The following is a 222,522-nucleotide window of genomic DNA, read 5'->3' on the forward strand; positions in this document are numbered from 1 at the left end:
GCCACGACGATGCCGTCCACGAACCGCCCGATGGGCGCCACCGGGGTGCGCGCGGAGAAGTCCTGGAGGGCGTGCACGAGTCCGGCGCCGGACCGCGTCTGTGCGAGCACCGCGCGGAACTCCGCGGTGAGCTCTCCCTCCGCGACCCGGCACACCCGCTCGAGCGAACCCACCGCGCTCTCCCCCGCGCCCACCGACAGCGCCATCAGCTCGGCGACGGCGGGGAACTCGGCCAGCATCCGGGCCTCGCGGAGCCGGATCCGCCGGCTCAGCAGGTGCCCGCGCAGCAGGTGCCCGGCGGCCGTGGCCGCGCCCACGGCCAGCAGCACCCCGCCGGGACCCGTGCCCCAGCGCGCCTCGGCGGCCACGCCGAGCAGGACGCCGAGCAGCAGGCCCCCCGTCGCGCACAGGAGCTGCTCGGCGCGGAAGTCCGCCGCCGTGGTGCTGACGCCCGCCCGGACCAGGCGTCCCTCCAGGGCCGCCGACGGGGCGGCGTGCCGGAACACGCGGTGGGCCAGCCCGCGCACGACCGGGTCCAGCCCCGCTGCGGCCCGGCCGGGTGTCCGGGCGGAGCGGCGCCCGGGGCGGGCGAGCAGCGCCGACTCGACCTCCACTGAGCGCAGCTGCGGGGCGATCCGGGTCGCGAAGGACGGCCGGCCGGTGACCCGGGCGCCGGTGAGCACCAGCCACAGCCCGGCGGCGTGCACCAGGCCGAGGAGCACCAGCAGGGCGGGGGTAGCACTCACCGCAGCACCCGCTCGGGCTCGGGCAGGGCGCCGATCCGCAGCATGAGGCGGTAGGCGATCGTGGAGACGAGCAGCCCGCCGATCAGCACCAGGGCGCCGGCCGGGGTGTCGTAGGCCCGGATCGCGGCGGGCTGGGTGGCCATCAGCGCCAGCACGATCCACGGTGCGGCCACCGCCAGCCGGGCGGCGTTGACCGTCCAGGACTGCCGGGCCTCCAGCTCTCCGCGGGTGCGGGTGTTCTCCCGCAGGAACTCGGACAGCGTGCCGAGCAGCCGGCCGAGGTCGGTCCCGCCCACCTCCCGGGTCACCCGCAGGGCCTCGACGATGTTGTCGGCCACGGGGTCGGCCAGCCGGTCCTTGAGCAGGGTGAGCGCGCCCTGCAGCTGCCCCGAGGCGCGGTAGTCGGCGGCGAACCGGGCGAAGGCCGGGCGCACCGGCTCGGGTCCGCGGTACTGCAGCTGGATCAGCGCCTCGGGCAGGGACATCCCGGCCCGGATCGCCGAGCGCAGGTGGTCGACCACGTCGGGCCACACCTCGCGCAGGGCGGCCGCCCGGTGCCGGGCCCGGTGCTGGACCACCGCCAGGGGAACCCAACCGCCCAGGACGGCGGCGCACAGGCCGAGCACCGCCGCGCCGGTGACCGCGGCGACGAGCAGTCCGCTCAGCGTCCCGGCCGCGGCGCAGGCGGCCAGCACTCCCGCCGGACCGACCCGGGCCAGGTCCGCGCGCAGCAGCAGCTCTCGCAGCCGGCCGGGCCGGCGCGGGCCGGCCGCGCGCGGCGCCTCCTCGGCCCAGCAGGACCACCAGAGCAGGAACACGCCCGCCCCCAGCAGCACGCCCAGCGCCGCGCTCACCGCGCTGCTCCGACCGGGCCGTCGTCCGCCAGCAGCTCGCTCACCCGGTGTCCGGCCCGCTCGAACTTCCACGCCGCCGGCGCCTCGGCGGCCACTGCCAGCAGGGCGCCGTCCGTCTCGGCGAAGACCGGGTACGTCTCGATCACGCCGTTCTCGACCCGGTTGCCGATCGCGAGGATCTCGCTCACCCGGCGGCGGCCGTGCCGGTCCCGGTGGCAGTGCACCACGAGGTCGAAGCACGAGGCCACCGTGGGCACCACGAACCCGGAGCTGATGTTCTCCCCCGCCAGCAGCGGCAGGGTGCAGATCTTGGTCACGGCGTCCCGGGCGGAGTTGGCGTGCAGGCTGCACATCCCCGGGAGTCCGCTGTTGAGCGCGATGAGCATGTCCAGGCTCTCCGCCTCCCGGACCTCCCCGACCACGAGCCGGTCCGGGCGCATCCGCAGCGCCTCCTTGACGAGCCGGCGCAGGGGGATCTCGCCCGTGCCCTCGAGATTGGGCTGACGGCACTGCATCCCCACGACGTCGCGCAGCGGGACCTGCAGCTCGAAGATCTCCTCGACCGTCACCACCCGCTCCCGGGGGCCGATCGAGGCGCACAGACAGTTCAGCAGCGTGGTCTTGCCCGCCTGCGTGGCGCCGGAGACGAGGATGTTGAGCCCGCTGGCCACGGCCGCGTCGAGGAAGCGCGCGGCGCGCGGCGGCAGCGCACCCAGCTCCACGAGGTCGTCCAGGCGCCGGGCCCGGGCCACGAACTTGCGGATGTTCACGGCCCAGTGCCGGCGCGTCACGTCCGGGATCACCACGTGCAGCCGGGACCCGTCCGGCAGCGCCGCGTCCACGAACGGGGAGGACAGGTCCAGGCGACGGCCCGAGGACTTGAGCATCCGCTCCACCAGGTTGCGGATCTGGGCCTCGGTCAGCACGAGGCTCGTCAGCTCGGACTCCCCGCCGCGGGCGGCGTAGACCTCCGCGGGGCCGTTGATCCAGATCTCCTCGATCCGCGGGTCGTCGAGCAGCGGCTGCAACGGGCCGAACCCGGCGACCAGGTCCAGCAGCACCCGCCGGGCGGCGTCCAGGTCCGCGAGGGCCGGCAGCACCCCGCGCGCCGAGCGCTGGTCGTAGTCGCGCACCGCGGCGTCCACCAGCTCCCGGGTCCGCTCCAGCTCGAGCACCGGGTCCAGGCCGCGGCGCCGGATGAGCTCGCGCACCTCGGCCTCGACCAGCCCGAGCGCGTCCTCGGAGAGCAGTGCCGTCATCCGTCCCCCTGCGCGTTCCCCGGCGCGGGATCCGCGCCGGCGGCGCTCCCCCCGGAGCGCATGCACAGGAACATAGGCCGATCCGATGTCGTCCCCACAACCCCCGTCCGGGCTCCTGTGGACAGCCGTCGCTGACCTGCGACGTTGTTCCCGTCCGGAAACACATGAAGTGTCACAGGATGCGGGCGCATGGAAACAGGTCGGCGGGGGCCACGTCCCGAAAGGGCGTGCAGGCCGGGCCGCCGGGCCGTAGGGTGGCGGGCGAACACGCTCCCCCCCGGGCGTCCGCGTCACGGCACCACCCGTGCCGCACGCACTGCCCCCGATCGCAAGGACCGCCGTGACCCACGTGACCACCGAGCAGGGCGGAACACGCCCCGACGTCGCCGCTCGTCTCCGGGCGCTGCTCCGCGCGGGCGTCCCCTTCGCCGGGAACCTGCTCACGAGCGCGGCCGGAGCGGCCCTCGGCCGGCACCTGGTGGACCCGTCGCCGGTCCCGAGGGCAGCCGTGCCCCGGGACTGGCCGCCCGTCTTCGCGCACCGGGGCGGCGCCGAGGTCGCCCCGGAGAACACCCTCGAGGCGTTCCGGGCCGCCGCCGCCCTCGGGGACGTGGTGCTGGAGCTCGACGTGCAGGCCTCCGCCGACGGCACGGCCGTGCTGATGCACGACCTCACGGTGGACCGCACGACGGACGGGACCGGCGCCGTCGCGCTGATGTCCGCCGCGGAGCTCCAGCGCCTGGACGCCGGGCACGCGTTCACCCTCGACGGCGGGACCTTCCCGTGGCGGGGGCGCGGGGTGCACGTCCCGACGCTCGCGGAGGTCTACGAGGCGTTCCCCGAGCACCGCGTGGCGATCGAGCTCAAGGGCAACCGTCCCGGCGCCGAGGAGATCGTCTGGCGGGCCGTCCGGGCGGCGGGTGCCCAGGAGCGCACGCTCGTCGCGACGAACCGCACCGCCTCGATCCGGCGGTTCCGCCAGGTCTCGGGCGGGGCGGTCCCCACGGCGGCCTCCCCCACGGAGTTCGCGGCCTTCCGGCTGCTGTGCCTGCTGGGCCGGCACCAGCACCACACGCTCCCGTTCCAGGGCCTGCAGCCGCCGGACTCGCTCCTGGGACTGCGCGTGCTCACGCCCGGACTCGTGCGCAGCGCCCAGCAGGCGGGTCTGCGGGTGGACGTCTGGACCATCGACCGGGAGGACGACATGCGCCGCCTGCTGGGGTGGGGGGTGGACGGCGTCATGACGGACCGGCCGGACCTGCTGTCCCGGGTGCTCCGGGAGGCCTGATCCGCGCCGGGACCGGTCAGGCCGCGGGGCGCGGCGCCGGGGAGGTCTCGGCGAAGTCCCGCACCGAGGCGCGCTGGGCGTGCTCCGGGGCCGGGGCCCAGGGCCGCTCCGCCTCGGCGACCGCGATGTGCCGGGCCAGCCGGGTCACGTTGACCTCCTGCTGGCGGTTGCGCAGCGCGGAGGTGGCCTGGGTGATCATGAAGATCACCACGAAGCCGTACAGGACGAGGTCGGTGCCGCGTCCGATCCCGAAGAAGTGGGCCACGCCCGTGAGCAGGTCGGGGAAGAAGATGGACAGCGCCGCGAAGACGAAGAAGGCCAGGCCCACCACGCGGCGGATCGCCTGGTGCTTCGCGTTGGCCCCGCCGCGGATCAGGGCGAGCGCGCCGTAGCCCACGGCCAGGACCAGCAGGATCTGGACGGCGTAGATCATCGGACGGCTCTTCCCTTCGACGGTGCGGACTGGGTGCGGACTACTTGACGAACAGCTCGGCGAGGATGTTCACGCCGTTGAGCAGCGACTGCCCCTTGGACTTCGAGTAGTCCGTGTAGATGATCTCGACCGGGTGCTCGACCCAGCGGGGCCGGATGTCGGCCAGCTGGTTGACGATCTCCGAGGCGTGCGCCATCCGGTTCTGGGTCAGCCGGATCCGGGACAGGGTGCCCCGGTCGATGGCGCGCAGCCCGTTGTGGGCGTCGGAGAGGTCCATGCCGGTGGACAGCTTCGAGAAGAACGCGGCGGTGCGCAGCACGACCCGCTTGAGCGGGGAGATCCGGGTGCGCCCGTCGAGGAAGCGGGAGCCGAGCACGACCTCGGCCTCGCCCGAGCGGATCCGCTCGACCATGTCCCACGCGTCGGTCACGCGGTGCTGGCCGTCGGAGTCGAAGGTGACCACGCAGTCCATCCCGGGGTCCTGCAGGGCGTACTCGAAACCGGTCTGCAGCGCCGCGCCCTGCCCGAGGTTGATGGGGTGCTGGACGACGACGGCGCCGGCCTCGGCGCAGATCCGGGCCGAGTCGTCGGAGGATCCGTCGTCGACGCAGACGACGTGCGGGAAGGTCTTCCGGAGCTCCTTCAGCACCTCTCCCACGACGGCCGCCTCGTTGTACACGGGCATGACGATCCACGAACGACTCACCCGGACATTCTCGCACAGCGCGCCGGACCCGCCAGTCAGGTCGGCGGCCGGACCCGGGCCGGCCGCTATGATCGACCCGACCCTTCCCCCCACCGTGAGGACAAGACCGTGCCCGCTGCCAGGCAGAGCCCCGCAGGACCGACGTGCTGACGGACTGGGGACCCCATCTGCCGGCGTTCCTGGTCCTGCTGGCGTTCCTGTGGCTGCCGGGGCTGGCGCTGCTGTGGGCCTTCGGGCAGCGCGGGGGCCGGATCCTGCTGACGGCACCGGTCTTCAGCGTCGCCGTCGTCGGGCTCACGGGCGTGGTCCTGGACCTGGCGGGCATCCCCTACGGCGCGCTCACCCAGGTGGCCGCCGCGGTGGTGCTGGCGGCGCTGGCGTGGCTGGTCGGCCGGCTCCTCCCCCGGGGCGGCCACGCGCCCGGCCCGCACGACGCCGGGGCGGACCCGGCCGGCCCGGCGGAGCGCTCCGGCGGCGCGGGCCGCCGGCTCTTCCCGGCGGGCGCGGCCGCCGGGCTCGCGATCGGGGCGGTGCTGCTGGTGCGCCGGATGGCGTCCGTGATCGGGCACCCGGAGGCGATGGCCCAGCGCTGGGACAACATCTTCCACCTCAACGCCATCCGCTACGTCGTCGAGACCGGCAACGGCTCGACCCTGACCCTGAACCGGATGGTCAGCCCGGAGAGCACCATCGCGCTGTACCCCGCGGCGTGGCACCAGCTGGCGTCCCTCGCGGTGCCCCTGGCCGGGGACAGCGTGCTCGTGGCCCACAACCTGACGCTGCTCGCGGTGGGCGGGCTCGTCTGGCCCGCCTCGTGCATCTTCCTGGTCCGATGCCTCGTCGGCCCGTCCCCCGTGGCGGCCGTGGTCGCCGGCACGGCCGCCGCCGGGTTCAGCGTCTTCCCGCTGGGCCTGATGGCCTGGGGGCCGCTCTTCCCCAACATCCTCGCCCTGGCGCTCGCCCCCGTGTCCCTCGGCCTGCTCGTGCGGCTGCTCGGCCCCGGGGTGAGCGCGGACCGGACGGCGCGCACCCCGGACGCGGCCGGCCGGGTCCGGCTGGCCGCCAGCCTGGTGGTCACCCTCGGCGCGCTGTTCGTCTCCCAGCCCAACGCGTTCCTCGCCCTGCTCGTGGTCGCGGTCCCCCTGGCGGCCACGGCGTGGTGGCTCGGGCTGCGGGCGGCCGCGGGCGCCCGGCGCCGAGGTCCCGCCCTCGGGCTCGCCGCGGTCGCGGTCGTCGTGGTCACCACGTGGCTGCTCCTGTGGAACGTCCTGACCACGGACCGCGCGTGGGACCCCTTCACGTCCTTCGGCCGGGGCGTGGGCGAGGCCGTCATGTTCACGGCGAACGGCCGCGACGACGTCCCGTGGGTGCTCGTGGTGCTGACCGCGGCGGGGATCTACGCCGCGATCAGCCGCCGCCGGCTGCGCTGGCTCGTGCTGGGGCACCTGTCGCTCGTGCTCCTGTACGCGGTCTCCGCCGGCGGGGAGGAGGGCCCGTGGCGGGAGTGGCTGACCGGGGGCTGGTACGTGGACTCCTACCGTTTGGCGGCCACCCTCCCGCTGACCGCGGTACCCCTCGCCGCCCTCGGCGCCGCGCACGTGGTGGAGGGCCTGGCGGCCGGGGCCACGGCGCTCGCCTCGTTCGCCGGCCGGCCCCGGGCCGCCCGCACAGCCCTTCCCGTCGCGGCCGTCGTGGTGCTGGCGCTCGTGGTGCCCTACTCCCAGATCGGGTCCCTCACCCAGGCCACGCGGTGGGGCAAGCAGTACTACGCGTGGGAGGGCGCCGAGAGCGTGCTGACCCGGGACGAGTACGAGCTCCTGGAGGACCTCGACGAGCTCACGGACCCCGAGGACGTCATCGCCGTCAACCCGTGGAACGGCGGCTCCCTGGCGTTCGCGGTCGGTGAGCGGCCCGTCACCCAGTACCACGTGGGGACGCCCGGCCCGGAGGTGCGGGAGATCGTGACGGGCATCGACGCCGCCGTCCCCGGCAGTCCCGCGTGCGAGGCCGCGGAGGAGCTCGACGTCCGCTACGTCCTGGACTTCGGGACCCAGTTCATCATCCCGGACGAACCGTCCGCCCTCGCCTACACCGGGGTCAACGCCGTGGACCCGGCCGTGGACCTGAACCTGGTGCTGGTCGAGCGCAACGGGCAGGCCGCGCTCTACGAGATCGTCGGCTGCGACGGCGCCTGAGCCTGCCGCGGGATCCCCGTCCTGCGACGGACGACGGGCCGCCCGGTTCCTCGCGGAGCCGGGCGGCCCGTCGTCGTCCGCGGACCGCGGGCAGGGAGGGCAGTCAGCCGGCGTTCTCCGCGGCGCGGAACTGCTCGATCACCTCGTCGATGGGCCCGTCGCTGCGGACCCGGCCGTGCTCGATCCACACCCCGCGGTCGCAGACCTTGCGGACCACGTCGAAGTCGTGGCTGACGACCAGCAGCGTCTTGCCCTCCTCGGAGAGCTCCTTGACCCGGCCCAGGCTCTTGCGCTGGAAGGGCTCGTCGCCCACCGAGAGGATCTCGTCGATGATGAAGATGTCCGGGTCGGTGAACACCGCCACGGCGAAGGCCAGGCGCAGGTACATGCCGGACGAGTAGAACTTCACCTCGGTGTCGATGAACTGCTCGATCTCGGAGAACGCCACGATCTGGTCGAACTTCCGGTCGATGTCCTCCTTGGACATGCCGAGGATCGCGCCGTTGAGGTACACGTTGTCGCGGCCGGTGAGGTCGGGGTGGAAGCCGGCGCCGACCTCGATCAGCCCGGCCACGCGCCCGTTGACCGTGAGCGAGCCCCCGTCGGGGCTCATCACGCCGGAGACCAGCTTGAGGAACGTGGACTTCCCGGAGCCGTTGAGCCCCACGAGCGCCACGCTCTCGCCCGGCCGGATGCTGAGGCTGAGGTCCTCGAGGGCGCGGAAGCGGTTGGAGATGTCCTGGCGCCGCCCCCGGGCGAGCCACATCACCGTCTCCTTGAGGGATCGGGCGTGGCGGAGCGAGAACTCCTTGGCCAGGTGCTCGGCCACCACGGCGGGCTCGGCCGGCGGGGTGGTGCGGTCGGTGCTCATCGTCACAGCTCCTGCGCGAATCGGCCCTCGAGGCGACGGAACAGCAGGTCGCCCAGGAACATGACGACCGTGACCACCAGCAGCGCCACCGGCGTCCAGAGGGAGAACAGGTGGGGCGGCACCTCGTGGGCGCCGGGGGTGGTGGTCGGCAGCCAGAACGCCGCGTGCGAGAGCTCCACGGCCACGGTCAGGGGGTTCAGCATGAACCCGGCGAACCACACCGGGCCCAGGACGTCCCGGACCATCGTCCACGAGTAGAGCACCGGGGCGGACCACGTGCTGACCATGACGATCAGGTCCACGAAGTTCTCGGCGTCGCGGAAGAACACGTTCGCCGCGCCGAAGAGCATGCCCAGACCGGCCCCCAGCAGACCCACGATCAGCAGCGCCGCGGGCACGGCCAGCAGGGAGATCCACGTGGGCGACCAGCCCACGATGAGGGCGGCCAGGAGCATGACCACCAGCTGCGGCATGAGGTGCACGCCGGCGACCCACACGGACGCCACGGGGAACATCTGCCGGGGCAGGTAGATCTTCTTGATCAGGCTCGCGTTGGCCACGATCGAGCGCGCCGCGTTGCCGAAGGACTCCGAGAAGAAGTTGATCAGGATGATCCCGGAGAACAGGTACACGGCGTAGTTCTCCATCCCCCGCTCCAGGCCCAGGAAGATGCCCAGGGCCACGTAGAAGACGACGAACTGGATCCCCGGCTTGACGTAGGACCACAGCAGCCCGAGGACCGTGCCCCGGTAGCGGATCTGCAGCTCCTTGTCGACCAGCAGCTTCAGCAGGTAGCGCTGGCGGAACACCGCCGGCAGCCCCGTCCCGGGGGACGGCCTCCGGACGACCGTGGCAGCCGGCATCAGGCGCCGATCTCCGAGTGCTCGCGGAAGGTCGCCTCCCAGGCCGCCATGGAGGTGACCTCCGGCAGCGCGGCCCGGTAGCGGCGGGACAGCTCCGGCCAGCGCAGGGCCAGCTGGGCGTGCAGGCGCAGGGACTCCGCCATCAGGGCGCGGGCCTCCCGGGGCGAGCGCTTGTACCAGGTGTAGCCGGTGCCGTCCGAGGCGGAGACCAGGGCGCTGTCGTAGCGGGCCAGCCGCCACCACCGGGCGTCCTGGTAGGGCAGGTGCACCTGCGGGTGCTGCTCTGCCTGCTCCTGCGGGCGCACGGCGAGGTGGCGCACCACGGCGGTGGTCGCCGAGGTGAGCACCTTCAGCCCGTGCGGGGCGGAGAGCCGCCGGGTCCGCAGGGGCTTGGCCGACGCGACCGTGGGGTAGGCGTCCAGGTCCGCCTCGTAGACGGCGTCGGAGTGCTGGGTCATCATCCGGCGCACGTCGCGGATCCGCTGGGGCAGCAGCTCGTGCAGGGCCTCGGGCCCGGCCAGGACGTCCCGCAGGGCCAGGACCCGGGCCTCCTCCGCGAAGTACTGCATGGACAGCAGGTGCCGCAGGTCCTTGATCCCGTTGCGCCCGAGCACCTCGCCGCCGCGGTCGAACGGGGAGTGCAGCAGGGCGGCCACGAGCTGGTTGCGCTTGTGGAAGTACGCCTGCCAGCTGATGGTGTCGTCCTTGTCCGCCCAGGCCAGGTGCCACACGGCCACGCCGGGCAGGGACACGGTGCGGTAGCCGGCCGCCTTGGCCCGGATGCCGTACTCGACGTCGTCCCACTTGATGAACACGGGCAGCGCCAGGCCGATCTCGCGGACGACCTGCGTGGGGATCAGGCACATCCACCACGCGTTGTAGTCCACCTCGATGCGGCGGTGCATCCACGCGGTGCTGCGCAGGTTGCTGCGGCGGAAGTCGTGGCCGATCTCCACGCCCTCGCCCGCGGGGCCGTACTGGAAGCTGTACGGGTCCATGGCCTCGCCGAAGTTGTGGATCTTCGTCGGGTTGAGCAGGTCGATCATGTGCCCGCCGACCAGCGTGGGCCGCTTGCAGAAGTCGGCGAACACGCTGATCCGGCGCACGGCCTCGGGCTCGATCTCGACGTCGTCGTCCATGAGCAGCACGTAGGTGCTGTCGGCGCGCACGGCCTCGTACATGCCGCGGGCGAAGCCGCCGGCCCCGCCCAGGTTGCCCTGGTCGATGACGCGCAGCCGGTCGCCGAAGCGCTCCTGGACCTCGCTGAAACCCGGCTCGTCGACGACCTTCTGGTTGCCCTGGTCCACGATCACGACCTGCGCGACCTGCGGCAGGTGCTCCCGCTGCTCGTCCAGGCGGCGGGCGTTGGTGAGGCAGTAGGAGGGCTTGTTCATGGTCGTGATCTGGAGGGTCACGGACCCCTCCGTGGTGCCGGTGCCGTCGCCCAGCCACTGGGCGCCCAGGACCTCGAGCTCCTGGTCCGCCGCGGTGGCGTCGAACCAGTACCACCCGCCGTCGGCGAAGGCCTTCAGCGGCAGCACGACCTCGGTCAGCCGCTCGGCGCCGGAGACCTCGTGCACCGACACGGGCACGGACTCGCCGCGCGCGTTGGAGCTGTGCACGTTCACCGAGCCGCGGCCCGTGGTGCGCACGCGCAGCACGACCTCGCGCAGGTGGGTGTTGTGCCGCCAGTAGCTGGCCGGGAACGCGTTGAAGTACGTGGCGAAGGACACGGTGCTGCGGGCCGGCACGCGCACGGAGGTGCGGCCGAGGATCGCCACGCCGCTGGCGGCCCCGGCGTCGGAGGCCACGTTGACCACGATCTGGGGCCGCTGCTCCTTCGTGTCCTCCTGCTGGGCGGCGGTGCCCGTGTCCGCCCGGGAGTCCAGGTAGAGGGGCTGGGTCGGGAAACGGTCCTTGGCCGGGAAGACGAGCTCCTGCAGCACCCGGTAGGAGGTGCCCTCGGTGCCGGTCCGTTCGGTGTCCTGGGTCGTCGCGGTCACGCGTCCACTCCCCCGCTCTCGATGGTGGCCCCGCCGGTGAAGTGGGGCTTGAGCTTGTTGTCGACCATGGACAGCGCGGCCCCGATGGCCATGTGCATGTCCAGGTACTTGTAGGTGCCGAGGCGGCCGCCGAACAGGACCTTGTCCTCGCCGCGGGCGAGGTCGCGGTACTTGAGCAGCTTCTCGCGGTCCACCGAGGTGTTGACCGGGTAGTACGGCTCGTCGCCCTTCTCCGCGAAGCGGGAGAACTCGCGCATGATCACCGTGGCGTCCGTGGTGTAGTCCCGCTGCGGGTAGAAGTGGCGGAACTCCAGGATCCGGGTGAAGGGGACGTCGGGGTCCGGGTAGTTGATCACCGGGGCGCCCTGGAAGTCCTCGATCGGCAGGACCTCCTGCTCCAGGTCGATGGTCCGCCACGAGAGGTCGCCCTCGGCGTAGTCGAAGTACCGGTCCACGGGGCCCGTGTAGACGACCGGGACCTGCCCGGAGACGGCGGAGCGGGAGTAGTCGTGGCCCTCGTCGAAGAAGTCGGTGTCCAGCCGGACGTCGATCTTGGGGTGGTCCGCCATGCGCTCGAGCCACGCGGTGTAGCCGTCCACCGGCAGGCCCTCGTACTTGTCGTTGAAGTACCGGTTGTCGTAGGTGTAGCGCACGGGGAGCCGGTTGATGATCGAGGCGGGCAGGTCCTTGGGGTCCGTCTGCCACTGCTTGCCCGTGTAGTGCTTGATGAACGCCTCGTAGAGCGGCCGGCCGATGAGCTGGATGCCCTTGTCGTTGAGGTTCTGCGGGTCCGTCCCCGCGAGCTCCCCGGCCTGCTCCTGGATCAGCGCCCGGGCCTCGGCCGGCGAGTACGCCGCGCGGAAGAACTGGTTGATCGTGCCGAGGTTGATCGGCATGGGGAAGACCTCGTCGTGGTGCCGGGTGTAGACCCGGTGCACGTAGTCCGTGAAGTCGGTGAACCGGTTCACGTAGTCCCAGACCCGCTCGTTGGAGGTGTGGAACAGGTGGGCGCCGTAGCGGTGCACCTCGATCCCGGTCTGGGGCTCGTTCTCCGTGTAGGCGTTGCCACCGATGTGGTGCCGCCGGTCGATGATGGCCACGTCGAGGCCCAGCTCGTTGGCGGCCCTCTCGGCCACGGTCAGGCCGAACAGGCCGGACCCTACGACGACGAGATCTGCGTTCACGGGCTAACTCCTGGGGTTGGTGTCCTGGTGGGCCCGGCCGGCGTCCGGCCGGTGAGGGGGCGGCACGGGCGCGCCGGGCGTGCGCTGCGTACCAAAGTACCTGATCAGTCGGGGAAGCCCTGGAGCAGCCACTCGGCGGCGAGGCGACCGGAGGCCGCCAGGGAGGCGTTCTCGGCCGCCCATGCGGCCCGGCGGCGGCGCTCCCGGTCGTTGTCCTCGGCCAGCGCCGGGTCGAGCCGGCGGTCGAGGGCGGCGATCATGGCCTCGGCCACCGCGTCGGCGTCGTGGTCGACGGCCGCGCCCAGGCCGTTGTCCTGCACGAGCTCGGCCGCGACCCCCGCCCCCGCGTAGACGACCGGCGTCCCGCACGCGGCGGCGGCGTAGATCTTGGTGGGCTTGGTGAAGTCGTAGCCGATGCCCGGGAGCACCGCGCCCAGGGCGGCGACGGCCCCCCGGGTCCACTCCGCGGTCTCGGCGGCGGGACGCAGCCCCTCGAAGAGCACGCTCCCCGGGGCGAGCCGCTCGGCGATCTCCTGGACGCGGTCGATGTCGGAGCCCCTGCCGAAGAAGCGCAGGCGGGCGTCGGGGTGGGCCTCGAGGACGCGGGGCATGGCGCGGACGAAGACGTCGGCGCCCTGCCACTCGGACATCGACCCGGCGTAGACGAAGTAGGGGGCGCCGGGCTCGGCCACCGGTCCGTCGGGGCGGAAGACGTCGGTGTCGATGCCGTTCTCCGCCACGAGCACCTTCTCCCAGGCCACGCCGGTGACGGACTGCAGCTCGCGGCCCATGGCCTCGGACACGGTGAGCACGCCCGCGGCCCGCCGGGCCGCGAGGGTCTCCATGACGCGCATGGCCCGCTTCACCGGCGCGGAGACCTCCATCTTCTCGGCGGCGGTGGTCCAGATGTCGGGGGCGTACCAGACGTAGGGACGGCCCCGCAGGAGCGAGGAGACGAGCACGGCCATCCCCGTGGTGGGGGGCGGTTCGCTGACCACGAGGTCGGCCGGGGTGGCCAGCAGCCGGAAGAGGACGGGGACGTCGAAGCTGAGGTACTGGACGATCCCGCGCACGTAGTCGAACCGGTCGCGCAGGACGGGCCACCGGCGCACGTCGTAGGGCTCCGGCTCGATGACGGACCCGGCGGGCGGGCGCGTGGTGAGGACCGTGACCTCCGCCCCCGCCTCGGTCAGGCCACGGGCCAGGGCCCGCAGCCGGAAGGACGCGGCGGCCGGCTCGGGGGCGAAGATGCGGCTGACGATGACGATGCGGCGGGGAGTCACGGGACCACCTGTTCGGAGCTGCTCGACGGGAGGGGACGGAACGGACGGGGGCCGGGCACGACGACGGCGGGCACGGGCGCTCCAACTGTACTGGTCCTGCCCGGCCGTCCCGGGCGGGCGCGCCCCGGGGCCGCGGGGACCGGCCGGGCGGACCCGCTCACCGGACGGTGCGGCTGGTCCACGCCAGCACGCCCGGCCGGAAGAGCAGGACGAGGACGAGGACGGCCGGCACCGCCGTCGCGAGCCCGGGCCCCCACTGCCCCGACCGGAGCAGGGGGTAGGCGAGCACCAGGAGGAAGAGCTGGACCACGAGCGCGGCCGCGCGGGGCCACCGGAAGCCGCGCCAGAGGCCCCGGCCCACGCGCAGCAGCCACAGGGCGCCCCCGGCGAAGACCGCCGCGAGGAAGACCGTTCCGCCCACGGTCAGGGGCTCCTCGAACAGGAGGGACCAGACCAGCCGCAGGGCGGCCCCGGCGAGGACCAGGGCCTCGAGCAGCACCACGCCGGTCAGGACCGCGACCGCGCGGGGCCGGGCGTCCCGGGAGGGGGTGGGCATGGGGTTCTCCTTCCGGCCGGGCGGCGGGCCCCGGCGCTCCCCGCCACCCTAGTCCGCCCGCCGCCGGCGCGGCCCGCCGTGCGGATCGTGCGGCGGCCCGCCCCGGGCGTCCTGTGAGCAACGCCTCACCGACCCGGCTGTGACGCGCCACCCAAAGCCCTTGTCCGCACCCCTCCGGCGTGGGAAGGTAGACGTCAGTTCTTCACAAGGCCCGTGCGAATGGGCCTTTTCTCTTGTCCCGGACGCGGCCGCCGCAGGATCCTTCTGCCCTGCCCCGACGGGACCCACCCTTGAAAGGAGCGATCGCTGACCATGGATTGGCGTAGTCGCGCAGCATGCCTGGAGAAGGATCCCGAGCTGTTCTTCCCCGTGGGCAACACCGGACCTGCTCTCCTGCAGATCGAGGAGGCGAAGGCCGTGTGCCGCAGCTGCCCGGTGATGGACACCTGTCTGCAGTGGGCCCTCGAGTCCGGCCAGGACGCGGGCGTCTGGGGCGGGATGAGCGAGGACGAGCGCCGCGCCCTCAAGCGCCGCGCCGCCCGCGCCCGCCGCGCCTCCTGAGCGCTCCGCTCGCACCGAGGACCGGGAACCCTGCGGGGTCCCGGTCCTCGCCGCTTCCCGGGCCCTCGCCGGATCAGTCGTCGAGGCGGGCGCACACCGTCACCTCGGTGCCCCCGCCCTGCCGCGGTTCCCAGCGGATCCAGCCCCCGAGCTCGCCCGCCACGAGGGTGCGCACGATCTGCATCCCGAGCCCCTCGCCGCCGCCCGCCCTGCGGAAGGCGCCGACCCCGGACTCCTCGATGACCACGTCGCCCATCCCGGCGCCGTCGTCGCTCACCACCACCTCGAGCAGCTGACCGGCGCCGTCCTCGTCCTGCACCCTGGACGCCTCCAGGGTGACCGTGCCGGTCCGCCCGGCGAGGCCGTGCTCGACCGCGTTCGTGACGAGCTCGTTGATCACGAGCGCCAGTGGGGTGGCCAGGCGGGTCGGCAGCTCCCCGAACTCCCCGATGATCCGCGTGTGCACCGTCTGCTCGGGCGCGGCCACCTCCGCCGCGAGCCGGAACTGCCGGGCGATGAGCTCGTCGAAGTCCACGTTCTGCGTGAACCCCTGGGAGAGCGTCTCGTGCACCATCGCGATGGTCGCGACCCGGCGCATGGCCTGCTCCAGCCCGTGCCGCGCCTCGTCCGTGGTCATCCGCCGGGCCTGCAGGCGCAGCAGCGCGGAGACCGTCTGCAGGTTGTTCTTGACGCGGTGGTGGATCTCCCGCACGGTCGCGTCCTTCGAGACGAGCTCCAGGTCCCGGCGGCGCAGCTCGGTGACGTCCCGGCAGAGCAGCACCGCGCCGAGCCGTCCGGACCGGTCCCGCAGCGGGACGGAGCGGAAGTTCACGCTCACGCGCGCGCCCTCCACCTCGCTGCGCCACGCCGTCCGGCCGCTGAGCACGGGGGCGAGGGTCTCGTCCGAGTCCGCCCCCGGCACCAGCACGGGAGGCACGAGGTCCATGAGCCGCTCCCCGAGCAGCTCCCCGTCGATCCCCAGCCGGCGCAGCGCCGACTCCGCGTTGGGCGAGACGTAGGTCACGCGGTCCTCGGCGTCGAGCCGGATAGCGCCGTCCCCGACGCGCGGGGCGCCGCGGCGCGAGCCCGTCGGGGCGGAGAAGTCCGGCCACAGGCCCTCGTTGGCCATCCGCAGCAGCGCGTCGGCGGTCTCGCGGTAGACGATCTCCTGCCGGGAGACCACCTGACCCGGTGCCCGTCCGGCGTGCAGGGTCAGCAGGGCGAGCGTCCGCCCCTTGCGCACGAGCGGGACCACCTTGACCGGGCCGGAGGCACCGGCCCCCTCCCCCGACGGGCGCACCCGCTCGATCCGCCGGCCGACCCAGGCGGCCCGCAGGGGCCCGCTCAGCTCGTCGGGCAGCAGCTCGCCCACCATGTCCTTGTGGAAGACCGTGGGACCCGTCGCCGGCCGCACGTGGGCGAGCACCCGGAACGAGCTGCCGGGGGCCGGCATGCCTCGCCCGTTGCCGCTGCCCGCGGCCGGGATGTAGTCGGCCGGGAAGCTGAGGATCAGGTCGCCGAAGGCGAGGTCGGAGATGAGCTGCCAGTCCCCCACGAGCAGGTGGAGCCACTCGTAGTCCCCGGGCCCGAAGTCCTTGGTGTCCCTGAGCGGTTCCGTGAACGCCACGTCGCCTCCGGTGGTCGCAGGTGGGGAGGGGCCGGACGGCGCCCCCGCGATCAGCGCCGCAGCCAGGCCCCGATCCTGCCGCCCAGCCTAGTACCGCGCACAAGCGGGTCCTCGTCCGCCCCCGCCTCCCCGGGCTCGGCGAGCACCCGGCCGGCCAGCTCCCGGATCGCGGCCCGCACGGAGGATCCCGCCGCGGTCTCCGCGAGGACGGCCCCGGCCAGCAGCGCCTCGTCGCAGGTCTCCGGGTCCCACGGCACGAACAGCTCGACCGACGGGCCGGAGCCGAACCGCGCCCACGCCTCCCGGACCCCCAGCTCGGGTGAGCGTCCCGCCGCCGAGCAGCGCAGCTTGTTGACGGCGACGACGAGCCGGGCCCCGGGCGCGGCCGCGGCGACGTCCGGCAGCGCCTTCAGCAGCCTCGGCACGCCGATGGTGTCCGCGGCGCCCACGGCCACCACCACGTCGGCGCGCTCCAGGACCGTGAGGGCCGCCGCGTGCCGGCGGGGAGCCATGGTGTCGACGGTGAGCTCCTCGTCGGCCTCCAGCGCGAAGCCGCAGTCCACCACCGTGGTGCCGAACTCCTGCACCGAGCGCTCCAGCACCGCCGCCACGGCGCTCGAGCGCAGCTCCGGCCAGCGGTCCTGACGGGTCAGCCCCGTGAGCACCCGGACGGTGCGCCCGGCGACGGCCACGTCGGCGGCCGTCCGCCGCAGGTTCACCCCGTCCAGCCGCCCCTGGTCGGCGAGCCGGCACGCCTGGGCGAGACCCGCCGCCTCGTCCAGCATCCCGAGGGCCGCGGCCACCGAGGGTCCGTAGGTGTCCGCGTCGACGAGTGCGGTGTCCTGCCCCAGGAGCGCGAGCTCCGCGGCGAGGTTGACGGCCACCGTGGTCCGGCCCGGCGCTCCGGTGGGCCCCCACACCGCCACGATCCGCCCGGCGCCGCGGGGTGCCGGGGACTCGGCCCCGTCGCCGTCCTCCCCCTCCTGCGGGTGCCCGCCGGCCGCGGGGGCGGGCGCGCCGGGCACGGCGGCGGTTCCGTCGGCGCGGCCCGCCGCGACGACGTCGGCGTAGCCCACCCCGCTCGGTGCGCCCGACGCGGCGGCGACGGCCTCCTCGACGAGGCGGGCGGCGTCCTCGGGGGCCGCCCGCTCCGGGACGACCACGGCGCCGAGACCGGCGAGGCGGCGGTGGTCGTGGCCCTCCAGCACCAGCAGCGCCGCGCCGCCGAGCCGGATCTGCTCGAGCAGGCTCGCCGTGAGGTCCTCGGCGCCCTCCGCCACGAGGGCGGCCCGGCCGAGTCCGGCGCGCGCCGCGGCCAGCAGCTCCGTGAGGTCGAGGCATCGGCGGACCACCGTGACCGGTCCGTGCAGCCGTTCGATGCCGTCGACGAGGGGCCAGGTGGAGACCCCCAGGGCCATGACCGGGAGGACCATCACCGGCCGCCCGCGGGATTCCACACGAGCGTGACGCGGGCGTCGTTGCCGAGCGCGTCCACGAGCTCCTCCATCGGGTCCTCCTCGACCAGGACGTGCACCACGGTGCCGCGGCCCGCGCCGAGGGCGGTCTGCTCCGTCTGCACGCCGGCGATCTCGGCCGCCGGGAGCAGCAGGCGGGCCGGCTCGTGGCCGCGGCCGGAGGGCTTCTGGGCGGCGACCCAGACGTCCACGCGCGTTCCCGCCCCGGCGTCCTGGGGCAGCGGATGGTCCACCGGGACGGCGACCGGCTTGCGGTCCAGCCGGTCCGCGGTGCCCAGCGCGGACCCTGGCAGCAGCTGGCCCGCCGGGATCCGCTGCGTCGCGACCGTGCCCGGCCCCGGTGCCGCGTCCGCAGGGACGTAGAGGTCCGCCGCGTCCTGCAGCCGGACGTCGACGGCCACCAGGTCCTCCCCGGTCACGTCCTGGCCGACCTCGATGTCCCGGGCGGCCGCCAGGTAGGGGTCCGTGCGGTTCGTGGCGGTGACCACGGCGGTCACCCCGGCGACGGAGAGCAGCACGAGCAGCAGCCCGGTGAGCAGCCTCGGGTCCCGCCAGGTCGGTCTCCGGAACCGGGCCGACGGGGCGTCCGTGCCCCTGACCGTGCCGCTCATCGGCGACCGCCTCTCTCGTTGCCCGCACGGCCGTGGGGACCGTGCTCGTGGCCCACATTCTGCCCGCGGCCGTGGTGCCCCGGGAACCGGTCGGTGCACAACTGGGGACAGGAGGCGCGCCCCGGCCACCCGTGCCCGCCCGGGGCGGGCGGTGGCGACGCCGCATGTGGACGGGGAGCCGTTGCGCCTCTTCGGTGGCAGACTGGAACGGGAGAGCAACCACGAGCAAGGAGGCGGAGGATGGCGCAGCAGCGCTTCCTGACCTTGGCGGACGTCGCCGAGATCCTCAACATCTCGGCGACGCAGGCGAGGGCTCTCGTGCGCAGCGGGGAGCTGCCCGCCATCCAGGTGGGCGGCCGCGGCCAGTGGCGCGTCGAGACCGCCAAGCTGGAGGAGTACATCGCCCGCGGCTACGAGCGGACGGCGGAGGCGGTGCGCTCGGGCGCGCTCGACTGATCCACCGGGACGCCGCCGCCGACCGTCTCACCCCGCCGTGAGCGAGGAGACGCAGACCAGCGCGGGGAACGGCACGGCGCGCAGCGCGGTCACGCTGCCCCGTCTGCGGTAGTCGTCGTCGGGGTGCAGGGCCAGGTCGAAGAAGTCCGCGCCCACCTGGTCGACCGTCCCCTCGAGCTCGCCCAGCGGTCCACCGCCGGCGAGCCGGATCCGCACCCCGGCCCTGGCCCGGGCCAGGGCGCGCAGCGCGTGCCCCAGGCCGAGCCGCAGGGCCAGCGGGTCGTCACCGGGCGCCCACCCCCGGCCGAGGGACTCCCACCACAGGACGGCTCCCAGCGGCACCAGGTGCTCGGTGCCCCGGTCCTCGAGGACGACCCAGCCGGCGCCCACCGTGCGCACCCGGCCCTCGAGCGGGACGGCACCGGTGAGCAGGGCCCGAACGGGTTCGCCCTGCCGGAGGCGCAGCCGGTCGGTCAGGCGCACCCGGGAGTACTCCGCGCGGGCCTGCTCCGCCGCCTCCTCCTCCACGCCCTGCTGGTGCGCGGAGGCCAGCTGCGCCTCCAGGTCCGCGAACAGCTGCTCCCAGCGCACTGCAGGGCCTCCCCTTCCGGCTCCCGGGCCGTCCGGTCGCGCAGGGCCTCAACGTAGGCGTCCGCCCTGCCCTCGTCAAGGAACGTCATGTCCACCGCGGGCCGCTGAGACCTTTACACCGGCACCCAGGGGGTGCTAGCAATGCTTCACGACGTCAAACAGCAACAAATGCTGTCAAACGACGTTAAAACTCACTTTCCGGGAGACCAGATGATCGGCACGCCAGGATCCGCGAGCACCGCGTCCGCTCCGCTGTGGTCTGTGCTCCTGGTGCCCGCCCTGGGTGCGGCCACCGCGGCCTGCGGCGCAGCCCTGGCCGGTGCGGGCGGCGTCCGCACCGGCGGGGGCCCGGACACCGGGGCGCTGATCGGGCTCGCGGCGGCCGTGCTCGGCTGCGCCGTGGTGGCGGCCTGGATCCTGGCCACCGCCCTGGCGGTGCTCGCGGTGCTGGCAGGTCACCACCGCTGGGAGCGCCTGGCCGGGATCTGCGGGCGGTGCTCCCCCGCCCTGCTGCGCCGCGCGGCGGCCACGGCACTGGGGCTGCAGCTGCTCGCGGCCCCGGCGGCGGTCGCCGTCGATGCACCCTCCCCGTTCTGGGGCGCCGGGGCGTCCGCGCAGGAGCCGGCCCCCGCCGCGGAGGGGACGACGTCCGCCCCGGAGGAGACGACCCCCGCCCCGGAGGCACCGGGCCCGGCGCCCGCCCCCGGTGCCGGACCCCGACCCGGCCCCGACCGCGAGCCCGTCCCGGGCGGGGAGTCCGCCCCCGCGCCGTCGACGGATCCGGATCCCTGCTTCCCGCGGACCGGCCCCTCGGTGGCGGAGCGCACAGTGGACGGCGCCGTCACGGTCGTGCGCGGGGACACTCTGTGGTCCCTGGCCGCCGCCCACCTGGGCCCGGAGGCCTCCGACCAGCAGGTCGCCCGTGCATGGCCCCGCTGGTACGAGCTGAACCGGCCGGTGCTCCCGGACGGACCGCACCGGCTCCTGCCGGGTCAGCGGCTCGTCGTGCCCGGCGCCGGGGGGCCCTGACCCGCCCCGGCTCCGCGGCACCCCACCATCGACCCACCGCAGCACCGTTCCCAGGAGGCCCGTCATGAACGCACCCACCGCCGGTTCCGACCCCGTTGCCCGTCCGCTCGCGCCCGAGCGCGGACGCCCGGCGGCCGGGCCCTCCGCCCGCCGGGGGCGCCCGGCGCCGCCCACGGCCCCCGGCGGCTACACGTGGGGCGCCACGCGTGTGCTGGGCCACGACGCCGAGGACGAGCTGGGCCGGGTGACGGCCCTGGCCCGTTCCATCGGCCAGGCGGCCGTGGAGGTGCTGGGCGGGAGCCGGCCGGCGGCACAGCTGGGCCGCTGGACCACCCCGGAGATCGTGGAGCGCTTCCAGCAGCGCGCCGACATGCTCCGGCTGCTCCAGGAGCAGTTCGAGGGCAAGGCCGCGCTGCAGGAGCTGCACCGGAACCCCCACGTGCGCAGGTGCCGGGTCTGCCGGGTGGGCCGCGGGGTCTACGAGGTGGCCCTGGTGGTGGTGGAGCCGAGGCGCAGCCGGGCCGTGGCCATGCGGGTGGAGCGGCTGGGGCGGGGCTGGAGCGTGACGCAGCTCGAGGTCGGCTGACCCCGCCTCCCCGCCCCGGCGCGTTCGACCCCGGCGGACCGAGTCCCCGGCAGGCTCAGCCCCCGGCGGACTCAGCCTGGGGAGGAACCTGTCCTCGGCGGGCTCAGCCCTCCGCGGACTCGGCGCTGGCGGCCCGGGCGCGGGCCCGGCGCCCGGCCCGGTTGGCGGACGCCGCGGCGGCGTCCGCGTCGTCCTCGCCGCGGCCCGCCGCGGTGGGCTCCGTGCGGGTCTGCGTGCCGCCGGTCTCAGCGGGCGCGGTGTACTGCAGGAAGCTGGGCTGGCGCGGGATCTGCAGGTCGACGGGCCCGCCGTCGGCGCCCACGCGCTGGCGGCGGATCTCCATCCGGTACAGGGTCGAGACCGTCTCCTCGCGGATCGCGCCCATCATCTCCTGGAACATCGCGTAGCCCTCGCGCTGGTACTCCACGAGCGGGTCGCGCTGGGCCATCGCCCGCAGGCCGATGCCCTCCTTGAGGTAGTCCATCTCGTAGAGGTGCTCGGGCCACTTGCGCCCGATGACCGACAGCAGCACGCGCCGCTCCAGGTTGCGCATGGCCTCCGCGCCCACCTCCTCCTCCCGCTGGTCGTAGACGAGGCGGGCGTCCGAGAGGATCTGCTCGCGCAGGAACTCCGCCGTGAGCCGCGTGCGGCCCCCGGCCTCCTCCACGACCTCGTCGACCGACAGGGTCACGGGGTAGATGGTGCGCAGGGACTCCCACAGGCCGTCGAGGTCCCAGTCCTCGGGGTGGCCGACCGCCGTGCGGTCCTGGACCGTGGAGGTGACCACCTCGTCGACGAACTGGACGATCTGCTCCTGGAGGTCGTCGCCCTCGAGGACCCGGCGGCGGTCGCGGTAGACCGCCTCGCGCTGGCGGTTGAGGACGTCGTCGTACTTGAGGACGTTCTTGCGCTGCTCGGCGTTGCGCCCCTCGACCTGGCTCTGCGCGGAGGCGATGGCGCGGGAGACGATCTTGTGCTCGAGCGCGGTGTCGTCCGGCGCCCCCGCCATGAGCCGCTGGGCGGCACCGGCGTTGAACAGCCGCATGAGGTCGTCCGCGAGGGAGAGGTAGAAGCGGGACTCGCCCGGGTCCCCCTGCCGCCCGGAGCGCCCGCGCAGCTGGTTGTCGATGCGCCGCGACTCGTGGCGCTCCGTGCCCAGGACGTAGAGACCGCCGACGTCGACCACCTCCTGGTGCTCGGCGCGGGTCTCCTCCTCGCAGCCGGCCACCACGTCCGGCCACACGCGCTCGTACTCCTCCGCGTCCCGCTGCGGGTCCAGGCCCTTCTCCCGCATCCGGTCCACGGCGTTGAACTCGGCGTTGCCGCCGAGCATGATGTCGGTGCCGCGGCCGGCCATGTTGGTGGCCACGGTCACCGCGCCCTTGCGGCCGGCCTGCGCGACGATCGCGGCCTCCCGGGCGTGGTTCTTCGCGTTGAGGACCTCGTGGCGGACGCCGCGCTGGGCGAGCAGCTTGGAGAGGTACTCGCTCTTCTCGACCGACACGGTGCCCACGAGGACCGGCTGGCCCTTCGCGTGCCGCTCCTCGATGTCCTTGACCACCGCGGCGAACTTCGCGACCTCGTTCTTGTAGACGAGGTCGGGGCGGTCGATGCGGACGAGGGGGCGGTGCGTCTCGATGGACACGACGCCCAGCCCGTAGGTGTTCATGAACTCCGCGGCCTCGGTCTCGGCGGTGCCGGTCATGCCCGCGAGCTTCTCGTAGAGGCGGAAGTAGTTCTGCAGGGTGACCGTGGCGAGGGTCTGGTTCTCCGCCTTGATCTCGACCCCCTCCTTCGCCTCGATGGCCTGGTGCATGCCCTCGTTGTAGCGTCGGCCGGCGAGGATGCGCCCGGTGTGCTCGTCGACGATCATGACCTCGCCCTTGAGCACCACGTAGTCCTTGTTGGCGCGGAAGAGCTCCTTGGCCTTGATGGCGTTGTTGAGGAAGCCGATGAGCGGGGTGTTCTGGGCCTCGTAGAGGTTGTCGATGCCGAGCCAGTCCTCGACCTTCTCGATCCCGGACTCGAGCACGCCGACGGTGCGCTTCTTCTCGTCCACCTCGTAGTCGGTGCCCGCGTCGAGCCGCTGCACGAGGCGGCCGAACTCGGTGTACCACCGGTTGGCCTCGCCGGAGGCGGGCCCGGAGATGATCAGCGGGGTGCGGGCCTCGTCGATGAGGATGGAGTCCACCTCGTCGACGATCGCGAAGCTGTGGCCGCGCTGCACGAGCTCGTCGGGGCTCCACGCCATGTTGTCGCGGAGGTAGTCGAAGCCGAACTCGTTGTTCGTCCCGTACGTGATGTCGGCGACGTACTGCTGGCGGCGGGTCGCCGGGTCCTGGTTGGCCAGCACCACGCCGGTCTCCATGCCCAGGAACCGGTAGACGCGCCCCATGAGGTTGGCCTGGTACTCGGCCAGGTAGTCGTTCACGGTGACGACGTGGACACCCTTGCCGGAGAGGGCGTTGAGGTAGGCGGGGGCCGTCGCCACGAGGGTCTTGCCCTCGCCGGTCTTCATCTCGGCGATGTTCCCGAGGTGCAGGGCGGCGCCGCCCATGAGCTGGACGTCGTAGTGGCGCTGGCCCAGGGTGCGGGACGCGGCCTCCCGGACCACGGCGAAGGCCTCGGGCAGCAGCCGGTCCAGGGACTCGCCGTCGGCGACCCGGGCGCGGAACGCGTCCGTCTCGGCGCGCAGCTCCGCGTCGCTGAGCTCCCGGAAGCCGTCCTCGAGGCTGTTGATGGCGGTCGTGTAGGACCGCAGCCTCGTCAGGACCTTCTTGTCTCCGGTCCTGAGGACTTTCTCCAGGAATGACGCCACGTGCACACGCTCCTCGTGTTCGACTGCCGTGCTGGGACTGATGGGGGGGGGTGTCCGGCACCCGCTCCAGTCTACGGGAGCCGGTGCCGGTCTCCGGGCGCGGACGAGCCCGGTGGCCGCGACCACCGGGCCCTTCCGGGGCGGGACCCGGCCGGCACCCAGCCGGGCGGGCCCGCCGTCACGGGGTGGGGTCAGCCGGCGGGCTCGGGCTGGTAGGCCCGGACGCTCTCCTCGGACTCCTCGCCGTTCTCGCTCAGGCTGATGACGCCGTAGCTCCAGCCCTTGCGGCGGTAGACCGCGGAGGGCTCGCCGGTCTCCTTGTCGACGAAGAGGTAGAAGTCGTGGCCGACGAGCTCCATGTGGTCGACGGCCTCGTCGACGCTCAGCTCGGAGGCCGGGAACCGCTTGCGCCGGATCTCGACGGGGGTGACCGCGTCGGTGAGGCTCACGCTCTGGTCGAACGCCTCCTGCTCGGCGGTCGCGAGCTCCGCGGCGGTGGTGTAGATGGGCCCGGAACTGGGGACCACGGGCAGGGCGCCGGTGGCCTCGTGAACGGCCGTGGGACGGTGGGCGCCGCGGTGCACCTTGCGGCGGTCGCGGGCCCGGCGAAGGCGCTCGAGGAGCTTGCTGTAGGCCTCGTCGAAGGCGGCGAACTTGTCGTCGCCGCGCGCCTCGGCCCGCAGGACGGGGCCGCGTCCGGAGACCGTGATCTCCACGCCCATCCCCTGGTGGCCGGGCAGCGCGTGGTCCTTGGTGACCTTGACATCAATGCGCTGGACCTTCTCGCCCAGCTCCTCGAACTTGACGACCTTCTCGGCGGCGTACTCCTTGAACCGCTCCGGTACGGCGACGTTGCGCCCCATGACGTTCAGTTCCATGATGCCCTCCAAATCTCGGGGGTGACGTGGGCGGATGGGGCCGCCCACCCGGGAGGATTGTTGCGTCCCGTGACTCAACGTTAGTTGAATCACACGGGATATTCACCCGGCCGGGCCGGACCCGAATCAGCGGTGAGCGGAACTGCCGGCGGCCGCACGGCGGCGAGCACCACCGCCCCGAGCACCTCGGCCCCGCCGGCCCGCAGTGCGCGGGCCGCCTCGCCGAGGGTCGCCCCCGTGGTGAGCACGTCGTCGACGACGACGCACCGGGCGCCGGGGGCCGCGGCGGCCCGCATGGACCCCGCGGGGCGGGCCCGCCGGCCCGCGGTGCCCAGCCGCTTCTGCGCCGGCCCGGTCAGCGAGGCCCCGGCCGCCCGGTGCCGCAGCCCGCGGCTGACGAGCGTGCCGGCAGGGAGCGCGCCGCGGCGCGCGCAGTCCTCGAGCAGCAGCCGCACGGGGTCGAACCAGCGCCGCCGCAGGGCCGCGGGGCTGGTGGGCACCGGGACGAGCAGCACGGGCCCCGCCGGCCAGCCTGGGGCGGCCGCGTGCAGGGCCGTGGCCAGGCAGGCGGCGAGCACGGGGACCAGGTCGGTGCGCCCGGTGCTCTTGAGCGCGAGCAGACAGGTGGCGAGTCCGTGGGCGTAGCGGCCGGCGGCGACGACGGACAGCGGCGGGTCGAGCAGCGGTGCGGCCGAGGACGCCTCGAAGGGGCGGGCGCAGGACCGGCGCAGCACCAGGCGGCAGGCACGGCACAGCGCGGTGCCCGGGGCGCGGCACACGGCGCACTCCACGGGCAGGAGCACCTCGGCGGCCTCGGCCAGCCGGTCGAGGGCGCGTGCGGCCGCCCGGTCGAGGGCGCGGGCGGTGGGCGGGGTCGCGGGCATGCGGCCATGCTGGCCCGTGCCGGACGGCCCGGCCGGGGTGCGGCCGAGGATCCGGACGGCCGGGGCTGTGGACCGCGGTCGGGCCCGGCGGGTGGTCAGCCGGCGAACGCCGTGTCCAGGACGTCCTCGCTCTGCGGCGCCCAGGCGTTGCCGGTGAGCATGTGCAGCGTGCCGCCGGCCACGGCGTAGACGGAGGACGTGCCGTTGCCCCCGCTGAGCCCGGTGAGGCCCTCGATGCCGGGCAGCTCGCGGAAGCGCCCGGACACGTCGTAGACGCGGGGCCGGACGGAGCCGGTGCCGCCGAGCGGGGCCGCGACGAACTCGCGGTCGCTGAGCCACAGGGCCGCGTCCGCGTCGACGTCCGCGGCCACCCGGAACGGCTCGTTGAGCCGGCGGGGCGTGCCGTCTGGCTCGCGCACCACACCGGTCAGCCAGATCTGGGAGACCCCTTCGTCCTCGGTGACGACGAGCGCCCGGGTGCCCCCGCGCGAGACCCGCAGGGACGTCACGGTCCGCGCGGCGAGCCACGAGGCCTCGACGCGGACCGGGCCCCCGGCGCCCGGGACGGCGCGCACGGCCCGGACGGTCCCGGCGGAGTCCCCGGTCCACACCCACCCGTGCTCGTCGAAGCTCGGTCGGGTCAGGCCGGTCCCGCTGAACTGCTCCACGGGCTCCTCCTCCCGCGCCACGGTCACGAGCGAGCCGGTGCCCGTGTCCACGAACGCGAAGTGCTCGGCGGCGGCGTCCATCGCGGGGCTGGACGGGTGGTGGCCGTCCAGCGGCGGGATCCCGTCCACGTTCTCGGTCTGGCCGCCCTGGTAGAACACGAGGTCGCCCTCGCGCAGCCCGACCTGGCGGGACGGGACGGTGACGTCCTGGACGGGCGCGGCGTCCGTCCACCCCGCGCCCAGCTCCACGGGCGCCCCCTCGACGAGCAGCTCCACGTCGTTCACCGCGGTCAGCGACCGGAGGCTCAGCGCGAGCTGGTCGTGCATCCGGCGGTTGATCTCGATGTTCGCCGGGTCGAACTCGGGCACGCTGAGCTCCACCGTGGCAGTGCCGTCCCGCACGGGCACCGCCGAGCGGGCGAGCGTGGTGCCCGGCGGGAACGCCGAGGTCACGGCCCCCCGGAGGTAGGGCGCGGGGCCGCCGAGCAGGGCCCGCACGATCGACGTCGAGACGGGCACCCGGTCCGGGAACCAGCGGGGGTCGACCACCACGTTGGACAGGTCCTCGTCCGCGAAGTAGAGGTGGTGGGGCTCGAAGATGTCCTCGAAGTCGGCCGGGGTGAGCGCCGTGGCGTCGGGGGCGTCGGAGATCCGCCACTGGCCGTCCACCTGGACCACGTCGAAGTCGAGCACCTCGGTGGCGCCCGCCGGCTTGCGCTCGATCACGCCGCTGCCGTCCACCACGCTGTCCACCTCGAGGTTCACCCGGTACTCGTTGTCCTCGAGCCGGGGCACGGGCACGGCGTCGCCCCGGTGCACGAGGGTGCGCGCGTCGGGGTGCCAGGTGCCCGCGAGCTCGGGGGTGAGGTACTCGCGGGCCACGGAGTAGTCGTCGGCCACGCCCGTCCCGGCCGCGAGGAAGCCCCGCACGATCTGCTCCGGCGTCGCGCCCTCGCGGGGGCCGGCCGGCTCGACGTCGTAGCTCGGCTGGACCGCGGACCGGGTGGGCTCCGCGTGCCGGTGCACGGGTCCCGTCCGGGGAATGGCTCCGCAGCCGCCGAGCGCCACGGCCGCGGCCAGGGCCAGTGCTGCCGTGCGGGTCTGCCGCCGGGTCCTGCTCATGACCGGTCCTCCTCGACGTCGGTCGGCTGGGCCGCGGCGGGGGGCGCCGGCTCCGCCGCGGCCGCGGAGGCCAGGGCCAGGGTCCCCGTCCTGGTCACCACCGCGGTCTCCGGGTACGCGTCGGCGTCGGGCGGCAGACCGAGCGGGCTCTCGTCGTCGGGCACGAGCCGCCGTCCGCGGGTCCGGGGCAGGGTGAGCCGGAAGCACGCGCCCTCCCCCGGGGCGCCCCAGACGTCGAGCCGCCCGCCGTGCAGCCGCGTGTCCTCGGTGGCGATCGCGAGGCCCAGCCCCGTCCCGCCGGTCGTGCGGGCCCGGGCCGGGTCAGCGCGCCAGAAGCGGTTGAACGCCTTGGCGGCCTCCTCCTCGGTCATCCCGATGCCGTGGTCGCGCACCGCCACCGCCGCGGCCACCTCGGAGGCCCCCACCACGATGTCGATGGGCCGGCCCTCCCCGTGCTCGAGGGCGTTGACCACGAGGTTGCGCAGGATCCGCTCGATCCGCCGCTGGTCCCCCTGGACGGTGCAGCGGGACAGCTCCGAGCGCACCCGCACCGTGGAGCCGGACGAGACGGCGAGCGGGGCGGCGGCCTCCACGACGTCGTGCACGACCGAGAACAGCTCGACGCTGGCCACCTCGAGCCGCGCCGCCCCCGCGTCGAAGCGGGAGATCTCCAGCAGGTCGGCCAGCAGGGCGTCGAAGCGGTCCACCTGGTGGTAGAGCAGCTCGGCGGAGCGCCGGTTGACGGGGTCGAAGTCCTCGCGGGCGTTGAAGAGCACCTCGGCCGCCATCCGCACCGTGGTCAGCGGGGTGCGCAGCTCGTGGGAGACGTCCGAGACGAAGGTCTGCTGCATCGAGGAGAGCTGCTCGAGCTGGGTGATCTGGTCCTGCAGGCTGTCCGCCATGCGGTTGAAGGACCGGGCGAGACGGGCGACCTCGTGCGAGCCGCTGACGGGCATCCGCACGCCCAGGTCGCCGTCCGCGAGCTGCTCGGCCACGCGGGCGGTGCTGGACACGGGGCGGACCACTTCGCGGGTGACGTACCAGACGATCGCGCCCACGAGCAGCAGCAGGACGACCACCGACAGCAGCAGCACCGCGTGCATCGCGTCGAGGGTGCGCTGCGGCTCGGAGAAGTCGTAGACGAGGTAGAGCCCGTAGCGGCTGTTCTGGTAGAGGTCCACCACCGTGCCGACGACGATGACGGGGGCCTCCTCCCCGTTCTCCGTGACCCGGACCGAGGCGGGCTGCCAGAACACGCCGTCCTGCTCCGCGAGCCGCTCCTGCAGCTCCGGCGGCACGGTGCTCGAGGTCATCCAGGGGCTCTGGCTCTGCGCCGGGATGAGGGTCTGCCCGCTCGTGAAGTCCATCGGGAGCAGGATCCAGCGCTCCGTCTCCGCGCCGTCGACCGAGAGCGAGCCGAGGGTCGAGGCCACGAGCGCCTGCAGCTCGTCGCGGTCGGAGGCGTCCGAGGCGTCGAAGCTGGCCTGCACCTGCTCGAAGTCCGCGGTGGCCGAGGCGAGGACCTGGTCCAGCCGTTCCGAGAACAGCCGGTCCGCGATCTGGTGGGAGAGGAAGCTGCCCGTGACGAAGAAGGCCAGCGCGGTCAGGGAGAGGGACACGGCGATGGCCCGGAACTGCAGGGACTGCCGCCACCGGCGGGCCAGCAGGAGCCGCCCCAGCCGCAGCCGCCGGGTCGCGGCGCCGGCCGGCCCGCGGCGCCGGGAGGAGGCGGCGGCGTCCGGCGGGGTCATCGGGCGGACGTGCCCGCCTTGTAGCCGACTCCGCGCACGGTGACCACGATCTCGGGGCTCTCCGGATCCCGCTCGATCTTGGAGCGCAGCCGCTGCACGTGGACGTTGACGAGCCGCGTGTCGGCGGCGTGCTGGTAGCCCCAGACGTCGCGGAGCAGCATCTCGCGCGAGAACACCTGGTGCGGTGCGCGCGCCAGGGCGGTGAGCAGGTCGAACTCGAGCGGGGTGAGACCGATCTCGTGGTCCCCGCGGTGCACGCTGTGCCCGCTCACGTCGATGGTGAGGTCGCCGATCCGCAGCTCCTGCGAGTTGGCGCGCTCCACGGGGCGCAGCCGGGCCTTGACCCGGGCCACGAGCTCAGCGGGCTTGAAGGGCTTGGGCACGTAGTCGTCGGCCCCGGCCTCCAGACCGCGGACCACGTCGACGGTGTCCGACTTGGCGGTGAGCATGACGACCGGGACGTCGGAGATCGTGCGGATCTCGCGGCAGACCTGGATGCCGTCCTTGCCCGGGAGCATGAGGTCGAGCAGCAGCAGGTCCGGGCGCACGGCCCGGAAGGTGTCCACGGCGGTGGCACCGTCGTAGCAGAAGACGGGCTCGAAGCCCTCCGCGGTCAGGACGATCCCGATCATCTCCGACAGGGCGGCGTCGTCGTCGACGACCAGTATTCGCGCGTTCATCGCCTCTCCGGTGGTGTGGGGCGGGCCCGCCGGGGCGGGGGCCGCCGTGGCCCGGGGCGTCCGGGGCGTCGTGGCCAGGGTGTCCTGGGCGTCGTGGTGGACCGGGGTCCACCTGCATTGTGGCCGATTGCGGCCCGCCCCGCACCTCGGCGCGGAGTGTGTCGGTCCACCGGGTGGGACGGGCTCACGCGTCGGCGGCGGTCCGGGCCAGCGCGGAGGCGGTTCCGGTGACCCGCGCGAGGACCTCGCGCAGCTCGGCGGGGCCCAGGGCGTCGAGCTCCTCGCGCGGTGTGATCCGGACCCGGTCGAGGGCGGCGGCGGGCAGCCCGAGGTCCCGCCACACGGACCACACGTCCGCGGCGAGGGCGCGGGCCGTGCCGCCGGCCGCGGGGACGAGGCCCAGCCACAGCTGCATGCCGTCCTCGACGAGCGCGGCGAGCGGCTCCCAGTCGTGGACGGTGCCGGCGGGGGCCGGGACCTGCACGGCGTCCGCGCCGGTCTCCCGGGCGAGCCGGGGGTCGACCCCGGGCGGCAGCCGCAGGGTGACGCCGGCGGCGCCGGCCGACCGGCAGGCCTCGACGACGGCGGTGAGCGAGCGCCGTGCCTCCGCGGCGGGGACCGCGCGCAGCGTCCGGTAGCCGCTCATCGTGGGCAGGCCGCCCGCGAGCACCCGGGCGAGCTCGGGCTCGTCCAGCTGGACGAGGACGTCCCGACCGGGGGCCGCGGCGCGCACCGCGCGGACGTGCTCGAGGACGCCGGAGGCCAGGGAGTCCGCGATGTCGCGGCGGGCGCCGTGGTCCTTGAGCGCCCGCTCCCCCGCGTGCAGGTGGAGCCGGGCGGCCAGGCTGAGCGGGCCGACGAGCTGGGTCTTGACCGGGGCGTCGTCGGGGCCGCTCTCGGCGCCGATCACGTCGGCGAGCACGTTGACGTCGCCGGCCAGCAGCGCCCGGGCGGACCGGGAGTCCTTGCCGGGCACCCCGGAGACGCGCAGCCCGTGGGGCTGCCGGTCCGCGTACAGGTCGTCGAGCACCGCGGCGGTGCGGGCCACGGGGTCGGCGGCCGCACCGCGGGCGGGCAGGACGGGCAGGAACGAGATGTGCGGGGCCCCGAGCTCGCCGCGCAGCAGCGTGACGGACTCGACGACGTCCGTGCCCGGCATCGCGCCGAGGGCCGTGCCCACGACGCCGGGGACGTCGGGGTCGGTGCGCCGGGGGCCGGGCGGGGCGCTGCGGGTCACGGGCGGTCGTCGTCCTGCCGCCGGTGGTCCTCGGAGAGGGCCACGTGGTGGCGGATGACCTCGCTGATGATGAAGTTCAGGAACTTCTCCGCGAACTCGGGGTCGAGCTGCGCGGAGGCCGCGAGCGCCCGGAGGCGGCCGATCTGGGCGGCCTCGCGGTCCGGGTCGCCGGCGGGCAGGCCGTGGGTCGCCTTGAGGACGCCGACGCGCTGGGTCGCCTTGAACCGCTCGGCGAGCAGGTGCACCAGGGCCGCGTCGATGTTGTCGATGGTGCCGCGGATGGACTGCAGCTCGGCGAGCACGCGGGGGTCGGCCTGCTCCTGGAGCGAGGACGCGGTGGCGTCGAAGTCCTGGTGGGCCCGGACGTCGGCGGAGGCGTGGGGGTGCGGTGCGGTCATGGCCGCCAGTCTATCGGGCGGGATCGGGCCGGCCCGCACCACCCGGGACGTCGGGGCGGGCCAGCGAGTGGGCGCGGTCGACCGTGGCCTGGCCGAGGACCCGGGTGCCCTGGTAGAGCACGACCGACTGTCCGGGAGCCACGCCGCGCATCGGCTCCTCGAGCCGGACCACGAGCTCGGGCAGCGGGCCGCCGTCCCCCTCGACGAGCTCGAGATGGGCCCGGGCGGGGACGGGGTCCCCGTGCGCCCGGACCTGGGCGAGGACGGGGAACGGGGCCGACGCCGCCCCGGCCGCGGCCCCGGGCCGCAGGAGCGGCGCCGCCTCGGGCACGGGCGCCCCGGCCCAGGAGGGGCGGATCCCGCGCAGCTCGTCGACCGCCAGCATCGCCTGCGGGCCCACCACGACCTCGTTGGTCCGCGGCCGGATCTCCAGGACGAAGCGCGGCTTGCCGTCGGGGGCCGGGGTGCCGATGCGCAGGCCCTTGCGCTGGCCCACCGTGAACGCGTTGGCGCCGGAGTGGGTGCCGACCACGTTGCCCTCGACGTCCTTGATCTCGCCCTCGGTCATCTCGATGCGCTCCGCGAGCCAACCGCGGGTGTCGCCGTCGGGGATGAAGCAGATGTCGTGGGAGTCGGGCTTGCTCGCCACGGACAGCCCGCGGCGGGCGGCCTCGGCCCGCACCTCGGCCTTGGACGGGGTGTCGGCCAGCGGGAGCAGCACGTGCTCGAGCTGCTCGGCCGTGAGGACGCCGAGGACGTAGGACTGATCCTTCGCCCAGTCCGCCGCGCGGTGCAGCTCCCGGCCGCCGGCGGGGTCCTCGACCACCTTGGCGTAGTGCCCGGTGCACACGGCGTCGAAGCCCAGGGCGAGGGCCTTCTCGAGCAGGGCGGCGAACTTGATCTTCTCGTTGCACCGCAGGCACGGGTTGGGCGTGCGTCCGGCCGCGTACTCCGCGACGAAGTCGTCGACGACGTCGGCCTGGAAGCGCTCGGAGAAGTCCCACACGTAGTACGGGATGCCCAGGACGTCGGCGGCGCGCCAGGCGTCCCGGGAGTCCTCGATCGTGCAGCAGCCCCGGGAACCGGTGCGCAGGGTGCCGGGCGTGCGCGAGAGGGCCAGGTGCACGCCCGTCACGTCGTGGCCGGCGTCGACGGCGCGGGCCGCCGCCACGGCCGAGTCGACGCCGCCGCTCATGGCTGCCAGTACTCGCACGGTGAGATCGTCTCCAGGGGTCGGGGTCGGGGTCCGTGGCGTCAACGGTGCGGGGCCGGCCGGTATTCCCCGGCCCCGCACCGGCGGGTCCCGCGGTCCCCGCCGGTGCGGGATCGGAGCGGCGCGGGATCGGACCGGCGCGGGGTCGACCGGTGCGGGCTCAGACGGGCGCCGCGCCGGAGAGCCCGGCGCGCAGTGCCCGCCGGTGGACCTCGGGCAGCGCGGCGAGCAGGGCGTCGACGTCGGCGCCCGTGCTCGTGCGGCCCAGGCTGAAGCGCTGCGCACCGCGCGCGGTGGCCTCGTCCAGGCCCATGGCCAGCAGGACGGAGGACGCGCGGGGCACCCCGGCGTGGCAGGCCGAGCCGGTGGAGGAGGCGATCCCGGCGCCGTCCAGCAGGAACAGGAGGGAGTCGCCCTCGCACCCGGGGAAGGTGAAGTGGGCGTTGCCGGGCAGCCGGGCGCCCGTGTGCTCCCGGTCCTCCGGTCCGCGCAGCACGGCGTCCGGCACGATCCGGCGCACGCCCTCCACCAGCCGGTCGCGCAGGCCCGCGAGCCGCTCCTGCTCGGTCTCCCGCTCCGCGGCGGCCTCACGGGCCGCCACCCCGAAGCCGGCGAGCGCGGCGGCGTCGAGGGTGCCGGAGCGCACCGTGCGCTCCTGCCCGCCCCCGTGCTGGACGGGCGCCAGCCCCACCGTGCGCCCGGCCACGAGGGCCCCGGCACCCACCGGTCCGCCCACCTTGTGGGCCGAGACGGCCAGCGTGGTGAGCCCGGGCAGGTGCGCGTCGACGGGCAGCGCGCCGAAGGCCTGCACGGCGTCGCAGTGGAAGGGGACCCCGAACTCCTCCGCGAGGGCGGCGATCTCCGCGACGGGCTGGACGGTGCCCACCTCGTTGTTGGCCCACATGACGGCCAGCAGCGCGGTGGCGCCCGGGTCGCGGGCCAGTTCCTCCCTCACGGCGGCCGGGTCCACGCGGCCGGCCGCGTCGACGGGCAGCCAGACGGCCTCGGCGCCCTCGTGGGCGGCCAGCCACTCGACGGTGTCGGACACCGCGGCGTGCTCCACCGCGGAGACGAGGACGCGGCGGCGGCGGGGGTCCTGCTCGCGCCGGTGCCGGTACAGGCCCTGGACGGCCAGGTTGTCGGCCTCGGTGCCCCCGGAGGTGAAGACCACCTCGACGGGCTCCGCGCCCAGGGCCGCGGCGACGTCCTCGCGGGCCTGCTCGACGACGGCGCGCGCCGCGCGGCCGGGGCGGTGCAGCGAGGACGGGTTGCCGCCGCGGGCCAGCTGCTCGGCGACCGCGGCGAGCGCGGAGGGCCGGAGGGGCGCGGTGGCGGCGTGGTCGAGGTAGGCGGGCTCGTGCGGCACGGACTCCAGTCTAGGGCCCCGGCCCGGGCGTGCGTCCGGCGTCCGTAGACTGGCGGTCATGCTCCGCATCCTCTTCCACACCCCCGAGATCCCGGGCAACACCGGCAACGCGATCCGCCTCGCCGCGGTCACCGGGGCCGAGCTGCACCTCGTGGAGCCGCTGGGCTTCGACTTCGGCTCCGCGCACCTGCGCCGGGCCGGCCTCGACTACCACGACCTCGCGGTGCTGACCGTCCACCCGGACCTGGACGCGGCCTGGGCCGCCCTGGCCCCGGAACGGGTCTGGGCGTTCACCACCGACGGCGAGGTCTCGCACACGGACGTGGCCTACCGCCCCGGGGACGTGCTGCTGTTCGGACCCGAGTCGGTGGGCCTGCCCGCCGCGGTGAAGGCTGACCCGCACGTCACCGCGCGGGTCCGCATCCCCATGCTGCCGGCCCGGAGGTCGCTGAACCTCGCGAACTCGGCGTCCATCGCCGTCTACGAGGCCTGGCGCCAGCTGGGCTTCGCGGGCGCCGGGAGCTAGCCCCGGCGACCGGCTACCCGCCGGGGCCCGCCGCTCACTGCTGCTCCTCGGCGTCCCCGACCGTCACGTCCGCGGTGCGCTCCTCGCCGTCCCGCACGAACGTCATCGTCCCGGTCCCACCGGCGGGCAGCTCGCGCACGGCCGCCGTCAGGGAGCTCGCGTCCTGGATGCGGTGGCCGTCGAACTCCGTGATCACGTCGCCCACCTCCAGTCCGGCCTCGTCGGCCGGCGAGCCGGGCACGACCTGCTCCACCGCGGCGCCGTCGGAGAAGGCCCGGCTCCGGCCGTCCGCGCCCGGGGCGGCGCTCACGCTCGTGCCGAGGTAGCCGTGCGTGGCCCGGCCGTTGTTGATGATCTCCACGGCCACCCGCTGGGCGGTGTCGACGGGGATCGAGAAGCCCACGCCGATGTTGCCGGCCTCCGTGCCGGAACCGGCCGAGGCGATGGCCACGTTGATCCCGATCACCTCGCCGTCCGTGTCGATCAGCGGCCCGCCGGAGTTGCCGGGGTTGATGGCCGCGTCGGTCTGGATCACGTTGAGGAACACCGACGGCGAGGATCCCTGCGAGCGGCCGCCGGAGCCGCCGTCCTCGTCGGGGAAGTTGAAGAAGAAGTCGTTGCCGCCGCCCTGCTCCTCGCCATCGCCGTCGCCCTCCGACGGCGTGGACGGCGCGGCGGAGGAGGCCACCGTGATGGTCCGGTTGAGGGTGGAGACGATCCCGTCGGTCACCGTGCCCGCGAGGCCCAGCGGCGCGCCGATCGCGATGGCCGTGTCGCCCACGTTCACGTCGTCCAGGGAGCCCAGGGTCGCCGGGGTCAGCCCCTGGGCGTCGACCTTGAGCACCGCGAGGTCGGACAGCGGGTCGGTGCCGACCACCTCGGCCGGCAGCACCCTGCCGTCGTCGAGCTGCACCTCGAGGGAGGGGCTGCTCGTGGTCCCGTCGAGGGTCACCACGTGCGTGTTGGTGAGGATGTGGCCCTCGTCGTCGATGATCACCCCCGAGCCGGAGCCGTTCTGACCGCCGCCGGACGCGGAGATCGTCACCACGGACGGGGACGCCTTCACGGCCGCCGCGGTGACCGCGTTCACCTCGTCCTGGTCGTTGACGATGACCGAGCTGGACGTCGACCCGCCCGCCGCCGGTGCCGCGCCGCCGCCGTCCAGCAGGGCGTCCGTCCCGACGGCCGCCCCCGCCCCCACCAGTGCGGCCAGGACCATGCCCGTCACGAGCGATCCCCCCGAGAAGCGCCGCCGCTCCCGGCGGCCCCCGGTGCCGCTCCCGGTGCCGTTCCCCCACGGGTGCCGGGCGGCGGGGTCCCCGGCGCCCTGCCACGCCCCGGCGTAGGGGCCCGCGTCCTGGCCGCCGGCCTGCGGTGCCCCGTGGCCGGCGCGCGCGTCCTGCTCGGCGCCGGACGCCCACGGGTCGTGGGCCGGACGGCCGTAGACGGGCGGGAGGGGCTGTGTGAGCTGTGGATCGGCACCGTACCGCGGGTCGCGGGGCTCGGACATGGGGGTCTCCTCCTGGAAACGGACGGGCCCGGCGGTCCCCGGTGCGGACGGGGTGGCACGGGCGGCTCTGTCCCCAAGTATCCACGTCCGCACTGAGACGACGCTGAGAGCCCTGGCCGTTCCCCGGGCGCCGCCCGGACGGCGGCCGGGGTCCGCCGGGGCCCGCCCGCAGGTCATCAGCCGCCTTGTGGTTTCGCCCTGCGCGTAGGTCCGGCGCCGATCGCCACGCCGTGACGCCCTCGCCCTAGAATCGGGAGCACCGACCACGTGAGGGAGATCATGCACTGGCGCCCCATTGCCCGCCGGACCGCCGCCGGCTGCGGCCTGACGCTCGCCCTGTTCGTACCCGCGGGAGCGGCTCTCGCCCAGCCGCCCGTCGACGTGCCCCCGGGCGAGCGGATCGTCGACGAGTCCGGGGTGCTGGAGGATCCCTCCGCGCTGGCCGCGGACGTGCGCGAGCTCGCCACCCAGGAGGGGATCACCCTCACCGCCGTGTTCGTCGACACCTTCACCGACCCCTCGGATCCCGACGAGTGGCTGCAGGAGTTCGCCGAGCTCAACGGGCTCGGCAGCTCGGACGCGGTGCTGGTCGTCGCCACGGAGGACCGGCAGCAGCGCTTCTCCGCGTACTCCACGGGGCCCCTCAGCACCGAGCAGCAGGAGCGCATCAACCGGCAGTTCATCACCCCGGCGCTCGCGGCCGACGACTGGGACGGCGCGGTCGAGGGGGCCGTCGAGGGCATCGAGACCGAGCTCTCCGGCGCCCCCGCCGGGACCGGGGAGAGCTCGGACGGGGGCGGCGCGGGCTTCGGCCTGCTCGGTCTCGGGGCGCTCGGCCTCGGCGGGCTCGCCGTCTACGGCATGGCCTCCCGCAACAAGAAGCGCCGGCAGCAGGGGTCCGCCCCGCAGGGCGGGCCCGGCGGCCGGGGCGCTCCGCAGGGTCCCGCCGGCCCCTACCAGGAGGTCCCGGTGCCGGAGCTGCGCAAGCGGGCCGGGGAGCTGCTGGTGTCCACCGACAACGCCATCCAGCACTCCGAGCAGGAGCTGGCCTTCGCCCAGCTGCAGTACGGGGACGAGCAGGTCGAGCCGTTCCGCCGCGCCGTCCAGGACGCCAAGAAGCACATGCAGGCCTCCTTCGCCCTCCAGCAGCAGCTCGAGGACCACATCCCCGATACCGAGGAGCAGCAGCGCGCCTGGCTCGGCGAGATCATCGCCCGCTCCCAGGACGCCCAGCGCCCGCTCCAGGAGCACCAGGAGGCGTTCAGCTCGCTGCGCCAACTGGAGTCCCGCGCCCCGCAGGCGCTCGAGGAGGTGCGGCGCCAGGCCGAGGCCGTGCGCCCCCGCTTCGGCACGGCCGACGCCCGGCTGCGGGAGCTCACCGCCCGCTACAACGACACGGCGCTCGCCCCCGTCAAGGACAACATCGACCAGGCCCGGGACCGGCTCGACTTCGTGGACACCGCCGTGGAGGAGGCCCGCACCGACCTCGCCGCCGGGCGCACGAGCGACGCCGTGCTGGACATCCGCGCCGCCGAGGAGGGCGTGGGGCAGGCCGGGGGCCTGCTCGACGCCGTGGAGCACGCGGCCACCGAGCTCGCCCACGCCGAGGAGTCCCTCAAGGACGCCGTGACCATCGCCCAGCGGGACGTCGCCGAGGCGGACGCCCTCGTCCGGCGCGGCTCCAACCCGGAGCTCGCCGGGGCCGTCGCCGGCGTCGGCGCCGTCCTGCGCACCGTCGAGGAGCAGATGGGCGCGGGGCGGATCGACCCGCTCGGCCTGAGCCGGCGTCTGGCAGTGGCCAAGGACGAGCTCGACAAGGGGCTCGCGTCGGTGCGCTCCCAGAACGACCGGGATCGCTCCGCGCGCGAGACCCTCGCCCACACCCTCGTCTCCGCGCAGGCGCAGCTGAGCTCGGCGAGCGAGTACATCTGGGCCCGCCGCGGCGGTGTCGGCCCGGAGGCCCGCACCCGCCTCGCGGAGGCCGAGCGCTACCTGGAGGCCGCCCAGCAGGCCCGGAAGTCGGACCCCTCCGAGGCGCTGACCTGCGCCAACGAGGCCGTCCGGCTCGCCGGCGAGGCCCAGTACATCGCCCAGCAGGACGTCGACTCCTTCTCCTACGGCGGCTTCGGCACGCCCGTGGGGATGGGCGGCCACCGGGGCCGCTCCAACAGCGGTCTGGGCGGCGCGATGCTCGGCGGCATCCTCCTCGGCTCGATCCTCAACGGCGGCGGGGGCGGAGGCTTCGGCGGTGGCGGCGGAGGCTTCGGCGGCAGCTTCGGCGGCGGGTTCGGCGGTGGCGGCGGAGGCTTCGGCGGCGGCATCGGCGGCAGCTTCTGATCCGCGCCGACGGGCGCCCGCCGCCGGACGGGCACCGCGCACCGCCGTCCCTCTGACCCTCGTCCGCCCCGTGACCCCTGACCGACCCACCGTCCCCGACCGACCCATGATCCCGGGAGCCCCTCCCGGGAAGCACCAGAGGAGAGAAGGAACCATGATCAAGCAGTCCATCTTCGGCCGCATCGCCCAGCTCGCGAAGGCCAACATCAACGGCATGATCGACGCCGCCGAGGACCCCCAGCTCATGCTGGACCAGATGGTGCGCGACTATACCGAGAACATCCGCGAGGCCGAGGCCGCCGTCGCGCAGACCATCGGCAGCCTGCGCCTGCTCGAGCAGGACCACGCGGAGGACGTGCGCGAGTCCCAGGAGTGGGGCAACAAGGCCCTCGCGGCCTCGAACAAGGCCGAGGAGTACCGGGGCGCCGGCAAGTCCTCCGAGGCCGAGAAGTTCGACAACCTCGCCAAGGTCGCCCTCCAGCGCCAGATCCAGTACGAGACGGAGGCGCGCGGCGCCGAACCGCAGATCCAGTCCCAGACCCAGGTCGTGGAGAAGCTCAAGGACGGGCTCAACAAGATGCGGGGCAAGCTCCAGGAGCTGTCCAACAAGCGGGACGAGCTCAACGCCCGGCAGAAGACCGCGCAGGCGCAGTCGCAGGTCCAGGACGCGCTCAAGGCCTTCGACGTGCTCGACCCGACGAGCGAGGTCTCCCGCTTCGAGGACAAGATCCGCCGCGAGGAGGCCCGTGTCCTGGGCCAGCAGGAGCTCGCCGCGTCCTCCCTGGACGCGCAGTTCGAGTCCCTCGAGTCCCTGGGCCAGCAGTCGGAGATCGAGGCCCGGCTCGCCGCCCTGAAGTCCCGCAACGCCGAGCGGATCGTCTCCTCCGAAGAGGTCTGACCCCGCCCCGTCCCCGGGCACGGAGGAGCCCCCACGGCTGCGGCCGTGGGGGCTCCTTCCCGCCCGGGGTCCTCCGGGCAAGGCGAAGGCCCCCGGACCGTGACGGTCCGGGGGCCTTCTGTGGTTGCGGGGGCAATGTGCTGGTTCAGGACATAGGCAAGGCATGTCTCGGGACATCGGCAACATGAGGTCGCACATCCGCGGCAGGGTGCATCCGGGGTGGATGCTTCCCCGTGTCGAGAGCAGAACTGGTCATCACCGCCATCACCACCGAAGGCCTCTCCCAGGCCGAGGCCGCCCGCCGCTACGGTCTGTCCGAGGCCTGGGTCAGCCACCTCATGGCCCGCTACCGCGCCGAGGGCACCGACGCGTTCCAACCCCGCTCGCGAAGACCGCACACTCACCCCAATGCCGTGGACCCCGCCGTGGTGGAGCTCATCGTCGAACTGCGCACCCGACTGGCCGCCGCCGGCCACGACGCCGGCCCGGACACCATTGCCTGGCACCTGCACCACCACCACGGCCACCAGGTCTCCCGCGCCACGATCAGCCGCTACCTCACCCGCGCCGGGCTGATCACCCCGGAACCGAAGAAGCGACCCAAGACCTCCCTGCACCGCTTCCAGGCCACCATGCCCAACGAGACCTGGCAGTCGGACTTCACCCACTACCGGCTGGCCGGCGGCCAGGAGGTGGAGATCATCACCTGGCTCGACGACTGCACCCGCTACGCCCTGCACCTTTCCGCTCACCGGGCGATCACCACCCCGATCGTGGTCACCACCTTCCGCGCCACCACCAGCCGCTACGGCATCCCCGCCTCGACCCTGACCGACAACGGCATGGTCTACACCGTCCGCCACGCAGGCCTCGGCCGCCGGGGCGGGCGCAACGGCTTCGAGCAGCAGCTGCGCGACTGGCATGTGGAGCAGAAAAACTCCCGACCCGGCCATCCCACCACCTGCGGGAAGGTCGAACGCTTCCAACAGACCCTCAAGAACTGGCTGCGCGGCCAACCCGACCAGCCCGAGACCCTGCTCGACTTGCAGGGCCTCCTGAACCGGTTCCGCACCGAGTACAACCAGCACCGGCCGCACCGCTCCCTGCCCCACCGGGCGACCCCGGCCACGGTCTACGACGCGATGCCCAAAGCCCTGCCCGGGCCCAGCCGCGATCCCGACACCCACGACCGTGTCCGCCACGACCGGGTGGCCAGCAGCGGCACCGTCACCCTGCGCGTGGCCGGAGCCCTGCGCCACATCGGCATCGGCCGAACCCACGCCGGAACCCACGTCATCCTGCTCATCCAGGACCTTCAGGTACGTGTGGTCAACGCCACCACCGGCGAGCTGCTGCGCGAACTCACCATCGACCCCACCCGCGACTACCAGCCCCAGGCATGACAAAAGGCCCGAACCCACATCCGTGGGTTCGGGCCTTGCCGATGTCCTGAGACATCACAGTGGTTGCGGGGGCAAGATTTGAACTTGCGACCTCTGGGTTATGAGCCCAGCGAGCTACCGAACTGCTCCACCCCGCGGCGACATGTATGACTATACGTGCCGCGGGGTGGACCCGCAAATCGGCTACTCGGCGGGCTGCTCGGCCGGCTCCTCGGGGGCCAGGGCGCCCTCCGCCTCGGGGGCGACGACGCCGTCCGCCTCGAGCGCCCGCTCGATGGCGTCCTGCAGCCGCTGCTGGGCCTCGCCGTAGGACGTCCAGTCGCCGTCCTGCAGGGCCTCCTCGGACTCCTGGATCGCCTGGTTGGCGTCGCTGAGGGCGTCCTCGAGGCTGGCGCCGCCGGCCGGGGCCTCGGCCCCGTCCTCGCCGGCGCCGTCCGGGCTCCCGGCCTCCGCCTCGTCGACGCCCGCACCGGATGACGTCTGGGCCCCGGAGTCGCCCTGGAAGACCTCGTCGAGGGCCTCCTCGAGGGTCGGCGCGAAGCCCACCTCCTCGCCGAAGCCGACGAGCACGCGCCGCAGCGTCGGGTACGCGGCGTCGCCCGAGGACTGGACGTAGACGGGCTGCACGTAGAGCATGCCGCCGCCCGCGGGCAGGGTGAGCAGGTTGCCGTTGATGACCTCGGAGGCGCCCTGGCGGAGCAGGTTCAGCTCCGTGGAGACGTCGGTGTCCGAGTTGAACAGGTTCTGCGCCTGGCCCGGGCCGGGCACCACGGACGAGCGCGGCAGCTCCAGGAGGCGCAGCGTCCCGTACTCGTCGCTCTTCACGCCGTCCTCGCCGGTGCCGGCGTCGGAGTTGGCGGAGAGGTACCCGTACATCACGTTGCGGGTGTTGCCCGTCTCCGACTGCTGCGGGATGAAGGAGGTGGTGAGCGAAAAGTTGGCCTCCTCTTCACCGGGCATCCGCATCGACAGGTAGTACGGGGGCAGCGCCACGTCCGAGTCCTGCGTCGGGTCGTTGGGCACGGACCACACGTCGTCGTTCTGGTAGAAGCTGCCGGAGTCCGTGACGTGGTAGCGGTTGAGCAGCTCCCGCTGGACCTTGAACATGTCCTGCGGGTAGCGCACGTGCGCCATGAGCTCCGCCGACATCTCGGAGTAGGGCTTGAGCGTGCTCGGGAAGACGTTCTGCCACGCCTTCAGCACCGGGTCCTGGTCGTCCCACGCGTACAGGTTCACCGAGCCGTCATAGGCGTTGACCGTGGCCTTGACCGAGTTGCGGATGTAGTTGACCCGCTCCGGCGGCAGGGCCGCCGCGGCGCCCTGGGCGGTCTGCGTGTCCTGCGTCGCCTCCTGCAGCACCGACGGCGTCGAGTACGGGAAGGCGTCCGAGGTGGTGTAGGCGTCCACGATCCATTGGACCTGACCGTCGATGATGGCCGGGTACGGGGCGCCGTCGACCGTCAGGTACGGGGCGACCTTCTCGATCCGCTCGCGCGGGTCCCGGTCGTAGAGGATCTGCGACTCCGGGCGCACGGCGTCCGAGAGCAGCATGTCCGAGGACTGGAACTTGATGCCGTAGGCGAGCCGGTTGAAGAAGTTGCCGATGCTGGGCCCGCCGTTGCCGGCGAACGTCGTCTTGGCGTCGCCGGCCTCGTCGCCGGCCGTCTGCGGGCGGTCCAGCTCGAGGGGCTCGTCGCCCTCGGCGCCGCCCACGATGGAGTACAGCGGGGAGTTCTCGCCGAAGTAGATGCGCGGCTCGTAGTCGTCCGAGATCACGCCCCGGGACGGGATGCCGGACTGCATGAACTGCGGCTTGCCGTCCACCTCGACCCGGTTGCCGTAGGCGGCGACCACGCCGTAGCCGTGGGTGTAGACCACGTGCTGGTTGAACCACCCCTGGTTCTGGTCGGGGTTCAGCTCACGCGTGGCGATGACGGTGTCCTGGACCTCGCCGTCGATCTCGTAGCGGTCCACGTTGAGGGTGTCCGGGAACTGGTAGTAGGGGCGGAACTGCTGCAGCTGCGAGAACGCCGCCGAGACCACGTTGGGGTCCAGCAGACGGATGTTCGAGGTGGTCTCGGTGTCCTGGCGCAGGGCGCCCTGCTCGGTCTCCGTGGTGGCGTCGTACGGCATGACCTCGGCCGCGTCCAGCCCGTAGGCCGACCGGGTGAGGTCGATGTTGCGCTGGATGTATTGGCTCTCCAGGGCCTGCTCGGTGGGCGTGACCTGGAAGCGCTGGACGATCCACGGGTAGATCCCGCCTGCCACCACCGCGACCACGAGCAGCATGGCGGTGCCGATGATCGGCAGCCGCCAGCGGCCGATGAAGGACGCGACGACGAACAGGATCGCGACGATCAGCGCGGCCGCCGCCAGGATCGCCTTGGTGGGGATCACGGCGTTGACGTCGGTGTACAGCGCGCCGGTCCACGTCCCGGACGTGGACTGCAGCGTGGAGTACCGGTCCAGCCAGAAGTTCGCGGCCTGGAGCAGCAGGAACAGCGCGGCCAGCACCCCCAGGTGCACACGGGACGCCCGGGTGGTGCTGAGCCCCCGCTCGGTGATCCGGATGCCGCCGTAGACGTAGTGCATCAGGATCCCCGCCACGCCGGCCAGCAGGATCGCCGAGACCAGGAACCCGATGAGGAAGCGCAGGAACGGGAGGGTGAAGACGTAGAAGCCGATGTCGAGGCCGAACTGCGGGTCCTCCTGGCCGAACGGCTCCTGGTTGAGGAACAGCAGCACGGTGTCCCACTGGGTCATCGCCGTGCTCGCCGCGAAGAGCCCGAAGAGCACGGGCACCACCACGATGACGATCTTGCGGACCGGCTCGAGGGCCTCCTGGTAGCGGCGCAGGTTGTCGTCCACGATGGACTCGGCCGTGATGGGCCGGCTGCGGTAGGCGAGGAAGAGGCTGGCGAACATCAGCGCCGCCACGAGCACGGCGGCGACCACGAAGATCACGATCTTCGTGACGTTCTCGGTGACGAACACGCTGAGGTAGCCCAGCTGGTCGTACCACAGCACGTCCGTGTAGAGCTGCGTCAGTCCCACGAAGGCGGCCACGAGGACCAGGACGACCACGACCGTCGGCCACAGCGCACCCCGTTTCCGCCGCTGTCCTGCTGGCTGCTGCCTCGGTGGTCGGGGGGCTGTGGGTCCGGCGGTCACTGGTTACCTCTGCAATCGGGGTCGTTCGTCAGGTGTGGTGCGTGAAGTCGTGGGGTGCGGCCTGCGTCGAGGAGGAGCGCCGCCGGCGGGTCGCCGGGGCACCCCGTCCATTCTGCCCGCGGGCTTCTCGGGGGTGCAATCGTGCACACGGCGCCCGTCATCGGGCGGCGCACCCCGGCAGCGCGGAGAGGTCCCCGCCGCTCCCGGCGGCCTCGGCGGCGGCCACGGCGTCGTCGAGGGTGCGCACGGACACGACCGTCAGCCCCTCGGGGACGTGGCCCTGCGCCTCGGCGCAGTTGTCCGCCGGGGCGAGGAAGACCTCCGCCCCGGCCGCCGCGGCCCCCTCGAGCTTCTGCCGGATGCCGCCGATGGGCCCCACCTCCCCCTCCGGGGTGATGGTGCCGGTGCCGGCCACGTGCCGGTCCCCGGCGATCGAGCCCGGGGTCATCTCGTCGACGATCCCCAGCGCGAACATCAGCCCCGCGCTGGGCCCGCCGACCTCGTCGAGCTCGAACGCCACGTCGATCGGGAAGTCGTAGGCGGCCAGCAGGAACACGCCGAGCTGCCAGTTCCCCGACGCCTCGTCGCGCACGGTGTCCACCTCGACGTCGCGCGGCGACCCGGCCCGCTCGACCTGCAGGGTGACGCCGCGCTCCCCCGCCGCGTCGAGAGCCGACTTGAGGGACGGCAGCGACGAAACGGGCTCCCCGTCCACGCCGCGCAGGACGTCGCCGTGCTCGAGCACCCCCTCCGCGGGGCCGCCCGGGACCGTGTCCTGCACGGAGAGCCGGGTGCTGAAGTCCTGGCCCAGGTGCGTCAGCGCGGCGGCGACCGAGTCCTCCTGCGAGCTGCTCATCGCCGCCATGCTGTACTGGTCGGCCTCCTCCCCCGACACGTCCCGGGGGTAGAGGGTGTCGGCCGGCACCACGGAGGCGGACGGGTCCAGCCAGGACCCGAGCACGGTGAGCACGTTGACGTTCTTGTTGGGCCCGCCGGTCACGTAGACCGTGGTCAGGTCCAGGACGGAGTCGCTCGGGTAGGTCGGGGCGCCGGAGACCCCCAGCAGCTGCCGGCCGTCGTGCTCCCCCACCGTGTTGAACGTGGGCCCGGGAGCTTCGATCACGAACGGGGCGGGCAGCACCGCCCCGGCCAGCAGCAGCCCGGCGGAGCCCAGCAGCGCCCAGGACTCGAGACCGCGGCGGCGCAGGGCGCGGCGCGGGCGGGGGGATGCGGTCACGGGCGGTCCTCGGCGTCGTCGTCGGAGGGACCGGAGGCTGTGAGGCCGCACGGTCCGGACGGTCCAGCTTATCGCGCGCGACCCGGCCCTGAGCTTCCAGCGAACTGGGAGTTGGCTCATGGTCGGCCCCGTCCGGTGCTCGCTACGCTGGGAGCAGAGACGTCGGGCACGCCCGTGCCGCCCGATCCCCCGACCCGATCGAAGAACGGTGGACCCATGACTCCCCAGCCTCCCAACGACCGCCCCGGGAACACCCCGGGCGACGACTCCGGCGACGGCCCCAAGGACCCCTTCCAGGAGATGCTCGAGCGCCTCATGGGGCAGAGCGGGATGAGCCCGGAGGACCTCCAGCGCGCCGGCGTGCCGGTGGACCCCCAGGCGATGTCGATGATGTTCCAGCAGATCCAGTCCATGATGGGCGCCGGGGCGTCCGAGGGACCGGTCAACTGGAAGCTCGCCCACGACCACGCGCGGCAGATCGCCGCCGCCGACGGCGACCCGTCGGTGACCCCCGCCCAGCGCGGCGCGGTCGAGGACGCGATGCGCCTCGCCGAGCTGTGGCTGGCCGACCACACCGAGTTCGGCCAGACCTCGATCCGGCCCCAGGCGTGGTCCCGCGCGGAGTGGATCGAGGCCACCCAGGAGACCTGGAAGGACATGACGGGCCCGGTCGCGGAGTCCGTGACGAAGGCGCTCACCGACGCCCTCACCCAGCAGCTGCCCCCCGAGCTGTCCGCCATGATGGGCGGGGCCTCGGGGATGCTCGCGGGCGCCGGCGGGATGCTGTTCGGGATCCAGCTGGGCCAGGCCATCGGCGGCCTGTCCCGCGAGGTGCTGTGCTCCACCGACATCGGCCTCCCGCTCGCGGAGGGCCGCTCCGGGCTGCTGCCCGCCAGCATCAGGGCGTTCGGCGAGGGCCTGGACATCCCCGCGCAGGAGATCATGCTCTACGTCGCCGTGCGGGAGGCGGCGCACGTCCGGCTGTTCGCGGCGAACCCGTGGCTGCGCCAGCACATCCTGGACCTCGTCAAGCGCTTCTCCGCGGGGATCCACATCGACATGTCCCGCATCGAGGAGGCCGCCCGGGACATCGACCCGATGGATCCCTCGAGCATGCAGGAGGCCCTGTCCTCCGGGATCTTCGCCCCGCAGCAGACCCCGGACCAGGAGGTCACCCTCAAGCGGCTCGAGACGGTGCTCGCCCTCGTGGAGGGCTGGGTGCACGTGGTCACCGTCGCCTCGACCGCCAACCTGCCCTCCGGGGAGGCCCTGTCCGAGACCGTCCGGCGGCGCCGCGCCGCCGGCGGGCCCGCCGAGCACGCGTTCGGCTCCCTCGTGGGGCTCGAGCTGCGCCCGCGCCGGCTGCGCGAGGCCGCGCAGTTCTGGCAGTACGTCGGCGAGCGCCGGGGGGTGGAGGACCGGGACGGCCTGTGGGACGCCGCGGAGCTGCTGCCCACCGACGAGGACCTGGACGACCCCGCGGGCTTCACCGAGCGCCGCGGGCTGCTCACCGCGTCCGAGGACGAGGTCGACGCCGCGCTCCAGCGGCTGCTCTCGGGCGGCTACGAGGGCCCCGACGGCGGGCCCGGCGCGGACGGCGGTCCGGCCACGGACCCTGCTCCCGGCGCGGACGGCGGTCCCGGGCGGCCGGAGGACGACGGGCCTCAGGACGGGGACGGCTCCCGCTGATCCGCGCCGGCGCGTCCTGCGTGCCGGTGCGCCCACGCGGCGCCGTCCAGGAACGCCCGGGCCTTCTCGGCGAGGGGGTAGCGGGCCTCGAGCTCCCGGAACCGGGGACTGTGGTCGGCCTCGAGCAGGTGCGCGAGCTCGTGCACCAGCACGAAGTCGAGCACCCACTCCGGGGCCTGCTGGAGCTGCGCCGAGATCCGGATGACGCCGGTGGCCGGCGTCGCGGAGCCCCACCGGGTGTGCTGCCGCCCGGACCACCGCACGTCCGAGGGCCGGGCGCGGCCGTCGAGGTGTCGCCGCGACAGCTCGTGGGCGCGCTGCAGGAGGTGGTCGTCGGAGCGCCGGTCGGCGCCCTTGGCCGCCTCGCGGCGCCGGCGCTCCACGACCCGGGGCACCAGCTCCCGGGTCCAGTGCTCGATCTCCCGCCGGGTGGCCGTCTGGGGGACCGAAAGCACCACCGTGTCCTCGCTCCAGTGGGCGGACACGGTCTTGCGCCGGCGGGCGGAGCGGCGCACGACGACCTCGGGCTGCGACGGTACGGGCATGGGGCCATTGAACACGCCGCGGGCACGGGCCGCGAAACGCCGGCACGCGCCCATGTGCACGGCGCTCCGCCGTGCACTGTGGACGACCCGCCGGCGGGCGCGCCGCGGGCACGGTCCGGGCGAGAGTGACGACGTCCCGCCCGCGCGTCCCGGAAGGCGTCCCGTGCCCACCACTCCGTTCCCCGGCCCTCCTCAGGGTTCCCCGCACGACCCGGAACTGCGCCTGTCCTGTCTCGAGCGGCCCCGTCCGGACGAGGTGCACGTCCTGCTCCTGGGCCTGGACGGTCTCGCGGCGGCGCTGGCCGTGCGCCTGCTGCGCTGCGGCGTGCTCGGGCTCAACGTCAGCGACACCGCGCCCGTCGCGGCCGCCGACCTCGGGACCGGCGCGTACCGGCCCGCGGACGTCGGCCGGTCCCGCGAGGCGGCCCTGCGCCGGCGGCTGCGCGAGCTCGACCCCCGGTGCGCCCCCGTCAGCGCGCCGGAGCTGTTCCCCGGGGCGCTGCTGCCGGGCACGGTCGTGGTGCACAGCTCCGGGCGGCCCACCCCGGACGGCCGGCTCCCGCCCGGAGCGGTGGAACCGGAGGCGTGGGCGGGGATCGACCCCCGCCACCCGGTGGTGTCGCTGCACCACGCCGACGGGGTCCTGCTGCGCTGGCCCACCGTGCCCTGGGCGCACCGGCCCTGCCCGGACTGCGTGCGGGCGACGCTCGAGCACACGCAGCCCCGCACGGCGCCGCACGGCCACGCCGCCGTCCTCGCGGCGTGGGCGGGCGCGGCCCACGCGGAGGCCGTCGCGGTCCGCCTGGCCGTCGAGGTGCTCGCGGTGGCCCTGGACTCGCTGTGCGGCGCCGGAGCCGAGGGGCACGGGCACCGGGAGCAGGGCGGCGCGGGACGCGCCGCCCTCTACGCCCCGCCGTGGCCGGACGCGGTGTCCTGGCCGGAGCCGGACCGGAGCCGGTGCCTGTGCGGGCTCGATCAGGCGTGAGCGCGGGCGCCGCCCGGGCGGGACCGGCGCGGGGCCGGGCGGTCTCCGCCGGTCTCCCGCAGGGCGTCGAGGAAACGTGAGGGCTTGCGCGTGGGCCGGCCGCCCGGGGTGCGGGACAGGGTCCAGGACAGCACGAGGTGCTCCCGGGCGCGGGTGATGCCCACGTAGAGCAGCCGGCGCTCCTCGTCGATCTCGTCGGCGGTCTCGGCGAAGCCGATCGGCATGAGCCCCTCGCTGAGGCCCGCCAGGAACACGGCGTCCCACTCGAGGCCCTTCGCCGAGTGCAGGGACGCCAGGGTCACCCCGTTCATCACCGGGGCGTCCTGCTGGGCCATGCGCCGCTCGAGCTCCGCGGCGAAGTCGGGGAGCACGAACTGCTCCTCGCGGGCGGCGGCCTCCGCGGCCATCCGGTCCGCGAGGGAGACCAGCGCGGCCAGCGACTCCCACCGCTCGCGCACCGCGCCCGTGGAGCGCGGCGCGCGGTCCGAGTAGCCCAGCGAGGAGAGGATGTCGCGCACCAGGCGCGTGGGCTCGTCCGAGGCCTCGGCGGCCCGCGCCGCCGTGCGCAGCTGCACCACGGCCTGCTTGACCTCCGGCCGGTTGAAGAACCGCTCCGTGCCGCGCAGCTGGAAGCCGATGCCCGCCTCCGCGAGCGCGGTCTCGAAGGCCTGCGACTGCCCGTTGGTGCGGAAGAGGACGGCGATCTCGGACGCGGGCACACCGTCGTCGACCAGGTCCCGGATGCGCGCCGCGGTCCCCGCCGCCTCGGCCTCGTCGTCCGCGTACTCGTTCCAGGACGGGGGCGGCCCGTCCGGGCGCTGCGCCACGAGGCGCAGCGGCGTGGCCCAGGCGCCGGGGGTCGAGCCCCGCGCCGGCCGGCGGGCCGCGAGCAGACGATTGGCGGTCTCCACGACCTGCGGGGTGGAGCGGTAGTCGCGCACGAGCTCGATCACCCGCGCCTGCGGGTGCCGGGCCGGGAACTCGAGCAGGTGCCGGGAGGTGGCCCCGGTGAAGGAGTAGATCGTCTGGGAGGCGTCGCCCACCACGCAGACGTCGTCCCGGCCCCCGAGCCAGGCGTCGAGGAGACGCTGCTGCAGCGGGGAGACGTCCTGGTACTCGTCGACCACGAAGTGCCGGTACTGCTCGCGCACGGTCGCGGCGACGCGCTCGTCCTCCTCGAGCACGGCCACCGTGAGCAGCAGGACGTCCTCGAAGTCGATCAGGTGCCGGTCGGTCTTGAGCTCCTCGTAGGACTGGTACAGGCGCTGGACCGTGCGCACGTCGTAGTTCAGCGGCATCTCCCGTCCGGCGGCCCGCGTCGGATAGGTGTCGGGGGTCAGCATCGAGACCTTGGCCCACTCGATCTCGGCGGCGAGGTCCCGCACGGCCGCGCGGTCCGTGGACAGGCGCATGTTCTGCGCGGCCTCGGTGATGAGCCGCGCCTTGTGCTCCACGAGCCCGGGCAGGGGCCCGCCCACGGCCTGGGGCCAGAAGTACTGCAGCTGGCGCAGGGCCGCGGCGTGGAACGTGCGGGTCTGCACCCCGGCGGCCCCGAGCTCGCGCAGCCGGTTGCGCATCTCGTTGGCGGCGCGGGCGGTGAACGTCAGGGCCAGGACCTTCTGCGGGGTGTAGACGCCCGTGGCGATGCCGTAGGCGATCCGGTGGGTGATGGCCCGGGTCTTGCCCGTGCCGGCGCCCGCGAGCACGCACACGGGTCCGCGCAGCGTGGTCGCGACCTCCCGCTGCTCGGGGTCCAGGCCGGCGAGGATGCGCTCCTCGAGGGTCGACTCCACGTCCGTGCCGGTCTCGCTGCTGGTCACCACGCCGTCTCCGGCAGGTCCTCGCCGAGCCAGTGCGCGATGAGCGCGTGCGCGATCGAGACCCGCCCGGGCAGGGTCACGGACCCGGTGCGCGCCGCCTCCCGCAGCTGCGCCCGCGTGAACCAGCGCAGCTCCAGGATCTCCTGGCCGTCCGGGACGGCCGCGCCGGAGCGCACCACGGCGCGGCAGCCGAGCATCAGGGAGCGCGGGAACGGCCAGGGCTGGGAGCCCAGGTACTGCACGTCCCCCACGGTCAGGCCCGCCTCCTCGGCGACCTCGCGGACCACGGCCTGCTCCAGGGACTCCCCCGGCTCCACGAACCCGGCGAGGGTCGAGAACCGGTTGCCCTTCCAGAGCGCGGAGCGGCCGAGCAGCAGCCGCTCCCGGTCGGGGTCGGGGTCGCCGTCGCTGACCGCCACGATGATCGCGGGGTCGGTGCGCGGGAAGTGCAGCGACTCGTCGTTGGGGCACCGCCGGGCCCAGCCGGACCGGATCACCTCGGTGGGCTCCCCGCACTGCGGGCACCGGGGGTGGTCCCGGTGCCACAGTCCCACGGACTGGGCGGTGACGAGCAGCGAGGTGTCCCCGGTCGGGAGCACCGGGCCGAGCTCCCGCAGGCCGGCCCAGCGCAGCTCCTCCCCGCCCCGGCCGGCGGCGAACGCGGTGACGGCCGCCACGAGGGGCTCGGGCACCGCGAAGGGCTCCGCCGCGGCGTCCTCGCCCCCGGGCTCGGGGGCGGCGACGGCGCGCAGCAGGACGCGGGGGCCGGGGGCCCCGTCGGCGCCGGGCAGCCGGCCCAGGTAGACCTCCGGCCGGCGCGGGTCGTGGGGCACGGCCGGGAGCTCGGCCGCGGGCACCAGGACCAGGGCGTCCCCGGCCACGGGGGCGAGGCCGCCCGCGAGCACGAGCACGAGCGTGGTGGGGTCCTGCGCGGCGAGCACGCGCACGTCGTGGAGCTCACGGTCGACGGCGTCGCGGTCGAAGGCCGTCGCCGCGAACGGCAGGCGGGCCGGCGAGAGACGCTCGGGGGCGGGCACGGGGCGGGAGCCGGAAACGGGCTCGGAAGGGGTGGAGGCGGGCACGTCCCCCACTGTAGCGACCCGGGCGGACCACGGGTCCGGCGGGTGGGGACGGGGACGGCTGCCGGGCCTCTTGCAGGGCCGGGCCTCTTGTAGGGTGGACGGCGTGAGCACGTCCCTCGAGCACCTGGCCGCCGTCGCCGCCGCAGGCGTCCCCGGACTCGCACCCGTGGCCGTGGGGCCCTCCCCCGACGACGACGCCGACTTCCGCTCCGCCGTGGTCCTCGACGCCTCCGGCCGGCGCTGGCGGGTGCGTTCCCCGCTGAGCCCCGAGGCGAGCGTCCGCCTGGAGACCGAGCACCTCGTACTCCGCTCCTTCACCCCCGCCGTCCGGTCGCGTCTCCCGTTCCTGGTCCCCACCGCCGCCGGCTCCGTGGCGCACGGGGACCTGCACGCCTTCGTGCACTCCCACATCGAGGGCGCCCCGCTGGACATCGACGCGCTCGCCCGCATGGCCGCCGAGCCGGACCCCGAGCACCACCGGCACGTGCCGAGCGCCGAGCCGCCTCCGACGCTCACCGTGCAGCTCGGGCGGCTCCTGGCAGCGATCCACGCCCTGCCGACCGCGCTGGTCCTGGACGCCGATCTGCCCGGCTACACCGCCGAGCAGTGCCGGCAGCGGCGCCGCACGGAGCTGCGCCGGGCCGCCGACACGCGGCGCGTGCCGGCCGCGCTGCTGCACCGGTGGGAGCAGGTCCTGGAGGACCGTGCCGTGTGGCGGTTCCGGCCGCGCGTGGTCCACGGCGACCTGCAGGAGGACGACCTCGTGATCTCCCGCGGACGGGTGCGCGGGGTGACCGGGTGGACCGACCTGCACGTGGGGGATCCCGCCGAGGACTTCGCGTGGCTCTTCGCGGCGCGCGACGCCCGCCTCGCCGAGGGGGTGCTCGAGGCCTACGCCGCGGCCTGTCGCCGCACGTCCTTCCAGGCGCCCGACGGGGCACCGGACCCGCACCTGCTGGACCGGGCCCGGCTGGACGCCGAGCTCGCCCTGGCGCAGTGGCTCGTGCGCGGCGTGGACCGCGGCGCGCAGGACCTGGTGGCCGACGCGGAGCAGATGCTCGCCACGCTCGAGCAGGACGTCGCCCAGCGCCCCGAGCCGGTCGCGGCCGCACCGGAGACCGCGCGGGCGGCCCCGGGGCAGGACGACGCCTCCCAGGACGCGGCCCCGGACCGCGCGCCCGGGGACACCGCCCCGGAGGACCCTGCCCCGGCCGGCGGCCCCGAGGCCCCCTCCGGCCGGACGCCGCCGACGGGACCGGGCGGCGGCCCCGCTCAGGGGCGCAGCACCACGTCGTAGGCCTCCCGGACCACCGCTTCGAGCTCCTCGGCCCCCGACAGGTCGTGCGGACGGACGACCCGGTCCTCGGCCACGTAGTAGAAGGCGGCGGTGACCTCCTCGAGCGGGACGGCCCGCAGCCGGGACCACGCGAGCCGGTACACGGCCAGCTGCGCCGACCGCTCCTGCAGGTCCCGGCCGGAGGGTGCCCGCCCGGTCTTCCAGTCGACCAGTTCCCACGTGCCGTCGCCGTTGCGGAAGACGGCGTCCACCCGGCCGCGGACCGTGACCCCGGCGATCGGGGTCTCGAGGGGGAACTCCACGGCGTACGGCTGGCGGTCGGCCCACGGGCTGGAGCGGAACGTCGCCGCGAGCTCGGGGAGGTCGTAGGCCGCGTCGACGTAGTCGTCGGCGGTCCCGGGCAGCTCCCCGACGTCGAAGATCGCGGAGCTGCCGTAGTACTGCTCGATCCAGGCGTGGAAGGTGGTGCCGCGCCGCGCCGCGGTGCCGGGCCGGCGCGGCATGGGCCGGCGCAGGCCCGACACGACCTCGAGCGGATCGCGCGCGAGCGCCACGAGGGTCGAGGCCGAGACGTGGGACGGCATGGGGACGGTCCGCTCGGCCCGGCCGTCCTCGTGCCGGGCGAGCAGGATCTTCGCCTCCTCGGACCACCGGCGCGGGTCCGGCGCGAGCCCGTCCCGCTCCGCGACGCCGAGCAGGTCCTCGACGTCGAGGTCCGCGGTGTCCTCGAAGCCGCGCTCCCGCACCGCGCGGGCGGCCCGCTCGAGCACGGCCCGGCGGCCCCGGTGCGGGGGCGGGCTCACGCGCACGGCGCTGTGCCCGTATTCGTCCGTCACGGTCTCGGTGACCTCGGGGCCCTCCAGCGGGTCGTACGGCCAGGGGGCGCTCAGCACGGTGGCGGCGGCCGGGTTGCGGGCCCCCTCCGGGACCTCGGCCCAGGGGCCCGGGCGGACGGACGGCTCGGGGCCCTCGGTGAGCGGTGCCAGCTCCGCGACGAACACGGAGGGCTCCTGGCCCTTCGCGGCCGTGCCCCGGAACACGGTGCAGGACAGTTCCAGGACCTCGCGGGCCCGGGTCACGGCCACGTAGGCGAGACGGCGCTCCTCGTCCTCGGCGTGCTGGGCGGCGAGCTCCAGGAACTCCGTGTGGGACTCCTCGAGGGCCTTGAGGTCGCTCGTGTCCACGGCCCACTGCGGCAGGAACCGGGCGTCACCGCGCAGCGGCCAGGCCAGGGTCCCGGTGTCGAGGGTCCAGCGGGAGGGCCGGTCGGTCGGGAAGTTCCCGGCGTTGAGTCCCGGGACGTAGACGTGGTCCCACTCGAGGCCCTTGGAGGCGTGGACCGTGACGAGCTGGACGGCGTCGTGCCGCGTGCGGTCGGGGCCGGGCTCGAGCCCGTTCTCCTCCGCCAGGGTGACGTCGAGCCACGCGAGGAACGCCGAGACGTCGCTGCTCGCGGAGAACGCGGTGAAGGACTGCGCGGCCTCGTGGAACGCGTCCAGGTTGCGCCGCGCCTGGTGGACGGGGCGGTGGGGGTGCGCGGCGACCTCGACGTCGAGGCCGAGCACCGTCTCCACCTCGTGCAGCAGGCTCGGCAGGTCGTCGGAGAGGAAGGAGCGCAGGTGGTCCAGCTCCGTCCGCAGCCGGATCAGGCGCTCCCGCGCGGTCTCGGACAGGGTGCGGGCGTGCGCGGACGTCCAGCCCGGCCACGGGAGGGTCTCGAGGGCCTCGATCAGCGACGCGTGGTCGGAGAGGTCGGGCTCGACGAGGGCGTCCTCCTGGGCCTCCTCCGCGGTGACCGGGCTCTCGAGGTCCTCGGCCCGGCCCGCCTGCGCGGCCTCCGTGCGGCGGCGTTCCAGGTGGGACGCCCAGTCGGCGAGGGCCATGAGGTCCCGGGTCCCGATCCGCCAGCGGGCCCCCGCGAGCAGCCGCACGAGCGCGTCCGAGCGGCCGGGGTCGTCCAGCACCCGGAGGGTCGCGACGACGTCGGAGACCTCCGGCGTGCTGAGCAGCCCGCCCAGGCCCACGACCTCGTAGGGGATGCCGCGGGCGGCGAGCTCCCGGCGCACGGGCTCGATCTGGGAGCGCTTGCGGCAGAGCACCGCCATGGTGGGCATCTGCTCCTCCGGGTCGCCGCGGTGCTGCTCCCGGCGCTCCCGGACGCGCTCCGCGAGCGCGACGGCCTCCTCGACGTCGGTCGCGTACCGGCTGATCCGCACCCGGCCGGTGCCCGCCCCGGGACGCGGGGTGAGCTCGGGGACGGCGAGGGAGGACGTGCTGCGCGCCCACGCCGGCAGGGTCCGCAGGGGCGCGGCGATGGTGTTGGCGACGTCCAGGATGCTCGCGTCGTTGCGCCACGCCGTGGTGAGGAAGCTGGGCTCCCCGTCCTGGCCGGGCGCGACCGGGAAGGAGTCGTAGAAGCCGAAGAGCTGCCCGGAGGACGCCCCGCGGAAGCCGTAGATCGACTGCTGGGGGTCGCCCACGGCCATCACGGAGTGCCCCTGCCCGAAGAGCGCGGCGAAGAGCCGCAGCTGGGCGTGCGAGGTGTCCTGGAACTCGTCGAGCAGCACCACCCGGTGCCGCTCCCGCTCGGTCCGGCGGGCTGCCGGGTCCTGCTCCGCGAGCCGGGCGGCGGCGGAGAGGAGGTCGCCGAAGTCCATGGCCTGGGCCTCGCGCTTGCGCCGGGCGAAGTCGGCCACGAGCTCGGCGAGGACCCACGCGGTGCGCTGGTTGTCCTCGACCTTCTTCAGCTGGGCGCCCAGGGTCTTCTTCCGGCGCCCCGGCGGTGTCGTGGCCAGCGCGCCGAGCAGCTCGGCCGCGAAGCGCTCCACGTCCGCCGGGTCCACGAGGTGCTCCGCGCACGCCGAGGCGAGGTCGAGGACGGCGGCGACCATGGTCGACTTCGCGGGCATGGTCTCGAGCAGCTCCCCGGTCCAGGCCTCCACGGTCTGCGCGGCGAGCTGCCACGTCCGGGCCTGGCCCAGCAGCGTGGTGTCCGGCTCGATCCCGATCCGCAGCCCGTAGTTGCGCACGAGCGTGTTGGCGTAGGAGTGGTAGGTGCTGACCGTGGGGTCCTGGGGAGCGGCCGGGAGGTCGTCCTCCTCGGCGTGGGCCGGAGCGACGAGCCCCTGGGCGCGCAGCCGGGCGAGCCGGGAGCGCATGCGCTCCCCCAGCTCGCCGGCGGCCTTGCGGGTGAAGGTCACGCCGAGGACCTGGTCCGGGGCGACGACCCCGTTGGCCACGAGCCAGACCACCCGGTCGACCATGGTCGCGGTCTTGCCCGAGCCCGCGCCCGCGACCACCAGCCGGGGGGTGAGCGGGGCCGAGATCACGGCGGACTGCTGGGCCGTGGGGAGGTTGCCGCCGAGCAGCTCGGCCAGCTCCTCGGGACTGTACCGGGGCTCGACGCCGCCGTAGGGGTGCTCGGCGGCGTCGTGCCGGGTGCGGTCGTCGGGGGCGTCGGTCATGGGCGCTGTCGTCTCCTGCTGTCCGGGTGGGACGGGGCCGGGATCCGTCCGCACGGTCCTCACGGTTCGCTCACCTGCCGTCCCTCGGCGCACAGCGGGCAGATCTGCGGCAGCTTGCACCCGTGCCCGTTGAAGGCGCCCTCGGCCTGGTCGTGGCGGGCGGTGAACCGTTCCCCGGCCACGAGCTCCGCGGCCCGGGTGATCAGGTCCCGCGCCCACGTGGCGTCCGGGTCGAGGGGGTCCTGCTGCTGCACGGAGGGGGACTTGGCGCGGGTGCCGAGCTGGACGAGCAGGGCGCCGCCGGAGAGCTCCGTCACGGTGCCGCCGGGCAGCTCGAGGACGGTCTCGTCCTCGCCGGCGACCATGGCCGTGCCCGCTCCCGCCGTGAGCGCCACCTGGTAGGCCGCGAGCTGCGGGTGCTCGGCGATCTTCGCCCCGGCGGGCTGGTTCCGGCCGGTCTTGAGGTCGACGACGACGTAGCGGCCCTGCTCGTCGAGCTCCAGGCGGTCCACGCGGCCCCGGAGCAGGGCGTCGCGCGCCCGCCCCTGGACGAGCACGCTGAACGCCCCCTCCACGGAGGCCAGCCGGCGGCCGTGCTTGCTGCGGGCGTCCACGACGTACTGGGCGAACTTGCGCAGCATCTGCCGGGCGCGCTCGAGCTGGACCGCGGACTCCCAGGTGTCCGGCAGCCCCAGCGTGGGCCAGCGGCGCTCGAGCTCGGCGACGAGCTCCGAGCCCGACGCCTCCGGCAGCTCCTCGGCGATGGCGTGCACGAGCGAGCCGAGGCTGCGGCTGAGGTCGGTCGCGGCCTCGGCCCGCGAGGCGGCCACGAACCAGTCGAGCGGGGACCGGTGGATGGTCTCGATCCGGGACGGGGAGACGGGCACGGGGACCCCGTCGTCGAAGACGGGCGCCGTGCTGGAGAGCTCCGCCGCGCCCCACCAGGTGTCGGGGTGGGCGCCGGGCACCGGGCGCGGGGAGGAGGAGATGCGGTGGAGCAGCCGGGCCGCGGCCTCCGAGCGCACGGGGTCCTCCTCGTGCAGCTGGACCCACTGCCGCAGCTCGGCCACGAGGGCGCGCAGGGTCATGGGCCGGGGGGCGTCCACCACGGCCCGGGCGCCGTCCCCGGGCCGCGAGCCGGGCGGGTCGACGAGGTCCAGGAACTCCGAGGGCTGCTCGTCCTCGCCGGAGGCCGCCGTGACCACGAGCGTGCCGCAGCTGCGGGAGACGGCGGCGGAGAAGGAGCGCAGCTCGTCGTGGCGGACCTCGCGCATGCGGGTGACCGGGGTGACCCGCGCGGCCTGGTCGACGCCGAGGTCCAGCGCGTCCGTGAGCAGGTCCGCGCCGAGCAGCTGCCCGCGCAGGCGGGTGTTGGGCCACACGCCCTCCTGCACGCCGGCGACGAAGACCACCGGCCACTGCCGGCCCGCGGCGGTGGCGGGCGTCATGATCTCGACCGTCTCGTCGGTCGGGGCGCGGGCGGCCAGGGTGTCCATGGGCAAATCCTGGTTGTCGATGTAGTCCAGGAACTGGGCGGGGCCGGCCCCGGGAAGGTGGTCCACGTAGCGTTCGGCGGACTCGAACAGGCCCACCACGGCGTCGAGGTCGCGGTCGGCCCGCTCCCCCGCCGGGCCGCCCTCCAGTGCACGGCGCCGCCAGGACTCGGCGACCCCGGCCGCCTCCCACAGCGCCCACAGGACGGTCTCGGCCGTGGCGCCCTCCTCCCGGAGGGCACGGGTCCCGGCCGCGAGCATCCGGGCGATCCGGCGGGCCGGCACGGAGCGCACGCCGGCGGCGTCGAGCGCCCCGGGGGCCACGAGGGCCTCCACGAGCAGGTCGTCGCTGGTGCGCAGACCCCCCGCGGCGAGCTCCTCCGCCCGGAGCCGCTGGCGGAGCCGGCGGACGTCCATCGGGGAGGCGTTGCCGATCCGCGAGGAGAGCAGGTCGACGGCCGCCTGGACCGTGAGGGCGCCGAAGTGCGGGTCCTCCTCGCGGTCCGCGGCCGCCGCGGCGGCCTCGGTCACGATGCGCAGGGCACCCAGCAGCGGGCGCACCGCGGGCTCGTCGCGCACCGGCGTCTCCGCGGCGGAGGTGCTGACGGGCACGCCGAGGGCGGAGAGCTGGCGCTCGAGCCCCTCCAGGTAGCGGCCGTTGCGCACGACCACGGCCATGTCCGCCAGCGGGACGCCGTGCACCAGGTGGCGCTCCAGGACCTGGTACGCGATCCAGCGGGCCTCGTGCAGCGGCGAGGAGAGCACCACCGTGGTGACCTCTCCGGGCGCCGCGCGGTCTCCGGTGCCGTCCACCGCGACGTCGGCCGGCACGGTCGCGGTATCCGCGCCGTGGCCCGTGTCCGCAGCGCCCGGGGCGCTCCCGGCGGGCCGGAGGGCGCGGGGGTGCCGGGCCCCGGCCACGGCGGGGATCCGCTCCGCCACGCGCTGCCACACCTCCGCGACGGCCCCGGGCATCCGCCGGCTCGTGCCCAGGGGGTGCCGCCGCAGGGGGCGCGCGGGCTCGGCGAGCCGGTCCTCGAGGGTGCGCAGCAGGTCCGGGCGGGCCCCGCGGAAGCCCTGGACCACGGTGTCCGTGCAGGCGGTCAGCACGGTGTCCCGTCCCCGGCACAGCACGGCGAGCAGCCGGTGGATCGAGGGCGTCGCCTCGTGCAGGTCGTCGACGAGCACGAGGTCGAGGCGCTCCTGCTCGGCCCGCAGGAACTCCGGCTGCTCCTCGAGGACCCGCGCGGCCTCCGTGACGAGGGCCGCCGGGTCGTAGGACTCCGGCATCCGCAGCCGGCGCACGGCCTGGTACTCGGCCTGCATCGTGGCGGCCGCCGCCCAGTCCGGGCGCTCCAGGCGCCGGGCGAGGCGGCGGAGGTCGTCGGGGGCGAGGTCGTACTCGGACATGCGGTCGAAGAGCTCGCGCACCTCCTGCCGGAAGCCGCGGGTGGCGAGCGCCTCCCGGAGGTCCGGGGGCCACACGACGGGGGCCCCGAAGCCGGCGGCGTGCCCGGCCATGAGCTCGCCGATCAGCACGTCCTGCTCCGGGCCGGACAGCAGCTTGGGTCCGTGCGCGACGCCCGGGAGCAGTCCCTGGTTCTGGGCCCGCCGGAGCAGGTCGAAGGCGTAGGACTGCCAGGCCCGCACGGGCGGGGAGCTCATGGTGGCCGAGACCGCGGCCGTGAGGTCGTCCCGCAGCCGGGCCGCCGAGAGCCGGGACGGCGTGAGCACGAGCAGCCGGTCCGGGTCCAGGCCCCCGCCGATCCGGCGGGCCGCCAGCTCCACGAGCACCCGGGTCCGCCCGGTCCCGGGGCCGCCGAGCACGAGCCGGGGGCCGCACCCGGCCGGGAGCCCGGCGATCTCCTCCTGCTCGGGGTTCGGCCGCCACGGGGCGCGCTCCGGCGCGGAGCCGTGCGGCGGCACCAGGGTCCAGCGCACCGGCCCCGCCCCGGGCAGGGCGGAGCTCGTGGCGTGGGTGCTGTCCTCGGTGTGCCGCATGGGTCTCATCTCATCACGGGACTCCGACGGTCTAAGCGCTCCGCGTCCGTGCGTACCCGGACGGTTCCGGACCGGTGCGCACGGAGGCGTCGGCCGGGGCGGCCGCGTCCGTGGCGGGTCGGAGGGGGCCGGTACGGTGGGAGCCATGTCCTCGCCCTCAGGCCCCGCCGGCCCCACCGACCAGCTGCCCCTGTTCGACGCCGCCCCGCTGCGCGCGCCGAGGCCCGCCCCGCCCGCGCCGGACGACGCCGCGGAGCAGGACGTGCTCTTCGACCTCGAGGGGTCCGCGGGCGCCCCGGAGGCGTCCCCCGCGTGGACCGAGGGTCCGCGCGCCTCCTTCGACCTCGAGACGACCGGCCGTGACCCGCACACGGCCCGCATCGTCACGGCGTCCGTCGTGCGCACCGACGCCGCCGGCGCCGTGACGGACGAGTGGGAGTGGCTGGCGGACCCGGGGGTGGAGATCCCCGAGGAGGCGGCCGCCGTGCACGGGGTGAGCACCGAGCGGGCCCGCGCCGAGGGCCGGCCCGCCGCGGAGGTGGTCGCGGAGATCGCGGGCGTCCTGGCCGGCCTCTTCGCCGCGGGCACGCCCGTGCTGGTGTTCAACGCCTCCTACGACTTCACGGTCCTCGCCCACGAGGGCCGGCGCCACGGGGTGGAGGTCCCGCAGCCCTTCCCGGTGCTGGACCCCTACGTCCTCAACAAGCAGGTGCACCGGTACCGGCGCGGCAAGCGCACCCTCGGGGCGCTGTGCGAGGAGTACGGGGTCGAGCTCACCGCGGCGCACACCTCGGCGGCGGACTCGGTCGCGACGGAGCGGCTCGCGGTGCTGATGGCCCGCCGCTTCCCCGAGCTGGTGCGCCCGGCGGCCGCGCTGCACGCCGACCAGGTGGGGTGGGCGGCCGAGCAGGCCGCGAGCCTCCAGGAGTACTTCCGCCGGACCCGCCCGGACGCGGTGGTCGACGGCGCGTGGCCGCTCCGCCGCCCCGAGGACGCCTGAGCGCTCCCCGGGACGGCGGCCGGCCGGGCCCCGGCGGCCGGGGTCAGGCGGCCGGCCGGGCCTCGGCGGCCGCGCGCGCCGCGGCCGGCAGGGCGGAGACGATCCGGTCCATCGCGGCGTCGTCGTGCGCGGCGGAGAGGAACCACGCCTCGAACACCGACGGGGGCAGGTAGACGCCCTGGTCGAGCATCGCGTGGAAGAACGCCGGGTAGCGGAACGTCTCCTGCGCCTTGGCCTGCGCGTAGTCGTGCACGCCGGCGGCGGAGGTGCCGAAGGCCACCGAGAACAGGTTGCCGGCCGACTGGATGGAGTGGTCGACCCCGGCCTCGGTCAGCGCCGCGCGCACCGCCTCCTGCAGCTGCGCCGAGCGCCGGTCGACGGTCTGGTAGGCGATCCGGTCCGCGGTGCGCAGGGTCGCCGCGCCCGCGGCCATCGCCACCGGGTTCCCGGACAGGGTCCCGGCCTGGTAGACGGGGCCCAGGGGCGCCAGGTGGTTCATGACCCCGGCCCGCCCGCCCACGCCGGCGACCGGCAGCCCGCCGCCGATGACCTTCCCGAACATGAACAGGTCGGGCTCCCAGCCGTCCTCGCCCGCGGCGGTGAGACCCCAGTAGCCGGCCTCGTGCACGCGGAACCCGGTCAGCACCTCGTCGAAGATCATCAGCGCCCCGTGCTCGCGCGTGAGCCGGCGCAGGCCCGCGTTGAAGCCCTCGCCGGGGGTGACCACACCCATGTTGGCGGGCGCGCCCTCGGTGATGACGGCGGCGATCCGGCCGGGGTGGGCGGCGAAGGCCTCCTCCACGGCGGCGAGGTCGTTGTAGGGCAGCACCAGGGTCTCGGCCGCGGTGGCCGCGGTGACCCCGGCGGAGCCGGGCAGGGCGAGGGTCGCCACGCCGGAGCCCGCCTCGGACAGCAGGGAGTCCACGTGCCCGTGGTAGCACCCGGCGAACTTCACGACGAGGTCCCGGCCGGTCACGCCGCGCGCCAGGCGGATCGCGGTCATGGCCGCCTCGGTCCCGGTCGAGACCATGCGCAGCTCGTCGATCGCGCCGATCCGCTCGACCACGAGCTCGGCCAGCTCGGTCTCCCCGCGGGTCGTGGCCCCGAAGGACAGGCCGCGCTCCACGGCCTCGTGCACGGCCTCGATGACGGCCGGGTGGGAGTGCCCGACGAGGGCGGGCCCCCACGAGCTGACGAGGTCGACGTACTCGCGGCCGTCGACGTCGGTGAGGTACGGGCCCTTGGCCGCGGTGATGAAGGGCGGGGTGCCGCCCACGGACGCGAAGGCCCGCACCGGGGAGTTGACCCCGCCGGGCATGACCTTGCGCGCGCGGTCGAAGAGTTCCTGGGAAACGCTCATGGGTTTGTCTGCTTCCTTCCGCCGGGGGTGCCGGCTCGGGGGACGGTGGGGGTCAGGAGAGGCCGTTCTCCTCGCGGAACCAGTCCGCGAGCTCGACGGCGAAGTAGGTGAGCACGGAGTCGGCGCCCGCGCGGCGGATGGACAGCACGGACTCCTGGATCGCGGCCCGGCGGTCGATCCAGCCGTTGGCGGCGGCGGCCTCGATCATGGCGTACTCGCCGGAGATCTGGTACGCGGAGACGGGCACCGGGGAGACCTCGGCCACGTCGCGGAGGATGTCGAGGTAGCTCATGGCCGGTTTGACCATGACCATGTCGGCGCCCTCGTCCAGGTCCAGCTGCAGCTCGTGCAGCGCCTCCCGGCGGTTGGCGGGGTCCATCTGGTAGCTGCGGCGGTCGCCCTGCAGCTGGGAGTCCACGGCCTCGCGGAACGGGCCGTAGAACGCGGAGGAGTACTTCGCGGAGTAGGCCAGGACGGCGACGTCGGGGTGCCCGGCCTCGTCGAGGGCGGAGCGGATCACGCCGACCTGGCCGTCCATCATGCCGGAGGGCCCGAGCACGTGGGCGCCCGCCTCGGCCTGGGCCACGGCCATCCGGCCGTAGATCTCCAGGGTCGCGTCGTTGTCCACGGTCCCGTCCTCGGCCAGGACGCCGCAGTGCCCGTGGTCGGTGAACTCGTCCAGGCACAGGTCGGCCATGACGACGAGGTCGTCGCCGACCTCGGCGCGCACGGCGCGCAGCGCCCGGTTCAGGATGCCCTCGGGGTCGCACCCGGCGCTGCCCTCGGGGTCCCGCTCGGCGGGCACGCCGAAGATCATGAACCCGCCGAGGCCCTTGGCCGCGGCCTCGGCAGCGGCGCGCCGGAGCGAGTCCATGGAGTGCTGGACGACCCCCGGCATGGAGCCGAGCGGGGCGGGCTCGGCGAGGCCCTCGCGGACGAACACGGGCAGGATGAGGTCGGACGGATGGACCCTGGTCTGCGCGGCGAGCCGGCGCACGGCCGGGGTGGTGCGCAGGCGGCGGGGGCGGGACACCAGGTCGTAGCGGGGAATTCGGTGGGTCACGGAGTTCGTCTCCTCGGTCGCAGGGATCGGTGTCGTCGGGATCGGTGTGGTCGGTGCGGCCGGCGGCGGAGCCGCCGGCGTCGGGGTCGGGGCGGGCGCCCCCGCGGCCGCCCGGGAGGCCGCGGGTGCGGTGAGGGCCCGGGCGAGGGCGTCGCGGATCCCCTCCGGGGTGGGCAGGGACGCGGCCACGGACGGCAGGCCGCGCTCGGCGGCGGCGCGTCTCGTCGGCTCGCCGATGGCCACGAGGACGGTGCCGGCCAGGACGTCGGGGTCGTCGCGCACGAGCTCGGCGAGGTGGGACGGCGCCGTGAGCACCACGGCGTCGGCCTCGCCCGCGGCCAGGACCTGCAGCAGGTCGGACCGGTGGAGCTCGGCCACGCGCCCGTCCACGCCGCGATCCGTGTCGTCGTCCGTGCCGTCGACCGCGTCGTCGTCCGTGCCGTCGGCCTCCCCCTGGGCCGCGGCCCGCCGCACGAGGGGCGCGGGCGCCGGCCAGGGCACGGTCTCGTAGGCCGTGGCCGTCAGCACCCCGTACCCCCGCGCGGTCAGACCGGTCTCGAGGGTGGGCCGGGCCCGGGCGGAGAGCGGCAGCAGGACGGTGCCGGGAGCCGGCTCCGGCGGCCAGTCGGCGAGCAGCCCGGCGGCCGAGTGCACCGCGCCGGGCACGAGGTCCGGCCGCAGCCCGGCCGCCGTGAGGGCCGCGGCCGTGGCGTCCCCCACCGCGGCCACGCGCAGGCCGGCCCGCCGGGCCGCCGCGAACCGGTCGCCGAGTGCCGTGCCGGACGGCTCCCCCGCGACCGCGCGCAGGGCCCGGACGGTGGTGACCGAGGTGACCACCAGCCAGGACCCGGCGGCGGCCCCCGGGTCCGCCGCCCGGTCCAGCAGGGCGGCCACGGGACCGGTGTCCCCGGGGAGGGTGGCCTCGAGCAGCGGGGCGAGCCGGACCCGGGCCCCGTGCCCGTGCAGCAGCGCCACGAGCTCCCTGGCCCGGTCGGCGGAACGGGTCACGACGACCCTGGCCCCGCGCAGGGCGGCGGCCGGGTCGGCGGAGCGGTCGGCGGGGCCGGGGTGCGGCACGGGTCTCAGAGCGTCAACCGGGCCAGCCGGCCGGCGCCGTCGGCGAGCAGCTCGTCGCCCAGCCGGTGGCCGAGGGCGCGGGCGTCGTCGACGCCGCGCTCCGCGGTGCGGCCGCTGCGGCGCATGACCCGGCTGCCGTCCGGGTCGGCCACGACGACGTCGAGCACGAGCACGCCGTCCTCGATCCGCGCGAAGGTGCCCACGGGGGCCGCGCAGCCGGCCTCGAGCCGGGTCAGCAGCGCCCGTTCCGCGGTCACGGCCAGGCGGGTCTCCAGGTGGTCCACCGCGGCGAGGGCGGCGGCGAGCGGGGTGTCCCCCGAGGCGTCCTCGGTGCGGCACTCGAGGGCCAGGGCGCCCTGCCCGGGGGCGGGGAGCATGACGGACGGGTCGATCAGCTCGGTGATCGCGTCCTCCAGCCCGAGCCGCCGCAGCCCGGAGGCGGCGAGCACCACGGCGTCGAGGTCGCCGGGGGCCACCCGCCCCAGCCGGGTGCCCACGTTGCCGCGGATGTCGACGATCTCCAGGTCCGGGCGCGCCGCGCGCACCTGCGCCGCGCGCCGCGGGGAGCCGGTGCCGACCTTCGCGCCGGCGGGCAGACCGGCGAGGGTCAGCCCGTCGCGGGCGCACAGGGCGTCCCGGGGGTCCTCCCGCTCCGGCACCGCGGCGACCTCGAGGCCCGGCACGGGAGCGGTGGGCAGGTCCTTGAGGGAGTGCACGGCCAGGTCCACGGATCCCGCCAGCAGCGCGGCCCGCAGGGCCGTGGCGAAGACCCCGGTGCCGCCCATCTGGGACAGGGGCCCGGTCAGGACGTCGCCCTCGGTGCGGATCGTGACGAGCTCCGGCTCGAGCCCGCCCGCCGCCGCGACGGCCCTGGCCGCCGTGGTGGTCTGGGTGAGCGCGAGCCGGGAGCCGCGGGTCCCGACCCGCAGCACCGGGAGCCCCTGCGCCGCGGCCGTCACGACCACCGCACCTCCCCCGCCTCGTCGAGGGCGACCGGGAGGGGCTCGCCCTGGGGGCGCTGCGCGATGGTCGGACGGGGCCCGGCGGCGCCGCGCAGCACCTTGACGCAGCAGTCCGGGGCGCAGTCGTCGAACCACGTGCCCTCGGCGCACGCGGAGAGCCGCGGCGGGGCGGCGCGCCCGGCGACGCGCTGCTCCACGAGGTCCGCGAGCCCGGCCACGAACGCCGGGTGGGTGCCCGCGGTGGGGGTGCGCACGGCCGGGAGGCCGAGCCGTTCGCAGGTCTCCAGGGCCTCCGTGTCGAGGTCCCACTTGACCTCCATGTGGTCGGAGACGAAGCCCAGCGGCACGAGGACCACGCCGGCGACACCGCGCTCGGCGAGCTCCTCGAGGGCGTCGTTGACGTCCGGCTCGAGCCACGGCACCTGCGGCGGCCCGGAGCGGGACTGGTAGACGAGGTCCCAGGTGTGGTCCCCGAGCTCCTCCGGCCCCACGCGCTCCAGCACGGTCCGGGCCACGGCCAGGTGCTGGGCGACGTAGGCGGAGCCCTCCTCGAAGTCCATCCGCGCCGGCCCGGAGGCCTCGGCGTCGGTCGTGGGGATGGAGTGGGTGCAGAACAGGACCGCGATCCTGCCGCCGTCGGCGCCGAGCCGGTCGCGCACCTGCGCGAGGCCCTCCCGGAGGCCCTCGACGAAGGGCTGCACGAAGCCCTCGGAGTCGTAGTACTGGTGGACCTTGTCGACCTGCATCTCGTCCGCGAGGCCGAGCTCCTCGAGCGCCACGCCGTAGTCCTCGCGGTACTGGCGGCAGCCGGAGTAGCTGGAGTAGGCGCTGGTGGCGAGCACCAGGAGCTTGCGCAGCCCGCGCGCGTGGCACTCCCGCACCACGTCCGCCACGTAGGGCGCCCAGTTCCGGTTGGCCCACAGCACGGGCACGCTCAGGCCCCGGCCGAGCAGCTCGGCCTCGAGGGCGGAGCGCAGCGCGCGGTTCTGGGCGTTGATGGGGCTGACGCCGCCGTTGGCCCGGTAGTGGGTGGCCACCTCCTCCAGCCGCTCGTCGGGGATGCCGCGGCCCTTCGTGACGTTGCGCAGGAACGGCAGGACGTCGTCCTGCCCCTCCGGCCCGCCGAAGGACGAGAGGACGACGGCGTCGTAGTGCTCCGGCGCGTGCGCGCGGGCCCGCGACAGGGCGTTCTCGGCGCTCATCGGAGCACCTCCGCGAGCTCCTCGGAGCGGATCCGGCGGCCCGTGTAGAACGGTGTCTCCTCGCGCACGTGCAGCCGGGCCTCCGTGTTGCGGAAGGCCCGCATGACGTCGACGAGGTCGACCAGCTCGGGGGCCTCGAGCGCGAGCAGCCACTCGAAGTCGTTGAGCCCGAAGCACGCGATGGTGTTGGCGAGGACCTGGGGGTAGTCGCGCGCCGCCATGCCGTGGTTGCGCAGCATCTCGGCGCGGCGCTGGGCGTTCATGTAGTACCACTCGTAGGAGCGCACGAACGGGTAGACGCAGACCCAGTCCTCGGGGGCGACGCCGCGGGCGAAGGACGGCGAGTGGTTCCGGGTGAACTCGGCGTCCCGGTGCACCCCCATCGCGTTCCAGGCCTGCGCGGTGCCGGCCAGGAGCTCCGTGCGGCGCAGCCGGCGGACCGCCGACTGGAGCGCCTGGGGGTCGTCGCCGTGCAGCCACGTGAGGACGTCGGCGTCCTCGCGCATCCCCGAGACGTCGTAGGCGCCGCGCAGCGTCACGCCCTCGGCCGCCAGCTGCTCGACGACACCGTCGAACTCGGCGGCCGCGGAGGCGTCGTCGCCGGCCGTGCGGGCCGCGGCCCCGCCGGCGGGGCGGGCGAACACGGACCAGACGGCCCAGTGCAGCCGCTCCGCGCCGCCGTCCTGCGTCGGCTCGGGCGTGGCTGCGGGGTGACCGCCGTGCTCGTGGGGGCTGGTGTCGTGGGACAAGGCTCAGTCCTTTCGTCGGGTGCTGGTCGGTGGGGTGCGTGCCGGTTCGGCGGCGGCCGGCGCGGCGTCGTCCGGGACGCCCGCCTCGGCGAGCAGGGCGCGGACCTGGGCCCGGGTGTCGGCGACGACGGAGGCGAGGCCCGTGCCCGCGAGCCACCCGCCGACCGCGACGGCGTCGGGCAGCGCCGCCAGCGCCCGCCGGAAGTCGGCGACCCGCCGGGCGTGCCCGACGCCGGTGCGGGGCAGCGCGGAGCGCCAGCGCACGATGTCCGCGCCGACGAGCTGGGCGGGCCGCAGGGGCATGCCCATGAGGGTCGAGGCGTCGGAGAGGGCCAGGCGGATGAGCTGGTCGTCGGGCAGGGCCACCTCAGGGGGCACGGCGGTGGCGTCGGGCTGGGCGCGCCCGTAGGAGAGCCGCAGCACGTGCCGGCCGGGGCCGGCCGCCTGCCGGACCCAGTCCCACTTGGCGCTCGCGTGGGTGAGGGCCTTGGCGCGCACGCCGCGGGCGTCCTCGCTCACGAGCAGGCCGGTGCCCCGGGGGGCGCCGTCGAGGCGCGGCTCGTCGACCACGAGCGTGGCCAGGGCCACCTGGGGCCCGGCCCCGGGGGCGAACCGCTGGAGCCCCTCCTCGTGGCTGGCGAGGAGCCGGACGGCGGTCGTGCCGTCGGTGGCCATCACGAGCAGCTCCCCGCGCGCCACGGCGGTCTTGTGGCCGAAGCGCGGCTGGCGCTGGATGACCATCCAGCCCTCGCGCCGGGGGTCGCGGTCGAGGGCGATGACGTCGTAGCCGGTGACGAGCTTCACGCCCGCCCGCTCGAGGTCGTGCACGAGGGTCTCGGACAGCGCGTTCATGCCGCCGCGCAGCCCGGCCACGTTCGCGCCCGCGGGCGCGGCGCGGCGCAGGGCGCCCGCCGCGGCGCCGAGGGACCCGTGCTCGCGCAGGGCCCGCCGCAGACCGGGGGCGACGGCGTCGACGTCGAGGTCGTCGGGGTGGGCGGAGTGCACGCCCGTGGCGAACGGCGCGACGAGCCGGTCCAGCACCCGCTCCCCCATCCGCGCCCGGACGAGGCCGCCGAGGGAGCGCTCGGTCATGCCGACGAAGGCCGGCAGCCGGCGGTCGAGGCTCGCGCGCAGCATGCCGGCACGGCCGAGGGCCGCCCGCAGCCGGGGGGCGGTCGGGTCGGCGGGGATGCCCAGGATCCCGGAGTCGGGGGCGGGCACGGCGCCCTCCGGCAGGAACAGCCACGAGCCGGAGCGGTTGGGGTGCACCACGCGCTCGCCGAGGCCGAGCTCGTCCAGGAGGTCGGGGACCGCCCGGGAGCGGGTCGCGAAGGACTCGGCGCCCGAGTCGAGGACGAGGCCCGCCACCTGGTGGGCGCCGACGGCTCCCCCGAGGTGGTCCTCGGCCTCGACCAGGGTGACGCGCAGCCCGCGGGCCGCCAGGTCGCGGGCGGCCACGAGCCCGGAGACGCCGCCGCCCACCACGAGGGCGGATCGGGGCGGGGTCCGGCGGGCGGGCCGGCCGTCCCGCTCCGCGCTCACGGCCTGCCGCCGCGAGGGGTCTGCTCCAGCGGCTGGTCGTGGACGAAGGACACGAGGTCCGTCAGCACCTGCGGGTCGGTGCCCGGCGGGACGCCGTGGCCGAGGTTCACCACGTGCCCGGGCGCCGTGGCCCCGCCGGCCAGCACCTCGCGCACGTGCTCGGCGAGCACGGGCCAGGGGGCGGTGAGCAGGGCCGGGTCGATGTTGCCCTGCAGCACGGTGGACCCGCCGAGCCGCCGGTTGGCCTCGGCCAGCGGGATCCGGTAGTCCACGCCCACCGCGTCCGCGCCGGCGTCCCGCATCGCGGCGAGCAGCTCACCGGTGCCGGTGCCGAAGTGGATCCGGGGCACGGCGAGGTCCTCGACGGCGCGCAGCGCGGCCGCCGAGTGCTCCACCACGTGCGCGGAGTAGTCGGCCAGGGACAGGGAGCCCGCCCAGGAGTCGAAGAGCTGCACGGCGGAGGCGCCGGCCTCGACCTGGGCGCGCAGGAACGCCCCGGACGTCCGGGCCGCCCACTCGGCGAGCGCCCGCCAGGCCGCCGGGTCGGCGTGCATCATCGTGCGCGGCAGCAGGTGGTCCCGGGAGGGCCCGCCCTCGACCATGTAGGCGGCCACGGTGAACGGCGCCCCGGCGAAGCCGATGAGCGGGGTCGCCCCGAGCTCCGCGACGGTGCGGGCGACGGCCTCGCGGATCGGGTCGAGGGAGCCCTCGGTGAGCTCGGGCAGGGCGGCGACGTCGGCGGCCGTGCGCACGGGGCGCTCCAGGACGGGGCCGCGGCCCGGGACGATCTCGACGTCCACGCCGGCCACGCGCATGGGCACGACGATGTCGGAGAAGAAGATGGCGGCGTCGACGTCGTGCCGGCGCACCGGCTGGAGCGTGATCTCGGCGGCCATCGCGGGGTCCAGGCAGGCGTCGAGCATGGCGGTGCCCTGGCGCAGGGACCGGTACTCCGGCAGTGACCGGCCCGCCTGCCGCATGAACCACACCGGGCGGCGGCCGGGCGCGCGGCCCGTGAGGGCCTGCAGCAGCGGGGCGTCCAGTGTGCCGGCGGCCCGCAGCGGATGGCCCTGCGGCAGCGCCCCGAGCGATCCGGTCAGGCGCCGGAACGCCGCCGAGGGGTGGGTGCCGCCCGTGGGGTGCCCGGGAACGGCTGCGGTCGACGTGTCCGGCGTGCTCGCCGTCTCAGGGGTGGTAGGCATAGTGCTCCCATTGTGCCAAGGAACACCGACGTCGTTTACCGACGCAGCGTCACCGGGGTCCGGGAGGGGCCGGTCGGTGACGGACGTGAGCGGCCTCTCGGACGTCACTGAGGCGCGGATCCGCGGTGACCGTCTAGTATGAATGCACTGTGGTCCTCTTCGCTCTCGTCGCCTCCCATCAGAACGTCGATCTGAACACCGTTGCGCGTCTCAGCACCGGTGCGCTCGGGCTGTCCGAGGAGATGGTCCGCAGCGGCCCGCTCCGGGGCGCCGTGACCCTCTCGACGTGCAACCGGCTCGAGATCTACGGGGAGCTCGAGGACACGCCGGGCGTCCCGTCCGGGGCGGCGCTGGACCGGGTCCTGGCCGAGCTCGCCGAGCAGATCGGCTCCCGCGCCGGGCTCGACCCCGAGTTCGTGGCCGACTCCCTGCGGGCCTTCACCGACTCCGGCGCCGCACGCCACCTCTTCACCGTGGTCTCCGGGCTGGAGTCCGCCGTGGTGGGCGAGCGCGAGATCACAGGGCAGGTCCGGCGCGCCCTCAACGACGCCCAGCAGGCGGGGACGGTCTCCGGCAAGCTCCAGCGGCTGTTCGAGGCGGCCGCCCGCACCGCCCGCAAGGTGGGCACGCAGACCGCCCTGGGCGAGCGCGGCCGCTCCATCGTCTCCGTGGCCCTGGACCTCGCCGACGACGTCACGTCCGGCACCTGGACGTCGCGCCGGGCCCTCGTGTTCGGCACGGGCGCCTACGCAGGGGCGACCATGGCGGCCCTGCGCGACCGCGGCTGCGCGGACATCGAGGTGTACTCGGCGTCGGGCCGGGCGGAGCAGTTCACCGAGAACCGCGGCGGCACCCCGGTGGGGACCGCGGAGCTGGCCGCGGCCCTGGAGCGCGCCGACGTCGTGATCGGCTGCAGCGGCGGCTCCGCCCCCATGGGCGCCGCCGCGTTCCCCGCCGGGTCCCGCACCGTGGTCGACCTGGCCCTGACCCGCGACTTCGACCCCGCCGTGGCGGACCTGCCCGGCGTCGAGCTCATCACCCTCGAGTCGGTGCGCGTGGCCGCCCCGGACGAGACCCGGGAGTCCGTCGACGCCGCGAGCGGGATCGTCGAGCGCGCCGCCCAGGAGTTCGCCGCGAGCCAGGAGGCCCGGGACATGGACGCCGCGATCGTCGCCCTGCGCAAGCACACCATGGCCGTCCTGGACGCCGAGCTCGAGAAGGTCACCTCCCACCACGGATGCACGGCCGCCCAGGAGCAGATCGAGCTCGCGATGCGGCGCATGGTCCGCTCCCTGCTGCACACCCCCACCGTCCGCGCGCGCGAGCTCGCCGCGCAGGGCCGGCAGGACGAGTACATCACCGGTCTGGCGGCGCTGTACGGCATCGAGGTCCCCGCGCCCGCCGCGGAGGAGAGCGCACCACCGGCGGCCGGGGCGCCGCCGGAAGCCGCCACCCGGTCCCAGGCCGCGGGGTAGGGCAGCATTCGTTCGGCCGGCGCCGCCGACCGGTTGAGGAGGAACGGTTCATGACTGAGACCAGGAGAGGCCGCCCGGCGCGCCTCCCGCGCGAGGCCCGCCGGCGGCAGCTGCTCGAGACGGCGCTGACCGTGTTCTCCTCGAACGGGTACCACGGGTCGTCCATGGACGACATCGCCGACGCCGCCCAGGTGAGCAAGCCCGTCCTCTACCAGCACTTCCCCGGCAAGCGCGAGCTGTACCTCGCCCTCGTGGACCACTACCTGCAGGAGCTCTCGCTCGGGCTCGTCACGGCGCTGCAGGGCAGCGACGTGAACCGCGAGCGGGTCGAGTCCATGCTGGACGTCTACTTCGGCTTCGTCGAGGCCAATCCGGAGGCCCACCGGCTGATCTTCGAGTCCGACCTGCTGGCGGACCCGGAGGTCGCGGAGCGCTTCGAGAGCTTCCACCTCGCCGTGGCGGACTCGATCGCCGGGGTCCTCGGGCCCAACGCGGGGCTGAGCCACCCGCACGCCGTGCTCGTCTCCCGCTCCCTCACCGGCATGGCGCAGACCGCCGCGGTGCACTGGATCCGCAACCCGGGCACCGGCGGCCGGGCCGAGGCCCAGCGCCAGATCTTCCGTTTAGCTTGGGGCGGAATCTCGATCATCGACGAGGACTGGCAGTAGCGCCCTCCTAGACTGGCCGGGACGCATCCCGCAGCCCCGACCAGGAGGAACCATGGAAATCAAGATCGGTGTTCAGCACGTCGCCCGGGAGATCGTCGTCGACTCCGCGCTCGAGGCGCCGGAGGCCGTGGAGCTGATCACCGCGGCCTTGTCCTCCGGGTCCCCCCTGACCCTGACGGACACCAAGGGCAACGTGACGGTCGTCCCCGCGGGCGTCATCGGCTACGCCGCCGTCGGCGCGGAGCAGAAGCGGGCGGTCGGCTTCACCCCCTTCGCCCAGGACGGCTGAGACCCCCTCCGCCCGGCACGGCGGACCCGGCCCGGCGACCGCACGGAGCGTGCGCGGTCGTCGGGCTACACTGTTGAGTGCACTGGATGACCGGTCGTACCCGCGATCCCACGAACGACAGACACCTACTCGCCCCCGCTCCCCGCGAACAGGCCCCCCACGGCGGCCTCGCGCAGGACCGGACCCGGGCGCCACGCTCCCGTGGCCCGCGCGGTCGAGGCGGCGCACGCTCACGATCGGCTTCCACCCAACGCACGCCCCCCCGGCGCCCGCCAGCACGGCGGCCCGGAGGCCGGACCCCGAGGTCCCCTCCCTTCAGCGGGCGTGCCCGAGTCGTAAGGAAACCGACCGTGACCGACCACATCACCGACACCGCACCGGACGCCGCCGCGCCCGACGACGGGACCGTCCTCGACGGCACCCCCGAGGTGGTCGTCGAGACCACCGAGCACCCCGAGCCGCTGCCCCAGGACTTCGCCGAGTTCGGGGTGCGCCAGGACATCGTGGACTCCCTCGCCGCCGAGGGCATCGTCCACCCCTTCCCCATCCAGGCCATGACCCTGCCGGTGGCGCTGTCCGGGCAGGACATCATCGGGCAGGCCAAGACCGGCACGGGCAAGACCCTCGGCTTCGGCATCCCCGTGGTCCAGCGCGTCGTGGGCCGCGGCGACGCGGGGTGGGACCAGCTGAAGAAGCCGGGCGCCCCGCAGGCGCTCATCGTGGTGCCCACCCGCGAGCTCGCCGTCCAGGTCGGCCACGACCTGGCCACCGCCGCGCGGACCCGCGACGCCCGGGTGGCCACCATCTACGGCGGCCGCGCCTACGAGCCCCAGATCGAGCAGCTGCAGGCGGGCGTCGAGGTCGTCGTCGGCACCCCCGGCCGGCTCATCGACCTCAACCGGCAGCGCCACCTCGACCTGTCCGCGGTGCGGGCCGTGGTGCTCGACGAGGCCGACGAGATGCTCGACCTCGGCTTCCTGCCCGACGTCGAGAAGCTGCTCTCGGCCGTGCCCGAGGTCCGGCAGACGATGCTCTTCTCCGCGACGATGCCCGGGCCCGTGGTGGCCATGGCCCGCCGCTACATGACCAAGCCCATGCACATCCGGGCCGCCGCGCCGGACGAGGGCGCCACCAAGAAGGACATCCGCCAGGTGGTCTACCGGGCGCACCACCTCGACAAGGACGAGGTCGTGGCCCGGATCCTGCAGGCCGAGGGCCGGGGGCGCACGATCGTGTTCACCAAGACCAAGCGGGCCGCGGCCAAGCTCGCGGACGAGCTGATCACCCGCGGCTTCGCCGCCGCCCCGCTGCACGGCGACCTGGGGCAGGGCGCCCGCGAGCAGGCGCTGCGCGCGTTCCGCAACAACAAGGTCGACGTGCTCGTGGCCACGGACGTCGCCGCCCGCGGCATCGACGTCGAGGACGTCACGCACGTCATCAACTTCCAGTGCCCCGAGGACGAGAAGACCTACCTGCACCGCACCGGCCGCACCGGCCGCGCGGGCAACAAGGGCACGGCCGTGACGTTCGTGGACTGGGACGACATCCCGCGCTGGCGGCTGATCGACAAGGCCCTGGAGCTCGGCATCCCCGAGCCCCGCGAGACCTACTCCTCCTCCGAGCACCTGTACGAGGAGCTGAGCATCCCGAAGGGCACCAAGGGCCGGCTCCCCCGCTCCAGGCGCACCCACGAGGGGCTCGGCGCCGAGGTCCTCGAGGACCTCGGCGAGCCCGGCGGGCGCAAGAGCGGCCCGCGCGGCGAGGGCCGGGACGGGCGCTCGCGCGACCGCGGTGCCGGCCGCGGCGAGGGGCGCGGCTCCGGCCGCGGCGACCGCGGCGGGTCCGGCCGCGGTGAGGGGCGCGGCGGCCGCGGCCGCCGCGACGACGCCGCGACGTCGTCCGCTCCGCGCGAGGACGCCCGGGCGCCCCGGGCAGCTGCGCGCGAGACGGCTCCCGAGGCGCCCCGGGAGACCTCGGTGGAGCGCACCTCGGACGGCACCACCCGGCGCCGCCGGCGCCGCCGCAGCAGCGCGGCCTCGCCGGAGCAGAGCGGCACCGCCGGCGAGTGAGCCCCTTCGCCTTCGACGCCGAGGGCCCCGACGCGGTGGTCGCCGCGGAGAACCTGGATCTCCTGCGGCGGCTGCCCGGCGGGGCCTTCCGCATGATCTACGTGGACCCGCCCTTCAACACGGGCCGCACCCAGCGGCGGCGGGAGTCCACGGTGACCCCGGCCGCCGCCGGGGAGGGCGACCGCACCGGCTTCGCCGGCCGCTCCTACACGACCGTGCTGGGGGCCCTGCGCAGCTACGACGACGCGTTCGCCGACTACTGGGGGTTCCTGGAGCCCCGTCTGCGGGAGGCGTGGCGGGTGCTGGCCGACGACGGGACGCTGTACCTGCACCTGGACTACCGGGAGGTGCACTACGCGAAGGTGATGCTGGACGCGATCTTCGGGCGGGAGTGCTTCCTCAACGAGATCATCTGGGCCTACGACTACGGCGGGCGCTCCCGCCGCCGCTGGCCCGCCAAGCACGACAACGTCCTGGTGTACGTCAAGGACCCCGAGCGGTACCTGTTCGACAGCGCCGAGGTCGACCGGGAGCCGTACATGGCCCCGGGCCTGGTGACCCCGGAGAAGGTGCGGCTGGGCAAGCTGCCCACGGACGTGTGGTGGCACACCATCGTCTCCCCCACCGGCCGGGAGAAGACCGGCTACCCCACGCAGAAGCCCGTGGGCCTGGTGCGGCGGATGGTCGCCGCGAGCTCCGCCCCCGGGGACTGGGTCCTGGACTTCTTCGCCGGCTCCGGGACGCTCGGCGCCGCCGCCGGGCAGCTGGACCGGCGGTTCGTGTGCGTGGACCGCAACCCGGAGGCGATCGAGGTCATGCGCGCCCGCCTGCCGGGCGCGACCGTGTGGGACTGAGCACGGGCTCGCCCGGCAGGCGGCGGGGCCCTCAGGGGTAGCGCACGGGGACCCCGGAGCCGGCCTGCTCCTCGATCCGCACGAGCGACTGGACGGACGTCAGGTTCTCCCCCAGCCGGTTGGGCTTGCCGGCCCCGTGGTAGTCGCTCGCGCCCGTGACCACCAGGTCGTGCTCGGAGGCCATCCGGACGAGCCGGGCCCGGGCGTCGTCGGGGTTGTCCCGGTGCGCGACCTCGAGCCCGCCGAGGCCGGCGTCGATCATGGCCTCGAAGACCTCCGGGCCGACCACCCGGCCGCGGGCCGCGGCGAGCGGGTGGGCGAAGACGGGCACGCCGCCGGCGGCCCGGACGAGGCGCACCGCGTGCACCGGGTCCGGGGCGTAGTGGGGGACGTAGTAGCGGGAGCGGCTGTGCAGCACCGAGGCGAAGGCGGCGGTGCGGTTCTCCACGACCCCCACGGTGACGAGCGCGTCGGCGATGTGCGGGCGGCCCACGGTCGCGCCCTCGCGCACGTGGTCCAGGACCACGTCCCAGTCGATCGGGTAGTCCTCGGACAGCAGCTCGACCATGCGCTCGGCCCGGGTGCGCCGCGAGCAGCGGGAGGACTCGATCTCGGCGAGCAGCCGTGGCTCCCGCGGGTCGTGCAGGTAGCTCAGCAGGTGCACCGAGATCCCGTCCTCGGTGGTGCAGGAGATCTCCATGCCCGGGACGAAGGCGACCCCGAGGGCCACCGCGGCGTCCCCGGCCGCCTGCCACCCGGACGTGGTGTCGTGGTCGGTGAGGGCGAAGACGTCCAGGCCCGCCGCGTGCGCCGCGCGGGCCACGTCCGCCGGGCTCTCCGTGCCGTCGGAGTCGGACGAGTGGGTGTGCAGGTCGATCTTCACCCGCTCCACGATACCGGTCCGGGCCGGACGGCCCGCCGCCTCCCGTGGCACGATGAGACCGACGACGCGAGGAAAGGAATCATGACAGAGCACAGCAGCACACCCCAGGACGCGGCGCAGCCGCTCTCGGACCGGGTCGAGAACCGGTCCCAGCGCCCCGACTCCGCCGCCTTCCAGCAGTTCATGGCGTCCCAGTGGGCGGAGGCGGAGCCCACCGAGGTGGAGCGGGCCCCGGTCGCGGACTTCGCCGCCGAGCGGCGCCGGCGGATCTCCGAGCGGTTCCCCGGCGAGCGGCTCGTGCTCCCCGCCGGGCCGCTCAAGGTCCGCTCCAACGACACCGACTACCGCTTCCGGCCGCACTCCGCGTTCGCGCACCTCACGGGTCTGGGCGTGGACCACGAGCCCGACGCCGTGCTGGTGCTCGAGCCCGTCCAGGAGGGCGCCGGCGACGACGGGGGCCACCACGAGGCCACCCTGTACTTCCACCCCATGGCCGGCCGGGACTCGAAGGAGTTCTACGCCGACGCCAAGAACGGCGAGTTCTGGGTGGGCCCCCGCCCCACCCTCGAGGAACTGGGCGCCGCCTACGGGCTGCGCACCCGGGACCTCGGGGGCCTCGAGGACGCGGTCACCAAGAACGCCGGGCCCACCGCCCTGGGCGGCCTGCGGGTCCGGCTCGTGCGCGAGGTGGACCTGAACGTCGACGCCCTGGTGGACACCTCCCGGATCAACACCGGGGTGGACCTCGAGTCCTCGGACGCCCTCGACGGCGAGCTCGCCGAGGCGCTCTCGGAGCTGCGGCTCGTCAAGGACGCCCACGAGGTCGGGCAGCTGCGCGAGGCCGTGGACGCGACCATCGCGGGCTTCACCGACATCGTGCACGTGCTGCCGGCCGCCGCGGGCCACCGCCACCGCGGCGAGCGCATGGTCGAGGGCGCCTTCTTCGCCCGCGCCCGCACGGACGGCAACGACCTCGGCTACGACACCATCGCGGCGTGCGGCAACAACGCCACGGTCCTGCACTGGATCCGCAACACCGGGAGGGTGATCCCGGGGGAGCTGATCCTCGTGGACGCGGGCGTGGAGGCCGACTCCCTCTACACCGCTGACATCACCCGCACCCTGCCGGTGAACGGCCGCTACTCGGAGGTGCAGCGGCGGATCTACCAGGCGGTCCTGGACGCCGCCGACGCCGCGTTCGACGCCGCGGTGCCCGGCAACCGGTTCCGGGACGTGCACGCCGCCGCCATGGAGGTCCTGGCCCGGCGGCTGGAGAGCTGGGGCCTGCTGCCCGTGCCCGCCGAGGTCTCGCTCTCCGCGGCGGGCCAGCACCACCGGCGGTGGATGCCGCACGGCACGAGCCACCACCTGGGCCTCGACGTGCACGACTGCGCGCAGGCCAAGCGGGAGCTGTACGTGGACGGGGTCATCGAGCCCGGCATGGTGTTCACCATCGAGCCCGGCCTCTACTTCAAGGCGGAGGACCTCGCGGTGCCGGAGGAGTACCGCGGGATCGGCGTGCGGATCGAGGACGACGTCCTGATCACCGAGGACGGCAACGTCAACCTCTCGTCCGGGCTGCCCCGCACCCCGGACGAGGTCGAGGCGTGGATGACCGGTCTGTGGCACGCCCGGGAGGGCGTCGACCCCAGCTGAGCCGGCGGCCGCCGGCCGTCAGCGGGAGGCGTCGGTGGACGTGCTCCCGCCGGCCGGCGGCCCGGACCGGTCCGGGGCCGCGTCCTGACCGGCGGCGTCCCCGTCGGGCTCCCCGTCGGGCTCCCCGGCGGGGAGCCTGATGCCGTACTGGGGCCGGCCGTCGGGCAGGTCCTGGAACATCGCGGAGCGGCCGGGCGCGTCGGCCTGCTCGCCCTGGCCCGCCGCGGGGACCGCGGGCGCGGGACCCGCGGGTCCGCCGGCCGGCTCCGGGGCGGCGCCGTGGGAGGGCCGCTGCCACGGGGCCCCCGCCGGGGGCCGCCCCGGCGTCCCGGGCTGCGGGGGGCCCTGCCGCATCCCCTGCGGAGGACCCTGCTGCGGAGCGGGCCGCGGCGCGGGAGCGGTCCGCGGCAGGCTCTGCAGCCCGCGCAGCCCCTGGAGCACCTGCTGGGCGCGCTGGGCCACCTCGGGGGCGGCCACGACGTCGTAGGACGTGGCGACGATCTGGTTGGTCGAGGTGAAGTCCCGCTTCCCGCGCTGCATGGCGTAGGTGATGGTGGCGAGCAGCATCCAGAAGGCCCCGCCCATCAGCACCGACACGAGCAGTGTGGACAGCCACTGCTCCCCGCCCAGCAGCGACAGGATCATCCCGAGGAACGCGCCGAAGACCATGCCGTTGAGCGCGCCCTGGCCCGCGACCTTCGGATAGCTCAGCCGGCCGGTCACCTGCTCCACGGACTTCAGGTCGTTGCCGACGATCGCGATCCGGTCCACCTCGAACTGCTCGTCCGCCAGGTGGTCCACGGCCTTCTGCGCGTCGGCGTACGTGGCGTAGCGCCCGATCACCTCCCCGCGGGGCAGACCGCGGACGGCGGGGCTGGCGGGAGGCAGGGACCGTGGCGAGCTCATGCCCCCATTCTCCCCCATCCGCTCCCGCCACCGCGCCCCGACCCGGTCCCCTCACGGGCCACGGCCCGGGGCAGGGGCCCGGGGAGCCGGTGGGTAGTCTTGTACGGTGAGCAGCCACATCGACAAGATCTTCATCGCGCGCCTGATCGGCCTCGACGTGTTCGACCCCCTGGGGGACCGTCTGGGGCGGTTGCGCGACGTCGTCGTGCTCATGCGCGGCAGCTCCCGGTACGGCCGCTCCTCCCGCCGGCCCCTCGTGGTCGGCCTCGTGGTGGAGGTCCTCGGCAAGAAGCGGGTGTTCGTGCCGATGACTCGCGTGACCAGCATCGACGCGGAGAAGATCATCAGCACGGGGCTCGTGAACCTGCGCCGCTTCGAGCAGCGCGGCGCGGAGACCCTCGCCGTCGGCGAGATCTTCGACCGGACCGTGGTGCTGCGCGACGGTTCCGGCTCCGCCACGGTCGAGGACATGGCGATGGAGCGCAAGCGCAACACCGGGGACTGGCTGATCACCCAGCTCTTCGTGCGCCGCACCGGCACGGGCGGGGGCCTGATGCGCCGCCGCAACGAGACGCTGATCATCGACTGGGAGGACGCGGGGGACCCCTCCGCCGCGGGCCACCAGCCGGCCACCCAGTGGGTCGCCTCCCACGAGGAGCAGCAGCCCGCCGACCTCGCGGACGAGCTCCACGACATGTCGGCCAAGCGCATGCTCGAGATCGCCCACGAGCTCCAGGACGACCGGCTTGCCGACGTCCTCGAGGAGCTCCCGGAGGAGGACCAGGTCTACATCCTCACCAACATGGAGCCGGACCGCGCGGCCACGGTGCTCGAGGAGATGGAGCCCGACGACGCCGCCGACCTGCTCAACGAGCTGCCCGAGGCCCAGGCCGAGGAGCTGCTCGCGCGGATGCAGCCCGAGGACGCCGAGGACGTCCGGCGCCTGCTGGAGTACGAGGAGGGCACGGCCGGCTCGCTCATGACCCCCGTGCCGATCATCCTGCCGCCGGAGGCCACGGTGGCCGAGGCGCTCGCGCACATCCGCCAGGAGGAGCTCAGCCCCGCGGTCGCGGCGGCCGTGATCATCTCCCGCCCGCCGCTGGAGACGCCCACCGGCAAGTACCTCGGCATGGTGCACACCCAGAAGCTGCTGCGCTATCCCCCGCCCGAGGCCGTGGGCAACCTCATCGACCGCTCGTTCGAGCCGGTCTCCGACCTCGCCTCCCTGCAGGACGTCGCGCGCGAGCTCGCGACCTACGACCTCACGATCATCCCTGTGGTCAACGACCACGACCGGGTGGTCGGGGCGATCACGATCGACGACGTCCTCGACGCCCTGCTGCCCGAGGACTGGCGCACCGCCGACGACGGGACCCCGATCCGGAAGGTGGGCAAGCGGTATGAGTGAGCGCGAGCCCCGGCGCCCCCGCGTCGGCACCCGCGGCAACGCCCTCGACCAGCCGCGCGAGCACCGGCCGGGACTGCTGGACCGGTTCCGGCCGAACCCCGACGCCTTCGGGCGGATGACCGAGGGCTTCGCCCGGTTCATGGGCACCCCGCAGTTCCTGCTGTGGATGACGGTGTTCGTGGCCCTGTGGCTGGGCTGGAACACCATCGCCCCCCGGGAGCTGCAGTTCGACTCGAAGGACCTCAACTTCACGCTGCTCACGCTGATGCTCTCGCTGCAGGCCTCCTACGCGGCGCCCCTGCTGCTGCTGGCGCAGAACCGGCAGGACGACCGGGACCGGGTGACCCAGGAGGAGGACCGCCGCCGGGCGCAGCAGAACCTCGCCGACACCGAGTACCTGACCCGGGAGATCGCCTCGCTGCGGATCGCGCTGCGGGACGTCGCCACCCGCGACTTCGTGCGCTCGGAGCTGCGCTCGGTGCTCGAGGAGATCCTGGAGTCCCAGGACGACGCCCCGGACGCCGACGAGCCGGGGGCCCCGCCGCGGCGGGGCGCCCGCCGCAGGAGCCGCAACCCCGACCGCCCCACCGCCCCCGAGACCCGAGGGAACCCCCGTGCCTGAGCCCCGCCCCGACGACGTCCTCGCCCCCGAGACCCTCGACCCCGCCCTGCGCGCGGCGCTCGACCGCGTGCTCGACCCGGAGCTGCGCCGGCCCGTGACCGAGCTGGGGATGATCCGCTCCGCCCGCCTCGACGACGCCGGCCACGCCGCGGTGCACGTGCTGCTGACGATCAGCGGCTGCCCCCTCCGCTCGACGATCGAGCGGGACGTCCGGGACGCCGTGGGGACCGTGGCGGGGGTGCGCACCGTGGACGTCGAGATCGGGGTGATGACCCCCGAGCAGCGCACCGCGCTGAAGGACCGGGTGGGCCACACCCGGACCGTCCCCTTCAACGACCCGTCCTCCCTGACCCGGGTGCACGCGGTGACCAGCGGCAAGGGCGGCGTCGGCAAGTCGACGGTCACCGTGAACCTCGCCGCCGCGCTCGCCGCGCGCGGCCGGTCGGTCGGCATCGTGGACGCCGACGTCCACGGGTTCTCCGTGCCCGGGCTGCTCGGCATCGACCGGGCGCCCACCCAGGTGGGGGACATGATCCTGCCCCCCGTCGTGGACGTCCCCGAGGAGGCGCGGGAGGACACCGGGCGCCCCGGGGTGCTCAAGGTCATCTCGATCGGGATGTTCGTGGACCCGGACCAGCCGGTGGCCTGGCGCGGGCCGATGCTGCACCGCGCCGTGGAGCAGTTCCTCACGGACGTGCACTTCGGCGACCTGGACCACCTGTTCCTCGACCTCCCGCCGGGCACGGGCGACATCGCGATCTCCGTGGCCCAGCTGCTGCCGTCCGCGGAGGTGCTCGTGGTCTCCACGCCCCAGCAGGCGGCGGTCGAGGTCGCCGAGCGCTCCGGGGCGCTCGCGGTGCAGACCGGCCAGCGGGTGGCCGGGGTGGTGGAGAACATGGCGGGCATGCCGATGCCGGACGGCAGCGTGCTCGAGCTCTTCGGCGCCGGCGGGGGCACCCGGATCTCGGAGTCCCTGACCCGGCGGCTCGGCTACGACGTGCCGCTGCTCGGCGCCGTGCCGCTCGACGTCGCCCTGCGCGAGGGCGGGGACGCCGGCCGCCCGGTGGTGTGGTCCGCGCCGGGCTCGCCCGCCGCGGTCGCCCTGCGTGCCATCGCCGACGCGATGGGCGCCCGCCCGCGCGGGCTCGCCGGACGGCCGCTGGGCCTGGGACCGCGCTGACGCGCCGCCGGCCCCGCGCTCGGCGTGTGCGGGGGCCGGCTCAGGTGGCTTCGGTGTCGAAGGGGGCCCGTTCGCCGGGGGCCAGGCGGGTCAGCACCGGGCCGGGGCGCGGCCGGGGTGCGGCGGGCGCCGCCGGCTCGTCGTCCTCCAGGAGGGCCTGGCGCACGATGGTGCGGGGGTCGTACTGGCGGGGGTCGAGCCTGCGCCAGTCGACGTCGGCGATCTCCGGCCCGAGGGTCTCCTTGAGCTCCTCGGTGGCGCCGGTCGCGTAGCGCTTGGCGGCCTTGACCAGCTCCTTGAGCTTCTCCGCGTACTCCGGCAGCCGCTCCGGCCCGATGATGAACAGGGCCAGGAGCACCAGGATGATCGCTTCGCCGCCGTTGATGCCGAGCACAGGAAGTGATTTTACCAGTCCGGGAGCCGGTGGCCGGTCAGCCGAAGATCTCGCGCAGGCCGACCAGCACCGTCTCGACGACGCCGGGGTCCCCCGGGGACGGCTCCACCACGCGCCCCCGCTCGTCGGCCACGACGAGGCCCACGGTGTGGGCCATCGCGGACGGTCCGGAGTCCCCCGAGACGGTGTAGACGACCTCGTCCCCGACGAGCACCGCCCGCCACGGCGGCCCGGCGTCCACCCACAGCGGCACGCCCTCCACGGCGACGCGCTCGAGGCCCTCGGCGCTCACGGGCAGCCCGGTCAGTCCGTCCATGGGGTTCTCGCGGTCGACCCCCCCGCGCTGCTCCACCACGACGACCTCGTCCTCGCCGCGGTGCAGCCTGACGGCCACGACCGGGTGCCCGGACAGGGTGCCGCGGGTCATCGAGCCCACCCGGTAGCCGTCCGCGGCCAGGGTGGGCAGCGTCCAGCCCTCCGTGCGCAGCAGGTCCGCGGACACCTCGTCCGCGTGCAGCACCCCGTGCGTGCCGTGCCACGCCGAGACCGGCACCCGCTCCTCGGCGCTGTGCGCGGACTGCATCACGACCGTGCGCCCGACCGCGTAGCCGGAGCCCAGGACGAGGGTGAGCACCGCGCTCACGGTGGCCGCGGCCACGGGCACCGCGCTGCTGGGGCGGGCCGGCGCGGTGCGGTCCGGGCGGGGCATCGGTCCTCCTCGTGCGGTGGTCGGGCGGCGGGCTCCGGGTGGGCCCGTGCCCGGTCCCGTGCCGCGGTCGACGTCGGGAGCGGGTGCACGGACCGCTCCGTGAGGAGGCCCGCGAACAGGTCCGTGGAAGACGTCGTGATCGTCTCCATGATCGACCGGGAAGCTGGATGCCGACTGGACGGTGGCCGGACGGACGGGCCCAGCCGGTAGGATGGCGCGCATCCACTACAGCGACGAAGGGCGGACCATGGGCGCGGACAAGACGACGAGCTGGTCGTACGCCGAGGCGTTCGCCGCCGAGGACGAGCTCGCCTACCGCGCCCGGGAGCGGTCCCTCGCCCTGCGCATCCCCCCGGTGACCCCGGGGACGGCCGCCGCCCTGACCGTGCTCGCCGCGGCGGCCCGGCCCGCCACCGTGGTCGAGGTGGGCACGGGGGCCGGGGTGTCCGGTCTCGCCCTGCTGCGCGGTCTGCCCGGCACGTCCGTGCTGACCACGATCGACACCGACATCCGGGCGCTGCGCGCGGCCCGCGACACGTTCCGGGAGGCCGGGATCCCGACGAGCCGGACCCGCACGATCCCCGGCCGCGCGTCCCTCGTGATGCCACGGTTGAGCGCCGGCGCCTACGACCTCGTGTTCCTCGACGCCGACCCCGAGGGGACCCTCGACTACGCCGAGGAGGCCGTCCGGCTGCTGCGCCCGGGCGGGATGCTCGTGGTCAACGACGCCCTGTCCCAGGACAAGGTGGCGCAGCCGGCCAACCGCGAGGAGAACACCCGGACGATGCGGGCCGTGCACCGGCTGTTCCGGGAGGACGAGCGCTTCAGCACCGCCCTGTTGACGACCGGCTCCGGGCTGCTGCTGGCCGTCCGCCGCTGACCGGACGGGTCCGGACGGCGGGGGGCCCGGCACCACGTGGTGCCGGGCCCCCCGCCGTCCGCGCCGGTGGTCACTCGGTGACGCCGGCCAGGCACTCCTTGAGCTCCGCGGCCTCGGCCGGCTTCAGCTCGACCACCAGCCGTCCGCCGCCCTCGAGCGGCACCCGCATGATCAGGCTCCGCCCCTCCTTGGTGACCTCCATCGGTCCGTCACCGGTTCTCGGCTTCATGGCCGCCATGTGGGAACTCCTCTTCCTCGATTGGTGTGGCTCCCATCCTATCCGAGCCGCAACCGTGGACCCGGACCACCCCGGCGCCCGGGGGTCCGCGTCGGCGTGCCCGGCGCGGGGTGCGGACGGGATCAGGGCGGGTAGTCCCCGCCCCCGGGCAGCTGCTTCCAGTGCCACAGCCAGCCGACCCAGACGAGCTGGAGCAGCGCGCCGAACACCACGCAGGCCACCCGGTAGGCGCGCGAGTCCGAGACCGCGGCCAGCGGCAGGGCGAGGGGGAACAGCGGCAGCAGCAGCCGGAAGGTGCTGCTCTGGGGGTGCAGGAAGAGGAGCAGGTACACGGCGTAGCTCGCCAGCCACACGCGCGTGAGCAGGTCCAGCCGCTCCCGCACCACGCGGGTGCCCAGCAGCACCGTCCCGCCCGCGACCAGCAGCACGGGCGCGGCGAGCCCGAGCACGGGGCCGAACAGCCCGGCGGCGGCGTCGAACCAGGGCACCACCGGCTCCAGCCCTCCCCCGCCCCGCCACGCCGTCTCGGTGTCGGTGTACGCGGTCGGCTCGCCCGTGACGGCCCACGCGATCGCCGGCCAGGCGAGGGCCGCGCCGCACGCCAGGACCGCGAGGCCGAACAGCCCGTCGACGGCTTCCGCCGCGCGGCGCAGCTCCCCGGCCCGGTGCCGGCGCACGGAGCGCACGAGCCACGTGATCCCCAGGGCCGCCGCGAAGGGGACCCCCGCCGGGCGCGTCAGGCACATCAGGAGCACCACGGGGGCGGCCGCCAGGTGGTTCCCCCGGGCCACCAGCAGCAGGGCGCCCGCGAGCAGCAGCAGGTGCAGCGACTCGGCGTAGGGGACCTGCAGCACCGGGGCGACCGGGCTGAACGCGACGAACGCGACACCCCACAGGGCGGTGGCCGGAGGGGCGAGCCGGAGGAACAGCCGGTGGACGAGCAGGACGGCGCCCAGGCTCGCGGCCAGGGACACGGCCGACGCGGCCGCGTCCCACCCCGCGCCGGTGGCCGCCGAGACCACCCGCACGACCATCGGGAAGACCGGGTAGAACGCCCAGGCGTTCTCCTGCACCTGCCCGGCCGCGTCCCGGGGCAGGGACGCGGGATAGCCCTCCCGGGCGATGCGCTCGTACCAGTCCGAGTCCCAGGTCCCGGTGAACTCGAGGTAGCCCAGGGCGCCGTCCCCCCACGGACCGGGACCCTGCTGCCGGCCCACCGTGGTGAACACGGCCCAGGCCCAGAGCCGGGAGGCCGCCCAGACCAGCAGGGCCTGTGCCCACCAGGGAGCCCGGGTCCACCGGAGGGCCACGGCCGTCCGGAGGGCCACGGCCGTCCGGCCGCTCACGCCCCCGGCACCGGGCGGGACGGCGGGTCCTCCGGCGGCGGCAGCCGGTCCGCGAGGTGGGCCAGCACGGCGTGGACCTCCGCGGGGTCGTAGCCGCGGCGCCGTACGGAGAACGCGATCCGCTCCACGTCCTCCGCCGTCGGGTGCTCGGGCAGCACGAGCGGCGCCCCGGGGGCGCGCGCCACGGCGATCCCGTCCCGGGCGGGCACGACCCGCTCGGCGAGGCGGTCGCGGCCGAGGACCACGACGCCCACGACCGTGAGCAGCAGCACGAGCCCGGACAGCACCACGAGGATCTCGGTCATGTCCTCCAGGCTATGCGCCGCCGGGCGGGACGGGGCGCCGCAACATTTCTACGGACGGGTAAGCAATTAACACGATTGCAACGTGTTCGGCATCACACGGAACGAATCTGGGATATCTTTCCGGTATGTCACACGCCACTCCGCCGGCCGCCGCTCCGGCCTCCTCCACCGCGGGGACGGCCGAGGCCCTGGTCCGCATGACGCACGTCAACAAGCACTTCGGGGACCTGCACGTGCTCCGGGACATCAACCTGGAGGTGAAGCGCGGCGAGGTGGTGGTCGTGATCGGCCCCTCCGGCTCCGGCAAGTCCACCCTGTGCCGGGCCATCAACCGGCTCGAGAGCATCGACGACGGCGAGATCCTGATCGACGGGAAGCGGCTGCCCGAGGAGGGCAAGGCCCTCGCGAAGCTGCGCGCCGACGTCGGCATGGTCTTCCAGTCCTTCAACCTCTTCGCCCACAAGTCGGTCCTGCAGAACGTGACCCTGGGGCCCGTCAAGGTGCGGGGCAGGTCGGCGGCCGAGGCGAAGAAGCAGGCCATGGAGCTGCTGACCCGGGTGGGGGTCGACAACCAGGCCGAGAAGCTGCCCGCGCAGCTCTCCGGCGGCCAGCAGCAGCGCGTCGCCATCGCCCGCGCCCTGGCCATGGAGCCGAAGGTGATGCTCTTCGACGAGCCCACCTCCGCGCTGGACCCCGAGATGATCAACGAGGTCCTCGACACCATGGTCGCCCTCGCGAAGCAGGGCATGACGATGATCGTGGTCACCCACGAGATGGGCTTCGCCCGCAAGGCCGCCGACCGCGTGGTGTTCATGGCCGACGGCATGATCGTCGAGGAGAACACCCCCGAGGAGTTCTTCACGAACCCCCGCTCCGAGCGCGCCCAGGACTTCCTCGGCAAGATCCTCGGCCACTGACCGTCCCCCGACCCTCCGACCCACGCCACCACCTCCACAGCAAGGAGCACACCATGCGCAGCAGCAAGCCCCTCGGACTGGCCGCGATGGCCGCGGCCGCGGCCCTGACCCTCACCGCGTGCGGAGGTGGCGACGACGGCGGGTCCGGTGCAGGCGGCGAGGGCGGCGGCTCGGGCGAGTCCGTGCGGATCGGCATCAAGTTCGACCAGCCCGGCCTCGGCTACCGCGACGGCAGCGAGTACACCGGCTTCGACGTCGACGTCGCGAAGTACGTCGCCACCGAGCTCGGCTACTCCGAGGACCAGATCGAGTGGGTCGAGTCCCCCTCCGCCAACCGCGAGAACATGCTCTCCAACGACCAGGTGGACATGATCTTCGCGACCTACTCGATCACCGAGGAGCGCGACCAGACCGTGGACTTCGCCGGCCCCTACTTCGTGGCCGGCCAGGACCTGCTGGTGCGCACCGACGACTCCTCGATCGCCGGCCCCGACGACCTCGAGGGCAAGAACCTGTGCTCGGTGACCGGATCGACCTCCGCGCAGAAGGTCAAGGACGACCAGCCCGGCGCCAACCTCGTCGAGCAGCCCGGCTACGCCGACTGCCTCACGGCGCTCGAGTCCGGCCAGGTGGACGCCGTGACCACCGACGACATCATCCTCGCCGGCCTCGCCTCGACCGACGCCAACCAGGGCAAGTTCAAGGTGGTCGGCAACACCTTCTCCGAGGAGCGCTACGGCGTGGGCCTGCCCGACGGCTCCGACCAGTGCGAGGCCGTCAACGAGGCCATCACCAAGATGATCGACGAGGGCGCCTGGGAGGAGGCCGTCACGGCCAACACCGAGGGCGCCGACTACACCTACAACGCCGAGCTCAACCCGCCGGAGCCCGAGCCCTGCGGCGAGTGACCCCGGACGCGTGAGCACCCCGTGGCCGGCCGGCGACCGGCCGGCCCCGGGACCGCGACCGCGCAGCACGCCGACCGATCCGCGACGAAGGGGCCTTCCGTGACCCAGGACCTGCCCGATCCCCGGGAGCTCCCGTGAACGACTATCTGACCGACTTCGCCAGTCTGTTCGCCCAGTACGACGTGCCGGGCGCGTTCTGGGTCAACCTGCAGCTGACCTTCTGGGCCGCGATCGGCTCGGCGGTCCTCGGCGCCCTGATCGCCCTGATGCGCATCTCACCCATCGCGTCCCTGCGGCTGCTCGGCACCACGTACGTGAACCTGTTCCGCAACACGCCGCTGACGATCATCCTCGTGTTCCTGGTCCTGGGCGTGTGGAGCCAGCTCGGCATCAACCTCTCCTCGGACTTCAACCGGAACTTCTTCCTCTACGCCGTGATCGGCCTGAGCCTCTACCACGCGGCCTTCGTCTGCGAGGCCATCCGCTCCGGCGTCAACACGGTGCCGGCCGGGCAGGCCGAGGCGGCCCGGGCCATCGGGCTGAGCTTCCTGCCCGCGGCCCGGCTGATCGTCTTCCCGCAGGCGCTGCGCGGGGCGATCACCCCGCTCGGCAACACCCTGATCGCCCTGACGAAGAACACGACGGTGGCCGCGGCCGCGTCGGTCACCGAGATCTCCTCCCTCATGAAGACCATGATCGAGTTCCGCCCGGACGTGATCATCGCGATCTTCCTGGTGGTGGCGCTCGGCTTCGTCCTGATCGTCGTCCCGGTGGGCCTGCTGACCACCTGGGCCTCCCGGAAGCTGGCGGTGAAGCGCTGATGGCCAAGACCCAGAACGTCCTCTTCGACGTGCAGGGGCCGCGTGCCCGCCGGCTCACGCTGCTCTTCAACGTGGCGGGAGTCCTGCTGATCGCCGCGCTCGCCTGGGTCGTGCTCGGCGCGCTCGCCGAGCAGGGCCAGCTGGACGCCGACCGGTGGACCCCGCTGCTCACCGCCCGGGCCTGGGAGAACTTCCTGCTCCCGGGGCTGTGGGAGACCCTGCGGGCCGCGCTGCTGGCGGTGGCCCTCTCGATCGCCTTCGGCCTGGTCTTCGGTCTCGGCCGGCTCTCCCAGCTGGCCCCGGTGCGCTTCGTCTGCACCGTGGTGGTCGAGTTCTTCCGGGCCGTGCCCGTGCTGGTGATGATGATCTTCTTCTACCTGGGCATCGGCCGCGCCGGCCTGGTCGAGCCCGCCAACGTGCCGTTCTGGGCCGTGGTGCTGGGCCTGATGTTCTACAACGGGTCGGTCATCGCCGAGCTCATCCGCTCCGGCGTGCACCAGCTGCCCAAGGGCCAGCGCGAGGCGGGCCTGGTCATCGGGCTCACGCCCTCCCGGTCCCTGCGGATGATCGAGCTCCCCCAGGCCCTCACCGCGATGCTGCCCTCGATGGTCAGCCAGTTCGTGGTGATCCTCAAGGACACCGCGCTGGGCTACATCATCACCTACCCGGAGCTGCTCGCGAGCGCTCGGCGCCTGGGCTCCGGGGACGGCAACATCCTGCAGACGCTGTTCGTGGTGGCGCTGGTCTTCGTGCTCATCAACTACCTGCTGACCCTGCTGGCCGCGTGGCTGTCGCGGTTCCTCAGCTTCCGCACCGCGGGCCGGACCAAGCCGGCCGAGGGGCCCATGGCCGCCGAGGAGACGACCGTCTGACGCCGCTCAGGCCGTGAGCCACGCGGCCAGGGCCCGGCAGCACTCCCGGACCGCGTCGGCACTCACGTGCTCGTCGTCCGTGTGGGCCAGCAGGGCGTCGCCGGGGCCGAAGTTCACGGCGGGCACGCCCATCTGCGAGAAGCGGGCCACGTCCGTCCAGCCGTACTTGGGCTTGGGCTCCTGGCCCACCGCGGCCACGAACGCGGCGGCCGCGGGACGGTCCAGGCCGGGGCGCGCCGCCGGGGAGAGGTCCGTGAGCTCGATCTCGTAGCCGGCGAACACCTCCCGCACGTGCGCCACGGCGTCCTCGGGGCTCTTGTCCGGGGCGAAGCGGTAGTTGATCTCCACGTGGGCGGTGTCCGGGACCACGTTGCCGGCCACGCCGCCGCCGATCCGGATCGCGTTGAGCCCCTCGCGGTACTCGAGCCCCTCCACCGCCACGGTCCGCGGCTCGTAGGCCGCCAGACGGGCGAGGACGTCGGCCTGCTTGTGGATCGCGTTCTCCCCGATCCAGGACCGCCCCGAGTGGGCGGCACGGCCGGTGGTGGTGATGCGGAAGCGCATCGTGCCGTTGCACCCGCCCTCCACGGTCCCGTCGGTGGGCTCGAGCAGCACCGCGAAGTCCGCCTCGAGCAGCTCGGGGGCGTGGCGCTGGAGCCGGCCCAGCCCGCTCGCGTCGGCGTCGACCTCCTCGTGGTCGTAGAAGACGTAGGTGATGTCCCGGTTCGGCGCCGTCAGGGCCGCGGCCAGGACGAGCTGGACGGCCACGCCGCCCTTCATGTCGGTGGCACCCCGGCCGTAGAGCACCCGGTCGCCGTCGGCCCCCGTCCACGTGGCGGGCACGGTCCCCCGGGCGCCGGGCGCGGTCGGCAGGGGCACGGTGTCGAGGTGGCCGGCGAGCACCACCCGCTCGGCGCGGCCGAGGTCGGTGCGCGCCACCACGGCGTCCCCGTCCCGGTGCACGGTGAGGTGCGGGAGCCGGCGCAGCGCGGCCTCGACGGCGTCGGCCAGGGGACCCTCCGAGCCCGAGACGGACGCGATGTCGATGAGGGCGGCCGTCAGGTCGGCGGGGTCCGCGGCGAGGTCCAGCTCCGGTGCGATCATGGCTGCCAGCATAACGGGGAGGCCGCAGCCGCCCGTCGGCCCCGTCCCGGCGTCCCCCGTAGGATGGAGGCCATGACTTCTTCCACCTCTCGTCCCGCCTCCGGACTCGGCCTGGCCACCGTCGTGGCCTCGGGCCCCAAGGAGGGCACCGTCCTCGACGTCTGGTACCCCGCCCCGTCCCTCTCCGACGCGGTCGACACCTCCCTCGACGCGGACCTGCGGCTCGCGGCCACCGCCGACCCCGACCGCAACGTCCGCAGCGAGATCGTCGAGACCTCGATCGACCTCGACGCCGCGCCCGCCGACGCCGCGGACGCCTACCTGCGCCTGCACCTGCTCTCCCACCGCCTCGTGCGCCCCAACACCCTGAACCTCGACGGCGTGTTCGGCCTGCTCGCCAACGTCGCCTGGACGGACCGCGGGCCCGTGCTCGCCGAGGAGCTGACCTTCGCGCTGCTCCGGATGAAGGCCTCCGGCGGGCACGTGACCGTGCACAGCGTGGACAAGTTCCCGCGAATGGTGGACTACGTGGTCCCCGCGGGCGTGCGGATCGGCGACGCCAGCCGGATCCGGCTCGGCGCCCACCTCGCCGAGGGCACCACGGTGATGCACGAGGGCTTCGTCAACTTCAACGCCGGCACCCTGGGCCAGTCCATGGTCGAGGGCAGGATCAGCGCCGGCGTGGTCGTGGGCGACGCCACGGACGTGGGCGGCGGCGCCTCCATCATGGGCACCCTCTCCGGCGGCGGCAAGGAGCGGATCACCGTGGGCGAGCGCGTGCTGCTCGGCGCCAACTCCGGTGTCGGCATCTCCCTCGGCGACGACTGCGTGGTCGAGGCCGGCCTCTACGTCACCGCCGGCACCCGGGTGAGCGTGCACTCCGACGGCGAGCGGTCCACGGCCAAGGCCTCGGAGCTCTCGGGCCTGTCCAACCTGCTGTTCCGCCGCAACTCCCTCACCGGCGCCGTCGAGGTGCTGCCCCGCGCCGGCGGGACCGTGGAGCTCAACGCGGCGCTGCACGCCAACTGAGCGCGTCGGGCCCCGCCCCGCCGCCCGACGCCGCGCAGGACGGGCCCGCCCCGCCCTGCGCGGCGTCGCCCGTCCACCCGTCCCTGCCCGCCCGTCGCCCCCCGCCCGTCCTCCCGTCCGCCCAGGAGCGCCCGTGTCCTCCCCCGTCCCCGGCCGCCGCAGCAGGTCGCTGCGGCTGCCGCTGTTCGTGCTCCTGCTCGTCGGCGCCGTGCTCGCGGCGGGGGTCCTCGTGGCCGTGGAGCTGCGCGCGGGGCGGCCCTCTGCCGGGGAGCCCCGGTGCGTGGTCGCGAGCACGGACGGGGACGGGCAGCGGCAGCGGCACGCCCTGTCCGCGGAGCAGTCCGCCAACGCCGCCCTGATCACCGCGGAGTCCGTGGCGCGCGGCACCGACCCGTACGCGGCGGTCGTGGCCCTGGCGACCGCGATGCAGGAGTCGCAGCTGGTCAACATCGACTACGGGGACCGGGACTCCGTGGGGCTGTTCCAGCAGCGCCCCTCCCAGGGCTGGGGCACGGTCGAGCAGATCATGGACCCGGCCCACGCCACGGCCGCCTTCTACGACGGCCTCGCCGAGCTCGACTACCGGACGATGTCCGTCACCGACGCCGCGCAGGCGGTCCAGCGCTCCGGGCACCCCGAGGCGTACGCGCGGCACGAGGGCCTCGCCCGGGCCTTCGCCGGCAGCCTGACCGGCGCCACGGAGGGCTCGCTCAACTGCGTGCTCCACGACCCCGAGCACCCCGGGGACCCGCGCCGGGCGGCCGACGCCCTCCGCGACGCGTTCCGCACGGCGGTGCCCGCCCCGCGCACGGACGGCGACCGGGTGGTCGTGCCGGCGCCCGGGGAGCCGGCGGGCTGGGCCGCGGCGCACTGGGCGGTCGCGCAGGCGGACGCGCTGGGCGTCGCCGAGGTGTCCTTCGACGGGCGCAGCTGGGTCCGGGCGGACCAGCGCACCGCCCGCTTCGCGCCCGCCCCGGGGTGGGTGGACGCCGCCGAGGCGCACCCGGAGGGCGCTCCCCCGCCCGACGACGTCGTGGTGGTCCTCGCGAGCCGCTGACGGGACCGCCGCGGCCCGGCCGATACGCTGGGGCCATGAAGATTCTCGTCACCGGGGGAACCGGCTACATCGGCTCGCACACCGTCCTCGCCCTGCTGGGGGCCGGGCACGACGTCGTCGTGATGGACAACCTCGCGAACTCCTCGCGGACCTCGCTGGAGCGGGTCGAGGAGCTCGCGGGACGCGCCGTCGAGGCGTTCGCGGAGGTCGACCTCCTCGACCCCGCGGGACTCGACGCCCTGTTCGCGGAGCACCGCCCGGAGGCCGTGATCCACTTCGCCGGGCTCAAGGCCGTCGGCGAGTCGGCCGAGCTGCCCCTGTGGTACTACCGCACCAACGTGGCCGGCACCCTCAACCTGCTGGACGCCATGGGGGCCCACGGCTGCCGGTCCATCGTGTTCTCCTCCTCGGCCACGGTCTACGGCGCCCCCGAGGAGATGCCGCTGACCGAGAAGCAGCCCATGGACGCGCAGAACCCGTACGGGCGGACCAAGGAGCACATCGAGGACATGCTCGTGGACCTCGCCGCGTCGGACCCGTCCTGGAACGTCGCCCTGCTGCGCTACTTCAACCCGGTGGGCGCCCACGAGTCCGGGCGGATCGGCGAGGACCCCTCGGGCGTGCCGAACAACCTGCTGCCGTTCATCGCCCAGGTGGCCGTGGGCCGGCGCGAGAAGCTGAAGGTGTACGGCGCCGACTACCCGACCGCCGACGGGACGGGCGTGCGCGACTACATCCACGTGGTGGACCTCGCCGACGGGCACCTCAGGGCCCTGGACCACATCACCGAGCACGGCGGGGTGCGCACCTGGAACCTGGGCACGGGCAAGGGCTACTCGGTGCTCGAGGTGCACGCCGCCTTCGAGCGGGCCTCCGGGCGCAGCATCCCCTACGAGATCACGGACCGGCGGCCCGGCGACGCCGCGGTGTCCTACGCCGATCCGTCGACGGCCCTGGCCGAGCTGGGCTGGTCCGCCGACCGGGACCTCGACACGATGTGCCGGGACCATTGGAACTGGCAGCGGAGCAACCCCGAGGGCTACGCCGCGGGCGCCTGAGCGCCGGTCCGGCCCGGGGCTCACCAGCCCCGGGGCCGGACCACGTTCGGCGGGGCGTCGGCGAACAGGGCGGCCACCCGCCGCTCGTCGTGGCCGGCGATGCCCGTGCCCACCCGGGTGAGCCAGAACGTCAGCTCGGGGTGCTCCCGGGCGAAGGCCACGAACGCGGCCGCCTCCCGCTCGAGCTCCGGGAGCCCGCTCATGCTGTCGATCGCGTACGAGCGCCCCTGCAGGCCGTGCCCCCGGCCCGGGACGGCGCCGAAGCGCTCGACGGCCGTGCGCGCCGCGCCCGCGAGGTGGGCGCCCCGGGCGTTGGAGCCGAAGACGAAGACGTCGTCCGGGCCGAGCTCGGTGATCCGGTCCGGGGTGTGCCGCTGCTCGCTCATGCGACCACGCTACCGGGGCGGGCGCCGGCGCGGAACGGCGGACGCCGGGCCCGCGCCCCGCGAAGGGGACGGGCCCGGCGTCCGCCGGTGCCGGGACTGCTCAGCGCTGCGGGTAGTGCCGCTCGCCCTCGCCCACGTAGAGCTGGCGCGGGCGGCCGATCTTGGTCTCCGGGTCCTCGATCATCTCCCGCCACTGGGCGATCCAGCCGGGCAGCCGGCCGATCGCGAAGAGGACGGTGAACATCTTCTCGGGGAAGCCCATCGCCTTGTAGATGAGGCCCGTGTAGAAGTCGACGTTCGGGTAGAGCTTGCGCTCCACGAAGTAGTCGTCGGCGAGGGCCTTCTCCTCGAGCCGCATGGCGATCTCGAGCTGCTGGTCGTTGCCGCCCAGCTTCTCGAGGATCTCGTGGGCGTAGTCCTTGACGATGCGGGCCCGGGGGTCGTAGTTCTTGTAGACCCGGTGGCCGAAGCCCATGAGCCGGGCGCCGGACTCCTTGTTCTTGACCTGCTCCATGAAGTCCTCGGGCGTCACGCCCTGCGTCTCGATCCGGTTGAGCATCGCGAGCACGGCCTCGTTCGCGCCGCCGTGCAGCGGGCCGTAGAGGGCGTTGATGCCCGCGGAGACCGAGGCGAACATGTTGGCGTGGGAGGAGCCCACGAGCCGGACGGTGGAGGTGGAGCAGTTCTGCTCGTGGTCCGCGTGCAGCATCAGCAGCACGTCCAGGGCCTTCGCCATGGCCGGGTCGATCTCGTAGTCCTCGGCGGGCACGCCGAAGCACATGCGCAGGAAGTTCTCCGTGTAGCTGAGGTCGTTCTGCGGGTAGAGCATCGGCTCGCCCTTGGACTTCTTGTAGGCGTAGGCGGCCAGGGTGGGCACCTTCGCGAGCAGCCGGATGGTGGAGATCTCCACCTGCTCCTGGTCGAACGGGTCGAGGGAGTCCCCGTAGAACGTGGACAGCGCCGAGACGGCCGAGGACAGCACGGGCATCGGGTGGGCGTTGCGCGGGAACCCGTTGAAGAAGCTCTTGAGGTCCTCGTGGACCATGGTGTGCCGGCGGATCCGGGTGTCGAAGTCCTCGAGCTCGGACGGCGAGGGCAGCTCGCCGTAGATGAGCAGGTAGGCGGTCTCGATGAAGCTGGAGTGCTGGGCGAGCTCCTCGATCGGGTACCCCCGGTACCGGAGGATGCCGTTGTTGCCGTCGATGTAGGTGATGGCGGAGCGCGCGTTCGCCGTGTTCATGAACCCGGGGTCGAAGGCGACGTTGCCGGTCTCCTTGAGCATGTTCGTGATCGCGTAGCCGCGGTTGCCCTCGGTGGCGTCCTGGAGGGGCAGCTCGAGGGGGCTTCCGTTCCCGTAGTCGAGCCGGGCCGTCCCGGTCTTCTGTGCAGACTCAGTCATGTTCGTCCTCCGCGAGTGGATGTCGGTGTCCGGTGCCCGTGGTCGCCGCGCCGGGCGCCACCGTCGGCGCAGCACGGCCGTGTCCCGGGACACAGCGATCGTCAGGGTCCAACCTACCTGCTCCGTCCGCGCCGCGACCAATCCCGGCGGCGCCGGGGACCGTGTCAGGCGCGGCCGAGCCGCTCCACGGCGGCGTCGATGCGCTCGTCGGTGGCGGTCAGGGCGAGACGCACGTACCCCTCGCCGGCCGTGCCGTAGAACACCCCCGGGCCCACCACGACGCCCCGCTCCGCGAAGCGCTGCACCGTGGTCCAGGTGTCCTCCCCCGCCGTGCACCACAGGTAGAGCCCGGCCTCGGAGTGCTCGACCCGCAGCCCGAAGGCCTCGGCCGCGGGGACGAGCCGCTCGCGGCGGGACCGGTAGAGCGCCTTCTGGGCGGTGACGTGGGCGTCGTCGCCCAGGGCGGCCCGCATGGCCTCCTGGATCGGGGCGGGCACGATCATCCCGGCGTGCTTGCGGGAGTTGACGAGGCTCGCCATGAGCCGGGGGTCGCCGGCGAGGAACGCGGCCCGGTAGCCGGCGGCGTTGGACTGCTTCGACAGGGAGTACGCGGACAGCAGCAGGGAGTGGTCCCCGCCGCTGACCCGGGGGTCGAGCACCGACGGGACCGGGGCGCCGCCCTGCTGGACGTCCCAGGCGCCCCAGCCGAGCTCGGCGTAGCACTCGTCGGAGGCAACCACGGCCCCGAGGGCGCGGGCCTGGTCGACCACCCGCCGCAGCGACGCCGCGTCCCGGACGATGCCGGTGGGGTTGGCGGGCGAGTTCAGCCACACCATGCGCACGCGGGAGCGCACGTCGTCGTCGAGCTCGTCGAGGTCGTCCGCGGCCACGGCCTCGGCGCCCGCCAGCTGGGCCCCGATGTCGTAGGTCGGGTAGGCGACCGTGGGCCGCACGACGACGTCGCCGGGGCGCAGGCCGAGCAGCAGCGGCAGCCAGGCGACCAGCTCCTTGGAGCCGACCGTGGGCATGACCGCGGCGGGGTCCAGGCCGGTCACGCCGCGGCGCCGCGCGTACCAGGCGACGACGGCCTCGCGCAGGGCGGGGGTGCCGTGGGTGGTCGGGTAGCCGTGGGCGTCGGCGGCGGAGGCCAGCGCGTCCTGGACGACCAGGGGCGTGGGGTCCACGGGCGTGCCGATGGACAGGTCCACGACCCCGCCGGGGTGCTCCGCGGCGACGGCGCGGTACGGCGCCATCGTGTCCCACGGGTAGTCGGGCAGGGCGAGGCCGAAGGACCGGTCCCCCTGCGTCACAGGGCGACGTCCTGGTTCTGCGGCGGCAGCGCCGCGATCATGGGGTGGTCCGTGTGCGTGTTGCCGAGCTTCGCGGCGCCACCGGGCGAGCCGAGGTCGTCGAAGAACTCGACGTTCGCCTTGTAGTAGTCGGCCCACTCGTCGGGGGTGTCGTCCTCGTAGTAGATGGCCTCGACGGGGCACACCGGTTCGCACGCACCGCAGTCCACGCACTCGTCGGGGTGGATGTAGAGCGAGCGCTCCCCCTCGTAGATGCAGTCGACGGGGCACTCCTCGACGCAGGCCTTGTCCTTCACGTCGACACAGGGCTGGGCGATGACGTAGGTCACGGCGGTTTGAACCTTTCTCCTGGGATTGCTTCGACCAGTCTAGCCACGGTGCCCTGGCTAGGATGACAGCCATGGAGCATCCGACATCCGGCTCAACATCGCCGTCCGGGACGTCATCTTCGGCGCTGGGCCTGCTCACCGGCCTGCCGGCTGGTACGCGCGTGAGCGTGCGCTACGCCCTGCCGGCCGACGACGCCTCCGGGCTGCCGCTCACCGACGCGCTGGGCGAGCTGCTGGCCGCCGACGAGGAGTCCGTCACGGTGCGGACCCGCCGGGGGGACGTGCTGATCGGCGCCGGCGGGATCCGGGCCGTCCGGGTGGTCCCGCCCGCGCCGCCGCGGCGCCGGCCCCGGGGGGCCTGAGCACCGGGCTCCGCCCAGGCGGGCGCCGGGGGGGCTCAGCCCGCGCCGGTCCTGCGCCGCCGGGCGCGCAGCCACCGGGCCGTGACGAGCACGGACAGCAGGGTCGTCGCGAAGACCAGCCCGAACCAGGCCAGCCCCAGGATCCCCACGGGCGTGCCGGGGTCCGTCACGACGATCACGGAACCGTCCCCGCCGTAGGCGAAGAGCCAGGAGACGAGGTAGCCGGTCAGCCCCGGCACGGCGGCGGCCCACACGCGGCGGGTCGCGGTGCCGACCCACAGGGACACGCTGAGCAGCAGGGCGGTCGCGAAGAGCAGCCCCCACGGGAGCCACCACCCGGCGGGCGCGTACCAGACGGCGCTGTGCAGCACCGTGGCCACGGACGCCGCCACGGCCCCGGCCGCGACGGACGTCACGAGGGCCGAGAGCACGGATGCCCGGGCGCGACCGGGCGTCTCCTCCTCCGCGGCGACCGCGTCCGGGTCCCCGGCGAGCAGCCGGTAGGTCTCGAGGGCGCTGAAGGGCTGCCACACCCCGTTCGAGAGGGCGAAGCGCGAGCCGTCCCCGGAGAGCACCAGCTGGGTGGCGTGGGCGGCCATGGCGGCCCGCTTGCGCCCGGCGGAGCCGTGCACCGCGGCCTGCGGCCGCGGGTCCTCGGACCGCGCCTCGCCCTCGACGGCCCACACGAGGGGGGTGTGCCAGGGGTCGACGGGCTCCCCGTCGGCGTCCGCGCCCGGACGGGCGGCCAGCTCGGCGCCGCGCACCGCGACGGCGGAGGTGCGGACGTGGTCGGGGTGGCCGTAGCCGCCGTCGTCGTCGTAGGTGACGAGCACGTGCGGGCGCACGGCCCGGACCGCCGCGGCGACGTGGGCGGCGGCCTCGTCGGCCGCGGCCGCGGTGAGGCTGTGCGGCGAGGAGTCCTCGGCAGGGGCGGCCCGCCCGTCCGGGCCCCAGGACATGCCGGAGTCGTGGTAGTGGCCCGTGCCGCCGGCGAAGCCCACGGCGGGGTCCAGGGCGGGGGGCTCCCCCGCGAAGAAGCGCTCGGCCACGCCCAGGCGGGCCGCGGCGGCGTCGAGCTCGCCGACCCGGTGGCGGCCCAGGGCCGTGCCGTCGTCGGTGCACCCCGGCCGGCCGACCTCGAGGGCGTGCAGCGGCTCGGGGATGACCTCGCCGCGCTCGCCGCGGGTCATGGTGAGCAGCACGACCCGCGCGCCGAGCTCCGCGTAGCGGCCCATGGTGGCGCCGGTGGCGATGGACTCGTCGTCGGGGTGGGCGTGCACGAACAGGAGCCGGGCGTCCTCCGGGCGCAGGCCCGGGGGCAGCAGCCCCGGCAGGGCGTCCTCGCGCACGAGGACGCCCTGCTCGGGGTAGTACGGGACGGGCTGGGTCACGGCCGGGCCTGCTGCGCGGTGCTGCTGCGGTCCGGGGTCAGGCGCGGGCCCGGGCCCGGTGCGCCTTCATCCGCTCGTTGGCGTCGAGGATCACCTTGCGGATGCGGATGGCGTCCGGGGTGACCTCCACGCACTCGTCCTCGCGGGCGAACTCGAGGGACTCCTCGAGGGTCAGCTTGCGCGGGGGCGTGAGGTTCTCGAAGGTGTCGGAGGAGGCCGCACGCATGTTGGTGAGCTTCTTCTCCTTCGTGATGTTCACGTCCATGTCGTCGGCACGGGAGTTCTCGCCCACGATCATGCCCTGGTAGACCTCGGAGGTGGGCTCCACGAAGAAGGACCCGCGCTCCTGCAGGTTGATCATGGCGAACGGGGTGACCACGCCGGCGCGGTCGGCGATCATCGAGCCGTTGGTGCGGTACTCGATGTCCCCGGCCCACGGCTCGTAGCCGTCGGCGTAGGAGGACGCGATGCCGGCGCCGCGGGTCTCGGTGAGGAACCGGGTGCGGAAGCCGATCAGCCCGCGGGCGGGGACCTTGAACTCCATCCGCACCCAGCCGGTGCCGTGGTTGGCCATGGCCTCCATGCGGCCCTTGCGCCCGGCCATCAGCTGGGTCACGGCGCCGAGGAACTCGTCGGGGACGTCGATCGTCATGTGCTCGTAGGGCTCGTGCACCTTGCCGTCGACGGTCTTGGTCACGACCTGGGGCTTGCCCGCGGTCAGCTCGAAGCCCTCGCGGCGCATCTGCTCCACCAGGATCGCCAGGGCCAGCTCGCCGCGGCCCTGGACCTCCCAGGCGTCGGGGCGCTGGGTGGGGAGCACCTTGAGCGAGACGTTGCCGACGAGCTCCTTGTCGAGGCGGTCCTTGACCTGGCGGGCCGTGACCTTGGTGCCCTTGGTGCGGCCGGCCAGCGGGGAGGTGTTGATGCCGATGGTCATGGAGATCGCGGGGTCGTCCACCGTGATCAGGGGCAGCGGCTGCGGGTTCTCCGGGTCGGTGAGGGTCTCGCCGATGGTGATGTCCTCGATCCCGGCCACGGCCACGATCTCGCCGGGGCCGGCGGAGTCGGCCGGGACGCGGTCCAGGCCCTTGGTGGCCAGCAGCTCGGAGATCCGCACGTTCTTGAGCTCGCCGTTGGCGCGCGCCCAGGCCACGGTCTGGCCCTTCTTGAGGGTGCCGTTGAAGATGCGCAGCAGGGCGAGACGGCCCAGGAACGGGGAGGCGTCCAGGTTGGTCACGTGCGCCTGGAGCACGCCCTCGGGGTCGTAGGAGGGCGCGGGGACGTGCTTGATGATGGTCGCGAACAGCGGCTCGAGGTCCTCGTTGTCCGGCAGGCCGCCGTTCTCGGGCTGCGTCAGGGAGGCCCGGCCGTCACGGCCCGCGGCGTAGACCACGGGCACGTCCAGGACGGCGTCCAGGTCCAGGTCCGGCTCGTCCTCGGAGATGTCCGAGGCCAGGCCCAGCAGCAGGTCCATGGACTCGTGCACGACCTCCTCGATCCGGGCGTCCGGGCGGTCGACCTTGTTGACCACGAGGATCACGGGGAGCTTGGCCTCGAGGGCCTTGCGCAGCACGAAGCGGGTCTGCGGCAGCGGGCCCTCGGAGGCGTCCACGAGCAGCACGACGCCGTCGACCATGGACAGGCCGCGCTCGACCTCGCCGCCGAAGTCGGCGTGGCCGGGGGTGTCGATGACGTTGATGGTGATGGTCTCCCCCTCGGCGGAGGGACCGTCGTAGAACACCGTGGTGTTCTTGGCGAGGATCGTGATCCCCTTCTCGCGCTCCAGGTCACCGGAGTCCATCACGCGCTCCTCGACCTCACCGTGGGCGGAGAACGCGTGCGTCTGCTGGAGCATCGCGTCCACGATGGTGGTCTTGCCGTGGTCGACGTGGGCCACGATGGCCACGTTGCGGAGGTCGGCGCGCTGGGCGGTGGTGGAGGTGACAGGCATACGCGTGGGTCTCTCTTCGGGTGGAGATGCGGGGGGAGGTGCAGCCCTCCCGATGGGTGCGGCCGGGGCGCCGCCGCGCACCCGGAGGGACCCGGGCGGGAGCGCCCGCTCAGCGGGCCGTAGACCATTCTACCCCGCGGCGCCGCCCCGGCGGCACCCCGGGCGGCTGTGACCCCGCCGACTCCCCCCGTCCGCCCGTCCGGCGCGGCGCCTCGTCCCCGTCCCGGGGCGGGCGTCGATCCGTCCGGGGACGTGGAGCGCGCCGGGGGTCCGGTCAGGCCCGGTGCTCCAGCGCCGCCCGGACCGTGGCGGGGGAAGGGTTCGTGTGCGGGACGCCGTCGACGACGACGGTCGGCACCGTCGCGTCGCCCCCGTTGACCGAGCGCACGTAGGCGGCGGCGTCCGGGTCCGCCCAGATGTCCACCCAGCGGGCGCGCCTGGCGCGGGAGCCCAGGGACGCACGCAGGCGCAGGCAGTAACCGCAGCCGGGGCGGTAGTAGACGGTCACCGCGTCCGGGGCGGCGCCCCGGCGCGGGAAGACCAGCGGGGAGCACAGCGCGACGGCCACGGCGCCGGCGAGCACGGCGATCGTCGCCTCGCCGAGCTCGCCGCGCCCGAGCCGGACGGCGGCGGCGGCGGCGGTCGCGAGCACGACGAGCGCCGCGAGCCACCAGCTGCGCACGGGGCGTCCGGTCACCAGGAGGGCAGCACCGGCAGCGGGCCGTCGGCCTCGACGTTCTCGCCGTCGCCGCGGGCCAGCCACTCGAGCAGGCCCTCCCGGTCGGACTCGACGCGCAGGGCGCCGTCGCCGATCACCCACTCGTCGCGCTCCTCCGTCACCAGCGTCATGCCGGGGGCGCCCTTGGCGCGCATGGTGCGCACGGCGGCCTCGAGGGCGTTGAGCAGCGAGTCGGGGTCGGCCTCCTCGATGGTCCAGGCGGTGTCGAGGTCGTGGTGGTGGACGACGACCTCGGCGATGCGCAGCGCCACGATCGAGGTCGCGGGGATCACCTTGCCGTGCAGGTGCACCTCCTCGACCGCGAGCTCCCCGGTCAGCCGCTGGGCCTGCTCGGCGAAGTAGGCGGCCGACTCGCGCGCCTTCTCGACCAGCTCCTGGCGGGGCAGGGCGGCCAGGTCGGCGATGTCCTGGTTCCGGGCCTCCATCGAGGCGTAGGGGGCCTGCTCCTGTCCGGTCACGGCCCAGTCGACGAGCTTGACGAGGGCGCGCCCGTTGGAGGCGAGGTGGGCGACGACGTCGGCGCGGCGCCATCCCTCGCACAGCGAGGGGGCGGCCAGCTCGTCGTCGGACAGGGACGCGGTGGTGGCCAGGAACATCTCGGTCTCGCGGCCGAGGCGGGAGAGGTCCGAGTGCAGGCGGGCGGGGTTGATCATGGCCTCACCCTATCGAGCGCCGGGTGAGCCGGACCACCTCCCGGGCCCCGGGACCCATACCGGCTTCGTCTCGGCTCAGAGCGCCGGCAGCCGCGCGAAGGCCCGCTCGGCGGCCTTGCGGCGGGTCGCCGAGAGCTCCTCGAACGGGTCGAGCACGAGCTCGGCTCCCCCGGCGCGGCGCACGCGCCCCCAGGTCCCCACGATCCGCCCGCCCGCCACGAGGGTGGGCTTGAAGACCCCGTTGCCGCCGGGGACGATCCGGGCCGCGTGGGCCGGGGCCAGCACGTGGGAGCGGTCCCCGTAGCCCAGGACGTACTCGTCGAAGGGCGGCAGCAGGAAGACCCCGGCGGCGCGGCGCCCGCCGGGTGCGGGGCCCTCGAGCACCTCGGGGGCGCACCACAGCTCGCGGCCGGCGCGGTCGTGCACCGCCACGACACCGTCGGCCCGGGTCAGCGCGGCGCGCACCGCGGAGCGCGGCAGGGCCGCCCACCGGGCGGCGTCCGCGACGGAGGCCGGGCCGTGGCCGCGCAGGTACCGGCGCACCCAGCGGGCGACGACGGGCGGGGTGCCGCCGGCGGTGCCCCCGGGCACGGCCGCCTCCTCCCCCGCGGCGGGGACCCAGTCCGCGACGGGCACCACGAGCTGGTCCCGGCCGTCCGCGGTCAGCGGGCCCAGGCACAGGGTCGCGTCCAGGTGCAGGGCGAGCATCAGGTGGTAGGCCCGGCCCGGCTCGCCCAGCAGCCCGGCCTCCTCCCACGCGGCGTGCAGGCGTTCACGGGGCTGCGGGCCGCGGCGCAGCGCGGCGAGGGCGGTCTCCCGGGCCGCGTCGAGCCGCTCGTCGATGCCCAGGGCCCGGCGCCGGGCGGCCGTCGAGGCGACGGTGCGGGGACCCAGGACCGCCAGCCACGCGCGCAGGTCCTCGGCGGGCACCAGGTGCAGGGTCCCGCGCATGGGCCAGGTGCGCACGATCCGGCCGTCGTCGAAGGCCTGCCGCAGGCCGCCGGAGCCGCCGGCCCGCCGCAGGGCGACCGACACCAGGGCGCCGGGCAGGTCCTGGGCCTGGACGGCGCCAAGGGCGCGCACCACGTCCTCGGGCGCCACGTCCTCCGGGCGCACGAGCCCGTGGGCCGCGAGCCGGGCGAGGCCGATCTCGCGGTCCGTCAGGACGGCCGGGGAGTTCACTGCAGGGCCCGTCCCCGCTGCTCGGGCAGGGCGAACGCGGAGAGGGCGGCCACGAGGAAGGCGGCGCCGAAGACGGCGAAGACGGTGACGACGTCGTAGCGCTCCCCGCCGAGCGCGAGCAGCGCCGGCACGGCCAGCGGGGCGAGGATCGAGGCGACGCGGCCGAACGCCGCCGCCGCCCCGGTCCCCGTCCCGCGCAGCGCGGTGGGGTAGAGCTCGGGGCCGATCGCGTACAGGGCCCCCCACGCGCCCAGGTTGAAGAAGGACAGCGCCATGCCGGAGCCGATCACCTGCCACGGGAGCACGATGTCGCCCATCGAGACGATGCCGAAGAGCAGGGCGCTCACCGCGGAGCCTCCGAGGAACACGGCCAGGGTGATCCGGCGGCCCCAGACCTCGATGAGCCAGGCGGCCGCGGCGTAGCCGGGCAGCTGGGCGAGCGTGATGACCAGGACGTAGCCGAAGGAGGTCGTCAGCGTGAGGCCCTGCTGGAGCAGCAGGGTGGGCAGCCAGGTGAACGCCCCGTAGTAGGCGAAGTTGATGCAGAACCAGACGGTCCACAGCGCCGCCGTGCGCCGCCGCAGGGACGGGGCCCAGATCCCGCTCGCGTCCTCCGCCGGGCGCTGACCGGCCGCCTCCGCCGCCCGGGGCTGCTCGGGGGTCTCGGCCCGGGAGCGGCCCAGCGGCCGCGCCCGCTCGAACCGGCGCACCGCGGCCTCGGCCTCGTCCGTCCGGCCCCGGTGCTCGAGGAAGCGCACGGACTCCGGCAGGGCCCGGCGCACCACCACGGCGTAGAGGGCCGGCACGAGTCCGACGACGAGCGCCCATCGCCAGCCGTCCGGGGAGGACGGCACCACGAAGTAGCCCACGAGGGCGGCGAGGATCCAGCCGACGGCCCAGAAGGACTCGAGGACCACCACCACGCGGCCGCGGATCCGCCGGGGCGCGTACTCGGAGACGAGGGTGGAGGCCACGGGCAGCTCGGCGCCGAGGCCGAGGCCCACCACGAACCGCAGGACCACGAGCGCGGTGAGGGACCCGACGAGCGCGGACGCGCCGGTGGCCGTGCCGTAGACCAGCAGGGTCAGGGCGAAGACCTGGCGCCGGCCGAGCCGGTCGGCCAGGAGCCCGCCGAGGCTGGCGCCCACGGCCATCCCCACGAAGCCGATCGAGGCGAGCAGGGACAGCTCCCCGGAGCCCAGGCCCCACTCCTGGGCGAGCGCGGCCATCACGAACGAGATCAGGCCCACGTCCATGGCGTCCAGGGCCCAGCCGACGCCGGAGCCGACGAGCAGCTTCCGGTGCTCGGTGGTGAACGGCAGCCGGTCCAGGCGCTGGGAGCGCGTCGGGGCGGACGCGGCGGCGCCGGGCCGCTGGCTCTCGTGCATGCTCCGGTCCTTCCCTCGCTGCGCGGTGCTGCGACCACTGTAGGCGCTCGGGACCGCGCCGGTCCCCGGGGGCCCCCGCCCTAGACTGGAGGGGTCCCACCACCGGCCGGCGAGGGAGCTGACTGTGTCCACGGTTGCCATCTATCTCGTCGTCGCCTTCGGGGCCGGTGCCCTGGCCGTCCTCGCGCGGCTGCCGCCCCTGATCGGGTTCCTCGCGGCCGGCTTCGTGCTCAACGGCCTGGGCGTGGAGCGGCTCCCCGCCCTCGACCAGCTGGCCGACGTCGGCGTGACCCTCATGCTGTTCGGCATCGGTCTCAAGCTCGACGCCCGGTCGCTGCTGCGCCGGGAGGTCTGGGGGACGGCCGGGATCCACCTGGTCCTGAGCACGGCGCTCGGGGCGGGGCTCCTGGGCCTGCTGATGCTCGTGGGGCTGCAGCTGCCGGGCGAGAACCTCAGCGCGCTGCTGCTGGCCGGGTTCGCCCTGTCCTTCTCGAGCACGGTCCTGGTGTTCAAGGTCCTCGAGGAGCGCAGCGAGACGACGTCGCTCTACGGGCGCGTGGCGATCGGCATCCTCATCATCCAGGACGTCGCCGCCGTAGCGTTCATCACCGTCACGAGCGAGCACCCGCCGAGCCCGTGGGCCCTGGCCCTGGTGCTGCTGTTGCCGGCGGCGTGGGTGTTCCGCCGGATCTGGGACGGCATCGGCCACGGGGAGCTGCAGGCCCTGTTCGGCGTCGCCATGGCCCTGGTCCCCGGCTACATCGCCTTCTCGGCCGTGGGCCTGAAGGGGGATCTCGGGGCGCTGCTCGTCGGCATGCTCCTGGCCTCGCACGCCAACGCGGGCGAGCTGTCCCGCACCCTGTTCACGCTCAAGGACCTCCTGCTGGTGGCGTTCTTCGTCTCGATCGGCTTCCACGGGATGCCGACCCTCGAGATGCTCGCCATGAGCGTGCTGCTCCTGGGCCTCCTGCCGGTCCAGGCGATGCTGTTCGTGCTGCTGCTGTGGCTGTTCGGGCTGCGCCGCCGCACGTCGCTGCGAACGGGCCTCGCACTGGGCAACCACTCGGAGTTCGCCCTCATCGTGGGGGCCATCGGCGTCTCGGCCGGGATGTTCGACGACGACTGGCTGGTGATGCTCTCCGTGGCGGTCGCCCTGAGCTTCGTGATCTCGGCCCTGGTCAACCGGCGCGGCTCCTCCCTGACCAGCGCCCTCGCCCGGCGGCTCCCGGAGCACCCGGACGACCGGCTGCACCCGGAGGACCGTCCCATCGACATCAGCCACGCCACGGTGCTCGTGCTCGGCATGGGCCGGGTGGGGCAGGCGGCCTACCGGGAGCTCTCCGAGGAGCACGGCTTCTCCGTGGTGGGCATCGAGAACGCCACGGACCGCGTGGAGCGGCTGCGGGCGCAGGGGATCGACGTCCAGGAGGCCGACGCGACCGACCAGGAGTTCTGGGAGCGGGTGATCGCGACCGGCCACGTGCAGGTCGCCGTGCTGGCGATGCCCTTCCACGGCTCCAACCTCGTGGCCCTCCAGCAGCTGAGCGCCACGGGCTTCGACGGGGTCGTGGCCGCCGTGGCGCAGTACGACGACGAGGTGCAGGAGCTGCGCGGCCACGGGGTCCGGACGGTCTTCAACCTCTACAGCGGCGCCGGCATCGCCCTGGCCGCCGAGACCGTCGAGGCTCTCGGCCGCCGGCCCGACTGACCGCGCCCGTGCCGCCGGGTGCCCGAGCCGTCAGCCCCGGCGCACCAGGGACCGGCGGACGAGCTTGTGCAGCTCCTCGACCCACAGGACGAGGGACGCCATGCCCACCGCGACGGCCCAGTGGACGAGGTCCAGGGGTGCGGTGCCGAAGGCGACCTGGAGCACCGGGACGTGCACCACGAGCACCTGCAGGGCGGCGGCGAGGGCCAGGGCGCCCCACAGCCAGGGGTTGACGAACAGCCGGTGGAAGGCGCTCGCGAGCTCGGAGCGGGAGTTCAGGGCGTTGAACAGCTGGGCGAGCACGAGCGTGGTGAACCCGGCGGTGCGGGCCACGTCGAGGGAGTCCTGGCCGGGCACCAGACCCCCGGGGAGGAAGATGTCGATGGTCAGCAGGGTCGAGGCGCCCATCATCAGGCCGAGCAGCGCGATCCGCCCCCACATCGGCGCGTCGAGGATCCGTTCGTCGGGCCGGCGCGGCGGGCGGGCCATGACGTCGTCGATCTCGGGGTCCACGCCCATGGCCAGGGCCGGACCGGAGTCGGTGACGAGGTTGATCCACAGGATCTGGGTGGCCAGCAGCGGCACGGCGATCGCGCCGCCGGCCGCGTCCGTCAGCCCCAGGGCGCCCGCGAGGAGCACGCCGAAGAACACGGTGGCCACCTCCTCCAGGTTCGAGGACAGCAGGTAGCGCAGGAACTTCGTGATGTTCTCGAAGATGACCCGGCCCTGCCGGATCGCCACCACGATGGTGGTGAAGTCGTCGTCGCCGAGGATCATCCGCCCGGCCTCCTTGGTGACCTCCGTGCCCGTGATGCCCATGGCCACGCCGATGTCGGCGGCCTTGAGGGCCGGCGCGTCGTTGACGCCGTCCCCGGTCATGGCAACGACGTGGCCCTGGGCCTGCAGGGCGTCGACGATCCGCAGCTTGTGGCCCGGGGCCACCCGGGCGAAGACCGAGACGTCCCGCACGGCGTCGAGGAAGCCCTCCCCGGTGAGCTCGTCCAGCTGCGCCCCGGTGAGCGCGGGCGAGCCCGGGGGCACGATCCCCAGGTCCGCGGCGATCCTGGCGGCCGTCATCGGGTGGTCGCCGGTGATCATGATCGTGCGCACCCCAGCGGCCCGGGCCTGCGCCACGGCCGCCACGGCCTCCTCCCGCGGCGGGTCGAGCACGCCCACCACGCCGAGCCAGACGAGGTCCTGCTCCGCCGCCTCGCCGAGCTCCGCGGCCTCGTGCTCCCGGATCCGCCGGCCGGCGACCGCCAGGGTGCGGAACGCCTGCCCGGACAGCTCCTGGACAGCCGCGGCGGCGTCCCGGCGTCGCGCGGCGTCGAACGGCTCGACGGCGTCCCCGACGCGCACCCCGGTGCAGCGGTCCAGGAGGACGTCCGGGGCGCCCTTGGTGAACAGGTACCGGTGCCTGGAGTCCGTCTCGATCTCGAGGGTGGACATCATCCGGCGCTCGGAGGTGAACGGCATCTCCTGGGCCCGGGAGAAGTCGTCCGCCCGGTCGGCGGCGCCGTAGAGCTTGTGCACGGCGGTGAGGAATGCCGCCTCGGTGGGGTCGCCCTGCACGGTCCACACGCCGGCGGCCTCGTTGAGCTGGGCGTTGTTGGCGCGCGCCCCGCCCACCAGCACGCCCCGCGCCTCCTGCAGGACCTGCGCGGCGGGCGCGCCCCCGGTCACGACCCTGGCCTCGCCCTCCGGGGAGTACCCCGTGCCGGAGAGCTCCACCGTGCCGGACGGGGTTACGAGCACCTTGAGGGTCATCTCGTTGCGGGTGAGCGTGCCGGTCTTGTCGGAGCAGATCACCGAGGCCGCGCCGAGCGTCTCCACGGAGTGCAGGTCCTTGACCACCGCCTGCCGGCGGGCCATCGCCCGCACCCCGATGGCCAGGACCAGGGACAGGATCGCGGGCAGGCCCTCCGGGACGGCCGCGACCGCGAGGGAGACGCCCAGCAGCAGGACCGTCACGAGGTCCTGCACGCCGCGCACCCCGCTGACCAGGACGACCGTGGCCATGACCACCACGGCGACGCCGACCACGATGAGGCCCAGCGACCGGGACACGGCCGCGATCTCGCGCTGCAGCGGCGAGGGCTCGGCCTCCGTGCGCTCCAGCATCTCGGCGATGGCGCCCACCTGGGTGTCCATGCCCGTGGCCACGACCACGGCGCGGCCCACCCCCGAGGCCACGGCCGTGCCCTTGTAGACCATGTTCCGCCGGTCCCCGAGCGGGGCCGGGGCGGGCAGCACGGCCGGGTCCTTGAGCTCCGCCTCCGACTCCCCGGTCAGGGACGCCTCCTGCACGCGCAGGGACGCGGCGGAGAGCAGGCGGGCGTCCGCACCCACCGCCGTCCCCCTCGGCGAGGGCCAGGACGTCGCCGGGCACCAGCTGGGCCGAGGGGAGCGTGGTCAGGCGCCCGTCCCGCACCACGGTGGAGTTCGCCGCCGTCAGCACGGCCAGCGCCGCGACCGCGTCCTCGGCCCGGCCCTCCTGGAGGCGGCCCAGCACCGCGTTGGCCACCACGATCACGGCGATGACCACCGCGTCCACCGGCACCCCGCGGGCGCCCTCCGCGACCCAGGCGACCACGGACACGGCGATCGCGGTCAGGAGCAGGTAGATCAGCGGGTCCTGGAACTGGGCGAGGACCTTGCGCCACCGCGGCACCCGCGGGGCGGTGCGCAGCTCGTTGGGCCCGTACCGGGCCAGCCGGGCCCCGGCCTGCTCCGCGCTCAGCCCGAGGGCGGGCTCCACGTCCAGCTCGGCGAGGAGCTCGCCCGCCGTGCGGAGGGACGGGTCCTGGCGCACGCGCTCGGTGGCCACGCCCCCATTCTCGTCCCGCCGGTGGCGCTGCGGGCCCCGTGACGCCGCCCGGCGGTCCCCGGACTAGGCTCGCGGCATGAGGGCCCGGATCGACCGCTACCTGCTCAACGTTGCGGGACCCCGCCGCACGCCCGCTCTCAACCGGCACCTCGCCTACCTGCTCGCCCTGGTGGCGGGGGTGCTCAACTCCGTGGGCTTCGTGGCCGTGGCCGTGTACACCTCCCACATGACGGGGCTCACCGCGATGGTCGCCGACCACCTCGTGCTGGGCGACCTGCGGCTCGTGGCGGTCGGCGTCCTGGCCGTCCTCGCCTTCACGGCCGGGGCCGCGTGCTGCGCGCTGATGTTCAACTGGGCGCGGCGCCGCGGGCTGCACAGCCGCTACGCCAACGTCCTGCTGCTCGAGGGCCTGCTCATGCTCGTCTTCGGGCTGCTGGCCGAGAGCCTGACCTGGGCGCACCGGGACCTGCTGTTCGTCCCGGTGCTCGCGTTCACCATGGGCCTGCAGAACGCGGTGATCACCAAGATCTCGGGCGCCCAGATCCGCACCACCCACGTGACGGGCATGGTCACGGACATCGGCATCGAGCTCGGCAAGTTCCTCTACCGCAACCGGCTCGCGGACGCGGACCCCGTGACCGGCGACGCCGGGAAGCTCAGGCTGCTGGCCGCGCTCGTGGGGCTGTTCTTCGCCGGCGGGGTGCTCGGCGCCCTGGGCTACCTGGCCGCGGGCTTCCCGGTCCTCGTGCCCACCGCGCTCACCCTGCTCGTGGCGGCGTGGCGCCCGCTCGCCGCGGACCTGGGCTTCCGCCGCTCCCCCACCTCCTGAGCCCGGGCGCGAGGACGGTGCCTCAGGCGCCCCGCTGCACGGCCTTGCACAGCTGGACCAGCCGGCCGACCTCGCGGTGCGGGGCGCCGGTGGGGCGGCGAGCCTCGTCCCGGGCCGCCACGGCGCACCGGACGAGCGTCCAGGCCCGGAGGCGCTCCTCGTCGGCGCCGGCCGCCAGGGCGAGGGCCTCCATCCGGTCCGCCAGGGCCGCGGCCAGGGCCCCGCCGTGACCGGCCTCCTCCGTGCGGTGCCACAGGGCGGGGACCAGCGCGAACTCCGGGGTGCCGACCACCGCGTCGGCGCCGGCGGCCAGCCACGGGGCGCGCGCCGACGCGCGGACCGCCCCGTGGTGCAGGTCCTGGTGCACGAGCGCCGCGTCCAGCTCGTCGCGCCGGAGCCGCTCGAGGCTCCGGACGGCCTGGAGCCGGAAGCGGCGCGGGAACCGGGCGTCCAGGTCCACGGCCCCCTCCAGCTCCGCCTGCCACCGCCGGGCCGTCTCCGACAGGCGCGGGAACGGGGGCCGCGGCGGCCGGGCGAGGACCCGGGTCAGCTCGCCGAGCACGCGGCATGCCTCGAGCACCGGCAGCTCGTGCAGGTCCCGGTCGGCGGTGCGCTCGAGCAGCAGCGCCCGGTCCGCCGGCTCCGCCCGGAGCAGCCGCACGGCCCCGCGCCCGGCCCACACGCGCAGGGCCAGGTGCTCGTGCTCGGCGCCGGGCCGCGGCGGGGAGAGCCGCAGCAGGGCCGGCTCCCCGGCGCGGGTGCGCACCGGCAGGACCAGGGCCCCGCCGTCGTCCCGCGCCCGCCCGTCGGGGACCAGCTCCCACGCGGCGGTGTACCGGTCGGCGAGCCCGGCGGGGACACCCGCCGGGCGGCCGCCGGCACCCGGGGCACGCGCGGAGGAGGTCGTCATCGGACCATTCTGGCGCACCCGCCGTTCGCTAGACTGCGAGCGCCCACCCCCGCCTAGGAACGGAGCCGACCCGGTCGTGAACGAGCTGCTGTTCGCCTTCGGCCTGACGCTGTTCGCGGGGCTGGCCACGGGTGTGGGCGCGTTCCTGGCCCTGGTCACCCGGCGGACCGATGCCAAGTTCCTCGCGGTGAGCCTCGGCTTCTCGGCCGGGGTGATGATCTACGTGTCCATGATCGAGATCTTCGTCAAGGCCCAGGTGGCCCTGGTCGCGGAGCTCGGACAGCGCTCGGGGGCGTGGGCCACCGCCGGCGGATTCTTCGCGGGGATCCTCCTGATCGCGGTGATCGACCGGCTGGTGCCCACGCGCGTCAACCCCCACGAGTACCCGCACGACGACGCCGGACGGCAGCGCCGGCTCCTTCGGATGGGGACGATGACCGCGGTGGCCATCGCGATCCACAACTTCCCGGAGGGCTTCGCGACCTTCGTAGCCGCGATGCAGGAGCCGTCCGTGGCGATCCCGGTGGTCGTGGCCATCGCGCTGCACAACATCCCGGAGGGGATCTCCGTGGCAGTGCCCATCCACCACGCCACGGGCAGCCGCCGGAGGGCGTTCCGCTGGGCGTTCCTCTCGGGCCTGGCGGAGCCCGTCGGCGGGGTGCTCGGCTACCTCGTCCTGCTCCCCTTCCTCGACGACGTCCTCTTCGGCGTCGTGTTCGCGGGCGTGGCCGGGATCATGGTCTTCATCTCCCTGGACAAGCTGCTGCCCACGGCCCAGGAGTACGGCGAGCACCACCTGTCGGTCTACGGGCTGGTCGCCGGGATGGCGGTCATGGCCGTGAGCCTGCTGCTGTTCGTCTGACGCGGACGCGGCGCCCGTGACCGGGTCACGGCGGTGTCGGGGCGACCGGGAGGCCCGCCGCCCGCCCGGCCTCGGCGAACGCGGCGGCGAGGCTCGCCCGGGACGCGTGGGCGTTGAGCCCGCTCGGGCTCGGCAGCGCCCACAGCTGCGCCCCGGCCAGTTCCCGGTCCTGGCGCCCGAGCCGGGCTCCCGGGTCCGCGAAGGCGTGCCGGTAGGCGGTGACCCCGGCGACCGCGACGACGGCGGGGCGCAGCCCGGCGACGAGCTCGCCCAGCCGCTCCCGGCCGGCCACGAACTCGGCGGGGTCCAGCTCGTCGGCCCGGGCGGTGGCCCGGGGCACCAGGTTCGTGATGCCGAGACCCCGGCCCAGGACGTGCTCCCGGTCCTCCGCGCTCATCCCGGCCGCGCAGTCCACGAGCCGGCCGGTGAGCCCGGCGTCGTGCAGGGCCGGCCAGAACCGGTTGCCGGGCCGGGCGAAGTGCGCCTGCGTGGCCGCGGCCCACAGGCTCGGGTTGATGCCGCAGATCAGCAGCCGCACGTCCGGGCCGAGCAGGTCGGGCAGGGTCGCGCCCCGGGCGGCCTCGAGGTCCGCCCGGCTCGGCCGGGCGCCGCCGGTCGCGTTCGGGGAGGCCATGACCACATGCTAGGCCGCACCGCCGCCGCCGGGCACCACGGGCCGGCCGCGGGCGCCCGCCGGGCTACCGTGGTGGCCATGCCCCGATCGACCGAGCTCACCGTGCCCACCGAGAGCGGGCCGGGACGCCTGCTGGTCTCCCCCGCCGAGCACCCCGTCGCGCTGCTGTGGCTCGGGCACGGCGCGGGCGGGGGCGCCGGCGCCCCGGACCTCACCGCCCTCGCCGACGGGCTCCCCCTCCACGGCGTCACGGTCGTGCGCCACGAGCAGCCGTGGGTGCTCGCCGGCCGGAGGATCGCTCCCCGTCCGGCCGCCCTCGACACCGGGTGGCTGGCCGCCGCGCCGGCCGTGACCGGTCTGGCGGACGGACTGCCCCTGGTCGTCGGGGGCCGCAGCGCCGGGGCCCGGGTGGCGTGCCGGACGGCCGCCGCCGTGGGCGCGTCCGCCGTCGTCTGCCTGGCCTTCCCCCTGCACCCGCCGGGACGCCCGGAGCGCTCGCGCGCCGAGGAGCTGCTGCGGCCCACGGTCCCCGTGCTCGTGCTGCAGGGCACGCGGGACGCCTTCGGCTCCGCGGACGAGGTCGCGGCCGCCGCGGACGGCGCGCCGGCCGTCGACGTCGTCCCGGTGGAGGGCGCCGACCACGCCCTGGCGGTCCGCCGGTCCGGGCCCGTGAGCCAGGAGGACACGCTCGCGCTGGTCACCGCCGAGGTGCGCCGCTTCCTCCGGCGGACACGCACGACCCGCTGAGCACCGGCGGGACTTCAACGGCGCGCCGACCGGGACTACCGTGAGGAGCACAGGGTCACCGCGACCCGTCCGCGACCAGGGAGAGAACCGTCATGGCCCGCACCCCAGCATCCTCCGACCCGCTCCGGCCCGATCCCGCCCCCGGGGACGAGCCGCGGACCCCCGCCGCGGACGCGTCCGCCGCGGACCGGCCGGCGCCCGGCCGGGAGCCGGCCGTCCGGCCGCAGACGGCCACGGACCCCGCCCTGGACGGTCACCAGAAGCAGGGCGTCTCGGGCGCCGCGTGGACGGCCCTGATCCTCGGCCTGCTGATCCTGATCCTGCTGCTGGTCTTCATCCTGCAGAACAACGTCCCGGCGGACTTCAACTACCTGGGCTGGCAGTTCAGCCTCCCCCTCGGCGTCGCCATGCTGCTCGCGGCGGTCGCCGGCGCCCTCATCATGGGTCTCGTCGGCTCCGTCCGGCTCTTCAAGCTGGGCCACCGGGTGCGCAAGCTCGAGAAGGAGCGCGCCGACATCAAGCGCGCCCTGCGCTGACCCCCGCCGCCGCCTCGGCGGTCGCCGTCGGTCGCCGGCGGGTGTCTCATGACGTCAGTAACGGGTCGGCCCATTGTGCGGGCGGCAACAGGCAGTAGCCTGACAGCACCCCGAACGACAGGACGGTTCCCATGAGCTCCCCCGCACTCCCCGACGACCGCCCGGCCCCCGAGGACGTCGAGGTGGTCGCCCCCGCGACCGTCGTCGACCTCACCAGCGGCACCGCCCAGATCACGCCCGTGCTGGTCGACGGCGAGGCGCGCTACGCCGTGGACCTGCCCGACCAGCCCCTGGACGAGGACGACGTGGCGAGTCTCGCCGTTGCGCTGCAGGCGGCGCAGGCCGGCCCCGCCGTGCTCGTGGACGTCGAGGACTACCTCGAGGCGGCGGCACCGCCGGAGGACGCCGCCGAGACCCCGCGGTAAGGGCCCGGTTCGGTCCGCCGGCACGACGAAGACCTCGGGCCGCGACGTCGAGAACGCCTCGACGTCGCGGCCCGAGATCTTTTCCGCGCCCGGAGGAATGATCTGCCGCACTGCGTGCGAGTCGCACGCGGGCTGACCGCCCCGCATTCCCTAAAGTGATGAACGGATCCCCCGCCCCCACCGGAGAGACGGCCATGTCACCGAACCCCCCGCAAGACGTCCACCAGAAGCCGCCCATCGGGCGACTGGGACTGGTCGCCCTGTCCCTGGCCCTGGTCACCGGGTGCACCACTCCCGACAGCGGCGGGATCGACGAGCCCGGCGCGTCTCCCAGCGCCTCGTCCTCCCCGACGTCCGGGGCCACCGGCAGCGCGGAGGCGACGCAGCCGGCCCCATCGCCGACCCCGTCGACGACCCCCGGGGCCACCCCGCCGCCCATGCCCGGGGCGCTGCCGGACCAGGACTTCACCTACGACGAGGCCTACGCGGCCTGGCAGGACGGGATGCCCTACTACGACGCCTTCTGCATCCACTACGAACCCGTCACACCGGCCGGGGTGTCGCAGTGCGAGGGCATCGAGAACGGCACCGTCGACAGCATCACCGGTGAGCCCCTCGGGCAGTAGGCAGGACGTGCCGGGCCGCGCGCCGAACCGCCATTGCGGCTGATTGGCGCGCCCGGCCGCAGACCTCGCCCGAGCAGCCGAAGATTCCCCACCGAGACCGAACGGAATGTGTCGCGTCGCCGGTGCGGGACAATCGTCGTGTGGACGATCTGCACGTGCCCCCGGGCCCCGGCGCGCCCCGCGGCCTCAGGGTGCCGGCGGGTGAACTGGTCGAGCAGTTCTCCCACGCCTCCGGGCCGGGCGGCCAGGGCGTCAACACCACCGACTCCCGGGTGCAGCTCTCTCTCGACCTGGCCACGACGACGGCGCTGAGCGACGCGCAGCGCGCACGTGCCCTCGATCAGCTCGCCGGCAGGCTCTCGGGCACCGTGCTCACCGTCAGCGCCGCCGAGCACCGCTCCCAGCGACAGAACCGCACCGCGGCGAGACAGCGTCTCGCCGCACTCCTGCGCGGCGCCGTGGTGCCGCCGGTGGTCCGGCGAGCGACCCGGCCCACCCACGGCTCGCGCCGTCGCCGTCTCGAAGGAAAACGCCGCCGCTCCGAGACCAAGCAGAACCGCCGGCGCCCCGGGCCGGAGTGATCTCCGCTGGCGCGGAGCACCCGCCCGGCTCAGACGTTGAAGCGGAACTCCACCACGTCGCCGTCGCGCATGACGTAGTCCTTGCCCTCGATCCGGACCTTGCCGGCGGCCTTGGCGTCGGCCATGGACCCGGCGGCGTCGAGGTCCTCGAAGGAGACGATCTCGGCCTTGATGAAGCCGCGCTCGAAGTCGGTGTGGATGACGCCGGCGGCCTGCGGGGCGGTGGCGCCCACGGGGATGGTCCAGGCGCGCGACTCCTTGGGCCCGGCGGTGAGATAGGTCTGCAGCCCGAGGGTGTGGAACCCCGTGCGGGCGAGCTTGTCGAGACCGGCCTCGTCCTGCCCGGACATCTCCAGCATCTCCTTCGCCTCCTCCTCGTCGAGCTCCACGAGCTCGGACTCGAGCTTCGCGTCGAGGAACACGGCGTCGGCGGGCGCCACGAGATCGCGCAGCTCCTGCTGCTTGGCCTCGTCGCCGAGCACCCCGTCGTCGGCGTTGAAGACGTAGATGAACGGCTTGGCGGTGAGCAGGCTGAGGTCGCGCAGCTGGTCGACGTCCAGCTTCTCCTTCTCGGCCGCCCCGAAGATGGTGTCCCCGCGCTCGAGGATCGTCTGCGCCTGCTGCATGGCGGCGAGCTTGGCGGGATCGGCCTTCTTGATCTTGACCTGCTTCTCGAGGCGCGGGATCGCGTTCTCGAGGGTCTGCAGGTCGGCGAGGATCAGCTCGGTGTTGATGGTCTCCATGTCCGAGGCGGGGTTGATCTCGCCGTCGACGTGGATGACGTCCGGGTCGTCGAAGGCGCGGACCACCTGGGCGATCGCGTGCGCCTCGCGGATGTTGGCGAGGAACTGGTTGCCCAGGCCCTCCCCCTCGGACGCGCCCTTGACGATGCCGGCGATGTCCACGAAGGACACGGTCGCGGGCAGGATCCGGTCCGAGCCGTGGATCTCCGCGAGCCGGTCCAGCCGCGGGTCCGGCAGGTTGACCACGCCGATGTTCGGCTCGATGGTCGCGAACGGGTAGTTCGCCGCCAGGACGGTGTTGCGGGTCAGCGCGTTGAACAGGGTGGACTTGCCGACGTTGGGCAGTCCGACGATTCCGATAGTAAGAGCCACGGGAGACCATCCTACCGGGCACGGGGCCGGCACGCCGTGCCGCCCCCGGGGCCCGTGGCCGAGGTCGTGGGCGTGTCGTGGCCCGTGGAGCTTCCGGGACGGCGCGCGGTGGAGCAGAGTTGGAGCATGACGTCCTTCCCGGCCTCCCGCACATCGCCGCACCCGAGCCCCGCCGACCCGACGGACGGTTCCCCGGCCGTCGACGTCTCCGGCGTCCACAAGGGCTTCGGGCGCGGCGAGCAGCGCGTCCGCGCCGTGGACGGCGTGAGCATGCGCATCGAGCGCGGCGAGGTCGTCGCGCTGCTCGGGCCCAACGGCGCCGGCAAGACCACCCTCCTCGACATGGTCCTGGGCTTCACCGACCCCGACGACGGCACCGTGCGCACCCTCGGCGCCACCCCGCGCGAGAGCGTGCGGGCAGGGCGGATCGGCGCGGTCCTGCAGACCGGGGGGCTGCTCGACGACCTGTCCGTGCGCGAGACGGTCGCGATGGTCGCGACCCTGCACCGGGACCCGCTGCCCGTGGACGAGGCCCTGGGCCGGGCGGGGGCCGCCGGGTTCGCGCGGCGGAAGGTCTCCAAGTGCTCTGGCGGCGAGCAGCAGCGGCTGCGCTTCGCGCTGGCCCTGCTGCCCGAGCCGGACCTGCTGGTCCTCGACGAGCCGACCGCGGGCATGGACGTCGGCGCCCGGCGGGAGTTCTGGGCCGCGATGCACGCCGAGGCGGAGCGCGGCCGGACGGTCGTGTTCGCCACCCACTACCTCGACGAGGCCGAGGAGTTCGCCGCCCGCACCGTGGTGCTCAAGGGCGGGCGGGTGGTCGCCGATGCCCCCACCGCCGAGGTCCAGGCCCTGGCGGGCCACCGCGTGGTCAGCTTCCGCTGGGAGGGGCCCGGACCCGTCGTCGTCCCGGGGGCGACCCCGCTGGAGCCCGCCGGCGGACGCCGGCGGCTCACGGGCCCCGACACGGACGCCATCGCCCGCCACCTGCTGACGACCACGGGCGCGAGCGAGCTCGAGATCACCCACGCCGGACTCGAGGAGGCCTTCCTGGGCCTCACCGCCGACTGACCGGCCCCGCTCGCCCCGTCCCGACTCCCCCGTCCCCACTCCCCCGTCCCCGGAGGACCAGCACCATGAGCATCGCCTACGCCGCCCACGACCTGCGCCGCAACGTGCGCATGGTCGAGAACACCTTCTTCATCGTGGTCCTGCCCGCCGTGCTCTACGTGATGTTCACGGCGCTGGGGGACTTCTCCGACCTCCCGGTGGGCCACGGCAACGCCGGCGGTTACAACATGATCTCGATGGCGGTCTACGGGGCGGTCACCGCGACCACCTCGATCGCCGGCTCCGCCGCCGTGGAGCAGGCCCGCGGGTGGGGCCGGCAGATCGGGCTCACCCCGGCGCCGCGGCACGGGTACGTGCTGTCCAAGGTGGCCGTGGCCCTCGCCATGGCCGTGCTGCCCGTCCTCGTGGTCTACGCCGTGGGCGCCCTGACCGGCGCCGAGCTGGGCGGCTGGCGCTGGCCCGCCACCGCGGCGATCGTCGTGGCCGGCTCCTCGGTGTTCGCCCTCTACGGCCTGGCCGCCGGGCTGCTGTTCCGCTCCGAGTCCGCCGTGGGGGCGGCCTCCGGGATGCTCGTGGTGCTCAGCTTCTTCGGCAACCTCTTCGTCCCGCTCACCGGGGTGATGCTCGACATCGCGCGCTTCACCCCGCTCTACGGCCTGGCCGGGCTCGCCCGCTATCCGCTCGTGGAGGGCGACGTCGTGGCGACCAGCGGCCCGCCGGTGGAGTCCGACCCCCTGTGGGCGCTGCTGCTGAACACCGGGCTCTGGACGGTGGTCTTCACGGCCGTGGTGCTGCTGGCCGTGCGCCGAACCACGGTCCGGCGCTGACCGGGCGACGCTCCGGGGAGCGGGGCGGTGAGCGCCGCTGCCGTGCGGTGTCCGGGTGGCGTGCCACACTGCTGGGCATGACCGTCAGCCTCGTCGTCGTCCTCGGCCTGCTCGCCCTGCTGGTGGGCGCCCTCCTGGGCACCGCCGTGGCGCGGGCCCGAGCCGCCCGGGAGGTTCAGGCGGCCGAGGAGGAGCGGGCCGGGCTGCAGGCCGAGCTCGCCGCCGTCCAGGACCGGCTCGTGGACCTGGCCTCCGAGCGGGCGGCGGCCGTCGAGGCGCGCGCCCAGCTCGAGGACCGGCTGCGGGACGCCGACGCCCGCTCCGTGCAGGACAACAACGTCCTGCGGGCCCTGGCGCCGGTGGCCCACCAGCTGCGCTCGGTCGAGGAGCACGTGACGGCGCTCGAGCGGGACCGGGCCGAGCAGTACGGGGGCATCACCCAGGCCCTCGCCCACACCCGCGAGGTCGGCGACCAACTGCGCACCGCGACCACCTCCCTGTCCTCCGCGCTGCGCTCGGGCTCCGCGCGCGGCCTGTGGGGCGAGGTGCAGCTGCGCCGCGTGGTCGAGTCCGCGGGGATGACCGCGCACGTCGACTTCCGGGAGCAGGTCGCCTCCAACGGCACCACCGCGGACGGCGAGCGCAGCGCGATCCGCCCGGACATGGTGGTGCACCTGCCGGGGGGCCGCGACATCGTGCTGGACGCCAAGGCGCCCATGACCGCCTACCTGCGCGCCCAGGACGCCGAGGACGACGCCGGGCGCCGGGCGCAGCTGGCCGGCCACGCGAAGGCCGTGCGCGGGCACGTGGACGTGCTGGCGTCGAAGAAGTACTGGGAGGCGCGGGACGCCTCCCCCGAGCTGGTGCTGTGCTTCCTGCCCGCCGAGTCCGCGCTCTCCGCGGCCCTGGACGCGGACCCGACCCTGCTGGACCACGCCGCGAGCCGCAACGTGGCGCTCGTGTCACCGGTCTCGCTGCTCGCCTCGCTCAAGGCCGTGGCGTTCACGTGGCGGCAGAACGGGCTCACGGAGAACGCCAAGGAGCTCTTCGACCTCTCCCGCCAGCTCTACGAGCGGCTGGGCACGGTCGGCAAGCACCTCGACGACATGGGCCGGTCGCTGCAGAAGTCGGTGGAGACCTACAACCGGCTGACGGGCTCCGTGGAGACCCGGGTGTTCCCCACGGCCCGGCGGATCAACGACCTCGACCCCACGCTCGCGGAGGACGATCGGCTCACCACGCGTCCGCTCGTGGTGGCGCCGCGCCCGCTCACGGCGCCGGAGTTCACCGAGGCGGCGCAGCTGCCGCCGGCGCCGGAGGCGGTGCAGCTTCCGGAGCCGGCGGAGCGCCCGGGCCGCACCGAGCCGGGCGGGAGCGTGCCGGGGCAGCTCGACGAGCGCGCGGCGGGCTGAGCGGACGGGTCCGCCCGCGGCTCAGCGGGTGGGGCGGGCCCCGCGGCCGCCGAGCCGGTGGGAGGTGTCCCCGGCCGCGGTGAGCCGGGCGCGCAGCTCCTTGGGGAGGGAGAACAGCACGTCCTCCTCGGCGGTGACGACCTCCTCGACCTCGCCGTAGCCGTAGTCCGCGAGCAGGCGCAGCACGTCCTTGACGAGGACCTCCGGCACGGAGGCCCCGCTGGTGACGCCCACGGTGGCGACGCCCTCGAACCAGGACTCGTCCACCTGGTTCGCGAAGTCCACGCGCTCGGCGCGGCGGGCGCCGTACTCGAGGGCGACCTCCTTGAGCCGCACGGAGTTCGAGGAGTTCGCCGAGCCCACGACGATCACGAGGTCAGCGTCCGGGGCGATCTTCTTGATCGCGGTCTGCCGGTTGGAGGTGGCGTAGCAGATGTCGTCGCTGGGCGGGTCCTGCAGGGAGGGGAAGCGCTCGCGCAGCTTCTGCACGGTCTCCAGGGTCTCGTCCACGCTGAGGGTGGTCTGGGAGAGCCAGACGACCTTCTCCGGGTCGCGGACGACGACCTGGCCGACCTCGTCCGGGCTGTTCACCACCTGGATGTGCTCGGGGGCCTCGCCGGCGGTGCCCTCGACCTCCTCGTGGCCGTCGTGGCCGATCAGGAGGATGTCGTAGTCGCTCTTCGCGAAGCGCACGGCCTCGCGGTGGACCTTGGTGACCAGCGGGCACGTGGCGTCGATGGTGCGCAGCTCGCGGGACTTCGCGGACTCCACCACGGCCGGGGAGACGCCGTGGGCGGAGAAGATCAGCAGGGACCCCTCGGGGACCTCGTCGGTCTCCTCGACGAACACGGCGCCCTGCTCCTCGAGGGTGCTCACCACGAACTTGTTGTGCACGATCTCCTTGCGCACGTACACGGGGGCGCCGTAGTGCTCGAGCGCCTTCTCCACGGCGATGACGGCGCGGTCGACGCCGGCGCAGTAGCCGCGGGGGGACGCGAGCAGGACCTTCTTCGGTCCGGCCACGGGAGCGGCGGCGGCCACGTCCTCCGGCGAGCGCCGGGAACGGGGGACGGTGGGCATGGAGAGCGCAACGGTGGTCGGCATGGCCTCCATGCTACGCGGTGGGGCGGGGCCCGCGCCGTGATCCGCCCGACACGAGGATGGCCCCGACGAGGCCCACGACGCCCGTGATCCCGGCAGCCCAGGCGGCCGTGACCATCTGCTCGCCGAGGGAGTCGGTGAGCAGGAGGACGGCCCGGTCGGCGGCGAGCCGGACCACGGGGTCGCCGCCGAGCATGCCGGAGGCCCGCTGCACGCCCTGCTCCACGAGCAGCCACACGACGCCCAGTCCGGCCAGGGTCCCCAGCCCCAGCACGGCGAGCACGGCGAAGCGGTGCCGGGTCACGAGCAGCGCGAGCACGGCGAGCACCGCGGCGGTCCACGTGAGCGGGACGGCCAGGTCGGTGACCCGGGTGCCCGCCTCGATCAGGCGCCCGGTGTTCGACCCCGGGACGGTGATCCGGCTCTCGCGCTCCGCCAGGCCGACGTCCACGCCGACGGCCCGCTGCACGGCCGCGTCGACCTCCCGGAGGACGGGGGCGATGTCCAGCACGAGGTCCTTCGGCGGCGCCTCCACCGCGCCGTCCACGGGGACGTTGGCCTCGTGGGTGCGGGTGAGCGCCTCCGTCCACGCGCGCTGGTAGGCGGGGTCGGAGGTGAGGTCCGCGGCGACGTCGGCCGCCCGGCGGGCGGCGTCCTCGAGCATCCGGTCGAGGAAACCGACGCCGGTGGCCCGCTCCCCCACGATCCGGTCGGCCACCTGCCCCACGGCGGTGCGGGCCAGCTCCTCCTGGAACGGCCGGTCCTCGGCGAGGGTGCCCACCACCCGGGTGAAGCCGTCGCGGGAGACCAGGGTGTCCTGGGCCCAGTGCAGGGGCACGAGCAGCGCCACGAGGGACGCGGCGGCGAGGCCGAGGACGGTGCCGAGGCCGGTGCGCAGGACGGTCGTGGCGCGTCGTCGGGGGCGGGGCGCGGAACGGGGCACGGAGCGGTGTCCGGGGGCGGGGGGTGCTGAGAGGCTCACGGAACCACTGTACGCACGGGCGGAGCGCGTGCACGGCTGTCCCCGTCGGGTGGTAAGCATGAGGCATGACGTATCTGGAGCCGCAGCAGGACGCCCCGGCGGGCGGCGAGCGGGAGCTGCCGCAGCGGGCGGACCGGACCACCCCGGAGAACCCGTGGCCGCTGCGGATGCTCTCCGAGAACCTGCACGCCTACATCGCCCGCTGCGCGCCCACGTGGGTCGAGGGGCAGATCATCGAGCTCAACCGGCGCGCCCGCGTCACCTACGTGACCCTGCGGGACGTCGACGCCGAGATCTCCGTGCCCGTGACCCTCTTCGCCAACGAGACCGCCCACCTGGACCGTCCCCTGGAGAAGGGCATGCGGGTGGTCGCTCAGCTCAAGCCGGACTTCTGGGCCAAGACCGGCCGGTTGTCCATGCTGGGCCGCGGCATCCGCCCGGTGGGCCTGGGCGACCTGCTGGAGCGGCTCGAGCGGCTGCGGCGCGCCCTCGCCGAGGAGGGGCTCTTCGACGCCGCCCGGAAGAAGCCCCTGCCCCTGCTCCCCCGCCGGGTCGGCCTCGTCACGGGGCGCAACTCGGACGCCGAGAAGGACGTCATCCGCAACGCGTCCCTGCGCTGGCCGGCCGTGGACTTCGAGGTGCGGGAGGTCGCGGTCCAGGGCTCCGGCGCGGTGCGCGCCGTGACCCAGGCGCTGCGCGAGCTCGACGCCATGGCCGAGGTGGACGTCATCGTGATCGCCCGCGGCGGCGGCTCCTTCGAGGACCTCCTGGCCTTCAGCGACGAGTCCCTGATCCGGGCCGTGGCGGCCGCCCGCACCCCGGTGGTCAGCGCCATCGGGCACGAGAACGACCAGCCGCTGCTCGACTGGGTGGCCGACCTGCGGGCCTCGACCCCCACGGACGCCGGCAAGCGGATCGTCCCCGACGTCGTCGAGGAGCGCGCCGGGGTGGCCCGGGCCCGGGCGGGCCTGGACCGCGCCGTGCGGGGCTTCCTGGACCGGGAGGCCGCCGGTCTGACCGCCGTGCGCACCCGGCCCGTCCTGGCCCAGCCGGAGGACATGATCCTGCTCCGGGAGGAGGACGTGGACCGGTGGCGCACCCGGGCGCTGTCCGCCGTGGACTCCCGGACCCTGCGGGAGCGGGACGCCGTGCGCTCCCTGCGCGCCCGGGTGCGGGCGCTGTCCCCCCAGGAGACCCTGCAGCGCGGCTACTCCGTGGTCCTGGACGCCTCCGGCGCCGTGGTCACCGACGCCGCCGCCGTGCGCGCCGGGGACCTGCTGGGGGTGCGCCTGGCCGCGGGCGAGCTCGGCGTGCGCACCGAGACCGTCTCCGCCCGGCGCCCGGGCGAGCACCCCGGCTCCCCCTGACCCACCGGGGCACCGGCACCACCGCCGTCCCCGACCGTTCCGAACGAGAGGCGCCACCCATGGCGAGCACCGACCACCCCGCAGCACCCGACCTGTCCGACATCGCCGGCCTGGGCTACGAGCAGGCCCGCGAGGAGCTCGTGCAGGTCGTCTCCCGGCTCGAGGCCGGGGGCACGTCCCTCGAGGAGTCCCTCGCGCTCTGGGAGCGCGGCGAGGCCCTCGCCACCCGCTGCGAGCAGTGGCTCGACGGCGCCCGCGAGCGGCTCGACGCGGCCCGGAGCCGGCGCGCGGACGCCGACGGGGGCGACGGCGAGGAGGGCGCCGGGCGCGGCTGAGCCGGCCCGGCCCGCCGTGGCGCGGGTCAGAGCTCGGAGAGGCGCCGGCGCGCGTCCTCGACGTCGTAGCCGGGGTCCGGCCAGTCGAGCCGCAGGCCCGCGAGCGCGGAGATCAGCAGGTCCTGGACCACGGCCCGGGCGTACCACTTCCGGTCGGTGGGCACCACGTACCAGGGCGCGTGGTCGGCGTCGGTCGCGTCGATGGCCCGTTCGTAGGCGGCCATGTAGGTCTCCCACCGGCTGCGCGCCTCGAGGTCCGAGGGATCGAACTTCCACTGCTTCGTCCGGTCGCTCATGCGGGCGAGGAGGTTCTCGCGCTGCTCGTCCAGGCCCAGGTGCAGGAAGACCTTGATGACCACCACCCCGTCGTCGGCGAGCTCCTGCTCGAAGTGCCGGATCTCGGTGTAGCGCCGCTCGAGCTGCCGGTCGTCGAGCACGTCGTGCACCACGGGCACCAGCACGTCCTCGTAGTGGGACCGGTCGAACGCGCCGATCACCCCGGGCCGGGGCAGCTGGCGCCGCACCCGCTGGAGGAAGTGCTGGGCGGCCTCCTCCTCGGTGGGCCGGCCGAAGCCGTGGGTGTGCACGCCGTGCGGGCTGAGCCCGCCCAGCACGTGCTGGATGACGCCGCCCTTCCCGGAGGTGTCCATGCCCTGCAGCACGAGCAGCACCCGGTGCCGGGCGCCCACCGTGGCGTTGGCGTAGATCTGGCGCTGCAGCCGGGACAGCTCGGCGTCCCGGGCGGCCCGCAGCGCGGTGCCCTGCTGCTTCTTCCCCCGGAACCCGGGGGTGGAGCGGGTGTCCACCGCGTCCAGGGACAGGCCCGGCCGGGCGCGCAGCAGAGGCCGTACGTCCTGCTCGAACCCGGTGCCGGGGCTCTGGTCGGCTGCGCTCATGCGGGACCTCCTGGGAGTGCGGGGCGGGCCGCGGGGCGCAGCCCGCCGGTCACTGGCGGTAGTTGCCGAGGAACTCCTCGATCCGGTCCAGCGCCGTGGCCAGCATCTCCACGGACGGCAGGGTGACGAGGCGGAAGTGGTCGGGCTCCGGCCAGTTGAACGCCCGGCCGTGGCTGACGAGGATCTTCTGCTCCTTGAGCAGGTCGAGGGCGAACTTCTCGTCGTCGACGATGTTGAACTTCTCCACGTCGAGCTTGGGGAACAGGTACAGGGCGCCGTCGGCCTGCCGGCAGGACACGCCGTCGATCTCGTTGAGCCGCCGGTGGGCGAGGTCGCGCTGGGCCTTGAGCCGCCCGCCCGGGAGGATGAGGTCGTTGATCGACTGGTAGCCGCCGAGCGCGGTCTGGATCGCGTGCTGGGCCGGGACGTTGGCGCACATGCGCATGTTGGCGAGCAGCTTGATGCCCTCGATGAAGCTCTCGGCCTTCCAGTTGGGCCCGGTGATCGCCAGCCACCCGGCGCGGTACCCGGCCACCCGGTAGGCCTTGGAGAGCCCGGAGAAGGTCAGGCACAGCACGTCCTCGCCGGTGAGGGTCGCGGTGTTGATCATCTCGGCGTCGTCGTAGGTGATCTTCTCGTAGATCTCGTCCGAGAACAGGATCAGCTCGTGCTCGGCGGCGAGGTCCACGATGGTCTGCAGCACCTCGCGGGAGTAGACCGCGCCGGTGGGGTTGTTCGGGTTGATGATCACGATGCCCTTGGTGTTGGGGGTGATCTTCGCCGCGAGGTCCTCGAGGTCCGGGTTCCAGTCGTTGTCCTCGTCGCACCGGTAGTGCACGGGGGTGCCGCCGGACAGGGCCACCGACGCCGTCCACAGCGGGTAGTCGGGGGACGGGATGAGGATCTCGTCGCCCGGGTTGCACAGCGCCTGCAGCGTCATGGTGATGAGCTCGGAGACGCCGTTGCCCAGGTAGACGTCGTCGGTGTCGAGGTTCATGATCCCGCGCGTCTGGTAGTACTGCACCACGGCTGTGCGTGCCGAGTAGATGCCGCGGGAGTCCGAGTAGCCCTGCGCGTTGGGCAGGTTCTTGATCATGTCCACGAGGATCGCGTCGGGTGCCTCGAAGCCGAACGGCGCGGGGTTGCCGATGTTGAGCTTGAGGATCCGGTGGCCCTCCGCCTCCATGTGCTCCGCCTGCTCCAGCACGGGGCCGCGGATGTCGTAGAGGACGTTCTTGAGCTTGTCGGACTGCTTCACCACTGACATGCGGTACACCTTACCCCCGGGGTGCACGCCGTCCGGGGCACCCGTCGGTGCGCCGATCAGGTGTCGTCGCCGCCCTCGAGCCAGTACCGCGCGGCCTCCTCGGGCGTGTACGGGTCGCGGGCGGAGGTCATCCGGGTCATCAGCACGAGGTCCTCGGTGCCGATCTGCGCGGAGACCCCGTCGACGACGTCCGCGGCGGCGTCCGGCAGGTCCTCGGCCGCCACGGGGACCACCCGCTGCGGGACGAAGTTGTTGAGCGGGTCGGCCAGGACCACGAGGGCGTTGTCCTCGATGGCGGGCGAGGCCGTGAACAGGGCCGCAGCCTGCACCCGGTCCTCGAGCAGTGCGTCCACGAGGTCGTCCTGGTCGCCGAACGGCACGAACCTGCCGGGCACGCACTCGTAGGCGTCCTCCAGTCCCTCCGGGCCGTAGGAGCGGCCCGCGAAGTCGAGGTCGGTGCCCAGCGCCAGCTCGTCGCACACCGGGCCCAGGTCCTCCAGGTCGGTGAGCTCGTGCTCCACGGCGGTCGGCCGGGTCACGACGACCGCCACCGTGTTCTCCGCCGGGGCCGGCTCGAGGGTCCGCAGGCCCTCGGGCAGCACGTCCTGCACCCCGGCCAGCACGTCGTCGTCGTCCGCGCGCTCCTCCCCCAGTCCCAGCAGCTCGGAGAGGTCCTCGGCGAGCCCGCCGTCCTCGGCGTCCGGGGACGGCGTGGGGGTGGGCGTCGCCCCGTCCGTGGGCGCCGCGGAGGCCGGGCCCACCGGCGCCCGGCCGCGCAGGTACAGGTAGAGGTTGCCGGAGTAGTCCGCGGCGACCTCCACCTCCCCCCGCTCGAGGGCCCCGAGGTAGTCGGCGCGCTCGGTCCCGGCGTCGACCACGCTCGCATCGAAGCCGGCCTCCCGCAGCCGCCCGGCGTAGACGTGGGCGAGCACGGCCGTCTGCCCGGTGGGTCCCGCCGCGATCCGGACCGGCTCCGCGGCGGGGGACGCCGCGGTGGCCGGCGGCTGCTCCGGGGCCCCGCCGCCGCACCCGGTGAGCGCGGCGACGGCGAGCAGGCCCGCGGCGGCGCCACGGCGGCTCACCGGCCCTCCCCCGGTCCCGCGGGGCCCGCGGCCACGAGCCCGGCCAGCTCGAGGCCCACGGGCACGAGGCCGACCAGGGGCAGCTGCGGCAGCGCCGCCAGGGGGAACCAGCGGGCCTCGTCGGAGGAGCCGTCCTGCTCCGACGTGAGCGTCCCGCCGGTGATGTGGGCGCGGTAGATCACGCGCAGGGCGTGGAAGGGCCGGTCCCGGCCGTCCAGCCGCTCGCCGGCGTCCATGTGGCGGCTGTGCACGCCGAGCAGCTCGTCGAGCTCCACGGTGAAGCCGGTCTCCTCGTGCACCTCCCGCAGCGCGGTCTGCGCGGGCTGCTCCCCGATCTCCATGCCACCGCCGGGCAGGCTCCACGCCCCCCGCAGCGTGGGGTGGCGCGGGTTCCAGTGGCTGAGCAGCACCGCCCCGTCCTGGACGATCACGGCGTAGGCACCCACCCGGGTGTCCATGGGGAAACTCATGCCCCCCATTCTAGGAACGCCCGGGGCGGGGCGCCGACAGCGCGCGCGGCGGGCGGGCCGGTGGATCGGCCCCCGGGGATAATGGGCGCGTGAGCATCGTCGACAACGCCGTCTACCGGGGCGGACAGCGCATCGCGTCCCCCGCCACGCTCGAGGAGACCTACCGGCTGCTCGCCCGGCTGCGGACCGAGGACCCCCGCTGCACCGAGGCCGGGGAGCACTGCGTCCTCGTCTGGATCGGCCTGTACCGGCCCTCCGCGGACGAGCTCGACTCCCTGGCCGAGCAGTTCGGCCTGCACGAGCTCGCCGTGGAGGACATCCGGCAGGCCGAGCAGCGGCCCAAGCTCGACCGCTACGGGAGCACCCTGTTCACGGTGCTGCGCCCCGCCGTCTACCAGGACGCCACCGAGACGGTCGACTTCGGGGAGATCCACATCGTCACGGGACCCGGCTTCGTGATCACCGTCCGGCAGTCCGAGCACGGGCGGGTCGGGCGGGTCCGGACCCGGGTGGAGTCGCAGCCCGCCCTGCTGGTGACCGGCGCGGAGGCCGTGCTCTACGCGGTGCTCGACCAGACCGTGGACGACTACTACCCGGTGGTCGAGGGGCTCGAGAACGACATCGACGAGATCTCGGACGCCCTGTACTCCGGCTCCGGGGACGGCGTCGTCTCCCGGCGCATCTACCAGCTCACCCGGGAGGTCAGCGCGTTCCACCGGGCGGTCGCCCCGCTGGAGCTGGAGCTGCGGCAGTTCCTCGAGGAGCTCGCCGGGGCCGGCGCGCCCCGGGAGCTCCAGCATGTCCTGCGGGACGTCCTGGACCACCTGATCTTCGTCAACAACAAGGTCGAGTCCTTCCAGGCGTCCCTCACCAACGCCCTCATGCTGGACTCCACGCAGCTCGCCGCCCGGCAGAACGAGGCCGCGATCGAGCAGAACGAGCAGATGAAGCGGATCTCCTCCTGGGCGGCGATCCTGTTCGCGCCCTCGATCATCGGCTCCGTGTACGGGATGAACTTCAGGTTCATGCCGGAGCTGTCCTGGGTGTGGGGCTACCCCATGGCGCTGGGGCTGATGCTCGTGACGGGCGTGGTGCTCTACGTCGTGTTCCGGTTCAAACGGTGGCTGTGACCGCCGCGGTCACTGCTGCCCGCGCTCGCGGCGGGCGGAGTCGGACAGGCCCCGGCGGTTGCGCAGCACCCGCTTGAGCACCCACCACGCGATCAGGACCGCCACGGTGACGACCACGATCCGGGAGAAGATCCCGGCGTACTGCTCGGCGACGTGCCAGTTCTCGCCCAGGTAGAACCCGGCGAGCACGAAGATGGTGTTCCAGATCAGGGACCCCGCCGTGGTGAGCAGGACGAACGCGCTGAACGACATCCGCTCGATGCCGGCGGGGACCGAGATCAGCGACCGGAAGACGGGGATCATGCGCCCGAAGAAGACGGCGGCCTTCCCGTGCCGCTCGAACCACGCCTCGGTGCGGTCGAGGTCGTGCAGGTCGACCAGGGGCATCCGGTCCACGATCGCCCGCAGCCGGCGGCGGCCGAGCGCGGCACCGATCCAGTAGAGGGCCACGGCGCCGACCACCGAGCCCAGGGTCGTCCAGAAGATCGCCCCGCCGAGCGAGAAGCTGCCCTGGCTCGCGGTGAACCCGGCCAGCGGGAGGATCACCTCGGACGGCAGCGGCGGGAAGAGGTTCTCGAGCGCGACGAGCAGACCGGCGCCAGGAGCGCCGATGGCCTCCATGACGTCGACGGCCCAGCCGGCGACCCCGCCCAGCGTCTCGGCGCCGGAGTCCTGGGCCCCGGTGATCCGGGCGGCCAGGACGGCCGCGTCCGGGGCGGCGGTGAGGTCGGGGGCGGCGGTCGGGGCGGGGCTGGGTGCAGTCATGGGTCCTCGGCGGTGGGCGGGGCGGGGCGGGGCCCGGCGGGTGCGACCACCATTGTGCCCGACGCACCTCCGGATCGGCTGGACGGCTGACGGGTCGCGGACGTCGTTGGTTACGCTTCCTCCATGCTCCTCCCTGCCCCCCTCCTGATGTCCACCCCCGTGCCGGCCCTGGACCCGGTGTGGGAGTTCTGGCTCGACAAGCCGCTGCGGATCCTCCTGGTGCTGCTCGGCGCCTCGATCCTGGCCGCCGTGGTGCGGCTGCTGATCCGCCGGGTCACCGGGGGGATCGCGAAGGGCACCCGGTCACGGATCGTGCGCCGGATGGAGCGGGGCAGGCCGCGCTGGGTCGAGGACGCGGGACTGGCCGGCGCGCGGCAGTCCCAGCGCGCCCACACCATCGGCTCGGTGCTCTCGTCCGTGGGGACGGTGGTGATCTGGGCCGTGGCCCTGGTGATGATCATCTCGGAGCTCGACTACGACATCGGCCCGGTCCTGGCCTCCGCCGGCATCGCCGGGGTGGCCCTGAGCTTCGGGGCGCAGTCCCTCGTGAAGGACTACCTGTCCGGGATCTTCATGGTCGCCGAGGACCAGCTCGGCATCGGGGACGTCGTCGACCTCGGCGAGGCGAGCGGGACCGTGGAGTCCGTGGGGCTGCGCGTGACCCAGGTCCGGGACGTCAACGGCACCCTGTGGCACGTGCGCAACGGGGAGATCCTGCGCGTGGGCAACCAGTCCCAGGGCTGGGCCCGCTGCGTGCTGGACCTGCCGGTGCCCTACGACACGAACATCGAGCTGGTCACGGAGCTGATCCTGCACGAGGCGGGGCTGCTGCGGGACGACCCGAAGGTCGGCGAGTACATCACCGAGGACCCGGAGGTGTGGGGCGTGGAGGCCGTGACCGGGGAGTCCGTCACCGTGCGCGTGGCCGTCCGCACGGTCCCCCTCAAGCAGTGGGACGTGGCCCGGGCGCTGCGGCTGCGGATCAAGAAGATGCTCGACCGCGAGGGCCTGCACGTGCCCCTGCTGAACCAGACCGTGATCCGGCAGGCCGAGGCCGGGGTCGCGGCGCCCGGTCCGCCGGAGACGGGACAGGTCCGGTCGGTCCGGCGCGATGTGCCAGGATCGGACGCATGAGCATCGTCAAGATCAACGCCATCACCGTCCCGGCCGACTCCGGCGACGAGCTGGGCCGGCGCTTCGCCGCCCACAGCGGCTCCATGGCCGGGGTCGCGGGCTTCGAGGGCTTCGAGCTGCTGCGGCCCACGGACGGGCGCACGCAGTGGCTCGTGCTCACCCGGTGGGCCGACGAGGACTCCTACGACGCCTGGCGGTCCTCGCAGGACTTCGCCCGGTCCCACGGCGGCCCCGCCGGGGAGGGCGAGCGCCCCCGGCCCGTGGGCACCGCCTCGGAGCTGTGGTCCTACACGGTGGCCGTCGAGCAGCAGTCCCCCGGACAGCAGTAGGCGCCCTCAGCGCCGGCCACGGCCGCCGGACCGGCGGCCGCCCTTGGGCCCGCCGCGACCGGACCGCGCCCCGCCCCGGGGCGCGCCCGCCCGCCGCGCCCCCTGCGGGGGCTGTCCCCCACGGCGCGACGACGGGGCCCGTGCCGGACCCGCTTTGGCGGCCGGCCGGTCCTCCGCGGCCGGGGACGCCGGTGCGGCAGCACCCCGGGAGCTGTTGAGCCCCCTGCCGCGGACGACGCCCACGAAGTCCTGCACGAGCTCCTCCTGCTCCTCCGTCAGGTCCTGCGGCCACACCAGCGCCACGGGGACCGTGGCGGCATCGGGCACCACACGGTGGACGAGGTCCTTGCGGTGGTGCAGCCGGGCGAGCGACATGGGCAGGACGACCAGCCCCAGGCCCGCGGCGACGAGCTCGACGGCGTCCCGGGCGTGGCGCATCGGGGGCAGCGGCGCGTCCGCGGCGACAGCCTCCGGGGAGCGCAGCCGGTGGCGCTCGGGGAGGGTCGCCGGCTCCTGCAGCAGCACCTCGTCCACGAGCTCCGCGACCGGCACCTCGTCGAGCAGGGTCAGCTCGTGGTCCCGGGGCAGCACCACGACCTGCTGCTCCGCGTAGAGCTCCACCGCCCGGTACTCCTCGCGCAGCGTGGCGAGGTCGTCGACCCCGGGGCGCGGGTGCGCGGGCAGCCGCACGAAGCACGCGTGGGCGCGCCCCGCTCCCAGCTCCTCCTCCCACGCGTCCGTCTCGAGCGGGCGCTCGGCGAGGACGCGGCCGGGGTTGCGGTCCCGCCACCGGAAGAACCACTTGCCGGGCATCACGCCGGGGACGAAGGCGACCGCCAGGTCTGCCGTCTCGCCGGCCTCGTCGGCTGCGGGGTCGTGGGGTCCGGGCGCGTCGTCCATGCCGGTCAATCTACCCACTGCCGGCCCTGCTCCCCGACCACCGGCGGGAACCGCCCCGGACGCGCCGGGCGCCCGAGATGCGAAACCGGCGCGGGATGTATACGATGGAACGGTTGCTCCGGGGCTATAGCTCAGTTGGTAGAGCGTTTCGTTCGCAATGAAAAGGTCAGGGGTTCGATTCCCCTTAGCTCCACCGGAGGCGAAGGCCCCCGCTCGGCACAACGCCGGACGGGGGCATTCGTCGTGCGCGGGCCGTCGTCGTGCGGGCCGGGAGCCGCTCGCTAGTTCCCGTAGAGGACGTGCTCGAAGTTCCACCCGTTGCCGATCCTGCGCCCGGTGCCGTTGTTGGCCCAGCGCGGCGTGCCGTTGTTGCGCCCCTCGTGGCGGTACCAGAACAGGTCTCCGTCGAACGCGACCGCGTAGACGATCCCGCCTCCGCCGCCGAAGACGTGGGCGAAGTCCCACCCGCTGCCGACCTTGCGCCCGCGTCCGTTGTTGGCCCAGCGCGCCGTGCCGTCGCCGCGTCCCTCGTGGCGGTACCACAGCAGGTCCCCGTCGTGCTCCACCGCGTAGATGATCCCGTCGCCGCCGGCGAAGACGTGGGCGAAGTCCCACCCGTTGCCGATCTTGCGCCCGCGTCCGTTGTTGGCCCAGCGCGGCGTGCCGTTGCTGCGCCCCTCGTGGCGGTACCAGAAAAGGTCACCGTTGCCCTGCACCGCGTAGAGGACCCCGGCGCCGCCGGAGAAGACGTGGGTGAAGTCCCACCCGCTGCCGACCTTGCGCCCGCGGCCCCGGTTGGCCCAGCGCGCCGTGCCGTCGGCCGCGCCCTCGTGGCGGTACCACAGGAGGTCCCCGTCGTGCTCGACCCCGTAGACGACCCCGGCGCCGCCGGCGAAGACGTGGGCGAAGTCCCACCCGCTGCCGACCTTGCGCCCGGTGCCGTTGTTGGCCCAGCGCGGCGTGCCGTTGCTGCGGCCCTCGTGGCGGTACCACAGCAGGTCCTTGTCGTCCTCGACCCCGTAGATGACGCCGTTGGTGCTGGGAGCGGCGGCAGCCGTCGTCGGAACGGCCCCGACGGCGACAGCGGAGGCCACTGCGGTGCCGGCCGTCAGCAGTCCGCGGCGGGACATCACCAGGGAGATCCCGGACGGGGTCGGCCCGTCCGGCTGGGTGTGCTCGGTCATCACGCACTCCTCGGGTGCTGGAAGCCGTCCCGGCGGCCGTCCTCACCGGCCGACCGGGCAGTCGAGTCCGGGCCGGGAAACGCGCGAGAACGCTAACGGCCCGTCGACTGCGACCATCGTCCCCCCGTCCCCGTGACCCGGGCATGACTACTGCGACGGAACCGGACAGGCCGGCCCCGGCCGCCCGCCGCCCCGGGTGCAGACGGGGCCGGGGCGGCTCCGGCAGGGCTCAGGCGGGTCGTGGCGCGCCCCGCCGGAGCCTCTCGGGAGGCGTCCGCGCGGTGGCGTCCGGAGCGCCGCTCAGGCGAGGTCCTCCCGCAGCTGGGACAGGAGCACCCCCACCACGTCCGCCCCGCCGTCGGTCCCGGCCCGCAAGCGGAGGACCTCGGCGCCGTGCAGCGCCCCCACGGCGTAGCGGTCCGCACCGGAGCGCCCGAGGGCGGCCGCCGTGCCCGCGAGCCACCGCTCCACCACCGCGGCGTCCATGATCCGGCCCAGCTCGTCCTGGTAGTCCTCCGCGTCCCGGGCCGCGCGCCGCAGCTGCTTGCCCGGCCGGTGCCCGGTCCGGCCGAGGACGGCGTCGACGTAGCGCACGCGCTTGACGGCCTTGCGGACATCGTGCAGGTGCTCCAGCTGCCCCTCGCCGCCCGGGCCGCCGGCCAGCTCCGCCTCGGCCACGCGCACCACCTTCCGCAGGGCCCGGTGCACCACTGCGTCGGCGACCTCACGCCCCGAGAGCCGGGTGCACTCCTCGGTCAGCGGCGGACGGGCGGCGAAGTCCTGGACGTCCGCCAGGAGCCGCAGGTGCTCCTGGCCCGTGACGTGCCTGCGCACCTTCGCGGCCGCCGTCCGTGCCTCCTCCTCGGCCCGCTGCCGCAGGCTCTCCGCCGCGGCCGGCCCCACCCGCCCCTCGAGCGCCTCCACGCGCCCGGCCAGCAGCTCCGCCGTGACCTCGGCGTCCCGGGCCGCGGACAGCGTCCGGGCGAGCTCCCGCAGCCGGGCGTCCAGCTCCTCCGCCGCCGCGCCGTCGAAGAACGGCTTGGCCGCCCTCAGCACGCTGCGCAGGGAACGGGACGTCACGCGCATCTGGTGCACCGCGTCCGGGACGTCGAGGCGGACCCTGAAGTCCCAGAGCACCAGCTGTTCGGCGAGCTCCCCGAGCACCGCGCGCAGCACGTCCGGCCCGCCCGCCGGCTTCCCCTTCCTTCCCGCCTTGTTCTTGTTCTTCTTGTTCTTCTTGTTCTTCGTGCCGCTCCCGGCCTTCTTGCCGCTCCTGCCCTCCGGCTGCTTCTCGTCCTGCTTCCGGCCGGGCCCCGCCGGGGCGTCGTCGTCCTCGCCGAGCGCACGGGCGATCTTCGCCCGGGAGGTGGACGGCTTCCCGCCGGCCGCGAAGACCACGGCCTCGACCGCGGCGAAGATCTGCTCCTGGCGCACCTCGGGCACCGTGCCGTCGAGGAGCTCGACCTCCCACTCCGACCAGGACCGCGCCGTTCCCGTGCGCTCGTCGACGGCGTCCACGACGTCCACGGCGAGCTCCGCGACCGCCGCCCCCGTGCTGTCGCTGATCCGGTGCACCTGCCGCACGGTGCGGAGGGTCGCCACCGGCCGCAGCTCCTGTCCCCCGGTCAGCCCGGCGAGGAGGTTCCGCACGGACGCGGGCATCCGGTCCGGGGTGCGCAGCAGCGGCACCTGCAGCTCGTGGCGTCCGTCCGCGCCCTGGAACTTCACGTGCCACCCGTCGTCGGCCCCGCCCCGGCGGCGGCGCAGCGCGACCAGGCGCCGCCCCAGGGCCATGTCCTCGGTGTCGTGGTAGACGGCCTCCATGCGGTGCTCCACGGGCTCCGCCGAGACGGTGCACCCCTCCAGCGTGCTCCAGTCCACCCGGGCCTCGGCGCCCTCCGGGAACTCGTACTTGCGCTCGACCTCGCGGTGGGCGACGGCGGTCATGGGTGTCCTCCTGGTCGGGGCCACCGGTCGCCGGAACCGGCGGCCGGCCGTTGCGGCGATGATACCGGGGCCGTGCACGGCCCCCGGGGACGCGAACCGCCGCGCGCCCCGGCGGGGGCGTGCGGCGGTGCGTGCGGCCCGGTCGACCGGGCCGGGTGGTGCGTGCGCTCAGGCGCGGCGGCGCTTGAGGACGTCGTCGAGGTCGAGGGCGGCGCGGCGCTGCTCCTCGCCCGTGCGCACGGCGTCCTTCAGGCTCGCGGAGCGGGCGGCGGGCTGCTCCGGCACCGGCAGCGGCTCCGGCTCCGGGCGCTGGACCACGGGCGCCTCGGCGTAGGTCGGACGCGGCACGGGCACCGGCTCCCACGTCCGGGCAGCGGCGGCCGGTGCGGACTCTCGGGCCACGCGGAGCGCCTCGGCCCGCAGCTCCTCGACCGTGAAGGCGGCGGGTGCGGGCATCCGGGGCTGCTCCTCGGGGGTGGGCAGGTCGAGGTCCTCGGCCGTCCGGCGCGACTGCTCGCGGACCTCCTCCGCCACGACGTGCTCGTTGTCGAACAGGGCGACGTCCTCGCGGGGGGCGTGCGGCTCCGCCTCCGCCTCCGGCGCCCGGACCGCGGGGCGCGACGCACGGCGGGCGGCCCGGTCCTGGACGGCCAGGTAGCGCAGGGACAGGACGGCGCCGACGCCGAGCAGCAGCAGGAAGACGGGCCACGGCCAGCTCACCGCGGCGGAGAACGGTGCGACCACGGCGGTGACGAGTGCGGCCAGGAGGGCGGCGCACCCGGCGAGGAGGATCACGGCGCGGTCCCGCCTGATGCGCAGGTGCCCTCTGCCGGTGCGTCCGGGGTCGCCGTCGGCGGGCCGGGGGACGGTGTCGGTGGTCGCCATGATGTTCCTTCGTCGGCGGGACGCGGGTGGGGGCTGCTCGATCGGCGCGGGGAGACCGTCGGGGCCGGCCGTCTCGGCCGGCGCCTCGACGGGGAGCTCCCGGCGGCGCTGCAGTCGCGGCGCGACCCAGAACAGCGACAGCGCGCACACCACGGCCAGCACGGCCGAGCTGCTCACCCAGATCATGGTCGCGGTCCTGCCTTCGTGGTCGCCGGATCGAGCGGACGGGGGACGCCGGCGCGCTGCGCCGGCGTGTCCGGGGCCCGGGCTCGGGCCGTGAGGAACAGCCTACTACCGCGGGGGCGCGCCTGTGGGTATCCCTGTGGACACGCCCGGCCGGGTCACTGCCACACGGCGGGGCGGTCCGATCCCGTGAACCGGCGGACGAGTCCCTCGGGCGCCTCCGGCGCGGTGAGCGCGAAGCTGCGGTGGTCCGTCCAGCGCCCGTCGATGTGCAGGAAGTCCTTGCGCAGCCCCTCGTCCCGGAACCCGAGCTTCTCCACCACCCGCAGGGACTTGGTGTTCTCCGGCCGGATGTTGATCTCGATCCGGTGCAGCCCGAGGCCCTGGAAGCAGTAGTCGGTGGCCATGGCCACCGCCATGGGGGCCACGCCGCGTCCCGCCTGGTCCCGGTCCACCCAGTACCCCAGGGTCGCGGACAGGAACGACCCCCACGAGATCCCGGAGACGGTCAGCTGGCCGACGAGACCGAACCGCTCCGTCCCCGGGACCCGCTCCGTGATGAGGAAGGGCAGGGCCGTGCCCTGCCGGGCCTGCTGGTCGAGGGTGCGCACGAACTGCCCGAACGTGGGCGGGGCCCCGCCGGGTGCGGGGTTCGTGGCCTCCCACGGGTCGAGCCAGTCCCGGTTGCGGGCGCGCACGACGTCCCACTCCCGGCGGTCCCCCCGGGCCAGCGGACGCAGCCGGAGGTCCCCCCAGGAGACGGTGACGGGCCACCGGAACTGTCCGGCCACGGGAGCGCGGTCTCTCAGCCGACCGGCAGGGTCCGGGTGTACTCCCTGAGCCACTCGCACAGCTCGGGCCCGAGGTCCTCGCGCTCCGAGGCCAGGATGATGTTGGCCTTGAGGTAGCTGAGCTTGTCGCCGGTGTCGTAGCGACGGCCCTTGAAGACCACCCCGTACACCCCGCCGCCCTCGCCCTCGCGCTGGGCGAGGGTCTGCAGCGCGTCGGTGAGCTGGATCTCGTTGCCGCGCCCGGGGGCGGTGTTCTCCAGCACCTCGAACACCTCCGGCACCAGCACGTAGCGCCCGATCACGGCCAGGTTGGACGGAGCGTCCTCCGGGGCCGGCTTCTCCACCAGCCCGTTGATCCGCACGTAGTCCTCCCCCTCCACCGCGGTGACGTCCGCGCAGCCGTAGGCGCTGATCTGCTCGGCCGGGACCTCCATCAGCGCGACCACGGAGCCGCCGGTGCGCTCCTGCACGGCGATCATCTCGGTGAGCAGCTCGTCCCGGGCGTCGATCAGGTCGTCGCCCAGCAGCACCGCGAAGGGCTCGTCACCGATGTGGATCTTCGCCCGCAGCACCGCGTGCCCCAGTCCCTTGGGGTCCGCCTGGCGCAGGTAGTGGATCTCGCCGAGCTCGGAGGCGTGCTCCACCGCCCGCAGCAGATCGGTCTTGCCCGACTCCTCGAGCTGGTGCTCCAGGGCCGGCACCCGGTCGAAGTGGTCCTCCAGCGCCCGCTTCGAGCGCCCGGTGATCATCAGGACGTCCTGGAGACCGGCGTCGACCGCCTCCTGGACCACGTACTGGATGGCCGGCCGGTCCACGACCGGCAGCATCTCCTTGGGCATGGCCTTCGTCGCGGGGAGGAACCGGGTGCCGAGCCCGGCGGCAGGAATGACGGCCTTCCGGACCGTCCGGGGGTTGCTGTTTCCACTCATGCGCTCAGGCTAACGGATCGGGGGCTCCCACCAGCGGATTCCCGCCCGGGCACGCTTGCCCGCCGCGGTGGTGCGCGGCTAGCCTCGCACCACCGGCCCGCCAGGGCCGGCGCGTCCGGGCGCCGCCCGGGCCGAGCGTCGGACGAGGAGCGGACACGACGATGACCGACCCCCGCGGTCCCGCCGAGGCCAAGACCCGGCTGCGCCGGCAGCTCGTGGCGGCCCGCGCGCGGCGCTCCCGGGCCGCCCGCGAGCACGCCGCCGTGGCCTTCGACCGGCACCTGACCGAGCTGCTGGCCGACCGCCCGCACCTCGACGTCGCCGCGTACCTGCCGCTGGCCACAGAGCCGCCCCTCGAGCCCGCTCTCGTCACGGCTCACCACCGCGGCCACCGGATCTGGGTGCCCGTGTGCGAGCCCGGGCGCCGGCTCTCGTGGGCGCGGTGGACGCCGGACACCCCCGAGCGGTCCGGCGGCGCGGGCGGACTGCGCGAGCCCGTGGGCGCCCGCCACGGCGCGGAGGTGATGCACGCGGTGGGTCTGCTGCTGGTGCCCGCACTCGCCGTGGCGCCCGGCGGCGCGCGGCTGGGCTTCGGCGGCGGCTACTACGACCGCTTCCTCGCCACGCTGCCGCGCACGGCGCACCCGGAGCTGCGCACCGTGGTGTGCGTCTTCGCCGACGAGGTCCTCCCGGCCGGGTCCGTGCCGGTCGAGGAGCTCGACGCCCCCGTGCCGCTGGCCCTCACGGAGAACGGGACCGTGCGGCTGGAGGGGCCCGCCGGTCCGGCGCGGGGAACACGGTAGAATCGGCAGTCGACCCCTTCGAGTGCCAACGAGCGCGCTCGTCGACCCTTCCCAGGAGGACCCATGCCCGTCTACGCCTACGCCTGCAAGGACTGCGGCCACGCGTTCGACATCCGCCAGTCGTTCAGCGAGGACGCCCTGACCGTCTGCCCGGAGTGCGACGGGGGTCTGCGCAAGAAGTTCAACACGGTGGGCGTGGTGTTCAAGGGCTCCGGCTTCTACCGCAACGACTCGCGCTCCGGCGGCGCGGACGCGGGCGCCTCCACGTCCTCCGCGTCCTCCACCGCCGAGCCGGCGGCGCCGGCGAAGACCGCGACCCCGGCGACCGCCGGTGCGGGCGCGTCCTCCTCGTCCGCCTCCGCGACCGCGGGCGGGTCCTCCGACTGAGCCGGTCCCCGGACGCCGCCCCGGCGTCCGCACTGCACGGGAGGCACCTCCCGGGCGGCGCTGCCCGCCCCTCCCCAGGCGGCCCCGGAACGGCGGGGTCCCGGGCACCCGGCCCGTAGCGTGCCCGGCATGAGCCGCCGCCCCCGGACCGTCCGACGCCGCTACCCGCTGTCCCTGCACCTGCGCTCGGCACTGTCCCGGCGCCGCCGGCTGGTGGCCGCGCTGCTCCTCGGGCTCGCGGCGGCCCTGGTGGTCCTGCGGCTCGGCCCGCCCCAGACCAGGACGGTGCCGGTGGTCACCGCCGCCGAGGCGCTGCCCGCGGGCACGGTGGTCACCCCGGAGCGGCTCGCGGTGGCCGCCTATCCCCACGGGCTGGCGCCGGAGGGTGCCGTGGCCGACCCCGCGGAGCTGTCCGGGCGCGTCCTGGCGGGCGCCGCGGGCCCCGGGCAGCCGCTGACGGAGACCGCGCTCGTGGGCCCGGGACTGCTGACGGGACAGGACGGGGGCGTCACGGCGGTGACGCTGCGCATCGACGACCCCGGTGTGCTGCGGCACGTGCGCGCGGGCGACCACGTGGACGTCGTCCACCTGCCCGACGGCGCCGCGCCGGGCGGGCGTCAGGTCCTGGGCCGGGGCCTGCCCGTGCTGTGGGTCTCCTCCGCGGACCCCGGCGGGGACGGCGGTCTGCTCGCCGGGCCCGGCACCTCCGAGGAGGAGGGGCTGCTGGTGGTGGGGGCCCCGCACGAGGGCGCCGCGCAGCTCGCGGGCGCGGACGGCACCGGGCGCACCACCGTGGTCCTCGTCCCGGCGCCGGTCAGTCCCAGTGCGGAGGCCGCTGGGCCCTGAGCCAGTCCTCGTGGGCCCGCTCGGAGGCCTCGTCCGCCCGGTCCGCGTCCGCCGCGGACGCCCGCCCGTCCAGGCCGGGCAGGCGCGGCTCCGCCCCGGTGGACGTGCCGTCGGTGAACGTGCCCCCGGTGGCACGCCTCGGCCCGCGCCGGCGGGGGCGCGGGGCGGCGGGCACGTCCCGCCGGGGGGCGCGGTCCGGCTCGGCGGGCCCGGGGTCCCCGCCGGACGCCGGGCCCGGCTCAGCCGGCACGGTCACCCCGCTGCGGGGCGGCGGGCAGGCCGAGATAGCGCCGGATCAGCTCGGCGACGGTGTCCGGGTCGGTGAAGACCTCGATGGTCCACAGCGTGAGGTAGTTCCAGCCGGTGCGCTCGAGCTGCTGGGGCCGCAGCCGCGAGCGCTCCCGCACGGACAGGGCGGCGTTCTCCGGCGAGCCGTCGGACTGCCCGGCCACGGGGATCCGCAGCGGCCGGCCCTCGGCACGGGTGCGGCCCGGGACCACGGCCCCCGCGGACAGCGACTCCGTGCCGGCCCAGGCGACCAGGTCGAGGACGCCCGCGTAGTCCAGCCGCACCGAGGCACCGCGCTCCACCAGCCGGCGGGCGAGGTCGACCACCAGGGCGTCGTCGTGGGTGTCCCGGGCCTCCTCCTCCCCCGGCGACAGGCCGCCGAGGTGCGCGGCGAGCACACGGGCGAAGTCCCGCGCGCCGTGCTGGAGGCCCTTTCCCTCCATCTCCCCCGGGTGCAGGGAGGTCACGATGCGGGTGCTGTGGCGGGCCCGGGTCATGCCGAGCACGAAGTGCTGGCGGCCGTGCCGCTCCGACAGCGCCCCGAGGTACGGCACGGTGCGCCCGTTGGCCGTCTTGCCGAAGCCCAGCGAGAAGATGACGGTGTCCCGCACGATGCCCGCCGCCCGGTGCAGGTCGACCACCCGGAAGGACTCGGGGCCCGGGGCGAAGAAGGCCGCGGCGGCGGGCTCCTCGCGCATCCGCTGCCGGACGGCCTGCGCGATCCGCGCGGCGTGCACCGCGCTGGCCGTGACCACGGCCAGGGACCGGCGCGGGTGGCGCGCGGCGTGCTCGAAGACGAGCTCCACGACGCGCCGCACCTCGGCGGCGGGCGCCTGGATGCCCTCGATCCCGGCGGTCAGGGCGCCCACGCCGTCCGGGACGTACTCGACGTCGAGGACGGGGGTGGTCCCGGTGACGGACTCACCGTGCGGGAGCCTGCTCAGGCGCCCGCCGTAGAACTGCTCGTTGAGGTGGCGGAAGACCTGCTCGTCCATGGACCGGTACACGGTCCGCAGCGTCCGCTCCGGCACCACGCGGGAGAGGGCGTCGAAGGCGCTGTCCACCTCGACCACCGGCTGGGCGCCCGGGGCGGGCACCGCGGTGGGCGCCACCGTGAACGGCTGAGGACGGCCCAGGTGCGGGTCCCCGAACGCGATGACCTGCCGGCACCGGGTCAGCGCCGGCAGCACCGCCGCGAGCGGGGAGCTCTCGGCGTCCAGCACCACCACGGCGTCGAAGTCGTGGTCCTCGGGCAGCGCCGCGGAGAGCACCAGGGGGCTGGCCGTCCAGACGGGCACCAGCGAGCCGATCAGCTCGCCCGCCGAGGCGCTGACCTCCTCGAGCGGGGCGGCCCCCGCCCGGAGCATGCGGCGCAGGGCGGCCGCCGCGCGCGGGGAGCGCCGGACGGTGCGCTGCCAGCGGTCGGCGAGCTCCCAGAGGAGCCGGCCGGCCCCGGAGGCCACGTGCGCCGTGTCGGCGCGGCGGAACACGGACTCCACCTTGCGCAGGGTGTGCCCCTCCGGCATCGCCAGGAAGTCGTCGCCGGTGATCATGGCCTCGAGCGTGGACTGCCACCACGCGAGGTCGAACTCCCCGGAGACCTCCGCGCGGGGCACGGTGCGCCGGACGAGGTCGTCCACGAGCTCGCCGAGGCCCTGGCCGCGCAGCTCGTCGAGCAGGACGGTGCGCTCGGGCAGCACGGCGAGGTTCTCCTCGTCGTTGATGAGCCCGTCCAGGGTCTCGCGCAGCCGGTCGATCGGCAGCCCCAGGAGGTCGGCGCCGGTGGACGAGCCCTCGAGGGCGATGGCCAGGCCCTCGAGGTCCTCCACGAAGCGGGCCTGCACGGCCGCGAGCTCCTCGACCCGCTCGGAGACGACCGGGTGCGTGGACGAGGTGGCCCACTCCCGCCACCGCTCCCGCTCCGACTGCACGCGCAGCAGGGCGGCGTGCAGGTCCGAGAGGTGCACCCCGTGCCGGATGTACTCCTTCGCGGCCTTGCGCAGCCGTGAGCGCTGCAGCCCGGTCATCTCGATCCCGTGCTCCCGCCGCCAGCCGGACCCGGCGGTCGCGGCGACCAGGTCCGTCACGGGCCGGTCGTAGATGTCGGGCGTGAAGCGGGTCAGGGAGTCCTGGACCTCCTGCAGCAGCCGCAGCTGCCGGCCCCACTCGGGCACGGTCGTGCCGCCGCGCAGCCCGCTGGTGGCCAGGACGTGCCGCATCCCGGTCTCGAGGGTGGTGAGCTCCAGGAGCAGGGACTGGGCCAGCCGGTGCGCCTGCCGGGCCTCGTCCTCGTTGACCAGGCGCGCCCCGGTCCAGGGCCCGGCCAGGGTCCCGGCGTCGAAGGCCCCGAGCTCGGCGGCGCGCTCGAGCCGGGCGACGGCGTCGCCGCGCTCCGTGACGGCGTCGAGCACGGAGCGCGGGAACCGCACGGCCGTGGCGGGCGCCGGCCGGCGGGAGGTCAGCTCGGCGAGCGCCTGCACGGCCCGGTACGGGGAGACGGACCACCGGGGCCGCACGGTGTGCAGGGACCGCACGTGCTCGGCGAGCTGGTCCCGGCTGGTGCGCAGCGTCTCGTGCAGCTCGGCGAGGTCCGGGCGCTCGGCGCGCTCGTTGCGGGCCACCGCCCGGACGAGCTGCTGGGCCACGTCGGCGTCGCTGAGCTGGGAGGACAGCGGCAGGACGGCGGTGCCCAGGCCCAGCCCGTCCATCCGCCGCCCGAACGCGGCGAGCGTGGTGCGCCGCTCGCCCAGGACCAGGACGGTCCGGCCGGCGGCCACGAGGGTGCCCACCGTGTTGACGGCGGTGTCGAGCTGCCCGGTGCCGGGGGCCGCGGTCACCACGAAGGAGTGGCCCTGGGCGGCGAGGTCGAGGACCTCCTGCTGGGGGCCGTCGGCGTCGAGCAGGAGGAGCTCGTCGGCGGGGTCGCGCTGGTCGAGCGGGGGCGCGTCGTCCGTGATCTCCTCGACCTGGGGGATCCGTCCGACCGCGGAGTCCTTGAGCCGGGCGAGGTCCCGGACCACCGCGGTGCGGGCCACGACCGACAGGTCGGCGGGCCGGTCGTGCAGATCGGCGAACGTGGAGACGAGCAGCTTGTGCTCGACGTGCATCCCGGGCACCGCCCCGGCGAGGGTGCGCAGGGTCTCGAGGGCGGGGGCCGGGTCGAGCCGGCGGGTGCCGTAGGCGAGGCGGGCGAGCTCGCCGGAGGTCAGGTCCACGCCGTGGTCCGCGGCCAGCCGGCGGACCATGGCGGGGTTGAGCCGGGCGGGGCCGACGAGCTGGAGCTCGAAGTCGTCGAGGTCCGGGCGCGGCTTCAGGGCGAGGGGCGCGAGCAGGACGGGGGCGATCCAGCGGCGCTGTCCGGCGCCGGTCGGGTCGGAGCCCCGGGGCCGGGCGAGCCAGGACGCGGTGCCGGCGGCGAGGTACGCGGCGTCCAGCCCGTGGTTGACCGACAGCTCGTGGGTCTTGGTGCGCAGGGACCGGGCCGCGCGCACGGCGTGCCCGTAGGCCTCGGGGTCGTGCACGATCGTGGACAGGCGGGTGGGGCGGCCCATGAGCAGCTGGGCCTGCCCCGAGGAGTTCGCCTCGGTGAGGTCGATGCAGACGTTGTCGACCTGGTTGAAGTCCAGCAGCGTGTCCGGGCCGGTGTAGGCGTCCATCTGGCGGGTCCAGGGCTGCAGCGAGACGCGCGGGGGCTGCGCCCGGGAGGTGTCCGACTCCTGGGGGGTGCGGTCGGCTCCGATCGACATGGTTCTCCTCCTGCGCCTCGGCCCGGGGGCCGGGCACCGCTCACGCACGGGTCGAGCGGTCCGTGCGGACCGCTCGACCCCGGCTGCTCGTGTACCGCCCGTGCGGGGCGGGCCCTGGGCCCGCCCCCGGGCCTACTCCCACTCGATGGTGCCCGGGGGCTTGGACGTGACGTCCAGGACCACCCGGTTGACCTCTTCGACCTCGTTGGTGATGCGGTTGGAGACGCGGGCCAGCAGGTCGTAGGGCAGGCGCGACCAGTCGGCGGTCATCGCGTCCTCGCTGGACACGGGACGCAGCACGATGGGGTGCCCGTACGTGCGGCCGTCGCCCTGCACGCCCACCGAGCGCACGTCCGCCAGGAGCACGACCGGCATCTGCCACACCTCGTCGTCGAGCCCGGCGCGGGTCAGCTCCTCGCGGGCGATGGCGTCGGCGCGGCGCAGGACCGCGAGGTTGGCCTCCGTGATCTCCCCGATGATGCGGATGCCCAGCCCGGGGCCGGGGAACGGCTGGCGGCCCACGATCTCGTGGGGCAGGCCGAGCTCGCGCCCCACGGCGCGGACCTCGTCCTTGAACAGCGTGCGCAGCGGCTCCACGAGCTCGAACTGCAGGTCCTCGGGCAGCCCGCCCACGTTGTGGTGGCTCTTGATGTTGGCGGCGCCCTCCCCGCCGCCGGACTCCACCACGTCGGGGTAGAGGGTGCCCTGGACGAGGAAGCGCACGGGCTCGCCCTCCCGGGCGGCGGTCTTGGCGACCTCCTCCGCGGCGGCCTCGAAGGAGCGGATGAACTCCCGGCCGATGATCTTGCGCTTCTGCTCGGGGTCGGTGACGCCGGCGAGCGCGGTGAGGAAGCGCTCCTTCTCCTCGGCCACGTAGAGGTTGACGCCGGTCGCGGCCACGAAGTCCTGCTCGACCTGCTCGGCCTCGCCCTCGCGCAGCAGCCCGTGGTCCACGAACACGCAGGTGAGCTGGTCGCCCACGGCCCGCTGGACCAGGGCGGCGGCCACGGCGGAGTCCACGCCGCCGGAGAGACCGCAGATCACGGACGCGGAGCCGACCTGCGCGCGGATCCGCTGGACGTGCTCCTCGATGATGTTGCCGGTCGACCAGGTGGGCTCGACCCGGGCGCCGTCGAAGAGGAAGTGCTCGAGCACCTGCTGCCCGTGCACGGAGTGCTTGACCTCCGGGTGCCACTGCACGCCGTAGAGCCGGCGGGCGTCGTCGGCGAACGCGGCCACCGGGGTGGTCTCCGTGGAGGCGAGCACCTCGAAGCCGGCGGGGGCCTCGACGACCGAGTCGCCGTGGCTCATCCACACGGTCTGGGTGCCCGGGGAGCCCTCCAGGATGGAGGCCGTGGGACCGCCGACGGCGGTGGCGGTGGTGGCCCCGTACTCGCGGGCGCCGGTGTGCGCGACGGTCCCGCCGAGGGCCTGCGCCATGGCCTGGAAGCCGTAGCAGATGCCCAGGACGGGCACCCCGGCCTCGAAGAGCGCCGCGTCCTGCTGCGGTGCGTCCTCGGCGTAGACGGAGGAGGGGCCGCCCGAGAGGATGATCGCCGCCGGGTTCTTGGCGAGGATCTGCTCGGTCGACCAGGTGTGGGGGACGATCTCGGAATAGACACTGGCCTCGCGGACCCGGCGGGCGATCAGCTGCGCGTACTGCGCGCCGTAGTCGACCACCAGGACCGGGCGCTGCTCCAGATCGGTGCGGGTCTCAGCTGTTTCGGTCACGCCCTCCATCCTAGGCCAGGCGCGGGGAGGGCTCAGTACCGCTTCGCGGCCTTCGGGTTGGCGCGCAGCTCGGCGGTGGTGGAGGCGTGGATCTTGCGCTCCACCACGAAGGACAGGAACGGCACCACGCCGCCCAGGGCCATCACCACGAGCTGCGGGAAGGGCCAGCGCATGAGCGTCCAGATCCGGAAGCAGGAGATGAGGTAGACCACGTAGAACCAGCCGTGCACGATGAGGATCCACGTGGAGATGTTGACCCCGCCCGCGAGGTTCTCGAGCTCGAGGTCCTGCCAGCCGAGGGCCACGGTCTCCCCCGTGGCCCGGTCGGTGCCGCCCGCGACGAGGTCGTAGCCCAGTCCGTAGCGGGTGATCATCTCGGCCACGAGCAGGAGCAGGAAGGTCCCGGAGATCCACGCACAGACCATGTAGAAGCCCAGGGCCCCGCGGATCTGGGCCTCGGTGCCCCCGAAGCGGCGGCGCGGCTGCAGGGCGGCCGCCCGGCGCGGGACGCGGCCCGGGGACGCCGCCTCCGCGGGGCGGGCGTCCGGCGGGAGGGAGACCCGCACCCCGTCGGTGCGGTCCTTCGGGGCGGGGGTCGGCTGCGTGGGTTCAGTCATGGTGGGCTCCGGTCCTGTCCTGGGTCCTGTCGTGGGTGCTGGGCTCGCCGGCCCGGGCGCCGGGCTGGTCGTCGAACCAGTAGTACTCCCCCGCCTCGGGGTCGTAGTAGTAGTAGCGCCCGGCCGCCTCGTCGTAGTAGTACTCGCCCTCGAAGTAGAAGTACTCCTCGGGGTTCTGCTCGCGCTGCCACTCGTCGCGCACGAACCGCCACCAGATGTAGAGGGCGAACCCGGCGAAGACCACCCACTCGACCGCGTAGAAGAGGTTGAGCAGGTTCACGGACTCGTCCGTGGGCTGCTGGTCGATGTCGAGCCGGGACAGCCCCGGGCTCAGCAGCGCGGCGTCCGGGGCGAGGGTCCCGTCCCCGGCGAGCTGGAACGGCGCGGACGCGGGGTTCTCGGCGAAGGCGGCCAGGTACCCGGACCACAGCGGGGCGTCCCAGCGGTTGGTGAGCTGCGCCGGGGACACCGTGCCCACCTGCCCCGCGGGCAGGTCGGCGCCGGGCACCGGGCCCTCGGCGGGCAGGTACCGGCCGACGACGTCGACGGCGCCCGCCGGCTCCTCCGGCACGGCGGCGGGATCGGCGGTCCAGCCGCGGGCCACCGCGAGGGTGAGCTCCCCGCCGGCGTCCGGCCACAGCTGCCCGGTGTCCGGGACGTCGAGGGCGGTGACGGCCCACCAGCCCTCCGTCCCGTCCTGCAGCCGGCCCGGGACCAGGACGGTGGACCCGTCCCGGTAGTCGCCGGTGACGGTGACGAGCTGGTCGGCCTGCGCGGCGGTCACGGGGGCGCCGGCCTCGGCGGCCTCGGTGAGCGGGACGGCCACGTCCTTCGCGGGGTCCGCGACCGTGCGGGACTGCTCGCTGGACTCCAGCTGCCACTGGCTCAGCAGCACGAAGCCCACGGCCAGCCCGAGGCTCACGATCAGGGCGAGGATCGAGCGGGGGCGCAGGGCGGTCGTGAGCACCCGTCAAGGCTAGTGCGCCTTCCTGGGCGTTCGCCAGTTGCGGCGGGGGCCCGTGCCGGGCCGGCGGGGCGCGGCACTGGCCCCCGCGGGGCGGTCGCGGGTCAGCCGCGGATGACCACCTCGGCGCGCTGGAACTCCTTGAGCTCCAGGTACCCGGTGGTGGCCATCGAGCGGCGCAGCGCGCCCACGAGGTTGGAGGTGCCGTCCACGTGGCGGGACGGCCCGAAGAGCACCTCCTCGAGGGGGCCCACGGTGCCCACGCGGGTGCGGAGCCCGCGCGGCAGCTGCCCGTGGTGGGCCTCCGCGCCCCAGTGCCAGCCCTGCCCGGGCGCCTCCTCCGTGCGGGCCAGCGCGGTGCCGAGCATCACGGCGTCCGCGCCCATGGCGAGCGCCTTCACGATGTCCCCGGAGACCCCCACGCCGCCGTCGGCGATGACGTGGACGTAGCGCCCGCCGGACTCGTCGAGGTAGTCCCGGCGGGCGGCCGCGACGTCGGAGATCGCCGTGGCCATGGCCGCGTGGATCCCCAGGGTGTTCTGGATGCGCATGGACGCGCCGCCGCCGAAGCCCACGAGCACGCCGGCCGCGCCCGTGCGCATGAGGTGCAGCGCCGGCGTGTAGCCCGCGGCGCCGCCCACGATGACCGGGACGTCGAGGTCGTAGATGAACTTCTTGAGGTCCAGCGGCTCCTGGTTGCGGGAGACGTGCTCCGCGGAGACCGTGGTCCCGCGGATCACGAAGACGTCCACGCCGGCGTCCAGGACGGTGCGGTAGTGCTCCACCGTGCGCTGCGGCGTCAGGGACCCGGCGACGATGACGCCCGCCTCGCGGATCTGCGCCAGCCGGGCCGTGATCAGCTCCGGCTGGACGGGCGCCTCGTAGAGCTCCTGCATCCGGCGCGTGGACGCCGGGGCGTCCTCGCCGGAGAGCGCCGCGATCTCGTCGAGCACCGGCTGCGGGTCCTCGTAGCGGGTCCACAGCCCCTCGAGGTCCAGCACGCCCAGTCCCCCGGCGCGGCCGAGGGCGATGGCCGTCTCCGGGGACGTCGCCGAGTCCATCGGGGCGCCCAGGAACGGGATGGAGAACCGGTAGGCGTCGATCTGCCAGTCCGTGGACACGTCCCGGGGGTCGCGGGTGCGGCGGGAGGGGACGAGGGCGATCTCGTCCAGGGAGAAGGTGCGGCGGGCGCGTTTGGAGCGGCCGATCTCGATGTCGTAGCTCATGGTGTCCTTTCCGAACGGTGCTGCGGACGGTCGCTCAGCGCTGGTAGTTGGGGGCCTCGACGGTCATCGTGATGTCGTGCGGGTGGGACTCCTTGAGCCCGGCCGGCGTGATCCGCACGAACCGGCCCTCGTGCTTGAGCTCCTCGACGGTGTGGGCGCCCACGTAGAACATCGTCTGGCGCAGGCCGCCGTCGAGCTGGTGGACCACGGCCGAGAGCGGGCCGCGGTACGGGACCTGGCCCTCGATGCCCTCGGGGATGAGCTTCTCGTCGCTGGCGACGTCGGCCTGGAAGTAGCGGTCCTTGGAGTAGGAGGTGTTCTTGCCGCGGGACTGCATGGCCCCCAGCGAGCCCATCCCCCGGTAGGTCTTGAACTGCTTGCCGTTGACGAAGATCAGCTCGCCCGGGGACTCGTCGCAGCCCGCGAGCAGGGACCCGACCATCACGGAGTCCGCGCCGGCCACGAGCGCCTTGCCGATGTCGCCGGAGTACTGCAGGCCGCCGTCGGCGATCAGGGGCACGCCCGCCGGGATCGCCGCCTTCGCCGCCTCGTTGACGGCGGTGATCTGGGGGACGCCCACGCCGGCGATGATGCGGGTGGTGCAGATCGAGCCGGGGCCCACGCCCACCTTCACGGCGTCCGCCCCGGCGTCCACGATGGCCTGCGCGCCGTGGCGGGTGGCCGCCTGCCCGCCGATGACGTCCACGTGCGCGGCGGCGGTCTCCGCCTTGAGCCGGGCGATCATGTCCAGCACGCCCTGGGAGTGCCCGTTGGCGGTGTCGATGAACAGGGCGTCCACGCCGGCCTCGACGAGGGTCATGGCCCGTTCGAAGCCGTCGCCGAAGAAGCCGACGGCGGCGCCGACGCGCAGCCGGCCCTCGTCGTCCTTGGTGGCGTGGGGGTACTGCTCGGCCTTGGTGAAGTCCTTGATCGTGATCAGGCCGGTGAGCCGGCCGGCGTCGTCGACGAGCGGCAGCTTCTCGATCTTGTTGGTCGCCAGGAGCCGGTGCGCGTCGTCCTTCGCCATCCCGACCTTGCCGGTGATCAGCGGCATGGGCGTCATGATCTCGTGCACCCGGCGCCGCGGGAACTCGCTCTCCGGCAGGTACCGGGTGTCGCGGTTGGTGATGATCCCCAGCAGCTTCTGCTCGGCGTCCACGACGGGCAGCCCGGAGACCCGGTAGTAGCCGCAGAGCCGGTCCAGCTCCTCGAGGGTCGCCTCCGGGGAGATGGTGACGGGGTCGGTGATCATCCCGGACTCGCTGCGCTTCACCCGGTCCACGTGCTCGGCCTGGTCCTGGATCGAGAGGTTGCGGTGGATCACGCCGATGCCGCCCTGGCGGGCCATCGCGATCGCCATCGAGGACTCGGTGACGGTGTCCATGGCGGCGGACAGCAGCGGCACCTCCAGGTCGATTCGCCGGGACAGGCGGGTGCGCGTCGACGCCTCGGACGGGATGACGTCCGTGTTGCCGGGCAGCAGCAGCACGTCGTCGTAGGTCAGCCCGGTGAACCCGAACGGGTCCTCGGACAGGGCGGTGGGGACGGCGGTATCCGACACGGTGGGGCCTTTCAGCTTCGAGGGAGTCGCGATCATTCTACGGGCCGGGTCCCGGCCGGCGGACGGCTGTGGCCGCTCTCACGACCCGGCGGGGAACCCTGCCCCGTCCGCGCGCAGGGCCTCCTCGACGCGCTCCGCGAACAGGGGCGCCAGGCTCCGCACGTACTCGACGGTGAGGTGGTTGTTGTCCCAGTACGTGAACACGTTGCCGATGACCGGGACGCAGGTGCCGTCCGGGCAGATGAGGTCCCCCATGTCGACCATCGTGACCCGCGGCAGCTCGGCCACCGGGGCCAGCGGGCTGTCCGGGCCCAGGATCACGTGGGAGGCGGCGCACTCGGGGGCGTCGGCCCCGTGGTCCGCGGCGCAACGCGCGGGGACGAAGTCGAACCGGGCGTTGTCGCGCAGGCCGAGGACCTGGATGCCGCGCTCCGCCAGCCCGCGGATGCGCTGCTCCATCCCGGGGGTGAACTGCTCCTGGTCCTCGTCCGTGCTGCGGGTGCCCTGCACCAGCACCAGGTCCGGGTCCACGGCCTCCACCACGGGGTCGGCGCCCTCGAGCCAGCGCGCGCACGCCTCGTGGTCGGCCACCTGCTCCTCGGGCAGGGCGTACAGGCAGTTGCCGCGGATGTAGGTGACCACCCGCCAGTCGTTGCGCTCGGCCAGGAGCTCGACGGCGGGGATCCACTGGTGCACGTGGCTGTTGCCGATCACCAGCATCGTGGCGGCGGGCTCGGGGTTCGGGACGGTGTCGAAGCACCACTGCCGGAAGCGCTCGCCGACCCCCGTGCCGGGCGGGCAGGGCTCGCCGAGCGACGGCTTGGCGTACGGCTCCCCGGTGATCACGGGGACGGTCTCGGCGTCCGGGTCGCCCTCGTACCGGAAGCCCGGCAGCAGGGCCGCCGCCCCGGGGTTGTTGCGGTCGGCCGACGCCGCGATCTCCACCGCCCGCCGCTCCTCGGCCACCCGGGCCGCGGTCACCGGGACCGCGACCGCCGCCAGGCACACCACGATCACCGCGGCCAGCCGCAGCCGGGACCGCTCGGGCCAGGCCCAGCGCTTGAGCGGGTCCTCGACCAGCCGGGTGGCCAGCACCGCGAGCACCAGGCAGACCAGCACGATCGCGACCCCCGACCGCGGCCCGGCCATGGGCCGGTCCCGCAGCACGAGGTAGGTGACCAGCACGGGCCAGTGGATCAGGTACAGCGCGTAGGCCGAGTCCCCCAGCCGCACCAGCGGCGCCGAGGCGAGGATCCGGTCCAGCCCGAAGCGCGACCCGGACTGCCCGGCCACGATGATCGCCGCGGCCGAGAGCAGCGGCCACAGCGCGATCCACCCGGGGAACGCCCCCTGCACGTCGACCAGCACCCCCACCGAGACCATGCTCACCAGCCCGGCCCAGCCCAGGACCACGCGCACCCTGCGGCCGGGCCGCAGCCAGGGCACCGCGAGGGCCAGCAGGGACCCGAGGGCGAACTCCCACAGCCGGGTGCGGGTGTCGAAGTAGGCGAACTCCTGCTGGACGGCCGTGCTGTGCACCGACCACGCCAGGGAGGCCGCGAAGACCACCCCGAAGACGACCGCCAGCACCGGCACGGGGCTCCACCGGGTCCGCCGGGAGATCAGCCAGGCGGCGGCGAAGACCAGGGGCCACAGCAGGAACACCTGTCCCTGCACCGACAGGGACCAGAAGTGCTGGAACGGCGAGGCGGTCGAGTGGTCGGCGGCGTAGTAGTCCACCGCGTTGAGCGCCAGCGCCCAGTTCTCCGCGTAGAACACCGAGGCCAGCGCCTCGGCGCGCCACTGCCCGGCGTCGTAGCCCGGGTAGAGCAGCTCCACCAGCACCAGGGTGCCCAGAATCGTGAGCACCGCCAGGGGCAGCAGCCGCTTGAACACGTGCAGCCAGTACCGCCCCAGCGCCAGCGGCCTCCCCGCCTCGAGCTTGCGCACGAAGGACAGCGTCAGGAAGAAGGCCGAGATCAGCAGGAACACGTCCACGCCCCCGGAGACCCGGCCGAGGAACACGTGGTAGACCACCACGAGCAGCACCGCCACCGCGCGCAGGCCCTGCACCTCGGGCCGGAAGCCCGAGTACCGTCCGGTCCGCCGCCGGGCCGCGTCCCCGCGGTCGGCGGTCCCGGTGGACGGTTGCGGAGCGGCGGCGTGCACGGTGGCCACGGGGGCACCTCCAGGAGGGAGCGTCCCGGACGCGGCCGCGGGGCGGCGCCGGGAGGGGAGCGGGGGGATGCGGAGCGAGGGTGATGCGGGGCGAGGGGGGCGGGGCCGGGGGCGCCCGTCGCGACCTTATCGCACGACCGGCGCCGCGCGCGGCACCCGGCGCTCCGTCACCGGGCGGCGCCGGGGGCCGGCGGCCGGGGACGGGCGGTCGTCAGGGGCGGAGGCCGTCGGTGGCAAGGGCCTCCCGGAACCGCTCGCCGAAGACCGGGGCGGCGCTCTCGGAGTACACCCGGCTGAGGTGGTCGTCGTCCCAGTACACGTAGACGTTGCCGACGACCGGCGGGCACCGCCCGTCCGGGCAGATCAGGTCGGTGAGGTCCAGGGTCGAGTAGAGCGGCAGCTCGCGGGCGAGCGGGAGCGCGGGATCGGGCGTGCCCACCATGGGGTGCGCGAAGGTGCACCGGGGGTCGTCCTCCCCGTTCGCCACCGCGCACTCGGCCGGCGCCTCCGGGAAGCGGGGGGTGTCGCGGATCCCGACCACGGGGATCCCGCGGTCGGTGAGCTCGCGGATCCGCTGCTCCAGCCCGGGCCGGAGGACCTCCCCCTCCAGGTCGGTGAAGGTCGACTGGACGACGACGAGGTCGGGGTCGGCGGTGCCGATCATCTGCTCGGCGCCCTCGAACCACGCCCGGCAGCTCTCCGAGCCCGGCTGGTCCTCGGCGGCGGCGTAGAAGCAGCCCGGCTGGATCCAGGTCAGCACCCGCCACCGCTCGGCCTCCGCCAGGGGCCGCAGCGCGGGGAGCCAGTGCTGCAGGTGGCTGTTGCCGAGCACGAGCACCGTCCGCTCGGGGGCCTCCTGCGCCACGCTCTCGTGGCAGAAGCGGAGGAGCTCCTCCGGCAGGTCGAGGTCCTCGGGGCAGGCCTCGCCGAGGGAGGCCGGCTGCCTCGGCAGGTCCTCCGGCAGGGGCAGGGTCGGGGCGTCCGGGTCGCCGCGGAACTCGAAGCCGGGCTCGAGGACGGCGGCCCCGGGGTTGTTCCGGACGGCCTCGGCCTGGATCCGCTCGGCACGCCGGTCCTCGAGCTGCTGCCAGGCGAGCACGGGGGCTGTGACCAGGGCGAGACAGAGCACCACGACCCCGGCGAGGCGCCGCTTGTTCTGCTCGGGCCAGGCCCACTTCTTGAACCGGTCCTCGACCAGCCGGGTGGCCAGCACGGCGAGCACCAGGGAGACGACGATGATCACCACCCCCGATCGCGGCCCGGCCATGGGCCGGTCCCGCAGCACGAGGTAGGTGATCAGCACGGGCCAGTGGATCAGGTACAGCGCGTAGGCCGAGTCCCCCAGCCGCACCAGGGGCCGCGAGGCGAGGATCCGGTCCAGTCCGAACGGGGACCCGGAGCGGCCGGCCACGATGATCGCCGCGGCCGAGAGCAGCGGCCACAGCGCGATCCACCCGGGGAACGCCCCCTGCACGTCGACCAGCACCCCCACGGAGACCATGCTGAGCAGCCCGGCCCAGCCCAGGGCCACGCGCGCGGTCCGCGGCGGCCTCAGGTAGGGCAGGGCGAGGGCGAGCAGCGACCCGAGGGCGAACTCCCACAGCCGGGTGCGGGTGTCGAAGTAGGCGAACTCCTGCTGGACGGCCGTGCTGTGCACGGACCAGGCCAGGGAGGCCACGAGCACGGTGCCGAACATCGCGACCAGGACGGGGACCGGCCGGAGGCTCCCCCGCCGCGTGAGCAGCCAGGCGGCGGCGAAGATCAGCGGCCACAGCAGGAACACCTGCCCCTGGACCGACAGGGACCAGAAGTGCTGGAACGGCGAGGCGGTCGAGTGGTCGGCGGCGTAGTAGTCGACGGAGCTCAGCGCGAGCGCCCAGTTCTCCGCGTAGAACACCGAGGCCAGCGCCTCGGTGCGCCACTGCCCGGCGTCGGAGCCGGGGTAGACGGCGGCCACCAGGACGAGGGTGCCGAGGATGGTGAGCACCGCCAGGGGCAGCAGCCGCTTGAACACGTGCAGCCAGTACCGTCCCAGGGCCAGGGGCCGGCCGGCCTCGAGCTTGCGCACGAAGGACAGGGTGAGGAAGAAGGCGGAGATCAGCAGGAACACGTCCACGCCCCCGGAGACCCGGCCGAGGAACACGTGGTAGACCACGACGAGCAGCACCGCGACGAACCGCAGTCCCTGCACCTCGGGGCGGAACCCGGAGTACCGGGCCACCCGCCGGGCCGTGTCCGGCTCGACGCCCCCGGGGCCGTCCGGGGAGGTGGCCCCCGGGTCCGGGCGCGGGGCGCCGGCCTGCACCGTGCTCACGAGGACACCTCCTGGAGGAGCGTGCCGGGGAGCCGGGTCTCGAGGGCCGGCGCCATCGTCCGCGCGTAGGTCCACGTGAGGTGGTGCGGGTCGAAGAAGACGTGCACGTTGCCCACCACGGGACGGCACAGCCCCTCCGGGCAGATGAGGTCGGTGAGGTCGAGCGAGGCGAAGCCGTTCCGGTCCCGGAGGGCGTCGGCCGGGTTGACGGGCGCCAGGACCTGCTCGACGGGCACGCGGCACCGGTCGGCGTCCTGGCCGTGGCGCACGGCGCACTCGTAGGGGTTGAAGTCGAACCGGGGGTTGTCCCGGAAGCCGACGACGTCGATGCCCTGGCCCGTGAGGCGGTCGACCAGCTCCGGGAACCCCCCGACGAGGGCCTCGGCGGGACCGTCCATCCGGGCGGCGTAGGTCGAGGTCGTCATGACCGCGTCCGGGGCGAGCCGCTCCACGTACTCGATCGCCGCGTCGTTGCCCTCGTGGCACGCGTCCCCCTCCGGGCGCACCGCGAAGGCGCAGCCCGGCTGCAGCACGGCGACGAGCTGCCAGTTGCGCTCCTCCGCGAGGGGGATCACCGCGCCCATGAACTGCTCCATGTGGGAGTTGCCGACCACCGCGATCGTCCGCTCGGGGTCCGGCAGGGCCGGGGTCTGGCGGCAGTACTGCTCGAGGACCTCCTGCTCGGGGGCGAACGCCCCGGAGCAGGGCTCGGGCAGCCCGACCCACTCGTCGCCCAGCGCGGAGGCGAGGGGCAGGGTGGGGGCGTCCGGGTCGCCCCGGAACTCGAAGCCCGGGTCCAGCACCGCGGCCCCGGGGTTGTTGCGGGCGGCGTCCTCCGCCAGCGCGGCCGCCCGCCGTGCGTCGGCCTGCTGCCACGCCAGCACCGGCACCGCCACGAGCGCCAGGCTCACCGCCACCGACACGGCCAGCCGCCGCTTGTCCCGCTCCGGCCACGCCCACCGCTGGAACGGGCGCTCCACGAGCTTGGTGGCGGCCACCGCCAGCAGCAGGGAGACCAGGATGATCGCGACCCCCGACCGCGGCCCGGCCACGGGCCGGTCCCGCAGCACCAGGTAGGTGATCAGCAACGGCCAGTGGATGAGGTAGAGCGCGTAGGAGGCGTCCCCCAGCCGCACCAGCGGCCGCGAGGCCAGCAAGCGGTCCAGGCCGAAGGGCGAGCCGGAGTGCCCGGCCACGATGATCGCCGCGGCCGAGAGCAGCGGCCACAGGGCGATCCAGCCGGGGAAGGCCCCCTGCACGTCGATCAGCACCCCGACCGAGACCATGCTGAGCATCCCGGCCCAGCCCAGCACCACCCGCACCGACCGCGGCGGCTTCAGGTACGGCACCGCGAGGGCCAGCAGGGACCCGAGGGCGAACTCCCACAGCCGGGCCCGGGTGTCGAAGTAGGCGAACGCCTGGTCCGTGGCGGTCGTGTGCACCGACCAGGCGAGGGAGACCGCGAGGACCAGCCCGAAGATCACCGCCAGCACCGGCACCGGCCGCCGGCGCCCGCCCCGGCACACGAGCCACGCCGCCCCGAACACCAGCGGCCACAGCAGGAACACCTGCCCCTGCACCGACAGGGACCAGAAGTGCTGGAACGGGGAGGCCGTGGAGTCGTCGGCGGCGTAGTAGTCCACCTCGGCCAGCGCCAGCGCCCAGTTCTCCACGTAGAACACCGAGGCCAGCGCCTCCGTGCGGACCCGGTCGATCCGCGCCTCCGGGAAGAACCACCACGCCAGCACCAGGGTGCCCAGGATCGTGAGCACCGCCAGCGGCAGCAGCCGCTTGAACACGTGCAGCCAGTACCGCCCCAGCGCCAGCGGCCTCCCCGCCTCGAGCTTGCGCACGAAGGACAGGGTCAGGAAGAACGCCGAGATCAGCAGGAAGATGTCCACTCCCCCGGACACCCGGTCCAGGAACACGTGGTAGACCACCACGAGCAGCACGGCGACGAAGCGCAGCCCCTGCACCTCCGGACGGAACCCGGCGTACCGGGCCACCCGCCGGGCCGTGTCCGGCTCGACGCCGGCGGGAGTGCTCTGCGCACCGAGGGTCGTCATGGGCATCTCCTGGGAACACCGTGCCGCCGGGGGCGCGGCAGTGGTCGGACGGACCCCCGCACTCTACCGGAGGCGCCGGGGCGGCCCCCGGAGACGGCGACGGACCCGCCCCACCGGTGGTGGGACGGGTCCGCGGGGCGAGCCGGCTCGGCGCCGGCCGTCAGTGCCGGCCGTCAGTGCTGGTGGCCGTGGCCGTGCCCCTCGTCCTCGGCGGGCTTGTCCGTCACGAGCGTCTCGGTGGTCAGCACGAGCGCCGCGATGGACGCGGCGTTCTGCAGCGCCGAGCGGGTGACCTTGACGGGGTCGATGATGCCGGCGCCGACCATCTCGACGTACTCGCCGGTGGCGGCGTCGTAGCCGTGCCCGGCCTCGAGCTCGGCGACGCGGGAGGCGACCACGGCCCCGTCCTGACCGGCGTTCTGGGCGATCCAGTACAGCGGCTGCCGCAGCGCGCGGCGGACGATGCCGAGCGCGGTCGCGGCGTCCCCGGTGAGCCCGAGGTCGGACTCGTCGAGGACCTTCGCGGCCTGCACGAGGGCGGTGCCGCCGCCGGCGACGATGCCCTCCTCGAGGGCCGCGCGGGTCGCGGAGACGGCGTCCTCGATGCGGTGCTTGCGCTCCTTGGCCTCGACCTCGGTGGCGGCGCCGACCTTGATCACGGAGACCCCGCCGGCCAGGCGGGCGAGCCGCTCCTGGAGCTTCTCGCGGTCCCACTCGGAGTCGGTGCGCTCCACCTCGGCGCGGATCGTGGCGACCCGGTCCTGGATCTCGGCCGGGGTGCCCCCGCCGTCGACCAGGGTGGTGGTGTTCTTGGTGACCGTGACGCGCCGGGCGGTGCCCAGCTGCTCCAGGGTGACCTGGTCGAGGCTGATGCCCAGCTCGCTGGTGATGAGCTGGCCGCCGGTGAGGACGGCGAGGTCCTGCATGATCGCCTTGCGGCGGTCGCCGAAGCCGGGGGCCTTGAGGGCCACGACGTCGAGGGTGCCGCGCAGCCGGTTGACCACGAGGGTGGACAGGGCCTCGCCCTCGACGTCCTCCGCGATGATGGTCAGCGGCTTCTTGGCCTGGAGGACCTTCTCCAGCACGGGCATGAGCTCGGGCACCGAGGAGATCTTGCCCTGGTACAGCAGCACCAGGGAGTTCTCCATGACCGCTTCCTGGCGCTCGGCGTCGGTCACGAAGGACGGGGACAGGTAGCCCTTGTCGAACTGCATGCCCTCGGTGACGTCGAGCTCCACCTCGGTGCTCGAGCCGTCCTCGATCGTGATGACGCCGTCCTTGCCGACGGTCTCGAAGGCCCGGGCGATGAGCTCGCCGATCGCCGGGTCCTGCGCGGAGATGGTCGCCACGTGGGCGACGTTGGTGCCCTCCACCGGGCGGGCGTTCTCGAGCAGGCGCTCGGAGACGGCCTCGACGGCCTTCTCGATGCCGCGCTTGAGGCTCAGCGGGTCGGCGCCGGCGGCCACGTTGCGCAGGCCCTCCTTGACGAGCGCCTGGGCGAGCACGGTGGCGGTGGTGGTGCCGTCGCCGGCGACGTCGTTGGTCTTGGTCGCCACCTCCTTGGCGAGCTGGGCACCGAGGTTCTCGTACGGGTCGTCGAGCTCGACCTCGCGGGCGATGGTCACGCCGTCGTTGGTGATCGTGGGGGCGCCCCACTTCTTGTCGAGCACCACGTTGCGCCCGCGCGGGCCGAGGGTGACCTTGACGGTGTCGGCGAGCTTGTTGACGCCGTTCTCGAGGGACTTGCGGGCGGCGTCGTCGAACGCCAGCTGCTTGGCCATGGGCGAAGAGCTCCTTCTGGGGTGGCTGGGGTCGCCAGCGGGTTTCGGGGTCTGGATCGGCGAAGGGTGCCCGCCGCGGGCCCGCCGGAACAGCGGGGCGTGCGGCGGGCACCCTTCGTCAGGACTGCGCGGTCTGCGCCGGGTCGGTGCGGCCCGGTCTACTTGACGACGACGGCGAGCACGTCGCGGGCCGGGAGGACCAGGTACTCCTCGCCGTTGTACTTGACCTCGGTGCCGCCGTACTTCGAGAAGATCACGACGTCGCCCTCCTGGACGTCGACCGGGATGCGGTTGCCGGAGTCGTCGACACGACCGGGGCCGACCGCCAGGACCTTGCCCTCCTGGGGCTTCTCCTTGGCGGTGTCCGGGATGACGAGACCGGACGCGGTGGTCTGCTCAGCGGCGAGCGGCTGGACGACGATGCGATCCTCGAGAGGCTTGATGGAGACCGACACGATCTCTCCTTGTCTGTAGGGGTGGAAAACGGTGGGCGACCGCGGGCGGAGCCCGCCGTCGAGCTTCGGGCCGATCGGCGCACCGACCGTCGTCGCGGTGCCGGTCGATCGCCTGGCCCTTAGCACCCTCACCCGGAGAGTGCCAAGGCCAACTGTAGGAGCGGGCTGGCAGTCGGTCAAGGCGAGTGCCAGCGCGCCGACCCCCGCGGGAACGTCCGGCGGGAATTAGGTCACGCCCGTGTTCGCCAATGATTTGCCTCACGCCCGCCCGACCCTCTAGGTTGAGCGGTAAGGCAACCCTTACCTCGGCCGAGCAGCGGTGCCCTCCTCGACGTCCCGGCGCATCCGTGCGCAGGTCCGTCGCGCCCATCGGATCCCGCCGGCGTCCGCCACCCCGGAGCACGCCGGCGTCCTCTGCACGAAGGAAGACCATGAACCGCACCCAGCACCCGGCTGCCCTCCTGGCCGTCGCCGGTGTCCTCGCCCTCACCGCCTGCGGCACGGCCCAGGGCGACGAGGCCGCCTCCGCGGAGTCGTCCGCCCCCTCCGCCGCCACGGTCGAGGTCGAGGACAACTACGGCACGCAGACGGTCGAGGCCCCGCCGGCGTCCGTCGTCGCCACCGACAACCGCACCTTCGAGACGCTCGCCGAGTGGGGCGTCGAACTGGCGGCGGCCCCGCGCGCCCTCATGCCGGACACCATCGCCTACGCCGACGACGAGTCCGTCGTCGACCTCGGCAACCACCGCGAGCCCGACCTCGAGGCCGTCGTCGCCGCGGACCCCGACCTCATCGTCAACGGCCAGCGCTTCGCCGACTACCGCGAGGACTTCGCCGACCTGGTGCCGGAGGCCACCATCGTCGAGCTCGACCCGCGGGAGGACGAGCCCTTCGACGAGGAGCTGAAGCGGCAGACCTCCGTCCTGGGCCAGGTCTTCGACCGCGAGGACGAGGCCGAGCAGATCAACGGCGACTTCGACGCGGCGATGCAGCGCGTCGTCGACGGCTACCGGCCCGGCGACACGGTCATGGCCGTCACCGTCTCCGGCGGCGAGATCGGCTTCATCGCCCCGGGCAACGGACGCACCCTGGGCCCGCTGTTCGAGATCTTCGACTTCGCACCGGCCCTCGAGGTCGAGGGCGCCAGCGACGACCACCAGGGCGACGACATCTCCGTGGAGGCGATCGCCGACTCGAACCCCGACTGGATCCTCGTGCTGGACCGCGACGCCGCGATCTCCGCCGAGGACCCGGAGTACACCCCGGCGCAGGAGGTCATCGAGAACGCCGCGGCCCTGCAGAACGTCACCGCGGTGCAGGAGGGCCAGGTCGTCTACATGCCCCGGGACACCTACACCAACGAGGGCATCCAGACCTACACCGAGTTCTTCGACACCCTGGCCGACGCCATGGGCGCGCGGGACTGACCCATCATCCGGACGGCGGTGGCGGCGTCCGCCCCACCACCGCCGTCCGCCGGGCACGAGGCCGGAGGAAGGACTGACCCCATGTCGACGATCGTGTCGAGACCCCCCGCGGCGAGCAAGGGCTCGCTGTTCGACTGGAAGCTGCTGCTCGGTGCGCTCGGCGTCCTCGCGCTGCTGGCCGCGTCCCTCCTCACGGGGGTCTACGACGTCTTCGGCGCCGAGGACGGCGACGAGATGTTCGCGATCACGCGGATCCCCCGCACCATCGCCCTGGTCCTGGCCGGCGCCGCCATGTCCATGTCCGGCCTGGTGATGCAGCTGCTCACGCAGAACCGCTTCGTGGAGCCCACCACCACGGGCACCACCGAGTGGGCGGGGCTCGGGCTGCTGCTCGTCGTGCTCCTGGTGCCCACCGCCACGGTCCTCACCCGGATGCTCGGCGCCGTGACCGCGGCCTTCATCGGGACCATGGTCTTCTTCCTCTTCCTGCGCCGCGTCTCCCTGCGCTCCTCCCTCATCGTGCCCATCGTCGGCATCATGCTGGGCGCGGTGGTCGGGTCCGTCTCGACGTTCCTGGCGCTGCAGACGGACATGCTGCAGAACCTCGGCGTCTGGTTCGCCGGCAGCTTCACCTCGGTGCTGCGCGGTCAGTACGAGGTGCTGTGGATCGTGCTCCTGGTCGGGATCGCGGTGTTCCTCGTGGCGGACCGGCTCACCGTCGCCGGGCTCGGCGAGGACGTCGCCACCAATGTCGGGCTGAACTACCACCGCACCGTCCTGCTCGGGACCGGGCTGATCGCGGTGGCCACCGGCGTCGTCACCGTCGTCGTCGGCAACCTGCCCTTCCTGGGCCTCATCGTGCCGAACATCGTCTCGATGGTCCGCGGCGACGACCTGCGCAGCAACCTGCCGTGGGTGTGCCTGCTCGGCATCGCCATCGTGACGCTGTGCGACCTCATCGGAAGGATCATCATCATGCCGTTCGAGATCCCCGTGTCCGTGATCCTCGGGATCGTCGGCGCCGTGGTGTTCGTCTGCCTGCTCCTGAGGCAGCGTCGTCGTGTCTGAGGCCGTGCTCAGCACTCCCGCACCCGCACCGGCCGCGGCGCCGGCGGCCCCCGCCGCACGGGGCCGCGCCGGGGCCTTCCCCACCCCGCGGGCCCGGCGGCGGTACTGGACGGTCGTCGCCGTGCTGGCCCTCGCCTCCGCGGGCTTCGCCTTCGGCCTGCTGGCCTGGGACAACCCGATGCCGGTCGGCTCGGACGGCTTCTGGCGGATCGCGGACCGCCGGGTGACGAGCGTGGTCATCATGGCGGTCGTGGCCTTCTGCCAGGCGATCGCGACCGTGAGCTTCCAGACGGCCACGAACAACCGGATCATCACCCCGTCGATCATGGGCTTCGAGTCCCTCTACGTGGCGATCCAGACGTCCACGGTGTACTTCCTGGGCGCCGCGGGGATCCTCGTCCTGCAGGGCGTGCCGCAGTTCCTGCTGCAGGTCGCCCTCATGGTCGCGCTCTCCCTCGCGCTCTACGGCTGGCTGCTCTCCGGCCGGTACGGGAACCTGCAGGTGATGCTGCTCGTGGGCATCATCATCGGCGGGGGCCTCGGCTCCGTCTCGACCTTCATGCAGCGTCTGCTGTCCCCCAGCGAGTTCGACGTGCTCTCCGCCCGGCTGTTCGGCTCCGTGACGAACGCCCAGGCCGACTACCTGCCGGTGGCCGTCCCGCTGTGCCTGCTGGCCGGCGGCGCCCTGTGGCTGAGGTCCTCGCGCCTGAACGTGGTCGCCCTCGGACGGGACGTGAGCCTGAACCTCGGCCTGCGGCACCGCGCCGAGATCATGGGCACCCTCTTCCTCGTCTCCGTCCTGATGGCCGTCTCCACCGCCCTGGTGGGCCCCATGACGTTCCTCGGCTTCCTGGTGGCGACGCTCGCCTACCAGTTCGCCGACACGTACGACCACCGCCACCTCTTCCCCGTGGCGGTCCTCACCGGGTTCCTCGTCCTGACGGGCGCCTACTTCGTCCTGAACCACGTCTTCTACGCCCAGGGCGTCGTCTCGATCATCATCGAGCTCGTCGGCGGCTCCGTCTTCCTCTACGTCATCCTCCGAAAGGGCCGGCTGTGATCACCCTGACCAACGTGCGCAAGGACTACGGCGGTGAGGTCACGGTCGGACCCGTCGACCTCGAGATCCCGTCGGCCGGCATGACCGCCCTGGTCGGCCCCAACGGGGCGGGCAAGTCCACGCTGCTGACGATGATCGGACGCCTGCTCGGCCTCGACGACGGCAGCATCGACATCGCCGGCTACGACGTGGCCCGGACCCGGTCCAAGGACCTCGCCCGGATCGTCTCCGTCCTGCGCCAGGAGAACCACTACATCACCCGGCTCACCGTGCGGCAGCTGGTGGGCTTCGGCCGCTTCCCCCACAGCCGCGGCCGGCTCACCGCCGTGGACGACGAGATCATCGGCAGGTACATCGACTTCCTCGGCCTGGCGCCGCTGGAGCACCGCTATCTCGACCAGCTGTCGGGCGGCCAGCGCCAGCGCGCGTACGTCGCCATGGTTCTCGCCCAGGAGACCGACCACGTGCTGCTGGACGAGCCCCTCAACAACCTCGACATGCGGCACGCCGTGTCGATGATGCAGCACCTGCGGCGGGCCTGCGACGAGATGGGGCGCACCATCGTCATCGTGCTCCACGACATCAACTTCGCCAGCCACTACGCGGACCGGATCTGCGCCGTCAAGGACGGCCGGGTCGCCGAGTTCGGCGAGCCGCACGAGATCATGGACGGCGCGGTCCTCACCCGGGTCTTCGAGACCCCGGTGACCGTCATCGACGGCCCCCGGGGCCGTCTCGCCGCGTTCTACTGACCGGTGCCCGCCCGGACGGGCGGGGGCGGATAGGGTGGACCGATGCAGAACGAGGCGACCGACATCGCACCCCTGCTCACCGCCGACGGGAGTCGCCTGCTGGAGGCCGTGGGCCCCTACGACGCCGACGACGCCCTGGGGGCCGCGACCCGCCTGCGCGCCGCGGGGCACGATCCCCGGCTCGTCTCCGCGGTGCTCACCCAGGCCCGGCTCCGCGCCAGGGCGCGGGAGAAGTTCGGCGACTTCGCCGACCGCATGCTCTTCACCCGGGCCGGCCTCGAGCAGGCCACCCGGCTGCGGGTGGCCGCCCTGCACGCCCGGCGCTTCGCCGACGCGGACCTGGTGCACGTGGCCGACCTCGGCTGCGGCATCGGCGCGGACGCGCTCGCGCTGGCCTCCCTGGACCGCCGGGTCACCGCCGTGGAGCTCGACGAGACCACGGCCGCGGTGGCCACGCTCAACCTCCTCCCCTTCCCCGAGGCCACGGTGCTGCAGGCCGACGTCGAGCGGCTGGACCTCGCCGCCCTGCCCGGCGGACCGCCGGACGGGGTGTGGCTGGACCCGGCCCGGCGCACCACGTCGTCGTCGGGCACCCGCCGGATCTTCGACCCCGAGGCGTTCTCCCCGCCCCTGTCCTTCGTCGAGGCGCTGGCCGGGCGCGGCCTGCCCGTCGGGGTGAAGCTGGGGCCGGGCATCCCGCACGAGGCGGTCCCCGCCGGGTGCGAGGCGCAGTGGGTCTCCGACCGGGGCGACGTGGTCGAGGCCGTGCTGTGGTTCAACGCGGTGGCCCGCCCCGGCGTGCGGCGGGCGGCGCTCGTGCTCTCCGAGCACGGGTCCGCGGAGCTCACCAGCCCCGAGGACCACGACCCCGCCCACGCCGACGCCGTGGTCGGCCCCGTGGGCGCGTACCTCTACGAACCGGACGGCGCGGTGATCCGGGCGGGGCTCGTCACGGACCTCGCCCGGCAGCTGGGCGCGCGGCTGATCCACCCCCGGATCGCCTACCTCACCTCCGACGAGCTCGTGCGCACCCCGCTGGCCCGGGCGTACCGCGTCCGGGAGGTGCTGCCGCACACCGTCAAGGTGCTCAAGCGGTGGGTCCGGGAGCACGAGGTCGGCACGCTCGAGATCAAGAAGCGCGGCACGGACGTCACCCCGGAGGAGCTGCGCCGCCGGCTCGCGCCGAAGGGCCCCGGACGGGCCACGCTCGTGGTCACCCGGACGGCCCCGGGCCCCGGCCCGGGAGGCCCGGGGCGGGGCGGCGCGGGCCCCGCGGAGCAGCGCGTCGTGATCGTCGTGGAAACCGTAGACTGATGGCTCCGCGGGCCGACCGGCCCGCCCCCAGAGCACGGAGGACCTGCCGCGTGGAGATCTCGTTCGCCCGCTCCCACCAGTCGACGCTGGGCGTCGAGTGGGAGATCGCCCTCGTGGACGGCACCACCGGGGATCTCGTCCCCCGGGGCCGGGAGACGTTCGAGGCCGTCCTGGACGCCCACCCCGCCTGGGGCACGGACGGCGACCACCCGCACCTGACCGGGGAGTTCCTGCTCAACACCGTCGAGCTGGTCACCGGGGTGTGCCGGGACGTCGCCCACTCCACCGAGCAGCTGTCCACCATGCTGGACGAGATCCGCAAGGTCACCGACCCGCAGGGCCTCGAGGTCTTCGCCGCCGGCACCCACCCGTTCGCCCGCTGGCAGGACCAGCAGGTCACCGACAAGCAGCGCTACCACAAGCTCGTGGACCGCACCCAGTACTGGGGCCGGCAGATGGTCATCTACGGGGTGCACGTGCACGTGGGCCTCGACTCCCGGGCGAAGGCGCTGCCCGTGCTGGACGGGCTGCTGACCTACTACCCGCACCTGCTGGCGCTGTCCGCGAACTCGCCCTTCTGGGCGGGCGAGGACACCGGCTACGCGTCCCAGCGCTCCATGATCTTCCAGCAGCTGTCCACGGCGGGGCTGCCGTACCACTTCCCGTCCTGGGACGCCTACGAGCAGTGCATCACGGACATGATCGCCACCGGCATCATCGAGGAGATGAGCGAGGCCCGCTGGGACGTGCGCCCCGTGCCCCGGCTGGGCACCGACGAGGTGCGCTTCTGCGACGGGCTCTCGACCCTGTGGGAGGTCGGGGCGCTCACGGCGCTCACCCAGTGCCTCGCGGAGTCCATCTCCCGGGACGTGGAGGCGGGCCGGCCCCCCGCCCGCCTGAAGCCCTGGCACATCCAGGAGAACAAGTGGCGCGCCGCCCGCTACGGCCTCGACGCCGAGGTCATCACCGACCCGCGCAACGTCGAGCGGGACCTGCGCACGGACCTGACCGCGCTGCTCGACCGGCTGGAGCCCGTGGCCGCGCAGCTGGGCTGCTCCCGGGAGCTCGCCGACGTGGAGCGGATCCTGGAGCAGGGCGCCGGCTACCAGCGCCAGCGCGCGGTCGCCCGGGCCCACGACGGGGACCTGCACGCCGTCGCCCTCGACATCGTCCGCCGCACCCGGGAGAACGACTGACCCGCCCGCCCGGCACGCCCCGCTGGACGCGGGGACCTGTTCGTCCCTAGGTTGCAGGCATGACGAACACGACCGGCACCGGCCCGGACCCCTCCGCCCGCCACGCCCCGCAGGACCACGGGGTGCTGCAGCTCAGCGCCCTGCACCCCCTGCTGGAGGAGGCGCTGGCCGCCGAGTTCTCCGCCCTGCGCCTGCCCGAGGACCCCGCCGAGCAGGACCGCTTCCTCGAGCGGCACGCCGGCGACGTCAGGGTGGCGGTCGGCTCCGGGCGCACCGGCGTGGGCGCGGACCTGATGCGGCGGCTGCCCCGGCTCGAGGCCGTCGTCCACTTCGGCGTGGGCTACGACGGCACGGACGCCGCCGGGGCCGCCGCGCGCGGCATCGTGATGAGCAACACCCCCGACGTCCTGACCGACGCCGTGGCGGACACCGCGCTGGCCCTCTACCTGGACGTGCTGCGCCGCTTCTCCGCGGCGGACCGCTACGTCCGGCGCGGGCAGTGGGAAAGCACGGGGAACTTCCCGCTGGGCCGGCACGCCTCCGGACGGCGGGTGGGCGTGCTGGGCCTCGGCAGGATCGGCCGGGCGGTCGCCGTCCGGCTGGAGGCGCTGGGCTGCGAGATCCACTACCACAACCGGCGCCCGGCCACCGGCAGCGGATACGCCTACCACGGGTCCGCGGCGGAGCTGGCGGCCGCCGTCGACGTGCTCGTGGTCGCCGTCCCCGGCGGCCCGGACTCCGCCGGGACGGTCGGCGCGGAGGTGCTGGACGCCCTCGGCCCGGACGGGTTCCTCGTCAACGTCGCCCGCGGCTCGGTCGTCGACGAGCGGGCCCTGGTGGCGGCGCTGCAGGAGGGCCGGCTCGGCGGGGCCGGCCTGGACGTCTTCGCCGACGAGCCCCGGGTGCCGGCCGCCCTGCGCGAGCTCGACACGGTGGTGCTCCTGCCGCACGTGGGCAGCGCGACCGTGGAGACCCGGCGGGAGATGGCCGAGCTCACCCTGCGCAACCTCCGCAGCTGGCTGGCCGACGGCACCCTGGTCACCCCCGTGCCGTGAGCGGCCCCGGCCGGCTCAGACGGAGACGGTGGTGACCGGCAGCGAGGAGTCGGCGGCGAAGTCCAGCCCGGAGGGCGCACGGCCCTCGGCCACGACCCGGGCGGCCAGCGCGGCGACCATCGCCCCGTTGTCCGTGCACAGCGGCAGCCGGGGGATCACCAGTTCGATCCCGTGCGCGGCGCAGCGCTCGGCGGTGAGCTCGCGCAGCCGGGAGTTCGCGGCCACTCCCCCGCCGAGCAGCAGCGTCCCGAGCCCCTGCTCGGTGCACGCGAGCACGGCCTTGCGGGTGACCACGTCGGCCACCGACTCCTGGAAGGACGCCGCGACGTCGGCGACCGGCACCGGCTCGCCCCGCGCCTCGTAGCCCTCGACGACCCGGGCCACGGCGGTCTTGAGCCCGGAGAAGGAGAAGTCGTAGCGGTGCGGGCCGGGCCGCTCGGCGGAGCCCATGTACTTGCCCGCGCTCAGCCCGCGGGGCAGGCGGAAGGCGGTGGGGTCCCCGTCCCGGGCGGCGGCGTCGATGGCCGGGCCGCCGGGGTAGTCGAGGCCCAGGACGCGGGCCACCTTGTCGTAGGCCTCACCGGCCGCGTCGTCGATCGTGGCCCCGAGCAGGCGCACGTCCCGGGAGAGGTCCTCGACGGCGAGGATCTCGGTGTGCCCCCCGGAGACCAGCAGCGCCCCGAGGCCGGGCGGCAGCCCGTCGTCGAAGTCGCCCTGGAAGCCTTCGACCCCGGAGTCCTCGAGCAGGCCCACGCTGACGTGCGCCACGAGGTGGTTGATCGCGTAGAGGGGCTTGCCCGTGGCCACGGCGAGGGCCTTCGCGGCGGCCGTGCCCACCATCAGGGCCCCGGCCAGGCCGGGTCCGGAGGTCACCGCGAGCGCGTCGAGGTCCGCCAGGCCCACGCCCGCCCGGTCCAGGGCCTCGCGCAGGGCGGGGACGATCGCGTCGAGGTGGGCGCGGGAGGCGATCTCGGGGATCACGCCGCCGAAGCGCACGTGCTCGTCCATCGAGGAGGACACCACGTTGGCGAGCAGGGTGCGTCCCCGGACGATGCCCACGCCGGTCTCGTCGCACGAGGACTCGATGCCCAGCACGAGGGGTCCGTCGGTCATGGGGTCTCCTCCGTCGGGGCGGCCGGGGTGTCGGTGGCGGCCGGGGTGTCGGTTCCGGTGAGGTCGAGGCGCATGATCAGCGCGTCGGCGCCGTCCCGGTAGTAGCGGGGGCGGGTGTGGATCTGTTCGTAGCCGAAGCGGCGGTAGAGCTGCTGGGCGCGCGGGTTGTCGGCGCGGACCTCGAGCAGCACCTCGGTGGCCCCGAGCTCCCGGGCCTGCGCGTGCAGGGCGCGCAGCAGGGCGGAGCCGATCCCGCGGCCCTCGTGCTCGGGGACCACCGCGATGGTCTGCACGTCGCCCACGGGGCGGAGGCACATGAGCCCCGCGTAGCCGACGATCACGCCGTCCTGCTCGGCGACCCAGTACCAGCACACGGGCTGGGCGAGCTCCGCGAAGAACATCTCGAGCGGCCAGGCGTCGACCGGGAAGAGCCGCCGCTCGAGCGCGTGCACCGCCGCGACGTCCGCGGGGACCATCCGGCGCAGCGTCCAGGAGCCGGGGGCGGGGCTCACGCGCCCGCCCGCTTCCGGGGGCCGGGGACCTTCGCGTCGGACTCGCGCAGGTACAGGGGGGTCGTGTCCGGGGACAGCGCCTCCCCGCGGGCCGTGCGGCGCGCGGCGGCGAGGCCCAGGGACGACGCCGTGGGCTGCGCCGCGGCGAACTCCGGCACGGGCCGGGCCAGCCGGTCCGCGTAGATCCCCGCCCCGCGGCCGTAGGCGGGCAGCTCCGGGAGCTGCTCGGCGGCGGCCACGCCGGGGCCCCCGGTGCGCCGCGGGCCGTCCTCGGCCGCGGCGTACCGGGCCCAGTAGACCTCCCGGCGCCGGGCGTCGGTGAGCACGAGGAACTCCTCGTCCCCGGCCGCCCGGGCGGGCCCGGCCGCGTCCTGGGCGAGGGCCTCGAGGCTCATGAGACCGTGCAGCGGCACGTCCCACGCGAAGGCGAGCGCCCGCGCCGTCGCGATCCCCGCGCGCAGGCCGGTGAAGGGCCCGGGGCCGGTGCCGACGAGGACCCCGTCGAGGTCGGCGCCGGTGACGCCGCGGCCGGCCAGCAGGTCGCGGACCGCGGGGGCCAGGACCTCGGCGTGAGAGCGGGTGTCCGGGCTCGCGTAGGAGCCGAGGACCTCGCCCGCACCGGTGACGAGGGCGGCGGAGGCGACGGCGGAGGAGTCCAGGCACAGGAGGAGCACCCGACCAGTGTAGTGCCCGCCCCCGGGGGCGCCTCCCGGCTCAGTCGAGCCGCGGGGGCCCGTCCGCCCAGCGCGGACCGATCCCCGTGAGGGTGATGCGGCGGGGCTCGTCGTTCTCGTCCGGGTCCTCGTCCCCGGCCGCGCCGGAGACGAGGGGGTCGGTACCCACGGCGCGCTCCAGCACGATCTCGAGGCGGGAGTCGGCCAGGTGCTCGACCTTCCCGGCCCCCCACTCGACCACGGTGACGGCGGTGTCGGCCGTGTCCTCCAGGTCGATGTCGTCGACCTCCGCCGCGGAGCCCAGCCGGTAGGCGTCGACGTGCACCAGGTCCGGGCCGCCGGGCCGGGGACCGTCCGGGACGTTGGGGTGCCGGCGGACCAGCACGAACGTGGGCGAGATGATCCCCGCGCGCACCCCCAGGCCCCGGCCCAGCCCCTGGGTGAACGTGGTCTTGCCCGCGCCGAGCTCGCCGGTGAGGACCAGCAGGTCCCCGGCGCGCAGCTGGGCGCCCAGACGCTCGGCCAGGGCCTGGGTGCGCCCGGGCCCGTCCACGGTCACGGTCCGGGTCCACTCGCTCATGCCTGCTCCTCCGCCGCGCCCGCCGGGCCCTCCGCGGCGTGCAGGTGCACCCGGGGCACGCGGGGCGAGACGCGGGTGACGATCTCGTAGTTGATGGTGCCGGCGGCGTCCGCCCACGCGCTCGCCGAGGGGTTCTCCCCCGCCCCGAACAGCACGGCCTCCGCCCCGAGCAGCCCGTGCTCGGGGGCGGAGCGTCCCGGCGCGCCGAGGTCGACCACGATCTGGTCCATCGCGACCCGGCCGACCTCCGGGTAGGTGCGGCCCTGGATCCGCACGGGTCCGCCGGTGCCGGAGCGCGGGACGCCGTCCGCGTAGCCGAGCGGGACGAGCGCCAGGGTGGTGGGGCGGTCGGTGACGTAGCTCAGCCCGTAGGAGACGCCCTGGCCCGCCGGCACCTCCTTGACCGCGCTGACCGTGCTCCGCAGCGTCATGGCGGGCACGAGACCGAGCTGCTCCGGGGTGCGGTCCGCGAACGGGGAGAGCCCGTAGAGGGACACCCCCACCCGGACCATGTCCAGGAGCATGTCCCCGGGGCGCTCGAGCCCGGCGGCGGAGAGGAGACCGGGCGAGTTCGCCGCGTGCCGCAGCCCGGGCCGGAGCCCGGCGGCCCGCGCCGTGGCCACGGCCGCGCGGAAGCGCTCGAGCTGCTCCCGGGTCTCGGGCCGGGACGGCTCGTCGGCGACGGCGAGGTGGGTGAAGACGCCGACCACCCGCACGAGCCCCTCGGTCTCGGCCTGCGCGGCGGCCCGCACGAGCTCGGGCCAGAGGGCCTCCGGCGCGCCGTTGCGGCCCAGGCCGGTGTCGATCTTGAGGTGGATCCGGGCGGTGGTCCCGAGCGCGCGGGCGGCCGCGGCGATCGGGGCGAGCTCCCAGCCGCTGACGCCCAGCTCGACGTCGGCGGCGAGCGCCGCCCGGAAGTCGGTGTCGACGGTGTGCAGCCACGCGAGCACGGGCGCCCCGATCCCCGCGGCGCGCAGGGCGAGGGCCTCGCCGACGTGGGCGACGCCCAGGGCGTGGGCGCCGGCCTCGAGGGCCGCCCGGGCCACGGGCACCGCACCGTGGCCGTAGGCGTCGGCCTTGACCACGGCCATGAGCCGGGCGGGGGCGGCGAGGTCACGGAGCCGGCGCACGTTGGCGCGGACGGCGGCGAGGTCGACCACGGCGCTGCGCTCGCAGCGGGGCGGAGGGGGGAGGGCGGATCCGGACGGGGCGGCCGGGACGGGGTCTGGACGGTTCACGGCTCCCATTGTGGCACCGCCGCCCCCGGGCCCGGACCGGGTCCCCGGGCCCGGCGGCTAGAGTTGAGCCGTGTCCGCCGCGCCCCGCCACGTCCTGCTGATCAGCCTGCACACCTGTCCCCTCGAGCAACCGGGGTCGGGGGATGCGGGCGGGATGAACGTCTACGTGCGCCACCTCGCCGAGGCCCTCGTGGACGCCGGCCACACCGTGGACATGGCCACCCTCGACCGGGGCCGCGGCGCCCCGGCCGTCGCCGGCGTGCGGCGCACCCGCATCCGCGAGGGGCTGCGGCTGCTCACCGTCTCGCTGCCGGGTGCCGCCGGGGCGAGCAAGGAGGACCTGCCCGGGTTCACCGCGGCCTTCGCGGAGGTGCTCCGCGCGGAGGCCGACCGGCCCGACGTCGTGCACGCCCACTACTGGCTCTCCGGTGCCGCGGGCCGGGAGCTCGCCGACGGCTGGGGCGTCCCCCTCGTCCTGACCCTGCACACCACGGCGCTCGGGAAGAACCTGCGCGCCCGGACCGGGGAGGGCCTCGAGCCGGCCTCCCGCGCCGAGGCCGAGGCCGGGCTGATCGCCCGGGCCGAGGCCACGGTGGTGAACACCCGGACCGAGGCGCTGCAGATGATCGAGCTCTACGACGCCGACGCGGGGCGCCTGACCGTGATCACCCCCGGAGTCGACCTCTCGGCCTTCTCCCCGGACCCCGCCCCCGGCGAGCCGCGCCGCGCCGACGAGCCGCCCCCCGGCTCACCGGGGCGCCCGCTGCGGATCCTGTTCGCCGGGCGCCTGCAGGCGCTCAAGGGCCCGCACGTCCTCGTCGACGCGCTCGCGCGGATCCGGCGGACCGACCCGGGCCTGCCCGTGGAGCTGGACGTCGTGGGGGTCGGCACCCGGGGCTTCACGGCCGCGCTCCGGGAGCGCGTGCGGGAGCTGGGGCTGGAGGACGTCGTGCGCTTCGGGCCCGCCCTGCCGGCCCCGCAGCTCGCCGCCCGGATGCGCCGGGCCGACGTCGTGGCCGTCCCCTCCTCCTCCGAGACGTTCGGCCTCGTGGCCCTGGAGGCGCAGGCCTGCGGCACGCCGGTGCTCGCCACGGACGTGGACGGGCTGCGCACCGCGGTGCTCGACGGGCTCACCGGCCGGCTCGTGCCCGACCGCGACCCCGGCTCGTGGGCGCGGGCCGTGGTCGAGCTCGCCGGCGACCCGGCCGCCCTGGAGCGCATGGGCCGGGCCGCCGCCCGGCGCGCCGAGGGCCACTCCTGGGACCGCACCGCCCTGGCCACCGCGGAGGTCTACGCCCGGGTCCGCGCCCGGGCGGGGGTACGCGACGGTAGCGGCCGGCGCCTGAATACACTCGAACGGTGACGACCTCCCCCCTCTCCCCCGCAGACCTCGCCCGCCACCTCGACGACCACCGCATCACCGGAGCGGTGGCGACCTCCCGGGAGGCGAACCTGCGCAACATCCAGGGCTTCCTCGACGGCGACCAGCACCAGCACATGGGCGTGGTGCGCACCCGGGAGTGGAGCTTCGACGACGTGTTCGCGCTGATGCGCGACCGCGTCGGCATCTCCCCCGACCGGGCCCACGCCGAGGGCCAGGACACGATCTCCGCGGAGCTGGCCGTCGCCGGGCTGGAACGCTACGCGCGGGTCCTCGGCGAGGTGGTCGCCGCCGGCGGGCGCGTGCTCTTCGCCACCGGCCACCCGGCCGGCCTGTTCCCGGTCTACGCGCAGCTGGCCCGGGTGGCCCGCCGCGCCGGGGCGCACGTGGTGCAGGTCCCGGACGGCTTCCCGTTCGAGGACGGCGACGTCCGGCAGATCGAGAGCGTCGTGATGGTCGAGCAGTACGGCGGGCTGCGGCACACCCACTTCCCCGGGCCGATGTCCCTGACCCTGGAGAAGCTGCGCCGGGACGGGCAGAACCCGCCCGACCTCGTGGTCGCCGACCACGGCCTCGCCGGGGCGGCCGGGTCCCGGGGGCTGCGGACCATCGCGGTCGCCGACTGCAACGACCCGGGCGTGTTCGTGGCGGAGGCGCAGGGCCAGGTCGAGGTCGCCGTGCCGCTCGACGACAACCTCCCGCCGCGCGTCTACGAACCGGTCACGGCGTTCGTGCTCCACCGCGCCGGACTCGCGGACTACCTCTGAGGCCCCGGAGCACGGGACCCCCGCACCGTTCCCGGTGCGGGGGTCCCGTGCTCGGGAGCTGCGGGCTCAGCGCTCGCGGTCGCCGCGGATGAAGGCCTCCAGGTTAGTCCTCGCCACGTCGTCGGGCAGCTGCTCGGCCGGGGACTTCATGAAGTACGCCGACGCGGAGGTGAGCGGGCCCCCGATCCCGCGGTCCGCCCCGATCTTCGCGGCCCGGATCGCGTCGATGATCACCCCGGCCGAGTTCGGGGAGTCCCACACCTCCAGCTTGTACTCCAGGGAGATCGGGGCGTTGCCGAAGCCGTGGCCCTCCAGGCGCACGAAGGCGAACTTGCGGTCCTCCAGCCACGGCACGTGGTCCGAGGGCCCGATGTGCACGTCGCGCGTGCCGAACTCCCGCTGGACGTTGGAGGTCACCGCCTGGGTCTTGGAGATCTTCTTGGACTCCAGCCGGGTGCGCTCGAGCATGTTCATGAAGTCCATGTTCCCGCCCACGTTGAGCTGATACGTCCGGTCCAGCACGTAGCCGCGGTCCTCGAACAGCTTCGCCAGCACCCGGTGGGTGATCGTCGCCCCGATCTGGGACTTGATGTCGTCGCCCACGATCGGCACTCCGGCGTCGGTGAACTTCTGTGCCCACTCGTCGGTGGAGGCGATGAACACGGGCAGCGCGTTGACGAAGGCCACCCCGGCGTCGATCGCGGCCTGGGCGTAGAACCGGTCGGCCTCCTCCGAGCCCACCGGCAGGTAGGACACCAGCACGTCCACCTGCGCGTCCTTCAGGGCCTGGGCCACGTCCACGGGCTCGACGGCCGACTCCTGGACCATCTCCCGGTAGTAGGATCCGAGTCCGTCCAGGGTGGGCCCGCGCTGGACGGTGACCCCGGTGTGCGGGACGTCGGCGAAGACCAGGGTGTTGTTCTCCCCGGCGCCGATCGCCTCGGAGAGGTCGTACCCGACCTTGGCGGCGTCGACGTCGAAGGCGGCCACGAACTCGATGTCGGACACGTGGTAGTCGCCGAAGACCACGTGCATCAGCCCCGGCACGGTGGCGGCCGGGTCGGCGTCGGCGTAGAAGTGCACGCCCTGGATCAGTGAGGAGGCGCAGTTGCCGACACCGGCGACGGCCACGCGAATGGGATAATGGGACACGGGACTCCTTTGTCTGGTCGTCTGGGTCCCGTCCCCGGCGCCCGGCCGGGCAGGACCCAGCGCTCCAGTCTAGTGCCCGCCGCGGGCGGGTTCGGCCCCGGGGCCGGCCGGCGGGCTCACAGCGCACTGAGCAGCAGGCCGAGGGCCAGCACGAGGAACAGCACGCCGGCGGCGAGCTCCACGGCCGCCCCGTGCCGCCGGAAGCCCGCGGCCAGCCGCTCGACCGAGCCGACCCACGCGACCGCGGTGAACCAGGCGAGGCCCACGGCCACGAGCAGCGCGAAGACCAGGGCCGCCTCCCACCACAGCGCGCCCACGGGGACCACGTTGGCGAACAGCGCCACGAAGAAGATGATGGCCTTCGCGTTCGAGAGGTTCGTCACGAGTCCGAGCACGAAGGCCCGGCCGGGGGTGACGGAGCGCCCCGGCGGGGCCTGCGGCTCCCCCGGGACGCTGCCGGGCCCTCCGCCCGCCGCGCTCGGCACCCGGTCCGGCACGGCCCGGGCGGCGAGACCCGCCCGGATCCCGCTCACGCCCAGCCAGCCGAGGAACAGCGCCCCGGCCACCTGGATCAGTCGCTGGAGCGTGTCCGCCTGGCCGATCAGGACGGTCACCCCGGTGAGGGAGAGCGTGATCCACACGAGGTTGCCGGTCATCACCCCCACCGCGGTGAGCACGCCGGCTGCCCGGGAGCCCAGCGACGCGTTGCGCAGGATCACCAGGACGTCCGGGCCGGGGGCGACGATCCCTGCGATCCACAGCCCGAGCAGGGCGAGGTACTGCGAGGCCTCCACGGCTACCGGGCCCCGCCGCTCACGCGGTCTTGGAGTCGCGGGCGCCCGCCCAGATGTTGATGTCGGAGTCCGTGGCCAGCCGGTCGATCGACTCCAGCTCCTCCGGGGTGAAGGAGAGGTGGTGCACGGCGCCCACGCTGTCCTCGAGCTGCTGCGGCGAGGACGCGCCGACGAGCGCGGTGGTGACCTGGCCGTCCGCCTGCTCGCGCAGCACCCACGCGATCGCCATCTGGGCCAGGCTCTGCCCGCGGGCGGCGGCGATCTCGTGCAGACCGCGGACCTTCTCCAGGGTCGTGCCGGTCAGCCACTCCGGGTTCAGGGACTTCTCCGCGGCGGCCCGGGAGCCCTCCGGGACGCCGTCCAGGTACCGGTCCGTGAGCATGCCCTGGGCCAGGGGGGAGAACACGATCGAGCCCATCCCCGTCTCCGTCAGGGCGCCCAGCAGGGAGGTCCCCGACGGTCCGGGGGACTCGATCCACCGGTTGAGCATCGAGTAGGACGGCTGGTGGATCAGCAGCGGCGTGCCCAGCTCCCGCATGATCTGCTGGGCGCGCAGGGTCAGCTCGGCGTTGTAGGAGGAGATCCCCACGTACAGGGCCCGCCCGGAGCGCACGATGTGGTCGAGGGCCCGCATCGTCTCCTCGAGCGGGGTGTCCGGGTCCGGGCGGTGGTGGTAGAAGATGTCCACGTGGTCCAGGCCCATCCGTTGCAGGGACTGGTCCAGGGAGGACACGAGGTACTTCCGGGAGCCGCCGAAGTGGTACGGGCCCGGGCCCATGGTCCAGCCGGCCTTGGAGGAGATCACGAGCTCGTCCCGGTACGGCGCGAGGTCCTGCGCCAGGATCCGCCCGAAGTTCAGTTCCGCGGCGCCGGCCGGCGGGCCGTAGTTGTTGGCGAGATCGAAGTGGGTCACGCCGAGGTCGAAGGCCCGGCGCAGCGTGGCGCGCTGGGTGGCGAGCGGCTTGTCGTCGCCGAAGTTGTGCCACAGCCCGAGCGAGATCACGGGCAGCTTCAGCCCGGAGTCGCCCACGCGGCGGAAGGGCATGGTCTCGTAGCGGTCGTCGGCCGGGAGGTAGGGGACGTCGGGTCCGTAGGTGCGCACGGGGGCCTTTCGAGGGTCGGGGAGGTCGTTCGGTGGACGGCGGAGAGGGCTCAGTAGCGCACCACGGCGGCGCCGTGGGCGGGCAGCGCGGCGACGCCGCCGCCGCCGGAGCCCGCGGTCAGCGACACGTCGCCGGAGCGGTAGAGCACCTCGGCGTCCGGGCGGCCGGGGAAGGGCACCTGCGCGGGCCCGGCGCCGAAGTTCAGCAGCACCGCGACCCCGTGGTCGGAGCCCGGGGCCGTGGCACGGCGCAGCACGAACCAGCGGGCGTCCTCGTCGAGGTCGGTGCCGATCGTGTCGAAGCGCGGGTCGGTGAGCTCGGGCACGGCGCGCCGCAGCGCGATGAGCTCGCGGTAGGCGCTCAGCACCCGGGCGTGGTCGTCCCGGCCGAGCTCGTCCCAGTCGAGCTTCGAGTTCGTGAACGTGCTCGGGTCCTGGGGGTCCGGGACCGTGTCCTCGTCCCAGCCCATGGACGCGAACTCCGCCTTGCGGCCCTTGGCCACGGCCTCCCCGAGCTCGGGCTCGGGGTGGGCGGTGAAGAACTGCCACGGCGTGGACGCGCCCCACTCCTCCCCCATGAACAGCATAGGGGTGAACGGCTGGGTGAGGAGCAGTGCGGCGCCCAGCACGAGCTGGTCCGGCGTGAGGCTCGCGCTGATCCGGTCCCCCGCGGCGCGGTTGCCGATCTGGTCGTGGTTCTGGATGCACGTGACGAACTGCCACGGGCGCACCCGCTGCTTGTCGACCGGCCGCCCGTGGTGGCGGCCGCGGAACACCGACATGGTGCCGTCGTGGTAGAACGCGTCCCGCATCACCTTGTCGAGGGTGCCGAGGGCGGCGAAGTCGGCGTAGTAGCCCTGCGTCTCCCCGGTCAGGGCGACGTGCGCGGCGTGGTGGAAGTCGTCGAGCCACTGCCCGGTCATGCCGAGGCCGTGGGCCGTGGTCGGCGTGATCATCCGGTGGTCGTTGAGGTCGGACTCCGCGACGGTGAACAGGGGCTTGCCGGTCTCCACGCCCACGCGCTCCACGAGCTCGGCGATCTCCTCGAGGATGTGCACGGCCCGGTGGTCCTGCAGGGCGTGCACCGCGTCGAGGCGGAACCCGTCCACGTGGTAGTCGCGCAGCCACATCTCGACGTTGTCGAGGATGTAGTCCCGCACGCCGTCCGAGCCCCAGCCGTCGAGGTTGATGAGGTCGCCCCAGGTGCTGGAGCCGGGCTTGAAGTAGTCGGCGAACAGGGGCAGGTAGTTCCCGGACGGGCCCAGGTGGTTGTAGACGACGTCCTGGATCACGCCGATCCCGCGCTGGTGGCACGCGTCCACGAAGCGCTGGTAGGCCGCGGGCCCGCCGTAGGACTCGTCCACGGTGTACCAGAGGACACCGTCGTAGCCCCAGTTGTGCTCGCCGTTGAAGCCGTTGACGGGCAGCAGCTCCACGAAGTCCACGCCGAGCTCCACGAGGTGGTCGAGCCGCTCGACCGCCGAGTCGAGGGTGCCCTCCGGGGTGAACGTGCCGGGGTGCAGCTCGTAGACGACGGACCCGGCCAGGGTCCGCCCGGTCCACGCGGCGTCCCCCCACCGGTGCGCGGAGGGCTCGAACGTGCAGGAGAGGTCGTGCACGCCCTGCGGCTGGCGGCGGGAGCGCGGGTCCGGCAGGACCTCGGAGACCTGCGAGCGCTCCTGCGCCGTGCCCTCGTCGAAGGTCTTGCCCAGGAGGTAGCCGTAGCGCACGGTGCCCTCGGGGACGTCCGCGCCGTCGGGCAGGGTCCACCAGCCGTCGCGGCGTGCCGCCGTGCCCGCCGGGGAGTCCTCGGGCAGGTCCGCGGCGGGGATCATGTCGTGGTCGTCGCCCTCGATCCGCACGGTCACCGTCCTGGCGTGCGGGGCCCAGACGTCGAAGCGGTTCAGGTGCTCGCGGGTGTTCATGGGGCTCAGGAGTCCTTCCGGCGCAGCAGCGCCACGGGGTAGTCGGCGAGCAGCCGGGACAGCGCCACGGTGCCCGAGTGCGTGCGGCGGGTCAGCAGGTCCTCGAACCCGCCCGCGGGCAGCTCGAGGGTCTCGCCGTCGAAGCCGCCCGCGGCGGCGAGGCCGAGGGGCAGGCGGGTGGCCACGGTCACGGCGCCGCCGCGGTCGAACGCGAACACGTGCCCGGCCAGCGGGCCGGACGCGGTCAGCGGGGTGTAGCCGGTGAACAGCTCGGGGTGGTCCCGGCGCAGCCGCAGGGCGCGGCTGGTGACGAGCAGCTTGGCCGCGCCGTCCGGTCCCACGGCGGGGATCCCGTCGGCGGTGCCGCCCACGGGGGTGTCCAGCCGGGCGAGCCCGGCGGCCCGGGCCCCGAAGTCGACGGGACGGCGGTTGTCCGGGTCCACGAGGGACTCCGCCCACAGCTCGGAGCCCTGGTAGACGTCCGGGACGCCGGGCATCGTGAGCTGGACGAGCTTGGCGGCGAGCCCGTTCGCCCAGCCGGCCGCGGTGACGTGCTCGGCGAAGCCCTCGACGACGGCCCGCATCTGCGGGTCGTGGTGGACGAGCTCGACGAACCGGGTGAGCCGCTGCTCGAACCCGGCGTCCCCGTCGACCCAGGCGGTGGAGTTGCCGGCCTCGCGAGCGGCCTTGAGGGCGTAGTCCAGCACGCGCTCCTGCGAGATGGGCCAGGCGCCCACCACGGCCTGGAGCACGAGGTTCACGAGCGGGCCGTCGCCCACGAGGGCCCCGGCCTGCTCGGCGAGCTTCTTGACGGTGCCGACCACGCCGGCCCACTGCTCCCCCGCCTCGGCGAGCACGGTGATCCGTGCCCGCACCGCCTCGGAGCGCTTGGTGTCGTGCGTGGACAGCGTCGTCATCGCGAGGGGCTCCTCGGCGGCCCGGCGGGCGAGCTCGGCGTGCGCCTCCTCGGGGGTCACGGCGAAGTGCGACGGGTCGCCGCCCACCTCGGTCAGCGAGGTCAGGCGGGGGAAGCGGTAGAACGCGGTGTCCTCGACGCCCTTGGCCATCACCATCCCGGAGGTCTGCTGGAAGCGGCGGGCGAGCTCCCCGAGCCCGGCCTCGTCCGTGGCGTCGACCCCGAGCAGCCCGCCCAGGGTCCCGATCGCGCCGGCGAGGTCCGGGCGCTGCTCCCGGGCGGCGTCGAGGGCAGCCCGCAGGTGCTCGGCGCCCTCGGGCAGGTAGCTGCGGTAGACGGGGAAGTTCGCGAGGATCTCCGCCAGGGCGTCCTCGGCGACGGCCCGGTCCAGGCCGGCGTCCTCGGGCACGAGGCGGGCGAGGCGCCGGACCTCGGCCAGCAGCGCGCCGTCGGCCATGGCGCGCTTGGTGCCGTGGATCATCTCGTCCCAGTGCACGGGCTCCCCGCCCCGCAGCCGGGCGTCCAGGCTGGTGAGCGCGTACTCCCCGGCCGGGTCGGTGAGCAGCCGGTCGATCACGCCGAGGGCGTCGTAGCCGGTGGTGCCCGCGGTGGCCCAGTCGCGGGGCAGCCGCTCGCCGGGCTCGAGGATCTTCTCGACGACGACGTAGGCGCCGCCCGTGAGCTCCTTCAGCTGCTCGAGGTACTGCCGCGGGTCGCGCAGCCCGTCGGGGTGGTCGATGCGCAGGCCGTCGACGAGGCCCTCGTCGATCCACCGCTTGATCTCCGCGTGGGACTCCTCGAAGACCTCCGGGTCCTCGACGCGCACGCCCGCGAGCGTGGCGACGGTGAAGAACCGGCGGTAGTTGAGCTCGGCGTCGCCGCGGCGCCAGTTCACCAGCTCGTAGTGCTGCCGGTCGTGGACGTCCTGCGGGTCGTCGCCCTCCGCCCAGGTGCCCTCGGCCAGCGGGTAGACGTTGTCGTAGTAGCGCAGCGTGCCGTCCTCGACCCGCAGCTGCGCGAGCTCGTCGTCGCCGTCGCCCAGCACGGGGATCAGCACCCGGCCGCCGCCGGACGCCCACTCGACGTCGAAGGCCTTCGCGTACGGCGAGGCCTGGCCCTGCGCGAGCAGCGACCACCACCAGGGGTTCTGCTCCGGGGCGGCGACGCCCTGGTGGTTGGGGACGATGTCCACGAGCACGCCCATGCCGCGGGCGTGGGCGGCGTCGGCGAGCGCCTTGAGCCCGGCGGCGCCGCCCCGGACGGGGTCCACCTCGGCGGGGGACGCGACGTCGTAGCCGTGGTCGGAGCCGTCGACGGCCCGGAGGATCGGCGACAGGTAGACCCAGTCCGCGCCGAGGTCGTGGAGGTAGTCCACGAGCCCCGCGGCACGGTCGAGCGTCAGGTCGGAGGTGATCTGGAGTCGGTAGGTCGAGATAGGTGTGCGCACCGCACCAGTCTGTCGGCCCGGCCCCGGAAACACCAGCAGGCTGTCGACCCGTGTCCGGGTCGACAGCCTGCCGGGGCCGTCAGCTCACTGGTCCTGCGGCGTCTTCGCGTACGCGGCCACGGAAGCGGCGACCGACGCGTCGGGCTCCTCCTCGGGGGCCTCGTAGGCGCGCAGCACGACCATGGACTTGCCGTCCAGGGTGATCGAGGTGCGGGCCTTGCGGATCTGGCCGTCGGCGTACTTGCCCGCGGTGTCGATGACCTCCTCCCACTGCCGGCCGTAGCGCACCGGCGGGAGCTTGACCTTCACGGGCTCCGGGTTGGAGTTGAAGTACACGATGAAGTTCACGTCCGTGATGGGCCGCCCGCGCATGTCCACGCCGGCGATGCCGTTGCCGTTGAGCCACATCCCGAAGGACCGGGACAGGGGCTCGTCCCAGTCGGCGGGCTTCAGCGGCGCGCCGTCCGTGGTCAGCCACGCGATGTCGGGCATCGGGCGGCCGGTGTCGTCCGCGTCCATCTCGACGGGACGGCCGTCGAAGAACTCCGAGCGCCGGAAGGACGGGTGGTCGTGGCGCAGGTGGGTCACGGCGGCGACGAACTCGGTGAGCGGGCCGTCCATGGTGTCCCAGTTGATCCACGACAGCTCGTTGTCCTGGCAGTACGTGTTGTTGTTGCCGTCCTGCGTGCGGCCCAGCTCGTCGCCGTGCAACACCATGGGCGTGCCCTGGGACAGCAGCAGCGTCGCGAGGTAGTTGCGCTGCTGGCGGGAGCGCAGGGCCAGCACCTCGGGATCGTCGGTGGGGCCCTCCACGCCGCAGTTCCAGGAGCGGTTGTGGGACTCGCCGTCGTTGTTGCCCTCGCCGTTGGCCTCGTTGTGCTTCTCGTTGTAGGAGACCAGGTCCCGCAGCGTGAAGCCGTCGTGGGCGGTGACGAAGTTGATCGAGGCGAACGGCCGGCGGCCGCTGTGCTCGTAGAGGTCCGCCGAGCCGGTGATCCGGGAGGCGAACTCGCCGAGGGTCGCGGGCTCCCCGCGCCAGAAGTCGCGCACGGTGTCCCGGTACTTCCCGTTCCACTCCGTCCACTGGGGCGGGAAGTTGCCCACCTGGTAGCCGCCGGGGCCCACGTCCCACGGCTCGGCGATGAGCTTCACCTGGGACACGACCGGGTCCTGCTGGACGAGCTCGAAGAACGTGGCCAGCTTGTCCACGTCGTAGAACTCGCGGGCCAGGGCGGAGGCGAGGTCGAAGCGGAAGCCGTCCACGTGCATCTCGGTCACCCAGTAGCGCAGGGAGTCCATGATGAGCTGCAGCGAGTGGGGATGGCGGACGTTGAGGGTGTTGCCGGTGCCCGTGTAGTCCATGTAGAACTTCTGGTCGCCCTCCACCGTCCGGTAGTAGGCCTGGTTGTCGATGCCCTTCATGGACAGCGTGGGGCCCATGTGGTTGCCCTCGGCCGTGTGGTTGTACACCACGTCGAGGATCACCTCGATGTCGGCCTGGTGCAGGGCGCGCACCATGGCCTTGAACTCCTGGACCTGGCCGCCGAGGTCGTTGGTGGAGTGGTACTCGTTGTGCGGGGCGAAGAACCCGATGGTGTTGTAGCCCCAGTAGTTGCGCAGCCCCTGGTCGAGCAGGGTGCTGTCCTGCACGAACTGGTGCACGGGCATGAGCTCGATGGCGGTGACGCCGAGCTTTTTCAGGTGCGCGATCACCGCGGGGTGGGCCACGCCGGCGTAGGTGCCGCGCTGGTCCTCCGGCACCTCGGGGTGCTGCTGGGTGAGGCCCTTGACGTGGGCCTCGTAGATCACGGACTTGTGGTACGGCGTGCGGGGGGTGCGGTCGCCCTCCCAGTTGAAGAACGGGTTGATCACCACGCCCATCATCATGTGGGGGGCGGAGTCCTCGTCGTTGAACGAGTCCTCGTCGCCGAAGTCGTAGGAGAACAGCGCCTGGTCCCAGTCGATCTGGCCGGAGACGGCCTTGGCGTAGGGGTCGAGCAGCAGCTTGGCGGAGTTGAAGCGCTGGCCCTCGGCGGGGTTCCACGGTCCGTGCACGCGGTAGCCGTAGCGCTGCCCGGGCTGGACGGTCGGGAGGTAGCAGTGCCAGACGTAGCTGTCCTGGGCCGCGACGTCGATGCGGGTCTCGGTGCCGAGCTCGTCGAACAAGCACAGCTCGACCTTCTCGGCGCCCTCGCTGAAGAGGGCGAAGTTCGTGCCGGTCCCGTCGAAGGTGGCTCCGAGGGGATAGGGCTGACCTGGCCAGACTTCCATGGGGGATCTCCTGTCGTACCGCCGGGCAGGGGTCACCGTCAGCGGGCTGGGTGTTGGGGCAAGTGGGATCGATCTTAGCCCGGACCGGAGGCGCCCGTGTCCCCGGGGCGGTCCGCCGGGGCCGGGACCGCCGGCTCAGCGGTCCCGGCGCAGGACCGTGCGCACGTTCGCGGACAGCGCCGTGGGGGGCACGGGGCCGAGGCCCTCCAGCCGGGAGGCGTAGCCGTGCACGGCCACGGCGAGGGCGGCGGCCACCGCGCGGCGGGTGTCCCCGCGGGCCCAGTCCCCCGCGGCGGCGAACGCGTCCGGGTCCTCGGCGCTGCCGGCGAGCGCTGCGCCCATGATGCCCGCGAGGGTGTCCCCGCTGCCGGCGGTCGCCAGCCACGGGCTGCCGTCGGCCTGGGAGAACAGCGTCCCTTCGGGGGACGCCACCAGGGTGGTGGCGCCCTTGAGGACGACGACGGCGCCGGTCGCCTCCGCGGCCGCGCGCGCCCACCGGGCGGGCTCGGCCTCGATCGCCGCCCGGTCCGGCGCCTGCCCGCCGCCGCCGAGGGCGGCGAGCCAGGCGAGCACCTGCTCGAGCTCCCCGGCGTGCGGGGTGAGGACCTTGCCGGGGCCGAGGGCGCCGTCGGCGGCCGCCCGGGCCGCCGCGTCGAGGGCGCCGGCGTCGACGACGGCGGGGATCGGGCCCGCGAGCACGGCGCCGATCCGGGACTCCTGGGCCGCGTCGCCCACCGCGCCGGGGCCCACGACCCACGCCTGGACGTGGACGTCGTCGGGGTGGTCCTCGGAGGCGACCACTTCGGGGCTGGTCAGGCACACCAGGGAGCGGGTGGCGGCGTCGCCGAGGTGGCGGACCATGCCGGCGCCGGCGTCCACGGCGGCGCGCGTGCACATCAGCGCCGCCCCGGGGTAGGTCGGGGAGCCGGCCACGACGCCCACCACGCCCCGGGAGTACTTGTGGGAGGCCGCCCCCGGCCGCGGCCACAGCTCCGCGACGTCGTCGGGCTCCAGGCGCCGCAGCGCGGGGGCGGGCAGGGCGTGCTCGATCCCGAGGGGCACGGTCCGCACCTCGCCGCACCACCGGTCCCCCGGCGGCAGGAACAGCCCGGCCTTGGCCCCGCCGAACGTCACGGTGACGTCCGCGGCCAGGACCGGCCCGGCCACCGCGCCCGTGTCCGCCGAGACGCCCGAGGGGACGTCGCACGCCACGACCGCGGGGGCCCCCTCCGGGGGCCACCGGTCCAGGACCGCGCGGACGAGCTCCGCCGCCGGCCCGCGCAGCCCGCCCCGGGCGCCGGTGCCCAGCACGGCGTCGAGCACGAGGTCGGCGCGGAGCACCTGCTCGGCCGCCTCCTCGAGGGCGGGCCCGCCGTCCCCGGCGCGCAGCACCCGTCCCCCCGCGGCCTCGAGGGCGGCCCCGCCCTCGGGGTGCAGCCGGTCGCCGAGCGCCACGGCGAGCACGGAGGCGCCGCGGCCCGCCAGCTCCGCCCCCGCCCACAGCCCGTCCCCGCCGTTGTTGCCGGTGCCGGCGAGCACGACCACGCGCGCTCCGGCGACCCGCCCCCGGCGCCCGCGCAGGCGCTGCGCGCCGACGAGGGCCAGGCCGTGGGCGGCGCGCCGCATCAGCGCGGGGCCCTCCCCGCGCTCGAGGAAGGGCGTCTCGGCCGCGCGCACCTGCGCCCCGGTCCAGGCGGCGATCACGCCTGCCCCCCGTCCCCGGTGCGCTCGGCGATGACCATGGCCATGGCGATCCCGCCGTCGTGCGTCATGGTGAGGTGCCACCGGTCGATGCCCTGCCGGCGCGCCTCCTCCGCCACCGTTCCCTCGGTGCACAGCAGCGGGGCACCGGAGGGGTCCTTCTCGATCCAGCAGTGCTGCCAGATCATCCCGGGCGGCGCCTTGAGCGCCTTCGCCGCCGCCTCCTTGGCGGCGAAGCGCGCGGCGAGCGAGCGCACGTGCAGATCCCGCTCGAGCGGGGTGAACAGCCGGGCCACGAGGCCGGGGGTGCGGGCGATCTGCTCCTCGAAGCGGGCGATGTCCACCACGTCGATGCCGGTGCCGATGATCATGGTCCCCAGCCTAACGACCGCCGGCCCGCCGCCCGGGAGGAACCGGGGCGGCGGGCCGGCGCAGCGGCGGGCGCGGACTACTCGACGGTGACGGACTTCGCGAGGTTGCGGGGCTGGTCGACGTCGTAGCCCTTCGCCGTGGCCAGCTCGCACGCGAAGATCTGCAGCGGGACCGTGGTCAGCAGCGGCTGGAGCAGCACCGGGGACTGCGGCACGCGGAAGATGTGGTTCGCGTAGTCGGCGACGGCCTCGTCCCCCTCCTCCGCGATGACGATGGTCACGGCCCCGCGGGCACGGATCTCCTGGATGTTGGAGACCACCTTCGCGTGCAGCGAGTCCCGTCCGCGCGGGGAGGGGACGATGACGAACACCGGCTGGCCCTCCTCGATGAGGGCGATCGGCCCGTGCTTGAGCTCGCCGGCGGCGAAGCCCTCGGCGTGGATGTAGGCGATCTCCTTGAGCTTGAGCGCGCCCTCGAGGGCCACCGGGAAGCCGACGTGGCGGCCCAGGAAGAGCACGGACGAGGCGTCCTTCATGGACTGCGCGAGATCCTTGACCGCGGCCTGCGCGTCGATGACCTGCTGGATCTTGGCCGGCATGGCCTCCAGCTCGGCGAGGATCTCCCCGATCTCGTCCTTGTACTTGTTGCCGCGCAGCTGGGCCAGGTAGAGGCCCAGGAGGTAGGCGGCGGTGATCTGGGCCAGGAACGCCTTGGTCGAGGCGACGGCGATCTCGGGTCCGGCGTGCGTGTAGAGCGCGGCGTCGGCCTCGCGCGGGATCGTGGAGCCGTTGGTGTTGCAGATCGCCACGACCTTGGCCCCCTGCTCCTGGGCGTGCCGGACCGCCATGAGGGTGTCCATGGTCTCGCCGGACTGGGACAGGGCGACCACCAGGGTCCGCTCGTTGACGATCGGGTCCCGGTAGCGGAACTCGTGGGCGAGCTCGACCTCGGTGGGGATCCGGCACCAGTGCTCGATCGCGTACCGGGCGACCTGCCCCGCGTAGGCGGCGGTGCCGCAGGCCACGACGACGATCTTGTCCACGGCGCGGAGCACCGCCTCGTCGATCCTGAGCTCGTCGAGGACCAGGTTCCCGTCCGGATCGGTGCGGCCCATGAGGGTCTGCTCCACGGCGGCGGGCTGCTCGTTGATCTCCTTCTCCATGAAGGACGGGAAGCCGCCCTTCTCGGCGGCGGCCGCGTCCCACAGCACCTGGAAGGGCTTGCCGTCCGCGTGGTTGCCGTGGAAGTCGGTGATCTCGTAGTCGTCGGCCGTGATGGACACGACCTGGTCCTGTCCCAGCTCCACGGCGCTGCGGGTGTAGTCGATGAACCCGGAGACGTCGGAGCCGAGGAAGTTCTCGCCCTCGCCCAGCCCGAGCACCAGCGGCGAGTTGCGGCGGGCGGCGACCACGCGGCCGGGGTGGTCCACGTGCACGGCGAGGAGCGTGAACGCGCCCTCGAGCCGGCGGCAGGCGACCTGCATGGCCGCGGTCAGGTCCTGGTCGCCGAGGTCGTTGTAGGTGTCGGCCAGGAGCACGGCGGCGACCTCGGTGTCGGTCTCCGAGCGGAACTCGTGGCCCTTCTCGATCAGCTCGCGCTTGAGCTCGGCGAAGTTCTCGATGATGCCGTTGTGGATCACGGCGAGCCGGCCGCCGTCGACGACGTGCGGGTGGGCGTTGACGTCCGACGGTCCGCCGTGGGTGGCCCAGCGGGTGTGCCCGATGCCGGTGGTGGAGCGGGGCAGCGGGCTGTCGCGCAGCTCCTGCTCGAGGTTGAGCAGCTTGCCGGCCTTCTTGCGGAAGCCGACGGTGCCGTCCGCGACGACGGCCACGCCCGCGGAGTCGTAGCCGCGGTACTCGAGGCGCCGGAGGCCCTCGACGAGGACGTCCAGGGCGTCGTGCCCGGAGCCGGGCACGTCCGAGCGCTGGGAGGAGGGGCCCACATATCCAACAATTCCACACATGCGCTTCACAGTACCGCATGGATCTCGCCCGGCCGGGCGCACCGGACCCGGCGGGCCGGGCCGTGTTCTCGCCTCTTCTGGGGACACGGCCCGTCCCGCCTGTGGGCCCTTCCGTGGGGTCCGGTCAGCCCCGGCGCTCCCGGACGGCGTCGGCCACCAGCGCCTCGAGCGGCGGGAAGAGCGGGTGCCCGGCGTCCAGCCCCGTGATCTCCCGGACGGCGTCGGCCGGCTCCAGCGTGTCGAGGAGCTCGCCCAGCCGGACGGCCTCCGGGTCGTCGGCCGGGTCGAAGCGCAGGGCGGCCCCCACGGCCGCCTGCAGCCCGTCGGTGCCCAGGCCCCGTTCGGCCAGCTCGGCCGCCGGGCCCACGAACCGCTCGTGCCGGCCGAGCTTGCGCAGCGGGGCGCGGCCCACGCGCTCCACGGTGTCGGGGAGGTGCTCGTTGGCGAAGCGGTCGAGGATCTTCGCGACGTAGCGTCCGTGCTCCTGCTCGTCGAACCCGTGCTTCGCCACGAGCAGCGCCTGCGTCTCCGCGAGCGCTGCCGCGACCCGCTCCCGGATCCCGGGGTCGGCGATCGCCTCCGCGATGCGGTGCCGGCCGGCCCGGTAGCCGAAGTACGCGCACGCGGCGTGGCCGGTGTTGACCGTGAACAGCTTGCGCTCGATGTAGGGCACGAGGTCGTCGACGTAGGTCGCCCCCTCGATGGCCGGCTCGCCCCCCGCGAACGGGGTGCGGTCGATGACCCACTCGTGGAACTGCTCCACGACCACGTCGAGCCCGCCGCCGTCCTGCTGGGGCACGATCCGGTCGACGGCGGTGTTGGCGAACACCGCCCGGCGGTCGAGGTCCTCGCCGCCGTACTCGGCGCGGACGGCCTCGGCGAGCAGGTCCGTGGCGGACAGGGCGTTCTCGCACGCCATGACCGCCACGGGGGATGCGCCGTCCGGGCGCGCGGCGATGCCGCGCGCCACGAGCGGCGCCACGAACTTGAGGATGTGCGCGCCCACGGCCGTGGTGACCACGTCCGCCGTGGCGATCTCGGCGACCACGGACTCCGGGGCGTCCGCCGAGTTGAGCGCCCGGTACCCCTCGACGACCGTGTCGCGGGAGCCGGCGCCGACCTCGTGGACGGTGTAGCTGGGGGTCGACGCCAGCGCGTCGATCAGCGGGGCCGCCACGTCGGCGAACACGACCTCGTAGCCCGAGCGGTGCATGAGCAGGCCGACGAAGCCGCGGCCGATGTTGCCCGCCCCGAAGTGGACGCACTTCATCAGTCGTTCACCTTCCCCAGCAGGTCGAGCACTTCGTCGGCGGTCCTCGCCTCGTCCAGCTGGCGCACCTTCTCCTTGTTGCCGAAGATCTTCGCGACCCGGGAGAGGATCGCGAGGTGCTCGTTGTCCTTGCCGGCGATGCCGATCACCCAGGTGACGGGCTTGCCGTTCCAGTCCAGGCCCTCGGGGTAGCGCACGACCGACAGGGCCGAGGAGCGGATGCTGTCCTTCGCCTGGTTGGTGCCGTGCGGGATGGCCAGGCCGTTGCCCATGAAGGTGGACACCGACTCCTCGCGCTCGTGCATGGAGGCCACGTACGCGTCGGTCACGGCACCGGCCGCCACCAGCAGGCCGCCGGCCTCGTCGATGGCCTGCGCGGCGTTGCGCGCGCCGCCGTCCATGACGATCCGGTCCCTGGTGAGGATGGTGGCGTCCCCGGACGTCCCGGCGCCCTCGCCCGGGTCCGCGGCCACGGTGTCGCCGCCGGAGGCCGCTCCCCCGCCGCCGGCCGTGGCCGCCGCCGCGCCGCCGCCCGCCGGGACGGCGGCGCCGTTGCGCTGCTGCACGGCCTCGACGATCTCGTCGTAGCGGGGGCTGCCCATGAAGTTGTCGACGGTCACCACCGCGGCGCTGGGCACCTTCGGCCGGGCGCGGGTGGCCAGGTCCTGGTGGGTGACCACGATGTCGAAGTCGTCGGTGAGGTTGGCGATCGCCGCGTTGGTGACCTTGACGTCGGCGAATCCGGCCGCCTTGACCTTGTTCCGCAGCACGGAGGCGCCCATCGCGGAGGAGCCCATGCCGGCGTCGCACGCGAACACGATGCGCTGCACCGGTCCGCCGTCGGCCAGCTCACGGGCGGGGGTCCCGCCGGTGTCCGCGCCGCCGCTGGTGCCGACGATCGCGGAGGACACGGAGCTCTTCTTGCCCTTCATCCCCTCCATCCGGGAGGTGGCCTCGGTGAGGTCTCCCTCGCCCTTGTCCTTGGAGGCCTTGAGGATGATCGAGGCCACGAAGAAGGACACGGCGGTCGCGGCCGTCACCGCGAGGGCCACGCCCACGTAGCTGTCGGTGGTGGCCTGGGCGAAGATCGCGATGATCGAGCCCGGGGCGGCCGGGGCGCGCAGGCCCGCGTCGAAGAGGGTCAGCGTGAAGATGCCCGTCATGCCTCCCGCGATCGCCGCCAGGATCAGCGCCGGCTTCATCAGCACGTACGGGAAGTAGATCTCGTGGATGCCGCCCACGAAGTGGATCAGGGCCGCGCCGGGGGCCGAGGCGCGCGCGGCGCCGCGGCCGAAGACCGTGTAGGCCAGCAGGATGCCCAGACCGGGGCCGGGGTTGGCCTCGAGCAGGAAGAGGATCGACTTGCCCTCCTCCAGGGCCTGGGCGGTGCCCAGGGGGGTGAGGATGCCGTGGTTGATCGCGTTGTTGAGGAACAGCACCTTCGCGGGCTCGATGAGGATCGAGGTCAGCGGCAGCAGCCCCCGGGTGACCAGGAAGTCCACCGCCGAGGCGGCCGCGTTGGAGAAGGCCAGCACGGCGGGGCCGATCAGGAAGAAGCCGAAGATGGCCATGGCCGCGGCCAGGATGCCGGCGGAGAAGTTGTTCACGAGCATCTCGAAGCCGGGCTTGATCTTCCCGTCCCAGATGGCGTCGACCTTCTTCATCACCCACGCGGTCAGCGGGCCCATGAGCATCGCCCCGATGAACATGGGGATGTCGGTGCCCACGATCACGCCCATCGTGGCGATCGCCCCGACCACGCCGCCGCGGACGTCGTAGACCATCCGCCCGCCCGTGTAGGCGATCAGCAGCGGCAGGAGGTAGGTGATCATCGGGCCGACCAGGCCCGTGTACGGCTCGCCCTCGGCGTTCTCGCCGAACCCGCCCAGCGGGCCGAAGGGGGTGAAGCCCGCCTCGATGAAGAACGCGGTGATCAGCCCCCAGGCGATGAACGCCCCGATGTTGGGCATGATCATCCCCGAGAGGAACGTGCCGAAGCGCTGCACGTGCGCGCGGGCCGCCGTCGACCGCCCTCCCGCCGGTGCTGTGGTCTCTGAGGTCGTTGCCGTCGCCATGGTCCTGTCCTGACTCTCGAGCGGGGTGGTCCTCCACCGGCGGAGCGCACGCGCCGTGCACTGCTGTGAGTTCTCTCACGGCGAATACCGGATCGAGACCAAATCTACACCCGGGTACGGGGCCTGTCTCCGGTACACCTCGGGCGCCGAGGTGCGGTCTAGACTGTGGTCGATGACCGCATCTACGCTGAGCGAACGCGCCTCGCCCTTCGTGGAGCTCGACCGGCAGACCTGGTCGAGACTCTCCCACGAGATCGACGTTCCCCTCACCTCTCGGGAGATCGAGAACCTGCGCGGCCTCGGCGACCGGCTCGACGTCGCGGAGGTCCGCGAGGTGTACCTCCCCATCTCGCGGCTGCTGACCCTCTACGACGAGTCGTCGAACCGGCTCAACGCCTCGACCAACGCGTTCCTCGGCGAGGAGCACGCCCGGACCCCGTTCGTGATCGGCATCGCCGGCTCCGTGGCCGCCGGCAAGTCCACCACGGCCCGCCTCCTGCGCGAGCTGCTGTCCCGGTGGCCGTCCACCCCCCACGTGCAGCTCATCACCACGGACGGGTTCCTGTACCCCAACGCCGAGCTGCAGCGCCGCGGGCTCATGGACCGCAAGGGCTTCCCGGAGTCCTACGACCGCCGCGCCCTGCTGCGCTTCGTCGCCAAGATCAAGTCGGGCGCCCCCGAGGTGCGGGCGCCCAAGTACTCGCACCACAGCTACGACATCCTGCCCGGCGAGGAGGTCGTGGTGACCCGCCCGGACGTGGTCATCATCGAGGGGCTCAACGTGCTCGCCCCCGCCAAGGTGGGCCCCGGGGACCGGGCCGCCCTCGCCCTGAGCGACTTCTTCGACTTCTCGATCTACGTGGACGCCCGGCCCGCGGACATCGAGCGCTGGTACGTGGAGCGGTTCCAGGCCCTGCGCTCCTCCGCGTTCGCCGACCCCGGCTCCTACTTCCACCGCTACGCCGACCTCTCCGACGAGAAGGCCGTGGCCACCGCCACCGGCATCTGGCGGCGGATCAACGAGCCCAACCTGATCGAGAACGTGCAGCCGACGCGCGGCCGCGCCCGGCTGATCCTCTCCAAGGACTCCGACCACTCGATCCGGCGCGTGCTGCTGCGCAAGAACTGATGGACGCCCTGCGCGCCGGCGCCCTCCTGCTCACCGCCGCGGTGCTCGTGGCCGGGTGCGCACCTGATCCCGGGGCCGCTCCCCCGGCCCCGCCGGAACCCTCCGGCACCACCGCGGCACCGGCCGCGCCCGCCCCGCCCGGGTCCGGTCCTGCGTCCGTGCCGGCTCCGGCGTCCCCGTCCGGGCCGGCGTCCGCCTCCGGCACGGCGTCGCCGGCACCGGCGCCCACCACCGGCCGGGGGCCGGGACCGCGTCCGGAGCTGGACGACCCCGCCTCGCTCGCCGTGGTGGTCAACAAGCGTCGGCCCCTGGACCCGCAGGACTGGGCACCCGCCGCCCTCGAGGACCTCGAGGGGCACCTGCTGCGCCCCGAGGCGGCCGCCGCGGCGCGCACGCTGCTGGCCGCGGCCCGGGCGGACGGCGTGCCGGTCCGGATCGTGTCGGGCTACCGCTCCTTCACCGAGCAGTCCCGCACGTACGCCGGGTGGGTGGCGCAGAAGGGCCCGGAGGCCGCCGACACGGCGTCCGCCCGCCCGGGTCACTCGGAGCACCAGACCGGGCTGGCGGTGGACGTCGGCGAGGGCTCCGGGTGCGACCTGCGCGTGTGCTTCGACGGGACGGCCACCGCCGCGTGGGTGGCCGAGCACGGGCCGGAGCACGGCTTCGTGGTCCGCTACCCCTGGGGCGAGCACGGCACCACCGGCTACTGGTACGAGCCGTGGCACCTGCGCTACCTCGGGACGGAGCGGGCCCAGGAGCTCGCGCGCTCGGGCGCCGCGACGCTCGAGGAGTTCTCCGGCCTGCCGCCGGCCCCGGACTACGGACCACCCGCGCCCGGCTAGTCTGTGGCCATGCTCAAGGGATTCCGGGAATTCATCATGAAGGGCAACGTGCTCGACCTGGCCGTCGCCGTGATCATCGGCGCGGCGTTCGCCCAGGTCGTCAACGCCATGGTCGAGGCGGTGCTCATGCCGCTCATCTCCGCGCTGGTCGGCTCGCCCAACTTCGACTCGTTCGCGGTGCTCACCGTCAACGGCAACGACATCAGGTTCGGCGTGCTGCTCACCGCGCTCGTCAACTTCCTGCTCGTGGCCGCCGCCGTGTACTTCGCCATCGTGCTGCCGATGAACAAGATGATCGAGGCCCGCAACCGCCGGCTCGGCATCGATCCCACCCAGGAGGAGGCCGACGCCCAGGTGCAGCTGCTCACCGAGATCCGCGACGCCCTGCGCCGACGCACCTGATCCCGGTCCCGCCGGTCCCGCCGGACGCCGGAGGCCCGCACCGTGCGCACGGTGCGGGCCTCCGGCGCCCGGCGGGACCGGCTCAGACGGTGAGGGCCAGCTCGCGCTCCACGACGGACGCGAGGAACTCCGTCTCGGCCCGGGCGATCTCCTCGGAGGCCGCCTCGACCATCACGCGGACCACCGGCTCGGTCCCCGAGGGGCGCAGCAGCACGCGGCCCGTCTCGCCGAGGCGCTGCTCGACCTCCGCGACGGCCGCCTGCACCCCGGGGTTGGAGCCCACCGCGGTGCGGTCCACCCCGCGCACGTTGAGCAGCACCTGCGGCAGCCGCGTCATCACGCGGGCCAGCTCCGCGAGCGGTGCGCGGGTCTGGGCCACGCGCGAGGCCAGCATCAGCCCGGTCAGCAGCCCGTCGCCGGTGGTGGCGTAGTCGGACATGATCACGTGGCCGGACTGCTCGCCGCCCAGGTTGTACCCGTGCTCGGTCATCGTCTCGAGGACGTAGCGGTCCCCCACGGCGGTCTCCCGCACGTCGATGCCCGCGTCCCGCAGGGCCAGCTTGAGGCCGAGGTTGCTCATCACGGTGGCCACGAGCGTGTCCTCGACGAGCCGGCCCGCGTCCTTGAGCGCCAGGGCGAGGATCGCCATGATCTGGTCCCCGTCGACCTCGCGGCCGGTGGCGTCCACGGCGAGGCAGCGGTCGGCGTCGCCGTCGTGGGCGATCCCGAGGTCGGCCCCGAGCTCGACGACGGCCCGCTGGAGGGGCTCCAGGTGGGTCGAGCCGCAGCCGTCGTTGATGTTCAGGCCGTCGGGCTCCGCGCCGATGACGTGCACCTCGGCGCCCGCGCCGCGGAAGGCGTCCGGCGAGACCCCGCTGGCGGCGCCGTTGGCGCAGTCCAGGACCACGCGCATCCCCTCGAGCCGGTGCGGGATGGCCCCCACCAGGTGCAGGACGTAGCGGTCCTCGGCGTCCGTGAGCAGGTGGATGCGCCCGACCCCGGCGCCGGTGGGGCGCCGGAAGTCGCCGGACTCGAAGACCTGCTGGATCTCGTCCTCCACCCGGTCCGGGAGCTTCCGCCCGCCGTGGGCCAGGAACTTGATCCCGTTGTCGGGGGCCGGGTTGTGCGAGGCGGAGATCATCACGCCGAAGTCGGCGTCGAGGTCCGCCACCAGGTAGGCCAGCGCGGGGGTCGGCAGGACCCCGGCGTCGTGGACGTCCACGCCCGAGCCGGCGAGACCCGCGGTCACGGCGGCGCTGAGGAACTCCCCGCTGGCCCGCCCGTCCCGGGCGACGACCGCCGTGGGGCGCCGCCCCTCGCGTGCGTGGCCGTGGCCGAGCACGATCGCGGCGGCCTGGGCCAGGTCCAGGGTCATGTTGGCTGTGAGGAGGTCGTTCGCGAGCCCGCGCACGCCGTCCGTTCCGAATAATCTAGACATCGCCCCCATCCTACGTTCCCCGCGGCCCGGACACCGGCAGGCGGGCAGAAACGAAGGGACCCCGTCCGACACCGGTGTGCACCGGGTCGGACGGGGTCCGTGACGCTGGGGCGGGCCGGGAGGCCCTCCGATCAGCGCTTCGAGTACTGCGGAGCCTTGCGGGCCTTCTTGAGACCGGCCTTCTTGCGCTCGATGACGCGCGGGTCGCGGGTCAGGAAGCCGGCCTTCTTGAGGGTCGGGCGGTTGTTCTCGAGGTCGATCTCGTTCAGGGCACGCGCCACGCCGTGGCGCAGGGCACCGGCCTGGCCGGAGGGGCCACCGCCGTGGATGCGGGCGATGACGTCGTAGGCGCCCTCGAGCTCCAGCACCTTGAAGGGGTCGTTGACCTCCTGCTGGTGCAGCTTGTTCGGGAAGTAGTTCTCCAGGGTGCGGCCGTTGACGGTCCACTGGCCGGAGCCGGGGACGACGCGCACGCGGGCGACGGCCTCCTTGCGGCGGCCGACGGCCTGGCCGGAGACGGTGAGGGCCGGGCGCTCGGCGGCGGCCTCGGTCTCCTCCGCGGGGGAGGACTCGGAGGTGTAGCTGCTCAGCTGCTCCTCGCCGTCCACGATGTTCTGCTCTTCAGTATTCTGAGCCACGATTTTCCTCGCTCGTTTCTGTCGTAGGCCCGGTTACTGGGCGACCTGGGTGAACTCGAAGGTCTGCGGCTGCTGGGCACCGTGGGGGTGCTCCGGGCCGGCGTAGACCTTGAGCTTGGACATCTGCTGGGCGGCCAGCTTGTTCTTCGGGAGCATGCCACGGATGGCCTTCTCCACGGCGCGGACCGGGTGCTTCTCCAGCAGCTCGGCGTAGGAGCTGGACTTGAGCCCGCCCGGGTAGCCGGAGTGGCGGTAGGCCCGCTTCTTCTCGAGCTTGGAGCCGGTCAGGGCCACCTTCTCGGCGTTGATGATGATGACGAAATCACCGGCGTCCACGTGGGGAGCAAAGGTCGGCTTGTGCTTTCCGCGCAGCAGCGTTGCGGTCTGGCTGGCAAGGCGACCCAGGACGACGTCGGTGGCATCGATGACGTGCCACTGGCGCTGGATGTCACCGGGCTTCGGGGTGTACGTACGCACGTTAGTTTGCCTTCGTTCGGGTTATCTCGGTGGCGCTAGTTGGGATCACGCCGTTTCTCGGTGTGCCGTCCGGGGCTCGGGTGAGGGCCGAGCTGCATCCGGTGCCCGAGACCCCGGTGCACCGGACCGCCAGGCGTCCTGCAACGGGACAGCGGATCCGGGTACACGTGAACCGAGGCGGGACACGCACAACAGCACCCCACGGTACCGGATGGAGCGGCCAAAGACCACTCGGGCCATACACCCGGAGGGTGCGGCGGTCAATCTCCCCGCGGGCGCCCGGGCCCGCGGCGGCTCACGCTCCGCCGCGCCGGGGCGTCCCGGGAGCGTCGCGGGGATCTCCTCGGAGCTCCTCGCGGGCGGGGTCGCCGAGCGGGGCGCGCCGCGCCCGGGTGCGCTCGGCCCGCTCCCCCAGGGCGGCGTCCCCGGGATAGCGCACCTCCTCGAGCACGAGGGCGTGCGGCGGGGCCATCAGCGCCTTGGCGTCCCGGACCCGCTCCGCGAGCCGGCGGCCGAGCCAGTCGGGGTCCTCGCGGCCCGCGCCCACGCGGGCGGCCGCGCCCACGACCGAGCGGACCATGTGGTGGCAGAAGGCGTCCGCCTCGATGCCCAGCAGCACGAGCCCGTCCCGGTCCCGCTCGACGGACACGTCCAGGACCTCCCGCACCGTCGTGGCGCCCTCCCGGGGGCGGCAGAAGGACAGGAAGTCGTGCAGCCCCACCAGCTCCTGCGCCGCCCGGGCCATGACAGGGACGTCGAGCACGTCCTTCGACCACCACGTCAGGTGCCGGGTCAGCGGGTCCCGGCCCGCCGCGCCGTCGTCGATCCGGTAGCTGTAGCGGCGGGAGACGGCGGAGAAGCGGGCATCGAAGCCGGCGGGGGCGGCGCCCGCGCGGCGGACCACCACCGCGCCCGGGCACTCGGGCAGGCCCTGCGCGCGGCGGCCGCGGCCCAGGACGTGGGCCAGGGCCCCGGTGAGGCGGCGTTCGAGCGCCCGTCCCGGGTCCTCGTCCCGGCCGCGGGCGAGACCGGTCCACTCCGCGGGGGCCAGGTCCAGGTGCGCCACCTGGCCGCGGGCGTGCACCCCGGTGTCCGTCCGGCCGGCCACCGCGACCCGCACGTCCCGGCGGACCAGCACGGCGAGGGCGTCCTCCACGGCCCCCTGCACGGTGGGCAGGCCCGGCTGACGGGCCCACCCGGCGAACGGCGCGCCGTCGTAGGCCAGGTCGATCCGCACGCGCACGGGGGAATCGGACGGGCTCATGGTCAGCTCCTGGGAGGGGGTGGTGGGGGGGGTGCGGCGGGCACGACGACGCCGCCGGGGACCAGGTCCCCGGCGGCGTCGCGGTGTCCGTCCGTGCGTCGTCCGGTCAGCGCAGCTTCTGCGCGGCGGCGCCGCCGGCCGGCTGGAAGCCGGCGGCCTCGGCGTTGGCCGGCGAGTCGAACCAGATCTCGGCGGTGGTGCCCGCGTACCAGCGCGAGCCGGGCACGTGGTACTTCATCGAGTTCTTGTTGCCCTTGACCTCGAAGCCCTCGGGGGCCTCGCCGGACTCGAGCGGGGCGCGCGAACCGGGGAACTCGGCGTCGGAGTTCTCGGCGGCGACCTCGGCGGCCTGCTCGGAGCCGACCTCGGGGGCCTGCTCGTCGGCGGGGATCTCCTCGGCGGCGACCTCACCGGCGGTGGAGTCCGCCGGGGTGTCGACCGGGGCGGCGGGGGCCGGGGCGGCCTTCTCGGTGGCGCGCTCGGCCTCGGCCACGGTGGCCTTGGTCGCGACGGGCTCCATCACGAGCTCGATGACCGCCATGGGGGCGTTGTCGCCCTTGCGGTTGCCGATCTTGGTGATGCGGGTGTAGCCGCCGTTGCGGTCCTCCATCGCCGAGGCGATGGTGGTGAACAGCTCGTGCACCACGGACTTGTCGGTCAGCTGCGCCAGCACGCGACGGCGGGCGGCCAGGTCACCGCGCTTGGCGAAGGTGATCAGGCGCTCGGCGTAGGGACGCATCCGCTTCGCCTTGGTCACGGTGGTGGTGATGCGCTTGTGCTCGAACAGCTGCTGCGACAGGTTCGCCAGCATCAGGCGCTCGTGCGCGGGTCCGCCTCCGAGGCGGGGTCCCTTGGTGGGAGTAGGCATGGTTGTTGATCTCCTGGAAGTGTGTCCCGGCCCGGGCGGGCACCCGTCGGGACGTCAGCGGGAAGGACTAGTGGTCGTCGTCGTCGAACGGGTTCTCGTCGTCGATCGCGGCGGCGCGAGCGGCGAGGTCGAAACCGGGGGGCGAGTCCTTGAGGGACAGCCCGAGGTCGACGAGCTTGGCCTTGACCTCGTCGATCGACTTGGCGCCGAAGTTGCGGATGTCCATCAGGTCCGCCTCGGAACGGCCCACGAGCTCACCCACGGTGTGGATGCCCTCGCGCTTGAGGCAGTTGTAGGACCGCACGGTGAGCTCGAGGTCCTCGATGGGCAGCGCCATGTCGGCGGCCATCGCGGCGTCCGTCGGCGAGGGCCCGATCTCGATGCCCTCGGCGGCCGTGTTGAGCTCCCGGGCGAGACCGAACAGCTCGACCAGGGTGGTGCCGGCGGAGGCCACGGCGTCACGCGGGGTGATGGCCTCCTTGGTCTCCACGTCCAGGACCAGCTTGTCGAAGTCGGTGCGCTGCTCCACACGGGTGGCCTCCACGCGGAAGGTCACCTTCAGGACGGGCGAGTAGATCGAGTCGACCGGGATGCGGCCGATCTCCGCGTCCCCGGCCTTGTTCTGGGCGGCGGAGACGTACCCGCGCCCGCGCTCGATGGTCAGCTCGAGCTCGAGCTGGCCCTTCGCGTTGAGGGTCGCGATGTGCAGGTCCGGGTTGTGGATCTCCACACCGGCCGGGGCCGTGATGTCCGCGGCGGTGACGACGCCGGGGCCCTGCTTGCGCAGGTAGGCGACGACGGGCTCGTCCTGCTCCGAGGAGACGGCGAGCTTCTTGATGTTGAGAATGACCTCGGAGACGTCCTCCTTCACGCCCTCCACGGTGGAGAACTCGTGGAGCACCCCGTCGAGCCGGATGCTGGTCACGGCGGCACCGGGGATCGAGGACAGGAGGGTGCGGCGGAGGGAGTTGCCGAGGGTGTAGCCGAAGCCGGGCTCGAGCGGTTCGATCACGAAGCGGGACCGGTTGTCGGCCACGACCTCTTCAGAGAGGGTGGGGCGCTGTGCGATGAGCACTGATGTTTCCTTTCAGCGGGCATCCGCTATATGACGCGCGCAAATGGTGGAAAACAGTTGATGGGTGCGGACCGGTGCCCGGTCCGTTGTCGGCATGCGCACCGGGACCCCGCAGGGTCCCGGTGGGCGTGCTCACATCAGACGCGGCGGCGCTTCGGCGGGCGGCAACCGTTGTGCGCGCTCGGGGTGACGTCCGAGATGGAGCCGACCTCGAGGCCGGTGGCCTGCAGGGAGCGGATGGCGGTCTCGCGCCCGGAGCCGGGGCCCTTGACGAACACGTCGACCTTGCGCATGCCGTGCTCCTGCGCGCGCTTCGCGGCGGCCTCGGCGGCCATCTGGGCCGCGAAGGGGGTGGACTTGCGAGAGCCCTTGAAACCCATCTCGCCGGCGGACGACCAGGAGAGGACGGCGCCGGAGGGGTCGGTGATGGTGACGATGGTGTTGTTGAACGTCGACTTGATGTGGGCCTGGCCCTGGGTGACGTTCTTCTTGTCCTTGCGGCGGGGCTTGCGGGCAGCCGCTGCGCGAGTCTTCGGGGGCATGGAGATCTCCTACAAAATTCGGGAAGAGTGGTGGTGGGCCGCTCGGGGGACCGCGGGGTCCTGGCGCACGAGCGGCAGCGGGCTACTTCTTCTTGCCGGCGACCGTGCGCTTCGGACCCTTGCGGGTGCGGGCGTTGGTCTTGGTGCGCTGACCGTGCACGGGCAGGCCGCGGCGGTGCCGGATGCCCTGGTAGCTGCCGATCTCGACCTTGCGGCGGATGTCGGCGGCCACCTCGCGGCGGAGGTCACCCTCGACCTTGTAGTTGTCCTCGATGTAGTCGCGCAGCTCCACGAGCTGGGCATCGGTGAGTTCGCGCACGCGCAGGTCGCCCGAGATGCCGGTGGCGTCCAGGGTGGCGAGCGCGCGGGTGCGACCCACGCCGTAGATGTAGGTGAGCGCAATTTCCAGCCGCTTTTCGCGGGGGAGGTCGACGCCTGCGAGACGAGCCATATCGGCGGTTCTCCTTGTGGTGTTCCAGAGGTCTGGAGCATCGCTGTCCGGTCGGGGACGTCATGTCCCCTCCGGTCCCCGGCCTCTGTACCGGGGGCGCCCGCCTGGATCTCTCCGGTCGGGAGCGGTGCCTTTGTGGATCCACTTGCGTGGGCAGCTCGGGGCGGGTCAGCCCTGACGCTGTTTGTGGCGCGGGTTCTCGCAGATCACCATGACCCGCCCGTTGCGGCGGATCACCTTGCACTTGTCGCAGATCGGCTTCACGCTCGGTTGGACCTTCATCGCATTCCTTCGCGTCGTTCTCTCGAGTGGTGTGCGGCCCGGACGGCCGCCGGTCCTACTTGTAGCGGTAGACGATACGACCGCGGGTGAGGTCGTACGGGCTCAGCTCCACCACCACGCGGTCCTCGGGGAGGATCCGGATGTAGTGCTGTCGCATCTTCCCGGAGATGTGGGCGAGGACCAGGTGACCGTTGTTCAGCTCAACGCGGAACATCGCGTTGGGCAGAGCCTCGACCACAGTGCCTTCGATCTCGATGACTCCGTCTTTCTTGGCCATATCCTCCGCTAACTTCAGGTGCCCCCCGCCGGGGCGGCGAGCAGGGTTTCGGGTGTACATCGTCGTTAAACGCCGCAGCGGACCTGTACGCGCGCACCATCACCGTTCGTGGTGCACGGTGAGGGTCGGCGTGGTCCGAAGTGTGCGGAATCGCTGGAGCACAGACAACCAACAGGACACTCTACGGGATCGGGGGCGCCTCCCGCAACGCGGGAGGCGCCCCCGGGGAACGGTGCCGGAGAACGGTGCCGGGGACGACGGCGCTCAGACGGTCGCGGCGAGCTGCCCGCAGGCCCCGTCGATGTCGGAGCCGCGGGTGTCCCGCACGGTGGTGGGGATGCCGTGGGCCCGGAGCCGCTCCACGAAGTTCTGCTCCACGCCGGGCCGGGACGCGGTCCACTTGGAGCCGGGGGTCGGGTTGAGCGGGATGGGGTTCACGTGCACCCACCCCCCGCCGCGGGCGTTGAGCTTCTCGCCGAGGAGGTCGGCCCGCCACCCGTGGTCGTTGATGTCGCGGATCAGGGCGTACTCGATCGAGACCCGCCGGCCGGTGGCCTGGTAGTAGTCGTAGGCGGCGTCGAGGGCCTCGTCGACCTTCCAGCGGGTGTTGATCGGGATGAGCTCGTCGCGCAGCTCGTCGTCCGGGGCGTGCAGGGACAGCGCCAGGGTGACCGGCAGCTTCTCCTGCGTGAACTTCCGGATCCCGGGCACCAGGCCCACCGTGGACATGGTGATGCCGCGGGCCGAGATGCCGAGGCCCTCCGGGGAGGGGTCGATGAGGCGGTGGATCGCCCCGATCGAGGCCTTGTAGTTGGCGAGGGCCTCCCCCATGCCCATGAACACGATGTTGGAGATGCGCAGCGGCTCCTGCTCGGCCCGGCCGACCCTGCCGCCGCGCAGCATCCGCGCGCCCTGCACGACCTGTTCGACCATCTCCGCGGTGGAGAGGTTGCGGGTCAGGCCCGCCTGGCCGGTCGCGCAGAAGGGGCAGTTCATCCCGCAGCCGGCCTGGGAGGAGATGCACATGGTCACCCGGTGGGTGTAGCGCATGAGCACGGACTCCACGGTGGCGCCGTCGAAGCACCGGTGCACGTTCTTGACGGTGTCCCCCTGGTCGGCCTCGAGGCTGCGCACGGTGGTCAGCAGCGTCGGCAGGGCCTGGGAGACGAGCTCCTCCCGGCCCGCCGCGGGCAGATCGGTCATGTCCTCGGGGGCCGTGGCGAACCGGTCGAAGTAGTGGCGGGAGAGCTGGCCCGCCCGGAAGGGCTGGTGCCCCAGCTCGGCGAGGAACTCCCGGCGGCCCGCCATGTCGAAGTCGGCGAGGTGGCGCGGGGGCTTGCCGCGCCGCGGCGCGGCGAAGGTCAGCTGACCGGGCCGGGGCTTCACGGTGAGCTCGACGGGTGTGCTGGTGGTGCTCTGCTGCGGCTGCTGGGCCACGGTGTTCTCCTCGCGGTGTCGCGGGTCCGGGGTGGTGGAGGGCCGGCCGGTCACGGCAGGTCCTCCGGGATCGGGACGGGGCGCACGCCGAGAGGCTCGAGCTCGGAGGCCCCGCCGTCCTCGGCGGTGAGCACCCAGACGCCGTCGGCGTGCAGGGCCACGGAGTGCTCCCACTGGCTGGAGCGGGCGCCGTCGGTGGTGACCACGGTCCACTCGTCGTCGAGCACGCGGGTGCCGATCCCGCCGCGCACGAGCATCGGCTCGATGGCCAGTGCCATGCCGGCGCGCAGGCGGGGCCCGCGGTCGGTGCTGCGGAAGTTGAGCACGTCGGGGGCCATGTGCATCTTGGACCCGATGCCGTGTCCCACGTACTCCTCGAGGATCCCGAAGCGGTGCCCGGAGGCCTTGCGCACGTAGTCCTCCACGGCCGCGCCGATGTCGCCGACGTGCGTGCCGGTGGCCGCCGCCGCGATGCCGTGCCACATGGCGTTGCGGGTGACGTCGGAGAGCTCGGCGTCCGCGGGGTCCGGGCGGCCCAGGAGCACGGTGCGCGCGGAGTCCCCGTGCCAGCCCTCGACCACGGCCCCGCCGTCCACGGAGAGGATGTCCCCCTCCTGCAGCACCTGGTCCCCCGGGATGCCGTGGACGACCACCTCGTTGACGGACACGCACACCGCGGCGGGGTAGCCGAAGTAGCCGAGGAAGTTGGAGCTCGCCCCGTGCGCGTCGAGGACGGAACGGAAGACGTCGTCGAGGGACGCGGTGGTCACGCCGGGCACGGCGGCCGCCACGGCGGCGTCGAGGGCGCGGGAGGTCACCACCCCGGCGCGCTGCATGGTGCGCAGCTGGGCGTGGGTCTTGTACTCGATCCGGCGGCGGCCGAACATGCGGTCTTCCTTCCGAGCCGCTCCCCCGGTCGGGGAGCTCGCGGCTGTCGTGGGTTAAACGTGAGACCCCCGGGGGTGTCCGGGGGTGTCACGGCGTGCGCGGTGCGGGACGGTGCGTCAGGACAGCGCTGTCATGATCCGCTGGGAGACCTCGTCGACGGTCCCGAGCCCGTCGACCTCGCGGACGATGCCGCGCCGGTCGTAGACGTCGACGACCACGGCGGTCTCGGCGTCGTACACGTCGAGGCGGTGCCGGATGACCGCCTCCGTGTCGTCGGTGCGCCCCTCCTTCTGGGCCCGCCCGAGGAGCCGCTGGACGAGCTCGTCGCGGTCGGCGGTCAGCTTCAGCACCACGTCGAGCTCCTGCCCCAGCTCGTCGAGGATGGCGTCGAGCTCGTCCACCTGCGCGGCGTTGCGCGGGTAGCCGTCGAGCAGGAAGCCGTCGGCGGTGTCCGTCTCGGCGAGGCGGTCGCGGACCATCCGGTTGGTCACGGAGTCCGGGACGAGGTCGCCGGCGTCGATGTAGCTCTTGGCCTCCTGCCCCAGAGGGGTCCGGCCCTTGATGTTGGCCCGGAAGATGTCACCGGTGGAGATCGCCGGGATGCCGAGCCGCTCCGAGATGCGCACGGCCTGCGTGCCCTTGCCTGCGCCGGGGGGTCCGATGATGAGCATGCGGGTCATGAAGTCTCCTTGCGGTCGGTGGTGGCTGCGGTCACAGTCTACCGGGGCGTGCCCGCCGTCCCCGGCGGGGGACGGCGGGGTGGGGTCAGCGCAGCAGGCCCTCGTAGTTGCGCTGCTGCAGCTGGGCCTCGATCTGCTTCACCGTGTCCAGGCCCACGCCCACCATGATCAGCAGCGACGGACCGCCGAAGGGGAAGTTCTGGTTCGCGTCGATCAGCACGAGCGCCACGAGGGGGATCATGGACACGATGCCCAGGTAGAGGGCGCCCGGGAACGTGATCCGGCTGAGCACGTAGGCGAGGTACTTCTCGGTGGGCCGGCCCGCGCGGATCCCCGGGATGAAGCCGCCGTAGCGCTTCATGTTGTTGGAGACCTCCTCCGGGTTGAAGGTGATCGACACGTAGAAGTACGTGAAGAACACGATCATCAGGAAGTACATCGCCATGTACACGGGGTGGTCGCCGGTGACGAGGTAGGTGTTGATCCAGTTGACCCAGCCGGGGATGTCCGTGCCGTCGTCCGGCATGCCGAACTGGGCGAGCATGCCGGGGAGCATCAGCATCGAGGACGCGAAGATGATGGGGATGACACCGGCCATGTTGACCTTGAGCGGGATGTAGGTGGTGGTCCCGCCGATCGTGCGCCGGCCCACCATCCGCTTGGCGTACTGCACGGGCACACGGCGCTGGGACTGCTCCACGAACACCACGCACGTGATCACCACGAGCCCCACGGCCAGCACGGAGAGGAACACGCCCCAGCCCCGGGTGCGGAGGATCTCGCCCAGCGCGGAGGGGAAGGTCGCGGCGATGGACGTGAAGATGAGCAGCGACATGCCGTTGCCCACGCCCTTCTCCGTGATCCGCTCCCCCAGCCACATGATGATCGCCGTGCCGGCGGTCATCGTGATGATGATGATCAGCACGGTCAGCCAGGTGTCGTTGGGGATGATCGGCAGGGGGCAGTCCCCCAGCAGGGCGCCGGACCGGGCGAGCGAGACCACCGTGGTGGCGTTGAGCAGCGCGAGGCCGATGGTGAGGTAGCGGGTGTACTGGGTCAGCTGCGTCTGCCCCTGCGCCCCCTCCTCGTGCAGCTCCTGGAAGCGCGGGATGACCACGCGCAGCAGCTGCACGATGATGCTCGCGGTGATGTAGGGCATGACGCCCAGGGCGAAGACCGACAGCTGCAGCAGCGCGCCGCCGCTGAAGAGGTTCACCATGTCGTACACGCCGCCCGTGGTGGTCCCGAGGGCCAGGCACTGCTGCACGTTGCCGTAGTCGACGCCCGGCGCCGGGATGAACGTGCCCAGGCGGTAGAGCACGATGAGGGCGAGGGTGAACCCCAGCTTGCGTCGCAGGTCGGGGGTTCGCAACGCCCGTCCGAAAGCGCTGAGCACATGTCCTCCTAGAGACTGGGTCCGACCGGCATCCGGTGGCGGGGGGTGTGGTGGTGCGGGAGCTCGGTCCGGGGTCCCCGCGCCCGGTGGGCGCGGGCGACTCCGGCAAGTCTAGCGAACGCGGCCCGCCCGGGACTCACCGGGGGCGCGCGCCGACGGGGCGGGCTCGTGCCCGCCGACGGATCAGGCCCCGCCCACGCTGGCGTGGACGGGGCCTGATCCGTGGGTGCCGCGGGGCCGGGCGTGCGCCCGGCCCCGCGGCCCGCGCTCACAGCGCGGTGGTGCTGCCGCCGGCGGCGGCGATCTTCTCCGCGGCGGAGCCCGAGAAGGCGTGCGCCTTCACGTCGACCGCGACCGCGATGTCGCCGGAGCCCAGGACCTTGACGGGCTGGTTCTTGCGCACGGCGCCGCGGGCCACGAGCGACTCCACGGTCACCTCGCCGCCCTCCGGGAAGAGCTCGGTGAGCTTGTCCAGGTTGACGACCTGGTACTCCACGCGGAACGGGTTCTTGAACCCGCGCAGCTTGGGCAGGCGCATGTGCAGCGGAAGCTGCCCGCCCGCGAAGCCCGCCTTGACCTGGTACCGGGCACTGGTGCCCTTGGTGCCGCGGCCGGCGGTCTTGCCCTTGGAGCCCTCACCGCGACCCACGCGGGTCTTGGCGGTCTTCGCGCCCGGGGCCGGACGCAGGTGGTGCACCTTGAGCGCGTGCACCTTCTCGTTGCTCTGAGCGGTGTTCTCAGCAGTGTTCTCTGCCATGGTTACTTGGCCTCCTCGACCTTGACCAGGTGGGCGACGGTGTTGACCATGCCCGCGGTCACGCCGTCGGCCTTGCGGACCACGACGTTGCCCGGCCGCTTGAGGCCGAGGGACCGCAGGGTGTTGCGCATGTTCTGCTTCTGGCCGACCACCGACCGGACCTGCGTGATGCGCAGCTCCGTGCCGTCGGGCTGGATACGCTTGCCGGACATCAGGCACCTGCCTTCTGGATCGAGCGCAGCAACGGACCGGGGACGACCTCGTCCATCGGGAGCCCACGACGGGCCGCGACGGCCGCCGGCTCCTCGAGCTGGCGGAGCGCCTCGATGGTTGCGTGCACGATGTTGATCTGGTTCGACGAGCCGAGGGACTTCGACAGCACGTCGTGGATGCCGGCGCACTCGAGCACGGCGCGGACCGGACCACCGGCGATCACACCGGTACCCGGGGTCGCCGGGCGCAGCATGACGACGCCTGCGGCGGCCTCGCCCTGCACGCGGTGCGGGATCGTGCGGTCCTCGATGCGCGGGACGCGGAAGAAGTTCTTCTTCGCCTCCTCGACGCCCTTCGAGATCGCCGCCGGCACCTCCTTGGCCTTGCCGTAGCCGACGCCGACCATGCCGTTGCCGTCGCCGACGACGACGAGGGCGGTGAAGCTGAAGCGACGACCACCCTTGACGACCTTGGAGACACGGTTGATGGTCACGACGCGCTCGAGGAACTTGTCCTTCTCCTCGTCGCGGCCGCCGCGGCCACCGCGGCCGCCGCGCTCGCCACGGCCCCCGCGCTCACCGCGGCCGCCGCGCTCGCCGCGGCCCCCGCGGTCGCCGCGGGAGTCCTGGGAGCGGTTGGCCTCGGTGGTCTGCTGGGCCCCGGTCGCCTCCGTGGAGGCAGTGCTGGCTTCGGTCACCTGGGTTTCCTTCTCGTTGTTCTGCTCGCTCACAGTGCCAGACCTCCTTCACGGGCGCCGTCGGCGACAGCCGCCACGCGACCGTGGTACTTGTTGCCGCCGCGGTCGAACACGACGGACTCGACACCGGCGGCCTTGGCGCGCTCGGCCACGAGCTCACCCACGCGCTTGGCCTTGGCGGTCTTGTCCGCGTCGGCGCCGCGCAGGTCGGCCTCCATGGTGGAGGCCGAGGCGACGGTGACACCCTTGGTGTCGTCGACGACCTGGACGAACACGTGGCGGGCGGAGCGGTTGACGACCAGGCGCGGGCGCGCGGCCGTGCCGGCCAGGTGCTTGCGCACCCGGACGTGGCGGCGGCTGCGGGCGGCGGCCTTGGACTTGCCCTTGATCTTCAGAGCCATGGTTACTTACCAGCCTTTCCGGCCTTGCGGCGGATCTGCTCGCCGGCGTACCGCACGCCCTTGCCCTTGTAGGGCTCGGGGGCGCGGAGCTTGCGGATCTTGGCGGCGACCTCGCCGACCTGCTGCTTGTCGATGCCGTTGACCGAGAGCTTGTTGACGCCCTCGACGGCGAACGAGATGCCCTCCGGCGCCTTGAAGGTGATCGGGTGGCTGTAGCCGAGGGCGAACTCGAGGTCCTGGCCCTTGGCCTGCACGCGGTAACCGGTGCCGACGATCTCGATGCCCTTGGTGTAGCCCTGGGTGACGCCCTGGATCATGTTGGCGATCAGGGTGCGGGTGAGACCGTGCAGCGAGCGGGACTCGCGCTCGTCGTCGGGTCGGGTGACGGTGAGGGTGCTGTCGTCGAGCGCGACGGTGATCGGGCTGGCAACGGTGTGCTGCAGCTCGCCCTTGGCGCCCTTGACGGAGACGACGTTGCCGTCGATCTTGATCTCCACACCGGCCGGCACAGAGATGGGGAGACGTCCGATACGTGACATGTTCTCTTCCTTTCTGTTCCGGGTTACCAGACGTACGCGAGGACTTCGCCGCCCACGCCCTTCTTCGCGGCCTGCTTGTCGGTCAGCAGCCCGGAAGAGGTGGACAGGATGGCGATGCCCAGGCCGCCCAGGACCTTGGGGAGGTTGGTGGACTTGGCGTAGACGCGCAGGCCCGGCTTGGAGATGCGCCGGACGCCCGCGATGGAGCGCTCCCGGTTGGGGCCGAACTTCAGGGAGAGCGTGAGGGTCTTGCCGACCTCCGCCGCCTCCTCCTTGTAGTCCGCGATGTAGCCCTCGGCCTTGAGGATGTCCGCAACGCGAGCCTTGAGCTTCGAGTACGGCATGCTCACGGAGTCGTGGTAGGCGGAGTTGGCGTTGCGCAGACGCGTCAGCATGTCCGCGACAGGATCTGTCATTGTCATTTTGGGGGCACGTGCCCTTCCTCGTCCCGGTTTCCGCACCTGGCGGCGCCCGTGGGCGCCCGGCCGGACCTGGAACGTAGCGAGATTAGTTGGTCTTGAAGGGGAAGCCGAGCGCCTTCAGCAGCGCGCGGCCCTCGTCGTCGGTCTTCGCGGTGGTGACCACCGTGATGTCCATGCCGCGGACCCGGTCGATGCGGTCCTGGTCGATCTCGTGGAACATGGACTGCTCGGTGAGGCCGAAGGTGTAGTTGCCGTTGCCGTCGAACTGGCGGTCGGACAGACCGCGGAAGTCGCGGATGCGCGGCAGGGCCAGGGTCACCAGGCGGTCGAGGAACTCCCACATGCGGTCGCCGCGCAGCGTGGTGTGCGCGCCGATCGGCATGCCCTCGCGGAGCTTGAACTGCGCGATGGACTTCTTCGCCCGGGTCACGAGCGGCTTCTGGCCCGTGATGGCGGTGAGGTCGCGGACGGCGCCGTCGATGAGCTTCGAGTCCTTCGCGGCGTCACCGACACCCATGTTCACGACGACCTTGACGACGCGCGGGATCTCCATGACGTTGCCGTAGCCGAACTGCTCCTGCAGCGCGGGCACGACGGTCTCCTGGTACTTGTCCTTGAAGCGCGGGGACACGCTGATCTCGGTGGTTTCGGTCATCACAGGTCCTTGCCGGTGCTCTTGGAGACGCGGACGCGGACGGTCTTCTGGCGTCCGTCGCGCTCCACGGTCTCGGTGCGGTGGCCGACGCGGGTCGGCTTGTTGGTCTCCGGGTCCACGAGCGCCACGTTGGACACGTGGATCGGCGCCTCGACCTTGTCGATGCCGCCGGCTTCGCCCTGCATGGAGGCCTTGCGGTGGCGGGTGATCACGTTGATGCCCTCCACGACCACGCGGGAGGTCTCGGGGATCACGCGCAGGACCTTGCCCTGCTTGCCCTTGTTGTCCCTGCTGCCGGAGATGACCTGCACCAGGTCGCCGGTCTTGATCTTGAACTTCGCCATGGTCAGAGCACCTCCGGGGCCAGCGAGATGATCTTCATGAACTTCTTGTCGCGCAGCTCACGGCCCACGGGGCCGAAGATGCGGGTACCACGGGGGTCACCGTCGTTCTTCAGGATCACTGCGGCGTTCTCGTCGAACTTGATGTAGGAGCCGTCCGGACGACGGCGCTCCTTCTTGGTACGGACGATCACGGCCTTGACCACGTCGCCCTTCTTCACGTTCCCGCCGGGGATCGCGTCCTTGACGGTGGCGACGATGATGTCGCCGATGCCTGCGTAGCGACGTCCGGATCCACCGAGAACACGGATGGTGAGGATTTCCTTCGCACCCGTGTTGTCGGCGACCTTCAGTCGCGACTCCTGCTGAATCACTGATTACTCCTGTCGTCACGCCGGTTCCAACACCGATCGAGAGCACGGTGCGGGCCTTGCGGAACAGCTTGTCGGATGATGTGCCCTCCCCCGGCGCGCACGCCGGACCGGGCCCAGCCCTCCATGCCAGGAGCATCTGAACCCGCCACCAGGTGGCACGGGGGCGCCCTGCACGCGGTCATTATGCGCTGGCACGAAGAGCTGTGGATTGCACGGACAGAGATTTCCGCCCATACAAGCTCACCAGCCTAGCACAGGCGGGGTGCCGTCCGTGCGAGCGGTGAACGGGCGACGGCCCGCCCCCTCGAGGAGGGGGCGGGCCGTCGGGGCCGTGGCCGGCTCTAGCGAGCTCGGGTCACTTGGCCTTCTCGAGGATCTCCACGATCCGCCACCGCTTGGTCGCGGACAGCGGGCGGGTCTCGGAGATCAGGACGAGGTCGCCGACGCCGGCGGCGTTCTGCTCGTCGTGGGCCTTGACCTTCGAGGAGCGGCGCATGACCTTGCCGTACAGCGAGTGCTTGACGTTGTCCTGCAGCTGCACCACGACGGTCTTGTCCATCTTGTCGGAGACCACGTAGCCACGACGGCTCTTGCGGTCACCGCGCTCGTCGGCCTGCTCGGCCTCGTTGTTGATCTGCTCGGTCACTTGGCGTCCTCCTCGGAGGTGGTCTCGGCGGTGGTCTCGGCGGAGCCCGCCTGGGGCCGGATGCCGAGCTCGCGCTCGCGCAGCACCGTGTAGATGCGCGCGATGTCGCGCTTGACGGCCTTGAGGCGGCCGTTGTTCTCGAGCTGACCGGTTGCGGACTGGAAGCGGAGGTTGAACAGCTCCTCCTTGGCCTTGCGCAGCGCCTCACCCAGAGAGTCCTTGTCGAGGGCCGCGAGGTTCTCGATGCTCAGATCCTTGGATCCAACAGCCATTCTCATTCACCACCTTCGCGACGCACGATGCGTGCCTTCATCGGGAGCTTGTGGATCGCCAGGCGCAGGGCCTCGCGGGCGACCTCTTCGGAGACACCGGAGAGCTCGAACATCACGCGCCCGGGCTTGACGTTGGCGACCCACCATTCGGGGGAGCCCTTGCCGGAGCCCATGCGGGTCTCGGCGGGCTTCTTGGTCAGGGGGCGGTCCGGGTAGATGTTGATCCAGACCTTGCCGCCACGCTTGATGTGGCGGGTCATGGCGATACGGGCGGCCTCGATCTGACGGTTCGTCACGTAGGCCGGCGTGAGCGCCTGGATGCCCCACTCGCCGAAGGCGACAGTGGTGCCGCCCTTGGCAGCGCCCGACCGCTTCGGGTGGTGCTGCTTGCGGAACTTCACACGACGTGGGATGAGCATTTACTTACCACCCTCTGCGTTGGTCGCTCCCGCGGCCGGAGCCGGGGAGGCGGCGGAGTCGTTGCGCTCACGGCGTCCGCCACGGTCGTTACGGTCGGGACGACGACGGTCGCCGCCGCCGCCTCCGCGACGCTCGCCCGGACCGCCGCGACGGTCACGGTCGCCGCCGCGGCCGCGCGAGGGAGCGGCGGCCTGCTGGGCCGCCAGTTCCTTGGCGGTGAGGTCGCCCTTGTAGATCCAGACCTTCACGCCGATGCGGCCGAAGGTGGTCTTGGCCTCGAAGAAGCCGTAGTCGATGTTCGCGCGCAGGGTGTGCAGGGGCACACGGCCTTCGCGGTAGAACTCCGAGCGGCTCATCTCGGCGCCGCCGAGGCGGCCGGCGCACTGGATGCGGATGCCCTTCGCGCCGGCGCGCTGCGCCGACTGGATGGCCTTCTTCATGGCGCGGCGGAAGGCCACGCGGGAGGCGAGCTGCTCGGCGACACCCTGGGCGACCAGCTGGGCGTCCACCTCGGGGTTCTTGACCTCGAGGATGTTCAGCTGGATCTGCTTGCCGGTGAGCTTCTCGAGCTCGCCGCGGATGCGGTCGGCCTCGGCGCCGCGGCGGCCGATGACGATGCCGGGGCGGGCGGTGTGGATGTCCACGCGCACGCGGTCCCGGGTCCGCTCGATCTCGACCTTGGAGATGCCGGCCCGCTCCATGCCCGTGGACATGAGCTTGCGGATCTTGATGTCCTCGCGGACGTAGTCCTTGTAGCGCTGGCCCTCCTTGGTGGAGTCCGCGTACCAGTGCGACACGTGGTCGGTGGTGATGCCCAGCCGGAACCCGTGCGGGTTGATCTTCTGTCCCACTTAGCGGACCTCCTCGCTGTCAGGGCTCGCCACGATCACGGTGATGTGGCTCGTGCGCTTGTTGATGCGGTAGGCGCGGCCCTGGGCCCGCGGCTGGAACCGCTTCATGGTCGGACCCTCGTCGACGAAGGCCTCGCTCACGACGAGCTCCTCCTCCTTGAACGGCAGGCCGTCGCGGTCCGCCAGCTGGCGCGCGTTGGCGACCGCCGACTGGAGGACCTTGAACACCGGTTCCGAAGCACCCTGGGGGGCGAACTTCAGAATCGCCAGAGCCTCATTCGCCTGTTGGCCACGAATCAGGTTGACGACGCGCCGGGCCTTCATAGGCGTCACGCGGATGTAGCGCGCAGATGCCTTGGCTTCCATTGCTTTCCTTCTCTCGTCTTCTCGAAGTGCTCACGCTGCGGGATCCCGGAGGATCAGCGGCGCTTGCCCTTCTTGTCGTCCTTCACATGGCCGCGGAAGGTCCGCGTGGGGGCGAACTCGCCGAGCTTGTGCCCGACCATCGACTCGGTGATGAACACGGGGATGTGCTTGCGTCCGTCGTGCACGGCGATCGTGTGCCCGAGCATGTCGGGGACGATCATCGAGCGGCGGGACCACGTCTTGATGACGTTCTTGGTGCCCTTGTCGTTCTCCTTGGCGACCTTCAGGAAAAGGTGCTGATCGACGAAAGGGCCCTTCTTCAGGCTGCGTGGCATGTGTCAGGCTCCTTAGCGCTTGTTCTTGCCGGTGCGACGACGGCGGACGATGAGCTTGTCGCTCTCCTTGTTGGGGCGGCGGGTGCGGCCCTCGGGCTTGCCGTTCGGGTTGACCGGGTGACGGCCACCGGAGGTCTTGCCCTCGCCACCACCGTGCGGGTGGTCGACAGGGTTCATGACCACACCGCGGACGGTCGGGCGGACGCCCTTCCAGCGGTTGCGGCCGGCCTTGCCCCAGTTGATGTTCGACTGCTCGGCGTTGCCGACCTCGCCGACCGTCGCGCGGCAGCGCACGTCGACGTTGCGGATCTCGCCGGAGGGCAGCCGGAGCTGGCCGTACTTGCCCTCCTTGGCGACGAGCTGCACCGACGCGCCGGCGGAGCGGGCGAGCTTGGCGCCGCCGCCCGGACGGAGCTCGACGGCGTGGATCACGGTGCCGACGGGGATGTTGCGCAGCGGCAGGTTGTTGCCGGGCTTGATGTCGGCGCCGGGGCCCGACTCGACGACGTCGCCCTGGGACAGCTTGTTCGGCGCGATGATGTAGCGCTTGGAGCCGTCCACGAAGTGCAGCAGCGCGATGCGCGCCGTGCGGTTCGGGTCGTACTCGATGTGCGCGACCTTTGCGTCGACGCCGTCCTTGTCGTGGCGACGGAAGTCGATGACGCGGTACTGGCGCTTGTGCCCGCCACCCTTGTGCCGGGTGGTGATGCGGCCGGTGTTGTTCCGCCCGCCCTTCTTGGGCAGCGGCCGGACCAGCGACTTCTCGGGGGTCGTGCGCGTGATTTCTGCGAAGTCGGCAACGGAGGAGCCGCGACGGCCCGGGGTTGTCGGCTTGTGCTTACGGATAGCCATGTGTCAGTTCCTCGTTAAAGTGGTCTCCGCTCAGGCGAGCGGACCGCCGAAGATGTCGATGGTGCCTTCCTTGAGGGTCACAACGGCACGCTTGGTGCCCTTGCGCTGACCCCAGCCGAAGCGCGTGCGCTTCCGCTTCCCGGCACGGTTGATGGTGTTCACGGACTCGACCTTGACGCCGAAGATCTGCTCGACGGCGTACTTGATCTGGGTCTTGTTCGAGTCGGGCGCCACGAAGAACGTGTAGCGGCCCTCGTCGATGAGCCCGTAGGACTTCTCGGAGACGACCGGCGCGATGATGACGTCCCGGGGGTCCTTGATGGTGGTCGCGCTCACTTGGCGTCCTCCTGCTTCTTCTTGCTGGCGGCCGCCACGAAGGACTCGAACGCGTCCTTGGTGAAGACCACGTCGTCGGAGACCAGCACGTCGTACGTGTTGAGCTGGTCCGCGTAGAGGGTGTGCACGTCGTCGAGGTTGCGCACCGACAGCGCGGCCACGTCGTCCGAGCGGTGCAGGACGACCAGCAGGTTCTTGCGGTCGGAGAGCCCGCGCAGCGTCGCCTGGGCGGCCTTCGTGTTGGGGACGGTGCCCTCGACGAGTGCCTCCACGACGTGGATGCGGTTGTTGCGCGCCCGGTCCGAGAGGGCTCCGCGCAGGGCGGCGGCCTTCATCTTCTTGGGGGTGCGCTGGCTGTAGTCGCGCGGGGTCGGGCCGTGCACCACGCCGCCGCCGGTCATGTGCGGAGCGCGGATAGAGCCCTGGCGCGCGCGGCCGGTGCCCTTCTGCTTGAAGGGCTTGCGGCCGGCGCCGGAGACCTCGGCGCGGTTCTTGGTCTTGTGCGTGCCCTGGCGGGCCGCGGCCAGCTGAGCGACGACGACCTGGTGCAGCAGGGGCACGTTGGTCTGGACGTCGAAGATCTCGGCGGGCAGGTCGACGTTGACGGTCTGAGTTGCCATGGTCTGATCAGGCTCCCTTCACTGCGGTGCGGACGAGGACGACCGAACCCTTGGGGCCCGGCAGGGCGCCCTTGATGAGCAGCAGGGAGTTCTCGGCGTCCACGGCGTGAACGGTGAGGTTCTGCGTCGTGTGACGGACGGCGCCCATGCGGCCCGCCATGCGCATGCCCTTGAACACGCGAGCGGGGTAGGACGCGCCGCCGATGGATCCCGGCTTGCGGTGGTTCTTGTGGGCACCGTGGGAGGCGCCGACGCCGGAGAAGCCGTGACGCTTCATCACACCGGCCGTGCCCTTGCCCTTGGTCTTGCCGATCACGTCGACCTTCTGGCCGGCCTCGAAGAGCTCGACGGAGAGCTCCTGGCCCAGCTCGTAGGTGTCGGCGTCGGCCGTGCGCAGCTCCACGACGTGGCGGCGCGGCGTGACGCCGGCCTTCTCGAAGTGGCCGGCCAGCGGCTGGGTGACCTTGCGGGGGTCGATCGCACCGAACCCGATCTGGACGGCCGAGTAGCCGTCACGGTCCTGGTTGCGCAGCTGGGTCACGACGTTGGAGTCCGCCTTGACGACGGTCACCGGCACGAACTTCCCGTTCTCGTCCCAGACCTGGGTCATGCCGAGCTTCGTGCCCAGCAGGCCCTTCACCTGGCGTTCGAAAGTGGTAGTCATTGGGATGCGATCCTCTTTACAGCTTGATTTCGATGTTCACGTCAGCCGGCAGGTCGAGGCGCATGAGCGAGTCGACGGCCTTCGGCGTGGGGTCGATGATGTCGATCAGCCGCTTGTGCGTGCGCATCTCGAAGTGCTCACGGCTGTCCTTGTACTTGTGCGGCGAGCGGATGACGCAGTACACGTTCTTCTCCGTGGGCAGCGGCACGGGGCCGACCACCGTGGCGCCTGCGCGCGTCACCGTCTCAACGATCTTCCGGGCCGAGACGTCGATGACCTCGTGGTCATAAGACTTCAGCCGGATGCGGATTTTCTGTCCCGCCATGGCGTCGTGACTCTCTTTCTTGAACGATCTTCCCTGTGACGGAGCCGAGGGCTCCTTGTGCATGGCGCCACCTGGTGGGCGCCCCTCCACGCAGACTGAATCCGGAAGGATCCGGGTTCCTCACCCTGCTGGAGCTCCGACCCCCGAACTCGGGCGTGTCGTCCCGTGCTGGCACGGGGGCACACCGATTCCGTTTCTCGGGGCGGGCTGTATGTGGTCCGTGCGTGGCAGCTTCCAGGAGCTGCTGACCCCGGTTCTGCTTCGGAACCCGATGGTGTCCTGGGGTCTGCCGGTTCGAACCGTTGGGAGCACGCGTCGGCGCTTGAACAACGTCCTCCATCCTGCCAGAGATGGCAGACCGGTGCAAACGCACGGCCGGGGGCAGGCCGTGCGCAACCGTGCCGGAACCGTGAGCCGACCGCGACCGGCGCCGGCACCCGCGGTCGTATCCTGGCCTCGTCCGCACCCCGACGTCCCAGGAGATGGGTCCCATGCTGTCCACCGCGAGACTGGTCGCGATCGTCCCCGTCCGGGAGCTCGACCGCGCCCGCCGGTTCTACCAGGAGACGCTGGGGCTCTCCCCCGCCCACGCCCCCGAGCCGGACAGCGTCCTGTTCAGCGAGGACGGGCACACCGGCCTGCAGCTGCTGCTGCGCCCGGACGCGCCGGCGTCCGGGCTGACGCAGGTCAGCTTCGAGGTCCCCGACGTCGAGGCCGCGGTCCGGGAGCTCGAGGGCCGGGGCGTGCGCTTCGAGGACTACGACCTGCCCGGCCTGCGCACCGTCGACCACGTCCTCACCGCCGACGGGATGCGCGCGGCGTGGTTCACCGACTCCGAGGGCAACGTCCTGTGCCTGCACCAGCTCACCGGCTGAACCCCGTCGTGGTTGCCCCGGAACGCACGGAACCCCCCGCCGCTGCAGGAGCGACGGGGGGTTCTGCGCAGATCGGCAGTCCGGGGACTACTTGATGATCTTGGTGACGCGGCCGGAGCCCACGGTGCGGCCACCCTCACGGATGGCGAAGCCGAGGCCCTCCTCCATGGCGATCGGCTGGATCAGCGCGACCGTCATCTCGGTGTTGTCGCCGGGCATGACCATCTCGGTGCCCTCGGGCAGCGTGATGACGCCGGTGACGTCGGTGGTCCGGAAGTAGAACTGCGGACGGTAGTTCGAGTAGAACGGGTTGTGACGCCCGCCCTCCTCCTTGGAGAGGATGTAGACGTTGGCCTCGAAGTCGGTGTGCGGGGTGATGGAACCCGGCTTGCACACGACCTGGCCGCGCTCGACGTCGTCACGCTTGAGACCGCGCAGCAGCAGGCCGCAGTTCTCGCCCGCCATGGCCTCGTCCATCTGCTTGTGGAACATCTCGATGCCGGTGACCGTGGTCTTCTGGACCGGACGGATGCCGACGATCTCGACCTCGGAGTTGATCGGCAGCGTGCCGCGCTCGGCACGGCCGGTCACCACGGTGCCGCGACCGGTGATGGTGAAGACGTCCTCGATGGGCATGAGGAACGGCTTGTCCATCTCACGGATGGGGTCGGGCACGTTCTCGTCGACGGCCTCCATGAGCTCCTCGACCTTGGCGACCCACTCGGGGTCGCCCTCGAGGGCCTTCAGCGCCGAGACGCGGACGACCGGCGCGTTGTCGCCGTCGAAGCCCTGGTCGGAGAGGAGCTCGCGCACCTCCATCTCGACGAGGTCCAGCAGCTCCTCGTCGTCGACCATGTCGGACTTGTTCAGGGCCACCAGCAGGTAGGGCACGCCCACCTGGCGGGCGAGCAGCACGTGCTCGCGGGTCTGGGCCATGGGGCCGTCCGTGGCGGCGACCACGAGGATGGCGCCGTCCATCTGCGCCGCACCGGTGATCATGTTCTTGACGTAGTCCGCGTGACCCGGGGCGTCGACGTGCGCGTAGTGGCGCTTCTCCGTCTGGTACTCGATGTGCGCGATGTTGATGGTGATGCCGCGCTGCTTCTCCTCCGGAGCGGAGTCGATGGCACCGAAGTCGCGCTGCTCGTTCAGGTCCGGGTACTTGTCGGCCAGGACCTTGGAGATGGCAGCCGTGAGCGTCGTCTTGCCGTGGTCGACGTGGCCGATGGTGCCGATGTTGACGTGCGGCTTGGTGCGCTCGAACTTGGCCTTCGCCATGGTTGTTCCTCCTAGAACATTTGTCGAAACTTGCTCAGCACTACCCCACCGCGTGTTTCCGGGGGGAGCTTGAGGCGCTCAGCAGTACTGAAACCTCTGCAAGTCTACTTTGGCTGTGCGTGATTGATGAAATTCCCGGCCGGGGCCGAGGGGTGGTGCCTACTCGCCGCGGTTCTTCTGGACGATCTCCTCGGCGACGGCCTTGGGGACCTCCGAGTAGCTGTCGAACCGCATCGAGTACACGGCGCGGCCCTGGGTCTTGGACCGGAGGTCGCCGATGTAGCCGAACATCTCGGACAGCGGGACGAGGGCGTTGACCAGCTTGATGCCGCTCACGTCCTCCATCGACTGGATCTGACCGCGGCGGGAGTTCAGGTCGCCGATGACCTCGCCCATGTACTCCTCGGGGGTGCGCACCTCGACCGCCATGAGCGGCTCGAGGAGGACGGGCTGCGCCTTGCGGGCACCCTCCTTGAACACCATCGAGCCGGCGATCTTGAACGCCATCTCGGAGGAGTCGACGTCGTGGTAGGCGCCGTCGAGCAGAGTGGCCTTGACGCCCACGACCGGGTACCCGGCGAGGACGCCGAGACGCATGGCGTCCTGGATGCCGGCGTCCACGGAAGGGATGTACTCGCGCGGGACGCGGCCGCCGGTGACCTTGTTGTCGAACTCGTAGAGCTCCTCGGCGTCCAGCGGGATCGGCTCGAACGCCATCTGCACCTTGGCGAACTGGCCGGAGCCGCCGGTCTGCTTCTTGTGCGTGTAGTCGATCTTCTCGACGGCCTTCTTGATCGTCTCGCGGTAGGCCACCTGCGGCTTGCCGACGTTCGCCTCGACCTTGAACTCGCGCTTCATGCGGTCCACCAGGATGTCCAGGTGGAGCTCGCCCATGCCGCCGATCTCGGTCTGGCCGGTCTCCTCGTTGAGGGACACGGTGAACGTGGGGTCCTCGGCGGAGAGCTTCTGGATCGCGATGGAGAGCTTCTCCTGGTCGCCCTTGGTCTTCGGCTCGATGGCCACCGAGATGACCGGGGCCGGGAAGGACATGGACTCGAGCACGATCGGCTTCTGCAGGTCGCACAGGGTGTCGCCCGTGGTGGTGTCCTTGAGCCCGATCGCGGCGTAGATGTGCCCGGCCTGGACGGTGTCGACCGGGTTCTCCTTGTTGGAGTGCATCTGGAACAGCTTGCCGATGCGCTCCTTCTTGCCCTTGGTGGAGTTGAGCACCTGGTCGCCGTTGGACGCCTTGCCGGAGTACACGCGGATGTAGGTGAGCTGCCCGTAGAACGGGTGGTTGGCCACCTTGAAGGCGAGCGCGGAGAACGGCGCGGTCGAGTCGACCGGGCGGGAGAGGATCTCCTCCTCGTTGTTCAGCGCGTGGCCCTCGACGTTCGGGACGTCCAGCGGGGACGGCAGGAAGTCGATGACGGCGTCGAGCATCGGCTGCACGCCGCGGTTCTTGAACGCGGAGCCGCACAGCACGGGGTACGCCTGCGAGGTGATGGTGAGCTTCCGGATGCCGGCCTTGAGCTCCTCGAGGGTGAGCTCCTCGCCGCCCAGGTACTTCTCCATGAGCTCGTCGTCGGCCTCGGCGACGGACTCCACCAGCTGGTTGCGGTACTCCTCGGCCCGCTCCTGCAGGTCGGCGGGGATCTCCTCGATCTCGTACTTGGCGCCGAGGGAGACGTCGCCCTTGGAGTCGCCCGGCCAGACGAAGGCCTTCATGGTGAGCAGGTCGACCACGCCGGTGAACTCGGACTCGGAGCCGATCGGCAGCTGCATGACCAGCGGCTTCGCGCCGAGGCGGTTGATGATGGTGTCGACGGTGAAGTAGAAGTCGGCGCCCAGCTTGTCCATCTTGTTGACGAAGCAGATGCGGGGGACGTCGTACTTGTCGGCCTGGCGCCAGACCGTCTCCGACTGTGGCTCGACGCCCTCCTTGCCGTCGAAGACCGCCACGGCGCCGTCGAGCACGCGCAGGGAGCGCTCGACCTCGACCGTGAAGTCCACGTGGCCCGGGGTGTCGATGATGTTGATCTGGTTGTCGTGCCAGTAGCAGGTCGTCGCGGCGGACGTGATCGTGATGCCGCGCTCCTGCTCCTGCGCCATCCAGTCCATGGTGGAGGCACCATCGTGGGTCTCGCCGATCTTGTGGGAGATACCGGTGTAGAACAGGATGCGTTCGGTGGTGGTGGTCTTCCCGGCATCGATGTGCGCCATGATGCCGATGTTGCGGACCTTCTTGAGGTCGGTAAGCACGTCAAGTGCCACGGTGGTTCCCTTTCGGAGATGGTGCCGGCGGCCTGTCGGCCCGGGTGGGGCCGACAGGCCTGGAAGATTCTACCAGCGGTAGTGGGCGAAGGCCTTGTTGGACTCCGCCATCTTGTGGGTGTCCTCCCGGCGCTTCACGGCGGCACCGAGACCGTTGGACGCGTCCAGGATCTCGTTCTGCAGACGCTCGGTCATGGTGTTCTCACGGCGGATCTTCGAGTAGCCGACGAGCCAGCGCAGGGACAGCGCCTGGGCGCGGCCCGGCTTGACCTCGACGGGCACCTGGTAGGTGGCGCCGCCGACGCGGCGGGACTTCACCTCGAGGGCCGGCTTGACGTTCTCCAGGGCCTTCTTGAGGGTGGCGACGGGGTCGGCACCGGACTTGGCGCGGACACCCTCGAGGGCACCGTAGACGATGCGCTCGGCGGTGGACTTCTTGCCGTCCTGGAGGACCTTGTTGATCAGCTGCGTGACGACCGGGGAGCTGTAGACCGGGTCGACGACGAGCGGGCGCTTGGGAGCGGGACCCTTACGAGGCATTACTTCTTCTCCTTCTTGGCGCCGTAACGGGAACGGGCCTGCTGGCGGCCCTTGACACCCTGGGTGTCGAGCGCGCCGCGGACGATCTTGTAGCGGACACCGGGGAGGTCCTTCACGCGACCGCCGCGGACGAGCACGATGGAGTGCTCCTGCAGGTTGTGGCCCTCACCGGGGATGTAGGCCGTGACCTCCACGCCGCCGTTGAGCTTCACGCGGGCGACCTTGCGCAGCGCGGAGTTCGGCTTCTTGGGGGTGGTGGTGTAGACGCGGGTGCACACGCCGCGCTTCATGGGGCTGCCCTTGAGTGCGGGCGCCTTGGTCTTGACGACCTTCGGGGTCCGGCCCTTGCGGACCAGCTGCTGGATTGTAGGCACAGTGTCTCCTGATCGGACGGGACGCGTCAGCGGCCCGCTGGGTGTTCGGCTCCCCCGCGACCGGCCGGGGCCGGGAGCGGGTGCGGCGCCTGTCGTGGGCCCGGCGGGCGGGCACCACGGTCGCCGCGCCGAAGGTAGCTGGGCAGACGAAAAGGATGGCATTTCGGTACACAACGCGTACCGGAGGACCGAGTCCGTTCTGCCATGATTTCTTCGGCCTCCAGGGGCGCGGGCGCCGAGGGATGACCGTTCAATTCCTCGACAGCCTATCAGACCCCGGCCGGGGCGGGGAAGCGGGGCCGGGCCGGCCCGCTCAGCGCCCGGTCGCGGCGAGGTCGGCGGAGATCCTCCGGGCGCACTCGAGCAGGGGCGGCACGACGTCGTCCACGGGGTCACCGGCGCTGGCGCCGGGCATCCCCACGCGCATGGAGACGTTCACGGCCGCGACCACGCGCCCGGTGCCGTCGGTGACGGGGGCGGCGACCGAGCGCAGCCCGACCTCGAGCTCCTGGTCGACGAGCGCCCAGCCCTGGGCGCGGACCCGGCGCAGGTCGGCCTCGAGGGCCGCGCGGTCGGTGAGGGTGTGCTCGGTCAGGCGCTCGATCCGCGCCGTGCGGAAGTACTCGTCGAGCTCCTCCGGGTCCAGCCCGGCCAGCAGCACCCGGCCCATGGACGTGGCGTGGGCGGGGAACCGCGTGCCCACGGCGATCGCCACGGTCATGATCCGGTGCGTGGAGACGCGGGCGACGTAGACGATGTCGGCGCCGTCCAGCACCGAGGCGGACGTGGACTCCTCGACCTGCGCCGAGAGGGTCTCGAGGTGCGGGGCGGCCAGGGCGGGCAGCGGCTGCGAGGAGAGGTAGGAGTAGCCGAGCTGGAGGACCACGGGGGTGAGCTCGAAGAGCCGCCCGTCGGTCCGGACGTAGCCCAGCTCCTCGAGCGTGAGCAGGAACCGGCGCGCGGTGGCGCGGGTCAGCCCGGTGCGCCGGGCCACGTCGCTGAGGGTCATCCGGGGGTGCCGGGCGTCGAAGGCCGTGATCACGCCGAGCCCGCGCGCCAGGGACTGCACGAACTGTCCGGGGGTGCCCCGCTCCCCCGCCGGGACGGTCGGGTCCTGCTCGGTCATCGGTGGCCTCCTGCGGGCCTCGTCCGGGGTGCGGCGGCCGGTGCCGGCCCGCCGCGCCCCGTGAGCGGTGCTGGGCTCAGCGGGCGGGCCGCAGCGGGACGTCGACGATCTGCTGGAGCTCCTCGAAGCTCGTGCCGAAGGTCTCGCGCACCGTCACGCCGTCCTCCTCGAGGAGGAACACGGCCTGGTCGGTGTAGATCCGGGAGACGCAGCCGACGCCGGTGAGCGGCATGGTGCACTGCTCCACGAGCTTGGACCGGCCCTTCTTGGTCAGCAGGGACATCATCACGAAGGTCATCTTCGCACCCGTGGCCAGGTCCATGGCCCCGCCCACGGCGGGGATCGCGTCCGGGCTGCCGGTGTGCCAGTTGGCGAGGTTGCCCGTCCGGTCCACCTGGAAGGCGCCGAGCACGCAGTAGTCCAGGTGCCCGCCGCGCATCATGGCGAAGGAGTCCGCGTGGTGGAAGTAGGAGCAGCCCGGCGTCTCGACCACGGGGATCTTGCCGGCGTTGATGAGGTCGGCGTCGACCTCGTCGCCGTGGGCCTCGGGGCCCATGCCGAGCATCCCGTTCTCGGTGTGCAGGGTGACGTCGTCCTCGGCGCTCAGGTAGTTGGAGACCAGGGTGGGCTGGCCGATGCCGAGGTTGACGTAGGAGCCGGCGGGGATGTCGCGGGCCACCACGCGGGCCAGCTCCTCCGGGGCGAGGGGCGTCTCGGAGGTCCTGGGCACGGTGTCCACGGTGTTCTCGCTCATCTCAGATGTCCTCTCGGGGGTCGGTCTGGGCGGGTGCGTCGATCCGCACGACGGTGTCCACGTAGATGCCGGGGGTCACGACGGCCTCGGGGTCCAGCCCGCCGCGCTCCACGACCTCCGCGACCTGCACGATGGAGGTGGCGGCGGCGGCGGCCATGATCGGGCCGAAGTTGCGGGCCGTCTTGCGGTAGACGAGGTTGCCGGCCCGGTCGGCGACGTGCGCCTTGGTCAGCGAGAAGTCGGCCTTGATGGGGTGCTCGAGCACGTAGTGGCGGCCGTCGATCTCGCGGACCTCCTTGCCCTCCGCGAGCAGGGTGCCGTAGCCGGTGGGGGTGAAGAACCCCCCGATGCCGGCGCCGGCGGCGCGGATCCGCTCGGCGAGGTTGCCCTGGGGGACGACCTCGAGCTCGATCTGCCCGGCGCGGTACTTCTCGTCGAAGTGCCAGGAGTCGGACTGGCGCGGGAAGGAGCAGATGATCCTCCGCACGCGGCCGAGCTGGATCAGCCGGGCCAGGCCAACGTCGCCGTTGCCGGCGTTGTTGTTCACGACCGTCAGGTCGGTGGCCCCGTGCTCGATGAGCGCGTCGATCAGCTCGACGGGCTGGCCGGCCACGCCGAAGCCGCCGATCATGACGACGGCGCCGTCGTGGATCGGGGCCACGGCCTGCGCGCAGCTCTCTGCGATGTTCAGCATGCGTTGTGCCTTCCTTCGGTGGTCTTCTCCGCCCGGGTCCCGCGCGGGTCTCAGGCGTTCTGGTTCTCGAGCACGACGGCGAGGCCCTGGCCCACGCCGATGCAGATGGCCGCCACGCCCCAGCGGGCCCCGGAGGCCTGCAGGGACTTCGCGAGCGTGCCGAGGATGCGGGTGCCCGACGCCCCGAGGGGGTGGCCGATGGCGATGGCGCCGCCGTGCCGGTTGACGATCGCGGGGTCGATCCCCCACGCGTCGACGCAGGCGAGGGACTGGGCCGCGAAGGCCTCGTTGAGCTCGACGGCGGCGACGTCCTCCCACGTGATCCCGGCGCGGCGCAGCGCCAGGTTCGCGGCCTCGACCGGGGCGAAGCCGAAGAACTGCGGCTCGTTGGCCGCGGCGGCCCGCCCGGCGATGCGGGCGAGGGGCTGCAGGCCGGTCAGCTCGGCGGCCTTCTCGGAGCCCAGCAGCGCCGCGGAGGCGCCGTCGTTGAGGGGCGAGGCGTTGCCGGCGGTGACGGTGCCGCCCTGGTCCGCGGGGCGGAAGACGGTCTTGAGCCCGCCCAGCTTCTCGACCGTCGAGGACGCACGGACGGACTCGTCCCGGGTCAGCTCGGTGCCGGGGACCGGGACGGTGAGGTCGTCGTAGAAGCCCTCGTCCCACGCCTGCTGGGTGAGCTGGTGGGAGCGGAACGCGAACTCGTCCATCCGCTCGCGGGTGATGCCGTGGCGCTCGGCGAGCTGCTCGGTGGCCTCGCCCAGGGACACGGTCCACTCCGGGTTCATCGCCGGGTTCACGAGGCGCCAGCCCAGCGTGGTGGAGGCGAGGGTCAGGTCGCCGGCCGGGTAGGGCTTCTCCGTCTTCGGGAGCACCCAGGGGGCACGGCTCATGGACTCGACGCCGCCGACGAGCATCAGGTCGGCCTCGCCGGCGTTGATCTGCCGGGACGCGATGATCGCGGCGTCCAGGGACGACCCGCACAGGCGGTTGACGGTGGTGCCGGGGAGCTCGACGGGCAGGC

Annotated in this window: 210 protein-coding genes, 2 tRNA genes and 2 pseudogenes (2 of these 214 only partly in view); 66 read left to right on the top strand and 148 right to left on the bottom strand. The window is 73.7% G+C overall.

Annotated features, from left to right (window positions below; all coding sequences use genetic code 11):
- The 3 genes in view from ACZ2G1_RS05465 to ACZ2G1_RS05475 are tightly spaced (each overlapping or abutting the next) and all read right to left on the bottom strand, a layout consistent with a single transcriptional unit that may run on beyond the window.
- Nucleotides 1–746 carry the 5' portion of a type II secretion system F family protein gene (locus tag ACZ2G1_RS05465; RefSeq protein WP_017833650.1) on the bottom strand. Its footprint begins 199 nt before the window's first position, so only the first 746 of its 945 coding nucleotides appear in the window; the start codon lies at nt 744–746; its stop codon lies beyond the left edge, outside the window.
- On the bottom strand, nt 743–1,600 hold the full coding sequence (locus ACZ2G1_RS05470) for a type II secretion system F family protein (protein WP_272026219.1): 858 nt from the start codon (nt 1,598–1,600) through the stop codon (nt 743–745). The genes ACZ2G1_RS05465 and ACZ2G1_RS05470 overlap by 4 nt, the downstream gene beginning before the upstream one ends.
- Entirely contained in the window at nt 1,597–2,859 is a 1,263-nt protein-coding gene (locus ACZ2G1_RS05475) for a CpaF family protein (RefSeq protein WP_017833648.1), read from the bottom strand. The genes ACZ2G1_RS05470 and ACZ2G1_RS05475 overlap by 4 nt, the downstream gene beginning before the upstream one ends.
- A gap of 340 nt (nt 2,860–3,199) precedes the next feature.
- Between ACZ2G1_RS05475 and ACZ2G1_RS05480 the strand changes: the two genes are divergently transcribed.
- Nucleotides 3,200–4,147 carry a glycerophosphodiester phosphodiesterase family protein gene (locus ACZ2G1_RS05480; protein ID WP_052132956.1) on the top strand — a complete coding sequence of 316 codons (948 nt, stop codon included), beginning with the start codon at nt 3,200–3,202 and terminating at the stop codon, nt 4,145–4,147.
- A gap of 16 nt (nt 4,148–4,163) precedes the next feature.
- Here the strand turns inward: ACZ2G1_RS05480 and ACZ2G1_RS05485 are convergent, their stop codons facing one another.
- A complete protein-coding gene (locus ACZ2G1_RS05485; protein ID WP_017833646.1) occupies nt 4,164–4,580 on the bottom strand; it encodes a DUF2304 domain-containing protein in 417 nt (138 codons plus the stop codon).
- A 40-nt stretch (nt 4,581–4,620) separates the two neighbouring features.
- A complete protein-coding gene (locus tag ACZ2G1_RS05490) occupies nt 4,621–5,286 on the bottom strand; it encodes a glycosyltransferase family 2 protein (protein ID WP_229588149.1) in 666 nt (221 codons plus the stop codon).
- Nucleotides 5,287–5,429: 143 nt separating this feature from the next.
- Between ACZ2G1_RS05490 and ACZ2G1_RS05495 the strand changes: the two genes are divergently transcribed.
- Nucleotides 5,430–7,481, top strand: coding sequence for a DUF6541 family protein (locus tag ACZ2G1_RS05495; protein WP_470377563.1), 2,052 nt, complete (start codon nt 5,430–5,432; stop codon nt 7,479–7,481).
- 103 nt (nt 7,482–7,584) lie between these two features.
- Here ACZ2G1_RS05495 and ACZ2G1_RS05500 read toward each other — a convergent pair whose 3' ends face one another.
- From ACZ2G1_RS05500 to ACZ2G1_RS05525, 6 genes are all read right to left on the bottom strand, one after another.
- Entirely contained in the window at nt 7,585–8,352 is a 768-nt protein-coding gene (locus ACZ2G1_RS05500) for an ABC transporter ATP-binding protein (RefSeq protein WP_051063783.1), read from the bottom strand.
- A 2-nt stretch (nt 8,353–8,354) separates the two neighbouring features.
- On the bottom strand, nt 8,355–9,215 hold the full coding sequence (locus ACZ2G1_RS05505; RefSeq protein ID WP_017833641.1) for an ABC transporter permease: 861 nt from the start codon (nt 9,213–9,215) through the stop codon (nt 8,355–8,357).
- Nucleotides 9,215–11,218, bottom strand: a complete 2,004-nt coding sequence (locus ACZ2G1_RS05510; protein WP_017833640.1) for a glycosyltransferase — start codon at nt 11,216–11,218, stop codon at nt 9,215–9,217. Before ACZ2G1_RS05510 ends, ACZ2G1_RS05505 begins: the two co-directional genes overlap by 1 nt.
- Complete coding sequence (gene glf / locus ACZ2G1_RS05515; RefSeq protein ID WP_017833639.1) at nt 11,215–12,402, bottom strand: UDP-galactopyranose mutase; 1,188 nt, start codon at nt 12,400–12,402, stop codon at nt 11,215–11,217. The genes ACZ2G1_RS05510 and glf overlap by 4 nt, the downstream gene beginning before the upstream one ends.
- Before the next feature lie 104 nt (nt 12,403–12,506).
- On the bottom strand, nt 12,507–13,685 hold the full coding sequence (locus tag ACZ2G1_RS05520; RefSeq protein ID WP_017833638.1) for a glycosyltransferase family 4 protein: 1,179 nt from the start codon (nt 13,683–13,685) through the stop codon (nt 12,507–12,509).
- A gap of 157 nt (nt 13,686–13,842) precedes the next feature.
- Entirely contained in the window at nt 13,843–14,241 is a 399-nt protein-coding gene (locus ACZ2G1_RS05525) for a hypothetical protein (protein ID WP_017833637.1), read from the bottom strand.
- 312 nt (nt 14,242–14,553) lie between these two features.
- Here ACZ2G1_RS05525 and ACZ2G1_RS05530 point away from each other — a divergent pair, with 312 nt between their 5' ends.
- Nucleotides 14,554–14,802: a WhiB family transcriptional regulator gene (locus tag ACZ2G1_RS05530; RefSeq protein ID WP_017833636.1), complete on the top strand. Its 249-nt coding sequence runs from the start codon at nt 14,554–14,556 to the stop codon at nt 14,800–14,802.
- A gap of 73 nt (nt 14,803–14,875) precedes the next feature.
- Here ACZ2G1_RS05530 and ACZ2G1_RS05535 read toward each other — a convergent pair whose 3' ends face one another.
- The 3 genes from ACZ2G1_RS05535 to ACZ2G1_RS05545 form a co-directional block, all read right to left on the bottom strand.
- Nucleotides 14,876–16,429: a sensor histidine kinase gene (locus ACZ2G1_RS05535; RefSeq protein WP_017833635.1), complete on the bottom strand. Its 1,554-nt coding sequence runs from the start codon at nt 16,427–16,429 to the stop codon at nt 14,876–14,878.
- Between the two features lie 50 nt (nt 16,430–16,479).
- Nucleotides 16,480–17,637 carry an AAA family ATPase gene (locus ACZ2G1_RS05540; protein WP_470377716.1) on the bottom strand — a complete coding sequence of 386 codons (1,158 nt, stop codon included), beginning with the start codon at nt 17,635–17,637 and terminating at the stop codon, nt 16,480–16,482.
- 224 nt (nt 17,638–17,861) lie between these two features.
- On the bottom strand, nt 17,862–18,515 hold the full coding sequence (locus ACZ2G1_RS05545) for an SAF domain-containing protein (RefSeq protein ID WP_017833633.1): 654 nt from the start codon (nt 18,513–18,515) through the stop codon (nt 17,862–17,864).
- A gap of 240 nt (nt 18,516–18,755) precedes the next feature.
- On the opposite strand from ACZ2G1_RS05545, the gene ACZ2G1_RS05550 reads away from it, so the two are divergent.
- Nucleotides 18,756–18,971, top strand: coding sequence for a helix-turn-helix domain-containing protein (locus tag ACZ2G1_RS05550; RefSeq protein WP_017833632.1), 216 nt, complete (start codon nt 18,756–18,758; stop codon nt 18,969–18,971).
- A gap of 27 nt (nt 18,972–18,998) precedes the next feature.
- Here ACZ2G1_RS05550 and ACZ2G1_RS05555 read toward each other — a convergent pair whose 3' ends face one another.
- Nucleotides 18,999–19,562, bottom strand: coding sequence for a hypothetical protein (locus tag ACZ2G1_RS05555; protein ID WP_017833631.1), 564 nt, complete (start codon nt 19,560–19,562; stop codon nt 18,999–19,001).
- Between the two features lie 210 nt (nt 19,563–19,772).
- Here ACZ2G1_RS05555 and ACZ2G1_RS05560 point away from each other — a divergent pair, with 210 nt between their 5' ends.
- Together ACZ2G1_RS05560 and ACZ2G1_RS05565 are read left to right on the top strand one after the other, a co-directional pair.
- Nucleotides 19,773–20,591 (top strand): LysM peptidoglycan-binding domain-containing protein, encoded by an 819-nt coding sequence (locus ACZ2G1_RS05560; protein WP_470377564.1) that lies wholly within the window; start codon nt 19,773–19,775, stop codon nt 20,589–20,591.
- A 64-nt stretch (nt 20,592–20,655) separates the two neighbouring features.
- Nucleotides 20,656–21,177, top strand: a complete 522-nt coding sequence (locus tag ACZ2G1_RS05565) for an Rv3235 family protein (RefSeq protein ID WP_017833629.1) — start codon at nt 20,656–20,658, stop codon at nt 21,175–21,177.
- A gap of 103 nt (nt 21,178–21,280) precedes the next feature.
- Here the strand turns inward: ACZ2G1_RS05565 and secA are convergent, their stop codons facing one another.
- The 10 genes from secA to ACZ2G1_RS05615 form a co-directional block, all read right to left on the bottom strand.
- Nucleotides 21,281–23,995, bottom strand: coding sequence for a preprotein translocase subunit SecA (secA, locus tag ACZ2G1_RS05570; RefSeq protein ID WP_109222181.1), 2,715 nt, complete (start codon nt 23,993–23,995; stop codon nt 21,281–21,283).
- Nucleotides 23,996–24,186: 191 nt separating this feature from the next.
- Complete coding sequence (hpf, locus tag ACZ2G1_RS05575) at nt 24,187–24,873, bottom strand: ribosome hibernation-promoting factor, HPF/YfiA family (protein ID WP_017833627.1); 687 nt, start codon at nt 24,871–24,873, stop codon at nt 24,187–24,189.
- Between the two features lie 89 nt (nt 24,874–24,962).
- Entirely contained in the window at nt 24,963–25,757 is a 795-nt protein-coding gene (locus ACZ2G1_RS05580; protein WP_109222101.1) for a ComF family protein, read from the bottom strand.
- A gap of 95 nt (nt 25,758–25,852) precedes the next feature.
- Entirely contained in the window at nt 25,853–27,547 is a 1,695-nt protein-coding gene (locus ACZ2G1_RS05585) for an LpqB family beta-propeller domain-containing protein (RefSeq protein ID WP_052132959.1), read from the bottom strand.
- Nucleotides 27,544–29,298: an MtrAB system histidine kinase MtrB gene (gene mtrB / locus ACZ2G1_RS05590; RefSeq protein WP_017833624.1), complete on the bottom strand. Its 1,755-nt coding sequence runs from the start codon at nt 29,296–29,298 to the stop codon at nt 27,544–27,546. The genes ACZ2G1_RS05585 and mtrB overlap by 4 nt, the downstream gene beginning before the upstream one ends.
- Complete coding sequence (mtrA, locus tag ACZ2G1_RS05595) at nt 29,295–29,978, bottom strand: MtrAB system response regulator MtrA (protein ID WP_017833623.1); 684 nt, start codon at nt 29,976–29,978, stop codon at nt 29,295–29,297. Before mtrA ends, mtrB begins: the two co-directional genes overlap by 4 nt.
- A 184-nt stretch (nt 29,979–30,162) precedes the next feature.
- The gene (locus ACZ2G1_RS05600; RefSeq protein WP_017833622.1) at nt 30,163–31,215 is read right to left on the bottom strand and encodes a uroporphyrinogen decarboxylase/cobalamine-independent methonine synthase family protein; all 1,053 of its coding nucleotides are present in this window, start codon (nt 31,213–31,215) and stop codon (nt 30,163–30,165) included.
- Complete coding sequence (locus ACZ2G1_RS05605) at nt 31,212–31,613, bottom strand: chorismate mutase (protein WP_017833621.1); 402 nt, start codon at nt 31,611–31,613, stop codon at nt 31,212–31,214. Before ACZ2G1_RS05605 ends, ACZ2G1_RS05600 begins: the two co-directional genes overlap by 4 nt.
- Before the next feature lie 10 nt (nt 31,614–31,623).
- Entirely contained in the window at nt 31,624–32,826 is a 1,203-nt protein-coding gene (gene mnmA / locus ACZ2G1_RS05610; RefSeq protein WP_081615777.1) for a tRNA 2-thiouridine(34) synthase MnmA, read from the bottom strand.
- A gap of 160 nt (nt 32,827–32,986) precedes the next feature.
- Nucleotides 32,987–34,192: a cysteine desulfurase family protein gene (locus ACZ2G1_RS05615; RefSeq protein WP_017833619.1), complete on the bottom strand. Its 1,206-nt coding sequence runs from the start codon at nt 34,190–34,192 to the stop codon at nt 32,987–32,989.
- A gap of 58 nt (nt 34,193–34,250) precedes the next feature.
- On the opposite strand from ACZ2G1_RS05615, the gene ACZ2G1_RS05620 reads away from it, so the two are divergent.
- A complete protein-coding gene (locus tag ACZ2G1_RS05620) occupies nt 34,251–34,718 on the top strand; it encodes a tRNA (cytidine(34)-2'-O)-methyltransferase (protein WP_017833618.1) in 468 nt (155 codons plus the stop codon).
- 34 nt (nt 34,719–34,752) lie between these two features.
- On the opposite strand, the gene ACZ2G1_RS05625 is transcribed toward ACZ2G1_RS05620, so the two are convergent.
- Entirely contained in the window at nt 34,753–36,228 is a 1,476-nt protein-coding gene (locus ACZ2G1_RS05625) for a S1C family serine protease (RefSeq protein WP_470377565.1), read from the bottom strand.
- Between the two features lie 279 nt (nt 36,229–36,507).
- On the opposite strand from ACZ2G1_RS05625, the gene ACZ2G1_RS05630 reads away from it, so the two are divergent.
- From ACZ2G1_RS05630 to ACZ2G1_RS05640, 3 genes are all read left to right on the top strand, one after another.
- Entirely contained in the window at nt 36,508–38,565 is a 2,058-nt protein-coding gene (locus tag ACZ2G1_RS05630) for a TPM domain-containing protein (RefSeq protein WP_470377566.1), read from the top strand.
- A 154-nt stretch (nt 38,566–38,719) separates the two neighbouring features.
- The gene (locus ACZ2G1_RS05635; RefSeq protein WP_017833616.1) at nt 38,720–39,463 is read left to right on the top strand and encodes a PspA/IM30 family protein; all 744 of its coding nucleotides are present in this window, start codon (nt 38,720–38,722) and stop codon (nt 39,461–39,463) included.
- Nucleotides 39,464–39,696: 233 nt separating this feature from the next.
- Nucleotides 39,697–40,866 carry an IS481 family transposase gene (locus ACZ2G1_RS05640; protein WP_470377567.1) on the top strand — a complete coding sequence of 390 codons (1,170 nt, stop codon included), beginning with the start codon at nt 39,697–39,699 and terminating at the stop codon, nt 40,864–40,866.
- 60 nt (nt 40,867–40,926) lie between these two features.
- Here the strand turns inward: ACZ2G1_RS05640 and ACZ2G1_RS05645 are convergent.
- From ACZ2G1_RS05645 to ACZ2G1_RS05655, 3 genes are all read right to left on the bottom strand, one after another.
- A tRNA-Met gene (locus tag ACZ2G1_RS05645) sits at nt 40,927–41,003 on the bottom strand.
- Nucleotides 41,004–41,049: 46 nt separating this feature from the next.
- Nucleotides 41,050–44,037: a UPF0182 family membrane protein gene (locus ACZ2G1_RS05650; RefSeq protein WP_031283016.1), complete on the bottom strand. Its 2,988-nt coding sequence runs from the start codon at nt 44,035–44,037 to the stop codon at nt 41,050–41,052.
- A gap of 157 nt (nt 44,038–44,194) precedes the next feature.
- On the bottom strand, nt 44,195–45,274 hold the full coding sequence (locus tag ACZ2G1_RS05655) for a YlbL family protein (protein WP_109222094.1): 1,080 nt from the start codon (nt 45,272–45,274) through the stop codon (nt 44,195–44,197).
- A gap of 216 nt (nt 45,275–45,490) precedes the next feature.
- On the opposite strand from ACZ2G1_RS05655, the gene ACZ2G1_RS05660 reads away from it, so the two are divergent.
- Nucleotides 45,491–46,963 (top strand): zinc-dependent metalloprotease, encoded by a 1,473-nt coding sequence (locus ACZ2G1_RS05660; protein WP_035927373.1) that lies wholly within the window; start codon nt 45,491–45,493, stop codon nt 46,961–46,963.
- Here ACZ2G1_RS05660 and ACZ2G1_RS05665 read toward each other — a convergent pair.
- Nucleotides 46,939–47,508, bottom strand: a complete 570-nt coding sequence (locus ACZ2G1_RS05665) for a M48 metallopeptidase family protein (RefSeq protein WP_035927587.1) — start codon at nt 47,506–47,508, stop codon at nt 46,939–46,941. The two genes, ACZ2G1_RS05660 and ACZ2G1_RS05665, sit on opposite strands and share 25 nt — an antisense overlap.
- 163 nt (nt 47,509–47,671) lie before the next feature.
- On the opposite strand from ACZ2G1_RS05665, the gene ACZ2G1_RS05670 reads away from it, so the two are divergent.
- Nucleotides 47,672–48,493, top strand: coding sequence for a hypothetical protein (locus ACZ2G1_RS05670; RefSeq protein ID WP_470377568.1), 822 nt, complete (start codon nt 47,672–47,674; stop codon nt 48,491–48,493).
- Here the strand turns inward: ACZ2G1_RS05670 and ACZ2G1_RS05675 are convergent.
- Nucleotides 48,484–50,316, bottom strand: coding sequence for an ATP-dependent helicase (locus ACZ2G1_RS05675; protein WP_017833443.1), 1,833 nt, complete (start codon nt 50,314–50,316; stop codon nt 48,484–48,486). The genes ACZ2G1_RS05670 and ACZ2G1_RS05675 overlap by 10 nt on opposite strands.
- On the bottom strand, nt 50,310–51,395 hold the full coding sequence (gene nudC, locus ACZ2G1_RS05680; RefSeq protein WP_368797212.1) for an NAD(+) diphosphatase: 1,086 nt from the start codon (nt 51,393–51,395) through the stop codon (nt 50,310–50,312). The genes ACZ2G1_RS05675 and nudC overlap by 7 nt, the downstream gene beginning before the upstream one ends.
- Nucleotides 51,396–51,498: 103 nt before the next feature.
- On the opposite strand from nudC, the gene ACZ2G1_RS05685 reads away from it, so the two are divergent.
- Entirely contained in the window at nt 51,499–52,692 is a 1,194-nt protein-coding gene (locus tag ACZ2G1_RS05685; protein WP_470377569.1) for a phosphotransferase, read from the top strand.
- Here the strand turns inward: ACZ2G1_RS05685 and ACZ2G1_RS05690 are convergent.
- Together ACZ2G1_RS05690 and ACZ2G1_RS05695 are read right to left on the bottom strand one after the other, a co-directional pair.
- Nucleotides 52,668–56,156 (bottom strand): ATP-dependent helicase, encoded by a 3,489-nt coding sequence (locus tag ACZ2G1_RS05690; protein WP_470377570.1) that lies wholly within the window; start codon nt 56,154–56,156, stop codon nt 52,668–52,670. The two genes, ACZ2G1_RS05685 and ACZ2G1_RS05690, sit on opposite strands and share 25 nt — an antisense overlap.
- Before the next feature lie 59 nt (nt 56,157–56,215).
- Complete coding sequence (locus ACZ2G1_RS05695; RefSeq protein WP_470377571.1) at nt 56,216–59,650, bottom strand: ATP-dependent helicase; 3,435 nt, start codon at nt 59,648–59,650, stop codon at nt 56,216–56,218.
- Nucleotides 59,651–59,795: 145 nt separating this feature from the next.
- On the opposite strand from ACZ2G1_RS05695, the gene ACZ2G1_RS05700 reads away from it, so the two are divergent.
- A complete protein-coding gene (locus tag ACZ2G1_RS05700; protein ID WP_081994426.1) occupies nt 59,796–60,650 on the top strand; it encodes a 3'-5' exonuclease in 855 nt (284 codons plus the stop codon).
- Nucleotides 60,651–60,693: 43 nt separating this feature from the next.
- Here the strand turns inward: ACZ2G1_RS05700 and hemL are convergent, their stop codons facing one another.
- The 8 genes and pseudogenes from hemL to hemE form a co-directional block, all read right to left on the bottom strand.
- Complete coding sequence (hemL, locus tag ACZ2G1_RS05705; protein WP_017833438.1) at nt 60,694–62,010, bottom strand: glutamate-1-semialdehyde 2,1-aminomutase; 1,317 nt, start codon at nt 62,008–62,010, stop codon at nt 60,694–60,696.
- A gap of 52 nt (nt 62,011–62,062) precedes the next feature.
- A complete protein-coding gene (gene hemB, locus ACZ2G1_RS05710; protein ID WP_425323799.1) occupies nt 62,063–63,061 on the bottom strand; it encodes a porphobilinogen synthase in 999 nt (332 codons plus the stop codon).
- A gap of 228 nt (nt 63,062–63,289) precedes the next feature.
- Nucleotides 63,290–64,150, bottom strand: a pseudogene (locus tag ACZ2G1_RS05715) (uroporphyrinogen-III synthase); the annotation flags it as partial.
- A 5-nt stretch (nt 64,151–64,155) separates the two neighbouring features.
- On the bottom strand, nt 64,156–65,115 hold the full coding sequence (hemC, locus tag ACZ2G1_RS05720; RefSeq protein WP_017833436.1) for a hydroxymethylbilane synthase: 960 nt from the start codon (nt 65,113–65,115) through the stop codon (nt 64,156–64,158).
- Entirely contained in the window at nt 65,106–66,314 is a 1,209-nt protein-coding gene (locus tag ACZ2G1_RS05725) for a ferrochelatase (protein ID WP_176337626.1), read from the bottom strand. The genes hemC and ACZ2G1_RS05725 overlap by 10 nt, the downstream gene beginning before the upstream one ends.
- Nucleotides 66,311–67,063 (bottom strand): hydrogen peroxide-dependent heme synthase, encoded by a 753-nt coding sequence (gene hemQ, locus ACZ2G1_RS05730; protein ID WP_095650638.1) that lies wholly within the window; start codon nt 67,061–67,063, stop codon nt 66,311–66,313. The genes ACZ2G1_RS05725 and hemQ overlap by 4 nt, the downstream gene beginning before the upstream one ends.
- Before the next feature lie 3 nt (nt 67,064–67,066).
- Complete coding sequence (gene hemG, locus ACZ2G1_RS05735; RefSeq protein ID WP_470377572.1) at nt 67,067–68,605, bottom strand: protoporphyrinogen oxidase; 1,539 nt, start codon at nt 68,603–68,605, stop codon at nt 67,067–67,069.
- A complete protein-coding gene (gene hemE, locus ACZ2G1_RS05740; RefSeq protein WP_017833432.1) occupies nt 68,602–69,807 on the bottom strand; it encodes a uroporphyrinogen decarboxylase in 1,206 nt (401 codons plus the stop codon). Before hemE ends, hemG begins: the two co-directional genes overlap by 4 nt.
- 149 nt (nt 69,808–69,956) lie before the next feature.
- On the opposite strand from hemE, the gene ACZ2G1_RS05745 reads away from it, so the two are divergent.
- The 5 genes from ACZ2G1_RS05745 to ACZ2G1_RS05765 all read left to right on the top strand — a co-directional run bounded on the left by ACZ2G1_RS05745 (nt 69,957) and on the right by ACZ2G1_RS05765 (nt 75,162).
- The gene (locus ACZ2G1_RS05745; protein ID WP_017833431.1) at nt 69,957–71,282 is read left to right on the top strand and encodes a glutamyl-tRNA reductase; all 1,326 of its coding nucleotides are present in this window, start codon (nt 69,957–69,959) and stop codon (nt 71,280–71,282) included.
- 50 nt (nt 71,283–71,332) lie between these two features.
- Nucleotides 71,333–71,950 (top strand): TetR/AcrR family transcriptional regulator, encoded by a 618-nt coding sequence (locus ACZ2G1_RS05750; RefSeq protein WP_017833430.1) that lies wholly within the window; start codon nt 71,333–71,335, stop codon nt 71,948–71,950.
- 52 nt (nt 71,951–72,002) lie between these two features.
- The gene (locus ACZ2G1_RS05755) at nt 72,003–72,239 is read left to right on the top strand and encodes a DUF3107 domain-containing protein (protein WP_017833429.1); all 237 of its coding nucleotides are present in this window, start codon (nt 72,003–72,005) and stop codon (nt 72,237–72,239) included.
- A gap of 350 nt (nt 72,240–72,589) precedes the next feature.
- Complete coding sequence (locus tag ACZ2G1_RS05760; protein WP_017833428.1) at nt 72,590–74,308, top strand: DEAD/DEAH box helicase; 1,719 nt, start codon at nt 72,590–72,592, stop codon at nt 74,306–74,308.
- On the top strand, nt 74,305–75,162 hold the full coding sequence (locus tag ACZ2G1_RS05765; RefSeq protein ID WP_017833427.1) for a DNA-methyltransferase: 858 nt from the start codon (nt 74,305–74,307) through the stop codon (nt 75,160–75,162). The genes ACZ2G1_RS05760 and ACZ2G1_RS05765 overlap by 4 nt, the downstream gene beginning before the upstream one ends.
- 31 nt (nt 75,163–75,193) lie before the next feature.
- On the opposite strand, the gene ACZ2G1_RS05770 is transcribed toward ACZ2G1_RS05765, so the two are convergent.
- Nucleotides 75,194–76,045 (bottom strand): PHP domain-containing protein, encoded by an 852-nt coding sequence (locus ACZ2G1_RS05770; RefSeq protein WP_031283018.1) that lies wholly within the window; start codon nt 76,043–76,045, stop codon nt 75,194–75,196.
- An 81-nt stretch (nt 76,046–76,126) separates the two neighbouring features.
- Between ACZ2G1_RS05770 and ACZ2G1_RS05775 the strand changes: the two genes are divergently transcribed.
- A complete protein-coding gene (locus ACZ2G1_RS05775) occupies nt 76,127–77,701 on the top strand; it encodes an aminopeptidase P family protein (protein ID WP_035927404.1) in 1,575 nt (524 codons plus the stop codon).
- 18 nt (nt 77,702–77,719) lie between these two features.
- Here ACZ2G1_RS05775 and ACZ2G1_RS05780 read toward each other — a convergent pair whose 3' ends face one another.
- Nucleotides 77,720–78,607 carry a YflT domain-containing protein gene (locus ACZ2G1_RS05780; RefSeq protein ID WP_470377573.1) on the bottom strand — a complete coding sequence of 296 codons (888 nt, stop codon included), beginning with the start codon at nt 78,605–78,607 and terminating at the stop codon, nt 77,720–77,722.
- 106 nt (nt 78,608–78,713) lie between these two features.
- On the opposite strand from ACZ2G1_RS05780, the gene ACZ2G1_RS05785 reads away from it, so the two are divergent.
- The 3 genes from ACZ2G1_RS05785 to ACZ2G1_RS05795 are packed head-to-tail and all read left to right on the top strand — an operon-like array spanning nt 78,714 to nt 81,817.
- On the top strand, nt 78,714–80,015 hold the full coding sequence (locus tag ACZ2G1_RS05785) for a magnesium transporter MgtE N-terminal domain-containing protein (protein WP_035927407.1): 1,302 nt from the start codon (nt 78,714–78,716) through the stop codon (nt 80,013–80,015).
- The gene (locus ACZ2G1_RS05790) at nt 80,008–80,637 is read left to right on the top strand and encodes a DUF1003 domain-containing protein (protein WP_017833421.1); all 630 of its coding nucleotides are present in this window, start codon (nt 80,008–80,010) and stop codon (nt 80,635–80,637) included. Before ACZ2G1_RS05785 ends, ACZ2G1_RS05790 begins: the two co-directional genes overlap by 8 nt.
- A complete protein-coding gene (locus ACZ2G1_RS05795; protein ID WP_109222083.1) occupies nt 80,630–81,817 on the top strand; it encodes an Mrp/NBP35 family ATP-binding protein in 1,188 nt (395 codons plus the stop codon). Before ACZ2G1_RS05790 ends, ACZ2G1_RS05795 begins: the two co-directional genes overlap by 8 nt.
- A 40-nt stretch (nt 81,818–81,857) precedes the next feature.
- Here ACZ2G1_RS05795 and ACZ2G1_RS05800 read toward each other — a convergent pair whose 3' ends face one another.
- Together ACZ2G1_RS05800 and ACZ2G1_RS05805 are read right to left on the bottom strand one after the other, a co-directional pair.
- Complete coding sequence (locus ACZ2G1_RS05800; protein WP_017833419.1) at nt 81,858–82,211, bottom strand: twin-arginine translocase TatA/TatE family subunit; 354 nt, start codon at nt 82,209–82,211, stop codon at nt 81,858–81,860.
- A 37-nt stretch (nt 82,212–82,248) separates the two neighbouring features.
- Nucleotides 82,249–82,920, bottom strand: a complete 672-nt coding sequence (locus ACZ2G1_RS05805; protein WP_017833418.1) for a hypothetical protein — start codon at nt 82,918–82,920, stop codon at nt 82,249–82,251.
- A gap of 247 nt (nt 82,921–83,167) precedes the next feature.
- On the opposite strand from ACZ2G1_RS05805, the gene ACZ2G1_RS05810 reads away from it, so the two are divergent.
- Nucleotides 83,168–83,800 (top strand): O-methyltransferase, encoded by a 633-nt coding sequence (locus tag ACZ2G1_RS05810; RefSeq protein ID WP_031283004.1) that lies wholly within the window; start codon nt 83,168–83,170, stop codon nt 83,798–83,800.
- 70 nt (nt 83,801–83,870) lie between these two features.
- Here ACZ2G1_RS05810 and ACZ2G1_RS05815 read toward each other — a convergent pair whose 3' ends face one another.
- From ACZ2G1_RS05815 to ACZ2G1_RS05825, 3 genes are all read right to left on the bottom strand, one after another.
- The gene (locus ACZ2G1_RS05815) at nt 83,871–84,038 is read right to left on the bottom strand and encodes a DUF3117 domain-containing protein (protein ID WP_017833415.1); all 168 of its coding nucleotides are present in this window, start codon (nt 84,036–84,038) and stop codon (nt 83,871–83,873) included.
- 122 nt (nt 84,039–84,160) lie between these two features.
- Entirely contained in the window at nt 84,161–85,384 is a 1,224-nt protein-coding gene (locus ACZ2G1_RS05820; protein WP_017833414.1) for a hypothetical protein, read from the bottom strand.
- Nucleotides 85,381–85,689, bottom strand: coding sequence for a DivIVA domain-containing protein (locus ACZ2G1_RS05825; protein ID WP_035927412.1), 309 nt, complete (start codon nt 85,687–85,689; stop codon nt 85,381–85,383). Before ACZ2G1_RS05825 ends, ACZ2G1_RS05820 begins: the two co-directional genes overlap by 4 nt.
- 188 nt (nt 85,690–85,877) lie before the next feature.
- Here ACZ2G1_RS05825 and ACZ2G1_RS05830 point away from each other — a divergent pair, with 188 nt between their 5' ends.
- The 4 genes from ACZ2G1_RS05830 to ACZ2G1_RS05845 all read left to right on the top strand — a co-directional run bounded on the left by ACZ2G1_RS05830 (nt 85,878) and on the right by ACZ2G1_RS05845 (nt 89,207).
- Nucleotides 85,878–86,606, top strand: a complete 729-nt coding sequence (locus ACZ2G1_RS05830; protein WP_031282997.1) for an amino acid ABC transporter ATP-binding protein — start codon at nt 85,878–85,880, stop codon at nt 86,604–86,606.
- 53 nt (nt 86,607–86,659) lie between these two features.
- The gene (locus tag ACZ2G1_RS05835) at nt 86,660–87,514 is read left to right on the top strand and encodes a glutamate ABC transporter substrate-binding protein (RefSeq protein WP_017833411.1); all 855 of its coding nucleotides are present in this window, start codon (nt 86,660–86,662) and stop codon (nt 87,512–87,514) included.
- Nucleotides 87,515–87,648: 134 nt separating this feature from the next.
- Complete coding sequence (locus tag ACZ2G1_RS05840; RefSeq protein WP_017833410.1) at nt 87,649–88,335, top strand: amino acid ABC transporter permease; 687 nt, start codon at nt 87,649–87,651, stop codon at nt 88,333–88,335.
- A complete protein-coding gene (locus ACZ2G1_RS05845; protein WP_017833409.1) occupies nt 88,335–89,207 on the top strand; it encodes an amino acid ABC transporter permease in 873 nt (290 codons plus the stop codon). The genes ACZ2G1_RS05840 and ACZ2G1_RS05845 overlap by 1 nt, the downstream gene beginning before the upstream one ends.
- Before the next feature lie 6 nt (nt 89,208–89,213).
- On the opposite strand, the gene dapE is transcribed toward ACZ2G1_RS05845, so the two are convergent.
- Nucleotides 89,214–90,323, bottom strand: coding sequence for a succinyl-diaminopimelate desuccinylase (gene dapE, locus ACZ2G1_RS05850; RefSeq protein WP_017833408.1), 1,110 nt, complete (start codon nt 90,321–90,323; stop codon nt 89,214–89,216).
- Between the two features lie 51 nt (nt 90,324–90,374).
- Here dapE and dapD point away from each other — a divergent pair, with 51 nt between their 5' ends.
- From dapD to galE, 3 genes are all read left to right on the top strand, one after another.
- Complete coding sequence (gene dapD, locus ACZ2G1_RS05855; RefSeq protein WP_031282996.1) at nt 90,375–91,340, top strand: 2,3,4,5-tetrahydropyridine-2,6-dicarboxylate N-succinyltransferase; 966 nt, start codon at nt 90,375–90,377, stop codon at nt 91,338–91,340.
- A gap of 133 nt (nt 91,341–91,473) precedes the next feature.
- Nucleotides 91,474–92,397 (top strand): hypothetical protein, encoded by a 924-nt coding sequence (locus tag ACZ2G1_RS05860; RefSeq protein ID WP_017833406.1) that lies wholly within the window; start codon nt 91,474–91,476, stop codon nt 92,395–92,397.
- 35 nt (nt 92,398–92,432) lie between these two features.
- Entirely contained in the window at nt 92,433–93,455 is a 1,023-nt protein-coding gene (gene galE / locus ACZ2G1_RS05865) for a UDP-glucose 4-epimerase GalE (RefSeq protein ID WP_017833405.1), read from the top strand.
- Between the two features lie 20 nt (nt 93,456–93,475).
- On the opposite strand, the gene ACZ2G1_RS05870 is transcribed toward galE, so the two are convergent.
- From ACZ2G1_RS05870 to fdxA, 4 genes are all read right to left on the bottom strand, one after another.
- Nucleotides 93,476–93,841, bottom strand: coding sequence for an A1S_2505 family phage non-structural protein (locus ACZ2G1_RS05870; RefSeq protein WP_017833404.1), 366 nt, complete (start codon nt 93,839–93,841; stop codon nt 93,476–93,478).
- 100 nt (nt 93,842–93,941) lie between these two features.
- Entirely contained in the window at nt 93,942–95,240 is a 1,299-nt protein-coding gene (locus tag ACZ2G1_RS05875) for a citrate synthase (RefSeq protein ID WP_017833403.1), read from the bottom strand.
- Between the two features lie 164 nt (nt 95,241–95,404).
- Nucleotides 95,405–96,550 (bottom strand): succinyldiaminopimelate transaminase, encoded by a 1,146-nt coding sequence (dapC, locus tag ACZ2G1_RS05880; RefSeq protein ID WP_109222078.1) that lies wholly within the window; start codon nt 96,548–96,550, stop codon nt 95,405–95,407.
- Nucleotides 96,547–96,879, bottom strand: a complete 333-nt coding sequence (fdxA, locus tag ACZ2G1_RS05885; RefSeq protein ID WP_058872613.1) for a ferredoxin — start codon at nt 96,877–96,879, stop codon at nt 96,547–96,549. Before fdxA ends, dapC begins: the two co-directional genes overlap by 4 nt.
- Before the next feature lie 71 nt (nt 96,880–96,950).
- Between fdxA and ACZ2G1_RS05890 the strand changes: the two genes are divergently transcribed.
- On the top strand, nt 96,951–97,241 hold the full coding sequence (locus ACZ2G1_RS05890; RefSeq protein WP_241482874.1) for a putative acetyltransferase: 291 nt from the start codon (nt 96,951–96,953) through the stop codon (nt 97,239–97,241).
- A 35-nt stretch (nt 97,242–97,276) separates the two neighbouring features.
- Here the strand turns inward: ACZ2G1_RS05890 and ACZ2G1_RS05895 are convergent, their stop codons facing one another.
- From ACZ2G1_RS05895 to ACZ2G1_RS05920, 6 genes are all read right to left on the bottom strand, one after another.
- Nucleotides 97,277–98,632 (bottom strand): PIG-L family deacetylase, encoded by a 1,356-nt coding sequence (locus ACZ2G1_RS05895; protein WP_232035273.1) that lies wholly within the window; start codon nt 98,630–98,632, stop codon nt 97,277–97,279.
- Between the two features lie 37 nt (nt 98,633–98,669).
- Complete coding sequence (typA, locus tag ACZ2G1_RS05900; RefSeq protein WP_017833398.1) at nt 98,670–100,583, bottom strand: translational GTPase TypA; 1,914 nt, start codon at nt 100,581–100,583, stop codon at nt 98,670–98,672.
- A gap of 274 nt (nt 100,584–100,857) precedes the next feature.
- Nucleotides 100,858–101,280 carry a glutaredoxin domain-containing protein gene (locus ACZ2G1_RS05905; RefSeq protein WP_251355351.1) on the bottom strand — a complete coding sequence of 141 codons (423 nt, stop codon included), beginning with the start codon at nt 101,278–101,280 and terminating at the stop codon, nt 100,858–100,860.
- Nucleotides 101,277–101,975 carry a maleylpyruvate isomerase family mycothiol-dependent enzyme gene (locus tag ACZ2G1_RS05910; RefSeq protein ID WP_095651615.1) on the bottom strand — a complete coding sequence of 233 codons (699 nt, stop codon included), beginning with the start codon at nt 101,973–101,975 and terminating at the stop codon, nt 101,277–101,279. The genes ACZ2G1_RS05905 and ACZ2G1_RS05910 overlap by 4 nt, the downstream gene beginning before the upstream one ends.
- A gap of 75 nt (nt 101,976–102,050) precedes the next feature.
- The gene (locus ACZ2G1_RS05915; RefSeq protein ID WP_470377574.1) at nt 102,051–103,157 is read right to left on the bottom strand and encodes a winged helix DNA-binding domain-containing protein; all 1,107 of its coding nucleotides are present in this window, start codon (nt 103,155–103,157) and stop codon (nt 102,051–102,053) included.
- Complete coding sequence (locus ACZ2G1_RS05920) at nt 103,154–104,545, bottom strand: MFS transporter (RefSeq protein WP_115162862.1); 1,392 nt, start codon at nt 104,543–104,545, stop codon at nt 103,154–103,156. The genes ACZ2G1_RS05915 and ACZ2G1_RS05920 overlap by 4 nt, the downstream gene beginning before the upstream one ends.
- 124 nt (nt 104,546–104,669) lie before the next feature.
- Here ACZ2G1_RS05920 and ACZ2G1_RS05925 point away from each other — a divergent pair, with 124 nt between their 5' ends.
- Nucleotides 104,670–106,253 (top strand): cation:proton antiporter family protein, encoded by a 1,584-nt coding sequence (locus ACZ2G1_RS05925; RefSeq protein ID WP_095651612.1) that lies wholly within the window; start codon nt 104,670–104,672, stop codon nt 106,251–106,253.
- Between the two features lie 30 nt (nt 106,254–106,283).
- On the opposite strand, the gene ACZ2G1_RS05930 is transcribed toward ACZ2G1_RS05925, so the two are convergent.
- Nucleotides 106,284–108,602: a cation-translocating P-type ATPase gene (locus ACZ2G1_RS05930; protein ID WP_470377575.1), complete on the bottom strand. Its 2,319-nt coding sequence runs from the start codon at nt 108,600–108,602 to the stop codon at nt 106,284–106,286.
- Nucleotides 108,603–108,661: 59 nt separating this feature from the next.
- Here ACZ2G1_RS05930 and ACZ2G1_RS05935 point away from each other — a divergent pair, with 59 nt between their 5' ends.
- Complete coding sequence (locus tag ACZ2G1_RS05935) at nt 108,662–108,877, top strand: hypothetical protein (protein ID WP_017833391.1); 216 nt, start codon at nt 108,662–108,664, stop codon at nt 108,875–108,877.
- 29 nt (nt 108,878–108,906) lie between these two features.
- Here the strand turns inward: ACZ2G1_RS05935 and ACZ2G1_RS05940 are convergent.
- Nucleotides 108,907–109,080, bottom strand: a pseudogene (locus ACZ2G1_RS05940) (cation-transporting P-type ATPase); the annotation flags it as partial.
- A gap of 76 nt (nt 109,081–109,156) precedes the next feature.
- On the opposite strand from ACZ2G1_RS05940, the gene ACZ2G1_RS05945 reads away from it, so the two are divergent.
- On the top strand, nt 109,157–109,909 hold the full coding sequence (locus ACZ2G1_RS05945) for a YoaK family protein (RefSeq protein ID WP_017833390.1): 753 nt from the start codon (nt 109,157–109,159) through the stop codon (nt 109,907–109,909).
- Nucleotides 109,910–109,931: 22 nt separating this feature from the next.
- Here the strand turns inward: ACZ2G1_RS05945 and ACZ2G1_RS05950 are convergent, their stop codons facing one another.
- Entirely contained in the window at nt 109,932–110,819 is an 888-nt protein-coding gene (locus tag ACZ2G1_RS05950; RefSeq protein ID WP_470377576.1) for an aminoglycoside phosphotransferase family protein, read from the bottom strand.
- 76 nt (nt 110,820–110,895) lie between these two features.
- On the opposite strand from ACZ2G1_RS05950, the gene zupT reads away from it, so the two are divergent.
- A complete protein-coding gene (gene zupT / locus ACZ2G1_RS05955; protein WP_470377577.1) occupies nt 110,896–111,681 on the top strand; it encodes a zinc transporter ZupT in 786 nt (261 codons plus the stop codon).
- Between the two features lie 25 nt (nt 111,682–111,706).
- Here the strand turns inward: zupT and ACZ2G1_RS05960 are convergent, their stop codons facing one another.
- Nucleotides 111,707–112,315, bottom strand: coding sequence for a mismatch-specific DNA-glycosylase (locus ACZ2G1_RS05960; RefSeq protein ID WP_051063768.1), 609 nt, complete (start codon nt 112,313–112,315; stop codon nt 111,707–111,709).
- Between the two features lie 78 nt (nt 112,316–112,393).
- Here ACZ2G1_RS05960 and ACZ2G1_RS05965 point away from each other — a divergent pair, with 78 nt between their 5' ends.
- From ACZ2G1_RS05965 to arfB, 5 genes are all read left to right on the top strand, one after another.
- Nucleotides 112,394–113,062, top strand: coding sequence for an alpha/beta hydrolase family protein (locus ACZ2G1_RS05965; RefSeq protein ID WP_470377578.1), 669 nt, complete (start codon nt 112,394–112,396; stop codon nt 113,060–113,062).
- Between the two features lie 92 nt (nt 113,063–113,154).
- Nucleotides 113,155–113,598, top strand: a complete 444-nt coding sequence (locus ACZ2G1_RS05970) for a LapA family protein (RefSeq protein ID WP_095651608.1) — start codon at nt 113,155–113,157, stop codon at nt 113,596–113,598.
- A gap of 131 nt (nt 113,599–113,729) precedes the next feature.
- Complete coding sequence (locus ACZ2G1_RS05975; RefSeq protein WP_251355363.1) at nt 113,730–114,023, top strand: hypothetical protein; 294 nt, start codon at nt 113,730–113,732, stop codon at nt 114,021–114,023.
- A gap of 194 nt (nt 114,024–114,217) precedes the next feature.
- Entirely contained in the window at nt 114,218–114,649 is a 432-nt protein-coding gene (locus tag ACZ2G1_RS05980) for a hypothetical protein (RefSeq protein ID WP_470377579.1), read from the top strand.
- Nucleotides 114,650–114,789: 140 nt separating this feature from the next.
- Entirely contained in the window at nt 114,790–115,230 is a 441-nt protein-coding gene (arfB, locus tag ACZ2G1_RS05985) for an alternative ribosome rescue aminoacyl-tRNA hydrolase ArfB (protein WP_035927467.1), read from the top strand.
- Nucleotides 115,231–115,259: 29 nt separating this feature from the next.
- Here arfB and ychF read toward each other — a convergent pair whose 3' ends face one another.
- Nucleotides 115,260–116,345 (bottom strand): redox-regulated ATPase YchF, encoded by a 1,086-nt coding sequence (gene ychF, locus ACZ2G1_RS05990; RefSeq protein ID WP_368811463.1) that lies wholly within the window; start codon nt 116,343–116,345, stop codon nt 115,260–115,262.
- A gap of 126 nt (nt 116,346–116,471) precedes the next feature.
- Here ychF and ACZ2G1_RS05995 point away from each other — a divergent pair, with 126 nt between their 5' ends.
- From ACZ2G1_RS05995 to ACZ2G1_RS06005, 3 genes are all read left to right on the top strand, one after another.
- On the top strand, nt 116,472–117,413 hold the full coding sequence (locus tag ACZ2G1_RS05995; protein ID WP_470377580.1) for an ABC transporter ATP-binding protein: 942 nt from the start codon (nt 116,472–116,474) through the stop codon (nt 117,411–117,413).
- A 65-nt stretch (nt 117,414–117,478) separates the two neighbouring features.
- Nucleotides 117,479–118,240, top strand: coding sequence for an ABC transporter permease (locus tag ACZ2G1_RS06000; protein WP_126346207.1), 762 nt, complete (start codon nt 117,479–117,481; stop codon nt 118,238–118,240).
- A gap of 77 nt (nt 118,241–118,317) precedes the next feature.
- On the top strand, nt 118,318–119,652 hold the full coding sequence (locus ACZ2G1_RS06005) for a DNA recombination protein RmuC (RefSeq protein ID WP_470377581.1): 1,335 nt from the start codon (nt 118,318–118,320) through the stop codon (nt 119,650–119,652).
- A 21-nt stretch (nt 119,653–119,673) separates the two neighbouring features.
- Here ACZ2G1_RS06005 and ACZ2G1_RS06010 read toward each other — a convergent pair whose 3' ends face one another.
- Nucleotides 119,674–120,756 (bottom strand): 4-hydroxy-3-methylbut-2-enyl diphosphate reductase, encoded by a 1,083-nt coding sequence (locus tag ACZ2G1_RS06010; protein WP_017833377.1) that lies wholly within the window; start codon nt 120,754–120,756, stop codon nt 119,674–119,676.
- A 10-nt stretch (nt 120,757–120,766) separates the two neighbouring features.
- Nucleotides 120,767–121,735 carry a hypothetical protein gene (locus ACZ2G1_RS06015; RefSeq protein ID WP_146200276.1) on the bottom strand — a complete coding sequence of 323 codons (969 nt, stop codon included), beginning with the start codon at nt 121,733–121,735 and terminating at the stop codon, nt 120,767–120,769.
- Nucleotides 121,736–121,800: 65 nt separating this feature from the next.
- Between ACZ2G1_RS06015 and xseA the strand changes: the two genes are divergently transcribed.
- A complete protein-coding gene (gene xseA, locus ACZ2G1_RS06020; protein WP_095651602.1) occupies nt 121,801–123,102 on the top strand; it encodes an exodeoxyribonuclease VII large subunit in 1,302 nt (433 codons plus the stop codon).
- 59 nt (nt 123,103–123,161) lie between these two features.
- Nucleotides 123,162–123,437: an exodeoxyribonuclease VII small subunit gene (locus tag ACZ2G1_RS06025; RefSeq protein ID WP_035927490.1), complete on the top strand. Its 276-nt coding sequence runs from the start codon at nt 123,162–123,164 to the stop codon at nt 123,435–123,437.
- 26 nt (nt 123,438–123,463) lie between these two features.
- Here the strand turns inward: ACZ2G1_RS06025 and ACZ2G1_RS06030 are convergent, their stop codons facing one another.
- From ACZ2G1_RS06030 to ACZ2G1_RS06045, 4 genes are read right to left on the bottom strand one after another with little or no spacing between them, the layout of a single operon-like run.
- The gene (locus ACZ2G1_RS06030; RefSeq protein WP_109244461.1) at nt 123,464–124,333 is read right to left on the bottom strand and encodes a PPK2 family polyphosphate kinase; all 870 of its coding nucleotides are present in this window, start codon (nt 124,331–124,333) and stop codon (nt 123,464–123,466) included.
- Between the two features lie 49 nt (nt 124,334–124,382).
- On the bottom strand, nt 124,383–125,600 hold the full coding sequence (locus ACZ2G1_RS06035) for a pyridoxal phosphate-dependent aminotransferase (RefSeq protein ID WP_035927494.1): 1,218 nt from the start codon (nt 125,598–125,600) through the stop codon (nt 124,383–124,385).
- A gap of 56 nt (nt 125,601–125,656) precedes the next feature.
- Nucleotides 125,657–126,682, bottom strand: coding sequence for a glycine betaine ABC transporter substrate-binding protein (locus tag ACZ2G1_RS06040; protein ID WP_470377582.1), 1,026 nt, complete (start codon nt 126,680–126,682; stop codon nt 125,657–125,659).
- Nucleotides 126,679–127,152 (bottom strand): NUDIX hydrolase, encoded by a 474-nt coding sequence (locus ACZ2G1_RS06045; RefSeq protein WP_237740438.1) that lies wholly within the window; start codon nt 127,150–127,152, stop codon nt 126,679–126,681. Before ACZ2G1_RS06045 ends, ACZ2G1_RS06040 begins: the two co-directional genes overlap by 4 nt.
- Before the next feature lie 89 nt (nt 127,153–127,241).
- Here ACZ2G1_RS06045 and ACZ2G1_RS06050 point away from each other — a divergent pair, with 89 nt between their 5' ends.
- Nucleotides 127,242–128,282, top strand: coding sequence for a magnesium and cobalt transport protein CorA (locus tag ACZ2G1_RS06050; RefSeq protein WP_017833370.1), 1,041 nt, complete (start codon nt 127,242–127,244; stop codon nt 128,280–128,282).
- Nucleotides 128,283–128,291: 9 nt separating this feature from the next.
- Here ACZ2G1_RS06050 and ACZ2G1_RS06055 read toward each other — a convergent pair whose 3' ends face one another.
- Nucleotides 128,292–129,047 carry a DedA family protein gene (locus ACZ2G1_RS06055; protein WP_017833369.1) on the bottom strand — a complete coding sequence of 252 codons (756 nt, stop codon included), beginning with the start codon at nt 129,045–129,047 and terminating at the stop codon, nt 128,292–128,294.
- 123 nt (nt 129,048–129,170) lie between these two features.
- Here ACZ2G1_RS06055 and ACZ2G1_RS06060 point away from each other — a divergent pair, with 123 nt between their 5' ends.
- Both ACZ2G1_RS06060 and ACZ2G1_RS06065 read left to right on the top strand, forming a co-directional pair.
- Nucleotides 129,171–130,181: a mechanosensitive ion channel family protein gene (locus ACZ2G1_RS06060; RefSeq protein WP_017833368.1), complete on the top strand. Its 1,011-nt coding sequence runs from the start codon at nt 129,171–129,173 to the stop codon at nt 130,179–130,181.
- Complete coding sequence (locus ACZ2G1_RS06065; protein ID WP_017833367.1) at nt 130,178–130,510, top strand: antibiotic biosynthesis monooxygenase family protein; 333 nt, start codon at nt 130,178–130,180, stop codon at nt 130,508–130,510. The genes ACZ2G1_RS06060 and ACZ2G1_RS06065 overlap by 4 nt, the downstream gene beginning before the upstream one ends.
- A gap of 6 nt (nt 130,511–130,516) precedes the next feature.
- On the opposite strand, the gene ACZ2G1_RS06070 is transcribed toward ACZ2G1_RS06065, so the two are convergent.
- Nucleotides 130,517–131,410 carry a LysR family transcriptional regulator substrate-binding protein gene (locus tag ACZ2G1_RS06070; RefSeq protein ID WP_017833366.1) on the bottom strand — a complete coding sequence of 298 codons (894 nt, stop codon included), beginning with the start codon at nt 131,408–131,410 and terminating at the stop codon, nt 130,517–130,519.
- Between the two features lie 120 nt (nt 131,411–131,530).
- Here ACZ2G1_RS06070 and ACZ2G1_RS06075 point away from each other — a divergent pair.
- A tRNA-Ala gene (locus tag ACZ2G1_RS06075) sits at nt 131,531–131,603 on the top strand.
- An 88-nt stretch (nt 131,604–131,691) separates the two neighbouring features.
- On the opposite strand, the gene ACZ2G1_RS06080 is transcribed toward ACZ2G1_RS06075, so the two are convergent.
- The 5 genes from ACZ2G1_RS06080 to galU form a co-directional block, all read right to left on the bottom strand.
- Nucleotides 131,692–132,594, bottom strand: a complete 903-nt coding sequence (locus ACZ2G1_RS06080; protein ID WP_017833365.1) for a tachylectin-related carbohydrate-binding protein — start codon at nt 132,592–132,594, stop codon at nt 131,692–131,694.
- 300 nt (nt 132,595–132,894) lie between these two features.
- Nucleotides 132,895–134,541 (bottom strand): CYTH and CHAD domain-containing protein, encoded by a 1,647-nt coding sequence (locus ACZ2G1_RS06085; protein ID WP_017833364.1) that lies wholly within the window; start codon nt 134,539–134,541, stop codon nt 132,895–132,897.
- A gap of 168 nt (nt 134,542–134,709) precedes the next feature.
- Nucleotides 134,710–135,612: a hypothetical protein gene (locus tag ACZ2G1_RS06090; RefSeq protein WP_017833363.1), complete on the bottom strand. Its 903-nt coding sequence runs from the start codon at nt 135,610–135,612 to the stop codon at nt 134,710–134,712.
- A gap of 155 nt (nt 135,613–135,767) precedes the next feature.
- The gene (locus tag ACZ2G1_RS06095) at nt 135,768–136,400 is read right to left on the bottom strand and encodes a GNAT family N-acetyltransferase (protein WP_017833362.1); all 633 of its coding nucleotides are present in this window, start codon (nt 136,398–136,400) and stop codon (nt 135,768–135,770) included.
- Between the two features lie 14 nt (nt 136,401–136,414).
- The gene (gene galU / locus ACZ2G1_RS06100) at nt 136,415–137,329 is read right to left on the bottom strand and encodes a UTP--glucose-1-phosphate uridylyltransferase GalU (protein WP_031282980.1); all 915 of its coding nucleotides are present in this window, start codon (nt 137,327–137,329) and stop codon (nt 136,415–136,417) included.
- 161 nt (nt 137,330–137,490) lie between these two features.
- Here galU and ACZ2G1_RS06105 point away from each other — a divergent pair, with 161 nt between their 5' ends.
- From ACZ2G1_RS06105 to cpaB, 3 genes are all read left to right on the top strand, one after another.
- On the top strand, nt 137,491–138,132 hold the full coding sequence (locus tag ACZ2G1_RS06105) for a 5-formyltetrahydrofolate cyclo-ligase (RefSeq protein WP_035924766.1): 642 nt from the start codon (nt 137,491–137,493) through the stop codon (nt 138,130–138,132).
- Nucleotides 138,133–138,195: 63 nt separating this feature from the next.
- On the top strand, nt 138,196–138,519 hold the full coding sequence (locus tag ACZ2G1_RS06110; RefSeq protein ID WP_109222031.1) for an FmdB family zinc ribbon protein: 324 nt from the start codon (nt 138,196–138,198) through the stop codon (nt 138,517–138,519).
- A gap of 129 nt (nt 138,520–138,648) precedes the next feature.
- Entirely contained in the window at nt 138,649–139,365 is a 717-nt protein-coding gene (gene cpaB, locus ACZ2G1_RS06115; RefSeq protein WP_052132814.1) for a Flp pilus assembly protein CpaB, read from the top strand.
- Here cpaB and ACZ2G1_RS06120 read toward each other — a convergent pair.
- From ACZ2G1_RS06120 to groES, 12 genes are all read right to left on the bottom strand, one after another.
- Nucleotides 139,334–139,615 carry a hypothetical protein gene (locus ACZ2G1_RS06120; protein ID WP_035924770.1) on the bottom strand — a complete coding sequence of 94 codons (282 nt, stop codon included), beginning with the start codon at nt 139,613–139,615 and terminating at the stop codon, nt 139,334–139,336. The genes cpaB and ACZ2G1_RS06120 overlap by 32 nt on opposite strands.
- Complete coding sequence (locus ACZ2G1_RS06125) at nt 139,605–143,399, bottom strand: hypothetical protein (protein WP_470377583.1); 3,795 nt, start codon at nt 143,397–143,399, stop codon at nt 139,605–139,607. The genes ACZ2G1_RS06120 and ACZ2G1_RS06125 overlap by 11 nt, the downstream gene beginning before the upstream one ends.
- A 132-nt stretch (nt 143,400–143,531) precedes the next feature.
- Nucleotides 143,532–145,139, bottom strand: a complete 1,608-nt coding sequence (gene guaA, locus ACZ2G1_RS06130; protein WP_109222029.1) for a glutamine-hydrolyzing GMP synthase — start codon at nt 145,137–145,139, stop codon at nt 143,532–143,534.
- A gap of 23 nt (nt 145,140–145,162) precedes the next feature.
- The gene (locus ACZ2G1_RS06135) at nt 145,163–145,747 is read right to left on the bottom strand and encodes a DUF3817 domain-containing protein (RefSeq protein ID WP_017833355.1); all 585 of its coding nucleotides are present in this window, start codon (nt 145,745–145,747) and stop codon (nt 145,163–145,165) included.
- The gene (locus tag ACZ2G1_RS06140; RefSeq protein WP_115162885.1) at nt 145,740–146,714 is read right to left on the bottom strand and encodes an SURF1 family protein; all 975 of its coding nucleotides are present in this window, start codon (nt 146,712–146,714) and stop codon (nt 145,740–145,742) included. Before ACZ2G1_RS06140 ends, ACZ2G1_RS06135 begins: the two co-directional genes overlap by 8 nt.
- 101 nt (nt 146,715–146,815) lie before the next feature.
- Nucleotides 146,816–147,937, bottom strand: a complete 1,122-nt coding sequence (locus tag ACZ2G1_RS06145; protein WP_017833353.1) for a GuaB3 family IMP dehydrogenase-related protein — start codon at nt 147,935–147,937, stop codon at nt 146,816–146,818.
- Between the two features lie 34 nt (nt 147,938–147,971).
- Nucleotides 147,972–149,534 (bottom strand): IMP dehydrogenase, encoded by a 1,563-nt coding sequence (guaB, locus tag ACZ2G1_RS06150; protein ID WP_109243775.1) that lies wholly within the window; start codon nt 149,532–149,534, stop codon nt 147,972–147,974.
- A 42-nt stretch (nt 149,535–149,576) separates the two neighbouring features.
- A complete protein-coding gene (locus tag ACZ2G1_RS06155; RefSeq protein ID WP_272026009.1) occupies nt 149,577–151,676 on the bottom strand; it encodes an acyltransferase family protein in 2,100 nt (699 codons plus the stop codon).
- Between the two features lie 211 nt (nt 151,677–151,887).
- Entirely contained in the window at nt 151,888–153,990 is a 2,103-nt protein-coding gene (locus tag ACZ2G1_RS06160) for an acyltransferase family protein (protein ID WP_368826629.1), read from the bottom strand.
- The gene (locus ACZ2G1_RS06165) at nt 153,987–156,056 is read right to left on the bottom strand and encodes an acyltransferase family protein (RefSeq protein WP_368826631.1); all 2,070 of its coding nucleotides are present in this window, start codon (nt 156,054–156,056) and stop codon (nt 153,987–153,989) included. The genes ACZ2G1_RS06160 and ACZ2G1_RS06165 overlap by 4 nt, the downstream gene beginning before the upstream one ends.
- Nucleotides 156,057–156,229: 173 nt before the next feature.
- Nucleotides 156,230–157,837, bottom strand: a complete 1,608-nt coding sequence (gene groL, locus ACZ2G1_RS06170) for a chaperonin GroEL (RefSeq protein ID WP_035924783.1) — start codon at nt 157,835–157,837, stop codon at nt 156,230–156,232.
- Nucleotides 157,838–157,995: 158 nt separating this feature from the next.
- On the bottom strand, nt 157,996–158,292 hold the full coding sequence (gene groES / locus ACZ2G1_RS06175; RefSeq protein ID WP_017834525.1) for a co-chaperone GroES: 297 nt from the start codon (nt 158,290–158,292) through the stop codon (nt 157,996–157,998).
- A gap of 431 nt (nt 158,293–158,723) precedes the next feature.
- Between groES and ACZ2G1_RS06180 the strand changes: the two genes are divergently transcribed.
- From ACZ2G1_RS06180 to ACZ2G1_RS06210, 7 genes are all read left to right on the top strand, one after another.
- Complete coding sequence (locus ACZ2G1_RS06180; protein ID WP_272026013.1) at nt 158,724–159,719, top strand: siderophore ABC transporter substrate-binding protein; 996 nt, start codon at nt 158,724–158,726, stop codon at nt 159,717–159,719.
- 81 nt (nt 159,720–159,800) lie between these two features.
- Complete coding sequence (locus ACZ2G1_RS06185) at nt 159,801–160,787, top strand: ABC transporter permease (RefSeq protein ID WP_035924791.1); 987 nt, start codon at nt 159,801–159,803, stop codon at nt 160,785–160,787.
- Nucleotides 160,780–161,847, top strand: a complete 1,068-nt coding sequence (locus tag ACZ2G1_RS06190; RefSeq protein ID WP_017834522.1) for an iron chelate uptake ABC transporter family permease subunit — start codon at nt 160,780–160,782, stop codon at nt 161,845–161,847. The genes ACZ2G1_RS06185 and ACZ2G1_RS06190 overlap by 8 nt, the downstream gene beginning before the upstream one ends.
- Nucleotides 161,844–162,599 carry an iron ABC transporter ATP-binding protein gene (locus tag ACZ2G1_RS06195; protein WP_017834521.1) on the top strand — a complete coding sequence of 252 codons (756 nt, stop codon included), beginning with the start codon at nt 161,844–161,846 and terminating at the stop codon, nt 162,597–162,599. The genes ACZ2G1_RS06190 and ACZ2G1_RS06195 overlap by 4 nt, the downstream gene beginning before the upstream one ends.
- A gap of 42 nt (nt 162,600–162,641) precedes the next feature.
- Nucleotides 162,642–163,913 carry a THUMP-like domain-containing protein gene (locus ACZ2G1_RS06200; protein ID WP_470377584.1) on the top strand — a complete coding sequence of 424 codons (1,272 nt, stop codon included), beginning with the start codon at nt 162,642–162,644 and terminating at the stop codon, nt 163,911–163,913.
- 50 nt (nt 163,914–163,963) lie between these two features.
- Complete coding sequence (locus ACZ2G1_RS06205) at nt 163,964–165,109, top strand: glutamate--cysteine ligase (protein WP_035924797.1); 1,146 nt, start codon at nt 163,964–163,966, stop codon at nt 165,107–165,109.
- A gap of 59 nt (nt 165,110–165,168) precedes the next feature.
- Nucleotides 165,169–166,164: a 2-hydroxyacid dehydrogenase gene (locus ACZ2G1_RS06210; RefSeq protein ID WP_470377585.1), complete on the top strand. Its 996-nt coding sequence runs from the start codon at nt 165,169–165,171 to the stop codon at nt 166,162–166,164.
- Nucleotides 166,165–166,179: 15 nt separating this feature from the next.
- Here ACZ2G1_RS06210 and tsaD read toward each other — a convergent pair whose 3' ends face one another.
- From tsaD to alr, 5 genes are read right to left on the bottom strand one after another with little or no spacing between them, the layout of a single operon-like run.
- Entirely contained in the window at nt 166,180–167,277 is a 1,098-nt protein-coding gene (tsaD, locus tag ACZ2G1_RS06215) for a tRNA (adenosine(37)-N6)-threonylcarbamoyltransferase complex transferase subunit TsaD (protein ID WP_109268105.1), read from the bottom strand.
- Nucleotides 167,274–167,753, bottom strand: coding sequence for a ribosomal protein S18-alanine N-acetyltransferase (gene rimI / locus ACZ2G1_RS06220; RefSeq protein ID WP_109268253.1), 480 nt, complete (start codon nt 167,751–167,753; stop codon nt 167,274–167,276). Before rimI ends, tsaD begins: the two co-directional genes overlap by 4 nt.
- A gap of 32 nt (nt 167,754–167,785) precedes the next feature.
- Complete coding sequence (gene tsaB, locus ACZ2G1_RS06225) at nt 167,786–168,463, bottom strand: tRNA (adenosine(37)-N6)-threonylcarbamoyltransferase complex dimerization subunit type 1 TsaB (RefSeq protein ID WP_470377586.1); 678 nt, start codon at nt 168,461–168,463, stop codon at nt 167,786–167,788.
- Between the two features lie 40 nt (nt 168,464–168,503).
- Nucleotides 168,504–169,043, bottom strand: a complete 540-nt coding sequence (gene tsaE, locus ACZ2G1_RS06230) for a tRNA (adenosine(37)-N6)-threonylcarbamoyltransferase complex ATPase subunit type 1 TsaE (RefSeq protein WP_284563481.1) — start codon at nt 169,041–169,043, stop codon at nt 168,504–168,506.
- Nucleotides 169,040–170,290 (bottom strand): alanine racemase, encoded by a 1,251-nt coding sequence (gene alr, locus ACZ2G1_RS06235; protein ID WP_081615756.1) that lies wholly within the window; start codon nt 170,288–170,290, stop codon nt 169,040–169,042. The genes tsaE and alr overlap by 4 nt, the downstream gene beginning before the upstream one ends.
- A gap of 61 nt (nt 170,291–170,351) precedes the next feature.
- On the opposite strand from alr, the gene ACZ2G1_RS06240 reads away from it, so the two are divergent.
- Both ACZ2G1_RS06240 and ACZ2G1_RS06245 read left to right on the top strand, forming a co-directional pair.
- Nucleotides 170,352–171,644: a glycosyltransferase gene (locus ACZ2G1_RS06240; protein WP_237740437.1), complete on the top strand. Its 1,293-nt coding sequence runs from the start codon at nt 170,352–170,354 to the stop codon at nt 171,642–171,644.
- Entirely contained in the window at nt 171,641–172,429 is a 789-nt protein-coding gene (locus ACZ2G1_RS06245; RefSeq protein ID WP_095650574.1) for a phosphatase, read from the top strand. Before ACZ2G1_RS06240 ends, ACZ2G1_RS06245 begins: the two co-directional genes overlap by 4 nt.
- A gap of 66 nt (nt 172,430–172,495) precedes the next feature.
- On the opposite strand, the gene ACZ2G1_RS06250 is transcribed toward ACZ2G1_RS06245, so the two are convergent.
- From ACZ2G1_RS06250 to ACZ2G1_RS06300, 11 genes are all read right to left on the bottom strand, one after another.
- Nucleotides 172,496–173,581 (bottom strand): inositol-3-phosphate synthase, encoded by a 1,086-nt coding sequence (locus ACZ2G1_RS06250; RefSeq protein WP_470377587.1) that lies wholly within the window; start codon nt 173,579–173,581, stop codon nt 172,496–172,498.
- A 116-nt stretch (nt 173,582–173,697) separates the two neighbouring features.
- Complete coding sequence (locus tag ACZ2G1_RS06255) at nt 173,698–174,375, bottom strand: LysE family translocator (protein WP_095650576.1); 678 nt, start codon at nt 174,373–174,375, stop codon at nt 173,698–173,700.
- A 19-nt stretch (nt 174,376–174,394) separates the two neighbouring features.
- Nucleotides 174,395–175,420, bottom strand: a complete 1,026-nt coding sequence (locus ACZ2G1_RS06260; protein ID WP_051063761.1) for an aldo/keto reductase — start codon at nt 175,418–175,420, stop codon at nt 174,395–174,397.
- Between the two features lie 107 nt (nt 175,421–175,527).
- Nucleotides 175,528–177,402 carry a malto-oligosyltrehalose trehalohydrolase gene (treZ, locus tag ACZ2G1_RS06265; protein WP_095650577.1) on the bottom strand — a complete coding sequence of 625 codons (1,875 nt, stop codon included), beginning with the start codon at nt 177,400–177,402 and terminating at the stop codon, nt 175,528–175,530.
- A gap of 5 nt (nt 177,403–177,407) precedes the next feature.
- Entirely contained in the window at nt 177,408–179,765 is a 2,358-nt protein-coding gene (gene treY / locus ACZ2G1_RS06270) for a malto-oligosyltrehalose synthase (RefSeq protein ID WP_095650578.1), read from the bottom strand.
- An 84-nt stretch (nt 179,766–179,849) separates the two neighbouring features.
- Nucleotides 179,850–182,036 carry a glycogen debranching protein GlgX gene (gene glgX, locus ACZ2G1_RS06275; protein ID WP_017833337.1) on the bottom strand — a complete coding sequence of 729 codons (2,187 nt, stop codon included), beginning with the start codon at nt 182,034–182,036 and terminating at the stop codon, nt 179,850–179,852.
- A gap of 135 nt (nt 182,037–182,171) precedes the next feature.
- Complete coding sequence (locus ACZ2G1_RS06280; RefSeq protein ID WP_470377588.1) at nt 182,172–183,740, bottom strand: NAD(P)H-hydrate epimerase; 1,569 nt, start codon at nt 183,738–183,740, stop codon at nt 182,172–182,174.
- Complete coding sequence (locus tag ACZ2G1_RS06285) at nt 183,737–184,108, bottom strand: holo-ACP synthase (protein WP_035924832.1); 372 nt, start codon at nt 184,106–184,108, stop codon at nt 183,737–183,739. The genes ACZ2G1_RS06280 and ACZ2G1_RS06285 overlap by 4 nt, the downstream gene beginning before the upstream one ends.
- Before the next feature lie 77 nt (nt 184,109–184,185).
- Nucleotides 184,186–186,072, bottom strand: coding sequence for a glutamine--fructose-6-phosphate transaminase (isomerizing) (gene glmS, locus ACZ2G1_RS06290; protein WP_095650580.1), 1,887 nt, complete (start codon nt 186,070–186,072; stop codon nt 184,186–184,188).
- A gap of 124 nt (nt 186,073–186,196) precedes the next feature.
- Entirely contained in the window at nt 186,197–187,342 is a 1,146-nt protein-coding gene (locus tag ACZ2G1_RS06295; RefSeq protein WP_035924835.1) for a mannitol-1-phosphate 5-dehydrogenase, read from the bottom strand.
- Nucleotides 187,342–189,417, bottom strand: a complete 2,076-nt coding sequence (locus ACZ2G1_RS06300; protein WP_031282963.1) for a PTS mannitol transporter subunit IICBA — start codon at nt 189,415–189,417, stop codon at nt 187,342–187,344. The genes ACZ2G1_RS06295 and ACZ2G1_RS06300 overlap by 1 nt, the downstream gene beginning before the upstream one ends.
- Nucleotides 189,418–189,589: 172 nt before the next feature.
- On the opposite strand from ACZ2G1_RS06300, the gene coaA reads away from it, so the two are divergent.
- Genes coaA through mscL form a run of 3 tightly spaced genes read left to right on the top strand, consistent with a single transcriptional unit; the run spans nt 189,590 to nt 191,790 of the window.
- Complete coding sequence (gene coaA, locus ACZ2G1_RS06305) at nt 189,590–190,546, top strand: type I pantothenate kinase (RefSeq protein WP_031282962.1); 957 nt, start codon at nt 189,590–189,592, stop codon at nt 190,544–190,546.
- Nucleotides 190,546–191,388: a M15 family metallopeptidase gene (locus ACZ2G1_RS06310; protein ID WP_035924842.1), complete on the top strand. Its 843-nt coding sequence runs from the start codon at nt 190,546–190,548 to the stop codon at nt 191,386–191,388. The genes coaA and ACZ2G1_RS06310 overlap by 1 nt, the downstream gene beginning before the upstream one ends.
- Nucleotides 191,389–191,397: 9 nt before the next feature.
- Nucleotides 191,398–191,790: a large conductance mechanosensitive channel protein MscL gene (gene mscL, locus ACZ2G1_RS06315; RefSeq protein WP_031282960.1), complete on the top strand. Its 393-nt coding sequence runs from the start codon at nt 191,398–191,400 to the stop codon at nt 191,788–191,790.
- A gap of 82 nt (nt 191,791–191,872) precedes the next feature.
- On the opposite strand, the gene glmM is transcribed toward mscL, so the two are convergent.
- The 34 genes from glmM to rpsJ all read right to left on the bottom strand — a co-directional run bounded on the left by glmM (nt 191,873) and on the right by rpsJ (nt 213,589).
- Nucleotides 191,873–193,228: a phosphoglucosamine mutase gene (gene glmM / locus ACZ2G1_RS06320; protein ID WP_031282958.1), complete on the bottom strand. Its 1,356-nt coding sequence runs from the start codon at nt 193,226–193,228 to the stop codon at nt 191,873–191,875.
- A 131-nt stretch (nt 193,229–193,359) separates the two neighbouring features.
- Entirely contained in the window at nt 193,360–193,866 is a 507-nt protein-coding gene (gene rpsI, locus ACZ2G1_RS06325; RefSeq protein WP_031282957.1) for a 30S ribosomal protein S9, read from the bottom strand.
- Nucleotides 193,867–193,899: 33 nt separating this feature from the next.
- The gene (gene rplM, locus ACZ2G1_RS06330) at nt 193,900–194,343 is read right to left on the bottom strand and encodes a 50S ribosomal protein L13 (protein WP_017833326.1); all 444 of its coding nucleotides are present in this window, start codon (nt 194,341–194,343) and stop codon (nt 193,900–193,902) included.
- A 295-nt stretch (nt 194,344–194,638) separates the two neighbouring features.
- Nucleotides 194,639–195,607: a tRNA pseudouridine synthase A gene (locus ACZ2G1_RS06335; protein ID WP_470377589.1), complete on the bottom strand. Its 969-nt coding sequence runs from the start codon at nt 195,605–195,607 to the stop codon at nt 194,639–194,641.
- A gap of 106 nt (nt 195,608–195,713) precedes the next feature.
- Entirely contained in the window at nt 195,714–196,475 is a 762-nt protein-coding gene (gene rplQ / locus ACZ2G1_RS06340) for a 50S ribosomal protein L17, sunset domain variant (RefSeq protein WP_031282955.1), read from the bottom strand.
- A gap of 67 nt (nt 196,476–196,542) precedes the next feature.
- Nucleotides 196,543–197,550: a DNA-directed RNA polymerase subunit alpha gene (locus tag ACZ2G1_RS06345; protein ID WP_017833323.1), complete on the bottom strand. Its 1,008-nt coding sequence runs from the start codon at nt 197,548–197,550 to the stop codon at nt 196,543–196,545.
- Between the two features lie 137 nt (nt 197,551–197,687).
- Entirely contained in the window at nt 197,688–198,092 is a 405-nt protein-coding gene (rpsK, locus tag ACZ2G1_RS06350; RefSeq protein ID WP_017833322.1) for a 30S ribosomal protein S11, read from the bottom strand.
- 82 nt (nt 198,093–198,174) lie between these two features.
- Nucleotides 198,175–198,543: a 30S ribosomal protein S13 gene (gene rpsM / locus ACZ2G1_RS06355; RefSeq protein WP_017833321.1), complete on the bottom strand. Its 369-nt coding sequence runs from the start codon at nt 198,541–198,543 to the stop codon at nt 198,175–198,177.
- A 168-nt stretch (nt 198,544–198,711) separates the two neighbouring features.
- Nucleotides 198,712–198,825, bottom strand: a complete 114-nt coding sequence (gene rpmJ / locus ACZ2G1_RS06360; RefSeq protein ID WP_017833320.1) for a 50S ribosomal protein L36 — start codon at nt 198,823–198,825, stop codon at nt 198,712–198,714.
- 55 nt (nt 198,826–198,880) lie between these two features.
- Nucleotides 198,881–199,102: a translation initiation factor IF-1 gene (gene infA, locus ACZ2G1_RS06365; RefSeq protein ID WP_017833319.1), complete on the bottom strand. Its 222-nt coding sequence runs from the start codon at nt 199,100–199,102 to the stop codon at nt 198,881–198,883.
- A 264-nt stretch (nt 199,103–199,366) separates the two neighbouring features.
- Complete coding sequence (gene rlmN, locus ACZ2G1_RS06370; RefSeq protein WP_031282953.1) at nt 199,367–200,539, bottom strand: dual-specificity RNA methyltransferase RlmN; 1,173 nt, start codon at nt 200,537–200,539, stop codon at nt 199,367–199,369.
- Between the two features lie 50 nt (nt 200,540–200,589).
- Nucleotides 200,590–201,426: a type I methionyl aminopeptidase gene (map, locus tag ACZ2G1_RS06375; protein WP_017833317.1), complete on the bottom strand. Its 837-nt coding sequence runs from the start codon at nt 201,424–201,426 to the stop codon at nt 200,590–200,592.
- Between the two features lie 117 nt (nt 201,427–201,543).
- Entirely contained in the window at nt 201,544–202,107 is a 564-nt protein-coding gene (locus ACZ2G1_RS06380) for an adenylate kinase (RefSeq protein WP_017833316.1), read from the bottom strand.
- A gap of 85 nt (nt 202,108–202,192) precedes the next feature.
- On the bottom strand, nt 202,193–203,503 hold the full coding sequence (gene secY, locus ACZ2G1_RS06385) for a preprotein translocase subunit SecY (protein ID WP_031282952.1): 1,311 nt from the start codon (nt 203,501–203,503) through the stop codon (nt 202,193–202,195).
- A 268-nt stretch (nt 203,504–203,771) separates the two neighbouring features.
- Entirely contained in the window at nt 203,772–204,260 is a 489-nt protein-coding gene (gene rplO, locus ACZ2G1_RS06390) for a 50S ribosomal protein L15 (protein WP_017833314.1), read from the bottom strand.
- A gap of 2 nt (nt 204,261–204,262) precedes the next feature.
- Nucleotides 204,263–204,472: a 50S ribosomal protein L30 gene (gene rpmD, locus ACZ2G1_RS06395; protein WP_017833313.1), complete on the bottom strand. Its 210-nt coding sequence runs from the start codon at nt 204,470–204,472 to the stop codon at nt 204,263–204,265.
- Nucleotides 204,472–205,203: a 30S ribosomal protein S5 gene (gene rpsE, locus ACZ2G1_RS06400; RefSeq protein WP_017833312.1), complete on the bottom strand. Its 732-nt coding sequence runs from the start codon at nt 205,201–205,203 to the stop codon at nt 204,472–204,474. The genes rpmD and rpsE overlap by 1 nt, the downstream gene beginning before the upstream one ends.
- Nucleotides 205,200–205,571: a 50S ribosomal protein L18 gene (gene rplR, locus ACZ2G1_RS06405; protein ID WP_017833311.1), complete on the bottom strand. Its 372-nt coding sequence runs from the start codon at nt 205,569–205,571 to the stop codon at nt 205,200–205,202. The genes rpsE and rplR overlap by 4 nt, the downstream gene beginning before the upstream one ends.
- Before the next feature lie 2 nt (nt 205,572–205,573).
- The gene (rplF, locus tag ACZ2G1_RS06410; RefSeq protein WP_031282950.1) at nt 205,574–206,110 is read right to left on the bottom strand and encodes a 50S ribosomal protein L6; all 537 of its coding nucleotides are present in this window, start codon (nt 206,108–206,110) and stop codon (nt 205,574–205,576) included.
- Nucleotides 206,111–206,133: 23 nt separating this feature from the next.
- Entirely contained in the window at nt 206,134–206,532 is a 399-nt protein-coding gene (rpsH, locus tag ACZ2G1_RS06415; RefSeq protein WP_017833309.1) for a 30S ribosomal protein S8, read from the bottom strand.
- Between the two features lie 85 nt (nt 206,533–206,617).
- A complete protein-coding gene (gene rplE, locus ACZ2G1_RS06420) occupies nt 206,618–207,187 on the bottom strand; it encodes a 50S ribosomal protein L5 (RefSeq protein WP_017833308.1) in 570 nt (189 codons plus the stop codon).
- Nucleotides 207,187–207,531, bottom strand: a complete 345-nt coding sequence (gene rplX, locus ACZ2G1_RS06425) for a 50S ribosomal protein L24 (RefSeq protein WP_017833307.1) — start codon at nt 207,529–207,531, stop codon at nt 207,187–207,189. Before rplX ends, rplE begins: the two co-directional genes overlap by 1 nt.
- A gap of 2 nt (nt 207,532–207,533) precedes the next feature.
- Complete coding sequence (gene rplN / locus ACZ2G1_RS06430) at nt 207,534–207,902, bottom strand: 50S ribosomal protein L14 (protein WP_017833306.1); 369 nt, start codon at nt 207,900–207,902, stop codon at nt 207,534–207,536.
- A 355-nt stretch (nt 207,903–208,257) separates the two neighbouring features.
- The gene (gene rpsQ, locus ACZ2G1_RS06435) at nt 208,258–208,548 is read right to left on the bottom strand and encodes a 30S ribosomal protein S17 (protein WP_017833305.1); all 291 of its coding nucleotides are present in this window, start codon (nt 208,546–208,548) and stop codon (nt 208,258–208,260) included.
- Complete coding sequence (gene rpmC, locus ACZ2G1_RS06440) at nt 208,545–208,820, bottom strand: 50S ribosomal protein L29 (RefSeq protein ID WP_017833304.1); 276 nt, start codon at nt 208,818–208,820, stop codon at nt 208,545–208,547. Before rpmC ends, rpsQ begins: the two co-directional genes overlap by 4 nt.
- A 2-nt stretch (nt 208,821–208,822) precedes the next feature.
- Nucleotides 208,823–209,239: a 50S ribosomal protein L16 gene (rplP, locus tag ACZ2G1_RS06445; protein ID WP_017833303.1), complete on the bottom strand. Its 417-nt coding sequence runs from the start codon at nt 209,237–209,239 to the stop codon at nt 208,823–208,825.
- Nucleotides 209,240–210,091 (bottom strand): 30S ribosomal protein S3, encoded by an 852-nt coding sequence (rpsC, locus tag ACZ2G1_RS06450; RefSeq protein WP_017833302.1) that lies wholly within the window; start codon nt 210,089–210,091, stop codon nt 209,240–209,242. It lies immediately after the preceding gene.
- Nucleotides 210,092–210,457, bottom strand: coding sequence for a 50S ribosomal protein L22 (gene rplV / locus ACZ2G1_RS06455; protein ID WP_017833301.1), 366 nt, complete (start codon nt 210,455–210,457; stop codon nt 210,092–210,094).
- Between the two features lie 53 nt (nt 210,458–210,510).
- Nucleotides 210,511–210,792 (bottom strand): 30S ribosomal protein S19, encoded by a 282-nt coding sequence (gene rpsS, locus ACZ2G1_RS06460; RefSeq protein WP_017833300.1) that lies wholly within the window; start codon nt 210,790–210,792, stop codon nt 210,511–210,513.
- Nucleotides 210,793–210,804: 12 nt separating this feature from the next.
- On the bottom strand, nt 210,805–211,644 hold the full coding sequence (gene rplB, locus ACZ2G1_RS06465) for a 50S ribosomal protein L2 (protein ID WP_017833299.1): 840 nt from the start codon (nt 211,642–211,644) through the stop codon (nt 210,805–210,807).
- A gap of 30 nt (nt 211,645–211,674) precedes the next feature.
- Nucleotides 211,675–211,980: a 50S ribosomal protein L23 gene (gene rplW / locus ACZ2G1_RS06470; RefSeq protein ID WP_017833298.1), complete on the bottom strand. Its 306-nt coding sequence runs from the start codon at nt 211,978–211,980 to the stop codon at nt 211,675–211,677.
- A complete protein-coding gene (gene rplD, locus ACZ2G1_RS06475; protein ID WP_017833297.1) occupies nt 211,977–212,600 on the bottom strand; it encodes a 50S ribosomal protein L4 in 624 nt (207 codons plus the stop codon). Before rplD ends, rplW begins: the two co-directional genes overlap by 4 nt.
- 7 nt (nt 212,601–212,607) lie before the next feature.
- Nucleotides 212,608–213,264: a 50S ribosomal protein L3 gene (rplC, locus tag ACZ2G1_RS06480; RefSeq protein ID WP_017833296.1), complete on the bottom strand. Its 657-nt coding sequence runs from the start codon at nt 213,262–213,264 to the stop codon at nt 212,608–212,610.
- Nucleotides 213,265–213,280: 16 nt separating this feature from the next.
- A complete protein-coding gene (rpsJ, locus tag ACZ2G1_RS06485; protein WP_003803825.1) occupies nt 213,281–213,589 on the bottom strand; it encodes a 30S ribosomal protein S10 in 309 nt (102 codons plus the stop codon).
- A 491-nt stretch (nt 213,590–214,080) separates the two neighbouring features.
- Here rpsJ and ACZ2G1_RS06490 point away from each other — a divergent pair, with 491 nt between their 5' ends.
- The gene (locus tag ACZ2G1_RS06490; protein WP_017833295.1) at nt 214,081–214,464 is read left to right on the top strand and encodes a VOC family protein; all 384 of its coding nucleotides are present in this window, start codon (nt 214,081–214,083) and stop codon (nt 214,462–214,464) included.
- Nucleotides 214,465–214,551: 87 nt separating this feature from the next.
- Here ACZ2G1_RS06490 and tuf read toward each other — a convergent pair whose 3' ends face one another.
- From tuf to ACZ2G1_RS06530, 8 genes are all read right to left on the bottom strand, one after another.
- On the bottom strand, nt 214,552–215,742 hold the full coding sequence (gene tuf / locus ACZ2G1_RS06495) for an elongation factor Tu (RefSeq protein ID WP_017833294.1): 1,191 nt from the start codon (nt 215,740–215,742) through the stop codon (nt 214,552–214,554).
- 159 nt (nt 215,743–215,901) lie between these two features.
- Nucleotides 215,902–218,016 (bottom strand): elongation factor G, encoded by a 2,115-nt coding sequence (gene fusA, locus ACZ2G1_RS06500; protein WP_031282946.1) that lies wholly within the window; start codon nt 218,014–218,016, stop codon nt 215,902–215,904.
- 69 nt (nt 218,017–218,085) lie between these two features.
- Nucleotides 218,086–218,556, bottom strand: a complete 471-nt coding sequence (gene rpsG / locus ACZ2G1_RS06505) for a 30S ribosomal protein S7 (protein WP_017833292.1) — start codon at nt 218,554–218,556, stop codon at nt 218,086–218,088.
- Nucleotides 218,556–218,930 carry a 30S ribosomal protein S12 gene (gene rpsL, locus ACZ2G1_RS06510; RefSeq protein ID WP_017833291.1) on the bottom strand — a complete coding sequence of 125 codons (375 nt, stop codon included), beginning with the start codon at nt 218,928–218,930 and terminating at the stop codon, nt 218,556–218,558. The genes rpsG and rpsL overlap by 1 nt, the downstream gene beginning before the upstream one ends.
- A 313-nt stretch (nt 218,931–219,243) precedes the next feature.
- Nucleotides 219,244–220,056: an IclR family transcriptional regulator gene (locus tag ACZ2G1_RS06515; RefSeq protein ID WP_035924877.1), complete on the bottom strand. Its 813-nt coding sequence runs from the start codon at nt 220,054–220,056 to the stop codon at nt 219,244–219,246.
- A gap of 76 nt (nt 220,057–220,132) precedes the next feature.
- The gene (locus tag ACZ2G1_RS06520) at nt 220,133–220,810 is read right to left on the bottom strand and encodes a 3-oxoacid CoA-transferase subunit B (protein ID WP_095650585.1); all 678 of its coding nucleotides are present in this window, start codon (nt 220,808–220,810) and stop codon (nt 220,133–220,135) included.
- Nucleotide 220,811: 1 nt separating this feature from the next.
- A complete protein-coding gene (locus ACZ2G1_RS06525; protein WP_035924883.1) occupies nt 220,812–221,504 on the bottom strand; it encodes a 3-oxoacid CoA-transferase subunit A in 693 nt (230 codons plus the stop codon).
- 50 nt (nt 221,505–221,554) lie between these two features.
- Nucleotides 221,555–222,522: the 3' portion of a thiolase family protein gene (locus tag ACZ2G1_RS06530; protein ID WP_017833287.1), read on the bottom strand. The gene runs 226 nt beyond the window's last position; 968 of the gene's 1,194 nt are visible here — the last part of the coding sequence; its start codon lies off the right edge, out of view — the gene reads right to left on this strand; it ends in the stop codon at nt 221,555–221,557.

This window comes from Kocuria sp. KKT182 (assembly GCF_055635395.1).

What these genes read in the sequence shown, in the direction of transcription:
- ACZ2G1_RS06490 (WP_017833295.1), top strand. Translation starts at nt 214,081, where the DNA reads ATGCTGTCCACCGCGAGACTGGTCGCGATCGTCCCCGTCCGGGAGCTC.
- cpaB (WP_052132814.1), top strand. Translation starts at nt 138,649, where the DNA reads ATGAGCCGCCGCCCCCGGACCGTCCGACGCCGCTACCCGCTGTCCCTG.
- rimI (WP_109268253.1), bottom strand. Translation starts at nt 167,753, where the DNA reads ATGGTCCCCGCGGACGTCGCGGCGGTGCACGCGCTCGAGCGGCGGCTC.
- ACZ2G1_RS05790 (WP_017833421.1), top strand. Translation starts at nt 80,008, where the DNA reads ATGAGTGAGCGCGAGCCCCGGCGCCCCCGCGTCGGCACCCGCGGCAAC.
- ACZ2G1_RS05665 (WP_035927587.1), bottom strand. Translation starts at nt 47,508, where the DNA reads ATGCCCGTACCGTCGCAGCCCGAGGTCGTCGTGCGCCGCTCCGCCCGC.
- ACZ2G1_RS06000 (WP_126346207.1), top strand. Translation starts at nt 117,479, where the DNA reads ATGAGCATCGCCTACGCCGCCCACGACCTGCGCCGCAACGTGCGCATG.
- ACZ2G1_RS05945 (WP_017833390.1), top strand. Translation starts at nt 109,157, where the DNA reads ATGAGGGCCCGGATCGACCGCTACCTGCTCAACGTTGCGGGACCCCGC.
- ACZ2G1_RS05995 (WP_470377580.1), top strand. Translation starts at nt 116,472, where the DNA reads ATGACGTCCTTCCCGGCCTCCCGCACATCGCCGCACCCGAGCCCCGCC.
- mtrB (WP_017833624.1), bottom strand. Translation starts at nt 29,298, where the DNA reads ATGACCCCGCCGGACGCCGCCGCCTCCTCCCGGCGCCGCGGGCCGGCC.
- alr (WP_081615756.1), bottom strand. Translation starts at nt 170,290, where the DNA reads ATGGGAGCCGTGAACCGTCCAGACCCCGTCCCGGCCGCCCCGTCCGGA.
- tsaE (WP_284563481.1), bottom strand. Translation starts at nt 169,043, where the DNA reads ATGAGCGAGTGGACCCGGACCGTGACCGTGGACGGGCCCGGGCGCACC.
- rpsG (WP_017833292.1), bottom strand. Translation starts at nt 218,556, where the DNA reads ATGCCTCGTAAGGGTCCCGCTCCCAAGCGCCCGCTCGTCGTCGACCCG.
- infA (WP_017833319.1), bottom strand. Translation starts at nt 199,102, where the DNA reads ATGGCCAAGAAAGACGGAGTCATCGAGATCGAAGGCACTGTGGTCGAG.
- ACZ2G1_RS06295 (WP_035924835.1), bottom strand. Translation starts at nt 187,342, where the DNA reads ATGAAGTGCGTCCACTTCGGGGCGGGCAACATCGGCCGCGGCTTCGTC.
- ACZ2G1_RS06145 (WP_017833353.1), bottom strand. Translation starts at nt 147,937, where the DNA reads ATGAGCTACGACATCGAGATCGGCCGCTCCAAACGCGCCCGCCGCACC.
- ACZ2G1_RS05980 (WP_470377579.1), top strand. Translation starts at nt 114,218, where the DNA reads ATGTCACCGAACCCCCCGCAAGACGTCCACCAGAAGCCGCCCATCGGG.
- ACZ2G1_RS05780 (WP_470377573.1), bottom strand. Translation starts at nt 78,607, where the DNA reads ATGAGCTCGCCACGGTCCCTGCCTCCCGCCAGCCCCGCCGTCCGCGGT.
- ACZ2G1_RS05750 (WP_017833430.1), top strand. Translation starts at nt 71,333, where the DNA reads ATGACTGAGACCAGGAGAGGCCGCCCGGCGCGCCTCCCGCGCGAGGCC.
- ACZ2G1_RS05525 (WP_017833637.1), bottom strand. Translation starts at nt 14,241, where the DNA reads ATGCCCACCCCCTCCCGGGACGCCCGGCCCCGCGCGGTCGCGGTCCTG.
- ACZ2G1_RS05690 (WP_470377570.1), bottom strand. Translation starts at nt 56,156, where the DNA reads ATGACCGACGCCCCCGACGACCGCACCCGGCACGACGCCGCCGAGCAC.
- ACZ2G1_RS05505 (WP_017833641.1), bottom strand. Translation starts at nt 9,215, where the DNA reads ATGCCGGCTGCCACGGTCGTCCGGAGGCCGTCCCCCGGGACGGGGCTG.
- ACZ2G1_RS06080 (WP_017833365.1), bottom strand. Translation starts at nt 132,594, where the DNA reads ATGACCGAGCACACCCAGCCGGACGGGCCGACCCCGTCCGGGATCTCC.
- ACZ2G1_RS05620 (WP_017833618.1), top strand. Translation starts at nt 34,251, where the DNA reads ATGCTCCGCATCCTCTTCCACACCCCCGAGATCCCGGGCAACACCGGC.
- rplR (WP_017833311.1), bottom strand. Translation starts at nt 205,571, where the DNA reads ATGGCTCTGAAGATCAAGGGCAAGTCCAAGGCCGCCGCCCGCAGCCGC.
- ACZ2G1_RS05775 (WP_035927404.1), top strand. Translation starts at nt 76,127, where the DNA reads ATGACAGAGCACAGCAGCACACCCCAGGACGCGGCGCAGCCGCTCTCG.
- ACZ2G1_RS06135 (WP_017833355.1), bottom strand. Translation starts at nt 145,747, where the DNA reads ATGACTGAACCCACGCAGCCGACCCCCGCCCCGAAGGACCGCACCGAC.
- ACZ2G1_RS06025 (WP_035927490.1), top strand. Translation starts at nt 123,162, where the DNA reads ATGGCGAGCACCGACCACCCCGCAGCACCCGACCTGTCCGACATCGCC.
- ACZ2G1_RS06185 (WP_035924791.1), top strand. Translation starts at nt 159,801, where the DNA reads ATGTCGACGATCGTGTCGAGACCCCCCGCGGCGAGCAAGGGCTCGCTG.
- dapE (WP_017833408.1), bottom strand. Translation starts at nt 90,323, where the DNA reads ATGCTGGCAGCCATGATCGCACCGGAGCTGGACCTCGCCGCGGACCCC.
- ACZ2G1_RS06200 (WP_470377584.1), top strand. Translation starts at nt 162,642, where the DNA reads ATGCAGAACGAGGCGACCGACATCGCACCCCTGCTCACCGCCGACGGG.
- ACZ2G1_RS06090 (WP_017833363.1), bottom strand. Translation starts at nt 135,612, where the DNA reads ATGATCTGGGTGAGCAGCTCGGCCGTGCTGGCCGTGGTGTGCGCGCTG.
- rplB (WP_017833299.1), bottom strand. Translation starts at nt 211,644, where the DNA reads ATGGCTATCCGTAAGCACAAGCCGACAACCCCGGGCCGTCGCGGCTCC.
- ACZ2G1_RS05725 (WP_176337626.1), bottom strand. Translation starts at nt 66,314, where the DNA reads ATGAGCGCCGAGAACGCCCTGTCGCGGGCCCGCGCGCACGCGCCGGAG.
- ACZ2G1_RS05755 (WP_017833429.1), top strand. Translation starts at nt 72,003, where the DNA reads ATGGAAATCAAGATCGGTGTTCAGCACGTCGCCCGGGAGATCGTCGTC.
- rplF (WP_031282950.1), bottom strand. Translation starts at nt 206,110, where the DNA reads ATGTCACGTATCGGACGTCTCCCCATCTCTGTGCCGGCCGGTGTGGAG.
- rpsM (WP_017833321.1), bottom strand. Translation starts at nt 198,543, where the DNA reads ATGGCTCGTCTCGCAGGCGTCGACCTCCCCCGCGAAAAGCGGCTGGAA.
- galE (WP_017833405.1), top strand. Translation starts at nt 92,433, where the DNA reads ATGAAGATTCTCGTCACCGGGGGAACCGGCTACATCGGCTCGCACACC.
- ACZ2G1_RS05700 (WP_081994426.1), top strand. Translation starts at nt 59,796, where the DNA reads ATGTCCTCGCCCTCAGGCCCCGCCGGCCCCACCGACCAGCTGCCCCTG.
- ACZ2G1_RS05580 (WP_109222101.1), bottom strand. Translation starts at nt 25,757, where the DNA reads ATGCCCGCGACCCCGCCCACCGCCCGCGCCCTCGACCGGGCGGCCGCA.
- galU (WP_031282980.1), bottom strand. Translation starts at nt 137,329, where the DNA reads ATGAGTGGAAACAGCAACCCCCGGACGGTCCGGAAGGCCGTCATTCCT.
- ACZ2G1_RS05975 (WP_251355363.1), top strand. Translation starts at nt 113,730, where the DNA reads ATGAGCTCCCCCGCACTCCCCGACGACCGCCCGGCCCCCGAGGACGTC.
- glgX (WP_017833337.1), bottom strand. Translation starts at nt 182,036, where the DNA reads ATGGAAGTCTGGCCAGGTCAGCCCTATCCCCTCGGAGCCACCTTCGAC.
- ACZ2G1_RS05810 (WP_031283004.1), top strand. Translation starts at nt 83,168, where the DNA reads ATGGGCGCGGACAAGACGACGAGCTGGTCGTACGCCGAGGCGTTCGCC.
- ACZ2G1_RS05545 (WP_017833633.1), bottom strand. Translation starts at nt 18,515, where the DNA reads ATGAGCGGCACGGTCAGGGGCACGGACGCCCCGTCGGCCCGGTTCCGG.
- map (WP_017833317.1), bottom strand. Translation starts at nt 201,426, where the DNA reads ATGTTCGGCCGCCGCCGGATCGAGTACAAGACCCACGCCCAGCTGCGC.
- ACZ2G1_RS05475 (WP_017833648.1), bottom strand. Translation starts at nt 2,859, where the DNA reads ATGACGGCACTGCTCTCCGAGGACGCGCTCGGGCTGGTCGAGGCCGAG.
- ACZ2G1_RS06125 (WP_470377583.1), bottom strand. Translation starts at nt 143,399, where the DNA reads ATGTCGATCGGAGCCGACCGCACCCCCCAGGAGTCGGACACCTCCCGG.
- guaB (WP_109243775.1), bottom strand. Translation starts at nt 149,534, where the DNA reads ATGATCGCGACTCCCTCGAAGCTGAAAGGCCCCACCGTGTCGGATACC.
- ACZ2G1_RS06085 (WP_017833364.1), bottom strand. Translation starts at nt 134,541, where the DNA reads ATGACCGCCGTCGCCCACCGCGAGGTCGAGCGCAAGTACGAGTTCCCG.
- rplV (WP_017833301.1), bottom strand. Translation starts at nt 210,457, where the DNA reads ATGGAAGCCAAGGCATCTGCGCGCTACATCCGCGTGACGCCTATGAAG.
- glmM (WP_031282958.1), bottom strand. Translation starts at nt 193,228, where the DNA reads ATGTCTAGATTATTCGGAACGGACGGCGTGCGCGGGCTCGCGAACGAC.
- ACZ2G1_RS06520 (WP_095650585.1), bottom strand. Translation starts at nt 220,810, where the DNA reads ATGAGCGAGAACACCGTGGACACCGTGCCCAGGACCTCCGAGACGCCC.
- ACZ2G1_RS06260 (WP_051063761.1), bottom strand. Translation starts at nt 175,420, where the DNA reads ATGCCCTTCCGCCGCGTGGGCGACTCCGGGCTGAAGCTGCCCGTGATC.
- ACZ2G1_RS06210 (WP_470377585.1), top strand. Translation starts at nt 165,169, where the DNA reads ATGACGAACACGACCGGCACCGGCCCGGACCCCTCCGCCCGCCACGCC.
- ACZ2G1_RS05630 (WP_470377566.1), top strand. Translation starts at nt 36,508, where the DNA reads ATGCACTGGCGCCCCATTGCCCGCCGGACCGCCGCCGGCTGCGGCCTG.
- ACZ2G1_RS05605 (WP_017833621.1), bottom strand. Translation starts at nt 31,613, where the DNA reads ATGACCGCACCGCACCCCCACGCCTCCGCCGACGTCCGGGCCCACCAG.
- ACZ2G1_RS05660 (WP_035927373.1), top strand. Translation starts at nt 45,491, where the DNA reads ATGACTCCCCAGCCTCCCAACGACCGCCCCGGGAACACCCCGGGCGAC.
- ACZ2G1_RS06180 (WP_272026013.1), top strand. Translation starts at nt 158,724, where the DNA reads ATGAACCGCACCCAGCACCCGGCTGCCCTCCTGGCCGTCGCCGGTGTC.
- rpsH (WP_017833309.1), bottom strand. Translation starts at nt 206,532, where the DNA reads ATGACAATGACAGATCCTGTCGCGGACATGCTGACGCGTCTGCGCAAC.
- ACZ2G1_RS05585 (WP_052132959.1), bottom strand. Translation starts at nt 27,547, where the DNA reads ATGAGCAGGACCCGGCGGCAGACCCGCACGGCAGCACTGGCCCTGGCC.
- ACZ2G1_RS06065 (WP_017833367.1), top strand. Translation starts at nt 130,178, where the DNA reads ATGAGCATCGTCAAGATCAACGCCATCACCGTCCCGGCCGACTCCGGC.
- ACZ2G1_RS05965 (WP_470377578.1), top strand. Translation starts at nt 112,394, where the DNA reads ATGCCCCGATCGACCGAGCTCACCGTGCCCACCGAGAGCGGGCCGGGA.
- ACZ2G1_RS05530 (WP_017833636.1), top strand. Translation starts at nt 14,554, where the DNA reads ATGGATTGGCGTAGTCGCGCAGCATGCCTGGAGAAGGATCCCGAGCTG.
- ACZ2G1_RS05695 (WP_470377571.1), bottom strand. Translation starts at nt 59,650, where the DNA reads ATGCGGCACACCGAGGACAGCACCCACGCCACGAGCTCCGCCCTGCCC.
- ACZ2G1_RS06105 (WP_035924766.1), top strand. Translation starts at nt 137,491, where the DNA reads ATGACCGACCCCCGCGGTCCCGCCGAGGCCAAGACCCGGCTGCGCCGG.
- ACZ2G1_RS06525 (WP_035924883.1), bottom strand. Translation starts at nt 221,504, where the DNA reads ATGCTGAACATCGCAGAGAGCTGCGCGCAGGCCGTGGCCCCGATCCAC.
- dapD (WP_031282996.1), top strand. Translation starts at nt 90,375, where the DNA reads ATGGAGGCCATGACTTCTTCCACCTCTCGTCCCGCCTCCGGACTCGGC.
- ACZ2G1_RS05815 (WP_017833415.1), bottom strand. Translation starts at nt 84,038, where the DNA reads ATGGCGGCCATGAAGCCGAGAACCGGTGACGGACCGATGGAGGTCACC.
- rplC (WP_017833296.1), bottom strand. Translation starts at nt 213,264, where the DNA reads ATGACTACCACTTTCGAACGCCAGGTGAAGGGCCTGCTGGGCACGAAG.
- ACZ2G1_RS05970 (WP_095651608.1), top strand. Translation starts at nt 113,155, where the DNA reads ATGGCCCGCACCCCAGCATCCTCCGACCCGCTCCGGCCCGATCCCGCC.
- ACZ2G1_RS05625 (WP_470377565.1), bottom strand. Translation starts at nt 36,228, where the DNA reads ATGTCCGAGCCCCGCGACCCGCGGTACGGTGCCGATCCACAGCTCACA.
- ACZ2G1_RS05485 (WP_017833646.1), bottom strand. Translation starts at nt 4,580, where the DNA reads ATGATCTACGCCGTCCAGATCCTGCTGGTCCTGGCCGTGGGCTACGGC.
- glmS (WP_095650580.1), bottom strand. Translation starts at nt 186,072, where the DNA reads ATGTGTGGAATTGTTGGATATGTGGGCCCCTCCTCCCAGCGCTCGGAC.
- ACZ2G1_RS06110 (WP_109222031.1), top strand. Translation starts at nt 138,196, where the DNA reads ATGCCCGTCTACGCCTACGCCTGCAAGGACTGCGGCCACGCGTTCGAC.
- ACZ2G1_RS05890 (WP_241482874.1), top strand. Translation starts at nt 96,951, where the DNA reads ATGGAGCATCCGACATCCGGCTCAACATCGCCGTCCGGGACGTCATCT.
- rplO (WP_017833314.1), bottom strand. Translation starts at nt 204,260, where the DNA reads ATGGCAGAGAACACTGCTGAGAACACCGCTCAGAGCAACGAGAAGGTG.
- rpmD (WP_017833313.1), bottom strand. Translation starts at nt 204,472, where the DNA reads ATGTCCGGCAAGCGTATCCAGCCCGACGGCACGGAGCTGCGCATCACG.
- ACZ2G1_RS05825 (WP_035927412.1), bottom strand. Translation starts at nt 85,689, where the DNA reads ATGACCGAGATCCTCGTGGTGCTGTCCGGGCTCGTGCTGCTGCTCACG.
- hpf (WP_017833627.1), bottom strand. Translation starts at nt 24,873, where the DNA reads ATGGAACTGAACGTCATGGGGCGCAACGTCGCCGTACCGGAGCGGTTC.
- rplD (WP_017833297.1), bottom strand. Translation starts at nt 212,600, where the DNA reads ATGGCAACTCAGACCGTCAACGTCGACCTGCCCGCCGAGATCTTCGAC.
- ACZ2G1_RS06010 (WP_017833377.1), bottom strand. Translation starts at nt 120,756, where the DNA reads ATGCCGACCACCGTTGCGCTCTCCATGCCCACCGTCCCCCGTTCCCGG.
- ACZ2G1_RS06300 (WP_031282963.1), bottom strand. Translation starts at nt 189,417, where the DNA reads ATGGCGACGGCAACGACCTCAGAGACCACAGCACCGGCGGGAGGGCGG.
- ACZ2G1_RS05560 (WP_470377564.1), top strand. Translation starts at nt 19,773, where the DNA reads ATGATCGGCACGCCAGGATCCGCGAGCACCGCGTCCGCTCCGCTGTGG.
- ACZ2G1_RS06070 (WP_017833366.1), bottom strand. Translation starts at nt 131,410, where the DNA reads ATGGACGACGCGCCCGGACCCCACGACCCCGCAGCCGACGAGGCCGGC.
- ACZ2G1_RS05565 (WP_017833629.1), top strand. Translation starts at nt 20,656, where the DNA reads ATGAACGCACCCACCGCCGGTTCCGACCCCGTTGCCCGTCCGCTCGCG.
- tsaD (WP_109268105.1), bottom strand. Translation starts at nt 167,277, where the DNA reads ATGACCGACGGACCCCTCGTGCTGGGCATCGAGTCCTCGTGCGACGAG.
- ACZ2G1_RS05870 (WP_017833404.1), bottom strand. Translation starts at nt 93,841, where the DNA reads ATGAGCGAGCAGCGGCACACCCCGGACCGGATCACCGAGCTCGGCCCG.
- ACZ2G1_RS05635 (WP_017833616.1), top strand. Translation starts at nt 38,720, where the DNA reads ATGATCAAGCAGTCCATCTTCGGCCGCATCGCCCAGCTCGCGAAGGCC.
- ACZ2G1_RS05875 (WP_017833403.1), bottom strand. Translation starts at nt 95,240, where the DNA reads ATGACTGAGTCTGCACAGAAGACCGGGACGGCCCGGCTCGACTACGGG.
- ACZ2G1_RS06335 (WP_470377589.1), bottom strand. Translation starts at nt 195,607, where the DNA reads ATGAGCCCGTCCGATTCCCCCGTGCGCGTGCGGATCGACCTGGCCTAC.
- ACZ2G1_RS05920 (WP_115162862.1), bottom strand. Translation starts at nt 104,545, where the DNA reads ATGCACGAGAGCCAGCGGCCCGGCGCCGCCGCGTCCGCCCCGACGCGC.
- rplQ (WP_031282955.1), bottom strand. Translation starts at nt 196,475, where the DNA reads ATGCCTACTCCCACCAAGGGACCCCGCCTCGGAGGCGGACCCGCGCAC.
- ACZ2G1_RS05835 (WP_017833411.1), top strand. Translation starts at nt 86,660, where the DNA reads ATGCGCAGCAGCAAGCCCCTCGGACTGGCCGCGATGGCCGCGGCCGCG.
- hemL (WP_017833438.1), bottom strand. Translation starts at nt 62,010, where the DNA reads ATGAGCGTTTCCCAGGAACTCTTCGACCGCGCGCGCAAGGTCATGCCC.
- groL (WP_035924783.1), bottom strand. Translation starts at nt 157,837, where the DNA reads ATGGCCAAGCAGCTGGCGTTCGACGACGCCGCCCGCAAGTCCCTCGAG.
- rplX (WP_017833307.1), bottom strand. Translation starts at nt 207,531, where the DNA reads ATGGCGAAGTTCAAGATCAAGACCGGCGACCTGGTGCAGGTCATCTCC.
- ACZ2G1_RS06380 (WP_017833316.1), bottom strand. Translation starts at nt 202,107, where the DNA reads ATGACCCGCATGCTCATCATCGGACCCCCCGGCGCAGGCAAGGGCACG.
- ACZ2G1_RS06005 (WP_470377581.1), top strand. Translation starts at nt 118,318, where the DNA reads ATGACCGTCAGCCTCGTCGTCGTCCTCGGCCTGCTCGCCCTGCTGGTG.
- ACZ2G1_RS06045 (WP_237740438.1), bottom strand. Translation starts at nt 127,152, where the DNA reads ATGAGTTTCCCCATGGACACCCGGGTGGGTGCCTACGCCGTGATCGTC.
- ACZ2G1_RS06515 (WP_035924877.1), bottom strand. Translation starts at nt 220,056, where the DNA reads ATGACCGAGCAGGACCCGACCGTCCCGGCGGGGGAGCGGGGCACCCCC.
- hemE (WP_017833432.1), bottom strand. Translation starts at nt 69,807, where the DNA reads ATGCCTACCACCCCTGAGACGGCGAGCACGCCGGACACGTCGACCGCA.
- typA (WP_017833398.1), bottom strand. Translation starts at nt 100,583, where the DNA reads ATGCCTGTCACCTCCACCACCGCCCAGCGCGCCGACCTCCGCAACGTG.
- ACZ2G1_RS05550 (WP_017833632.1), top strand. Translation starts at nt 18,756, where the DNA reads ATGGCGCAGCAGCGCTTCCTGACCTTGGCGGACGTCGCCGAGATCCTC.
- ACZ2G1_RS06060 (WP_017833368.1), top strand. Translation starts at nt 129,171, where the DNA reads ATGCTCCTCCCTGCCCCCCTCCTGATGTCCACCCCCGTGCCGGCCCTG.
- rpsJ (WP_003803825.1), bottom strand. Translation starts at nt 213,589, where the DNA reads ATGGCGGGACAGAAAATCCGCATCCGGCTGAAGTCTTATGACCACGAG.
- xseA (WP_095651602.1), top strand. Translation starts at nt 121,801, where the DNA reads ATGACGTATCTGGAGCCGCAGCAGGACGCCCCGGCGGGCGGCGAGCGG.
- tuf (WP_017833294.1), bottom strand. Translation starts at nt 215,742, where the DNA reads ATGGCGAAGGCCAAGTTCGAGCGCACCAAGCCGCACGTCAACATCGGC.
- treZ (WP_095650577.1), bottom strand. Translation starts at nt 177,402, where the DNA reads ATGAACACCCGCGAGCACCTGAACCGCTTCGACGTCTGGGCCCCGCAC.
- rplE (WP_017833308.1), bottom strand. Translation starts at nt 207,187, where the DNA reads ATGACCGAAACCACCGAGATCAGCGTGTCCCCGCGCTTCAAGGACAAG.
- rpmJ (WP_017833320.1), bottom strand. Translation starts at nt 198,825, where the DNA reads ATGAAGGTCCAACCGAGCGTGAAGCCGATCTGCGACAAGTGCAAGGTG.
- coaA (WP_031282962.1), top strand. Translation starts at nt 189,590, where the DNA reads ATGACCGCATCTACGCTGAGCGAACGCGCCTCGCCCTTCGTGGAGCTC.
- ACZ2G1_RS06165 (WP_368826631.1), bottom strand. Translation starts at nt 156,056, where the DNA reads ATGACGACCCTCGGTGCGCAGAGCACTCCCGCCGGCGTCGAGCCGGAC.
- mscL (WP_031282960.1), top strand. Translation starts at nt 191,398, where the DNA reads ATGCTCAAGGGATTCCGGGAATTCATCATGAAGGGCAACGTGCTCGAC.
- ACZ2G1_RS05910 (WP_095651615.1), bottom strand. Translation starts at nt 101,975, where the DNA reads ATGATCAACCCCGCCCGCCTGCACTCGGACCTCTCCCGCCTCGGCCGC.
- ACZ2G1_RS06055 (WP_017833369.1), bottom strand. Translation starts at nt 129,047, where the DNA reads ATGACTGCACCCAGCCCCGCCCCGACCGCCGCCCCCGACCTCACCGCC.
- mtrA (WP_017833623.1), bottom strand. Translation starts at nt 29,978, where the DNA reads ATGAACGCGCGAATACTGGTCGTCGACGACGACGCCGCCCTGTCGGAG.
- rpsK (WP_017833322.1), bottom strand. Translation starts at nt 198,092, where the DNA reads ATGCCCCCGAAGACTCGCGCAGCGGCTGCCCGCAAGCCCCGCCGCAAG.
- rpmC (WP_017833304.1), bottom strand. Translation starts at nt 208,820, where the DNA reads ATGGCTGTTGGATCCAAGGATCTGAGCATCGAGAACCTCGCGGCCCTC.
- ACZ2G1_RS05805 (WP_017833418.1), bottom strand. Translation starts at nt 82,920, where the DNA reads ATGCCCCGCCCGGACCGCACCGCGCCGGCCCGCCCCAGCAGCGCGGTG.
- ACZ2G1_RS06310 (WP_035924842.1), top strand. Translation starts at nt 190,546, where the DNA reads ATGGACGCCCTGCGCGCCGGCGCCCTCCTGCTCACCGCCGCGGTGCTC.
- ACZ2G1_RS05960 (WP_051063768.1), bottom strand. Translation starts at nt 112,315, where the DNA reads ATGGCCTCCCCGAACGCGACCGGCGGCGCCCGGCCGAGCCGGGCGGAC.
- guaA (WP_109222029.1), bottom strand. Translation starts at nt 145,139, where the DNA reads ATGGAGGGCGTGACCGAAACAGCTGAGACCCGCACCGATCTGGAGCAG.
- ACZ2G1_RS06030 (WP_109244461.1), bottom strand. Translation starts at nt 124,333, where the DNA reads ATGAGCGCAGCCGACCAGAGCCCCGGCACCGGGTTCGAGCAGGACGTA.
- ACZ2G1_RS05845 (WP_017833409.1), top strand. Translation starts at nt 88,335, where the DNA reads ATGGCCAAGACCCAGAACGTCCTCTTCGACGTGCAGGGGCCGCGTGCC.
- ACZ2G1_RS05500 (WP_051063783.1), bottom strand. Translation starts at nt 8,352, where the DNA reads ATGAGCACCGACCGCACCACCCCGCCGGCCGAGCCCGCCGTGGTGGCC.
- ACZ2G1_RS05950 (WP_470377576.1), bottom strand. Translation starts at nt 110,819, where the DNA reads ATGACGACCTCCTCCGCGCGTGCCCCGGGTGCCGGCGGCCGCCCGGCG.
- rpsS (WP_017833300.1), bottom strand. Translation starts at nt 210,792, where the DNA reads ATGCCACGCAGCCTGAAGAAGGGCCCTTTCGTCGATCAGCACCTTTTC.
- ACZ2G1_RS06035 (WP_035927494.1), bottom strand. Translation starts at nt 125,600, where the DNA reads ATGTCAGTGGTGAAGCAGTCCGACAAGCTCAAGAACGTCCTCTACGAC.
- ACZ2G1_RS06285 (WP_035924832.1), bottom strand. Translation starts at nt 184,108, where the DNA reads ATGATCATCGGCACCGGCATCGACGTGGTGGACATCGCCCGCTTCGAG.
- rplP (WP_017833303.1), bottom strand. Translation starts at nt 209,239, where the DNA reads ATGCTCATCCCACGTCGTGTGAAGTTCCGCAAGCAGCACCACCCGAAG.